This window comes from Pseudomonas entomophila (assembly GCF_013523165.1).
GTDB lineage: Bacteria > Pseudomonadota > Gammaproteobacteria > Pseudomonadales > Pseudomonadaceae > Aquipseudomonas > Aquipseudomonas entomophila_A.
Window position 1 is genome coordinate 1 of the sequence record NZ_JAAMQI010000006.1, and the last position, 230686, is coordinate 230686.

Annotated in this window: 194 protein-coding genes, 3 tRNA genes and 3 pseudogenes (1 of these 200 cut by a window edge); 96 read left to right on the top strand and 104 right to left on the bottom strand. The window is 64.7% G+C overall.

What is annotated here, in order from left to right; genetic code table 11:
- Positions 1 to 94 precede the first annotated feature (94 nt).
- Positions 95 to 1078: a GGDEF domain-containing protein gene (locus tag G7Z99_RS06170; RefSeq protein ID WP_181092873.1), complete on the bottom strand. Its 984-nt coding sequence runs from the start codon at positions 1076 to 1078 to the stop codon at positions 95 to 97.
- A gap of 246 nt (positions 1079 to 1324) precedes the next feature.
- On the opposite strand from G7Z99_RS06170, the gene dibA reads away from it, so the two are divergent.
- Positions 1325 to 3220: a phosphodiesterase DibA gene (dibA, locus tag G7Z99_RS06175; protein ID WP_181092697.1), complete on the top strand. Its 1896-nt coding sequence runs from the start codon at positions 1325 to 1327 to the stop codon at positions 3218 to 3220.
- Positions 3221 to 3231: 11 nt separating this feature from the next.
- Here the strand turns inward: dibA and tcyN are convergent, their stop codons facing one another.
- The 3 genes from tcyN to tcyJ are packed head-to-tail and all read right to left on the bottom strand — an operon-like array spanning position 3232 to position 5447.
- Positions 3232 to 3984 (bottom strand): L-cystine ABC transporter ATP-binding protein TcyN, encoded by a 753-nt coding sequence (gene tcyN, locus G7Z99_RS06180; protein ID WP_181092698.1) that lies wholly within the window; start codon positions 3982 to 3984, stop codon positions 3232 to 3234.
- 3 nt (positions 3985 to 3987) lie between these two features.
- A complete protein-coding gene (tcyL, locus tag G7Z99_RS06185) occupies positions 3988 to 4656 on the bottom strand; it encodes a cystine ABC transporter permease (RefSeq protein ID WP_181092699.1) in 669 nt (222 codons plus the stop codon).
- A complete protein-coding gene (tcyJ, locus tag G7Z99_RS06190; RefSeq protein ID WP_181092700.1) occupies positions 4653 to 5447 on the bottom strand; it encodes a cystine ABC transporter substrate-binding protein in 795 nt (264 codons plus the stop codon). The genes tcyL and tcyJ overlap by 4 nt, the downstream gene beginning before the upstream one ends.
- Positions 5448 to 5606: 159 nt before the next feature.
- Here tcyJ and epsC point away from each other — a divergent pair, with 159 nt between their 5' ends.
- The 9 genes from epsC to G7Z99_RS06235 all read left to right on the top strand — a co-directional run bounded on the left by epsC (position 5607) and on the right by G7Z99_RS06235 (position 15925).
- Positions 5607 to 6542, top strand: a complete 936-nt coding sequence (epsC, locus tag G7Z99_RS06195; RefSeq protein ID WP_181092701.1) for a serine O-acetyltransferase EpsC — start codon at positions 5607 to 5609, stop codon at positions 6540 to 6542.
- A 276-nt stretch (positions 6543 to 6818) separates the two neighbouring features.
- Positions 6819 to 8780 (top strand): choline transporter BetT, encoded by a 1962-nt coding sequence (betT, locus tag G7Z99_RS06200; protein ID WP_181092874.1) that lies wholly within the window; start codon positions 6819 to 6821, stop codon positions 8778 to 8780.
- A 638-nt stretch (positions 8781 to 9418) separates the two neighbouring features.
- Positions 9419 to 10750 (top strand): OprD family outer membrane porin, encoded by a 1332-nt coding sequence (locus tag G7Z99_RS06205; RefSeq protein ID WP_181092702.1) that lies wholly within the window; start codon positions 9419 to 9421, stop codon positions 10748 to 10750.
- Positions 10751 to 10908: 158 nt separating this feature from the next.
- Positions 10909 to 11547, top strand: coding sequence for a peroxiredoxin (locus G7Z99_RS06210; protein ID WP_144940237.1), 639 nt, complete (start codon positions 10909 to 10911; stop codon positions 11545 to 11547).
- 346 nt (positions 11548 to 11893) lie between these two features.
- On the top strand, positions 11894 to 12859 hold the full coding sequence (locus G7Z99_RS06215; RefSeq protein WP_181092703.1) for a sulfonate ABC transporter substrate-binding protein: 966 nt from the start codon (positions 11894 to 11896) through the stop codon (positions 12857 to 12859).
- 56 nt (positions 12860 to 12915) lie between these two features.
- Complete coding sequence (gene ssuD / locus G7Z99_RS06220) at positions 12916 to 14061, top strand: FMNH2-dependent alkanesulfonate monooxygenase (protein ID WP_181092704.1); 1146 nt, start codon at positions 12916 to 12918, stop codon at positions 14059 to 14061.
- A 10-nt stretch (positions 14062 to 14071) separates the two neighbouring features.
- A complete protein-coding gene (gene ssuC, locus G7Z99_RS06225; RefSeq protein ID WP_181092705.1) occupies positions 14072 to 14869 on the top strand; it encodes an aliphatic sulfonate ABC transporter permease SsuC in 798 nt (265 codons plus the stop codon).
- Positions 14866 to 15678 carry an aliphatic sulfonates ABC transporter ATP-binding protein gene (gene ssuB / locus G7Z99_RS06230; protein WP_181092706.1) on the top strand — a complete coding sequence of 271 codons (813 nt, stop codon included), beginning with the start codon at positions 14866 to 14868 and terminating at the stop codon, positions 15676 to 15678. Before ssuC ends, ssuB begins: the two co-directional genes overlap by 4 nt.
- Before the next feature lie 31 nt (positions 15679 to 15709).
- Positions 15710 to 15925, top strand: a complete 216-nt coding sequence (locus tag G7Z99_RS06235; protein ID WP_060392124.1) for a TOBE domain-containing protein — start codon at positions 15710 to 15712, stop codon at positions 15923 to 15925.
- Between the two features lie 84 nt (positions 15926 to 16009).
- Here the strand turns inward: G7Z99_RS06235 and G7Z99_RS06240 are convergent, their stop codons facing one another.
- From G7Z99_RS06240 to G7Z99_RS06255, 4 genes are all read right to left on the bottom strand, one after another.
- Complete coding sequence (locus G7Z99_RS06240) at positions 16010 to 16636, bottom strand: TetR/AcrR family transcriptional regulator (RefSeq protein ID WP_181092707.1); 627 nt, start codon at positions 16634 to 16636, stop codon at positions 16010 to 16012.
- Complete coding sequence (gene gshA, locus G7Z99_RS06245; protein ID WP_181092708.1) at positions 16636 to 18228, bottom strand: glutamate--cysteine ligase; 1593 nt, start codon at positions 18226 to 18228, stop codon at positions 16636 to 16638. The genes G7Z99_RS06240 and gshA overlap by 1 nt, the downstream gene beginning before the upstream one ends.
- A gap of 139 nt (positions 18229 to 18367) precedes the next feature.
- Entirely contained in the window at positions 18368 to 18757 is a 390-nt protein-coding gene (locus G7Z99_RS06250; protein WP_181092709.1) for a PaaI family thioesterase, read from the bottom strand.
- Positions 18757 to 21078, bottom strand: a complete 2322-nt coding sequence (locus G7Z99_RS06255; protein WP_181092710.1) for a Tex family protein — start codon at positions 21076 to 21078, stop codon at positions 18757 to 18759. Before G7Z99_RS06255 ends, G7Z99_RS06250 begins: the two co-directional genes overlap by 1 nt.
- A 279-nt stretch (positions 21079 to 21357) precedes the next feature.
- Here G7Z99_RS06255 and ompR point away from each other — a divergent pair, with 279 nt between their 5' ends.
- Together ompR and G7Z99_RS06265 are read left to right on the top strand one after the other, a co-directional pair.
- Entirely contained in the window at positions 21358 to 22098 is a 741-nt protein-coding gene (gene ompR, locus G7Z99_RS06260) for an osmolarity response regulator transcription factor OmpR (protein ID WP_181092711.1), read from the top strand.
- Between the two features lie 124 nt (positions 22099 to 22222).
- Positions 22223 to 23536, top strand: a complete 1314-nt coding sequence (locus G7Z99_RS06265; RefSeq protein ID WP_181092712.1) for an ATP-binding protein — start codon at positions 22223 to 22225, stop codon at positions 23534 to 23536.
- Positions 23537 to 23591: 55 nt separating this feature from the next.
- On the opposite strand, the gene rimK is transcribed toward G7Z99_RS06265, so the two are convergent.
- Positions 23592 to 24497: a 30S ribosomal protein S6--L-glutamate ligase gene (gene rimK, locus G7Z99_RS06270; RefSeq protein WP_181092713.1), complete on the bottom strand. Its 906-nt coding sequence runs from the start codon at positions 24495 to 24497 to the stop codon at positions 23592 to 23594.
- The gene (gene rimB / locus G7Z99_RS06275; protein WP_181092714.1) at positions 24494 to 24976 is read right to left on the bottom strand and encodes a retropepsin-like aspartic endopeptidase RimB; all 483 of its coding nucleotides are present in this window, start codon (positions 24974 to 24976) and stop codon (positions 24494 to 24496) included. Before rimB ends, rimK begins: the two co-directional genes overlap by 4 nt.
- Before the next feature lie 112 nt (positions 24977 to 25088).
- Here rimB and G7Z99_RS06280 point away from each other — a divergent pair, with 112 nt between their 5' ends.
- Positions 25089 to 25490 (top strand): RNA-binding S4 domain-containing protein, encoded by a 402-nt coding sequence (locus G7Z99_RS06280; protein ID WP_181092715.1) that lies wholly within the window; start codon positions 25089 to 25091, stop codon positions 25488 to 25490.
- A gap of 29 nt (positions 25491 to 25519) precedes the next feature.
- Here the strand turns inward: G7Z99_RS06280 and G7Z99_RS06285 are convergent, their stop codons facing one another.
- On the bottom strand, positions 25520 to 26323 hold the full coding sequence (locus tag G7Z99_RS06285; RefSeq protein ID WP_181092716.1) for a phosphatase PAP2 family protein: 804 nt from the start codon (positions 26321 to 26323) through the stop codon (positions 25520 to 25522).
- A gap of 108 nt (positions 26324 to 26431) precedes the next feature.
- Here G7Z99_RS06285 and hslO point away from each other — a divergent pair, with 108 nt between their 5' ends.
- From hslO to G7Z99_RS06300, 3 genes are all read left to right on the top strand, one after another.
- Positions 26432 to 27334 (top strand): Hsp33 family molecular chaperone HslO, encoded by a 903-nt coding sequence (gene hslO / locus G7Z99_RS06290; protein ID WP_181092717.1) that lies wholly within the window; start codon positions 26432 to 26434, stop codon positions 27332 to 27334.
- Positions 27335 to 27515: 181 nt separating this feature from the next.
- Positions 27516 to 29057 carry a phosphoenolpyruvate carboxykinase gene (locus tag G7Z99_RS06295; protein ID WP_181092718.1) on the top strand — a complete coding sequence of 514 codons (1542 nt, stop codon included), beginning with the start codon at positions 27516 to 27518 and terminating at the stop codon, positions 29055 to 29057.
- A 197-nt stretch (positions 29058 to 29254) separates the two neighbouring features.
- The gene (locus G7Z99_RS06300; protein WP_181092719.1) at positions 29255 to 29677 is read left to right on the top strand and encodes an acyl-CoA thioesterase; all 423 of its coding nucleotides are present in this window, start codon (positions 29255 to 29257) and stop codon (positions 29675 to 29677) included.
- A gap of 52 nt (positions 29678 to 29729) precedes the next feature.
- Here G7Z99_RS06300 and G7Z99_RS06305 read toward each other — a convergent pair whose 3' ends face one another.
- The 4 genes from G7Z99_RS06305 to yrfG all read right to left on the bottom strand — a co-directional run bounded on the left by G7Z99_RS06305 (position 29730) and on the right by yrfG (position 34377).
- On the bottom strand, positions 29730 to 30197 hold the full coding sequence (locus G7Z99_RS06305) for a glycine zipper domain-containing protein (protein WP_181092720.1): 468 nt from the start codon (positions 30195 to 30197) through the stop codon (positions 29730 to 29732).
- A 211-nt stretch (positions 30198 to 30408) separates the two neighbouring features.
- Positions 30409 to 32748: an FdhF/YdeP family oxidoreductase gene (locus G7Z99_RS06310; protein ID WP_181092721.1), complete on the bottom strand. Its 2340-nt coding sequence runs from the start codon at positions 32746 to 32748 to the stop codon at positions 30409 to 30411.
- Positions 32749 to 32753: 5 nt separating this feature from the next.
- Positions 32754 to 33584: a formate dehydrogenase accessory sulfurtransferase FdhD gene (fdhD, locus tag G7Z99_RS06315; protein WP_181092722.1), complete on the bottom strand. Its 831-nt coding sequence runs from the start codon at positions 33582 to 33584 to the stop codon at positions 32754 to 32756.
- Positions 33585 to 33714: 130 nt separating this feature from the next.
- Positions 33715 to 34377, bottom strand: a complete 663-nt coding sequence (gene yrfG, locus G7Z99_RS06320; RefSeq protein ID WP_181092723.1) for a GMP/IMP nucleotidase — start codon at positions 34375 to 34377, stop codon at positions 33715 to 33717.
- A 65-nt stretch (positions 34378 to 34442) separates the two neighbouring features.
- On the opposite strand from yrfG, the gene nudE reads away from it, so the two are divergent.
- Positions 34443 to 35006 carry an ADP compounds hydrolase NudE gene (gene nudE, locus G7Z99_RS06325; RefSeq protein ID WP_181092724.1) on the top strand — a complete coding sequence of 188 codons (564 nt, stop codon included), beginning with the start codon at positions 34443 to 34445 and terminating at the stop codon, positions 35004 to 35006.
- On the top strand, positions 35003 to 35860 hold the full coding sequence (gene cysQ, locus G7Z99_RS06330) for a 3'(2'),5'-bisphosphate nucleotidase CysQ (RefSeq protein WP_181092725.1): 858 nt from the start codon (positions 35003 to 35005) through the stop codon (positions 35858 to 35860). The genes nudE and cysQ overlap by 4 nt, the downstream gene beginning before the upstream one ends.
- Before the next feature lie 656 nt (positions 35861 to 36516).
- Here the strand turns inward: cysQ and G7Z99_RS06335 are convergent.
- The 5 genes from G7Z99_RS06335 to rfbB all read right to left on the bottom strand — a co-directional run bounded on the left by G7Z99_RS06335 (position 36517) and on the right by rfbB (position 42252).
- Positions 36517 to 36975, bottom strand: coding sequence for a YiiD C-terminal domain-containing protein (locus G7Z99_RS06335; protein WP_181092726.1), 459 nt, complete (start codon positions 36973 to 36975; stop codon positions 36517 to 36519).
- Positions 36972 to 38381: a sigma-54-dependent transcriptional regulator gene (locus tag G7Z99_RS06340; protein ID WP_181092727.1), complete on the bottom strand. Its 1410-nt coding sequence runs from the start codon at positions 38379 to 38381 to the stop codon at positions 36972 to 36974. The genes G7Z99_RS06335 and G7Z99_RS06340 overlap by 4 nt, the downstream gene beginning before the upstream one ends.
- Positions 38378 to 40192, bottom strand: a complete 1815-nt coding sequence (locus G7Z99_RS06345) for a sensor histidine kinase (protein ID WP_181092875.1) — start codon at positions 40190 to 40192, stop codon at positions 38378 to 38380. The genes G7Z99_RS06340 and G7Z99_RS06345 overlap by 4 nt, the downstream gene beginning before the upstream one ends.
- A 38-nt stretch (positions 40193 to 40230) precedes the next feature.
- Positions 40231 to 41106 carry a dTDP-4-dehydrorhamnose reductase gene (rfbD, locus tag G7Z99_RS06350; RefSeq protein ID WP_181092728.1) on the bottom strand — a complete coding sequence of 292 codons (876 nt, stop codon included), beginning with the start codon at positions 41104 to 41106 and terminating at the stop codon, positions 40231 to 40233.
- Between the two features lie 63 nt (positions 41107 to 41169).
- A complete protein-coding gene (gene rfbB, locus G7Z99_RS06355; RefSeq protein ID WP_181092729.1) occupies positions 41170 to 42252 on the bottom strand; it encodes a dTDP-glucose 4,6-dehydratase in 1083 nt (360 codons plus the stop codon).
- A gap of 331 nt (positions 42253 to 42583) precedes the next feature.
- Between rfbB and aguA the strand changes: the two genes are divergently transcribed.
- Together aguA and G7Z99_RS06365 are read left to right on the top strand one after the other, a co-directional pair.
- Positions 42584 to 43690, top strand: coding sequence for an agmatine deiminase (gene aguA, locus G7Z99_RS06360; protein ID WP_181092730.1), 1107 nt, complete (start codon positions 42584 to 42586; stop codon positions 43688 to 43690).
- Between the two features lie 590 nt (positions 43691 to 44280).
- Positions 44281 to 45570 (top strand): OprD family porin, encoded by a 1290-nt coding sequence (locus tag G7Z99_RS06365; protein WP_181092731.1) that lies wholly within the window; start codon positions 44281 to 44283, stop codon positions 45568 to 45570.
- A 412-nt stretch (positions 45571 to 45982) separates the two neighbouring features.
- Here the strand turns inward: G7Z99_RS06365 and G7Z99_RS06370 are convergent, their stop codons facing one another.
- Complete coding sequence (locus tag G7Z99_RS06370; protein WP_181092876.1) at positions 45983 to 47305, bottom strand: ATP-binding protein; 1323 nt, start codon at positions 47303 to 47305, stop codon at positions 45983 to 45985.
- A gap of 67 nt (positions 47306 to 47372) precedes the next feature.
- Complete coding sequence (locus G7Z99_RS06375) at positions 47373 to 48089, bottom strand: response regulator (protein WP_181092732.1); 717 nt, start codon at positions 48087 to 48089, stop codon at positions 47373 to 47375.
- 134 nt (positions 48090 to 48223) lie between these two features.
- Between G7Z99_RS06375 and G7Z99_RS06380 the strand changes: the two genes are divergently transcribed.
- Positions 48224 to 50518 carry a TonB-dependent siderophore receptor gene (locus G7Z99_RS06380; RefSeq protein WP_181092733.1) on the top strand — a complete coding sequence of 765 codons (2295 nt, stop codon included), beginning with the start codon at positions 48224 to 48226 and terminating at the stop codon, positions 50516 to 50518.
- A 234-nt stretch (positions 50519 to 50752) separates the two neighbouring features.
- On the opposite strand, the gene G7Z99_RS06385 is transcribed toward G7Z99_RS06380, so the two are convergent.
- Positions 50753 to 55327 (bottom strand): AAA family ATPase, encoded by a 4575-nt coding sequence (locus G7Z99_RS06385; RefSeq protein ID WP_181092734.1) that lies wholly within the window; start codon positions 55325 to 55327, stop codon positions 50753 to 50755.
- 696 nt (positions 55328 to 56023) lie between these two features.
- On the opposite strand from G7Z99_RS06385, the pseudogene G7Z99_RS06390 reads away from it, so the two are divergent.
- Positions 56024 to 56874: pseudogene (locus G7Z99_RS06390) on the top strand (IS5 family transposase).
- 10 nt (positions 56875 to 56884) lie between these two features.
- Here G7Z99_RS06390 and G7Z99_RS06395 read toward each other — a convergent pair.
- From G7Z99_RS06395 to G7Z99_RS06460, 14 genes and pseudogenes are all read right to left on the bottom strand, one after another.
- Positions 56885 to 57475 (bottom strand): Cap15 family cyclic dinucleotide receptor domain-containing protein, encoded by a 591-nt coding sequence (locus G7Z99_RS06395; RefSeq protein ID WP_181092735.1) that lies wholly within the window; start codon positions 57473 to 57475, stop codon positions 56885 to 56887.
- Positions 57476 to 57907 carry a hypothetical protein gene (locus G7Z99_RS06400; RefSeq protein WP_181092736.1) on the bottom strand — a complete coding sequence of 144 codons (432 nt, stop codon included), beginning with the start codon at positions 57905 to 57907 and terminating at the stop codon, positions 57476 to 57478. It abuts the gene before it with no gap.
- A 32-nt stretch (positions 57908 to 57939) separates the two neighbouring features.
- On the bottom strand, positions 57940 to 58926 hold the full coding sequence (locus tag G7Z99_RS06405) for an ATP-binding protein (protein WP_219854101.1): 987 nt from the start codon (positions 58924 to 58926) through the stop codon (positions 57940 to 57942).
- Between the two features lie 232 nt (positions 58927 to 59158).
- Positions 59159 to 59434: a hypothetical protein gene (locus tag G7Z99_RS06410; RefSeq protein WP_181092737.1), complete on the bottom strand. Its 276-nt coding sequence runs from the start codon at positions 59432 to 59434 to the stop codon at positions 59159 to 59161.
- Positions 59431 to 60409: pseudogene (locus G7Z99_RS06415) on the bottom strand (integrase domain-containing protein). The gene G7Z99_RS06410 and the pseudogene G7Z99_RS06415 overlap by 4 nt, the downstream one beginning before the upstream one ends.
- An 11-nt stretch (positions 60410 to 60420) precedes the next feature.
- A pseudogene (locus G7Z99_RS19845) lies at positions 60421 to 60640 on the bottom strand (tyrosine-type recombinase/integrase); the annotation flags it as partial.
- 6 nt (positions 60641 to 60646) lie between these two features.
- Positions 60647 to 60970: a helix-turn-helix domain-containing protein gene (locus tag G7Z99_RS06425; protein ID WP_181092739.1), complete on the bottom strand. Its 324-nt coding sequence runs from the start codon at positions 60968 to 60970 to the stop codon at positions 60647 to 60649.
- Positions 60971 to 61848: 878 nt separating this feature from the next.
- Positions 61849 to 61924 (bottom strand) — tRNA-Thr (locus G7Z99_RS06430).
- A gap of 105 nt (positions 61925 to 62029) precedes the next feature.
- Positions 62030 to 62245, bottom strand: a complete 216-nt coding sequence (locus G7Z99_RS06435; RefSeq protein ID WP_308812283.1) for a hypothetical protein — start codon at positions 62243 to 62245, stop codon at positions 62030 to 62032.
- Positions 62246 to 62621: 376 nt separating this feature from the next.
- A complete protein-coding gene (locus G7Z99_RS06440; RefSeq protein WP_181092740.1) occupies positions 62622 to 63827 on the bottom strand; it encodes a methyltransferase in 1206 nt (401 codons plus the stop codon).
- A gap of 47 nt (positions 63828 to 63874) precedes the next feature.
- The gene (locus tag G7Z99_RS06445) at positions 63875 to 64564 is read right to left on the bottom strand and encodes an ABC transporter permease (protein WP_181092741.1); all 690 of its coding nucleotides are present in this window, start codon (positions 64562 to 64564) and stop codon (positions 63875 to 63877) included.
- A complete protein-coding gene (locus tag G7Z99_RS06450) occupies positions 64561 to 65256 on the bottom strand; it encodes an ABC transporter permease (protein ID WP_181092742.1) in 696 nt (231 codons plus the stop codon). Before G7Z99_RS06450 ends, G7Z99_RS06445 begins: the two co-directional genes overlap by 4 nt.
- 56 nt (positions 65257 to 65312) lie before the next feature.
- On the bottom strand, positions 65313 to 66068 hold the full coding sequence (locus tag G7Z99_RS06455; protein WP_181092743.1) for an ABC transporter substrate-binding protein: 756 nt from the start codon (positions 66066 to 66068) through the stop codon (positions 65313 to 65315).
- An 11-nt stretch (positions 66069 to 66079) separates the two neighbouring features.
- Positions 66080 to 66853: an ABC transporter ATP-binding protein gene (locus G7Z99_RS06460; protein ID WP_181092744.1), complete on the bottom strand. Its 774-nt coding sequence runs from the start codon at positions 66851 to 66853 to the stop codon at positions 66080 to 66082.
- Between the two features lie 602 nt (positions 66854 to 67455).
- Between G7Z99_RS06460 and gabP the strand changes: the two genes are divergently transcribed.
- Positions 67456 to 68856, top strand: a complete 1401-nt coding sequence (gene gabP / locus G7Z99_RS06465; protein ID WP_181092745.1) for a GABA permease — start codon at positions 67456 to 67458, stop codon at positions 68854 to 68856.
- Between the two features lie 125 nt (positions 68857 to 68981).
- Here gabP and G7Z99_RS06470 read toward each other — a convergent pair whose 3' ends face one another.
- The 5 genes from G7Z99_RS06470 to G7Z99_RS06490 all read right to left on the bottom strand — a co-directional run bounded on the left by G7Z99_RS06470 (position 68982) and on the right by G7Z99_RS06490 (position 73408).
- Positions 68982 to 69425: a hypothetical protein gene (locus tag G7Z99_RS06470; protein ID WP_144940928.1), complete on the bottom strand. Its 444-nt coding sequence runs from the start codon at positions 69423 to 69425 to the stop codon at positions 68982 to 68984.
- A 234-nt stretch (positions 69426 to 69659) separates the two neighbouring features.
- Positions 69660 to 69735 (bottom strand) — tRNA-Phe (locus G7Z99_RS06475).
- Positions 69736 to 69825: 90 nt separating this feature from the next.
- Positions 69826 to 70098, bottom strand: a complete 273-nt coding sequence (locus tag G7Z99_RS06480; protein ID WP_060392163.1) for an oxidative damage protection protein — start codon at positions 70096 to 70098, stop codon at positions 69826 to 69828.
- A complete protein-coding gene (gene mutY / locus G7Z99_RS06485; protein WP_181092746.1) occupies positions 70095 to 71162 on the bottom strand; it encodes an A/G-specific adenine glycosylase in 1068 nt (355 codons plus the stop codon). Before mutY ends, G7Z99_RS06480 begins: the two co-directional genes overlap by 4 nt.
- Positions 71159 to 73408, bottom strand: coding sequence for an AsmA family protein (locus tag G7Z99_RS06490; protein WP_181092747.1), 2250 nt, complete (start codon positions 73406 to 73408; stop codon positions 71159 to 71161). The genes mutY and G7Z99_RS06490 overlap by 4 nt, the downstream gene beginning before the upstream one ends.
- Positions 73409 to 73787: 379 nt before the next feature.
- Here G7Z99_RS06490 and G7Z99_RS06495 point away from each other — a divergent pair, with 379 nt between their 5' ends.
- From G7Z99_RS06495 to hisF, 6 genes are all read left to right on the top strand, one after another.
- Positions 73788 to 75449, top strand: a complete 1662-nt coding sequence (locus G7Z99_RS06495; RefSeq protein WP_181092748.1) for an OFA family MFS transporter — start codon at positions 73788 to 73790, stop codon at positions 75447 to 75449.
- Between the two features lie 195 nt (positions 75450 to 75644).
- Positions 75645 to 76238 carry an imidazoleglycerol-phosphate dehydratase HisB gene (hisB, locus tag G7Z99_RS06500; protein ID WP_181092749.1) on the top strand — a complete coding sequence of 198 codons (594 nt, stop codon included), beginning with the start codon at positions 75645 to 75647 and terminating at the stop codon, positions 76236 to 76238.
- Positions 76238 to 76876 (top strand): imidazole glycerol phosphate synthase subunit HisH, encoded by a 639-nt coding sequence (gene hisH / locus G7Z99_RS06505; protein ID WP_181092750.1) that lies wholly within the window; start codon positions 76238 to 76240, stop codon positions 76874 to 76876. Before hisB ends, hisH begins: the two co-directional genes overlap by 1 nt.
- Positions 76876 to 77139, top strand: coding sequence for a DUF2164 domain-containing protein (locus tag G7Z99_RS06510; protein ID WP_181092751.1), 264 nt, complete (start codon positions 76876 to 76878; stop codon positions 77137 to 77139). The genes hisH and G7Z99_RS06510 overlap by 1 nt, the downstream gene beginning before the upstream one ends.
- Positions 77140 to 77245: 106 nt before the next feature.
- A complete protein-coding gene (gene hisA / locus G7Z99_RS06515) occupies positions 77246 to 77974 on the top strand; it encodes a 1-(5-phosphoribosyl)-5-[(5-phosphoribosylamino)methylideneamino]imidazole-4-carboxamide isomerase (protein ID WP_181092752.1) in 729 nt (242 codons plus the stop codon).
- Positions 77975 to 78015: 41 nt separating this feature from the next.
- Positions 78016 to 78786, top strand: coding sequence for an imidazole glycerol phosphate synthase subunit HisF (gene hisF, locus G7Z99_RS06520; RefSeq protein ID WP_060392171.1), 771 nt, complete (start codon positions 78016 to 78018; stop codon positions 78784 to 78786).
- A gap of 451 nt (positions 78787 to 79237) precedes the next feature.
- Here the strand turns inward: hisF and choV are convergent, their stop codons facing one another.
- The 3 genes from choV to G7Z99_RS06535 form a co-directional block, all read right to left on the bottom strand.
- A complete protein-coding gene (choV, locus tag G7Z99_RS06525; RefSeq protein ID WP_181092753.1) occupies positions 79238 to 80416 on the bottom strand; it encodes a choline ABC transporter ATP-binding protein in 1179 nt (392 codons plus the stop codon).
- Positions 80413 to 81261, bottom strand: a complete 849-nt coding sequence (choW, locus tag G7Z99_RS06530; RefSeq protein ID WP_181092879.1) for a choline ABC transporter permease subunit — start codon at positions 81259 to 81261, stop codon at positions 80413 to 80415. Before choW ends, choV begins: the two co-directional genes overlap by 4 nt.
- Positions 81262 to 81333: 72 nt before the next feature.
- On the bottom strand, positions 81334 to 82281 hold the full coding sequence (locus tag G7Z99_RS06535; protein WP_181092754.1) for a choline ABC transporter substrate-binding protein: 948 nt from the start codon (positions 82279 to 82281) through the stop codon (positions 81334 to 81336).
- A gap of 443 nt (positions 82282 to 82724) precedes the next feature.
- Here G7Z99_RS06535 and G7Z99_RS06540 point away from each other — a divergent pair, with 443 nt between their 5' ends.
- Together G7Z99_RS06540 and G7Z99_RS06545 are read left to right on the top strand one after the other, a co-directional pair.
- Positions 82725 to 84104, top strand: a complete 1380-nt coding sequence (locus tag G7Z99_RS06540; RefSeq protein WP_181092755.1) for an L-serine ammonia-lyase — start codon at positions 82725 to 82727, stop codon at positions 84102 to 84104.
- A gap of 391 nt (positions 84105 to 84495) precedes the next feature.
- Positions 84496 to 85602, top strand: coding sequence for a choline metabolism transcriptional regulator GbdR (locus tag G7Z99_RS06545; protein ID WP_181092756.1), 1107 nt, complete (start codon positions 84496 to 84498; stop codon positions 85600 to 85602).
- Positions 85603 to 85816: 214 nt separating this feature from the next.
- On the opposite strand, the gene G7Z99_RS06550 is transcribed toward G7Z99_RS06545, so the two are convergent.
- The 4 genes from G7Z99_RS06550 to G7Z99_RS06565 all read right to left on the bottom strand — a co-directional run bounded on the left by G7Z99_RS06550 (position 85817) and on the right by G7Z99_RS06565 (position 88563).
- On the bottom strand, positions 85817 to 86074 hold the full coding sequence (locus tag G7Z99_RS06550; RefSeq protein ID WP_181092757.1) for a hypothetical protein: 258 nt from the start codon (positions 86072 to 86074) through the stop codon (positions 85817 to 85819).
- 420 nt (positions 86075 to 86494) lie between these two features.
- Complete coding sequence (locus G7Z99_RS06555) at positions 86495 to 86890, bottom strand: lysozyme inhibitor LprI family protein (protein WP_181092758.1); 396 nt, start codon at positions 86888 to 86890, stop codon at positions 86495 to 86497.
- 137 nt (positions 86891 to 87027) lie between these two features.
- Positions 87028 to 87741, bottom strand: a complete 714-nt coding sequence (locus G7Z99_RS06560; RefSeq protein ID WP_181092759.1) for a hypothetical protein — start codon at positions 87739 to 87741, stop codon at positions 87028 to 87030.
- Positions 87742 to 87789: 48 nt separating this feature from the next.
- A complete protein-coding gene (locus G7Z99_RS06565) occupies positions 87790 to 88563 on the bottom strand; it encodes a hypothetical protein (protein ID WP_181092760.1) in 774 nt (257 codons plus the stop codon).
- A gap of 251 nt (positions 88564 to 88814) precedes the next feature.
- Between G7Z99_RS06565 and G7Z99_RS06570 the strand changes: the two genes are divergently transcribed.
- The 7 genes from G7Z99_RS06570 (at position 88815) to G7Z99_RS06600 (ending at position 97601) form a co-directional block, all read left to right on the top strand.
- Positions 88815 to 89792 carry a dipeptidase gene (locus G7Z99_RS06570; protein WP_060392181.1) on the top strand — a complete coding sequence of 326 codons (978 nt, stop codon included), beginning with the start codon at positions 88815 to 88817 and terminating at the stop codon, positions 89790 to 89792.
- A gap of 77 nt (positions 89793 to 89869) precedes the next feature.
- Positions 89870 to 90400 carry a DUF5943 domain-containing protein gene (locus G7Z99_RS06575; protein ID WP_060392182.1) on the top strand — a complete coding sequence of 177 codons (531 nt, stop codon included), beginning with the start codon at positions 89870 to 89872 and terminating at the stop codon, positions 90398 to 90400.
- 16 nt (positions 90401 to 90416) lie between these two features.
- The gene (gene dgcA, locus G7Z99_RS06580) at positions 90417 to 92477 is read left to right on the top strand and encodes a dimethylglycine demethylation protein DgcA (protein ID WP_181092761.1); all 2061 of its coding nucleotides are present in this window, start codon (positions 90417 to 90419) and stop codon (positions 92475 to 92477) included.
- 188 nt (positions 92478 to 92665) lie between these two features.
- Positions 92666 to 94621 (top strand): dimethylglycine demethylation protein DgcB, encoded by a 1956-nt coding sequence (gene dgcB / locus G7Z99_RS06585; protein ID WP_181092762.1) that lies wholly within the window; start codon positions 92666 to 92668, stop codon positions 94619 to 94621.
- The gene (gene etfA, locus G7Z99_RS06590; protein ID WP_181092763.1) at positions 94621 to 95853 is read left to right on the top strand and encodes an electron transfer flavoprotein subunit alpha; all 1233 of its coding nucleotides are present in this window, start codon (positions 94621 to 94623) and stop codon (positions 95851 to 95853) included. Before dgcB ends, etfA begins: the two co-directional genes overlap by 1 nt.
- Positions 95854 to 95863: 10 nt before the next feature.
- Positions 95864 to 96634: an electron transfer flavoprotein subunit beta gene (gene etfB, locus G7Z99_RS06595; protein WP_181092764.1), complete on the top strand. Its 771-nt coding sequence runs from the start codon at positions 95864 to 95866 to the stop codon at positions 96632 to 96634.
- Between the two features lie 88 nt (positions 96635 to 96722).
- A complete protein-coding gene (locus G7Z99_RS06600) occupies positions 96723 to 97601 on the top strand; it encodes an RHS repeat-associated core domain-containing protein (RefSeq protein WP_181092765.1) in 879 nt (292 codons plus the stop codon).
- A gap of 36 nt (positions 97602 to 97637) precedes the next feature.
- Here the strand turns inward: G7Z99_RS06600 and gbcA are convergent, their stop codons facing one another.
- Positions 97638 to 98930, bottom strand: a complete 1293-nt coding sequence (gene gbcA / locus G7Z99_RS06605; protein WP_181092766.1) for a glycine-betaine demethylase subunit GbcA — start codon at positions 98928 to 98930, stop codon at positions 97638 to 97640.
- Between the two features lie 294 nt (positions 98931 to 99224).
- On the opposite strand from gbcA, the gene gbcB reads away from it, so the two are divergent.
- The 3 genes from gbcB to G7Z99_RS06620 all read left to right on the top strand — a co-directional run bounded on the left by gbcB (position 99225) and on the right by G7Z99_RS06620 (position 101043).
- Positions 99225 to 100325 (top strand): glycine-betaine demethylase subunit GbcB, encoded by a 1101-nt coding sequence (gene gbcB, locus G7Z99_RS06610; RefSeq protein ID WP_181092767.1) that lies wholly within the window; start codon positions 99225 to 99227, stop codon positions 100323 to 100325.
- Positions 100326 to 100525: 200 nt separating this feature from the next.
- Positions 100526 to 100756 (top strand): hypothetical protein, encoded by a 231-nt coding sequence (locus G7Z99_RS06615; RefSeq protein ID WP_181092768.1) that lies wholly within the window; start codon positions 100526 to 100528, stop codon positions 100754 to 100756.
- Positions 100753 to 101043, top strand: a complete 291-nt coding sequence (locus G7Z99_RS06620; protein ID WP_181092769.1) for a cell division protein ZapA — start codon at positions 100753 to 100755, stop codon at positions 101041 to 101043. The genes G7Z99_RS06615 and G7Z99_RS06620 overlap by 4 nt, the downstream gene beginning before the upstream one ends.
- A 195-nt stretch (positions 101044 to 101238) precedes the next feature.
- On the opposite strand, the gene G7Z99_RS06625 is transcribed toward G7Z99_RS06620, so the two are convergent.
- Positions 101239 to 102279, bottom strand: coding sequence for a threonine aldolase family protein (locus G7Z99_RS06625; RefSeq protein WP_181092770.1), 1041 nt, complete (start codon positions 102277 to 102279; stop codon positions 101239 to 101241).
- A gap of 346 nt (positions 102280 to 102625) precedes the next feature.
- On the opposite strand from G7Z99_RS06625, the gene G7Z99_RS06630 reads away from it, so the two are divergent.
- From G7Z99_RS06630 to fdhA, 7 genes are all read left to right on the top strand, one after another.
- Positions 102626 to 103879, top strand: coding sequence for a serine hydroxymethyltransferase (locus tag G7Z99_RS06630; protein WP_181092771.1), 1254 nt, complete (start codon positions 102626 to 102628; stop codon positions 103877 to 103879).
- A 15-nt stretch (positions 103880 to 103894) separates the two neighbouring features.
- Positions 103895 to 105145, top strand: a complete 1251-nt coding sequence (locus tag G7Z99_RS06635; RefSeq protein WP_060392194.1) for a sarcosine oxidase subunit beta family protein — start codon at positions 103895 to 103897, stop codon at positions 105143 to 105145.
- Positions 105146 to 105160: 15 nt separating this feature from the next.
- The gene (locus tag G7Z99_RS06640) at positions 105161 to 105496 is read left to right on the top strand and encodes a sarcosine oxidase subunit delta (protein WP_060392195.1); all 336 of its coding nucleotides are present in this window, start codon (positions 105161 to 105163) and stop codon (positions 105494 to 105496) included.
- Entirely contained in the window at positions 105493 to 108510 is a 3018-nt protein-coding gene (locus G7Z99_RS06645) for a sarcosine oxidase subunit alpha (RefSeq protein ID WP_181092772.1), read from the top strand. Before G7Z99_RS06640 ends, G7Z99_RS06645 begins: the two co-directional genes overlap by 4 nt.
- Positions 108511 to 108683: 173 nt before the next feature.
- A complete protein-coding gene (locus tag G7Z99_RS06650; RefSeq protein WP_181092773.1) occupies positions 108684 to 109316 on the top strand; it encodes a sarcosine oxidase subunit gamma in 633 nt (210 codons plus the stop codon).
- 11 nt (positions 109317 to 109327) lie between these two features.
- Entirely contained in the window at positions 109328 to 110185 is an 858-nt protein-coding gene (gene purU, locus G7Z99_RS06655; protein ID WP_181092774.1) for a formyltetrahydrofolate deformylase, read from the top strand.
- A 747-nt stretch (positions 110186 to 110932) separates the two neighbouring features.
- Positions 110933 to 112132 (top strand): formaldehyde dehydrogenase, glutathione-independent, encoded by a 1200-nt coding sequence (gene fdhA, locus G7Z99_RS06660; protein WP_181092775.1) that lies wholly within the window; start codon positions 110933 to 110935, stop codon positions 112130 to 112132.
- 47 nt (positions 112133 to 112179) lie between these two features.
- Here fdhA and G7Z99_RS06665 read toward each other — a convergent pair whose 3' ends face one another.
- From G7Z99_RS06665 to G7Z99_RS06675, 3 genes are all read right to left on the bottom strand, one after another.
- Entirely contained in the window at positions 112180 to 112389 is a 210-nt protein-coding gene (locus G7Z99_RS06665) for a hypothetical protein (RefSeq protein WP_181092776.1), read from the bottom strand.
- Positions 112390 to 112477: 88 nt separating this feature from the next.
- The gene (locus tag G7Z99_RS06670; protein WP_258196973.1) at positions 112478 to 113344 is read right to left on the bottom strand and encodes an RHS repeat-associated core domain-containing protein; all 867 of its coding nucleotides are present in this window, start codon (positions 113342 to 113344) and stop codon (positions 112478 to 112480) included.
- Between the two features lie 394 nt (positions 113345 to 113738).
- Positions 113739 to 114623, bottom strand: coding sequence for an acyltransferase (locus tag G7Z99_RS06675; protein ID WP_181092778.1), 885 nt, complete (start codon positions 114621 to 114623; stop codon positions 113739 to 113741).
- A gap of 194 nt (positions 114624 to 114817) precedes the next feature.
- On the opposite strand from G7Z99_RS06675, the gene rloA2 reads away from it, so the two are divergent.
- The 4 genes from rloA2 to creD all read left to right on the top strand — a co-directional run bounded on the left by rloA2 (position 114818) and on the right by creD (position 118983).
- On the top strand, positions 114818 to 115318 hold the full coding sequence (gene rloA2 / locus G7Z99_RS06680; RefSeq protein WP_181092779.1) for a retropepsin-like aspartic peptidase RloA2: 501 nt from the start codon (positions 114818 to 114820) through the stop codon (positions 115316 to 115318).
- A gap of 120 nt (positions 115319 to 115438) precedes the next feature.
- Positions 115439 to 116119, top strand: coding sequence for a two-component system response regulator CreB (creB, locus tag G7Z99_RS06685; RefSeq protein WP_181092780.1), 681 nt, complete (start codon positions 115439 to 115441; stop codon positions 116117 to 116119).
- Positions 116119 to 117549, top strand: a complete 1431-nt coding sequence (gene creC, locus G7Z99_RS06690) for a two-component system sensor histidine kinase CreC (RefSeq protein ID WP_181092781.1) — start codon at positions 116119 to 116121, stop codon at positions 117547 to 117549. Before creB ends, creC begins: the two co-directional genes overlap by 1 nt.
- A 105-nt stretch (positions 117550 to 117654) precedes the next feature.
- Positions 117655 to 118983, top strand: a complete 1329-nt coding sequence (creD, locus tag G7Z99_RS06695; protein WP_181092782.1) for a cell envelope integrity protein CreD — start codon at positions 117655 to 117657, stop codon at positions 118981 to 118983.
- 396 nt (positions 118984 to 119379) lie between these two features.
- On the opposite strand, the gene G7Z99_RS06700 is transcribed toward creD, so the two are convergent.
- The 5 genes from G7Z99_RS06700 to aceE all read right to left on the bottom strand — a co-directional run bounded on the left by G7Z99_RS06700 (position 119380) and on the right by aceE (position 128052).
- Positions 119380 to 120003: a glutathione S-transferase gene (locus G7Z99_RS06700; RefSeq protein ID WP_181092783.1), complete on the bottom strand. Its 624-nt coding sequence runs from the start codon at positions 120001 to 120003 to the stop codon at positions 119380 to 119382.
- A 10-nt stretch (positions 120004 to 120013) separates the two neighbouring features.
- Positions 120014 to 120679, bottom strand: coding sequence for a peptide-methionine (S)-S-oxide reductase MsrA (gene msrA / locus G7Z99_RS06705; RefSeq protein WP_181092784.1), 666 nt, complete (start codon positions 120677 to 120679; stop codon positions 120014 to 120016).
- 63 nt (positions 120680 to 120742) lie between these two features.
- Entirely contained in the window at positions 120743 to 123436 is a 2694-nt protein-coding gene (locus G7Z99_RS06710) for a putative bifunctional diguanylate cyclase/phosphodiesterase (RefSeq protein ID WP_181092785.1), read from the bottom strand.
- A gap of 297 nt (positions 123437 to 123733) precedes the next feature.
- Positions 123734 to 125395, bottom strand: a complete 1662-nt coding sequence (gene aceF / locus G7Z99_RS06715; RefSeq protein ID WP_181092786.1) for a dihydrolipoyllysine-residue acetyltransferase — start codon at positions 125393 to 125395, stop codon at positions 123734 to 123736.
- Between the two features lie 11 nt (positions 125396 to 125406).
- A complete protein-coding gene (gene aceE / locus G7Z99_RS06720; RefSeq protein ID WP_060392210.1) occupies positions 125407 to 128052 on the bottom strand; it encodes a pyruvate dehydrogenase (acetyl-transferring), homodimeric type in 2646 nt (881 codons plus the stop codon).
- 380 nt (positions 128053 to 128432) lie between these two features.
- On the opposite strand from aceE, the gene glnE reads away from it, so the two are divergent.
- The 8 genes from glnE to G7Z99_RS06760 all read left to right on the top strand — a co-directional run bounded on the left by glnE (position 128433) and on the right by G7Z99_RS06760 (position 138584).
- Complete coding sequence (gene glnE / locus G7Z99_RS06725; protein ID WP_181092787.1) at positions 128433 to 131363, top strand: bifunctional [glutamate--ammonia ligase]-adenylyl-L-tyrosine phosphorylase/[glutamate--ammonia-ligase] adenylyltransferase; 2931 nt, start codon at positions 128433 to 128435, stop codon at positions 131361 to 131363.
- Positions 131364 to 131623: 260 nt separating this feature from the next.
- On the top strand, positions 131624 to 132673 hold the full coding sequence (gene waaF, locus G7Z99_RS06730) for a lipopolysaccharide heptosyltransferase II (RefSeq protein ID WP_181092788.1): 1050 nt from the start codon (positions 131624 to 131626) through the stop codon (positions 132671 to 132673).
- Positions 132674 to 133732 carry a lipopolysaccharide heptosyltransferase I gene (gene waaC, locus G7Z99_RS06735; protein WP_181092789.1) on the top strand — a complete coding sequence of 353 codons (1059 nt, stop codon included), beginning with the start codon at positions 132674 to 132676 and terminating at the stop codon, positions 133730 to 133732. It abuts the gene before it with no gap.
- Positions 133732 to 134856 carry a glycosyltransferase family 4 protein gene (locus G7Z99_RS06740; RefSeq protein WP_181092790.1) on the top strand — a complete coding sequence of 375 codons (1125 nt, stop codon included), beginning with the start codon at positions 133732 to 133734 and terminating at the stop codon, positions 134854 to 134856. The genes waaC and G7Z99_RS06740 overlap by 1 nt, the downstream gene beginning before the upstream one ends.
- Positions 134853 to 135659 (top strand): lipopolysaccharide core heptose(I) kinase RfaP, encoded by an 807-nt coding sequence (gene rfaP / locus G7Z99_RS06745; RefSeq protein ID WP_181092791.1) that lies wholly within the window; start codon positions 134853 to 134855, stop codon positions 135657 to 135659. Before G7Z99_RS06740 ends, rfaP begins: the two co-directional genes overlap by 4 nt.
- Positions 135659 to 136393, top strand: coding sequence for a lipopolysaccharide kinase InaA family protein (locus G7Z99_RS06750; protein ID WP_181092792.1), 735 nt, complete (start codon positions 135659 to 135661; stop codon positions 136391 to 136393). The genes rfaP and G7Z99_RS06750 overlap by 1 nt, the downstream gene beginning before the upstream one ends.
- Positions 136390 to 137142, top strand: a complete 753-nt coding sequence (locus G7Z99_RS06755; RefSeq protein WP_181092793.1) for a lipopolysaccharide kinase InaA family protein — start codon at positions 136390 to 136392, stop codon at positions 137140 to 137142. The genes G7Z99_RS06750 and G7Z99_RS06755 overlap by 4 nt, the downstream gene beginning before the upstream one ends.
- Positions 137142 to 138584 (top strand): lipopolysaccharide kinase InaA family protein, encoded by a 1443-nt coding sequence (locus tag G7Z99_RS06760; protein ID WP_181092794.1) that lies wholly within the window; start codon positions 137142 to 137144, stop codon positions 138582 to 138584. Before G7Z99_RS06755 ends, G7Z99_RS06760 begins: the two co-directional genes overlap by 1 nt.
- On the opposite strand, the gene G7Z99_RS06765 is transcribed toward G7Z99_RS06760, so the two are convergent.
- From G7Z99_RS06765 to G7Z99_RS06775, 3 genes are all read right to left on the bottom strand, one after another.
- The gene (locus G7Z99_RS06765) at positions 138557 to 141556 is read right to left on the bottom strand and encodes a hypothetical protein (protein WP_181092795.1); all 3000 of its coding nucleotides are present in this window, start codon (positions 141554 to 141556) and stop codon (positions 138557 to 138559) included. The genes G7Z99_RS06760 and G7Z99_RS06765 overlap by 28 nt on opposite strands.
- 85 nt (positions 141557 to 141641) lie before the next feature.
- On the bottom strand, positions 141642 to 142358 hold the full coding sequence (locus tag G7Z99_RS06770; protein WP_375139137.1) for a 3'-5' exonuclease: 717 nt from the start codon (positions 142356 to 142358) through the stop codon (positions 141642 to 141644).
- Positions 142355 to 144292 (bottom strand): putative nucleotidyltransferase substrate binding domain-containing protein, encoded by a 1938-nt coding sequence (locus G7Z99_RS06775; protein WP_181092796.1) that lies wholly within the window; start codon positions 144290 to 144292, stop codon positions 142355 to 142357. The genes G7Z99_RS06770 and G7Z99_RS06775 overlap by 4 nt, the downstream gene beginning before the upstream one ends.
- Before the next feature lie 217 nt (positions 144293 to 144509).
- Between G7Z99_RS06775 and G7Z99_RS06780 the strand changes: the two genes are divergently transcribed.
- Positions 144510 to 144983 carry a response regulator gene (locus tag G7Z99_RS06780; protein ID WP_181092797.1) on the top strand — a complete coding sequence of 158 codons (474 nt, stop codon included), beginning with the start codon at positions 144510 to 144512 and terminating at the stop codon, positions 144981 to 144983.
- A gap of 184 nt (positions 144984 to 145167) precedes the next feature.
- Here G7Z99_RS06780 and G7Z99_RS06785 read toward each other — a convergent pair whose 3' ends face one another.
- The 5 genes from G7Z99_RS06785 to G7Z99_RS06805 all read right to left on the bottom strand — a co-directional run bounded on the left by G7Z99_RS06785 (position 145168) and on the right by G7Z99_RS06805 (position 151717).
- Complete coding sequence (locus tag G7Z99_RS06785) at positions 145168 to 147351, bottom strand: malate synthase G (protein WP_181092798.1); 2184 nt, start codon at positions 147349 to 147351, stop codon at positions 145168 to 145170.
- 416 nt (positions 147352 to 147767) lie between these two features.
- On the bottom strand, positions 147768 to 148655 hold the full coding sequence (gene rarD, locus G7Z99_RS06790) for an EamA family transporter RarD (protein ID WP_181092799.1): 888 nt from the start codon (positions 148653 to 148655) through the stop codon (positions 147768 to 147770).
- Positions 148656 to 148716: 61 nt separating this feature from the next.
- Entirely contained in the window at positions 148717 to 149691 is a 975-nt protein-coding gene (locus G7Z99_RS06795) for a serine/threonine protein kinase (RefSeq protein WP_181092800.1), read from the bottom strand.
- A gap of 94 nt (positions 149692 to 149785) precedes the next feature.
- The gene (locus G7Z99_RS06800) at positions 149786 to 150550 is read right to left on the bottom strand and encodes a TOBE domain-containing protein (protein WP_181092801.1); all 765 of its coding nucleotides are present in this window, start codon (positions 150548 to 150550) and stop codon (positions 149786 to 149788) included.
- A gap of 429 nt (positions 150551 to 150979) precedes the next feature.
- Complete coding sequence (locus tag G7Z99_RS06805) at positions 150980 to 151717, bottom strand: ComF family protein (RefSeq protein WP_181092802.1); 738 nt, start codon at positions 151715 to 151717, stop codon at positions 150980 to 150982.
- 79 nt (positions 151718 to 151796) lie between these two features.
- Between G7Z99_RS06805 and bioB the strand changes: the two genes are divergently transcribed.
- From bioB to G7Z99_RS06845, 8 genes are all read left to right on the top strand, one after another.
- Positions 151797 to 152855: a biotin synthase BioB gene (bioB, locus tag G7Z99_RS06810; protein WP_181092803.1), complete on the top strand. Its 1059-nt coding sequence runs from the start codon at positions 151797 to 151799 to the stop codon at positions 152853 to 152855.
- A gap of 2 nt (positions 152856 to 152857) precedes the next feature.
- Positions 152858 to 154009: an 8-amino-7-oxononanoate synthase gene (gene bioF, locus G7Z99_RS06815; RefSeq protein ID WP_181092804.1), complete on the top strand. Its 1152-nt coding sequence runs from the start codon at positions 152858 to 152860 to the stop codon at positions 154007 to 154009.
- Positions 154010 to 154022: 13 nt separating this feature from the next.
- A complete protein-coding gene (locus G7Z99_RS06820) occupies positions 154023 to 154754 on the top strand; it encodes an alpha/beta fold hydrolase (RefSeq protein WP_181092805.1) in 732 nt (243 codons plus the stop codon).
- On the top strand, positions 154747 to 155571 hold the full coding sequence (bioC, locus tag G7Z99_RS06825) for a malonyl-ACP O-methyltransferase BioC (RefSeq protein WP_181092806.1): 825 nt from the start codon (positions 154747 to 154749) through the stop codon (positions 155569 to 155571). Before G7Z99_RS06820 ends, bioC begins: the two co-directional genes overlap by 8 nt.
- Before the next feature lies 1 nt (position 155572).
- Positions 155573 to 156256, top strand: a complete 684-nt coding sequence (gene bioD, locus G7Z99_RS06830; protein ID WP_181092807.1) for a dethiobiotin synthase — start codon at positions 155573 to 155575, stop codon at positions 156254 to 156256.
- A 103-nt stretch (positions 156257 to 156359) separates the two neighbouring features.
- The gene (locus G7Z99_RS06835) at positions 156360 to 156656 is read left to right on the top strand and encodes a pyrroloquinoline quinone biosynthesis protein PqqE (protein WP_181092808.1); all 297 of its coding nucleotides are present in this window, start codon (positions 156360 to 156362) and stop codon (positions 156654 to 156656) included.
- Between the two features lie 357 nt (positions 156657 to 157013).
- On the top strand, positions 157014 to 158819 hold the full coding sequence (locus tag G7Z99_RS06840; protein WP_181092809.1) for a phenylacyl-CoA dehydrogenase: 1806 nt from the start codon (positions 157014 to 157016) through the stop codon (positions 158817 to 158819).
- A gap of 92 nt (positions 158820 to 158911) precedes the next feature.
- Positions 158912 to 160690, top strand: coding sequence for an acyl-CoA dehydrogenase C-terminal domain-containing protein (locus tag G7Z99_RS06845; protein WP_181092810.1), 1779 nt, complete (start codon positions 158912 to 158914; stop codon positions 160688 to 160690).
- 259 nt (positions 160691 to 160949) lie between these two features.
- On the opposite strand, the gene G7Z99_RS06850 is transcribed toward G7Z99_RS06845, so the two are convergent.
- Positions 160950 to 161861 (bottom strand): LysR family transcriptional regulator, encoded by a 912-nt coding sequence (locus G7Z99_RS06850; RefSeq protein WP_181092811.1) that lies wholly within the window; start codon positions 161859 to 161861, stop codon positions 160950 to 160952.
- 221 nt (positions 161862 to 162082) lie between these two features.
- Here G7Z99_RS06850 and G7Z99_RS06855 point away from each other — a divergent pair, with 221 nt between their 5' ends.
- Complete coding sequence (locus tag G7Z99_RS06855) at positions 162083 to 163342, top strand: aspartate aminotransferase family protein (protein ID WP_181092812.1); 1260 nt, start codon at positions 162083 to 162085, stop codon at positions 163340 to 163342.
- Positions 163343 to 163488: 146 nt separating this feature from the next.
- On the top strand, positions 163489 to 163647 hold the full coding sequence (locus tag G7Z99_RS06860) for a YqaE/Pmp3 family membrane protein (RefSeq protein ID WP_181092813.1): 159 nt from the start codon (positions 163489 to 163491) through the stop codon (positions 163645 to 163647).
- Positions 163648 to 163686: 39 nt separating this feature from the next.
- Here the strand turns inward: G7Z99_RS06860 and G7Z99_RS06865 are convergent, their stop codons facing one another.
- The 10 genes from G7Z99_RS06865 to G7Z99_RS06910 all read right to left on the bottom strand — a co-directional run bounded on the left by G7Z99_RS06865 (position 163687) and on the right by G7Z99_RS06910 (position 174674).
- Positions 163687 to 165558 carry a S9 family peptidase gene (locus tag G7Z99_RS06865; RefSeq protein ID WP_181092814.1) on the bottom strand — a complete coding sequence of 624 codons (1872 nt, stop codon included), beginning with the start codon at positions 165556 to 165558 and terminating at the stop codon, positions 163687 to 163689.
- Positions 165488 to 166648, bottom strand: a complete 1161-nt coding sequence (gene pqqE / locus G7Z99_RS06870) for a pyrroloquinoline quinone biosynthesis protein PqqE (RefSeq protein WP_181092815.1) — start codon at positions 166646 to 166648, stop codon at positions 165488 to 165490. Before pqqE ends, G7Z99_RS06865 begins: the two co-directional genes overlap by 71 nt.
- Positions 166620 to 166895 carry a pyrroloquinoline quinone biosynthesis peptide chaperone PqqD gene (gene pqqD / locus G7Z99_RS06875; protein WP_181092816.1) on the bottom strand — a complete coding sequence of 92 codons (276 nt, stop codon included), beginning with the start codon at positions 166893 to 166895 and terminating at the stop codon, positions 166620 to 166622. Before pqqD ends, pqqE begins: the two co-directional genes overlap by 29 nt.
- Complete coding sequence (pqqC, locus tag G7Z99_RS06880) at positions 166892 to 167647, bottom strand: pyrroloquinoline-quinone synthase PqqC (protein ID WP_181092817.1); 756 nt, start codon at positions 167645 to 167647, stop codon at positions 166892 to 166894. Before pqqC ends, pqqD begins: the two co-directional genes overlap by 4 nt.
- A gap of 8 nt (positions 167648 to 167655) precedes the next feature.
- The gene (gene pqqB, locus G7Z99_RS06885; RefSeq protein WP_181092818.1) at positions 167656 to 168567 is read right to left on the bottom strand and encodes a pyrroloquinoline quinone biosynthesis protein PqqB; all 912 of its coding nucleotides are present in this window, start codon (positions 168565 to 168567) and stop codon (positions 167656 to 167658) included.
- Between the two features lie 64 nt (positions 168568 to 168631).
- Positions 168632 to 168703 carry a pyrroloquinoline quinone precursor peptide PqqA gene (gene pqqA, locus G7Z99_RS06890; protein ID WP_008365141.1) on the bottom strand — a complete coding sequence of 24 codons (72 nt, stop codon included), beginning with the start codon at positions 168701 to 168703 and terminating at the stop codon, positions 168632 to 168634.
- Between the two features lie 167 nt (positions 168704 to 168870).
- A complete protein-coding gene (gene pqqF / locus G7Z99_RS06895; RefSeq protein WP_181092819.1) occupies positions 168871 to 171210 on the bottom strand; it encodes a pyrroloquinoline quinone biosynthesis protein PqqF in 2340 nt (779 codons plus the stop codon).
- A 37-nt stretch (positions 171211 to 171247) separates the two neighbouring features.
- Positions 171248 to 172048, bottom strand: a complete 801-nt coding sequence (locus G7Z99_RS06900; protein WP_181092820.1) for a carbon-nitrogen hydrolase family protein — start codon at positions 172046 to 172048, stop codon at positions 171248 to 171250.
- A 16-nt stretch (positions 172049 to 172064) separates the two neighbouring features.
- Positions 172065 to 173747: a flavin monoamine oxidase family protein gene (locus tag G7Z99_RS06905; RefSeq protein ID WP_181092821.1), complete on the bottom strand. Its 1683-nt coding sequence runs from the start codon at positions 173745 to 173747 to the stop codon at positions 172065 to 172067.
- 465 nt (positions 173748 to 174212) lie between these two features.
- Positions 174213 to 174674, bottom strand: a complete 462-nt coding sequence (locus tag G7Z99_RS06910; RefSeq protein WP_181092822.1) for an Lrp/AsnC family transcriptional regulator — start codon at positions 174672 to 174674, stop codon at positions 174213 to 174215.
- A 172-nt stretch (positions 174675 to 174846) separates the two neighbouring features.
- On the opposite strand from G7Z99_RS06910, the gene G7Z99_RS06915 reads away from it, so the two are divergent.
- The 3 genes from G7Z99_RS06915 to G7Z99_RS06925 all read left to right on the top strand — a co-directional run bounded on the left by G7Z99_RS06915 (position 174847) and on the right by G7Z99_RS06925 (position 177187).
- Complete coding sequence (locus G7Z99_RS06915) at positions 174847 to 175971, top strand: Fic family protein (protein ID WP_181092823.1); 1125 nt, start codon at positions 174847 to 174849, stop codon at positions 175969 to 175971.
- A gap of 439 nt (positions 175972 to 176410) precedes the next feature.
- On the top strand, positions 176411 to 176698 hold the full coding sequence (locus G7Z99_RS06920) for a DUF3077 domain-containing protein (RefSeq protein ID WP_181092824.1): 288 nt from the start codon (positions 176411 to 176413) through the stop codon (positions 176696 to 176698).
- Positions 176699 to 176935: 237 nt separating this feature from the next.
- Entirely contained in the window at positions 176936 to 177187 is a 252-nt protein-coding gene (locus G7Z99_RS06925; protein ID WP_181092825.1) for a helix-turn-helix domain-containing protein, read from the top strand.
- 219 nt (positions 177188 to 177406) lie between these two features.
- Here the strand turns inward: G7Z99_RS06925 and G7Z99_RS06930 are convergent.
- The 5 genes from G7Z99_RS06930 to rpsU all read right to left on the bottom strand — a co-directional run bounded on the left by G7Z99_RS06930 (position 177407) and on the right by rpsU (position 185816).
- Positions 177407 to 177483 (bottom strand) — tRNA-Ile (locus tag G7Z99_RS06930).
- 14 nt (positions 177484 to 177497) lie between these two features.
- A complete protein-coding gene (locus G7Z99_RS06935) occupies positions 177498 to 181241 on the bottom strand; it encodes a bifunctional diguanylate cyclase/phosphodiesterase (protein ID WP_181092826.1) in 3744 nt (1247 codons plus the stop codon).
- A gap of 176 nt (positions 181242 to 181417) precedes the next feature.
- Positions 181418 to 183268, bottom strand: coding sequence for an RNA polymerase sigma factor RpoD (gene rpoD / locus G7Z99_RS06940; protein WP_181092827.1), 1851 nt, complete (start codon positions 183266 to 183268; stop codon positions 181418 to 181420).
- 67 nt (positions 183269 to 183335) lie between these two features.
- Positions 183336 to 185318: a DNA primase gene (gene dnaG, locus G7Z99_RS06945; protein ID WP_181092828.1), complete on the bottom strand. Its 1983-nt coding sequence runs from the start codon at positions 185316 to 185318 to the stop codon at positions 183336 to 183338.
- 282 nt (positions 185319 to 185600) lie between these two features.
- A complete protein-coding gene (gene rpsU / locus G7Z99_RS06950; RefSeq protein ID WP_002551877.1) occupies positions 185601 to 185816 on the bottom strand; it encodes a 30S ribosomal protein S21 in 216 nt (71 codons plus the stop codon).
- A gap of 203 nt (positions 185817 to 186019) precedes the next feature.
- Between rpsU and tsaD the strand changes: the two genes are divergently transcribed.
- On the top strand, positions 186020 to 187045 hold the full coding sequence (gene tsaD / locus G7Z99_RS06955) for a tRNA (adenosine(37)-N6)-threonylcarbamoyltransferase complex transferase subunit TsaD (protein WP_181092829.1): 1026 nt from the start codon (positions 186020 to 186022) through the stop codon (positions 187043 to 187045).
- 21 nt (positions 187046 to 187066) lie between these two features.
- On the opposite strand, the gene plsY is transcribed toward tsaD, so the two are convergent.
- Entirely contained in the window at positions 187067 to 187636 is a 570-nt protein-coding gene (gene plsY / locus G7Z99_RS06960) for a glycerol-3-phosphate 1-O-acyltransferase PlsY (protein ID WP_181092830.1), read from the bottom strand.
- A gap of 74 nt (positions 187637 to 187710) precedes the next feature.
- On the opposite strand from plsY, the gene folB reads away from it, so the two are divergent.
- Both folB and folK read left to right on the top strand, forming a co-directional pair.
- Entirely contained in the window at positions 187711 to 188067 is a 357-nt protein-coding gene (gene folB / locus G7Z99_RS06965) for a dihydroneopterin aldolase (protein ID WP_181092831.1), read from the top strand.
- Positions 188058 to 188579, top strand: coding sequence for a 2-amino-4-hydroxy-6-hydroxymethyldihydropteridine diphosphokinase (folK, locus tag G7Z99_RS06970; RefSeq protein WP_181092832.1), 522 nt, complete (start codon positions 188058 to 188060; stop codon positions 188577 to 188579). Before folB ends, folK begins: the two co-directional genes overlap by 10 nt.
- Positions 188580 to 188597: 18 nt before the next feature.
- Here folK and G7Z99_RS06975 read toward each other — a convergent pair whose 3' ends face one another.
- From G7Z99_RS06975 to G7Z99_RS07025, 11 genes are all read right to left on the bottom strand, one after another.
- On the bottom strand, positions 188598 to 189782 hold the full coding sequence (locus G7Z99_RS06975) for a multifunctional CCA addition/repair protein (RefSeq protein ID WP_181092833.1): 1185 nt from the start codon (positions 189780 to 189782) through the stop codon (positions 188598 to 188600).
- Positions 189783 to 189837: 55 nt separating this feature from the next.
- Complete coding sequence (locus tag G7Z99_RS06980) at positions 189838 to 191397, bottom strand: SpoVR family protein (RefSeq protein ID WP_181092834.1); 1560 nt, start codon at positions 191395 to 191397, stop codon at positions 189838 to 189840.
- Positions 191394 to 192668, bottom strand: coding sequence for a YeaH/YhbH family protein (locus tag G7Z99_RS06985; protein ID WP_181092835.1), 1275 nt, complete (start codon positions 192666 to 192668; stop codon positions 191394 to 191396). Before G7Z99_RS06985 ends, G7Z99_RS06980 begins: the two co-directional genes overlap by 4 nt.
- Before the next feature lie 177 nt (positions 192669 to 192845).
- The gene (locus G7Z99_RS06990; protein ID WP_181092836.1) at positions 192846 to 194768 is read right to left on the bottom strand and encodes a PrkA family serine protein kinase; all 1923 of its coding nucleotides are present in this window, start codon (positions 194766 to 194768) and stop codon (positions 192846 to 192848) included.
- 278 nt (positions 194769 to 195046) lie between these two features.
- The gene (glpE, locus tag G7Z99_RS06995; RefSeq protein ID WP_181092837.1) at positions 195047 to 195376 is read right to left on the bottom strand and encodes a thiosulfate sulfurtransferase GlpE; all 330 of its coding nucleotides are present in this window, start codon (positions 195374 to 195376) and stop codon (positions 195047 to 195049) included.
- Positions 195376 to 196254, bottom strand: a complete 879-nt coding sequence (locus G7Z99_RS07000) for a symmetrical bis(5'-nucleosyl)-tetraphosphatase (RefSeq protein WP_181092838.1) — start codon at positions 196252 to 196254, stop codon at positions 195376 to 195378. The genes glpE and G7Z99_RS07000 overlap by 1 nt, the downstream gene beginning before the upstream one ends.
- Complete coding sequence (gene apaG / locus G7Z99_RS07005) at positions 196254 to 196634, bottom strand: Co2+/Mg2+ efflux protein ApaG (protein WP_181092839.1); 381 nt, start codon at positions 196632 to 196634, stop codon at positions 196254 to 196256. Before apaG ends, G7Z99_RS07000 begins: the two co-directional genes overlap by 1 nt.
- Before the next feature lie 143 nt (positions 196635 to 196777).
- Positions 196778 to 197584 carry a 16S rRNA (adenine(1518)-N(6)/adenine(1519)-N(6))-dimethyltransferase RsmA gene (rsmA, locus tag G7Z99_RS07010; RefSeq protein ID WP_181092840.1) on the bottom strand — a complete coding sequence of 269 codons (807 nt, stop codon included), beginning with the start codon at positions 197582 to 197584 and terminating at the stop codon, positions 196778 to 196780.
- Positions 197585 to 197586: 2 nt separating this feature from the next.
- A complete protein-coding gene (gene pdxA / locus G7Z99_RS07015; protein WP_181092841.1) occupies positions 197587 to 198570 on the bottom strand; it encodes a 4-hydroxythreonine-4-phosphate dehydrogenase PdxA in 984 nt (327 codons plus the stop codon).
- Positions 198567 to 199886 carry a peptidylprolyl isomerase SurA gene (gene surA / locus G7Z99_RS07020; protein WP_181092842.1) on the bottom strand — a complete coding sequence of 440 codons (1320 nt, stop codon included), beginning with the start codon at positions 199884 to 199886 and terminating at the stop codon, positions 198567 to 198569. The genes pdxA and surA overlap by 4 nt, the downstream gene beginning before the upstream one ends.
- Positions 199867 to 202689: an LPS-assembly protein LptD gene (locus tag G7Z99_RS07025; protein ID WP_181092843.1), complete on the bottom strand. Its 2823-nt coding sequence runs from the start codon at positions 202687 to 202689 to the stop codon at positions 199867 to 199869. The genes surA and G7Z99_RS07025 overlap by 20 nt, the downstream gene beginning before the upstream one ends.
- Positions 202690 to 202819: 130 nt before the next feature.
- Here G7Z99_RS07025 and G7Z99_RS07030 point away from each other — a divergent pair, with 130 nt between their 5' ends.
- The 3 genes from G7Z99_RS07030 to G7Z99_RS07040 are packed head-to-tail and all read left to right on the top strand — an operon-like array spanning position 202820 to position 205279.
- Positions 202820 to 203842, top strand: a complete 1023-nt coding sequence (locus G7Z99_RS07030; RefSeq protein ID WP_181092844.1) for an aminoglycoside phosphotransferase family protein — start codon at positions 202820 to 202822, stop codon at positions 203840 to 203842.
- Positions 203839 to 204510 carry an N-acetylmuramate alpha-1-phosphate uridylyltransferase MurU gene (murU, locus tag G7Z99_RS07035; RefSeq protein ID WP_181092845.1) on the top strand — a complete coding sequence of 224 codons (672 nt, stop codon included), beginning with the start codon at positions 203839 to 203841 and terminating at the stop codon, positions 204508 to 204510. The genes G7Z99_RS07030 and murU overlap by 4 nt, the downstream gene beginning before the upstream one ends.
- A gap of 1 nt (position 204511) precedes the next feature.
- The gene (locus G7Z99_RS07040; RefSeq protein ID WP_181092846.1) at positions 204512 to 205279 is read left to right on the top strand and encodes a DnaJ domain-containing protein; all 768 of its coding nucleotides are present in this window, start codon (positions 204512 to 204514) and stop codon (positions 205277 to 205279) included.
- Positions 205280 to 205294: 15 nt separating this feature from the next.
- Here G7Z99_RS07040 and G7Z99_RS07045 read toward each other — a convergent pair whose 3' ends face one another.
- On the bottom strand, positions 205295 to 206311 hold the full coding sequence (locus G7Z99_RS07045) for an alpha/beta hydrolase family protein (protein ID WP_181092847.1): 1017 nt from the start codon (positions 206309 to 206311) through the stop codon (positions 205295 to 205297).
- A gap of 93 nt (positions 206312 to 206404) precedes the next feature.
- Between G7Z99_RS07045 and G7Z99_RS07050 the strand changes: the two genes are divergently transcribed.
- From G7Z99_RS07050 to trpE, 9 genes are all read left to right on the top strand, one after another.
- Positions 206405 to 208804 (top strand): PAS domain-containing sensor histidine kinase, encoded by a 2400-nt coding sequence (locus G7Z99_RS07050; protein ID WP_181092848.1) that lies wholly within the window; start codon positions 206405 to 206407, stop codon positions 208802 to 208804.
- Positions 208801 to 209430: a response regulator gene (locus tag G7Z99_RS07055; protein ID WP_181092849.1), complete on the top strand. Its 630-nt coding sequence runs from the start codon at positions 208801 to 208803 to the stop codon at positions 209428 to 209430. The genes G7Z99_RS07050 and G7Z99_RS07055 overlap by 4 nt, the downstream gene beginning before the upstream one ends.
- A gap of 275 nt (positions 209431 to 209705) precedes the next feature.
- On the top strand, positions 209706 to 210830 hold the full coding sequence (locus G7Z99_RS07060) for an ABC transporter ATP-binding protein (RefSeq protein WP_181092850.1): 1125 nt from the start codon (positions 209706 to 209708) through the stop codon (positions 210828 to 210830).
- 42 nt (positions 210831 to 210872) lie between these two features.
- The gene (locus G7Z99_RS07065) at positions 210873 to 211907 is read left to right on the top strand and encodes an ABC transporter substrate-binding protein (protein WP_181092851.1); all 1035 of its coding nucleotides are present in this window, start codon (positions 210873 to 210875) and stop codon (positions 211905 to 211907) included.
- Between the two features lie 72 nt (positions 211908 to 211979).
- Positions 211980 to 213227, top strand: coding sequence for an ABC transporter permease (locus G7Z99_RS07070; protein WP_181092852.1), 1248 nt, complete (start codon positions 211980 to 211982; stop codon positions 213225 to 213227).
- 11 nt (positions 213228 to 213238) lie between these two features.
- Positions 213239 to 214066 carry an ABC transporter permease gene (locus G7Z99_RS07075; protein ID WP_181092853.1) on the top strand — a complete coding sequence of 276 codons (828 nt, stop codon included), beginning with the start codon at positions 213239 to 213241 and terminating at the stop codon, positions 214064 to 214066.
- A 115-nt stretch (positions 214067 to 214181) separates the two neighbouring features.
- Positions 214182 to 214856, top strand: coding sequence for a ribulose-phosphate 3-epimerase (gene rpe, locus G7Z99_RS07080; RefSeq protein WP_181092854.1), 675 nt, complete (start codon positions 214182 to 214184; stop codon positions 214854 to 214856).
- The gene (locus tag G7Z99_RS07085; RefSeq protein WP_181092855.1) at positions 214853 to 215671 is read left to right on the top strand and encodes a phosphoglycolate phosphatase; all 819 of its coding nucleotides are present in this window, start codon (positions 214853 to 214855) and stop codon (positions 215669 to 215671) included. The genes rpe and G7Z99_RS07085 overlap by 4 nt, the downstream gene beginning before the upstream one ends.
- 71 nt (positions 215672 to 215742) lie before the next feature.
- A complete protein-coding gene (trpE, locus tag G7Z99_RS07090; protein WP_181092856.1) occupies positions 215743 to 217227 on the top strand; it encodes an anthranilate synthase component I in 1485 nt (494 codons plus the stop codon).
- Between the two features lie 61 nt (positions 217228 to 217288).
- Here the strand turns inward: trpE and G7Z99_RS07095 are convergent, their stop codons facing one another.
- Positions 217289 to 219175: an autotransporter domain-containing SGNH/GDSL hydrolase family protein gene (locus tag G7Z99_RS07095; protein ID WP_181092857.1), complete on the bottom strand. Its 1887-nt coding sequence runs from the start codon at positions 219173 to 219175 to the stop codon at positions 217289 to 217291.
- Between the two features lie 734 nt (positions 219176 to 219909).
- On the opposite strand from G7Z99_RS07095, the gene G7Z99_RS07100 reads away from it, so the two are divergent.
- The 4 genes from G7Z99_RS07100 to G7Z99_RS07115 all read left to right on the top strand — a co-directional run bounded on the left by G7Z99_RS07100 (position 219910) and on the right by G7Z99_RS07115 (position 223167).
- Positions 219910 to 220503: an aminodeoxychorismate/anthranilate synthase component II gene (locus tag G7Z99_RS07100; RefSeq protein ID WP_181092858.1), complete on the top strand. Its 594-nt coding sequence runs from the start codon at positions 219910 to 219912 to the stop codon at positions 220501 to 220503.
- 9 nt (positions 220504 to 220512) lie between these two features.
- On the top strand, positions 220513 to 221562 hold the full coding sequence (gene trpD / locus G7Z99_RS07105) for an anthranilate phosphoribosyltransferase (protein ID WP_181092859.1): 1050 nt from the start codon (positions 220513 to 220515) through the stop codon (positions 221560 to 221562).
- Positions 221559 to 222395, top strand: a complete 837-nt coding sequence (trpC, locus tag G7Z99_RS07110; RefSeq protein WP_181092860.1) for an indole-3-glycerol phosphate synthase TrpC — start codon at positions 221559 to 221561, stop codon at positions 222393 to 222395. The genes trpD and trpC overlap by 4 nt, the downstream gene beginning before the upstream one ends.
- Positions 222396 to 222462: 67 nt before the next feature.
- Positions 222463 to 223167: a lipoate--protein ligase family protein gene (locus tag G7Z99_RS07115; RefSeq protein WP_181092861.1), complete on the top strand. Its 705-nt coding sequence runs from the start codon at positions 222463 to 222465 to the stop codon at positions 223165 to 223167.
- 12 nt (positions 223168 to 223179) lie between these two features.
- On the opposite strand, the gene crp is transcribed toward G7Z99_RS07115, so the two are convergent.
- Positions 223180 to 223824 carry a cAMP-activated global transcriptional regulator CRP gene (gene crp / locus G7Z99_RS07120; RefSeq protein WP_181092862.1) on the bottom strand — a complete coding sequence of 215 codons (645 nt, stop codon included), beginning with the start codon at positions 223822 to 223824 and terminating at the stop codon, positions 223180 to 223182.
- 190 nt (positions 223825 to 224014) lie between these two features.
- Here crp and G7Z99_RS07125 point away from each other — a divergent pair, with 190 nt between their 5' ends.
- Positions 224015 to 224437 (top strand): OsmC family protein, encoded by a 423-nt coding sequence (locus G7Z99_RS07125; protein ID WP_181092863.1) that lies wholly within the window; start codon positions 224015 to 224017, stop codon positions 224435 to 224437.
- Positions 224438 to 224476: 39 nt separating this feature from the next.
- On the opposite strand, the gene coq7 is transcribed toward G7Z99_RS07125, so the two are convergent.
- From coq7 to hemJ, 4 genes are all read right to left on the bottom strand, one after another.
- On the bottom strand, positions 224477 to 225124 hold the full coding sequence (gene coq7, locus G7Z99_RS07130; RefSeq protein WP_181092864.1) for a 2-polyprenyl-3-methyl-6-methoxy-1,4-benzoquinone monooxygenase: 648 nt from the start codon (positions 225122 to 225124) through the stop codon (positions 224477 to 224479).
- A gap of 65 nt (positions 225125 to 225189) precedes the next feature.
- Positions 225190 to 225528, bottom strand: coding sequence for a histidine triad nucleotide-binding protein (locus tag G7Z99_RS07135; protein WP_181092865.1), 339 nt, complete (start codon positions 225526 to 225528; stop codon positions 225190 to 225192).
- A gap of 61 nt (positions 225529 to 225589) precedes the next feature.
- A complete protein-coding gene (locus tag G7Z99_RS07140; RefSeq protein ID WP_181092866.1) occupies positions 225590 to 226372 on the bottom strand; it encodes an SDR family NAD(P)-dependent oxidoreductase in 783 nt (260 codons plus the stop codon).
- A 144-nt stretch (positions 226373 to 226516) separates the two neighbouring features.
- The gene (gene hemJ / locus G7Z99_RS07145) at positions 226517 to 226942 is read right to left on the bottom strand and encodes a protoporphyrinogen oxidase HemJ (RefSeq protein ID WP_181092867.1); all 426 of its coding nucleotides are present in this window, start codon (positions 226940 to 226942) and stop codon (positions 226517 to 226519) included.
- A gap of 140 nt (positions 226943 to 227082) precedes the next feature.
- Here hemJ and argC point away from each other — a divergent pair, with 140 nt between their 5' ends.
- Together argC and erpA are read left to right on the top strand one after the other, a co-directional pair.
- On the top strand, positions 227083 to 228117 hold the full coding sequence (gene argC, locus G7Z99_RS07150; protein ID WP_181092868.1) for an N-acetyl-gamma-glutamyl-phosphate reductase: 1035 nt from the start codon (positions 227083 to 227085) through the stop codon (positions 228115 to 228117).
- A gap of 201 nt (positions 228118 to 228318) precedes the next feature.
- On the top strand, positions 228319 to 228669 hold the full coding sequence (gene erpA, locus G7Z99_RS07155; RefSeq protein ID WP_181092869.1) for an iron-sulfur cluster insertion protein ErpA: 351 nt from the start codon (positions 228319 to 228321) through the stop codon (positions 228667 to 228669).
- 75 nt (positions 228670 to 228744) lie between these two features.
- On the opposite strand, the gene G7Z99_RS07160 is transcribed toward erpA, so the two are convergent.
- On the bottom strand, positions 228745 to 229836 hold the full coding sequence (locus G7Z99_RS07160; RefSeq protein WP_181092870.1) for an anhydro-N-acetylmuramic acid kinase: 1092 nt from the start codon (positions 229834 to 229836) through the stop codon (positions 228745 to 228747).
- 2 nt (positions 229837 to 229838) lie between these two features.
- Positions 229839 to 230686: the 3' portion of a peptidoglycan DD-metalloendopeptidase family protein gene (locus tag G7Z99_RS07165; RefSeq protein ID WP_181092871.1), read on the bottom strand. Its footprint extends 562 nt past the window's final position; the window shows 848 of its 1410 coding nt (coding positions 563–1410); the start codon falls outside the window, past its right edge; the stop codon is at positions 229839 to 229841.

Genomic DNA, 230686 nt, shown 5'->3' on the forward strand with positions numbered 1-230686 from the left:
GTGCGGGGTTGCCCCTGGGGCAACCCCGCACCACGGCGGGTTTTTTGTGCCCGGTGCAAAGAGGCGCTCACCGCCCAGCCCTGTGGCCGCCGCTTCAGCCCGTGACGATCTGGTTCTTGCCTTGGCGCTTGGCCTGGTACATGGCCGCATCGGCACGCGAGAACAGGATGTCCAGGGTGTCATCGGTGTCGCCAAGGCCGGTCAGGCCCTGGCTGATCGTCACTCCGAAGTTTCGCTGGCCATGGCTGAAACTCAGGCGCTGGATCTCGCGTTGCAAGCGCTCGGCGATCTGCTCGGCGACCTGCGCGGTGCAGCCCGGAAAGACGGCGGCGAACTCCTCGCCGCCGATGCGTCCGAACAGGTCGCCACGGCGCAGCACCGAGCGGCCGCTGTCGGCCACGCGCTGCAGCACCTGGTCACCCTGCTGGTGGCCATAGCTGTCGTTGATCTGCTTGAAGTCGTCGATGTCCAGCAGCAGGAACGCCAAGGGCGAGCCGTCCTGGCGCGACGTCTCGAACGCCTGCCGCGCGCAGTCGAAGAAGTGCCGGCGGTTGCTGCTCTGGGTCAGCACGTCAGTGGTCGCCAGACGCTGCAGTTCACCCTCCAGGCGCTTCTTGTCGGTGATGTCTTCCGCGATGCCGACGATGACAGGACGCTTGCCCCCTTCCTGCTGGCTGATGAAGCACTTGTCGCTGAGCCAGCGCATCTCGCCGGCGCCATTGATGATTCGGTATTCGCGGTCTTCCACGGCGCCTGTCACCAGCACCTGGGCCAGGCTGCTTTCGGCGTAGTCCAGGTCATCGGGGTAGACACTGTTGCGCCACTCGTTGAAGTCGGCCATCACCAGGTTGGGTGGGCGCCCGAAAATGCGTCCGTAGGCGGGACTGACGTATAGCACCTGCTGGGTTTCCCAGTCGAAGGCCCACAAGACTGCGTTGACGCTTTCGAGCAACGAACTGAACAGCCGCTCACGCTCGCTCAGGCGCGCGACCTCACCCTGTGCGTGCAGCAGGGCCAGCAAAGTCTTGGCGGTTTCGGACTTTGGATCGGGCGCGTAGGGAGAGGTGTCATCGACCATTTGCACGAAAAAGGCTCTCGGCGGGGGTGCGTGCGACCCATGATCGGCCCGCCACGCGGGCTATGGCCGTTTGAGCGGGAAACCGGGACGAAGTTCCGGCCTCGCCCGGCGCTGCGCCGACGAACGTCAGGGGCCTGAGACGTGACGGGCCGCACGTATCGGACAAATCGGCTGTCATACGGGCAGTCACGGCGACGTTCACTCTCTATAATGCCGCCATCCTTTTCAGGGGTTCGTCCACCGGTTATGTCTGCTTCACATCGTGACGCCTTGCGCATGGCAGCGCTCTACCTGGCCTTGTCGGTCATCTGGCTGACAGTCTCCGACCAGGTGTTGCGCACGTTCCTGGTCGATCCCGCCAGGCTGGCGTTGGGTCACCAGATCAATGGCCTGCTCTGGGCCGTCTTCAGCGCGCTGCTGATCTTCATCTCGCGCGCCCGTCTGCTCGACTCGATCGGCCTTGGCGTGCAACTGCGGCGCGAGGACCGCGAGCGCCTGCGCATGGCTTCGGCGGTGTTCGACAGCACCCTGGAGGGCGTCCTGGTGACCGACCGGCATGGCGTGATCGTGCACGTCAACCGGGCCTTCATGCGCATCACCGGTTATGCGCAGGACGAGGTGCTCGGGCACCGCCCCAGCAAATTCAAGTCAGGTCGCCACGGCGTTCCTTTCTACCAGGCGATCTACGCGACCCTGGCCGAGAAGGGCGAGTGGAGCGGGGAGATCTGGAACCGCCGCAAGAACGGTGAAATCTACCCGCAGTGGCAGACCATTCGCGCCGTGAGCGATGACGAGGGCACGCACAGCCACTACGTGGCGGTCTTCAGCGACATCAGCGCGATCAAGCACTCCGAGCGTGAGCTGGCCTACCTGGCTCACCATGACCCTTTGACCGGGCTGGGCAACCGCCTGCTGTTCACCGACCGCGCCGAGCACGCGCTGGTCGCGGCACAGGCCGAAAAATGTGGCTGCGCCTTGCTGTTGCTGGACCTCGATCACTTCCAGAGCATCAACGATGGCCTGGGGCACACCACCGGCGATGCGCTGCTCAAGCTGGTCGGTGAGCGCCTGGTGGAGACGCTGGGCAGTGGCACCACGTTGGCCCGGCTAGGCGGCGACGAGTTCGCGGTGTTGCTGGAAAACTGCCAGCAACTCGGACAGGCGGCCACCTTGGCACAAACCCTGGTGGAACGCTTGAAGGCGCCTTTCGACTTCGACGAGCACCGGCTGTTCATCAGCGCCAGCATCGGCATCAGCCTCTACCCCAGCGACGCCTCGAGCGCCGAGCAACTGCTGCGCAATGCCGATTCGGCCTTGTTCAAGGCCAAGCGCAACGGCCGCGCGTGCTATGCCCTGTACACCGAGGAGCTGACCACCCATGCCCAGCACCGGGTGGAAACGGCAAGCGAGCTGCGTCATGCGCTGGAGAACGACGAGCTACGGGTGTTCTACCAGCCGGTGCATGCGCTGAGCGACCTGCGCCGCGTAGGCTTCGAGGCCTTGGTGCGCTGGCAGCATCCGCAGCGCGGCATGGTCTCGCCAGCCGAGTTCATCCCGATCGCCGAGCGTATTGGGCTGATTGCCGAGATCGATACCTGGGTACTGGGCCAGGCCTGCCGCCAGATGGTGCGTTGGCAGGCCGAGGGGCGCGACCTGGCGTTCGTCGCGGTCAACCTGTCCAGCCGGCTGTTCGCCGACCACACGCTCCACCGGCAGGTCGACCGTGTCCTGCGCCAGACCGGGCTGGCACCGGCCATGCTCGAGCTGGAGGTGACCGAGAGCGCGATCATGGATGAGCCGGAAGTGGCGCTCGAGCAACTGCACCGTCTGCGCGAGTTGGGCGTCAGGCTGGCCATCGACGACTTCGGCACAGGGTACTCCTCGCTGCTGCGCCTCAAGCGGATGCCGGTGCACAAGCTCAAGATCGACCAAGGCTTCGTCGCGGGGCTGGGCCATGACGATGACGACCGCGCCATCGTCGAGGCCGTCATCGCACTGGCGCGCAGCCTGGACATGCAAGTGCATGCCGAGGGCATCGAACAGGCCGATCAGGCGCAGTTCCTCATGCAGCATCGGTGCGAGTTCGGTCAGGGCTACTGGTTCGGTCGGCCTCGCCCGGCGTCGGAGCTGACCTGGCCCTAAGTGGCCTCCTTTCAGGCGTGCGTACCCAGGAACTTGCGCAAGAACTGCCGCGTACGCTCCTCCTGCGGCGCGGCGAACAGCGCCTTGGCCTCACCCTGCTCGACGATCCTGCCCTGGTCGAAGAAGACCACGCGGTGCGCCACGTCGCGGGCGAAGCTCATCTCGTGGGTGACGATGATCAGGGTACGGCCTTCGTGCGCCAGGTCGCGAATGGTCGCCAGGACCTCGCCGACCAGTTCAGGGTCCAGCGCGGAGGTCGGCTCGTCGAACAGGATCACCTGTGGCTCCATGGCCAGCGCCCGGGCGATGGCGACGCGCTGCTGCTGGCCGCCGGACAGGCGCCGTGGATAGGCGTCCTCCTTGCCGGCCAGGCCCACCTTGGCCAACAGCTGACGGCCCAGCGCCAGGGCCGTGTCATGCGCCAGCCTGCGCACCACGGTAGGCCCTTCGATGACGTTTTCCAGGGCCGTGCGGTGCGGGAACAGGTTGAAGTTCTGGAACACGAAACCGACCCGCTGGCGTAGCTGGCGGATGACGCCTTGCTGCGCCTTGAGCGGACGCCCTGCATCGACCTGCAGGTCGTCCAGGCGGATGTGTCCGGCGTCCGGGGTTTCCAGCAGGTTCAGGCAACGCAGGAAGGTGGTCTTGCCCGAGCCACTCGGTCCGATGATGGCGACCACTTCGCCGGTCTGCACCGTCAGGTCGATGCCGTCGAGCACGGTGTGGCCGTTGAAGCGTTTGGTGAGGCGCTCTACCGTGATCATGACTCAGTGCTCCAGGTCATGGCGATTCACCCGCCGCTCGAGGCGGTGCTGGACATGGGCGAGCACGCTGGCCAGTACCCAGTAGATCAACGCGGCGGCCAGGTACATCGTGAAGACCTCGAAGGTGCGCGCGGTGATCAGCTGCGCCTGGCGGAACAGCTCGGGCACCTGGATGGTGGCGGCCAGTGCCGTGTCCTTGACCAGCGAGATGAAGCTGTTGCCCAGCGGCGGCAGGGCGGTACGGGCGGCTTGCGGCAGGATCACCCGGCGCATGGCCTGGGCACGGGTCATGCCGATGCTGGCGGCGGCCTCCCACTGGCCGCGCTCGATCGAGCCGATCGCCGCGCGCAGGATCTCGCAGGCGTAGGCTGCCATGTTGAGGGAAAAGCCGATCAGCGCAGCAGGCAACGGGTCCAGTTCGAGCCCGACCTGCGGCAGGCCGTAGTAGATCAGGAACAGCTGCACCAGCAAGGGCGTACCGCGAAAGAACGACACGTAGACCCGCGCTAGCCAGTCGATCGGCCGCACGCGCGACAGCCGCATCAACGCCAGGCCGAAGCCCAGCGCCAGGCCGAAGATCATGCCACCGACACTGAGCACCACGGTGAAGCCGGCGCCCTTGAGCAGAAAGGGCGCCGACTGCATGACCAGTTGCAGGCTGTCTTCGATCATTGCGTCACGTCGGCGCCGAAGTACTGCTTCGACAGCCTGGCCAGGGTGCCGTCGGCCTTGAGCGTCTCCAGGGCCTTGTCGATGGCGGCGAGCAGTTCAGGCTCGCCCTTGCGCAGTGCCACGCCCGATTCGAGTCGCGAGAAGGCCTCGCCTGCCAGCACGGTGTCCTTGGCCTTCTGGGCGTATTCCAGGGCCGCCAGGCGATCGACCAGGATGGCGTCGATACGACCGTTGCGCAGGTCGGCGAACTTGCTCGGATCGTCCTCGTAGGTGCGCACGTCGGCCTTCGGAACTTCCGCTCTGACCCACTGCTCGTAATTGGTGCCGAGACCCACGCCGACTTTCTTGCCTGCCAGGTCCTTGGCCGAGTGGATGTTCAAGGCGTCGGCCTTGCTTTTCAGGACCAGCGCCTGGATGCCCGAGACCGTGTAGGGCGTGGAGAAATCGTATTTCTGGCGGCGTTCGTCGGAGATCGTCACCTGGTTGATCACCACGTCCAGTCGCCTGGACTCGAGCGCGGCCAGGATGCCGTCCCATTTGGTGGGTTGCAGCTTGGCCTCAACGCCCAGCTGGTGAGCGATGGCCTTGGCCAGCTCGACCTCGAAGCCGGCCAGGGTGCCGTTCTCGTCCACGAAGCTGAACGGTGGGTAGGTGCCTTCCAGGCCGATCCGCAGGGTGCCACGCTCCTTGACCGTTGCCAGTGCCTCGCCGGCCTGGGCCTGGCCTAGAACGGCGGTGCCGATGAGCAAGGCCAGACTGGCACGGATCAGCGGTTGAGTGAATCGCATCATGGTACGGCTCCAGGCATGACAGGAAGGGACGTGTAGAAGGTTAGGCGAAGATTGCCGAACCGTCGGCACAGCGCGAAGGATCGCGGCGAAAAGCCATTGGCAAGGGCGCGAAGCGGCGCGTCGGTCCTTGGAAACCTGACCGCTGATGAGGAGATCACCGTGAGCGACAATCCAGCAACCGAGCTGTGGCACCTGCAGCAGATCGTCGGCGAACTGCGCAGTGCCCGCGCACAGTGGCGTGCCAGCAATGGCCGCAGCAGCGCCGAACGGGGCGGGCGACAGCTGCCTTCTCGTGATGCCATGGGGCAGGTCCTCGAACAGCTGCGCGGCGCCTTGTTCCCCATGCGTCTGGGGCCGGTCGACCTGCGCGAAGAAAGCGAGGACTACTACGTCGGCCACACGCTCGACAGCGCCCTGACGGCACTGCTGACCCAGGCCCGCCTCGAGCTGCGCTACGCGGCGCGCCAGGACAAGGCCGAGCTGGCGGCGGCCGATGCCCGTGCCCTGACGGTGGTCCAGGACTTCGCCGCCGCCTTGCCGCACCTGCGTGTGCTGCTCGATACCGACGTGCTGGCGGCCTACCACGGCGACCCGGCGGCGCGCAGCGTGGACGAGGTGCTGCTGTGCTACCCAGGCATTCTGGCCATCATCCATCACCGCCTGGCTCACCACCTGTACCAGGCCGGTCTGCCGCTGCTGGCGCGCATCAGCTCGGAGCTGGCGCATTCGGCCACCGGTATCGACATCCACCCCGGGGCACAGATCGGCCCGAGCTTCTTCATCGACCATGGCACAGGCGTGGTCATCGGTGAAACGGCCGTCATCGGCCAGCACGTGCGGATCTACCAAGCAGTGACGCTGGGGGCCAAGCGCTTCCCGGCCGATGAGTCCGGGCAGCTGCAGAAAGGCCATGCACGCCACCCGATCGTCGAGGACGACGTGGTGATCTATGCCGGCGCGACCATTCTCGGACGCATCACCATCGGCCAGGGTTCGACCATCGGTGGCAACGTCTGGCTGACCCGCAGCGTGCCGGCCTACAGCAATATCACCCAGGCTAACCTGCAGCTCGATTGTCAGGAGCGGAAGGTCTGAACGCGCATGGCGCAAAGCCATGTTCTGCGGCTGCCAGCGGGCCTCACGAGGGGCGAAACGCCGCCGTGGGGCGGCCCCGCCTGTCATGGCCGGTTCGCATTGACGGGCGATCCATGTTTAACTTGAACGCTTGTTCAACTAAAAAACGCTGGTCCGCTGCCGGTGTTCACCCGGAGGTTTCCCTTTGCTGAACCCGTTCGATCCGTACCCACCCTTCGATAACGAGGTGCACCGTCCATGAGTGCATCCACTGGCCTTGCACACGACAACGTCCGCATGAACCCCCCGGTATTCTGGTTCGCGGCAAGCTTCATCCTGCTCTTCGGTCTGATCGTCATCCTCAACCCCCAAACGGCAGGCGAATGGCTGCTGGCGGCACAGAACTGGGCGGCCAACACGGTCGGCTGGTACTACATGCTGGCGATGACCCTGTACCTGGTCTTCGTGGTGGTCACCGCCTTGTCCGGCTACGGCAAGATCAAGCTCGGTGCCGACCACGACGAACCCGAGTTCAGTTACCTGTCCTGGGCCGGCATGCTGTTCGCCGCCGGCATCAGCATCACCTTGTTCTTCTTCTGCGTGTCGGAGCCGCTGACGCACATGCTGCAACCGCCGCAAGGCGAGGGCGGTACGGTGGAATCCGGGCGCCAGGCGATGCAGCTGCTGTTCCTGCACTGGGGCCTGCACGGTTGGGGCGTGTTCGCCTTCGTCGGCATGGCGCTGGCGTACTTCGCCTACCGCCACAATCTGCCCCTGGCACTGCGCTCGGCGCTGTACCCGCTGATCGGCAAGCGCATCAACGGGCCGATCGGCTATGCGGTGGATGGCTTCGGCATCATCGCCACGGTGTTCGGCCTGGGCGCCGACCTGGGCTTTGGGGTGTTGCACCTGAATGCCGGCCTGGACTACCTGTTCGGCATCAGCCACAGCCAATGGGTGCAGGTCGGGCTGATCGTGGTGATGGTCGGCGCCGCGGTGGCCGTGGCCGTCGCCGGTGTGGAAAAGGGCGTGCGGGTGATGTCCGACATCAACATGTTCCTGGCCTGCGCGCTGCTCCTGTTCGTGCTGTTCGCCGGCCCGACCCAGCACCTGTTCAATACCCTGATCCAGAACCTGGGCGACTACCTGGGCGCCTTGCCGAGCAAGAGCTTCGACGTGTACGCCTACAGCGAGAACCGTGACTGGCTGGGTGGCTGGACCGTGTTCTACTGGGCCTGGTGGATTGCCTGGGCGCCCTTCGTGGGGCTGTTCATCGCGCGCATCTCCCGTGGGCGCACCATTCGCGAGTTCGTCTTCGGCGTGCTGCTGATTCCGCTCGGCTTCACCCTGGCGTGGATGTCGATCTTCGGCAACAGCGCCATCTACCAGGTGCTCAACCATGGCATGACCGCGCTGGGCCAGTCGGCCCTGCAGGACCCGTCGATGAGCCTGTACCTGCTGCTCGAGACCTACCCGTGGAGCAAGACGGTGATCGCCGTGACGGTGTTCATCAGCTTCGTGTTCTTCGTGACCTCGGCCGACTCGGGCACCGTGGTGCTGTCGACCTTGTCGGCCAAGGGCGGCAGCCCGGATGAAGACGGTCCCAACTGGTTGCGCATCTTCTGGGGCGCGATGACCGCGCTGATCACCAGCAGCCTGCTGTTCGCCGGCAGCATCGACTCGTTGAAGTCGGCGGTGGTGCTGACGTCGCTGCCGTTCTCGCTGATCCTGCTGTGCATGATGTGGGGCCTGCAGAAGGCGTTCTACCTGGAGTCCCAGCGCCGCATCGCCCAGATGCATTCGCTGGCACCGTTCGCCGTGACCCGCCGCGGGCGCGGAGGCTGGCGCCAGCGCCTGAACCAGGCCGTGCACTTCCCGTCGCGGGACGAGGTCTACCGGTTCATGGACGACGTGGTGCGACCGGCCATCGGCGAAGTGACCGAGGTGTTCGAGCAGAAGGGCCTGAGCCTGATCACCCAGGATGACCCGAGCCACGACAACGTCAGCCTGAAGGTCGGTCATGGCGAAGAGCAGCCGTTCATCTACCAGGTGCAGATGCGCGGGTACTTCACCCCCTCGTTCGCCCTGGGCGGGATCGGCAGTCAGGAGCTCAAGAACCGTCGCTACTACCGTGCCGAGGTGCACCTGAGCGAGGGCAGCCAGGATTACGACCTGGTCGGCTACAGCAAGGAGCAGATCATCAACGACATCCTCGACCAGTACGAACGGCACATGCAGTTCCTGCACATGGTGAGGTAAAGACCGACAGCGGGTTTCACCACCTGTGAAACCCGCTGTCACAACCCTGTGGGAGCGGGCTTGCCCGCGATAGCGTCCGGTCCATCGCCGCCTGCAATCGCGGGCAAGCCCGCTCCCACAAGCTGCTTGCGCAGCCATGCCCGGACCGAAGGCTGCAGAGGTCTGGGTGGGAGCTGGCTTGCCAGCGATAGGGCCCTGCCAGGCGCCGCTTGCGTCAACCTGTCAGATCGGTGACCCACCCTCATCCGCCAGACCGTATAGCTTCCAGCCCCACGGCCGGTGCAGCATCTTCCTCCTCCTCACCGACGAACGGTCGGTCATTTCACATTCCTTTCATCCGACGAATGCGTCCTGCCTGCTGATTTCTAGCGACTTGTATCGCCGACTGCTATACCTTTCCCTCGCGAATGCCCCACAGTTATTCCATAAAAATATTAGTTTTTAACAAAACGGTCATTTTGGATTTATAGGATTGTCACTATCCTAGCCAGCCGCGCCTTAGACCAAAGTCGCGAAATGATTAGTAACGATTGACTTGGATGTCACTCATTGGTGCTAAATCGCCGATCGAGCAGTAAGCGGGGCAGCAGACCCCTGCGCTGACGACTGACAAGAATTAGAACGTAAAGGAGCAATACATGCACAAGTCCAGCCTGGCCTTGGCCGTGGCCCTGGGTGTCTTCGCCCAGCAAGCAAGCGCTGCCGGTTTCGTCGAGGACAGCAAACTGTCCCTCAGCTCGCGCACCATGTACTTCAACGCCAACGACCGTGATGGTGGTAACGACAACCGTGAGTCGGGTCAGGGCTTCAAGCTCGACTACCTGTCCGGTTACACCCAGGGCGTCGTCGGTTTCGGTGTAGACGTTCAGGCGCTGTGGGGCATTCACCTGGACGGTGGCCGTGGCCACCACCCGAACAGCAGTACCTTCTTCCCGAGCGACAGCGACGGTTCGGCCGTGCATGACTGGGCCCGTATCGGCGGCAACGCTAAGGCCCGCTTCTCCAAGACCGAGGCGCACTTCGGTAGCGCTCTGGCCCCGAACCTGCCGATCCTGGTATCCAACGACGGTCGTCTGCTGCCACAGACCTTCGAAGGCGGCACCATCCAGTCGAAGGAAATCGACAACCTGACGATCAACGCCGGTCAGCTGACCCATGCCATGGGCCGTGCGTCGAGCAACCGTACGGGCCTGTCGGTCGGCGGTGCCACCGAAGACAGCAACAAGTTCCGCTACGGCGGTGCTGACTGGAAGGTCACCAAGGACCTGACGCTGCAGTACTACTACTCGAACCTGGAAGACTTCTACAAGCAGCACTTCCTGGGTCTGGTCCACGTCCTGCCGATCGCCGACGACCAGTCGCTCAAGACCGACCTGCGCTACTTCGACAGCAGCAGCGATGGCCGCAACGGGGATGCGGGCTACCGCTTCACCCAGAACGGCGGCTACGGTAAGAACCTAGGTAAGGTCGACAACAAGACCTGGTCCGCGATCTTCACCTATACCCTGAGCAGCCACGCGTTCACCCTGGGTCACCAGCGCGTCAGCGACGATGGCGGTTTCGTCTGGCTGAACCAGGGCAACGTGACTGATGGCAACGGCCGTGCCGAAGGCGCCGGTGGTTCCAGCTTCTACCTGTTCACCGACAGCATGATCAACCAGTTCGCTAAGGCTGGCTCTAACACCACGTTCGGTCAATATGCCTACGACTTCACCAAGCTTGGCGTACCAGGCTTGAAAGCCTCTGTCACCTATCTGCACGCCGAAGATGTCCGCAACAGAGACGGCAGCGGCACCTTCAGCGAATGGGAGCGCGATGCCCGTATCGACTACGTGGTGCAGGAAGGTGTGTTCAAGGGCTTGGGCACTAGTCTGCGTCACGGTGTATACCGCGGCCCCAGCAACACCAACTCGCTGGCCGACCAGGACCAGACCCGTCTGATCTTCAACTACACTTACAACTTCCTGTAAGCCATAGTCGAAAAAGCCTCGTTCATGACGAGGCTTTTTTTATGGGTGATATTTCATATGCCCACAGGGAATAAATAAATCCCCACTTATTCTTTTTCTTATTCCTCAAAAGCCCGCACAGTGACGCCATCAGGTCTACAGCATAGGAGCCCCACACCATGAGCCTCAAACTGGGCGACATCGCCCCCGACTTCGAGCAGGACTCCAGCGCCGGCAGGATTCGCTTCCACGAATGGCTCGGCGACAGCTGGGGCGTGCTGTTCTCGCACCCGGCCGACTTCACCCCGGTGTGCACCACCGAGCTGGGCCTGACCGCCAAGTTGAAAGAGGAGTTCGCCAAGCGCGACGTCAAGGCCATTGCCTTGTCGGTCGATCCGGTCGATTCCCACCACGGCTGGATCAAGGACATCAACGAAACGCAGAACACCGTCGTCGATTTCCCGATCCTGGCCGATGCCGATCGCAAGGTCTCCGACCTCTACGACCTGATCCACCCGAATGCCAATGACACGCTGACCGTGCGCTCGTTGTTCGTGATCGACCCGAACAAGAAGGTCCGCCTGACCATTACCTATCCGGCCAGTACCGGGCGCAACTTCAACGAGATCCTTCGGGTGATCGATTCGCTGCAGCTGACCGACAGCCACAAGGTCGCCACGCCCGCCAACTGGCAGGACGGTGACGAGGTGGTGATCGTGCCATCGCTCAAGGATGAGGACGAGATTCGCCAGCGCTTCCCCAAAGGGTATCGCGCCGTCAAACCTTACTTGCGTCTGACGCCGCAACCCAATCGATGAGGGCAGGCACTGCCAACGTTTAGCCAAAGCAGGGTATTTGGGCCGTTTCGACGGCCCTTTTTTATGCGCGTGCGACGGGGGAAGAGATGCCTGGATCACGACCTTAAAATATGGAATAACCAAATGAAAAAATATGATTTATGGATATATAAGACAACCTGTTAACGTGATCCTCAGTTCGACATCCCCCACGAGGCCTCGGTAGCGACAGCTGCCTTCGGCCTGGCCAGGGCTCCAGCTCAGCCAGCGATCCGAACCTTCCTTTTCGCTTCACCGCTGTCCCACCTCACTGGCCCGTCAACGGGTGAGCAGGTGCCACCTGAACCCATTCGTACAGGAGAGTGCCATGCGCACCATCTTCGTGCGTCGTGGTCTGGTCGCCCTGTTCGCGGCGGCCGTGTCCTTCGGCGCGATTACCCAGGCCCAGGCAGAGACCCTGCGCATCGGTTACCAGAAATACGGCACCCTGGTGCTGCTCAAGGCCAAGGGCACGCTGGAAAAACGCCTGGCCGCCCAAGGCGTCGACGTGCAGTGGACGGAGTTCCCGGGCGGCCCCCAGCTGCTGGAAGGGCTGAACGTGGGCTCCATCGACTTTGGCGTGACGGGCGAGACGCCACCGGTGTTCGCCCAGGCCGCCGGGGCCGATCTGGTCTATGTCGCCTACGAACCCCCGGCGCCGCACAGTGAAGCCATCCTCGTGCCCAAGGACTCGCCCATCCAGTCGGTGCAGGCGCTCAAGGGCAAGAAGGTCGCCCTGAACAAGGGCTCCAACGTGCACTACCTGCTGGTGCGCGCCCTCGAGGACGCCGGCCTGACCTACCGTGACATCCAGCCGGTCTACCTGCCGCCTGCCGACGCACGTGCGGCGTTCGAGCGCGGCAGCGTCGATGCGTGGGTCATCTGGGACCCTTACCAGGCGGCCGCCGAGCAGCAGTTGCAGGCCCGCACCCTGCGTGATGGCGAGCACCTGGTCGACAACCATCAGTTCTACCTGGCGACCCGGGACTATGCGACCCAGCACCCAGCCGTGGTCAGCGCCCTGATCGACGAAGTCCGCGCGGTGGGTGAGTGGTCCCAGGCCAACCCCCAGCAGGTGACCGACCAGGTCGCGCCGCTCCTGGGGCTGCCGGCCGACATCACGCTCACCTCGGTCAAGCGCCAGGGCTATGGCGCTGCGCCGCTCACGCCCGAGGTGGTCGCCGCGCAACAGAAGATCGCCGACACCTTCCACACGCTGAAGCTGATCCCCAAGCCCCTGAGCATCCGCGACGTGATCTGGACACCCCCTGCCAAGGTCGCCAGCGCGCCTTGACGACTTGCCGCGCCGGGACCTCTCCCGGCCTGCGCCACCTTGAGGAGACAACTCCAATGAGCCTTGATATTTTCTGGTTTCTTCCCACCCACGGCGATGGCAAATACCTGGGGACCTCCGACGGTGCCCGTGCCGTCGATCATGGCTACCTGCAGCAGATCGCCCAGGCGGCCGACCGTCTCGGCTTCGGCGGGGTGCTGATCCCCACAGGACGCTCCTGTGAAGATTCCTGGCTGGTCGCCGCTTCGCTGATTCCAGTCACCCAGCGACTCAAGTTCCTGGTGGCGCTGCGCCCCGGGATCATCTCGCCGACCGTCGCTGCACGGCAGGCCGCGACCCTGGACCGTCTGTCCGGTGGTCGTGCGCTGTTCAACCTGGTCACCGGCGGCGACCCGGACGAACTGGCAGGCGATGGCCTGTTCCTGAGCCACGAGGAGCGCTACCAGGCGTCGGTCGAGTTCACCCGCATCTGGCGCAGGGTACTGGAAGGGGAGGTGGTCGACTACGACGGCCAGCACCTGCAGGTCAAAGGCGCCAAGCTGTTGTACCCCCCGGTCCAGCAGCCGCGGCCGCCGCTGTATTTCGGAGGTTCCTCCGAAGCGGCGCAGGATCTGGCGGCCGAGCAGGTCGAGCTGTACCTGACCTGGGGCGAGCCACCGGCCGCCGTGGCCGAGAAGATCGCCCAGGTGCGCGCCAAGGCCGCCGCGCAAGGCCGCAGCGTGCGCTTCGGCATCCGCCTGCACGTGATCGTGCGGGAAACCAATGAAGAAGCCTGGCAGGCCGCCGAACGACTGATCTCGCACCTGGACGACGACACCATCGCCCGCGCCCAGGCCTCGCTGGCACGGTTCGACTCGGTCGGCCAGCAGCGCATGGCCGCCTTGCACGGTGGCAAGCGCGACCAGCTGGAAGTCAGCCCGAACCTGTGGGCCGGGGTCGGCCTGGTACGCGGCGGTGCAGGCACCGCACTGGTCGGCGATGGGCCGACCGTGGCGGCACGGGTCAAGGAATACGCCGACCTGGGCATCGACACGTTCATCTTCTCGGGCTACCCGCACCTGGAAGAGTCGTACCGGGTGGCCGAACTGCTGTTCCCGCACCTGGACGTGCAGCGCCCGGCACCGGCGGCCAGTGGCAGCTATGTGAGCCCGTTCGGCGAAATGGTCGCCAACGACATCCTACCCACTGCCGCACAGCGCTGAGGACCTGGACATGAGTCGTTCGAGCAACACGACCTGGGGCCAGCGTCTGGCGCCATGGGCACTGCCGGTGCTGCTGCTGGCCGTCTGGCAGCTGGCGGTCAGCGCCGGTTGGCTGTCGACCCGCATCCTGCCGGCGCCCAGCGCGGTGGTCAGCGCCGGTGTCGAACTGTTTCGCAGTGGCGAGATCTGGACCCACCTGGCCATCAGTGGCTGGCGGGCGGCCCTGGGCTTTCTGATCGGCGGCAGCATCGGCCTGCTGCTGGGGTTCATCACCGGCCTGTCGAACTGGGGCGAGCGCCTGCTCGACAGCTCGGTGCAGATGATCCGCAACGTGCCGCACCTGGCGCTGATCCCGCTGGTGATCCTGTGGTTCGGCATCGATGAGTCGGCGAAGATCTTTCTGGTCGCGCTGGGCACGCTGTTCCCGATCTACCTCAACACCTACCACGGTATCCGCAACGTCGACCCGGCCCTGGTGGAGATGGCGCGCAGCTACGGCCTGTCCGGGTTCAGCCTGTTCCGGCAGGTGATCCTGCCCGGCGCACTGCCGTCGATCCTGGTCGGGGTGCGCTTCGCCCTCGGCTTCATGTGGCTGACCCTGATCGTGGCCGAGACCATTTCCGCCAACGCAGGGATCGGCTACCTGGCGATGAATGCCCGCGAGTTCCTGCAGACCGATGTGGTGGTGCTGGCGATCGTGCTGTACGCCGTGCTGGGCAAGCTGGCCGACCTGGCAGCACGTGGCCTGGAACGGGCCTGGCTGCGCTGGCACCCGGCGTATCAACCTGCGAAGAAGGAGGGCGTATGACCTCGCTGACGGAACGACCCCCACACCTGCTACGCGGCATTCCCCTGGCCTCGCGCGGCCTGCGCAAGACGTTCGGCACGCGTGAGGTGCTGCGCGGCATTGATCTGCAGATCCCGGCCGGCCAGTTCGTCGCCATCGTCGGACGCAGCGGCTGCGGCAAGAGCACGCTGCTGCGCTTGCTGGCCGGGCTGGACCAGCCGAGCGCAGGCCATCTGCTGGCCGGTGCCGGGCCCTTGGAGGACGCACGCGAAGACACGCGGCTGATGTTCCAGGACGCACGTCTGCTGCCCTGGAAGAAAGTCATCGACAACGTTGGTCTGGGCTTGTCCGGCGACTGGCGCCCGCGTGCGCTGGAGGCCTTGGCCTCGGTCGGCCTGGCCGAACGCGCCCACGAGTGGCCGGCGGCGTTGTCCGGCGGCCAGAAGCAGCGGGTGGCCCTGGCGCGCGCCTTGATTCACCAGCCACGTCTGCTGCTGCTCGACGAGCCCCTGGGCGCCCTCGATGCCCTGACCCGTATCGAGATGCAGCAACTGATCGAGCGCCTGTGGCACACGCACGGCTTCACCGTGCTGCTGGTGACCCACGACGTCAATGAAGCCGTGGCCGTGGCCGACCGCGTCATCCTCATCGAGGACGGCGAAGTCGGCCTGGACCTGACCGTCGACCTGCCGCGGCCTCGGGTACGCGGCTCGCATCGCCTGGCGGCGCTGGAAAGCCAGGTGCTCGAACGTGTCCTGTCGCTGCCGGGCGCACCCCCGCAACCGGATCCTGTCGCACCCCTGCCCACGCAACTGCGCTGGGCTCACTGAACCGTCCACTGTCAGCAAAAGGAATCACACCATGACCATCAAAGCGATCAACGTGCGCAACCAGTTCAAAGGCACCGTGAAGGAAATCCTCGAAGGCCCCGTCCTGTCGGAAATCGATGTCCAGACCGCTTCCGGCATCGTGACCTCGGTCATCACCACCCGCTCCGTGCGTGAGCTGGAACTGGTGGTGGGGAGCGAAGTGATCGCCTTCGTCAAGTCGACCGAGGTGTCGATCGCCAAGTTGTGAACCACGGTACTGCCGCATGACCGCCTTCGTCGGCTGTCGCCTTGCGCTTCTGTCTGGAAGCCGTCTGGCGACACGCCTGCGGGGCTAGCGTTTGGCCAGCCACGGCGGCAGGTACACCCCCACGTACGCCACGAACACGCGCAGCCCTTCCTCGGCCATGCGCGGCGTGATCGCGCCATGCACGTGCAGCGAGCGCGCATACACCCGGTCGCTCAAGGCCATCGCCAGGGCGAACACGTCCACGTCATCGGGCAGGACCGGCAACTGGAAGTGCCGATCGAACACCGCCTGCATCAACGCGCCCAGTTCCAGGTCATGCTGCCGGTCGGCCTGGTCGATCTCGGCAAGACCATGCTGCCCCAGGATGAGTTGCCGCGCTGCCGCATCGGCCTGATAGCGTTCGAGCATGCGTCGTTCGAGCACCTGGGCTAGGTCATGCCAGGTCTGCAGTGCCGCCGCGTCCACTGGCGCCTGCAACGTCGCACGAAAGGCCCGGTGCACGTCGAGGGTCAATGCCTCGAGCAGCGCCGGAACGCTGGCGAAGAAATGATAGACCGAAGAGGGTGGCATCCCCGCCAGCCGGGCCACGTCGTACATCGACAACCCGGCCACGCCCGACTCGGCCAGCAAGGTCCGGGCGGCCGCCAGGATCGCGTCGATCCTCGCCTGACTGCTGGCCCGCGGTTTGCGCGGGCCGGACACCCGGCTCATCAGTTGCTGATGGCCAGGATGCTCGCCTGGTAGGCGCTGACGAACAGGTCGAAGTCGCCGACCTCTTCCTGCTCCAGGCGCGACTGCTCGGCCAGCGAGTCACGCGCGGTCGATTCGTAGGCCTGCTGGGTGGCGACATCCAATGGGGTTTCACGGAACGTTTCGGCGTGGGCACGGCTCTGGCGCAGCGAGAAGGCCACGAAGCCCTCCTGATGCTCGGTCATGCGGGCCAGCACCTGGGCCGAAGGCGTGAGCGAGGCGTCATCGACCTTGGCCTGTTGCGCGGCCAAGGCCTGTGCATGGGCGTCGCCGCCGTGGGCCTGGTCCAGCAGGTCGGCCAGCGGCCCGATGTCAGCGAGCAGCTCGGTCGCCCAGTGCTTGAGCGTCACCGATTCGCCCCCGCGGCGAAGCTCCAGGCCAGGACGTCGGCCTTCCTTGACCACCGACAGGAAATTCTGCGTGCAGTCCTGGCACTCGGCACCCTCGAACAGCGGGCTGTCCTGCAGCGCGCAGTACAGCAGGAAGGCATCCAGGAAGCGTGCTTCGGGCAGGTCGATGCCGACCGGCAGCAACGGGTTGATGTCCAGGCAGCGCACTTCGATGTACTGCACGCCACGCGTCATCAACGCCTGGATCGGACGCTCGCCGGCGTAGGTCACCCGCTTGGGGCGAATGTTCGAGTAGTACTCGTTCTCGATCTGCAGGATGTTGGTGTTGAGCTGAACCCAGTCGCCGTCCTGGTGCGTGCCGACCTCGACATACGGCGGGTAGGGCGTTGCCACCGCCCGGCGCAGGCTGTCGGTGTAGCTGGCCAGGTTGTTGTAGCAGGGCGTGAGCCCGGCCTGGGCATTGCTCTGGTAACCCAGGTCGCTCATGCGCAGGCTGGTGGCGAAGGGCAGGTAGAGCGTGTTGGCGTCGAAGGTCTCGAGCGAGTGCGCGCGGTCGCGCAGGAAACCGGCGTCCAAGGCTGGCGAAGCACCGAACAGGTACATGAGCAGCCAGCTGTAGCGGCGGAAGTTGCGGATCAGCGCGATGTAGGCCGACGACTGGAAGTCGCGGTCGCTCTCGCCGGTGTCCTGCCCGTCACGCAGCAGGGGCCACAAGGCCTCGGGCAGCGAGAAGTTGTAGTGGATGCCGGCGATGCACTGCATGGTCCGCCCGTAGCGCAGGGCCAGGCCCTTGCGGTAGACGTGCTTGAGCTTGCCGAGGTTGGAGCTGCCGTACTCGGCGATCGGGATGTTCTCCTCGGTCGGCAAGGTGCACGGCATCGAGGGGCTCCACAGGTATTCGTTGTGCAGCTTGCTGTAGACGAAGCGGTGGATCTGGTCGAGCCTGTCGAGCACCTCGGCCGGGTCGGCCAGCGCTGGGGTGATGAACTCCAGCAGCGACTCGGAATAGTCGGTGGTGATCTGCTCGTTGGTCAGCGCCGACCCCAGGGCTTCCGGGTGCGGTGTCTGGGCCAGGCGACCTTCGTCGGTGACTCGCAGCCCCTCGCGCTCGATGCCGTGCAGGCACTGCTTGAGCAGGGGAAGGTGGGCGCTGAGCAGGCTCAGGCGGCGGTTGAAGAGGTCGCTCAAGATGTATTCCTTCACACGTCAGTCGCCCCAATATGGGGGTAGCCTCGACGGTCTGCAAGGTTGGGAAAAGGGGAACTGGCGTCGTCGCCTGGTCAACACGAGCTCCGGCAATGCCTGTGCACTGCCGAAGGTACCGTAAAGAATGCTCGGGCAGCTAGAGCAGGGCGAAGGTTCCCTGGGCCTTGGCGACCCGTTTGTCGCCCTGGAACACGTCGGCCTCCACCACCAGGGTGCGTCGTCCGGCGTGCAGCACGTGCGCCGTGCACACGACCTCGCCCTCGCCGACCGCGCGCAGGTAGTTGATCTTGCACTCCAAGGTCACGCTGTTCTGGTCGAAACCATGGCTGGCCGAGCAGGCCAGGCCCATGGTGATGTCGACCAGGCTGAACAGCGCGCCACCGTGCAGCATGCCGCCACGGTTGCGCAGCGTGGGCGTCAGCGTGAGCGCGACCGTGGCCTCGGCCGACGCGGCGTCCAGGCGGAGCAGCCGACAGCCGAGCAGTCGGCTGAAGGCACTTTCGACGTGCTCGGCGGGGACGTCCATCACTTCTTCTTCAGCGTCTTGGCGTTGGCGAACAGCGAAGCCATGGCGTTGTTGGCCGGCGCTGGCGTCTCGCGTGGCCGGGCCGGTTGCGCTGCGCGCGCACCGCCGGTGCCGTGGCCACGTCCACCGCGTTGGCCTTCGACCTTCTCGCCCGGCGTGTCGCTCATGCGCATGGACAGGCCCACGCGCTTGCGCGGGATGTCCACCTCCATGACCTTGACCTTGACCACGTCGCCAGCCTTGACCGCCTCGCGTGGATCCTTGACGAATTTTTCGGACAGCGCCGAAATGTGCACCAGGCCATCCTGGTGAACCCCGACGTCGACGAAGGCGCCGAAATTAGTCACGTTGGTCACCACGCCTTCGAGGATCATGCCGGGTTGCAGGTCCTTGAGGTCTTCCACGCCATCCTGGAACGTGGCGGTCTTGAATTCCGGGCGCGGGTCGCGGCCTGGCTTGTCCAGCTCCTGGAGGATGTCGGTGACCGTCGGCAGGCCGAAGGTCTCGTCGGTGAAACGCTTGGGGTCCAGGCGCTTGAGAAAGCCGCTGTCGCCGATCAGCGAGCGGATGTCGCGGTCGGTGGTGGCGGCGATGCGCTGGACCAGCGGGTAGGCTTCCGGGTGCACGGCCGACGCGTCCAGCGGGTTGTCACCGTTCATCACGCGCAGGAAGCCGGCGGCCTGCTCGAAGGTCTTCTCGCCCAGGCGGCTGACCTTCTTCAAGGCTGCACGGGTCGCGAACGGCCCGTTGGCGTCACGGTGTGCGACGATGTTGTGCGCCAGGGTCGCATTGAGGCCGGAGATGCGTGCCAGCAAGGCGACCGAGGCGGTGTTCACATCGACGCCCACGGCGTTCACGCAGTCCTCGACCACCGCGTCCAGGCCACGGGCCAGCTTCACCTGGGACACGTCGTGCTGGTACTGGCCGACCCCGATCGACTTGGGCTCGATCTTCACCAGCTCGGCGAGCGGATCCTGCAGGCGCCGCGCGATCGACACCGCGCCGCGCAGCGACACGTCCAGCTCGGGGAATTCACGGGCCGCCAGCTCCGAGGCCGAGTACACCGACGCGCCGGCCTCGGAGACCATGACCTTGGTCATCTTCAGGGCCGGGTACTTCTTGATCAGTTCGGCGGCCAGCTTGTCCGTCTCGCGGCTGGCGGTGCCGTTGCCGATGGCGATCAGCTCGACCGAATGCTTGGCGCACAGGGCTGCGAGCACGACGAGGGTGCGGTCCCAGTCGTTCTTCGGCACGTGCGGGTAGACGGTGGCGGTATCCAGCAGCTTGCCGGTGCGATCGACCACCGCGACCTTGCAACCGGTGCGCAACCCCGGGTCCAGGCCGAGGGTGGCGCGCGGCCCGGCGGGGGCGGCCAGCAGCAGGTCGTGCAGGTTGTGGGCGAACACCTCGATCGCTTCGCCTTCGGCGCGATCGCGCAGCTCGCCGAACAGGTCGGTCTCCAGGTGGGTGTAGAGCTTGACCTTCCAAGTCCAGCGCACCACCTCGCCCAGCCACTTGTCGGCCGGACGGCCACGGTTGGCCACGCCGACGTGTTCCCCGATCATCAGCTCGCACGGGTGCAGGGTGCCTGGCAGCTCCTCGCCGACCTTGAGGGCCGCGCTCAGCACACCTTCGTTGCGCCCGCGGAAGATCGCCAGGGCTCGGTGCGACGGCACGCTGCGCAGCAGCTCGTCGTGGGCGAAGTAGTCGCGGAACTTGGCGCCTTCCTCCTCCTTGCCAGCGACCAGGCGGGCGCTGAGCACCGCCTCCTGCTTGAGGAAGGTGCGCAGTTTCTCGAGCAGGCCGGCGTCTTCGGCGAAGCGCTCCATGAGGATGTACTTGGCGCCTTCGAGGGCGGCCTTGACGTCGGCCACGCCCTTGTCGGCCGCGACGAAACGGGCCGCTTCGATCTCCGGCGTCAGCTGCGGGTCGGCGAACAGCCCGTCGGCCAGTTCGCCCAGGCCGGCCTCGAGCGCGATCTGGCCCTTGGTGCGGCGCTTCTGCTTGTACGGCAGGTAGAGGTCTTCGAGGCGGGTCTTGGTGTCGGCCAGGTTGATCTCGCGCGTCAGTTCGGGCGTCAGCTTGCCCTGTTCCTGGATGCTGGCCAGGATGCTGGCGCGGCGCTCGTCGAGCTCGCGCAGGTACCGCAGGCGTTCTTCCAGGTGGCGCAGCTGGGTGTCGTCCAGGCTGCCCGTCACCTCCTTGCGGTAACGCGCGATGAAGGGCACGGTCGAGCCTTCGTCCAACAGGGTGACGGCCGCCTCGACCTGCTGCGGGCGTACGCCCAGTTCCTCGGCGATACGGCTGTTGATGCTGTCCATGGAGTCCACCTGAAAGTCTGTCGAGGCCGGCGCCATGACCGGCGGCACTGGGAAAAGCCGCGCATTATACGCGCCGCGTCCCGGTTGCGGTGATGGCCCGGTGCCAGGCAGGCGGCGGGTGCGGCGCGCTCGGCGTCGTGCATCGCGCTCGGCGCGCTCGCTCGGGCCGGTGCCGCGCTGCGGATTCCGTGTTCCGGGAGGAAAAATCTGCTAACAATGCACCCGGCACGGCGTCCCCTGGCTACGCCATAATGCGCGCCGAGATCAGAGGAGTTATCCATGAGCAGCACCGCAACCAACGCTGAAGGCGAAAAGATTCTCATCGTCGACGATGACCCGGGTCTGAGCAGCCTGCTGGAGCGCTTCTTCACCAGCAAGGGCTACCGTGCGCGCGCCGTCCCCAACGTGGAGCAGATGGACCGTCTGCTGGCCCGTGAAGTCTTCAATCTGATCGTGCTCGACCTGATGCTGCCGGGCGAGGATGGCCTCTCCGCCTGCCGTCGCCTGCGCGCGGGCAACAACCAGATCCCGATCATCATGCTCACCGCCAAGGGCGACGAGCTCAGCCGGATCAAGGGCCTGGAGCTGGGGGCCGACGACTACCTGGCCAAACCGTTCAACCCCGACGAACTGGTCGCCCGGGTCAAGGCCGTGCTGCGCCGTCAGGCCACCAGCGTGCCGGGCGCACCGGGCAGCGAGGACGAGACGGTCACCTTCGGGGACTACGCGCTGTCGCTGGCCACCCGCGAGCTGAAGAAGGGTGACGAGGTGCACATGCTCACCACCGGCGAGTTCGCGGTGCTCAAGGCCCTGGTCATGCACGCACGTGAACCGCTGACCCGCGACAAGCTGATGAACCTGGCGCGGGGTCGCGAATGGGACGCGCTGGAACGCTCCATCGACGTGCAGATCTCGCGACTGCGCCGCATGATCGAGCCGGACCCGTCCAAGCCGCGCTACATCCAGACGGTCTGGGGTGTCGGCTATGTGTTCGTGCCGGACGGAAACGCCAGCAAATGACGGCCAGCTCTTCGGCTGGCTGTGCCGCGACAGGGCGGGCCCACGGGTTCGCCCTGTTTTCGTCTGGGCCGTCCAAGACGATCCTGCCGGCTCGTTCACCCTCGCACCTTGGTAGCCGTTCCCGATGAAGACCCCCGTGTGGTTCCCGCAAAGCTTCTTCGCCCGCACCTTGTGGCTGGTGCTGATCGTGGTGCTGTTCTCCAAGGCCCTGACCCTGGTCTACCTGCTGATGAACGAAGACGTGCTCGTCGATCGTCAGTACAGCCATGGTGTGGCGCTGACCCTGCGTGCCTACTGGGCCGCCGATGAGGAGAACCGCGACAAGATCGCCGAGGCCGCAGGCCTGATCCGCGTCACCGGCGCCGGTGTGCCCGAAGGTGAGCAGCACTGGCCCTACAGCGAGATCTACCAGCGCCAGATGCAGGCCGAGCTGGGCGAGGACACCGAGGTGCGTCTGCGCATCCACGCGCCGCCCGCGCTCTGGGTCAATGCTCCCAGCCTGGGGCCGGGCTGGCTGAAAGTGCCGTTGTATCCGCACCCCCTGCGCGGGCAGAAGATCTGGAACGTGCTGGGCTGGTTCCTGGCCATCGGCCTGCTCTCCACCGCCTCGGCCTGGATCTTCGTGCGCCAGCTCAACCAGCCGCTCAAGCGCCTGGTGTTCGCCGCGCGCCAGTTGGGGCAGGGGCGCAGCGTGCGCCTGCCGATCAGCGACACGCCCAGTGAAATGACCGAGGTGTACCGCTCGTTCAACCAGATGGCCGAGGACGTCGAGCAGGCCGCACGCGAACGCGAACTGATGCTGGCCGGTGTTTCCCACGACCTGCGCACGCCGCTGACACGCTTGCGGCTGTCGTTGTCCCTGCTGCCGACCGAAGGCGAGCTGACCGACGACATGGTGCGTGACATCGAGGACATGGATGCCATCCTCGACCAGTTCCTGGCCTTCATCCGTGACGGTCGCGACGAGCCTGTCGAGGAGGTCGACCTGGTGAGCCTGGTGCACGAGGTGGTGGCGCCGTTCAATCAGCCGGAGGAGCGCGTGCGGCTGTGCCTGGAGCCCATTCCACCCTTCCCGCTGCGCCGGGTCTCGGTCAAGCGCATGCTGACCAACTTGGTGGGCAATGCCCTGTATCACGCGGGCGAGGCAGTGGAAGTCGCCGCGTCCGTGTCCGGGGATCAGAGCGCGCCCTACGTGGTGCTGAGCGTGCTCGACCGGGGCGCGGGCATCGATCCGTCGGAGCTGGAGACCATCTTCAACCCGTTCATCCGCGGGGACCGGGCACGCAGCGGCAAGGGCACCGGGCTGGGTCTGGCCATCGTCAAGCGCATTGCCGCACAGCATGGCGGCAACGTCGAACTGCGCAATCGCTCTGGCGGGGGCATCGAGGCCCGTGTGCGCCTGCCGTTGGGGTTGCTGCTGCCACGCGATGCGGTCTGAGCCGCCGTCCTGAGTCGGATCCTGCCGGGCGCGATGCCCGGCAGGGGCGACGGGGTCAGCCCTTGCCCTTGGTACGGGTCTGGTTCGGCCCGCCGTGTTTTTCCAGGTGTTCGATGATCATCCCGGCGACGTCCTTGCTGGTGGTGACCTCGATGCCTTCCAGCCCTGGGGACGAGTTGACCTCCATGACCAGCGGCCCGTGGTTGGAGCGCAGGATGTCCACGCCGGCGACGCTCAGGCCCATGACCTTGGCGGCGCGGATGGCGGTCATGCGCTCCTCGGGCGTGATCTTGATCAGGCTGGCGACGCCGCCGCGGTGCAGGTTGGAGCGAAACTCGCCAGGCTTGGCCTGACGCTTCATCGAGGCGATGACCTTGTCGCCCACCACGAAGCAGCGGATGTCGGCGCCGCCGGCTTCCTTGATGTACTCCTGCACCATGATGTTCTGCTTGAGGCCCATGAAGGCCTCGATCACCGATTCGGCTGCCTTGGTGGTTTCGCACAGCACCACGCCGATCCCCTGGGTGCCTTCCAGGACCTTGATCACCAACGGCGCGCCGTTGACCATCTGGATGAGGTCCGGAATGTCGTCGGGGGAGTGGGCGAAGCCGGTGATCGGCAGGCCGATGCCCCGTCGGGACAACAGCTGCAGCGAACGCAGCTTGTCCCGCGAGCGGGCGATGGCCACCGATTCGTTGAGCGGGAACACGCCCATCATCTCGAACTGGCGCAACACCGCGCAGCCGTAGAAGGTCACCGAGGCCCCGATGCGCGGGATCACGGCGTCGAAGCCTTCCAGCGGTTTGCCCCGGTAGTGGATCTGCGGCTTGTGGCTGGCGATGTTCATGTAGGCGCGCAGGGTGTCGATCACCACCATTTCATGGCCGCGTTGAGTACCGGCTTCGACCAGGCGGCGGGTTGAATACAGACGCGGGTTACGCGAAAGCACAGCGATCTTCATGCAGCACCTGTGGCTGGAATGGTTGAAACCGGAAAGGCCGGTTTATCCTGGACGTACTTCAGACCCGGGTTGACCACCAGTTGACCCTGGACCAGCGCCCTGGAGCCTAGCAGCAGGCGGTAGCGCATGGTCTTGCGACAGGTCAGCGTGAACTCGACGTCCCAGACCCGATCGCCCAATGCCAGGGGCGTGCGGATCACGTAGCGATACTGGGCGTGGCCATTGGAGCTCTTGATGGTCTTCATGGTCACCAGGGGCGCTTCGCAGCGGCGATGCCGCAGCTGCACGATCGAACCGAGGTGGGCAGTGAATCTGACCCACGGCTGACCGTCTCGTTCGAACGGCTCGATGTCCGTCGCATGCAAGGCGGACGTGCTGGCTCCGGTGTCGACCTTGGCACGCAAGCCGGCCAGGCCGAGCAGGGGCAGGGCCACCCACTCGCGCAGGCCGATCACACTCAGGTGGTCAAATGTTTTCACGACTGCATCACCCTGCGAATTCAGGTGGGCACTGTACTGCACGGCAGGGCGTTTTTGCATCCGCCACCGACAGTAGTACAGTTCTGTGACAGACAGCATTCGAGGAAGCGAGATGGCGCAAAAGTCGGAAGAAGACGACAAGGTCCGTCTGGACAAATGGCTATGGGCCGCACGGTTCTACAAGACCCGCGCCCTGGCCAAGGCGGCGATCGAAAGCGGCAAGGTGCATTGTCGGGGCGAGCGCTGCAAGCCGGGCAAGGAACCACGGGTCGGTGATCACTTCGTGCTGCGCACCGGCTTCGACGAGCGCACCATCGTGGTCAAGGCGCTCTCCGTGGTGCGCCGGGGGGCGCCGGAGGCCCAGACGCTGTACGAGGAGACCGAGGACAGCATCCGGCGTCGGCAGCAGGCGGCGGACCTGCGCAAGGCCGGGGCGCTCGGTGTCACCACCGAGGGGCGCCCGACCAAGAAGCAGCGCCGGCAGATCCATCAGCTGCAGGGTAGCCATGACTGAGGCGACGGGGCGCTAAGGCGCCCCGGTCATCAACGTGGCGCCTTGACCACGCTCAGGCACTTGACCAGCGGCACTCGCGCCAGCAGCGCGAACAGCCCGGACGTCCAGCGCAGCAGGGCCGCGCTGGCCTTGGCTGCCAAGGGCGTATAGCAGCTCCAGCCCAGGGCCAGGATCGCCATCAGCAGGCCACCGATGTAGTCGTCCTGGCCCCAGTGGGCACCGGCGACCAGGCGCGGCAGCATGAACAGCACGGCCAGGCCCCAGACCACCAGGTACTGCCCGATGCGACGGCTGAACAGGCTCATGAACAGTGCCCAGATCAGCAGCACGGAGGCATGATCGCCCGGGAAACTCTGGCCGGAGCGGTCCTTGAGTTCCCAGCGCGCTTCCAGGTGCGGGTAGAAGTCGCTTAGGCGCACGGCATCGGGCAGCACCATCGACGGGCTCTCGTGTTGCCAGCCCATCGCGTCGGTCCACTTGGAAAACAGCGCACGAATCACCACTAACAGGATCAGCGTGACCAGAAAGCCGAAGAAGGCTTCGCGGACCTGGCAGGCCCTGAACACCCAATTGCCCTTGATCAGCAGGCCCAGCAGGATCAACCCCACGACGATGTCGAACGGGCGCAGGCTGCCGACCGCCCAGATCGACCGCCACACCACATGGTCGGTCAGCGGCGTATTGAGGCTGTGGAACAGCCATTCGTCGAATGCGGTGCACAACATCTGGCCAAGTGGCCATAACCAGAAACACAGTAGAGCGATGGGCAGCACGGTACAGGCTGCCAATGGCCCCCAGGACCACTTGGCTTGGAACAGTGGCCGATTGTCCATAAGATACCTTCCATTACACGCAGGGATTCAAGACGCCACGAGGGCGCCAAAACGGGCTCGTCATCGAGCTGCAAACATTTTGTCATTATTTTCAGATACCCAGAACTCATGCACGATATTCCCGAGACCGATTTCACCCAACGTTTCATCTTCGATGACCGCGATGTGCGCGGCGAGTGGGTGCAACTGGACCGCAGCTACGCCGAAGTGCTGGCCCGTCACCCGTATCCGCGCCCGGTGGCCCTGCTGCTTGGCGAACTCATGGCCGCTGCCGCGCTGCTGGTGGGGACGCTGAAGTTCGACGGCATCATGACCCTGCAGGCGCGTTCGTCGGGGCCGGTCCCTTTGCTGATGGTCGAGTGCTCCAGCGAGCGCGACATCCGCGGCATGGCCCGTTACGAAGCCGAGCAGATCGCCGACGACGCCACCTTGCACCAACTGATGCCTTCGGGCGACCTGACCTTCACCATCGACCCGGTCAAGGGCCAGCGTTATCAGGGGATCGTCGACCTGGACGGTACCGACCTGTCGCAGTGCTTCACCAACTACTTCGTGCAGTCGCAGCAGGTGAACACCCGCTTCTGGCTCGACGCCAACGGTGAGCACGCCCGCGGCCTGCTGCTGCAGCAGTTGCCGGTCGACCGTGAACGCGACGAGGACGACCGCGCGGCCAGCTGGCAGCACGTGACGACCCTGGCCGCGACCCTGTCGCACGAAGAGCTTCTGACGCTCGACAACCAGACCCTGCTGCACCGCCTGTACCACGACGAGGCCGTACGCCTGTTCGATACCCACCCGCTGCGCTTTCGCTGCAGCTGCTCCCGCGAGCGTTCCGGCAATGCCCTGATCAGCCTGGGCGAAGCCGATGCACTGGCCCTGGTGCACGAAATGAACAACCGCGTCGAGGTCGATTGCCAGTTCTGCAACGAGCGCTATGTCTTCGATGAAGCCGACATTCGCCAACTGTTTGCAGGGGGCGGGACAGAAGCGCCGTCAGAAACTCGTCACTGAAACGTTTAATCTCAGGGGATTCTCCTGTCATGCAGCGCTAAGCGGCTGTTCTGACAGGAGGGGTCTACTTTTTTTGGGCGTTTCTGGCATAATCCGGCCACTTTTTTTCGCTGTAGTAGTTTGGAACAGACGACTACAAAACGTTTGGAACACTCGGCCGCAGGCCTGATAGGGTATTCTCATGACGCAAGCCAACAACACCGTGTACACCGACCTGAATGTCGATGATCTGGTAAAAGAAGCGCTGTCTCGCGGTGAAGGGGAGTTGGCTGACACGGGTGCGCTGGTGGTGCAAACCGGCCACCGTACCGGGCGTTCGCCAGCCGATCGTTTCATCGTCGACGAGCCGAGCACCACCGAGGCCATCGCCTGGGGCCCGATCAACCGCAAGTTCCCGGCCGACAAGTTCGATGCCCTGTGGGACCGCGTGGAAACCTTCAACGCTGCCCAGGATCACTTCGTTTCCTACGTTCACGTAGGGGCTGCCGACGCGCACTACCTGCCCGTGCGCATGACCACCCAGACGGCCTGGCAGAACCTGTTCGGCCGCTGCCTGTTCATCAACCCGGCCCAGTACAACCCGGCCGGTCGTGACGAGTGGCAGATCCTCAACGTGGCCAACTTCGAGTGCGTACCCGAGCGTGACGGCACCCACTCCGATGGTTGCGTGATCATCAACTTCGCCCAGAAGAAGGTGCTGATCGCAGGCATGCGCTACGCCGGCGAAATGAAGAAAGCCATGTTCTCGGTGCAGAACTTCCTGCTGCCGGCGGCCGACGTGCTGCCGATGCACTGCGCTGCCAACATCGGCGAAGACGGCGACGTCACCCTGTTCTTCGGCCTGTCCGGCACCGGCAAGACCACCCTGTCGGCCGACGAAAGCCGCTACCTGATCGGTGACGACGAGCACGGCTGGGGCGAAGGCGTGGTGTTCAACATGGAAGGCGGTTGCTATGCCAAGTGCATCGACCTGTCCGAGAAGAACGAGCCGGTCATCTGGAAAGCCATCAAGCACGGTGCGGTGCTGGAAAACGTCATCATCGATGACGCCAAGCACGCCGACTACACCGACGTCAGCCTGACTCAGAACAGCCGTGCCGCCTACCCGCTCGAGCACGTTGCCAAGCGCTCCGACGCCAACCTGGGCGGCGAGCCGAACGCAGTCATCTTCCTGACCTGCGACCTGACCGGCGTACTGCCTCCGGTGTCGATCCTGAACAACGAGCAGGCGGCCTACCACTTCCTGTCCGGCTACACCGCCTTGGTCGGTTCCACCGAGATGGGGTCGGGCAGCGGCATCAAGTCGACCTTCTCCACCTGCTTCGGCGCGCCGTTCTTCCCGCGCCCGGCCGGTGAGTACGCCGAGCTGCTGATCAAGCGTATCAATGGCTTCGGGTCCAAGGTCTACCTGGTCAACACCGGCTGGACCGGTGGTGGCTACGGCGTCGGCAAGCGTTTCAACATCCCGACCACCCGTGCCGTGATCGCCGCCATCCAGAGCGGCGCGCTGATCGGTGCCGAGACCGAGCACCTGGACATCATCAATCTGGACGTGCCGAAGGCCGTGCCTGGCGTCGAGACCAACCTGCTCAACCCACGCAACACCTGGGCTGATCCGGCTGCCTACGACGAGGCCGCCAAAGGCCTGGCGAAGCTGTTCATCGAGAACTTCAAGAAGTTCGAAGTTTCCGAGGCCATCGCGGCAGCGGGTCCACAGCTGTAAGAGGCTGGTGACTGCCCGACGGCTCAGTCACTGAGACCGTTGGGTTGAAGCACTCAGGGCCGCCAGGCGGCCCATTGCTGGCAAGCCAGCTCCTACAAGGCACGCAATGGAGCCACGTGCCTTGTGGGAGCTGGCTTGCCAGCGATTTGGCTGCGCAGCAGCCACCCGGACACCCTCTGACCAATAGGTCGCCCTCCATGATCGATGCTCCCTCCCGTACCGATTGCGGTTACTTCCACACCCTCACCAGCCGTTACCAGGACAACGACGCCAATGGCTTCCTGTCGAGCGCAGCCGTGCACGCCTGTTTCGAGTCCGCCGTGCAGGCATTCTTGTTGCAACGGGCCGGGCTCGACCTGCGTGAGGGTGCGTTGGCGGCCTTCGTCATCCACACCTCGGCGGACTTCCTGGCGCTGCCCGGTTTCCCCGACGACCTCGAAGTGGGGCTGGGCATCCTGGGCGCCAGTGGAAGCACCGTGGAATATCGGCTCGTGCTGTTTCGCCGGGGCGACGATCAGGCCTGTGCGACGGGCCGGTGGGTGCAGGTGTTCGTCGACCGCGCCAGTGGAGAGCCGGCGCGGTTGCCGGAAGGGCTGAGAGAAGCACTGCGGACCCTGTAGGCCGGGTGCAAGCCAGGGCCGGCTACAGGGGCGGGTAGGCCCGGCGTCGCCCTCAGCGGTGGCGCCAGTGACGCTTGTGCTTGCGGTGGCCGTAGTGATGGCCACGGTCGTAACGACGGTTGTCGTAGCCACGACGATCACGTCGATCGTCCTGATCGGCCTTGTTGCCCATGTAGTTGCCCAGGGCACCGCCTGCACCACCGCCTGCGGCGGCGCCGATCAGGCTGCCGGTGGTGCCACCTACGCTACGACCGACCACGTTGCCGCCTGCGGCGCCCAAGGCACCGCCGATGGCTGCTTCACCACGCTGACGCTTGTTGGCCCCAACGGCGCTGCCGGCAGCGCCACCCAGGCCTGCGCCGATGGCCGAACCGGTGCTGCCGCCAATCGACTGGCCCACGACGGAGCCGAGTACCCCACCCAATGCGCCACCAACGCCGGCTTCGGTGTTGCCACCCGCCATGACGGCACCACTGAACAGGCCAAAGGACAACAAAAGAATCGAGGAGTACTTCTTCATTGAGAAAGCCTCATGTAATTGACGAGGCGAATGTGAAGTGCGAAGTTGAAACTGGCAACCAAAAACCGACGAATAACCCGTTGCACTAACAGTTTGTCAGGTTATTGTTTTTGCACTGAAACTTTCTTTCCAAGTCCCGGTCTTAACGGGTTGCGCTTATTAAAACCCCCTCGAATGCGAGGGGGTTTTTAGTTCCCGCTTTACTTAAGTTTTACACAATACGCCCGGTGTCGCGAGGGGCTTCCAGGCGAATGGCCACGAACTTCGACGTGGGGGTGTGGCTGCCATCGCCGATACTGTCCAGCGGCACCAATGGGTTGACCTCAGGGTAGTACGCCGCTGCCTGACCCGCCGGAATGTCGAACGCCAGCAGCGTGAAGCCGTTGACGCGTCGCTCGATCTTGTCACCCCACAACGACACGATGTCCACCTTCTGCCCAGGCACGAAGCCCAGGCGCATGATGTCCGCCTCGTTGGCGAAGATCACGTCGCGCTGGCCGCGTACGCCGCGGTAACGGTCGTCCAGGCCATAGATGGTGGTGTTGTACTGGTCATGGGAGCGCATCGACTGCATGACCAGGTCCGGCACCTGGCCGCTGGCACGTACGCGTTCGTCGATCAGGGTGTCCGGCAGCAGGTTGGGCTTGAAGTTGGCCTTGCCGGTGGGGGTCTTCCACACTCGGGAGCCCGCCGTGTTGCCCAGGTAGAAACCGCCTGGCTCGAGCAGGCGCTCGTTGAAGCCGGCAAAGCCCGGGATGGTGTCGGCGATCAGCTCGCGGATGCGGTCATAGTCGGCCACGGCCCAGTGCCAGTCGATCGGGTGGTTGCCCAGGGTCGCTGCTGCGATCCCCGCCACCACGGCCGGTTCCGAACGCATGGCCTTGGACAGCGGCTGCAACTGGCCGTTGGATGCATGCACCATGCTGAAGGAGTCTTCCACGGTGACGGCCTGCGGGCCCTCGACCTGGCGGTCGATATCGGTCCGCCCCAGGCACGGCAGGATCAGCGCCTGCTTGCCGTGCACCAAGTGGCTGCGGTTGAGCTTGGTGCTGATCTGCACGGTCAGGTCGCAGTTGCGCAAGGCCTGGTGCGTGCGCGCGGTGTCCGGCGTCGCCTGGGCGAAGTTGCCGCCCAGGCCGATGAAGACCTTGGCGCGGCCGTCGAGCATGGCGTGGATCGCCTCGACCGTGTTGTGGCCGTTCTGACGCGGCACCGTGAAGCCGAAGCGACGCTCGATGTTGTCCAGCAGCACCACCGGCGGGCGCTCGTTGATGCCCATCGTACGGTCGCCCTGCACGTTGCTGTGGCCACGCACCGGGCACAGACCGGCGCCCGGCATGCCAAGGTTGCCGCGCAGCAGCATGACGTTGACGATTTCCTGGATGGTCGGCACCGAATGGCGATGCTGGGTGATGCCCATCGCCCAGCACATGATCACCCGCTTGCCCTTGCAGTACATGCGCGCGGCCTGTTCGACCTCGGCCAGGGACAGGCCCGACTGCGTTTCGATGTGCGCCCACGGCGTGGCGTCGACCGCCTCGAGGTAGGCGTCGATCCCATGGCCGTGCTCGGCGATGAAGGCATGGTCGAAGATCGCCGGCTCACCCTTGGCCTGCGCTTCGCGTTCCCATTGCAGCAGGAACTTGGCCATGCCGCGCAGCAGCGCCATGTCGCCGCCCAGGGCCGGGCGGAAGTAGGCGGTGTTGGTCGGGCGGTCGCTGTTGGTGAGCATCTCCAACGGGTTCTGCGGGTGCTGGAAGCGCTCCAGGCCACGCTCCTTGAGCGGATTGACCGAGACCACCTGGGCACCGCGCTTGACCGCGTCACGCAGCGGGTCGAGCATGCGCGGGTGGTTGGTGCCTGGGTTCTGACCCCAGACGAAGATCGCGTCGGCGTGCTCGAAGTCGTGGAAGGTCACCGTGCCCTTGCCCACACCGACGCTCTGGCCCAGCGCCACGCCACTGGCTTCGTGGCACATGTTCGAGCAGTCGGGGAAGTTGTTGGTGCCATAGGCGCGGACGAACAGCTGGTACAGGAACGCGGCCTCGTTGCTGGCCCGGCCCGAGGTATAGAACTCGGCCTGGTCGGGGCTGTCCAGCCCCTTGAGGTGCTGGGCGATCAGGGCGTAGGCACTGTCCCAGTCGATCGGCTGGTAGCGATCGGTCTGCGGGTCGTACACCATCGGATCGGTCAGGCGGCCTTGGTACTCCAGCCAGTAGTCGCTCTGCTCGAGCAGCGCGCTCACGCTGTGCTTGGCGAAGAACGCCGCGTCGACACGGCGCTTGGTGGCTTCCCAATTGACGGCCTTGGCGCCGTTCTCGCAGAACTTGACCATGCCGCTTTCGGGCGAGTCGCCCCAGGCGCAGCCCGGGCAGTCGAAGCCGCCGTTCTGGTTGGTCTTGAGCAGGGCGCGGATGTTCTTCAGCGCGTTGTCGCTGCCGACCCAGGCCTTGGCCACGCTGCGCAGCGCGCCCCAGCCGCCGGCCGGGCCGGCATAGGGCTTGTAGCGAGGGTTGGATTTGGTCTGGGGAAGTTGCTGATGGGTGGTCATGGCGATCACGGCTCCCTCACGGGGCTGAATACCCGCGGTGCACTGTGTTTGGGCAAATGAATGAGGTTGAGGTTGTGGCGGCGCGCCCACTGCGTGGCCAGGCCGGTCGGCGCGGACAGGCTGACCAGGGTCTGGATGCCGGCACGCAGGACCTTCTGGATCAGTTCCAGGCTGCAGCGGCTGGTCACGATCGCCAGGCCGCCGGCCGTGTCGATGCGCTGGCGCAGCAGGCCACCGATCACCTTGTCCAGGGCGTTGTGTCGGCCGATGTCTTCACGGCCCATCAGCAGGTCGCCCCGGGCGTCCATGAACAGGGCGGCATGCACGGCACCGCAGTCCTGGCCCAGGACCTGGAACGGTTCGATCCGCTGGCGCAGGCCCTGCAGCCAGGCCGCCGGGGGGAGCGGGGCGCCGGGCAGCGCGCTCAGCTCAGGCAGCGCCTGCTCCAGGGCCTCCACCCCGCACAAGCCACAGCCGCTGGTTCCCGCCAGTTGGCGGCGCTGGTCTTTCAAGGCCCAGAAGGCACGGCTGGAAATCTGCACGTCGGCGTGGAGTGCCGAGCCACTGCCTGAGAGCCTGAGGTCGTACACATCGGACAGGTCGGCGACGATGCCGCTGCCGACGCTGAACCCGACCACGAAGTCCTCGAGGTCGGTGGGGCTGACCAGCATGACCGCCTGGTTGAGGCCGTTGTAGGCGATGGCCAAGGCCACTTCCTCGGCAAGCGGTGTCGCCTCGGCGCAGGACGCGTCGAGGGGTTGGTAGTCGTAGGTGCTGCGAGCGGCAGGCAGGGCGAAGGACGTGGATGCCGCGCAGACCGGAAGTGTGCTGTTCATGGCAACGGATCACCGGCGGCGTTTATCACTCGATCAAGCGTATGCCTCTATGGACAACCCGTCTAATCGCTTGACTCGATACCGTGATAGACGCCGTCGATGGACGGCTGTCTGTCCGTTGCCGAGGCGGTCACAGCCCGTCGAGCAATGCCCGGTAATCCTCCACGGCCGCGAACTCCTCGGTGTCGCGCGGTCCGCGTCGGCTGTCCGGCTCGCGCACGGCCAGCAGATGGCCCACGCCGAAGCGCTGGGCGCTGCGCAGGACCGCCAGGGTGTCGTCGATGAACAGGCTGCGCGCGGGCGTGAAACCGAGGTCCGCCTGCAGGGCGTCCCAGAACTGCGGGCTTTCCTTGGGGAAACCATAGTCATGGGAGCTGATCAGGCGCTCGAAGTACGGCGCCAGCTCCACCCGCTCCAGCTTGAGCGACAGCGAATCACGGTGGGCATTGGTGATCATCACCACACGCTTGCCCGCGTCACGCACGGCAGCCAGGAACACGTCGGCGTCCGGGCGCAGGGCGATCAGGTCGGCGATCTCGCGCTTGAGCTCACGGATCGGCAGGTTCAGCTCCCGGCTCCAGAAGTCCAGGCAGTACCAATTGAGGGTGCCGGCGTTGCGCTCGAACAGCGGTTGCAGCTCCAGCTCGGCCATCGCACGGCTCACGCCATGCACCTGGGCGTAGCGGGCCGGAAGGTGTTCCAGCCAGAACTGATTGTCGTAGTGCAGGTCGAGCAGGGTGCCGTCCATGTCCAGCAGCACGGTGTCGATGGACGTCCAGTTCAGAAGAGGCATGTGAAGTTCTCGATCGGTCGGCAAGCCACGGTATAGTAACCCGTTCATGCCAAGGAGCCGTTCCCATGCGCCAGAAACCCACCGTGCTCGGTCGCGAGATCGTCGCCAGCAGTCGCCTGTTCCGAGTCGAAGCCGTGCAACTGCGTTTCACCAACGGGACCGAACGGACCTACGAGCGGCTGGTCGGCAGCGGCACCGGCCACGGCGCGGTGATGATCGTGGCCATGCTCGACAGCGAGCACGCCGTGCTGGTCGAGGAATACTGCGGCGGCACCGACAGCTATGAGCTGTCCTTGCCCAAGGGCCTGATCGAGCCCGGCGAGGACGTGCTGGCGGCCGCCAACCGTGAGCTCAAGGAAGAAGCCGGCTTTGGCGCGCGCCAGTTGGAGCACCTGACCGAGCTGTCGCTGTCGCCTGGCTACATGAGCCAGAAGATCCAGGTGGTGCTGGCCACCGACCTCTACGAGGAGCGCCTGGAAGGCGACGAGCCCGAGCCGATGCGCGTGGACAAGGTCAACCTGCGCGAGCTGTCGGCGCTGGCCATGCACCCGCAGTTTTCCGAGGGCAGGGCACTGGCGGCGCTGTACCTGGTACGCGACCTGCTGTCGCAACGGGAGCTGTTCGCATGAGCGACGATCGCGACCTGATGCAGGCCGTCGTCACCCTGGCACGTCGTGCCGGCGAGGCGATCATGCCGTTCTGGCGCGCCGGCGTGGCGGTGACCGCCAAGGCCGACGACTCCCCCGTGACGGCAGCCGACCTGGCAGCGCATGCGGTCATCGAGGCCGGCCTGAAGGCGCTGGCACCGGAGATCCCCGTGCTGTCGGAAGAAGACTGCGACATCCCCCTCACCCAGCGCGAGGGCTGGACGCGCTGGTGGCTGGTGGACCCGTTGGACGGCACCAAGGAGTTCATCGCCGGGAGCGAGGAGTTCACCGTCAACATCGCCCTGGTCGAGCGTGGCGAGGTGGTGTTCGGCGTGGTGGTGATGCCGGTCAACGGCCGCAGCTACCACGGTGGGCGCGGCCTGGGCGCGTGGCGGGCCGACGTGGGCGATGTCGAGCGCCCCATCCGCGCCCGGCACCAGCCACCGGTGGGCGAGCCCTTCACGGTCGTCGCCAGTCGGCGTCATTCCAGCCCTCGGCAAGAAGCGCTGCTGGCAGGGCTAGGCGATGCGCTGGGAGCACTGACCCTGGCCAACATCGGCAGCTCCTTGAAGTTCTGCCTGCTGGCCGAAGGGGCCGCCGATTGCTACCCGCGCCTGGCACCGACGTCGCAATGGGACACCGCTGCCGCCCAGGGCGTGCTCGAAGGCGCCGGTGGCGAGGTGCTCGACCTTCAGGGCCAACGCTTCGCCTATCCGCCCCGGGCGTCGCTGCTCAACGCGCACTTCCTGGCCTTGCCTGCGGCCGCCCCCTGGCGCCAGACCTTGCTGACGCTGGCCTCAGACCTTTCGACCTCTGTGGAAAAAGCCCCAAGATAAGGGCATTGTTGTATCCACAGACTCATCCCCAGGCTACAGGCAAGCGCAGTCCTCTTGTGGAGGCTGTGTGAAAACTTCTCGACCGATGCAGCTGATCAAGAAACAACCTGAAGATCACGGTCCTACGCGAATTCTGGGTTCATTGAGTCGCCAAGCTTCTTCAGAATTCGCGTAGGAACACGCTTTGAAAAAAGCAGGTGGGGTTTTCACACAGCCTGTGTGGAAGCGGGCTTGCCCGCGATAGCGTCCGGTCCATCACCGCCTGCATCGCGGGCAAGCCCGCTCTCATGGAACATAAAATATCTTGTTGATTTTAAAAGGAATAATTTCAGGATTTTGTGGGCCCTGCGGGCCCAATCGCGGCACAGGGGCCGCTCCCACAGGTGACCGCGATAGCCTGCAACCCCGCAGTGGGGCTACGGGTGTAGGAGCGGCCCCTGCCGGGGCGCCGGACCGGCCGCGATGGGCCGCAAAGCGGCCCTAAAATCGATTAGCAATGAAGCTCCGGATCCTGCCAGCTATCGCCATGTTCTCTGCGCGACAGCGCGGCGCCAAGGCGGCGGGCGGACTCCCACAGAAGGGATGAAGCGCCCTGCCAGATCAGCGTGTGGCCCACAGCCTGGCAGGCAAAGACGCTGAAAGGCATGACGTCGGCCTCAACGGTGTAGCACGTACTGCCCGCTGAAGGTCACGGCCGGCGTCTCGTCCCCTTCATTGAGCACGACGGTGTCCAGGACCAGCCGCGCCCGTCCGCGCCGCTGGTACAGTTTGACGAAGCGCTCCCAGGTGTCGGCAGGCGGCGCCTCGCACACGGCGACCGCGGCCCCGGTGACCGGTAGCGGATAGCTGACCTGGCCTTCCTGGATGACGATGTGCCCATCCTCGATGCCGGCTTCGCGCAGGCGCAGGTGCAGCCATCCCCAGCCGGCCAGCACGGCGCCGCAGTACAGGCTGCCGCCGAACATGGTGTTCTTGTGGTTGACGTTGGCCGCCAGCGGCAAGCCCAGGCGCAGCGTGTGGGCTTCCCAATCCAGTACCTCCAGCCCCATTTGCCGCGTCAACGGGATGTCGTCGTGCAGCAGGGCCTGCAAGTCGTGACAGGTCTGGCGATTCACCGCGGGTCCTCCTGGTCGTCCTGTGCGTGGCCGTCGGTGAAGCTCAGGCCGTGTTTGCGCAGCTTGTCGTGCAAGGTCTTGCGCGGCATCCCCAAGGCTTCGGCGAGGCTGCGCAGGGACGTGTGCGGTCGCGCCATCTCGGCGACGATCAACGCCCGCTCGAACTGCTCCACCTGCTCGCTCAGGCTTCCGTCTGACTGCGCCACGGCGCCTGGAAGCGCGACCTCGACCGGCTCCTGACCGTCCAGCGCCAGCTCCAGGCCCAGGGCGAAGCGCTCGGCGGCGTTCTGCAGCTCACGCACGTTGCCCGGCCAGGTGTGGCGCAGCAGCAAGGCGCGCTGGGCGGGTTGCATGTCATGGGGCGGCAGGCCATGGCGCTGGCTGGCGGCATCGGCGAAGTGCTGGAACAGCATCAGGATGTCGTCGCCACGCTCGCGTAAGGCAGGAATGCGCAGCGAGGCGACGTTCAGCCGGTAATACAGGTCGGCGCGGAAGCGGCCTTGGTCGGCCGCCTGGCGCAGGTCTTCCTTGGTCGCGGCGATCACGCGGATGTCCAGCGGGATCAACTGATTGCCCCCCAAACGTTCGACCACGCGCTCCTGCAGCAGGCGCAGCAGCTTGACCTGCACGTCCAGGCTCATGCTTTCGATTTCGTCGAGGAACAGGGTGCCGCCGTTGGCGAACTCGAACTTGCCGATGCGGCGCTTCTGCGCGCCCGTGAACGCCCCCGGCTCATGGCCGAACAGCTCGCTCTCGACCACCGATTCGGCCAGCGCACCGGCGTTGATCGCCACGAAGGGCCCACTGCGCCGGGCCGACAGGTCATGCAGGGCGCGCGCCACGACCTCCTTGCCCGCCCCGGTCTCGCCGAGGATCAGCACGTCGGCGCGGGTGCCGGCCAGTGCGCCGATCTGCTCGCGCAGGCGCAGCATCGACGGCGACTGGCCCACCAGGCGGGTCGCCAGTTGCTGACGGTCGCTGAGCGCCAGGCGCAGGCTGCGGTTCTCCAGCACCAGCCGGCGTACATCGAGCGCACGCCGCACGCTGTCGAGCAGCGCATCGCTGGCGAAGGGCTTTTCCAGGAAGTCATAAGCACCGGCCCGCATGGCCTGTACCGCCAGGGGCACATCGCCATGCCCGGTGATGAGCAACACCGGCAGCTCGCGGTCACGGGCGTGCACGCGCTCGAGCAGCTGCAGGCCATCGATGCCTGGCATGCGGATGTCGCTGACCAGCACGCCAGGCCAGTCGGTCTCGATTCGTTCGACCAGGCCCTGGGCGCTGTCCAGTGTGGCCACCTTGAGGCCGGCCAGGTCGAGGGTCTGGCTCAGGGCACGGCGCAGGTGCGGGTCATCGTCGACCAGGATCACCTGGACATGGCTGTCGATCGTATCTCCGGGCGTCATGCCGAAGGGTCCTCCGAAGATGGCAGGCTGGCGCCGGGCTTGGCGATCCGCAGTTGCAGGGTCAGCAGGGCGCCGCCTTCCGGGTGGTTGGCCAGCAGCAGTTCCCCGCCCAGCGCACGCATCAGGCTGTCGCAGATGGCCAGCCCCAACCCCAGGCCCTGGGTGCGTGTCTTGGTGGTGAAGAACGGCTCCTTGGCCTGTTCCAGGGCCTGGCGGGTGAAGCCGGGGCCGTTGTCGCGAATGTACAGGTAGACGTGCTCGTCGTGCCGTTCGGCACTGATCCACAGGCGCCGCGGGTTGGCTTTCTCGGTCAGGGCGTCGAGGGCGTTGGCCAGGAGGTTGCCGAGCACCTGGCGCAGCCGGGTTTCACCAGCCTGTACCCAGAGAGGCGCGTCCGGCAGGTCTCGGATCAGCTCCACCGCCATGGCCCGGCGCCGCTTGGCCAGCAGCGCCAGGGCATCGTCGAGGGCCGGCTGCAACGCCACGCTTTCCGGCGCATGCCGGTCCCGCCGGGCGAAGGCGCGCAGGTGCGCGATGATCGAGGCCATGCGCCCGGTCAGTTCGCCGATCAGCTTGAGGTTGCCGCGCGCGTCGTCGAGGCGCTGGTGGTCGAGCAGGATCTCGGCGTTTTCCGCGTAGCTGCGAATGGCCGCCAGCGGCTGGTTGAGTTCATGACTGATGCTCGCCGACATGGTCCCCAGCACCGACAGCTTGCCGGCCTGGACCAGCTCATCCTGGGCACGCACCAGGTCTTGCTGGGCCTGCTCGCGCTCGAGCACTTCCTCCTTGAGCCGGGCGTTGAGCCCTTCGAGGTCGGCGGTCCGCGCCACCACGCGTTTTTCCAGCTCCTGGCGGCCATGGGCCTCCAGGCCGATGCGGTCGATGTAGTGGCGTCGCCGCTGCATGCCCAACCCCAGCAACAGCATCAGCACCAGCAAGGCCCCTGCGCCGATGGCCATGACCGTCTGCACCGAACGATCGACCAGCGTGCGCGGCGCCAGGATGCTCACCTGCCAGCCGGTTTCGGCGATCCCTTCGCTCTGCACCAGCCAGGCATCGGGCTTGAGTTCCAGCGGTTGCGGGGACTTGGTGGGGTAGGGCTGGATCGCCGCGACCGCTTCACGCTCGGCCTCGCTCAAGGGGCGTGTCGCACGGAATCGCCAGTCCGGACGCGAGGTCAGCACCACCACGCCATGGTGATCGGTCAGCAGCAGCTGTTCCGGGGTGTGGCCCCACAGGGTCTCGGTATGGTCCAGATCGACCTTGACCACCAGCACGCCGATGACCTGTTCGCCCTCGCGCACCGCGGCGGCGAAGAAGTAGCCCCGCTTGGCCGAGGTGGTGCCCTGGCCGAAGAACCGGCCCAGACGGCCTTGCATGGCTTCCATGAAGTAAGGCCGGAAGGCGAAGTTGCGCCCTGCGAAGCTGTCGGGCTTGTCCCAGTTGGAGGCGGCCAGGGTGTTGCCGTTGACGTCCATCAGGTACATCACCTCGGCGCCGGTCTGGCGGGCGATGTCCTTGAGCACGCGGTTGGCGTTGGTCAGCCCTTCGAGCCTGAGCGGGTCGGCGAGCGCCGTGCGCAGGGCCGGCAGCTCGCCCAGGATCTGCGGCAGCGTCTCGTAGCGGTGCAGGGTGCCGAGCAGGTTGGCGACGTACAGGTCGAGGGTCTGGCGGTTCTGCGAGGCCAGCTCGCTCTGGTAATACCGCTCGGCCAGGTGGTGCAGCGGCCACAGCAGTGGCGCCAGGCAGACGGCCAGCAGGGCAAGGCTGCGCCACCGGGGGCGGCGCGGGGGTATCGGAATGGAGATCATCGCGAGCATGCGTCAGGAGGGCCTGACGCAATTATGCGCTAGTTGAAGGCATCCATCAGTGCCTGCCGCCAATCAGACTGTGTCACCTGCCACTGCTCGCGCAGTCGGGTGCCGTTCAGGCGCGAATTGAGCGGACGACGGGCAGGGGTGGGGTATTCGCTGGACGGGATCGGGACCAGCCGGGCACAGGGCTTGCTCTGGGCGGCAAGCCGTTCGGCGATGGCCTGCGTGAACCCGAACCAGGAGGTCTCGCCCTGAGCCGTCAGGTGATACACCCCCCAGGCGCCCGCCTGCCCGTTTTGCCAGCGTTCGATCAAGGCTGCCGTGCTGGCGGCGATGGTGTCTGCCGACGTCGGCGCACCGACCTGGTCGTCGACCACGCGCAGCTCGGGCTTTTCCTGGAGCAGGCGCTGCATGGTGAGGAAGAAGTTGCGGCCATGGTTCGAGTAGACCCAGCTGGTGCGCAGGATCAGGTACTGACCGCCCGCCGCGATGACCGCCTGTTCGCCGGCCAGCTTGCTTTCGCCATACACCCCCAAAGGGTTGGGGGTGTCGTCTTCGTCGTACGGAGCGGGCTTGAGGCCGTCGAACACGTAGTCGGTCGAGTAATGGATGAACGGCACACCCAGCTCGGCGGCCACCTGGGCGAGCAGCCCTGGTGCTTCGGCGTTGATGGCGAACGCCTGGGCCTGGTCGGTTTCCGCCTGGTCCACGGCCGTATAGGCCGCTGCGTTGATGATCAGGTCCGGGCGCAACTGGCGAATCCGGTCACCCACTTGCGTCGCTTGTGCCAGATCGATCTCGGCCCGGCCCCAGGCATGCAGGCGATGATGCGCCAGGCGCTCGCGCAAGGCACGGGCCACTTGGCCATCGTGGCCGATGATGAGGATGTCGAGCGTAGGCGTAGGGCTCATGAAGGCTCCTGGGTCAGAGGGTCAGGCACATCGCCCTGACCCAGTCGAGGGGACGTCCGCAGATCAGGCGATCAGGTCCTGGGGGGCGCTGTTGCCCAGGCGCTCGCGCTGGTAGCTGCCGTCCTGAACGTGGCGGCACCACTCCAGGTTGTCCAGGTACCACTGCACCGTCTTGCGCAGCCCGCTCTCGAATGTTTCACGTGGAACCCATCCCAATTCGCGCTCGATCTTGCTGGCGTCGATGGCGTAACGCTGGTCATGACCGGGACGATCCTTGACGAACGTGATGAGGTCGGCGTAGCTGGACAGACCGGCAGGGCGCTGCGGAGCGAGCTCTTCGAGCAGCGCGCAGATGCCGCGTACCACGTCGATGTTCTTCTGCTCGTTATGGCCGCCGATGTTGTAGGTCTCGCCGACCTGGCCTTCGCTCACCACCTTGAACAGGGCGCGTGCATGGTCTTCGACGAATAGCCAGTCGCGGACCTGCAGGCCGTCGCCATACACCGGCAGCGGCTTGCCTTCCAGCGCATTGAGGATGACCAGCGGGATGAGCTTTTCCGGGAAATGGTAAGGCCCGTAGTTGTTCGAGCAGTTGGTCAGCAGCACGGGCAGGCCATAGGTGCGGTGCCAGGCGCGAACCAGGTGATCCGAAGCCGCCTTGCTGGCCGAGTATGGCGAGCTGGGTGCGTAGGGCGTGGTTTCGGTGAACAGGTCGTCCACACCGTGCAGGTCGCCGTAGACCTCGTCGGTGGAAATGTGGTGGAAGCGGAAGGCGGCGCGCTCCGGCTCCGGCAGGGCCGACCAGTAGCCACGCACGGCTTCGAGCAGGCTGTAGGTGCCGACGATGTTGGTCTGGATGAACGCCGAAGGCCCATCGATGGAGCGGTCGACGTGCGACTCCGCTGCCAGGTGCATGACCGCATGGGGCTGAAAGCGCGCGAGAACTTGGCTGACGGCGGCCTGGTCGACGATGTCGGCCTGCACGAACTCGTAGCGCGTGTCGGTGGCGATGCTGTTCAGCGATTCCAGGTTGCCGGCGTAGGTCAGCTTGTCGAGGTTCAGCACTTCATGGGACGTGTCGTTGATCAGGTGACGGACCAGCGCCGATCCAATGAAACCTGCGCCGCCGGTGATGAGAATTCGCATAGGAGTGCTGCCTTGCCTGACTGTCGGTTCTTGATAGGGCATGAGGGTCGTCGTTCGGCGCGCATTATTCAAGGCTGGCCGCGTTCGGACGACGCGTCACGGTGCGACAGCCTTTGATGCCACGGGTGTGAAGACGTTCTTGTTGTCGATTTTAATCGGTAATAATTGAGGTTTTACAAAGCGTCTGGAGGCTTTATCGCTTCCAGGCTCGATAAATATCGACTATAAAGAAGGCGTTAGAAACAACCCACCTTGCCACGTACTCGCGTAGTCTTGGCCTTTCAGTTCACCCATTCGGCCTGGCCGCTGGCCGCCCTTGAAGAGGTTACCCATGAAGACCCTCACCACCACCCCCCGTGCCGACGGCTTCCACATGCCGGCCGAATGGGCACCGCAGAGCCAGGTGTGGATGCTCTGGCCCGAGCGCCCCGACAACTGGCGCCTGGGCGGCAAGGCGGCGCAGGCCGCGCACATCACCCTGGCCAAGGCCATCGCGCGCTTCGAACCGGTCACGGTCGGCGTGTCCGCCGGCCAGTACGAGAACGCCCGCAGTCGCCTGGACCTGCCCAACATCCGTGTGGTCGAGCTGAGCAGCGATGACGCCTGGGTGCGCGACACCGGCCCGACGTTCGTCGTGAACGACCACGGCGAGGTGCGCGGTGTGCATTGGGACTTCAACGCCTGGGGCGGTTTCGACGGAGGGCTGTACGCACCCTGGAGCCGTGACCAGGCCGTGGGCGTCAAGGTGCTGGAGATGGAACGCTGCCAGCGCTACCACACCGAAGGCTTCGTGCTCGAAGGCGGTTCGATTCACGTGGACGGCGAGGGTACGCTGATCACCACCGAAGAGTGCCTGCTCAACCGCAATCGCAACCCGCACCTCACGCGCGAGCAGATCGAAGCGGTCCTGCGCGACCACCTGGCCGTGGACACCATCGTCTGGCTGCCGGAAGGCCTCTACAACGACGAGACCGACGGGCACGTCGACAACTTCTGCTGCTACGTCCGCCCGGGCGAAGTGCTGCTGGCCTGGACCGACGACCCTCAGGACCCGAACTACGGCCGCTGCCGCGCGGCCCTCGACGTGCTGAACGGCAGCCGTGACGCCAAGGGCCGTGAGTTCCTGGTGCACAAGATGCCCATCCCCGCGCCGCTGTACGCGACGCAGGACGAATGCGACGGCGTCGACCAGATCGCCGGCAGCCAGGAGCGCAACCCTTCGGTGCGCCTGGCCGGCTCTTACGTCAACTTCCTGATCGTCAACGGCGGCATCATCGCCCCGAGCTTCGACGACCCGATGGACGCCGAGGCCCGCACCCTGCTGACCACGCTCTTCCCCGACCACGAAGTGGTCATGATCCCAGGCCGCGAACTGCTGCTCGGTGGCGGTAACATCCACTGCCTGACCCAGCAGCAGCCGGCGCCGCACAAGGGGTGAGTGGCGAGGGGCAAGCTGGCCGCGCGAGGGAAGCCATCGGCGTTTCCCTCAGTCTCTGCGGCCCAGGCGTGTAGCTGGCCCCCACCCAGGCGCCTGCCATCGCGGGCAAGCCCCCCACTTCACCGCAGTGATACAAAGTATCGCGGTCCCTATGTGGGAGCGGCCCCCGTGCCGCGATGGACCGCAAAGCGGTCCCTCGCCCAGCCCTACCGTCTCCCTATCTATCCTCGTCCCAACCGCCCCCGCTTGCAGCCTGCAGCTCCCAGCTTTTTGTTTCAGACCTTTCCTACACCCCCTCCAGAAAAAACAGATTGCACCGATCCGGCCGCCATCTACGCGTAATTTCTCTGCCAAGCCCCCAACCTTTAGTTATAACGCTCTGCTTTTCACGTTTTTTTGACATCTCCGCTCTGGCGCGGCTAGGATGCCGCGTCCGCCTGTTGACCTCACCAGTCATGCGGGTATGCGAGGCCCCGCCGTCTTGGCGAGCGCTTCCCACCCGGACCTGTGCAGCGTCGAACCGACGAAGGGGCGTCAGGCCCGGCGTTTCGTTCAACAGCGCGTTTTTGATTCGTTACAAGGAAAACAACATGTTCAAAACCAGGATCAGCCTCGTCGCCGTGGCACTGATGGCCGCGACCCAGGCCCAGGCCAATGACCAGGCCGCCAGCAACGGCTTCATCGAAGACAGCAGCGCCAGCGTCCTGCTGCGCAACGCCTACATCCACCGTGACAAGAAGCACGGCGCCTCGAACCAGGCCGAGTGGGGCCAGGGCTTCATCGGCACCTTCGCATCCGGCTTCACCCAGGGCACCGTAGGCGTGGGCGTCGATGCCTTCGGTCTGTACGCCCTGCGCTTGGACGGCGGCAAGGGCCGCAACGGCGGGGCGGGTGTCGACTTCTTCAAGCCGAGCGACAGCGCGCCGACCAATTCCCCGCACAACCTGGCGCGTGCCGGTGCTGCGATCAAGTTCCGCGTGTCCAACACCGTGCTCAAGTACGGTGACATGATGCCGTCGCTGCCGGTCCTGCAATACGACGACTCGCGCCTGCTGCCCGAAAGCTTCGCCGGCACCATGGTCACCTCCAAGGAGATCGAGGGCCTGGAGCTGAACGCCGGTCGCTTCACCCAGGAAGCGCGCAAGAGCATGGAAAGCCGCGACAGCGGCGGCCTGAAGTCGATCAACGTGCTGGGCGGCAGCTACAAGTTCAGCGACAACCTGTCGGCCTCGCTGTACACCTCGGACATCGAGGACGTGCTGAAGAAGCACTACCTGGGCGTCAACTACGTGCACCCGATCGCCGACGACCAGGCACTGACCCTGGACTTCAACGGCTACAAGACCAGCATCGACAGCAAGTACGAGCGTGAAGCCGGCCTGACCGGCGACTCCAACACCATCTGGAGCCTGGCCGCGACCTACGCGTACGGCCCGCACTCGTTCACCCTGGCGCATCAGCGCAGCACCGGCAGCACCGGCTACAACTACGGCTGGTACCAGAACCGTGGCGGCGTCGGCGACGGCGGTTCGACCATCTACCTGGCCAACTCCTACTGGTCCGACTTCAACGCCGAGGACGAACGCTCCTGGCAGCTCGCCTACGGTCTGGACTTCAGCGCCTACGGCGTGCCTGGCCTGAGCTACAAGGTCGCCTACGTACGGGGTGACAACATCAACACCCATGGCTTTGGCGAAGGCAAGGAGCGCGAGCTGTTCAACCAGGTGCGCTATGTCGTGCAGGAAGGCCCGGCCAAGGACCTTTCGGTCAAGCTGCGCAGCTCGATCCTGCGCACCTCCAACAGCGTGCGTCAGAACGGCTACAACGACGACGGCAACGAAGTACGCGTGTTCGTCGAATACCCGATCAGCATTCTCTGATCCGGTAGACGGGGTCGCGTGAGGTTTCGCAGCACGCGCCCCCGACCGCACCGATGCCCCTTCGAGGATCTGCTTCGCACCCAGCGAGGACTCAAAGGGGCGTCGGATAGCGGGCTCCAAAGGCCAAACCTTTCAACGTCTTTGGAAAAAGCCTCAAGATAGGGTCGCTGGTGCATCCACAGGTTCACCGGCCTGATACAGGCAAGCGCACTCCATCCTGTGGGAGCGGGCTTGCCCGCGATGGCGTCCGGCCCATCACCGCCTGCATCGCGGGCAAGCTGAACTGGCTTAATGCCCGCTCCCACAGGGGATGAACCACGCTGTCAGAGCAGCGATGTGGTCCACATCGTGTTGGCAAAGACGTTGAAAGGCCTGGCCCCAAGGGCCTTCCCCCAGGCACCCCTGATCACCTTCAAGGCGTCCGCTCGACCGGCAGGCTCACCGTTGCCTGCAACCCTCCGCCTTCCCGGTTCACCAGCGTCAACTGCCCGCCATGGCTGGTCGCGATCCGCTGGGCGATGCTCAACCCCAAGCCATACCCCCCGTGCGCCCGGTTGCGCGACGCTTCGCCCCGCACGAACGGCTCGACGATGCTGGCCAGCTGCGCCGGATCGATGCCTGGCCCTCGGTCCTGCACCTGCACGTGCACCCAGCCTGCCTCACGCGTCAGCCAAACGCCGACATCGTGGCCGTAGCGTAGGGCATTGGTGATCAGGTTCTGCAGGCACCGCTGCATCATCAACGCATCCACCTCCAAGGCCCCCACGCTGCCCTGCACCGGCAACGGCTCATCGGCACTGGCCAAGTCGGCGCAGACCCGGCTCACCAGGCGATCCATGGCCACGACCTGCAGGTTCTGTTGCTCGCCGGCCTGCAGGTAATCGAGCACCTGGCCGATCATGCCGTCCATCTGCGCGACGTTCTGGCGCAGGCGGTCCTTGTCCGTGCCCTCGGGCAGGCGCTCGAGGCGCAGGCGCATGCGGGTCAGAGGGGTGCGCAGGTCATGGGAGACCGCCGCCAGGAAGTAGGCCTTGTCGTGGATCATGCCGACCAGCCGCTGCTGCATGGCATTGAACGCCTGCGCCGCCTGACGCACCTCGTGCGGCCCGTCCAGCGGCAGTGGCGGCTGCGCCAGGTTCTGGCCCAGCCCGCGCGCGGCTTCGCTCAGCCGTTGCAGCGGGCGCAGGCACAGGCGCACCGCGACCAGGCAGACCAACAGCACCGCGATGATCCGCAGGACGTAGACGCGCAGCAGGTAGTCGCCGATCAGCACCCAGGCCGACTCGCCGCTCCACCCCTGCAGCTCGCGCCCGTCGACGATCAGCCAGTGGCCATCCGGCAGCCCCACGGCGAAGCGCAGGTGCGCCTGGGCCGTGCGCAGGCCGAACAGGCTGTGCCAGACCACCGGCCGTCCCTGCTCGTCGATCAGTTCACCGTGCAGCAGACGCACGCTACGTGGCTGGCCCAGCTCGTAGGTGAGCGCCTGGTCGAGCAGCAGCTCGATCCGGTGCCGGCCGGGCCGACCGTCATGGCGCGTGGCGGGCAAGCGATCGGCGCAACGCACCCGGTAGCGCGGCGGCACCTGGGCGCTGGGCACATGGCAGTCGGCCTGGGCGATGAGCGGCGCGGCACGCGCTGCCATCAGACGCACCGGCGCCTCCAGCACCTGGGCGAAGCGCACGTCGAACCAGATGCTGCTGGACATCAGCTGCACCACCAGGGTGCCGCTGACCATGATCAGCAGCAACTGGCCGAACAGGGTCCGCGGCCACAGGCGGCGGAGCAGGGCAGGGACGGCCACCTCAGCTGGCCGCGACGGCGCGCGCGATGCTCAGCAGGTAGCCTTCGTTGCGGATGGTCAGGATCTGCACGCCGCTGTCCGGGAGGCGTTGCAGGTGCTGGCGCAATCGGCTGACGCACATGTCCACCGAGCGGTCCTCGGGCAGGTGGTCGCGGCCGAAGGCGCTGCGCGTCAGCAGGTCCCGCGAGACCACACGTTCGCTGGCCTCGAGCAGTTCACGCAGCACGCGGTGGTCGGAGCGCGGCAGGGTCAGGGTCGTGCCGTCCGGGAAGGTCAGCAGGCGCTTGACCGGGTCCAGCCGATGCCCGGCGAAGGTCTGCACCGCGTCGGTCGGCGTGTCGAGGCCTTCGAGCCGTTGCGGGCGGCGCAGCACGGCCTTGATGCGTGCGATCAGCTCGCGGGGCTCGAAGGGTTTGGCCAGGTAGTCATCGGCACCGACTTCCAGCCCGACGATACGGTCCAGGGTGCTGCCCTTGGCCGACAGCATGATCACCGCCAGCCCCGGATGCGCCTGCAGCTGCCGGCACAGGCTCAGGCCGTCCTCGCCCGGCAGCATCAGGTCCAGCACCACCAGCTCGACCTTGTGCTGCGCCAGCCGAGCGCGCATCTGCGGGCCGTCGGCTGCCGCGATCACGGTGTAACCGGCCTCGCTGAGGTAGTCGCAGAGCAGTTCGCGGATCTCGTCGTCATCGTCGACGACCAGGAGCGTGGCATTCATGGGTAACGGCCTCGTTGGAAAATGCTGGCGCTCATTACGTTCGATTACATCTCCGTACAAGCTCGTCATGGAGCCCGAGAGCCGCATTCGTAGAATCCTACCAAAAAATCATCTGCGAATACGACGCTTTCCCAATGACCCCATCGAACCGCTCCACCGCCGTCGCCCTCATCAACCGGGGTGGCAGCCGCCTGACCCCACTGGCCGCCTGCATCGCCTTGAGCCTCAGCCATGGCGCCCTGGCCGCCGACGTTCAGCCCTTGCAGCTCGACGCCACCCAGATCGAGGACAGCGCCCTGATCGCCGACGAAGCCGGTCAGATCGGCTACACCGTCGAGTCCACGCGCAGCTCCACGGGCCTGAACCTCACGCCCCGGCAGACGCCGCAGTCGGTCACCACCATCACCCGTCAGCAGCTGGACGACCGGCAGATCCAGACCATCGAGCAAGCGCTGGAGACCACACCCGGCGTCACCGCCAGCAAGGCCGAAGTCGGCGGGCGTACCGACTACCGCGCCCGTGGTTACTCCATCAGCAACTGGAAGGTCGATGGCCTGCAGTTCCAGGGCGGCTCCGACTTCAACGGCGGCGGCAACGCCCTGAACATGGACCTCTACGAGCGCATCGACATCGTGCGCGGCGCCAACGGCCTGCTGGGCGGCACGGGCGACCCCTCGGCCACGGTCGACCTGATCCGCAAGACCCCGACCCGCACCTTCGGCGGCAGCGCCTACGCTACCTATGGCAGCTGGGACAAGCGCCGCCTGGGCGCCGACCTGAACCTGCCTCTGTCCGAAGACGGTCGCGTGCGCTCGCGCTTCGTGATGACCCAGCAGGAGGCCGACTCCTTCCGCGATCACCAGTCCGACCGGTCCCGCGCTGCCCTGGCCACCTTCGCCTTCGACCTGGACGACGCCACCACACTCGGCGCCGGCTTCCAGTACGAGTACAACAAGGTCGTCGGCGGCGGCTGGGGCGCGAACATCCCGATCTGGTACGCCAACGGCCACAAGACCGACCTGCCACGCAGCACCAACGTGGTGCCCAGCTGGAGCTTCGGCGAATATACCACCCGTACCACCTTCGGCTCGCTGCAGCACCGCTTCGACAACGACTGGAGCCTGGACCTGCGCCTGGCCCAGAGCAGCAGCGATGCGCTCAATCACCGCGGCTTGGCCAAGGTCAACTCGGCCGGCCGTGGCCGCTTCGGCGGGTACTGGAACGAGGACGGCAGCGGCGCGGTGCTCAACGGCCTGCACAGCTCCACCGACACTACCCAGCAGTCCGCGCAGATCGACCTGAACGGGCCCTTCCAGCTGTTCGGCCGCACCCACCAGGCCATGGTCGGCTACAACGACAGCCGCACCGTCGCCTGGTCACCCCAGTACAGCTGCACCCTGGTCGGCGCCGACCGCATCAGCGCACCGTCGGTGGGCTGCCAGTTCCGCGCCAACAACGGCTTCCCGGTCAGCAACTGGTACGACGGCGTGGACGACGACTTCGACATGCTGACCTCCAGAACCGGTCTGCACACCAAGACCACCACGCGCCTGCAAGGCCTGTACGCCGCCACCCGCTTGAGCCTCACCGACCCGCTGTCGGTCATCCTCGGCGTACGCAGCAGCGACTACAGCGCTGTCACTCGCAGCACCGCCGGCGTACGCAGCAGCCAGCAAGAGCATGGCATCGTCACCCCCTACATGGGCGTGGTGTACGATCTCGACGACACCTACTCGCTGTACGCCAGCTACACCGACATCTTCACCCCCCAAAGCGCCGAGACCAGCACCGGCGGCAAGGTCGAACCGATTCGTGGGCAAAGCTACGAAACCGGCCTCAAGGGCGAATGGTTCGACGGGCGCCTGAACGCCTCGGCGGCGTACTTCCGCACCAAGCAGGAAAACAAGGCCGTGACCGACGGCGACCTGCTGACCCCGACTGGCGCTGCCGCCTACACGACCGGCACCGGCCAGGAAACCGACGGCATCGACCTGGAACTCGCTGGCGCCCTGACCCCGAACTGGAACGTCTACGCCGGCTACACCTACCTGCACTTCCGCCGCGTCGACAGCGATGGGCGCAGTGATCCTTCGCACCTGTTCAAGGCGTCCACCACCTACCACCTGTCCGGGCCACTCGAGCGCCTGACCGTTGGGGCTGGGGTGACGGCGCAGAGCAACATCCGCGCACTGTCCACGCCAGCGGGGCAGCCGGTGAATGGGGTGAGCAGCGGGTCGACCGATGTGAACTGGTCGGGGTATGCGATCTGGAATGCAATGGCCAAGTATCAGGTGACGGATGAGACGGCGGTGAGTCTTAACGTCAATAACTTGTTCGATAAGCATTACTACACCCGGTATGGGTTCTATGCGGGGGCGATTTATGGGGATCCGCGGAGTATGGCGGTGACGGTGAATACGGCGTTTTGAGGTGAGGTGAGGTGAAGTTGGAGTGGGCCGTTTAGGGCCTGCTCAGGGGGCTGGGCTGTGGACTCGTTAAAGCCCCTTCAGCCCTGCCTGCGTTATCTCATCCACAAGTCGACGTGAAACCGCCGATCTGTGGGAGCCAGTTTACTGGCGATGAGGGCTGTGAAGGACCAGGCTGCTGCAATGGTAGCCGAACAATACAATGTTTTTGTAAAGCAGATGCTTCGTTATTTATGATCATGGGCGCTCTGCGGCTTTAAGCCAGTCATTTATACCGTCAAGGCCTAGAGTTAGTAGCGAATCCTGCGTCGCCACCACGCGCTGCAGCATGGCACCAGCGTCTGACTCCTCCTGCTCTTCAGCCTGCGCGAAAAGTCGGGTTAGCAATTGTGTAAAGTTGTCTTCGTAGTTACATAGATAGAGTTTTGCCTGTCGAGCGAAATCAAGATAGATTTCGGTCGCTTTTAAAGCATATATGGGGTCGCGAAGTGATATAGCATTCAGCCATGCATCAAAACCATATATGTCGCTTGGTGTAGAATCCGCGTCTGTTCCTAGCAATAACAAGCAGCGCTGAATTAGCTTAATGGGTATGGCAACCAACTGTGTTTTCTCTTGGAAGAGGCTGCGGAACTTGCGGGCAACTGCAAGAGCACAATAGTTCTCTGCATACAAACCGGCTTCAAGGCCGGCAAGACACTGTTCCTGGTGCTGCTGAATGTTTTTACTGTGAGTCCAAACGCTTGCAGCACCACACCACGCTTCGACGTTTTCTCCTGCATTGATTTCTGCGATAAAGGAAGAAAACTCTAAACGTTTAGAAAGAGCTGCTAGTGCAGATATACGCCCCCAGGTCTTAAGATCCTTGTTGCTGCCCTCGCGATAAAGATGTGTTAGCCACAAAGCGACAATTTCAAAATTTTGGTGGTAAGCGTAGTACAGGCTAGATTCGGCTATTGGCCAAAGTCCGGGAGACTTCTGTTGCATGGTAAGGCCAAATAGCTCCCAGCCAATTTCGGGATGATGGCTTTGCAAATAGGGCATACGTCGTAGCAATAGAGCACGTATAGCGGGGTGCGGGTCTGTGGCAAATAGGCGTAAAGCATTCGATAGTAGTTGGGGCCACGGTATGCCGTTCTTTTCAAGTTGATTAGCCACGATCATCAAGGCTTCCGCTGCGTTCCCCTTAGCCATATTGATGCCAATTGTAACCAAGTCAACGGAATTTCCCGAGATGGAGCTCTCTTCCTGTAGTGTTGCAAAATCCACAGCCAAAGATACTAGGCGTGAAGTGTCCTGTGATAGTTCAACTATGTACGCACAGCTCTCTATCGCTTTAGATGCAATGCGGTTGTGGTGCCAATGACTTGGATGTGCTTCCAATTCACTCAAGATTTGTTGCACCAAAGTTGTCTCATTGGGCTCCTCTTGAGGTGACCAGGTTCCATTTACCTGCAAGTTGCCATATCGTTGAGCTATATAGGTCGCAATGCCCGCCATGAGATCATCTCGAAAGTGGTTCGAGATCCGCTCCCAGTTGTCTGATAAAAGATTCATAAATCGGGAGGGATAGCGTGAGGCCGCCTCACGCAATTGTGAGCCAACCTCTCTCCTTCCCCCCATTAGGAAGTCATCAAAAGAGTTGCTGACATGTGCGCCGTAGTGATTTAGCAAGCCCAGTACAGAGTCATTGCTTGCACCAAGAAAGATTTCAAAAGAAAACGGGGCGTAAATCGCTCCTCCGCGTATGTGAACTTTTGGCTGGCGATTCAAAGGCCATATTTCTTTTTCGCACTCGTCTAGTACAGACTGTGCGTCTGCTGAGCGCAGATGGCAAGGGATGGTAAGAAGCAGTTGCGCTTGATCCCTTAGCGCCCATGCAATATGTTCTGGGCTAGATGCAGTGTCCAGGTGAAGTGTTAAAAGGGTCGACTGGATTGCGTCTTGCGTGGCCATATCAAGGTGCAGGAAAGCGGCCTGTATAAGCGTGCCGAGTTCATACGACAAAGCGGATTCAAGCAGCTTTTTGTTACAAAGCATGCGGCCAATTACATCCAAGTTAGCTATTGGTGCTGCTATACATGCAAGGATAGCGAAATAGTACAGTGCGCCTTCTGTGTGGAAGCACAAATGTTCACTCTTACTTTTCCACCAGTCCGATTGCGTACTTGCTTGATGCACGATGGCGGATTCAACAGCGTCCAGCAGTATGCGTTCATCGTCAAGGTGTTGGTGGTTAGTCTGGTTATGTGCGTCGCTATATGAGGTTTGGTATAGGAATCCATCCCAAAAATTCTTCGGAACTTCGCCATGTCGTGAGTACTTGATTTGGCTCCACCGCTCAATCGATGTTATAGCCAAGTCAAGGAATACCGTGGACTGCCGCATTCGATACGCGATGAAGTTTTCATTAGTTGCCCCAAACTCATGCGGATGGCAGTGCAGCTTTTCGCCAAAGTTATAGGCAAGTACGTCTTCATTAGTAACTTCGCCAGCGACATAATGCCAAAGGACTGCATCATCCATATAGCCATCTTTCACACAGCGCGCGAGCGCATGTCCGAGAAAACTGTGCTTTTGCCTCGGTAATTTAAGCAGTTTTGCAAGCAAAGGCACAAGCATTGCCGAATGATCTGAATGGACTTGAGTGATCGCATGTGCAATAGCATTTGTCAGTTGGGTATTATCAACACCATTCAATGCTAATACCTCAATCCAAAATGCGAACACCCCTGCAGGATCGTCATTTTTCCATTGAGATACTCGGTGCACGTGCATTATTAATCCGTCAGCTTCGCCGGTATCTTTCAAAAATGGAACTAGATACTTCATCCAAAAGTAATGCCATTCTACCCGAGTTGCCTGCGTGTAGATCACCTGAAAAACATCACGATGCTGGTTGCGCATGTCGCGTATCAAAAGCCAGTCATCATCGTGTGGAGATTGCTCTGCGAAAGTTTCCGCCACAAGGCGGCGAATATGGAAGGCATTATTGCCGGTCAAAACAGTACGCATTTGTTTTCTTAATTCGCGTCGATCTCCGATTGTCAGCTGCTTAACAAAGCTACGAATGCTTGGGCGCACAAAAGGCACAGGCGATAAATTTTGTATGAATGTGTTCAAAGTAATAGCTTGGCGTATTGCGCCGCTAATCACCAATACGTCGAGCAGCGTCTGATGGCCGAATGTCAGCTGTCCATCCTGCGTCTCATGCAGCACCTTGTTACTAAGAAGTGAGCGTTGGATATCTTGGGAAGCGGTGCATCGCTGACGTGGCACCGCAAGACTACGCAACTTTAGCATTTCAGATGCCATGGCTTCGATGGCTTGCATGGCAGCATCGCCCAGCGCGCTATTGGCTTGTACGATCGTGGCAAGGTAGCGCTGTGCCAGCGCTTGGCTAGTCACCACATTGAAGCTGCCTCCTTGCTGCGCCAGTTCAACAAACAAAGCCAGTTCACGTGGATTGCAAATCAATTCGCGCGTGTTCATATCGATAGTCGATATATCAATGCTGAGTTTTACGAGTAGCGGCTCTATCTCGGTATTCCATTTCAATGGCTGGCAGGTGATCTTTTTACTCCAACTACGCTGGGCGATACGCCGATCGTAATGACAGTCAAAGTCACGACAGGCGGCGACAACGGTAATATTTGGAACAAGCAACAGACGATCAATCTGCGCAAGGAAGTACGTAAGTACGGTGTGTTCACGAGCAATAGAAAGTACATCTAGCGAATCGATCATTATCACCACGTGCGCGTCTTCTGCCATTCGTGCTGCTTCTTCTACCCAATGTTCGTGCAGGCCTAAGGCTTGACGGTCTTGCGCAGTGGTGATGTCGGCGAACTCACGCGATTGAATGAACAGCGGCAGCAGGTTAATGCGGGTTTGGACGAAGTCTTCCAGTGCTTCTTGCACCGCAAGCATTACGCAGGTCTTGCCAGAACCAGGCAAACCGGTTAGCAAGATAGATCCATGTTTAGCTTTAATGGCTTCAATGATTTCTTCGACAGATGGATTCGAAACTATTTCGTTGCCAATATCTCTGCGCCATGAGCGGCCAATAGCAGAAGTGCTTTTGAATGAAGTGCGAGCCTTAAATATGTCTATGGGAGGGGTTAGCAGCGAACCTGAGTCGTCCAGTAAGGCTTTCAGATCGTCCTTTGTCAATCGATGTTGCGTAGCACTACTTTCGCCATGGCTGCTGACGCGCATCCCAAGGTAGTCAAGGCGTGTCCATATGGTATTATAAGCCGCCGTACTATTACTTACTAAGCGCCGCAAACGCTCGCGCAGAAATGATTCCATACGATCCAGCTCTGGACTGATTTCAAACGTCGTTTGTTTTAGAAGCTGGTAGGTTGAAAGACTCGACGCCTGTTCGGTAAGCAGATTCGCTAGTTCGGCATCTGACTCATGGAGCACCTTACCCAAATTGGTTCGGTAAGTTTCTTCATCGGCAAAGTTGGTGCTGTACTCACGCAGCCTTGAAAGGTTGCCAAACGAACTGCGCGAGTAGAAGCGAATTTCCGCTGTCGGATCTTTGGTCAACAAGGTGATTGCTTTGCGCAATTCGTCGGCAAGATCGGCAGTGGACCAAGCCTTATGTAGCGCCTGGTTTTTTTTGCATTGACAGTAAATTTTGGAGCCATCTAATTTTCCGATCACCACATCATCCACTGCCTCCCTTACTGAATCTATTTCAAGCCACTGGTAACTAGCCTCCGAAAGAATGCTTAAAGCCCATTCAAAGGCAATCAGCGTTTGATAACCATCTCCTCGATTGGACTGAATACCTGCTTTGCTCATTTATTTATCCTGTTTGATTGTGACTGCCCCTTTAACTATTCGGCAGCTAGGCTGTAGTAGAATTTATTTCCCAGCACGGTTAGCGCACGCTACGCAATATCCGGATTCGTCCAAAACTCTCTAGAATTGAGTATGACATTTTTTGCGAGCGGCACCGGCTGATTAAATATCACTTCCAATGCTGTATGTAATTGTAGTACATTGGTTGCCCAAAGGCGGTCTGCGGAAATGAGACCTTATCTGCGCATAGATTGACCGTCAATATGGATGTCGCCACCGGGCATTCCGCAGTGCTGCCGAACCTTATCCACGTAAGGCCAAGTGTGAGGACTCTCCCGCTTTCCTAGGTAGGTGGTTAGCGACAACGCTACCGTTACCGACCATCCTCACTGAAAAAAATGGACCATGCCGATTGTCTGCCTTTGGCCGCTTGAGGTTTTCGCCGGCATCCGTTTGACCTTTAGATGCTTGTTGCAAGCATCGGCGAAGCTGACCACGCGGTGGTTAACGAACGGAGTCAGCCCTTCGTGCCATTAGATTTTACATATTTGAGAAGCCAGAATTTACGGCCAGGGGTTAGGCCAGAAGTTATATGCTGTCAACGTAGAAAAGCTTATAAGTGCGATCGAAGGTCCTAGGCTTTGTACGAAAAGTCGTTGTGACTAAAATCGCTGACATGACTGATTGGAGGCCCGCATAACAAGGCGTTACGGACTCTTTGATGCATCATGGGAGCTGATCAAGGATCTAGTTTCTCCAGAGCAGGAAATGGACCATCCTCGCAGTGATGATTGTCAAATTCTCCACGGAATCCTTTGGATCTTGTGCTCAGACGCTTCCTGGCGTGACCTGCCTGAACGCTTCGGCCCTGGTCAAAGGTGTATCAGCGTTTTCGTGACTGGCGCAACGATGGCATTCGAGCGAGTACTGGAGCATCTGCACATCCGGCTGAACCGAGAGGGACTGATTGATTTGGACATCTGGATGGTCGACTCCCCCGCAATACCAGCAACCGAGCCTCTTCAGGCGCTGGGAAAAAGGGGGGATCTGAAGAACCGTTAGACCATGCCTTGGGGTGCAGCCGAGGCGGTCTGACCACCAAGATTCACACGGTGTGCGATGTCAATGGCGTGCCACTGCATTTCAGGCTTTTCACCAAGACGAGCCAGTGATATTTCCCACGCTCAGCCACTGCTGGATGCTGTAAGAATTGCTGGCAAGCCAGGACGACCGCGTAAACGTAGGCAGTGGCTGCTGGCTGACAAGGGATACCATGCCGAACACTTGTGCCAGTACTGCGACCGTTACCGGATGCAGCCGGTGATCCCATTGCGTACCATGCCGCGCAAACCCCGGCCTGGCTTGCCTCGGCTGTCTGACCGGCCAAAATATCGGCAACGGAACATCATTGAGCGGATGTTTGGCTGCTGAAAGAAAATCGCAGTATCAGCACTCGCTATGACAAGCTGGCCAAGAGCTTTGCAGCCATGGTCACCTTGGCCTGCAGCCTACGCTGTATGCGGCAATACTTTTTGTACAAAGCCTAGCGGTTCCAAATTAACGGGTAAGTTCAAAGTGTCCTTTAGTGTCGCGGTTTGTAAAATAATTCCCTCTAAGAATTTCATTTTCCGCAGTAAAAAGTTTTAATGTTGAGGCCCCTTCATATGGGAGCGATGGCTCCCCTCCAATATTCTTAGGAATGACTCGATAAAAATAAAAAATTACTGGTCTTCCCGAAACTGAATCTTTAGATGTTTTCACTACGATGGTTTCGGAGTCGGAGCCGGCTGAACAAACTTCCATGCTCAAGGATACGAGATTTTGTTTAATGCTAGCCTTAGCATCTACAATTCCTTCCTTCCCATTCTGGCTCCAATGGATTTTCATCTTCCAGTTGCCGTTTAGATCTGGGAACAAGAGTTCGTTTAGTTTCGGAAACTTAGCCCAAAGCTTTCTCCAGAAAAAATGCGCGCTAACAAGTAGAAATAGCTCTAAGACTCCAGCGCCTCCTAGCACAACTCTCAAGAGGGCACTTGCCGAAATTTCAGAGTTATATAAAAATAAAGCCAGTACTATTAAAAGCGCCAAGGTGGCATAAGCTTGGCAGACAAGGGCTATTATTTTAATAGGAGAAATAATTGCAAACACTTAAACACCCTCAAAGTAAAATTCTTGGCCATTTTTGAAAATTGCTATGCCTAATGTTGGAGTAGCCACCGCACTAAGCACCACTCCTGGGATTTTTGAGCCAAATAGCGCCGCTAAGTATCGCCCGCCAAACCGCCTTTCTCGATTCAATCGGATGTTGTGCACTATTGGAGGGGAAAAGTATTGAGCGACGCGGACTAGTTTTAATGTTGTTGTCAAGATGTGAAATCCATCATGGAGGTCACTGTTCAAGGAGGATATTTGCGCTAGATTTACTGCTAATTTTTCATTGTTAGGAACCGTTACATTAACCCTAAGTGGGAAGATAGGGAGGTCGAATTCCTCGTTCCAGACTATCACTCCGACGCCTGAAAAATCCTTGCCAGAAAGCTTTACCACTTCCCTTAAGATATCGATAAGTTTCTCAGTCATAATTTTTCTGCCTACCAGCCACCTAGGAGTTGTCATGCGATCTTAGAGGCTGCAGAAGCCTTTCTCTCTCTACCTGAAAGCTTGGCCTCTTGTTCTCCGGCGCTAACGATATCGCTCAGTAACTCTCTAAAGTCTGATGGGCTTTTATTTAGCCGCATTCCTACAAACGTTCCGGGAAACGAGAACTTTGACGTAATGAACTCGCGATGCGAGCCTATTAGTTTTGCTTGGCCGCTACCCAGCGTAAACCATCCGAAATTACTTCCGACTTGACTCAGGATATAAAGCCCAAAACCAGAGTTGTCATAAATGTTTTTCTCTTCGCTGAGGCCTATTGTTCGACTAACGCCAGGGCTTATAGCTTGTGACAAAGCTTCCTCGTCACTCTCAATTTTGAGAACGTCTCTGAGTGAGCTGGATATACCAATGCCCTCATCAACCACTGCAAACTCTGCAGTGCCATTTGCCCAGCGCTGGCCGCACACCCAGCATTCATCCACTCCTGAGTGCTCAAAAACATTTCTAACAATCTCTCTGATGGAGTAGGTGTAAACTCTTAGCTCTTTGCTGTCATCATGTGATCCGGCCAGCACGCCTGCGAGACCACGAGCTATCGACTCTATAGACGCATACCATTCGTCTTTGCCATTGACTTCTGCGGATTTATCTGGTCTTTTTATAATCGTGATAGGCAGATATGTAAGAGATCCCTTCGCTTCGCCAACCTTTTTTCCTGCTTGAATATTTATGAAGTCGAAAAAGCCTAAATGCATTAAATACGAGTGAGCTTGATTGTTTTCTTTTACCTCCGATCGCCATGTATCAAGATTGAGTGACTTCCGGTAGCTGACCCAGTTACGTAGCACGACTCCCGCAACTAGCATTGCTATTGGCGTGGAAAACTCAAGGGCTCCTAGGTTTACGGTGACTCTCTTTGGGTGATCTTTTGCATCATCCAGTAGTTTAAAAAATGGCTCTAGGTGCTCTTTTTCAAAGCGTTTTGGAAGATCGATATTCATGTTGTTTTCAAACTCATATTCTCGCGGAGTTACCAAATCCCATCCAAGCTACTGAGTTTCGCTTTACTCTACCTTGGATCTGCTTCGGCACCGCTGAGGTTAGTCCTAACTGACTGGAGTGCTACACCATCATGCGACCTGATCGTAGCGCCTTGGATCTAGAAAAGAGGTTACTTTCATTCGGGACCAGCATTCCCGGTGGCAGCCGTTGGTATCAAAATCATAACCTTTCTCAGAGGTAAAACACCCATGATTTTTCTAAACGATGAGTAAGCAGCCGCACGGTCAGCAAATAGTAATAGCGCGCGTCTTCGCTGTGTCGATGTATGCGATGCTCAAAAAACCAAGCCACATGCTTTCTCTGCCACGCCCAAGGCGTCTCTAGCTCCCAGCGCTCTGCAATCTCAGCCTGGATGATATTCGCCTGTCGCACATGGCGTTGCCGAGTGGCGTGCGAACCGGTCAGCACGCCAGCCAAGAACAACTCCATATCGAATGGCTTGCTCATGACTGCCCTCCAATGTAGGCCGCGACAACGTCGATCCGACCGTGCTCCAACTCGTAGCCGATTTTCTTCGGGCCTCATGACCTAGATTCCTATCTGCCTGGCAACATTGGCCGCCGTTAGTAGGAGCGGGGTGTTGGGTGATTTGCTCATAGCGTTCGCATGCGTACGCTGCTCGTAGCTCATGGAAGCCTTTAAGGTTGTGTACATGCAAGATGTCCCGCGCAGGGCGGATGATTTCTTGCAGAAGACTTAGGTAGCTTTCGTGTGGCGCAATCAGGTTGCGGCTGCGCGCAGGCGACATCTGCCGTGCAAACCCAAGCGTACCTCGAATATGATCGTCCACCGCAATCCAACGCGGTGCCGAAGCGCCAGCGCGGCCGCCTTTAGTACCATCCTGAATGTTAATACTGCCTAGGTCGTTAGTCTCACAGCTTAGCCTTGGCAGGTCAGCCAAAATGGCCTCACGCAAGCGCGTGCCGGTGGCTCGCGCCAAAAGAACAACCGCGGCTGCCCGTAGTTGTTGTTGGTCGCAAAGAGCATCAACGATTTGCTTAACCTGTTCGCGGTCTTGGCCCTGAGGTACCGAGTGTCGAACCTCGGTGCGCTGCATACCTAACGCCTTGCTCGGACTTGGTAACTTCACGTGCTGATCACCGCCAAGCGCAGCCATGGCCCTGTTAACGCTGGATAGCCGATTTTGTGCGGTACTGACAGCGAGATCACCGCGCCTAACCATGTCGCGCAAATGCGCCGCATAGTCGGCCAGCACCTCCCGATCAATCAGCCGCGCATCATTGATACCGGGCCCTTGTTCGGAGCGGCACCACTTCACGAATGCCTGCCACCGATCACAGTGTGCCTTCACCGTGCCGTCGTGACCGCCGCCGAACATGTCTTGAGCACCTGCGGACCTGCGTAGCTCAATTGCCTGCCGTAGCCGAAATTACGGCCATCGCGTTTACCCACCAATGCCATGTCGGTCACCTCATCGTCCTGAGCGCGATATTCACCGTGTTCTCGGACATCGGTTTCCACAGTTTGGCATCCCTTGCGAACACTTGGTCGAACTTGCCGGTGACCGCATGGATCTGCTCAAACAAAACACTGCCTGCGGCGATAAGGGTACAACGTGAATAACCCTGGCCCTCTTCGCACCATTGTGGAAGAGGGCACGCCATCTAGCGCCGAGATGGTGTCGAGGAGCTCCAGGCCTTAGCTGTCAAGCGCTTGAATGATCACGATCTGGGGACGTAGACCAGCATCGTTCGAGGGCAGGATCAGGCTTGTGCGAAAGCTAAGTTTGTCGAGCATATCCATCATGGCGTCCAGGGTAAATTTCTCGATCTTGCCGTTGGCCAGCTCGGAAATTCGGGACTGGGTGACGTTCAGTCTGATTGCGGCCTCATGCTGCTTGAGGCCCATTTTTTTGATGCAGTCAGTGATGAAGATGGCAAGGTCCATTTTCAAGGCCATCTTGCTGGCCTTCTCGGCATCGTGGGTGGCGTGGAAAGGACTTTCGTGGAATTGAAGCGGCATGGCTTGATTCATCGGGATTATCGTAAATTTAAGATAAAATCGTAGCCGCGCAGGGTGGGTAAGTCCAAAGCGTTTCTTTTTGAGGATGTGTATACGTTTTGTGCTGTGCTGTTGGGCAGTGAATCGCGTTCCCCTAGGATTGCTGGGGTTACCATGCAACCCATCGCGGTCAATCCGGCTTCCGCGCCGATCGTATCAACCTCAGGTTTGTGGGTGTCTGTGGTAGCTGGCTTGCTGGCGATGAGGCCAGAACATGCAACACCTGGCGGGGTTGCACCTAAGTCGAAGACATTGACGTTGGGTGCTGTGCAGTGTTTGTAGGAGTTCTTCCGCCGTTCCCTTGCCGCGCTGTCGTGCAGAGAACGTGACGATAGCTGGCAGGGTTCGAGGCTTTATTGCTAATCGATTTTTAGGGCCGCTTTGCGGCCCATCGCGGCACTGGGGCCGCTCCCACACGGACCGCGATTGCCTGTACCGCTGCGGCGAATGAGCGGCCCTTGTGCCGCGATTGGGCCTGAAAGGCCCACATCTGCACTTGGCAGAAACCATGGAATCTCCCACGTGGACCGCAATTGCCTCTACCACTGCGACGGATGCGAGGGGTCCTGCCCGGACGCCGGACAGGTCGTGGTTAGGCCCGCAAGGGTCACAAAATCCTGAAGTTATTTCCCTTTAGATCAGGGATTTTATGCCCTGTGATAGGTAGTTTGCCGGCCATAAGATCAGAGCGGGCAACACCTGGCAACCGTACCTACCCGAGCACATCGGCGTCGAACAGATTGTTTCAACGCGAACCTGGATGAGGCAGGCGTAACACGAGGTTTTGCACCGGAAACAAAAAAGGCCCACCTTTCGGTGAGCCTCTTGAGTACTGCGTATGGTGCCGGCACCAGGAGTCGAACCCGGGACCTACTGATTACAAGTCAGTTGCTCTACCAGCTGAGCTATACCGGCCTAGGGGCGCATTATAGCGATCGATTCACCGGTGTAAACCACTTCCGTGCGATTAATCGCACAATCGCTAAGTCACCGCCCACAAACGGGATTTTCCTACCCGCCTCAGCGCATCGAGGCTGAGTTGAAGAACAGCGTGTGGTTGTCGCACCCACCCCGGCGGCAGCGATCGGTGCGGGCCTCCAGCGGCAAGCCGCGGTCACCACCGAGCTGCATGGTCGGCATGTCCCAGTCAGCGGATGCAGGGGAGTGGGCCGGGCTGGCGCAGGCGGCGAGCAGGGCGAGAGAGGCGAGGGCAAAGAGCGTTTTCAACTGAGTCACGGGCTTAGCTTCTGGATTCAGGGATTCTGGAGGGCGGCTATGATACTGCCGTCAGCGTCGAAGCTGAATGCTCCAAATGTATGAAAGTGGTACGGCGTTGTGCCAATCCCCACCGTTTCGGACCGTCCAGGCCTGTTTTGGAGGACTGTTCGGCAGCCTCGGGAATAACCGCCAAAACGCTTATTCACAATCGGTGTGCCAAGTCAGACAGGTTTTCAGATCATTTGGAAATTGCCTAGGCTCCATCCTAAAGCCCCCATTTCGCGGGTTATAACGCCTGCCTTCCCAACCTCGGAGCAACTCGACGCAGGCAGAGGAACTGTGATTACGCACCCCTTATCACGGGCTTGTACACAGACTTATCCACAGGTTGTCCCTAGCGTTCCGCCAGGATGAGCAGGTTCCGGGGCGTCAACGCATAGTCACAAAATACCCCGACCCGTACGTCGTACCCGTGTTCGCGCAAGTACAGCGCCCGGTCGAGCACCAGCCACAGCTCCAGCGGCCGACGGAACAGGTGGCGTACCCGTTCCAGGTTGCGCACCTGCGCCAGTCGCTGCCAACCCTTGGCCTCCAAGGCCGCCCAGTCCACCGGGCCTTGCAAGGGCAGGCCCTTGAGCTGCGCCAGGTCCCGGCAGTAGGTCTCGAACGGTTTTTCCAGCCATGCGACCGGCAGCGACGGCGTGGGCAGGTAGGCATCGACCCCGCGCTGCTGACGTTGCAACACATCGAAGCCCAGCCGTCGTGCCATGGAGGCGTCCCGCTGACGCCGCGTACGGGCGCCCGCGGTGACGGCTTCGCTCAGGGGCAGGCCGAGATCGTCGAGGGACAGGTGCAGCGACGAGGCGCGTGCCGTTTGGGAGACAGGCGTGTACTGCTCGCCGGCGATACGGTTGTAGCAGCAGGGCGCCACGGCGATCTGCGGGCAGCCGCACTGGCTGGCCAGGTGCAGCAGGCGCACGTGCAGGTCGCCACAGGCATGCAGCGCCACCGGGCTGAGGTGGCCGTCGAGACGGTCGGTGCAGTCGGCGGCCATGACGTCCTGCCGCACATGTCGGGCAGGGAGGTGATGGTGATCGCTGAGGGCCTGGCCGGCGCCCACCAGCGTGGCGTCGTACTCCAGGCAGGTCAGGCGCTGGCCGGGTTGCAGCAGGCGGCGGCCGAGGTGGCCCTTGCCGGCGCACCAGTCCAGCCAATGGTCGGGGGGGCGTGCGTAGGTCAGGCAGCGGCCGAAGGCTTCGATCTGCGCCCATTTGCGGCCGGGCACGCCGGTGGCCTGGCGATGGCCCGCGGCGGCGAGTTCGACCTGGGGCAGTGGCCCTACCTCAGCGAGGCGCAGCGCCTGCTCGGCCAGCGAGGGGAAGGGCATTGGCAGCGCCGTCGGGTCGGGCGTCTGTTCGGCCTCGTCCAGCGAGCGCTCGCGCAGCCAGGCCGCCAGGGCAGGGTGCTCGTGCTCCCAGGCCAGCGTGGGCTCGGTGAAGGGCCGAGGCCGCCACAGGGCCTGGTGGGCGATCAGGAAGCGGTCGAGCGCCTGGAAGCGCTCGTCGAGTCGGTCGCCGTGCATGTGGGGAATCGGAGTCATGGTCGGTCGGCAGACGCGGGGCCGTTGCCAGCCCCGCGCTCAGTGGCTCAGCGGCCCTGGCTGGCGTCGACGCGCAGCCAGCGTTCGAGCAGCTTGAAGCACTGCACCAGCAGGAAGGAGATCAGCAAATAGAACACGCCGGCAGCGAAGAAGATCTCCACCGGCAGGTAGGTGCGGGCGATGATGGTCCGCGCCATGCCGGTCAGCTCGAGCAGGGTCACGGTGCTGGCCAGGGCACTGGCCTTGAGCATCAGGATCACTTCGTTGCTGTAGGCCGGCAGGCCGATGCGCGCGGCGCGTGGCAGCATGATGTAGATCAGCGCCTTGCCACGGGACATGCCCAGGGCGCGGGCCGCTTCGATCTCGCCCCTCGGGATGGCCTGCAGGGCGCCACGCAGGATCTCGGCGATGTAGGCGGCGGTGTGCAGGGTCATGGTCAGCACCGTGCACCAGAACGGATCGCGCAGGTAGGGCCACAGCGAGCTGCTGCGCACCGCATCGAACTGCGCCAGGCCGTAGTAGACCAGGAACAGCTGCACCAGCAGCGGGGTGCCACGGAAGAAGAAGATGTAGCCGAACGGCAGCGCGCGCACGTACCAGCTGCGCGAGGAGCGGGCGATGCCCAGCGGGATGGCCAGGATCAGCCCGGCGATGACCGCGATGGCCACCAGCTCCAGCGTCAGGGTCGCGCCCTGGGCCAGGCGCGGCAGCCACTTGATGATGACGTCCCAGTTCATGCGTTGTCCCTCGCGAAGCCGCGAGCGGCGCGTTTTTCCAGCAGGTGCATGCCGGTCATGGCGATGACGGTCAAGCCCAGGTAGATGAACGCGGCGACCATGTAGAAGGTGAAGGGCTCCTTGCTCACGGTCACGGCGATCTGCGCATGGCGCATGATTTCTTCCAGGCCGATGACCGAGACCAGGGCGGTGTCCTTCATCAGGATCATGAACAGGTTGCCCAGGCCCGGCAGCGCCACGCGCCACATCTGCGGCAGGACGATGCGTGAGAGGATGCGGCCGCGGGACAGGCCCAGCGCCAGGCCGGCCTCACGGTGCCCCTTGGGGATGGCCAGGATCGCGCCACGGAACACCTCGGTGGCGTAGGCGCCGAAGCACAGGCCCAGGGCGATCACCCCGGCGGCGAAGGCGTCGAGCTCGAGCCCGGGCAGGTTCAGGGCTTCGCCCAGGCGGTTCATCAGGCTCACGGTGCCGAAATAGATCAGCAGGACCCAGAGCAGTTCGGGGACGCCGCGAACCAAAGTGGAATAGGCGCCGCCCAGCCATTGCAGCGGCTTGATCGGCGAAGTCTTGGCCAGCGCGCCGAGCAGCCCGAGGACCAGCCCCAGCAGCAGGGCGCACAGCGCCAGTTTTACGGTCATCAGTGCGCCGGCCGCCAGGGCCGGACCGAATCCGTGCAGGTCGATAGTCATGGGTAGGTGCATTCAAGGGACGGGCGCCGCGCAGGGGCGGCGCCGGTCGGGGTGACTCAGTAGATGCTGAACGGGAAGTACTTGTCGTTGATCTTCTTGTACGTGCCGTCGGCGACGATTTCTTTCAGGGCGGCGTTCAGCTGAGTGCGCAACGCGTCGTCACCCTTGCGCACGGCGATGCCGATCTTGTCGCTCTCGACCACCGGCTCGCCCTTGAACTCGTAGTTCTGGCCGTCCTTGCTCTTGAGCCACTCGTAGTTGACGTACTTGTCGGCCAGGATGCCGTCGATGCGACCGGACACCAGGTCCAGGTAGGCATTCTCCTGGGTGTCGTACAGCTTGATGTCGATGTCGTTGCCGTAGTTGTCTTCCAGCCAGGTGCCGGCCAGGGTCGCGCGCTGGGTGCCGATGGACTTGCCCTTCAGGTAGTCCTTGTCGGTCTTGAAGTCGACGTTCTTCGGCGCGATGAACTGCAGCTTGTTGGAGTAGTAGGGGTCGGTGAAGTCGACCGCCTGCTTGCGCTCGTCGGTGATCGACAGCGACGACACCAGGAAGTCGAACTTCTTGGCGTTCAGGGCCGGGATGATGCCGTCCCAGTCGGAGGTGACCACGTCGCACTCGACCTTCATCTTGGCGCACAGGGCGTCGCCAATGTCCCGGTCGAAGCCGACCACGTTACCGCTGGCGTCCTTGTTGTTGAAGGGAGGGTAGGCGGCCTCGATACCCATGCGCAGCTTCTCGGCGGCCATCGCATTGGCAGAGAACACCAGCGTGGCGGCAGCGGCCAGGAGGAATTTCTTGTAGGTCTGCATGTGTTGCTCCGTTAGCTGTGACTGGACATGAACTGCTTGCAACGCGCCGAGGCCGGGTTTTCGAAGACCTGCTGCGGCGTTCCTTGCTCTTCGACCAGGCCCTGGTGCAGGAAGACCACTTCGCTCGACACCTGGCGGGCGAAGCCCATCTCGTGGGTGACCAGCAGCATGGTACGGCCTTCCTCGGCCAGGGCACGGATGACGCTAAGCACTTCCTGGACCATTTCCGGGTCGAGCGCCGAGGTCGGCTCGTCGAACAGGATGACCTTGGGCTTCATGGCCAGTGTACGGGCAATCGCCGCCCGTTGTTGCTGGCCACCGGAGAGCTGTGCCGGATAGGCATGACGCTTGTCGTGAATGCCGACCTTGGCCAGCAGCGCTTCGGCATGCTCGATGGCCTCGGCCTTGCTCTGGCCCAGCACGCGGCGTGGTGCCTCGATGAGGTTGTCGAGGATCGACATGTGCGGCCAGAGGTTGAAGTTCTGGAAGACGAAGCCGATCTCGCTGCGCAGGCGGTTGATCTGGCGGTTGTCGGCGGCGATCAGCTCGCCGTTCTTGACCGGCTTGAGCTTGAGCTCCTCGCCGGCGACGAGGATCTGCCCGGCGTGCGGGTTTTCCAGCAGGTTGATGCAGCGCAGGAGCGTGGACTTGCCTGAGCCGGACGAACCGAGGATCGAGATCACGTCACCATCGCGTGCGGTGAGCGAAATGCCCTTGAGAATCTCCTGCTCGCCATAGCGTTTGTGCAGGTTGCGGATTTCAAGCGCGGGCGTGGCCTGGGCCATGTGCGGTCCTCATGTCTTCGAGTGCGTTCCCAGCTTATTGGCGGCCTTCCTGGCGAGCGCCAAGCTAGCATAGCGGCTTCGTGACAGCCACCGGGTCGCGGTTTGCTTCAAGGGGCGCCAGGGCAGGTTGTCGCATCGTCACAGAAGACTGTCGCGCGGATGTCTGCCTGGCTGCTCGTCCGTGATGAAGCCTTTGATGAAAAAAAGGCGCGATGGTGCCAGTTTTGACGCGGTGAGGGAAGTCGCGCCCGACGGGGTAGTACCTTTTCAGCCAGGGTTGGCTGGCCGGTTGTACCTGGATTGCGACCTGGTTGCGCCGTCGAGGTGCACGAGTGTTACCTAGGCCCACCTTTGGTGCAGTTGTAAGTGAGTATTTCAGTAAAACCCGGTCTGAGGGGGGATTTGGCGGGCTTTCGGTCACTTTATGGCTAAAAGGCCTGTAAGCCTTGTTTTACGGGGTTGTGCGAAATATCCGACACTCTGTGTGGCGTCATGGCGCGCTTATTGCCAGTGGATCAGCATGGTGCGCAATGCGGCACCGGTTCACAGATCGACTGGTACCTCGCATTCGCAGACGTTCACCCTTCACAAAAGGTGCTTTCATGAGCGGTAGCCACAATTCCAACGACCTCGCTCAGGGGCTCAAACAACGGCATGTCACCATGCTGTCCATCGCTGGTGTCATCGGTGCCGGCCTGTTCGTCGGCTCCGGCCATGCCATCGCCGAAGCCGGCCCGGCCGTGCTGCTGGCCTATGCCGCTGCCGGCACCCTGGTGGTGCTGGTCATGCGCATGCTGGCCGAAATGGCCATTGCCTCGCCCGACACCGGGTCGTTCTCCACCTACGCCGACCGGGCCATCGGCCATTGGGCCGGGTTCACCATCGGCTGGCTGTACTGGTGGTTCTGGGTCCTGGTGATCCCGCTGGAGGCCAACGCCGCCGCCGCGATCCTGCACGCCTGGTTCCCGGCCGTGGACCTGTGGGCCTTCTCCTTGCTCATCACCCTGGCCTTGACCGTCACCAACCTGTTCAGCGTGAAGAACTACGGCGAGTTCGAGTTCTGGTTCGCCCTGCTCAAGGTGCTGGCGATCGTCGCCTTCATCGTGGTCGGCTGCGTGGCCATGTTCGGCCTGGTGCCGGGCAGCCAGGTCAGCGGCGTCAGCCACCTGTTCGACACCGAAGGCTTCATGCCTCACGGCCTGGGCGCCGTGCTGGCGGCCATGCTGACCACCATGTTCTCGTTCATGGGTACCGAGATCGTCACCATCGCCGCGGCCGAGTCGAAAGACCCTGGCAAGCAGATCACCAAGGCGACCAACTCGGTGATCTGGCGGATCTGCCTGTTCTACCTGGTGTCGATCTTCCTGGTCGTGGCCCTGGTGCCGTGGAACAGCCCGGAACTGGCCAGCACCGGCTCCTACCAGACCGTGCTGAACCTGATCGGTGTGCCGAACGCCAAGCTGATCGTCGACATCGTCGTGCTGATCGCCGTCACCAGCTGCCTGAACTCGGCGCTGTACACCTCCTCGCGCATGCTGTTCTCCCTGGCCAAGCGCGGTGATGCACCGGCCGTGGCCCAGCGCACCAGCAAGGCAGGCACGCCGCACTGGGCCGTGCTGATGTCGACGGCAGCCGCCTTCCTGACCGTGTTCGCCAACTTCCTCGCACCCGCAGCGGTGTTCGAGTTCCTGCTGGCCAGCTCGGGCGCGATCGCGCTGCTGGTGTACCTGGTGATCGCCGTGTCGCAGCTGCGCATGCGTCGTCAGCGTGAAGCGAACGGTGAGGCGATCGCCTTCAAGATGTGGCTGTTCCCAGGGCTGACCTGGGCGACCATCGTCTTCATCATCAGCGTGCTGGTGGTCATGGCGATCCGTCCGGACCACCGTGCCGAGATCGTCGCGACCGCGCTGCTGAGCATTGGCGTGGTGGCGGCAGGCCTGCTGGTGCAGCGTCGTCGCAAGGCGCAGGGCCTGGGCAATGGCCGCGTGGCGCTGGATCACTGATCGCGTGAGTGCAGGGCCGCCAGGCGGCTCTCTGCGACACCTGCCGACCACGATCTGACCTGAACGCAAAAGGCCTCGCTCCTGAATGGGAGCGAGGCCTTTTTCATAGCTGGGCTTTGGTGCCTTCAGCCGAACTGCTTCTGCTGTTGCTGCTGCTTGGCGACCGCTTCGGAGGCCGCGATGTAGGCCTCCTGGAATTCGTCGCTTTCCAGCCAGGCCATCGTGGTGTCTTCATCGGCGCCGTCGAGCCAGTCGCGGTAGGCGGTGAACACCAGCACGATGTAGTCGGTGGCGTGCTCTTCCTTGTGGCCCTTGAGCACCAGTGCCAGCAGCGGGTCGACCAGGAACACCGAGATCATCGGTACCAGGCCGCCTTCCTGGGCCTGCTTCATGCGGGCGAACAGGTCGTCATAGCTGCCCGAGTCCTTGGCCTTGTTGAAGACCTGCTCGACGCTGGTGCTCTCGCCGCTGCTGGCCTTGACCGACTGGCCACTGCGCACCATGCGGTTCTGCTTGGCTTTGCTGGCGGCGCGCTTGGCGCGTTTCTGTTGTTTGGTGTTGGAGGCCATGGGCGCGGTCCTTGGAGTGGGGAGGGGCGATAGGCTGGGTTGGCTGGTGGGGGCTGCTGGGCAGCCCATCGCGGCCGGTCCGGCGCCCCGACAGGGGCCGCTCCTATAGGGGAGGCGGCGTCGATCTGATCGAGGGCGCTGCCTCACGCCTCTGGAGCCAGCCTCGATCACTCGATCATTACTACCCGCCCAACAAAAAACCCCTGAACCTTTCGATTCAGGGGTTTCGGTATTTGGTGCCCAGAGACGGAGTCGAACCGCCGACACGAGGATTTTCAATCCTCTGCTCTACCGACTGAGCTATCTGGGCAACGGGGCGCATTAAAAAGCTTTTTCAGGTTTCGGTCAAGCGTCTTTTTAAATTTTTTTAAATTAATTCCGTCGCTTACGGTTTTCCGGCTCATTCGCTCGGTGGCACGTACCCTTCGGCCTTGGCGTAGTCCTCGCCCGAGAAGAACTTGTCCATCTCGCCCTGGAGGAACTTGCGGTCCTCGGCGTTCATCATGTTCAGGCGCTTCTCGTTGATCAGCATGGTCTGTTCCTTCTGCCAATCGGCCCAGGCTTTCTGCGAGATGTGGTCGAAGATGTCCTGGCCCTTGGCCCCCGGGTAGGGCGGACGCTCCAGGCCTGGCAGTTCCTCGTTGTACTTGCGGCACAGCACGGTGCGGGTCATGGCGACTCTCCTGCGTTCAATTCATCGGCCGCGCGGTGCAAGAGCTTCTTGACCGGGGCGGCAAGGCCCAGGCGCGGCGGGGTGGCGAGGTTATACCAGAGCCAGTCGGCCTCGACCACGGGCGCGGCGGTGGTGTCGACACGCACCTGCCAGGGCGCGATGGCCAGCTGGAAATGGCTGAAGGTGTGGGTCAGGCCGGCCAGCGCGTGCTGGGTGAGCACCTGCAGGCCGTGCTGGGCGGCCAGGTCCTCGATCTGCTCGACCTGCTCCAGTTCGGGCAGGCTCCACAGGCCGCCCCACAAACCGCTGGAGGGGCGCCGGTAGAGCAGGATCTCGCCGGCCTCGTTGGTCAGCAGCGGCATCACCGTCTGACGTTGCGGCAGGGTCTTGCGTGGCTTGGGCTCGGGGAAGCGGGTTTCCAGGCCCAGCAGGTGCGCTTCGCAACCGGCTTGCAGCGGGCAGATCAGGCAGGTCGGCTTGCTGCGGGTGCAGACCGTCGCGCCCAGGTCCATCATCGCCTGGGTGTAGTGGTTGACCCGTACGAGCGGGGTATACAGCTCGGCGGCGTTCCACAGCGCGTTGGCCACCTTCGGCTCGCCCGGGTAGCCCTGCTGCGCGATGAAGCGGGCCAGCACGCGCTTGACGTTGCCGTCCAGGATCGGCGCGCGCAGGCCCATGCTGATGCTGGCGATGGCGCCGGCGGTCGAGCGGCCGATGCCCGGCAGCTCGGTCAGTTGGGCGACGCTGCGCGGAAACTCGCCGCCGTACTGTTCGACGACGATCTTCGCGGCCTTCTGCAGGTTGCGGGCGCGGGTGTAGTAACCGAGCCCCGTCCACAGGTGCAGCACCTCGTCTTCCGGTGCCTCGGCCAGGTCACGCACGGTCGGCAGCGCGGCCATGAAGCGGTCGAAGTAGTTGAGCACGGTGCTGACCTGGGTCTGCTGCAACATGATTTCCGACACCCACACCCGGTACGGGTTGATGTCCTGCTGCCAGGGCAGGTTGTGGCGGCCGTGCCGGTCGAACCAGGTCAGCACGGCACTGGAGAACTGCTGGGAATTCATCGTTTGAACAGGCCCTTGAGCGCGTCTTTGAGCTCGGGACTGACCTTGTCACCCAGCTTTTCGTCGATCTTCTCGTTGAGTTTGTCGTTGAGGCGGTTGCCCGCCAGTTTGGCGGCCACCTGGCCCAGGCCGTCCTTGTCCAGGCGGCAGGCCTTGGCGCCCAGTTCCAGTGGGCCACGGCAGCGCAGGGGCAGCTCGACGCCCACGTAGCGTTCGTTGACCTGGCAGGCCGGGTCCGGCATGGCGCGCTGGTCGCCCTCGACGATGACGCCGATGCGGTAGTCCATGCCCAGCACGCGCAGGTCCAGGTCGCCGTGACCGTTCACGGTCAGGCCCGGAATCCGTGCCTTGAGGTCCGGGTTGCTGGCCACGCCGTTGCGGATCGCCAGGCTGCCGCGCAGCTCCTGGAACGGCGTGTCCTTGCCGCGTGGCTCGCCGGTCAGCGACTTGCGGTTGAGGGTGGCGATGGCCTGGCACAGCTGCTGCTCGAGGTTGGCCTCGACCAGCACACCGTTGGCGATGCTGAAGTTGGCCTTGCCGTTGAGCGTGTCGATCAGCGCCTTCTGGCTGTTGCCACTGGCGGTCAGGTCGCTGGCCAGGGTCAGCTGGCCTTTGACCGGTGGCGCCTTCTGCGGGTCGTCGGTCTTGATGAAGTGCTCCACCGGCACGTTGTCGATGCGGGTGTTGACGCCGATCTGCGGCACGGCCGGGCGGGCGTCGAGGGTGCCGGTGACGGCGAAGCTGCCGTTGTACAGGTTGCCGCGCAGGCCTTGCAGCGTGATCAGGCCGCCCTGGCCGCTGGCCTTGAGGCTGGCGTCATCGATCGGCAGCGTGTCCAGGGTCAGGCGTCCGAAGGCCAGGTCGGCCTGCAGGTCCAGGGTGCGCACGCGCTCCAGAGGCAGCAGCGGGTCGCTGCTCCAGGCCTGCTGGGTGGGCTTGCCCGGCAACTCCGAGGTGCCGGCACCGGCCACGGCGGTGGCTTCCTGCTGGTTGACCTCGGCCTGGCGCGCGGCCTTGGCGCCCTTGGCCGCCTCGCTCTTGGCCGGCAGGTAGCGGTCGGCGTCGAGCGCATCGGCCTTCAGCTGCACGCGCAGGGCCTGGCGAGCGAAGTCCTCGACTGCCAGGCGACCGGTGAAGGTGCTGTCGTCGAGCTTCAGGTTGAGGCCTTCGAGGGCCAGGCTGTTCGGGCTGGCGTCCAGACGCCCGACCAGCTCGAGCTTGCCGAACGCGGCAGGGTCGCCCGTCGCCGGCAGCGGGTGACCGATGCCATCGAGGAAGGTGCGCAGGTTGAACTGGGCGATCGACAGCGTGCCGTTGACCCGTGGCGCCGTGTCCAGGCCGCTGACGTCCAGTTCGCCCAGGGCGCGCAACTGGTTGGCCGAGACCTTCAGGCTGCTCCACGCCGCCGTGTGGGCGGCCATGTCGACCAGCAGTTGGCCCTGCGCAGCGAACGTCAGGGTCTTGCCGGCCAGCGGTTCACCGGACGTCTCGCCGGACAGGCGCATGTCTTCGAGGGTGTAGCGCTTGAGCGTGCGGTCGAAACGCGCCTGCCCGGCCAGTTCGGCACGGACCTTGAGGTTCGGCTGGCCGACGCTGAGGAAGCCCGAGGCCTTGAGCGGGATGTTGATGCCTTCGTGCACGGCATCGGTGCTGACCTGAATGCTTTCGGCCTCGAAGGTCTGGCCCGTGGTGGCGTCGCTGTAGTGCACGCGGGCGTTGTTGACGGTCAGGCTGTCGATGTCGAGCTTGAGCGCGCGTTCGTTGCCCTCGCGCGCAGCAGGCGTGGCCTTTTCGTCAGCCGGGGGCGTGGCGTCGGGCGAAGCAGGGGTGGTGGCATCCGTCACCGGCGTGCCGATGTCTTCCCAGTTGCCGTGGCCCTGGGCATCACGCGCCAGCGTCAGGTTCAGGCCTTCGATGCGCACGTCGCTCATCTGCACTTCGCGGCGCAGCAGCGGCAGCACGCGCACCGACAGGCCGAGCATCTGCAGGTCGGCGAAGGGGGTCTTGGGGTTCTGCAGGGTGGCGACGCTGGCCTGGTGCAATTCCAGGCCCAGCCAGGGGAACAGGCTCCAGCCGATGTCACCGTCGAGGGTCAGTTCGACGTGGGCCTTTTCGCGAGCCAGCTGGCGAATCTCGTCTTTGTAGTCGTTGGGATCGAAGAGGTGGGTCAGGGCGAATCCCAGAGCCACGATGATCAGCAGCAACCCGAGCAGCACCAGCCCCAGGATTTTGCCAAAGGCTTTCATGGGCGAGTCCTTGTAGTCCGATTTCTGAATATGGCGACCGCCGAGTATAACGCCGCGGCTCGCAGGCCTGAGTATCCGACAAGACATATGGGGCATTTCGTGCACTTTTTGTCGGCTTTGGCGACAGTCAGGGCCTACCGTGGTCCTTTCGTGCAGGAGCGCGCGGCCGAAGTGTCGCAAAGCGGCGCATGCGTCAATGATGGCATTTCGTCTTTAAAGGCGCGCGCGACCGTCTCGTCGCTGGTACTCTTGCGCGCCTGCAAAACGCCTGCGACCGGTTGTCGCGGCGTTGTCAGCACCGGCTGGCCATCGCCTGCGTGCAGTCAGGACGGCACCGCGCATCGATCCGCCTCGCGAATCCGACACTTGAGGAACAACAATGAACAAGAGTATCGAGACCGGAGCCAGGGCCAGCGCCCCAGGTTTCCTGTCCAAGGAGCGCATCATCGCTCGCCCCGGCTTCAACCGCTGGCTGGTCCCGCCGGCGGCGCTGGCCATCCACCTGTGCATCGGCATGGCCTACGGCTTCTCGGTGTTCTGGCTGCCGCTGTCGCAAGCCATCGGTATCAGCGCTCCCGTCGCCTGCTCGCCGGACATGGGCTTCATCGCTCGCCTGTTCAGCGCCGAATGCGACTGGCCGATCTCGATGCTGAGCTGGATCTATACCTTGTTCTTCGTGTTCCTGGGCTGCTCGGCCGCGGTCCTCGGTGGCTGGCTCGAACACGCCGGCCCACGCAAGGCCGGCCTGGTCTCGGCCTTGTGCTGGTGCGGCGGCCTGCTGATCTCGGCCATTGGCGTGAAGACCCACCAGCTGTGGCTGATGTGGCTGGGCTCGGGGGTGATCGGGGGGATCGGCCTGGGTCTGGGCTACATCTCGCCGGTCTCGACACTGATCAAGTGGTTCCCGGACAAGCGCGGCATGGCCACCGGCATGGCGATCATGGGCTTCGGCGGCGGCGCGATGGTCGGCGCTCCCCTGGCCACCACCCTGATGGGGCACTTCGCCACCGGCCAGGACGTCGGCGTCTGGCAGAGCTTCATGGTCATGGCGGCGATCTACTTCGTGTTCATGACCGCTGGCGCGCTCGCCTACCGCGTACCGCCGACCGGCTGGAAACCCGCCGGCTGGACCCCGGTGCAGAAGAAGGCCGGCAGCGGCATGATCACCGACCGCCACGTGCACGTCAGCGTGGCCTGGAAGACGCCTCAGTTCGTGCTGATCTGGCTGGTGCTGTGCCTGAACGTCTCGGCCGGTATCGGTATCCTCGGCATGGCCTCGCCGCTGCTGCAGGAAGTGTTCGGCGGCAAGCTGCTGGGCAACGAGCTGAGCTTCAGCGAACTCAATGCCGGCCAGCTGGCACAGATCGCCGCCATCGCTGCGGGCTTCACCGGCCTGCTGAGCCTGTTCAACATCGGCGGGCGGTTCTTCTGGGCCTCGTTCTCCGACTACATCGGGCGCAAGAACACCTACTTCGCCTTCTTCGCCTTGGGCGTGGCGCTGTATGCGCTGATCCCGAACATGGGCCACATCGGCAACGTCGCGCTGTTCGTGGCGGCCTTCTGCATCATCCTGTCGATGTACGGCGGTGGCTTCTCCACCGTGCCGGCCTACCTGGCCGACCTGTTCGGCACCCAGATGGTCGGTGCGATCCACGGTCGTCTGCTGACCGCCTGGGCTGCCGCCGGCGTACTCGGCCCGGTGCTGATCACCTACCTGCGCGAGTACCAGCTGGCGCTGGGCGTCGAGCGTTCCGCCGCCTATGACATCACGCTGTACATCCTGGCCGGCCTGCTGGTGCTGGGCTTCATCTGCAACGCCCTGGTGCGTCCGGTGGCCGACAAGTACTTCATGACCGAGTCCGAGCTGGCCGCCGAGCGCGCGCTGAGCCATGACAAGGGTGCCGATGGCAGCCAGGTCTTGGAGTGGAGCGCAGCCCCGGCCAGCAAGCCGCTGGTGGTGGTGGCCTGGCTGGTGGTGGGCATCCCGCTGGCCTGGGGGATCTGGATCACCCTGCAGAAGACCGCCGTGCTGTTCAACTGACCTTGCAGCGAGCCGGGGCGACGCAGTGCGTCGAACCCCGGCACGAAGACGGCCCGTGCAACGCGGGCCCTCGTCGACGGGCACATGCCTGCGACCGGCAAATTTCCCCGATCACACGTCATCCGCGTTTCAAGCCGGGCATTTCTGCGCCTATAATGTGGCCCTTTTCGCCCAACGATTCTTGCGGAGCTGGTGATGGTCGAACGTAAGGCTTCCGTCGAGCGCAATACCCTGGAAACCCAGGTGAAGGCCTCGATCAACCTCGATGGCAGTGGCAAAGCGCGCTTCGCCATCGGTGTGCCCTTCCTTGAACACATGCTCGACCAGATCGCCCGTCACGGGCTGATCGACCTGGACATCGAGTGCCACGGCGACCTGCACATCGACGACCATCACACGGTCGAAGACGTCGGTATCACCCTCGGCCAGGCGTTCGCCCAGGCCATCGGCGACAAGAAGGGCATCCGTCGCTACGGGCATGCCTACGTGCCGCTGGACGAGGCGCTGTCGCGGGTGGTGATCGACTTCTCCGGTCGTCCTGGCCTGCAGATGCACGTGCCCTATACCCGCGCGTCGGTCGGCGGCTTCGATGTCGACCTGTTCCAGGAGTTCTTCCAGGGCTTCGTCAACCACGCCCTGGTGACGCTGCACATCGACAACCTGCGTGGGCACAACACTCACCACCAGATCGAGACCGTGTTCAAGGCCTTCGGCCGTGCCCTGCGCATGGCCGTGGAACTGGACGACCGCATGGCCGGGCAGATGCCCTCCACCAAGGGTTGCCTCTGATGCAGACAGTAGCCGTGATCGACTATGGCATGGGCAACCTGCACTCGGTGGCCAAGGCCCTGGAGCACGTGGGCGCGGGCAGGGTGCTGGTCACCAGCGACGCCGCCGTGATCCGCGAGGCGGACCGCGTGGTGTTCCCCGGTGTCGGCGCGATCCGCGACTGCATGGCCGAGATCCGTCGCCTGGGCTTCGACAGCCTGGTGCGCGAGGTCAGCCAGGACCGTCCGTTCCTCGGCATCTGCGTCGGCATGCAGGCGCTGCTTGAGCACAGCGAGGAGAACGACGGCGTCGACTGCATCGGCCTGTTCCCGGGCAAGGTGCGGTTCTTCGGCAAGGACCTGCATGAAGACAGCCAGCACCTGAAGGTGCCGCACATGGGCTGGAACGAGGTGACCCAAGGCGTCGACCACCCGTTGTGGCACGACATCCCCGACCGGGCGCGCTTCTATTTCGTGCACAGCTACTACATCGAGGCCGGCAAGCCGAGCCAGGTGGTCGGTCGCGGTCACTATGGCGTCGACTTCGCTGCCGCGCTGGCCGAGGGCTCGCGCTTCGCCGTGCAGTTCCACCCGGAAAAGAGCCACACCCACGGCCTGCAACTGCTGCAGAACTTCATCAGCTGGGACGGCCGCTGGTAATGACCCGCGCGCGCGCCACGCCACCGCGCATCACCCTGGCGCCCGAGCAGGAACGCCAGGCGCTGGAGACCTTGAAGCGGTTTCTCGAAGACCGCTTCGAGCTGCAGCTGGGGTCGTTCGAGGTGGCCGAGGTGCTCGAGCTGTTCAGCCGGGACATCGCGCCCCACTACTACAACCGGGCGATCGCCGACGTGCAGGTGCACCTCAAGGACCGCTTCGAGAGCATCGAAAGCGACCTGTGGGCGCTCGAGAAAGGCGACTGACCCGACGATCACCGCACGCACGGTACGATCGCCAGACGAACCATTGACGCGCATGCGTGCGGCCATCGACGCGCAGCATGCCGCCTGAACCGACGAAGGACACAGCATGCTGATTATTCCCGCTATCGATCTGAAGGACGGCGCCTGCGTGCGTCTGCGCCAGGGCCGCATGGAAGACTCCACGGTGTTTTCCGATGACCCGGTGAGCATGGCCGCCAAGTGGGTGGAGGGCGGTTGCCGCCGGCTGCACCTGGTCGACCTGAACGGCGCCTTCGAAGGCCAGCCGGTCAACGGTGAGGTGGTGACCGCGATCGCCAGGCGCTACCCGCACCTGCCGATCCAGATCGGCGGCGGCATCCGCTCGCTGGAAACCATCGAGCACTACGTCAAGGCAGGCGTCAGCTACGTGATCATCGGCACCAAGGCGGTCAAGCAGCCCGAGTTCGTCGCCGAAGCCTGCAAGGCCTTCCCCGGCAAGGTGATCGTCGGGCTGGATGCCAAGGATGGCTTCGTCGCCACCGACGGCTGGGCCGAGGTCAGCTCGGTGCAGGTCATCGACCTGGCCCGTCGCTTCGAGGCCGATGGCGTCTCGGCGATCGTCTACACCGACATCGCCAAGGACGGCATGATGCAAGGCTGCAACGTGCCGTTCACCAAGGCCCTGGCCGAAGCCACCTCGATCCCGGTGATCGCCTCCGGCGGCATCCACAACCTGGGCGACATCCAGGCCCTGCTCGACGCCAAGGCCCCAGGCATCATCGGTGCGATCACCGGCCGTGCCATCTACGAAGGCACCCTCGACGTCGCCGAAGCCCAGGCGCTCTGCGACCGTTGAACAGGGTGAGCTGCAAGCGTGCAGCTTAAAGGAGAAAGTTCATGGCTTTAGCGAAACGCATCATCCCTTGCCTGGACGTGGACAACGGCCGGGTGGTCAAGGGCGTCAAGTTCGAGAACATCCGTGACGCCGGCGACCCGGTGGAAATCGCCCGGCGCTATGACGAACAGGGTGCCGACGAGATCACCTTCCTGGACATCACCGCCAGCGTCGACGGCCGCGACACCACCCTGCACACCGTCGAGCGCATGGCCAGCCAGGTGTTCATCCCGCTGACCGTAGGCGGCGGCGTGCGCACCGTGCAGGACATCCGCAACCTGCTCAACGCCGGTGCCGACAAGGTGTCGATCAACACGGCTGCCGTGTTCACCCCCGAGTTCGTGGGCGAGGCGGCGGACCGGTTCGGGTCCCAGTGCATCGTCGTGGCCATCGATGCCAAGCAGGTGTCCGCGCCTGGCGAACCACCGCGCTGGGAGATCTTCACCCACGGCGGGCGCAAGCCGACCGGCCTGGATGCCGTGGCCTGGGCGCGCAAGATGGAAGGGCTGGGGGCGGGGGAGATCCTGCTGACCAGCATGGACCAGGATGGCATGAAGAACGGCTTCGACCTGGGCGTGACCCGGGCCATCAGTGATGCGGTGGGGATCCCGGTGATCGCCTCCGGTGGCGTCGGCAACCTGCAGCACCTGGCCGACGGCATCCTGGAAGGGCATGCCAGCGCGGTGCTGGCGGCGAGCATCTTCCATTTCGGCGAATACACCGTGCCGGAAGCCAAGGCCTACCTGGCGCAACGCGGGATCGTGGTGCGCTGAAGCCCGTGCGACGTGGGGTTGCGGGTTGCCTGCATCGCGGGCAAGCCCGCTTTCACAGGTGAGTTGTGGATCCTAGGTGGGCAAGGCAAGCAGAGGTGGCTGTCTTCTTCTGCTTCACGATGCCAACGCGGCGTGGATTTTGTGGGCCCTGGCAGGCCCAATCGCGGCACAGGGGCCGCTCCTACAGGGGACCGCGATTGCCTGTACCACTGCGATGTGACTACGGGTGTAGGAGCGGCCCCTGTCCCGCGATTGGGCCCGCAGGGCCCACAAGATCACAGGTATGGCAAAGTATGGATCAAGCGCAGTCACTCCCGCGGAATACCTCCCACAGGGGGCCGCGATTGTCTGTACCACTGCGGTGTGACTACGGGTGTAGGAGCGGCCCCTGTGCCGCGATTGGGCCCGCAGGGCCCACAAAACAGGCGCCTGCTTATTCACAGGCCTGCGCCTACCCGTGACTGCGCCCCAGCAACGCATGGTACAGCTCGCTGTCCCCCAGGATCCCCACCACCGAATTGCCCTCCTGCAGCACCAGCTTGTTGCCCGTCTGGTAACGAATCTGCAGGGCTTCACGCATGCCGATGTCGGCATGCACCAGCGTCGGCCGGCGCCCCAGGTCATCCACCGATTGCCCCGGTACCCAGTTCTGCAAGGCCATGCCATTGACGCCCTGGCGCGCCCCCGTGATGGTGTTGCCCTCGGCCAGGTCAAGCCAGGAATCGTTGCTCGGGTCGAGGCACACCGAGCCGTTGAGGCGTTTGCAGTTGTCCAGCGTGCGCATCAGGCTGCGACCGCACAGCACGTTGAGCGGGTTGGTGTGGGCGACGAAGGTGCGCACGTAATCGTCGGCCGGGTTGAGGACGATCTCTTCGGGACGGCTGTACTGGATGATGCGGCCATCTTTCATAATGGCGATGCGACTGCCCAGCTTGAGTGCTTCGTCCAGGTCGTGGCTGACGAAGACGATGGTCTTGTTCAGTTTGCGTTGCAGCTCCAGCAGCTCGTCCTGCAGCCCTTGCCGAATCAGCGGGTCGAGCGCCGAGAAGGGTTCGTCCATCAGCAGGATGTCGGCGTCCATCGCCAAGGCCCGGGCCAGCCCGACCCGCTGCTGCATGCCGCCCGACAGCTCATCGGGCTTCTTGTTGCGCCACTGCGTCAGGCCGACCAGCTCGAGCTTCTCGTCCACCAGCGTGCGCCGCTCCTTCTCGGGGCGACCCTGCATTTCCAAGCCGAAGCTGATGTTCTCGCGCACGGTGAGCCAAGGCATCAGGGCGAACTTCTGGAACACCATGGCGATGCGCTGGGTGCGCATCATCTTCAGCTCGGCAGGCGTGCAATGCGCGATGTCGATCTGGCTGCCTTCGTGCTCGACGAACAACTTGCCGCGGCTGACGGTGTTCAGGCCGTTGATGCAGCGCAGCAGGCTCGACTTGCCGGAGCCGGAGAGCCCCATCAGCACGCAGATCTCGCCTTTCTGGATGTCCAGGTTGGCCTTTTCCACCCCCAGCACCAGGCCGGTACGCTTGAGGATCTGCTCGCGGTTCAGGCCTTGATCGAGCAGGGACAGGGCTTCGCGTGGCTTGTTGGAGAAAACCACGTCGACGTCTTCGAATCGAATGATGCTCATGCTTCGCTCCTGGCCGGCAGCTCGGGTTGCTTGCAGATACGGTCGAGCATGATCGCCAGCAGCACGATGGCCAGGCCGGCTTCGAAGCCCAGTGAGATGTCAGCGGTGTTCAGGGCGTTGACCACCGGCTTGCCCAGCCCGTCGGCACCGACCAGGGCCGCGATCACCACCATCGACAGCGAGAGCATGATGCATTGCGTGACGCCGGCGGCGATGCTCGGCATGGCGTGGGGCAGCTCGATGCGGGTGAGCAGCTGGCGCCGCGAGCAGCCGAACGCCTTGCCGGCGTCGAGCAGCTCCTGGGGCACGTCGCAGATGCCCAGGTAGGTCAGGCGGATCGGCGCGGCGATGGCGAACACCACCGTCGAGATCAGTCCAGGCACCACACCGAGGCCGAACAGGGTCAGCGTGGGGATCAGGTAGACGAAGGTCGGCACGGTCTGCATCAGGTCCAGCACCGGTCGCAGGGCGGTGTAGAACATCGGCTTGTGCGCCGCGATGATGCCCAGCGGCACGCCGAGGGCCACGCACACCACCGTGGCGAAGGTGACCTGGGCCAAGGTCTCCATGGTCTCCTGCCAGTAGCCGAGGTTGAGGATCAACAGGAAGGAGAGGGCGCAGAACAGGGTCAGCGACCACTTGCGCTGGATCAGGTGCGCCAGCGCGGCGAGCAGGGCAATCAGGACGAAGGGGTTGAACCAGGTCAAGGCACTGGTGACACCATGGATCATCAGCTCCAGGCCTTGAGCGATAGCGTCGAAGTAGTTGGCGCCATGCTGGGTCAACCATTCGACAAATGAGGCCATGTACTGCCCTAGCGGTAATTTCTGATCGATAAGCATGATAGCGAACGTCCACCTGCAAGGATTGAGGTCAACCTGCGTCGTCACGGCGGCGACGCAGGGGCATGCGTGCTGCTACTGCGCCAGCTTGGCTTTCGCGGCTTCCAGCCCCGGTTGGCCATCCACGGTCGTCACACCGGCCAGCCAGGCGTCGAGCACCTGGGGGTTGGCCTTCAGCCAGGCCTTGGCGGCGGCCTCGGGTTTGACCTTGTCGTCCAGAATGGCACCCATCAGCGTGCTTTCCATGTCCAGGGTAAACGACAGGTTCTGCAACAGGCGCCCGACGTTGCCACACTGCTCGACGTAGCCCTTGCGGGTGTTCGTGAACACGGTGGCCTTGCCATAGTCGGGGCCGAAGAAATCGTCGCCGCCCGAGAGGTACTTGAGCGCGAAGCGCTTGTTCATCGGGTGGGGTTCCCAGCCCAGGAACACGATGTCCTCGCCGCGCTGTTGCGCGCGTGCGACCTGGGACAGCATGCCTGCTTCGCTGGACTGCACCAGCTTGAAGCCGGCGTCCTTCAGGCCGAAGGCGTTCTTGTCGATCATGCTCTGGATCGTGCGGTTGCCGTCGTTGCCCGGCTCGATGCCATAGAGCTTGCCGCCCAGCTGCTCCTTGAAGCGGGTAATGTCGGCGAAGTCCTTCAGGCCCTTGTCATACAGCGCCTGAGGGACGGCCAAGGTGTACTTGGCGTTCTCCAGGTTGGCGCGCACGGTGTCCACCGTGCCGGCGTCGCGATACGGCTTGATGTCGTTTTCCATGGTCGGCATCCAGTTGCCGAGAAACACGTCCAGGTCCTTGCCGGCCGCCAGCGACTTGTAGGTCACCGGCACCGAGATCATGGTGGTCTTCGTCGTGTAGCCCAGTGCCTGGAGCACCGTGCTGGTCACCGCGGTGGTCGCGGTGATGTCGGTCCAGCCGACGTCGGAGAAACGAACGGTCTGGCATTGTTCCGGCTCGGCGGCCGAAGCCATCAGAGCGGTTCCGAGCAATGCGACCGGCAACAGCGAAAGCGTGCCTCTCATGGGGGTGGACTCCTGTGTTCTTTTCTTCGGGTGTCCCGGGTCGCCGTGCTTCTGGGGCAGCGGTCGGCCAATGGCTGCCGGGCGGCAGCGGTCGGGGCCGTGCAGTGATGAGTCGCTTTCGATCATCCACCAGCGTTGGGCGATCGACTACTGCCAGGGTCGTAACCAGTACAGGGTGGGTCGCATCCAGAGCGGAGGGTGTCGCATATGGAGATTTCCCGGGGGATAGGGGCGTTTTTGCGGCGTTCGCGACCTTGAAAGCGTCTGGCAATGGGCTTTGAGGCGGGGCGTAGGCGGACAAAAGTACGTCGGTTGCAGACCGCGTGCGACCCGGTAAAAGCCCGATGATGCGTGCCTGTGCGGCGGTCCCCTGCCTGAGCCTGTCAGGCCCGCCACCCGCGTCATGTCGCGGGAAGACAAGCCCATCAAGAGGTGATTCGACAATGGCCATCAGCGTGTTCGACCTGTTCAAGATAGGTGTCGGGCCTTCCAGTTCTCATACGGTCGGCCCCATGCGCGCCGCAGCCCTGTTCGTTCAGGGCCTGCGCGAGCGTGGCGAGCTGGACCAGGTCGAGCGGGTCGAAGTCCGCCTCTACGGTTCGCTGTCGGCCACCGGCATCGGCCATGGCACCGACAACGCCACGATCATGGGGCTGATGGGGGAATGGCCGGACGCCATCGACCCGACCCAGATCGTCCCGCGCATCGCCGACCTGCGCGAAACTAACACCTTGCTGCTGGATAACCGGCGCCCCATCGAGTTCGTCTGGGCGCGCGACATGCGGCTGCTCGACGAGAACCTGCCGTACCACCCCAACGCCATGACCCTGATCGCCGAAGGTCCAGGCGGTGCCTCGCTGCACAGCGACACCTACTACTCGGTGGGCGGCGGCTTCGTGGTCGATGCCGCGCAGGCAGCCAGCGGTGTGCTGGACGCCGATACCACCGTATTGCCCTACGATTTCGACAGCGCGGCGCAACTGCTGCGGCTGTGCGAGGAAAACGACCTGAGCGTGGCGCAATTGATGATGGCCAACGAACGGGTCTGGCGCAGCGAGGCAGAGATCCGGGCAGGCCTGCTCAAGCTCTGGGAAGCCATGCAGGAGTGCGTGAACAACGGCCTGAAGTACGAAGGCGTCCTGCCCGGTGGGCTCAACGTCCGTCGTCGGGCCGCCAAGCTGCACCGCAGCCTGCAGGAGCTGGGCAAGCCGAACGTCATCGGCTCGACCTTGAGCGCGATGGAATGGGTCAACCTGTTCGCCCTGGCGGTGAACGAGGAAAACGCCGCCGGCGGGCGAATGGTCACCGCGCCGACCAACGGTGCCGCGGGGATCATTCCGGCCGTGCTGCACTATTTCATGCGTTTCAGCAGCGTCGTGGGCGAGGCCGACGTGGTGGACTTCTTCCTGGGTGCGGCAGCCGTCGGGATCCTGTGCAAGAAGAACGCTTCGATTTCGGGCGCTGAAGTCGGCTGCCAGGGCGAGGTAGGGTCTGCCTGTGCCATGGCCGCTGCCGGGCTCGCCCAGGTGCTGGGCGCCACGCCCCGGCAATTGGAGAACGCAGCCGAAATCGCCCTGGAGCACAACCTGGGCCTGACCTGCGACCCGGTGGGTGGGTTGGTCCAGGTGCCGTGCATCGAGCGCAACGCGATCGCGGCGGTGAAAGCGATCAACGCCGTGCAGATGGCGTTGCGCGGTGATGGCGAGCACTTCATCTCGCTCGACCAGGTCATCCGCACCATGCGCGATACTGGCGCCGACATGCACGACAAGTACAAGGAAACCTCGCGCGGCGGCCTGGCCGTCAGCGCCATCGAGTGCTGAGTCGCCTGCACTCTTCTGCGTCATGACACCCTCGGCGTGCCGCGTTGCGGTGCGCCGACATCCCTTGAATGCCCTCTTGCCTGAAGACAGCACGATCACCAACGGTGACAGATGGGTGCTGTCGCGTGCAGGTATGTTTCCTGCCAGTGCTACTTAAATGCTCACTAACGGTAAGGAAACGCGCTAGCGCAAGGGTTAGCAAAGGATTACAGGCCCTGTCGAAACCGCCTACAAACTGACTGCATGGTCGTTTTCAGGATTTTTTGGACGACCGTTCAATCTCAGGCACGACATTTGCGTCGTGTTTGACAAAGCCCCGCAGACGAATCGGGGCCCTGACAAGAAACAGTGCCCGCCTGAGGCACACCCTGCATTGTGTGGAGAAATCGCGATGACGTCGTACACCTCCGGAAGCCAGAACCAGAACCGCGCAGCCCCTCAGTCCATCGGCTTTCTGCTGCTGGACAATTTCACGCTCATCTCCCTGGCTTCGGCCGTCGAGCCGCTGCGCATGGCCAACCAACTGTCGGGGCGCGAGCTGTATCGCTGGCACACCCTGACCCTGGATGGCGGACAGGTCTGGGCCAGCGACGGCTTGCAGATCACGCCGGATGCCTCCATGCACAGCGCGCCGCCCATGGACACGATCATCGTCTGCGGAGGCGTCGGGATCCAGCGCGCCGTGACCCGCGAGCACGTGAGCTGGCTGCAGACCCAGGCGCGCCAGTCGCGCCGCCTTGGCGCGGTCTGCACCGGCAGCTGGGCACTGGCCTGCGCCGGGCTGCTGGACGGGTTCGATTGCAGCGTGCACTGGGAGTGTCTGGCCGCGATGCAGGAAGCCTTCCCACGGGTCAACATGAGCACTCGCCTGTTCACCCTCGACCGTAATCGCTTCACCAGCTCCGGCGGTACCGCGCCACTGGACATGATGCTGCACCTGATCAGCCGCGACCATGGCCGTGAGCTGTCGGCCGCGATCTCGGAAATGTTCGTCTACGAGCGTATCCGCAACGAACAGGATCACCAGCGCGTGCCGCTCAAGCACATGCTCGGCACCAATCAGCCGAAGCTGCAGGAAATCGTCGCCCTGATGGAGGCCAACCTGGAAGAGCCGATCGACCTCGACGAGCTGGCCGTGTACGTGTCGGTGTCGCGCCGGCAGCTGGAGCGTCTGTTCCAGAAGTACCTGCACTGCTCGCCCTCGCGCTACTACCTCAAGCTGCGCCTGATCCGCGCGCGGCAGTTGCTCAAGCAGACGCCCATGTCGATCATCGAGGTGGCGTCGGTCTGCGGCTTCGTCTCCACGCCGCACTTCTCCAAGTGCTACCGGGAGTACTTCGGCATTCCGCCACGTGACGAGCGTGTCGGTTCGAACACCACCCAGCAGGTGGCGATGATGCCGATCCCGCAAGCCATGGTGCTGTCTCCGCACAGCGGGCCGATGGCGGCCTTGAGCCAGGCGCGCAACGAGTCGACCTTCGCCAGCGTGAGGTTGTAGAACGGCGGTGCCTGCATCGCGGGCAAGCTCGCTCCCACAGAAGGGTGGCGACGCGCTGAGCGGTCAGCGCCGCAGTCATCGTGTGCGGGCTTGCCCGCGATGAGGCCGGTGCAGGCGCTGCATCGGCGCCAAGAGGGCAGGGAAGAGGGTACGGCGAGCGCCGCCTGAAAACCCGCGCCTTGGCAGAAGCATCCGCCAAGGCCAGGTCGCTGTTTCAGCTGCGGGTCTTGAACTGCGCCAAGGCGGGCAGCAACTGTTTGTCGATCGCCTGGCGCACCGCCGGCAGAATCGTCGCACTGCTGGTGTACATGGCCTCGACCACGTCCTTGAGCGCACGGGCGTTGGCGTCGGTCAGGCCCCGTACCACCGTCTCGCAGGCCTGTTCGGCGCTGGCGCCGGCCGGGATGTCGAACCCGCGCGAGCGCAGGTGGCCTGCCAGGTCGTCCTGGTCAATCAAATCCGCATGCATCATGGCTGTTTCCCTCGTCGATCGCTGAGCGCGTACTGCTGTTGTTTGCGACCGATTCTGTGTCGACAGCGACAGGCCCGCAACCCTGACGTACGCGCATGGCCGCTTTGACTAAGAACAGGTCGTTTCCGGCTAAACCGGTCGCTCGGCAAGTGACCACACTGCATGCATCGACCGCACCGAAGGGCTTGGTCACCCTCGTTCGTGCATCGTGGACAGTGCTCGCGCTTGGCCCCGGACGCTCACGGCTTTCGGGGCCATTTTTTTACCGTATCCGTCATGTTGCCCGGTGCCCCGATACCTGGGGCATACGCCTGAGCATCTGGCGATGCCGTCACTGCAAGGAGCGACGTCTGTACCTTCGCAGGCGCCGCAAGGAAAGGCTGAGGCAAGGTGTGCGCAAGCGACGCAGAAGCCTGGTCTCTACGGCTGCAGGATCGATTGCAGGTATTCGGAGCGGTCATCGCTGTGTTGGGCCAGGCAGTTGTTCCACGCGGCCTGATAAGGCTGACTGTCCGGCTCCAGGCTGCCGGTTTCGGCGTCGCAATCAGCCTTGCGCACCTGGCGCCACAAGGTGTCGGCTGCAGTCAGGCGGGTCATTAGCGTCTTTGCCTGGGCCTCGGGGTATTGCTCGGCGACCCGTTGCAGCAGTTCTTCGAACGCTGCCTTGAGTTCACGCTCTGCCGTCTGCTGGTTGAAAGCCGCACACGCATAGGCCTGTCGGTCGTTCTCGACCGTATCGCACGGCGTGCTCTCGTCCTGCGCCGCGTGGGCGCTCAACAGACAACCCATCAGGGCCAGGCCTGCCATACGTTTCATCCGTCGTTCTCCAGATTGCCGTGAAAGAAGCGCGATTCTCGCGTAAGCCCCGTCCATTGAATAGCAGGGTGCATGCGTTTTCATCCGCAGGCTTGCCGCGCGCGTAGTGCGCGCTACGGCAAGTTGAGCATCGCACGTCATCTCACGGTGAAATTGTCGAGCGCCGGGACTGAAGGCTTGGGCACAGGCGGCATGTCATGGCTGCTTTCGACCACGGCCGTATACCGGTTCGCCTTGTCGCCGAGTGCCCGGATGACCTTCGTCCTGATGCCATCGTAAGTGGGCATGAGTTCGAACTGACTGGTGCGCAGCGTGAAGCGCGCGCCCTCAGGCATCGTATCGAATACGTGGTCCGACGTGTCGGGCGTCAGGGCCGCTCCAGGCGCTTCCACGGTCAGCGCGAACGTCCGGATGTCGGAGGCGTCGGTCACCTGGACCAGCTCGAACCACAGGTTGTGCGACGGCAGGCCGTCATGGGGTTTGCAGACGGCATTGCGCAAGATGGACAGTGCCGATGCGTTGGCAGGCTGGCGCAAGGCATCCAGGGTATGGCGCAGCATGGCCTTGGCGGAGGACGGCAGGCTTGATGCGTCGATCATTTCCGTCAGCGTGACGACAGGTTCGTCTGGCGTGATCGAATGGACCGTGGCGCTCATGCGCATCCATTGTGTCCGCGCCAGGGCGCTCGTGTAGCGGTGGTGCCAATCGCTCAGCGTGGTGAAAGCTGCCTTGTCGGCCAATAACTGAGCCAGCAGGGACGAGTGCAGAAGATCGGCTTTCAGCGTGGCAGCGATCGACGGTGAAAAGACCACGATCTGCGCAGCATTGATGTAACAGTGGGGGGCAGGCATAGAGACGTCCTTTAGGCGGTGTGTCGAACGCGTCGGCACACCTGGGGTTCACAATTCGATATTGGCGAAGAAGTCCTGGGCGCCCATGTAGAGTTTGTCTTCGATCTGGTTGCGGATCCTGGCGTAGTGGGAGGTGTTCAACTCGATCTGCGTGGCCGCGCGGTAGATGTCGACGTCGGTCCGGTTGAAGCGGAAGAACAGCACCTTGCGTTGTCTGACCCGTTTCTTGAAGTCGATGCACGTCATGATCATCGCTGGTGTACCCGAACGGGTTTCCGTGCAAGGCAGGGTCTGGAAGGTGGCGAACGTCTCGGACGCGCTGTTGTTTTCCAGAATGTTCAGGGCCTTTTCATTGCTCTCCAATGCACCGAACGCCCGGCGTGCCATTTCGACGAAGGCAAGCTGCCCCTGGCTGGCCGCCTGGATGATTTCCAGGGCAATCTGGTCCATGGAGAAGCTGCGCGCCGAAGGCGAGTAGCGTTGACGCGCGTAGTTGCGAGTGTTCCAGCCGGCGTACCTGAGCACTTCGAAATACGCGTCGCACCATTGGCCAAGATGCGTTTCCTTGTTGGCCCTCTGGTTGGCGACCTGCTGGGCAAGGGACACGCAGTTCATGACGTCCTTGGCGTTCTGTTCGGACAAGCGATCGGTCAGGCCGACGACCGCATCGCCAATCACGGCCCCATTGTCCCTGCCCGCATGCACCAGGTCGCCAGGCAGACCGTTGGGAGGCGTGGATAGCAGGGTATTGAAGGTCGAGCGCTGGGGTGCAGGCGCCAGTTCGATTGCCGAGAAGTAGTCGATGGCTTCGGATTGCAGCATGGTAAGTCTCCTTGTGGATGTGCCGTTCGTATACGGCCCGATCAGCATGCTGCGGCCATGCCGGACATCCCAGAGGGAGGCGTTTCAGCGCGAGCCAGACGTTCGGCAGCGCCCCGAATCGACGATTGACGCTTTCGGCAAACCCCCTGTCGTTTTTGCATCCTGTTCGTCGGTCGCGCAGGCATATGCTGGCCTCCAAAGCGCCCATGCACTCGCGGCGCGACCAAGATCGATAAGAAGGGGACAGCCTGATGAGCCCAGCCGAATTACACGCCGACAGCATCGTCATCGACGGTCTGATCATCGCCAAGTGGAACCGTGAACTGTTCGAAGACATGCGCAAGGGCGGCCTGACCGCCGCCAACTGCACGGTGTCGGTATGGGAAGGGTTCAAGGCGACCGTGGACAACATCGCCGCCAGCCAGAAGCTGATCCGCGAGAACAGCGACCTGGTCATGCCAGTGCGCACCACGGCCGACATCCGCAAGGCCAAGGAGCAGGGCAAGACCGGCATCCTCTTCGGTTTCCAGAACGCCCATGCGTTCGAAGACCAGATCGCCTACGTGGAGATCTTCAAGCAGCTGGGCGTGGGCATCGTGCAGATGTGCTACAACACCCAGAACCTGGTCGGCACCGGTTGCTACGAGCGTGATGGCGGCCTGTCGGGTTTCGGTCGCGAGATCGTCGCCGAGATGAACCGCGTCGGCATCATGTGCGACCTGTCGCACGTCGGCTCCAAGACCTCCGAGGAAGTCATCCTCGAGTCGAAGAAGCCGGTCTGCTACTCCCACTGCCTGCCCCTGGGCCTGAAGGATCACCCTCGCAACAAGTCCGACGAAGAACTGAAGTTCATCGCCGATCACGGCGGCTTCGTCGGCGTGACCATGTTCGCGCCGTTCCTGGCCAAGGGCATCGATTCGACCATCGACGACTACGCCGAAGCCATCGAGTACGTGATGAACATCGTCGGTGAGGACGCGATCGGTATCGGGACCGACTTCACCCAAGGCCATGGCAAGGACTTCTTCGAGTACCTGACCCACGACAAGGGCTACGCCCGCCGCCTGACCAACTTCGGCAAGATCATCAACCCGCTGGGCATCCGTACCGTCGGCGAGTTCCCCAACCTCACCGAGACCCTGCTCAAGCGCGGCCACTCGGAGCGGGTGGTGCGCAAGATCATGGGCGAGAACTGGGTCAACGTGCTGCGCGACGTCTGGGGCGAATAAACCCTCACCCCACGTTTCAGCCTTGGCCGCCGTGCCAGGGCGCTCTCATCCAACAATAATTCTGGAGTTAGGTTTCCATGGCCAAGATCGCCCCGCAATTGCCCATCGAAGTCGACAGCGAGACTGGCGTCTGGACCTCCGATGCCTTGCCGATGCTGTACGTCCCACGTCACTTCTTCGTCAACAACCACATGGGCATCGAAGAGGTCCTGGGTGCCGACAAGTACGCCGAGATCCTCTACAAGGCCGGCTACAAGTCCGCCTGGCACTGGTGTGAAAAAGAAGCCGAGTGCCATGGCCTGGAAGGCGTGGCGGTGTTCGAGCACTACATGAAGCGCCTGTCCCAGCGCGGCTGGGGCCTGTTCGAGATCCAGGACATCGACCTGGACAAGGGCACGTGCAGCGTCAAGCTCAAGCATTCGGCGTTCGTGTACGTGTACGGCAAAGTCGGCCGCAAGGTCGACTACATGTTCACCGGCTGGTTCGCCGGTGCCATGGACCAGATCCTCGCTGCCCGTGGCAGCTCGATTCGCACCGTGGCCGAGCAGGTCTACGGTGGCTCTGAAGAAGGTCACGAAGATGGCCTGTTCGTAACGAAGCCGTTGTAAAGCCGGAGAACGCGTCATGGCCTTCGAAGCAATGTTCCAGCCGATCCAGATCGGCAAACTGACCATCCGTAACCGTGTGCTCAGTACCGCCCACGCCGAGGTGTACGCCACCGACGGCGGGATGACCACCGATCGTTACGTCAAGTACTACGAAGAGAAGGCCAAGGGCGGCATTGGCATGGCGATCTGCGGTGGATCGTCCGTGGTAGCCATCGACAGCCCCCAGGAATGGTGGGCGTCGGTGAACCTGTCGACCGACCGGATCATCCCGTATTTCCAGAACTTGGCCGATGCCATGCACAAGCATGGCGCCAAGATCATGATTCAGATCACCCACATGGGGCGGCGTTCGCGCTGGGACGGCTTCAACTGGCCGACCCTGATGTCGCCGTCCGGTATCCGTGAACCCGTGCACCGGGCCACCTGCAAGACCATCGAGCCCGAGGAAATCTGGCGGGTGATCGGCAACTACGCCCAGGCGGCGCGCCGTGCCAAGGAAGGCGGCCTCGATGGCGTCGAACTGTCGGCCGTGCACCAGCACATGATCGACCAGTTCTGGAGCCCGCGCGTCAACAAGCGGACCGACGAATGGGGCGGCAGCTTCGAGGGCCGCATGAAGTTCGGCCTGGAAGTGCTCAAGGCCGTGCGCGCCGAGGTCGGTGACGACTTCTGCGTCGGCATGCGCATCTGTGGTGACGAGTTCCACCCGGACGGCCTCAGCCACGAAGACATGAAGGAAATCGCCAAGTACTACGATGCCACCGGCATGGTCGATTTCTTCGGCGTGATCGGCTCGGGGTGCGACACGCACAACACCCTGGCCAACGTCATTCCCAACATGAGCTACCCGCCGGAGCCGTTCCTGCACCTGGCGGCCGGCATCAAGGAAGTGGTCAAGGTCCCGGTCCTGCACGCGCAGAACATCAAGGACCCGAACCAGGCACAGCGCATCCTCGAAGGCGGCTACGTCGACATGGTCGGCATGACCCGCGCGCACATGGCCGACCCGCACCTGATCGCCAAGATCAAGATGGGCCAGGTCGACCAGATCAAGCAGTGCGTCGGTGCCAACTACTGCATCGACCGTCAGTACCAGGGTCTGGACGTGCTGTGCATCCAGAACGCCGCGACCTCCCGTGAGTACATGGGCGTGCCGCACATCATCGAGAAATCCACCGGGCCCAAGCGCAAGGTGGTGGTGGTCGGTGCTGGCCCTGCCGGGATGGAAGCTGCACGGGTCGCGGCTGAACGTGGCCACGACGTGACCGTGTTCGAGAAGAAGGAGCAGATCGGCGGGCAGATCACCATCGCCGCCAAGGCGCCGCAACGCGACCAGATCGCCGGTATCACCCGCTGGTACCAGCTGGAGTTCGCCCGCCTGAAGATCGATCTGCGCCTGGGCACTGCCGCGGATGTCGACACGATCAAGGACCTGCGTCCGGACATCATCGTGCTGGCCGTCGGCGGTCACCCGTTCGTCGAGCAGAACCCGCACTGGGGTGCTGAAGAAGGCCTGGTGGTGAGCAGCTGGGACGTGCTGGACGGCAAGGTCGCACCGGGCAAGAACGTGCTGGTCTACGACACCATCTGCGAGTTCACCGGCATGTCCACCGCCGACTTCATCGCCGACAAGGGCAGCCAGGTCGAGATCGTCACCGACGACATCAAGCCGGGCGTGGCCATGGGCGGGACGACCTTCCCGACGTACTACCGCAGCATGTACCCCAAGGAAGTGATCATGACCGGCGACATGATGCTGGAAAAGGTCTACCGCGAGGGCGACAAGCTGGTGGCGGTGCTCGAGAACGAATACACCGGCGGCCGCGAAGAGCGTGTGGTCGACCAGGTGGTGATCGAGAACGGCGTGCGGCCCGACGAGGCGCTGTACTACGCCCTCAAGGACGGTTCGCGCAACAAGGGCCAGATCGACGTCGAGGCGCTGTTCGCCATCCAGCCACAGCCGATCCTGTCGCAACCGGGCGAAGGCTACCTGCTGTATCGCATCGGCGACTGCGTGGCCCAGCGTAACGTGCATGCGGCGATCTACGACGGCCTGCGGTTGTGCAAGGACTTCTGATCGCGTCCGTATCGACCCCGTCCTGACGGACGGGATTGGTTCCTCTGTGGGAGCGGGCTTGCCCGCGATGTGCCAGTACACGCAACGGTGTTGTCTGATCTGACGCATTCGCGGGCGAGCCCGCTCCCACAGGGGTCAGCGTCGCCCTCGAGCGCGGCGCGCAATCGCAGTTGTTGTGGGAGCCTCCCATGTTGAACACCCTGATACCCATCCTCCTGTTCGCCGCACTGGCACTGGCCGTGCTGGGGGCCGTGCGCCGCATGCGCATGTGGCGCCGTGGCCGTCCGTCCAAGGTGAACGTGCTCGGCGGCCTCCTGGCCGTGCCACGTCGCTACCTGGTCGACCTGCACCATGTGGTCGGGCGCGACAAGTACATCTCCAATACCCACGTGGCCACCGCAGGCGGCTTCGTATTGTCGGCCCTGCTGGCCATCGCGGTGTACGGCTTCGGCCTGCAGAGCCAGATCCTCGGCTACGCGCTGCTGGTGGCCACGGCCGTCATGTTCACGGGTGCCCTTTTCGTCTACAAGCGCCGCGTGAACCCGCCGGCCCGCCTGTCCAAAGGGCCGTGGATGCGGCTGCCCAAGAGCCTGCTGGTGTTCGCTGCGACCTTCTTCGTCGCCACCTTGCCGGTGGCGGGCATCCTGCCGGCCGGCACCGGCGGCTGGATTCTGGTCGGCCTGCTGTGCCTGGGCGTGTTCTGGGGCGTGTCCGAGATGTTCTTCGGCATGACCTGGGGCGGGCCGATGAAGCACGCCTTCGCCGGTGCCCTGCACCTGGCCTGGCACCGTCGCCCCGAACGTTTCGGGGGTGGCCGCTCCAGCGGGCTCAAGCCGATCGACCTGGAAGACCCCAACGCCCTGCTGGGCGTGGAAAAGCCGGCCGACTTCACCTGGAACCAGCTGCTGGGCTTCGACGCCTGCGTGCAGTGCGGTCGCTGCGAGGCGATGTGCCCGGCGTTCGCCGCCGGTCAGCCGCTCAACCCGAAGAAGCTGATCCAGGACATGGTCGTGGGCCTGGCCGGTGGCACCGATGCCCGGTTCGCCGGCAGCCCGTACCCTGGCAAACCGATCGGCGAGCACGGCGGTGGCCCGCACCAGCCGATCGTCAACGGCCTGGTCGATGCCGAGACGCTGTGGTCGTGCACCACCTGCCGTGCCTGCGTCGAGGAATGCCCGATGATGATCGAGCACGTCGATGCCATCGTCGACATGCGCCGGCACCTGACGCTGGAAAAAGGCGCCACGCCGAACAAGGGCGCCGAGGTGCTGGAAAACCTGATCGCCACCGACAACCCGGGCGGCTTCAACCCGGGCGGACGGATGAACTGGGCCGCCGACCTGAACATGCAATTGCTCGGCGAGGTCAAGCGCACCGAGGTGCTCTTCTGGGTCGGTGATGGCGCGTTCGACATGCGCAACCAGCGCACCCTGCGCGCCTTCGTCAAAGTCCTCAAGGCCTCTGGCGTGGACTTCGCCGTTCTCGGTCTGGAAGAGCGTGACAGCGGCGACGTGGCCCGCCGTCTGGGCGACGAGGCGACGTTCCAGCAACTGGCCAAGCGCAACATCCAGACCTTGAGCAAGTACAGCTTCCAGCGCATCGTCACCTGCGATCCGCACAGCTTCCACGTGCTCAAGAACGAATACGGCGCCCTGGGCGGCGAGTACCAGGTGCAGCACCACAGCACCTACATCGCCGAACTGATCGCGGCCGGCAAGCTCAACCTCGGGCAGCACAAGGGCGGCAGCGTGACCTATCACGACCCGTGCTACCTGGGCCGCTACAACGGTGAATACGAGGCCCCGCGCGAGGTCCTGCGTGCCCTGGGCATCGAGGTCCGCGAGATGGAGCGTTCGGGCTTCCGCTCACGCTGCTGCGGCGGTGGCGGCGGTGCGCCGATCACCGACATCCCCGGCAAGCAGCGGATTCCCGACATGCGCATGGAAGACATTCGTGAAACCCAGGCCGAGGTGGTCGCGGTCGGATGCCCGCAATGCACGGCCATGCTCGAAGGTGTGGTCGAACCTCGGCCACAGATCAAGGACCTGGCCGAACTGGTGGCCGACGTGCTGATCGAGGGCGAAGCCCCGGCCTCGGCACGCCAGGCTGCGCCCGCCAAGCCTGAACTCGCGGAGGTGCACTGATGAGCGATATCATTCGTCGCGACCCACGGGTCGAGTGGATTGCCCGTAACCGTCTGCACCCGCTGCATGCGGCGATGCAGACGCAGCAGACCCAATGGATGGGCCCCAATGGCGTGATGCGCAAGAACACCCATGCCATCGCGGCGGGGTTCATGGGCCCCAACGGCCTCAAGCGCATCGACCGCAGTGGTGCCCAGCAGGGCACTGTAGGGGGCACACGCCGTGGCGCAGCCGCCGACGTGCAGTTGCCGTTGCATCAGGTACTGAACCCTGCGTTCTACGTCGCCGTGGTGCCTGACATGATCGGCGGACGCCTGGGCGCCTACGATCGCGACGTGCTGGGCCTGGCGCGCAGCCTGGCAGGCAACGAGGGCGCGGTTCTGGCCATCGTGTTCGGCGAGCACAAGGAGAACCACTTCGACACCGCAGGCGTCGACCGCCTGCTGCTGATCGAAGGTGACCAATACCAAGGCTATGCGCCTGAGCAACTGGTGCAAGGCCTGCGTGCAGTGGATAACCAGTTCTCGCCGCGGCACTGGCTGCTGCCGGACAGCCGCGGCAGTGGCGGCGAGCTGGGGCGACGCCTGTCGGCGACGCTGGGCGAGCGGCCGGCGACGCGCGTCTGGCAGGTCAAGGACGGCCAGTGCATCGGGCGTGCCGGTGCCGGGCAGCAGGACCTGCAGCGCAGTGTGCCGCGGGTGATCCTGGCTGCGCCCGAGTGCGCCGAGCCTGTCAGCGAAACGCGTCACGAGGCGCTGCCGGTGGAGCTTTCCGTACAGGTGCCACGCAGCCTGTCACGCATCGAAGACCTCGGGTCGGTCGCGGTCGACCCTGCCTCCATCGCCATGGCCGAATCGGAGTTCATCGTGTCCGGCGGCAATGGCGTCAAGGACTGGGACCTGTTCCACCGGGCTACCGCCGCACTGGGGGCGACCGAGGGCGCTTCACGAGTGGCGGTCGACGACGGCTTCATGCCACGCAACCGCCAGGTCGGCGCGACCGGTACCTGGGTCACGGCGCGGGTCTACGTGGCCGTGGGGATTTCCGGGGCTGTCCAGCACCTGCAAGGCATCGGTGCCTGCGAGAAGGTGGTGGCGATCAACATGGACCCGGGGTGCGACATGATCAAGCGCGCGGATCTTTCGATCATCGGCGACAGCACGGCGGTGCTCCAGGCACTGATCGAAGCGGTTCAGGCGTTACGTGGAAACGAGCAGCGTGACGCAGCCTGAGGAGGCAAGCATGAAGACCAAAGTCATCAGCCTGGTGTCGATCGGTTCGCACCCAGGCTCAGGTCGCGCTCGGCGCGCCGAGCAGGATGCACGGGCCGTGGAACTGGGCCTGCAACTGGCTGGGGAAACACTGCAGGTCGTGCATGCCGGCGATCCTCGCGAAGAGGCCTTGCGCGGTTACCTGGGGATGGGCCTGGACCATCTGGACGTACTCGAGCAGCCCGCCGGGGCGGACGTGCTGGGCGTGCTGACCGATTACCTGAGAGAGGCCGGTGCGCAACTGGTACTGACTGGCAGCCAGGCCGAAACCGGCGAGGGCTCGGGCATGCTGCCGTTCCTGCTCGCCGAGCGCCTGGGTTGGCCATTGGTGGTCGGCCTGGCGGAGGTAGAGTCGATCGAGAATGGCACCGCGCACGTCCTTCAGGCATTGCCTCGAGGGCAGCGGCGACGTCTCAAGGTACGGCTGCCCGTGCTGGCGACCGTCGACACCGCTGCGCCCAAACCGCGCCAGAGTGCCTTCGGTCCGGCACGACGAGGCGTGCTGGCCGCACGCACCGCAGCGATCGAAGAAGACGACCTGCTGGCCGAGGCCGAGCTGCAACCGGCCAAGCCACGACCCAAGCGCCTGAAGGTGATCAAGGCCAAGAGCGGCGCTGACCGGATGAAAGCGGCGACGGCCAAGGCCAGTGGGGGCGGTGGCAAGGTGCTCAAGGATGCTTCACCGCAGGAGGCGGCGCAGGCCATCATCAAATTGCTGGTGGAGGAGGGTGTCGTGCGCTGACGGCGCCTGACGAAGCTTCACCTGGCAGTTCTATCAGTTTCCACACCGGGGCCTTTTCGCTAGATTGCATGTCGAGCGAGGAGGCCCTATGAACTCTGGACGTATCTCAAGAAACCCGCTGCCTGACCGTGTGACAACGGCCTTGGCACGCTCTGGCAGGCTTTATACGGCCTACGGTTTCAGCGCTCAGGGTTCAGGCCTTTCACTGGCATTCAACGGTGAGCCTCGCGATCCCCTCACAGGTCATGACCATCTGGGCAATGGTCGACGGACATTCAACCCGGTCCTGATGCGGTTTCACTCGGCGGATACGTTAAGCCCTTTCGGTGCGGGCGGCATCAACGCGTATGCCTATTGTGGCGGCGACCCCATTGGTCGAAAGGATCCTTCCGGTCAACAGTGGCTTCCGGCGATGGTGCAGGGTACGGCCTTTCTCGCGAGTGCGGCGACCGGGCTGTCCGCCATCAACCGGACCGCCGCCGGCATCGTCAGGCGTCGTGTCGCCTTGATTCAAAGTCTACCCCCACCCTCTCAACCACTGAGTGCGCGAGTGGCCAATACTGGGCATTTCCTGGGAGCCGGAACGTTGGCGATAGCGGCACGGTCAATGTCGCTGGTAGGAGGGCTGCCCAGTGCGCCAACCAGTCCCATTGCAACTCACGCTGCGGCTTATCTCACGGCGGGTGCGGTATTGGTAACGGCGGGAACTGGACTCCTGGCCAAACCGATTTTCACGCAGTGGTGGCGGCAGGCAGGCATGCATGGAATATCACGCATGGGCGTGTTGGGCGAATCTGTCTACCAGGCCTCAGGTGTCGGTCTGGTGGTCGAAGGTGTCACGAGCGCCATGGTAGCCATGGGCAGAGGTGTTTCGCGCTCGTACATGCACGTGCGCGGATGGCTGAGCCATTATTGGGAGAACACGGCAAGGGGGCAGGAGATTCGCGATCCTGCACAGCATGTGTGAGACATGCCCCATTCCCAGAGGAATGGGGCGGTGCCATCACTGCGTCTTAACTTCCTTGAGATAGGGCGCAGGCTCAGCCCCGAGGTTGTTCAACACCCGCTCGCTGTACCAGTCGATGAAGTTCACCACACCGAACTCGTAGGTCTTGGAGTACGGCCCCGGCTGGTAGGCCGTGGAGTTGATGCCGCGTTGGTTCTCCTCGGCCAGGCGACGGTCCTGGTCGTTGGTGGCGTCCCACACCTTGCGCATGTTCGCCGGGTCGTAGTCGACGCCTTCGACGGCATCCTTGTGCACCAGCCACTTGGTGGTGACCATCGACTCCTGGGCGCTGATCGGCCAGACGGTGAAGACGATCATGTGATCGCCCATGCAGTGGTTCCAGGCATGCGGCAGGTGCAGGATGCGCATCGAGCCCAGGTCCGGGTTCTGAATGCGGCCCATCAGCTTCTTGCACGCCGGCTTGCCGTCCATGGTCATCGACACGGTGCCCTTGAGCAGCGGCATGCGCACGATGCGGTTACGCAGGCCGTGGCTCTTGTGCAGGTACGGAATCTTCTCGGCTTCCCAGGCGGCGGAACAGGCCGCGACCTGGTCCTTGAATTCCTGGCTGGCACGTGGATCGTTGGTGTCGTCGAACTCCAGCAGGGTCTGCAGCAGCTCGGGGTGCGAGCCGTTGCAGTGGTAGCACTCGCGGTTGTTTTCCAACACCAGCTTCCAGTTGGCCTTCTCGAACAGTTGGGTCTGTACCGCGACCTTCGTGTTCTCCATGTCGTACGGTTCCATGTAGTGGTCGAGCGTGGCCAGGAACTCGTCGATCGCCGGCGGGTTCTCGGCCAGGCTGATGAAGATGTAGCCACCGGCGACCTTCACGTTGACCGGCTTGAGGCCGTACTGGGCCATGTCGAAGTCGGTGCCCATCTCGGTGCCGGCGAACAGCAGGCGACCATCGAGCTCGTAGGTCCACTGGTGGTACGGGCAGACCAGCTTGGCCACCTTGCCCTTGTCGCTGACGCACAGGCGCGAACCGCGGTGACGGCAGACGTTGTGGAAGGCATGCACCTTGCCTTCGGTGCCGCGCACCACCAGGATCGGGTTCTTGCCGATCTGCAGGGTGATGTAATTGCCCTTGGCCGGGATCTCACAGGTCATGCCAGCGATCAGCCACTCCTTGTGGAAGATCTCCTGCATGTCGATCTGGAACAGGCGCTCGTCGGTGTAGAACGGCTGTGGCAGCGAGTAGGTGCGCTCGCGGGTCTGCAGCATCTCGGCGGTAGCCTTGCGTGCAGGTTCCAGTGGATCGCCCAGGCTCAGGGTTGCGGTGACGTCCATCGTATCGGTCCTCTTGGCCGCAGGCGGCCAACGAAAAGTGGCTAATCGTTCTTGTTGTGCCGCAAGGCTGTTTACAGGAAACAGCGTGTTCATTTGCGGTGGAGTGTGCGTTCGCCGCCGTCCCGATCCGTATCCATGGGCGACATGGCCGAATCCGTTCCCGACGCGCCAGCCCTTGCCGCACAAGGCTGGTCGCGATAAGCACGCCGACGTCGTAGATAGGCAAGTGCGGCCTGTCGGGCTTGCGCATCATCGACGCATAAAAAATGCCGTTGTCGGCTGTTGGAGACGAACATGTCCAATCCTTTCCTCAATCCGGTCACCACCCAGACCTGGGCCAATGGCCGCCACGTCGTGCGCTGCGTCAAGGTCATCCAGGAAACCTGGGACGTGCGGACCTTCTGTTTCATGGCCGACCAGCCAATCATGTTCTTCTTCAAACCTGGGCAGTTCGTGACCCTCGAACTGGAGATCGAAGGCCAGCAGGTGATGCGCTCCTACACCATCTCCAGCTCGCCGTCGGTACCCTACAGTTTCTCGGTGACGATCAAGCGCGTACCGGGGGGCAAGGTCTCGAACTGGCTGCACGACACCCTGCACGAGGGCCAGGAGCTGGCCGTGCACGGTCCGGTGGGGTTGTTTAATGCCATCGACTTCCCGGCGCCCAAGGTGCTGTACCTCAGCGGCGGTGTGGGCATCACGCCGGTGATGTCGATGGCACGCTGGTTCTACGACACCAACGCCAACGTCGACATGGTCTTCGTGCACAGTGCACGCTCGCCCAAGGACATCATCTACCACCGCGAGCTGGAACAGATGGCGTCGCGCGTGCCGAACTTCGGCTTGCACATCATCTGCGAGAAGCACGGGCTGGGTGAGCCCTGGGCCGGCTACCGGGGCTATCTGAACCACCGCCTGCTGGAGCTGATGGCGCCGGACTTCCTCGATCGCGAGATCTTCTGCTGCGGCCCGACGCCCTACATGAGCGCCGTCAAGCGCCTGCTCGAAGAAGCAGGCTTCGACATGAAGCGTTACCATGAGGAGTCCTTCGGCGCGACACCGGCAGAGGCCAAGGCCGACGCCGTGGAGCATGCCGAGCAGGCAGCCGACGCACCGGACGTACCGACGGCGGACCTGAACCTGGTGGAGTTCGTCGACAGCGGCAAGAGCATTCGCATCGCCCCGGGCGAGACCGTGCATGCCGCGGCGGCCAAGGTCGGCCTGATGATTCCGAAGGCCTGCGGCATGGGCATCTGCGGGACCTGCAAGGTGCTCAAGCTCGGTGGCGAAGTGGACATGGAGCACAACGGCGGCATCACCGAGGAAGACGAAGCCGAAGGGTACATCCTGTCGTGCTGCAGCGTGCCCAAGGGTGACGTGCGCATCGAGTACTGAGGCCGTTTTCTGCACGCTGGCAGCGGGTGGCCAGCGTCTCTTTCCTGCTGGGTTCTAGACGGACGGCCAGGCGTCTCCGGAACCCAACGCGCGCGCTCGAGTCCATGTGCCCACCGGGTAACAGATGTTACCGATATTTAATGGCAGGCACGGGCGCTTTTCTTTATCGTGTGCGCCCCCGCAACAACCGAGATAGCGCAATGTTGGAAGCATCCCTGAATACCCTCGAACAACTGGTCGGCGACCTGGTGCAGCAGAATGCCCGCCTGGCCGAGCAGAACGCCCAGCTCACGCAAGAGCTGTCCCAGTCCAAGGAAGAGAACGACACGCTGCAGCTGGCGTTGATGGAACACGAGGAAAAGCACGGTGCCACCGCCGCGCGCATCCAGGCGCTGGTCGCGCGCGCCAGCGCCGGTACCGTCGGCGCATGAGTTCGGTCAACGTCGTGTCGATCCTCGGCAGCGACTACTCGATTAAGGCGCCCGAGGGCCAGGAGCAGACGCTGGCGCAGGCCGTGCAGATGCTTCAGCGCTCGTTGAGCGAGACCAAGCGTCAGTACCCGACCCTGATCGGCGACAAGCTGCTGGTCCTGGCCGCGCTCAACCTGTGCTCGCGCCAGATCGACCTGCAGCGTGAGCACCAGCAGACGCTCGAGCGTTGTCAGGAACAGGTCAGCGCCACCGTGCAGACCCTCAGTCGCACGCTGGGTGAGGGCTGAGGGCGATCGGCTCGCTGGTCATGGCGTCGGTGTCGGCACGGGCGCCATCGCGGGCAAGCCCGCTCCCACAGGCCAGAGTGCCCGTGCCCTGTGCCTGAAACAGAGACCCGGTGGGAGCGGGCTTGCCCGCGATAGCGTCAGCCCCGCCACAGTACTCTTGCCAGGCCAGCCCGATCCTGTCAGTTCCTGAAGCTCTCAACCCGCCATGACCTGCCGGATATCCGCCGCCAGCGCCTGCACCCGCGCCACCTGAATGTCCCAGGAGCACATGAACCGCGCACCGCCGCTGCCGATGAAGGTGTAGAACCGCCACCCTTTGTCTCGCAAGGCCTCGAGGGCCGTTTCCGGCATCTGCAGGAACACCCCGTTGGCTTCGACCGGGAACATCAGGCTCACCCCGGGGATCTCGGCCACCAGGCGGCTCAACAGCTGCGCGCAGTGGTTGGCATGCTGGGCATGGCGCAGCCAGGCGCCGTCTTCCAGCAACCCGACCCAGGGCGCCGACAGAAAGCGCATCTTCGAGGCCAGCTGGCCGGCCTGCTTGCAGCGGTAGTCGAAGTCGGCTGCCAGGTCATGGTTGAAGAACAGGATCGCCTCGCCCACCGCCATGCCGTTCTTGGTCCCGCCGAAGCACAGCACATCCACGCCCGACTTCCAGGTCAGCTCGGCCGGCGTGCAGCCGAGGAACGCGCAGGCATTGCTGAACCGTGCCCCGTCCATGTGCAGGTTCAGGCCCAGCGCCTTGCAGGTCGCGCTGATGGCCTTGAGTTCGTCCGGGCGGTAGACGGTCCCCACCTCGGTGGCCTGGGTGAGCGTCACCACGCGGGGCTTGGGGTAGTGGATGTCCTGACGCTTGCTGGCCACCTCACGAATCGATTCGGGCGTGAGCTTGCCGCCGACGCTGGCTGCCGTGAGCAGTTTGGAGCCGTTCGAGAAGAACTCGGGCGCGCCGCATTCGTCGGTCTCGACGTGGGCGGTCTCCGAACAGATGACGCTGTGGTAGCTCTGGCACAGCGAGGCCAGGGCCAGTGAGTTGGCGGCCGTCCCGTTGAAGGCGAAGAACACTTCGCAGTCGGTTTCGAACAACTGCCGGAAATGATCGGCCGCGCGTTGCGTCCACTGGTCATCGCCGTAAGCGCGCTCGTGACCGAGGTTGGCCTGCTCCATCGCCGCCCAGGCTTCAGGGCAGATGCCGGAATAGTTGTCGCTGGCAAATTGCTGGTTGTTGTTATTCATGACCCAGTCCCGGAACGGTGAAAACGCACTCTAAACCATTGCCCGCCCTCTGCCTACGCACGCCCAGACCCCTGTTGGACACCCAGGATGAAGACGGACGCAGGCCCTCTGGCAAAGGCCTTTTCGGCGCCCTTATGTCGCGATACCAGGCTGTGCGCATGCCTTGCCTCGACACGCCCGACAGGCAGTCCATCCCCAGGTTCCGTCGTCTCGACCGAGCAATGTCGTAAACGCGCCATTGCAAGGCGTGCGCAGGCATCTGCCACACCCCGTCGCGGCCCTACCATCGCCGCAAAGGGTCGAAGTGCCCTCAATGACAAGAATGATCGCTGCCGGGAGAATCAAGATGTTCAGCAAGCAAGACCAGATTCAAGGTTACGACGATGCACTGCTGGCGGCGATCAATGCCGAAGAGCAGCGTCAGGAAGACCACATCGAGCTGATCGCCTCGGAAAACTACACCAGCAAGCGCGTGATGCAGGCTCAAGGCAGCGGCCTGACCAACAAATATGCCGAAGGGTACCCGGGCAAGCGTTACTACGGCGGTTGCGAGCATGTCGACAAGGTCGAGCAGCTGGCCATCGATCGCGCCAAGGAGCTGTTCGGTGCCGACTACGCCAACGTCCAGCCGCACTCCGGTTCGTCGGCCAACAGCGCCGTGTACCTGGCCCTGCTGCAGCCGGGCGATACCCTGCTGGGCATGAGCTTGGCCCATGGTGGTCACCTGACCCACGGCGCCAAGGTCTCGTCGTCCGGCAAGCTGTACAACGCCGTGCAGTACGGTATCGACACCGCCACCGGCCTGATCGACTACGACGAGGTCGAGCGCCTGGCCGTCGAGCACACGCCCAAGATGATCGTCGCCGGCTTCTCGGCCTATTCCAAGACCCTGGACTTCGCCCGTTTCCGCGAGATCGCCGACAAGGTCGGTGCACTGCTGTTCGTCGACATGGCCCACGTCGCCGGCCTGGTCGCCGCCGGCCTGTACCCGAACCCGATCCCGTTCGCCGACGTGGTCACCACCACCACCCACAAGACCCTGCGCGGTCCACGCGGTGGCCTGATCCTGGCCAAGTCCAACCCGGACATCGAGAAGAAGCTCAACGCCGCAGTCTTCCCCGGTGCCCAGGGTGGCCCGCTGATGCACGTCATCGCTGCCAAGGCCATGTGCTTCAAGGAAGCCCTGGAGCCTGAGTTCAAGACCTACCAGAAGCAGGTCATCGAGAACGCTCAGGCCATGGCCCAGGTCTTCATCGAGCGTGGCTACGACGTGGTCTCCGGCGGCACCGACAACCACCTGTTCCTGGTCAGCCTGATCCGTCAGGGTCTGACCGGCAAGGACGCCGATGCGGCCCTGGGCCGTGCTCACGTCACCGTCAACAAGAACGCCGTTCCCAACGATCCGCAGTCGCCGTTCGTCACCTCCGGCCTGCGCATCGGCACCCCAGCCGTCACCACCCGTGGCTTCAAGGTCGCCCAATGCGTGGCCCTGGCTGGCTGGATCTGCGACATCCTCGACAACCTCGGCGATGCCGATGTCGAAGCCGATGTCGCCCGGAACGTCGCCGCCCTGTGCGCGGACTTCCCCGTTTACCGCTGAGTGGGAGCTTTGATCATGAAACGCTTTTCAGGCTTCGGCCTTCTCAAACATTCCCTCAGCCACCACGAGAACTGGCAGCGCATGTGGCGCACGCCGACGCCGAAGAAAGTCTACGACGTGGTCATCGTCGGCGGTGGCGGTCACGGGCTGGCGACGGCCTACTACTTGGCCAAGGAACACGGCATCACCAACGTGGCCGTGATCGAGAAAGGCTGGTTGGGCGGCGGCAACACCGCGCGTAACACCACCATCGTGCGCTCCAACTACCTGTGGGACGAATCGGCCCGCCTGTACGAGCACGCCATGAAACTGTGGGAAGGCCTGTCCCAGGACCTCAACTACAACGTCATGTTCTCCCAGCGCGGCGTGTACAACCTGTGCCACACCCTGCAGGACATCCGTGACTCCGAGCGTCGGGTCAGCGCCAACCGCCTCAACGGCATCGACGGCGAACTGCTGAACACCGAACAGGTGGCGGCCGAGATCCCGTACCTGGACTGCTCGAAGAACACCCGCTATCCGATCCTCGGCGCCACCGTGCAGCGCCGCGGCGGCGTGGCCCGTCACGATGCCGTGGCCTGGGGCTTCGCCCGTGCCGCCGACGCCCTGGGCGTGGACCTGATCCAGCAGACCGAAGTGACTGGCTTTCGCAAGGAAAACGGCGCGGTCATCGGCGTCGAGACCAACAAGGGCTTCATCGGCGCCAAGCGCGTCGGTGTGGTCACCGCGGGCAACTCCGGGCACATGGCGCGCCTGGCCGGCTTCCGCCTGCCGCTGGAATCGCACCCCTTGCAGGCCCTGGTGTCCGAGCCGATCAAGCCGATCATCGACAGCGTGATCATGTCCAACGCCGTGCACGGCTACATCAGCCAGTCCGACAAGGGCGACCTGGTCATCGGCGCCGGCATCGACGGCTACGTGGGCTACGGTCAGCGCGGGTCGTACCCGGTCATCGAGCACACCGTCCAGGCCATCGTCGAGATGTTCCCGATCCTCTCGCGCGTGCGCATGAACCGTCAGTGGGGCGGCATCGTCGACACCTGCCCGGATGCGTGCCCGATCATCACCAAGACGCCGGTCAAGAACCTCTTCTTCAACTGCGGCTGGGGTACCGGTGGCTTCAAGGCCACCCCAGGCTCGGGCAACATCTTCGCGGCCAGCCTGGCCAAGGGCGAGATGCACCCGATCGCCAAACCCTTCTCGATGGATCGCTTCTACACCGGCGCATTGATCGACGAGCACGGCGCCGCCGCCGTCGCCCACTAATCGGAGACAACGTTCATGTTGCATATTTTCTGTCCCCACTGCGGCGAGCTGCGTTCCGAAGAAGAATTCCATCCTTCCGGACAGGCGCACATCGCACGCCCCCTGGACCCGGCGGCCTGCTCCGATGCGGAGTGGGGCGAATACGTGTTCTTCCGTGACAACCCCCGTGGCATCCACCACGAGCTGTGGGACCACGTCGCCGGCTGCCGCCAGTATTTCAACGTCACGCGTAACACCGAGACCTACGAGATCCTGGAATCCTACAAGATTGGCGAGAAGCCGAAGATGGCCGCTCGCGAACACACACCCGCTCAGTCGGCGGCCGTCAACGCACGGGGAGAAAACGTATGAGCCAGACCTATCGCCTCTCCAGCGGTGGCCGCGTCGACCGTAGCAAGGTGCTGAACTTTACCTTCAACGGCAAGAGCTACCAGGGCTATGCCGGTGACACGCTGGCCGCCGCGCTGCTGGCCAACGGTGTCGACATCGTCGGTCGCAGCTTCAAGTACTCGCGTCCTCGCGGGATCATCGCGGCCGGCTCCGAAGAGCCGAACGCGATCCTGCAGCTGGGCTCCAGCGAAGCGACCCAGATCCCCAACGTGCGTGCCACCCAGCAGGCGCTGTACGCCGGCCTGGTCGCCACCAGCACCAATGGCTGGCCGAACGTCAACACCGACGTGATGGGCATCATCGGCAAGGTCGGCGGCAACATGATGCCGCCCGGGTTCTACTACAAGACCTTCATGTACCCCAAGTCCTTCTGGATGACGTACGAGAAGTACATCCGCAAGGCCGCCGGCCTGGGCCGTTCGCCGTTGCAGAACGACCCGGACAGCTACGACTACATGAACCAGCACTGCGACGTGCTGATCGTCGGTGGCGGCCCTGCCGGCCTGGCGGCGGCCCTGGCTGCCGGGCGCAGTGGCGCCCGGGTGATCCTGGCCGACGAACAGGAAGAGTTCGGCGGTTGCCTGCTCGACAGCCGTGAAACCCTCGATGGCAAACCGGCTGCCGAGTGGGTCGCCGCTGCCGTGGCCGAACTGGAATCCCTGCCCGAAGTGACCCTGCTGCCACGCGCCACGGTCAACGGCTACCACGACCACAACTTCCTGACCATCCATGAGCGCCTGACCGACCACCTTGGCGATCGCGCACCGATCGGCCAGGTCCGTCAGCGCGTCCACCGTGTACGTGCCAAGCGCGTGGTGCTGGCAGCAGGCGCCCAGGAGCGTCCACTGGTCTACGGCAACAACGACCTGCCCGGCAACATGGTGGCCGGTTCGATCTCTACCTACGTGCGCCGTTATGGCGTGGCGCCAGGCCGCAAGCTGGTCCTGTCGACCAACAACGACCATGCCTACCGCGTGGCCCTGGACTGGCACGACGCCGGTCTGCAGGTGGTGGCCGTGGCCGATGCCCGCCACAACCCGCGCGGCTCGCTGGTCGAGGCGGCGCGTGCCAAAGGCATCCGTATCCTCACCTCCAGCGCCGTGATCGAGACCCGCGGTGGCAAGCATGTGACTGGTGCCCGCGTGGCGGCCATCGACGTGCCGGGCCATCAGGTCACCAGCCCGGGCGAATGGCTCGAGTGCGACCTGGTCGGCACCTCCGGTGGCTACAGCCCGGTGGTCCACCTGGCGTCGCACCTGGGTGGGCGTCCCGTGTGGCGTGAAGAGATTCTCGGCTTCGTGCCGGGCGATGCGCCGCAGAAACGCGTTTGCGTGGGTGGCGTCAATGGCATCTACGCTCTGGGCGACGTGCTGGCCGATGGGTTCGAAGGCGGCGTGCGCGCGGCCAACGAAGCCGGCTTCAAGGCCGTCGTCGGCACCTTGCCGAAAACCGTCGCGATCAAGGAAGAAGCTGCCGTCGCGCTGTTCCAGGTCCCGCACGACAAGGGCACCGCCCGTGCGCCCAAGCAGTTCGTCGATCAGCAGAACGACGTGACCGCCGCGGCCATCGAACTGGCGGTCCGCGAAGGCTTCGAGTCGGTCGAGCACGTCAAGCGCTACACCGCGCTGGGCTTCGGCACCGACCAGGGCAAGCTGGGCAACATCAACGGCCTGGCCATCGCTGCGCGCTCGATGGGCATCACCATCCCGCAGATGGGCACCACCATGTTCCGCCCCAACTACACGCCGGTGACCTTCGGCGCGGTAGCCGGGCGCCACTGTGGGCACATCTTCGAACCGGTGCGCTTCACCGCGCTGCACGCCTGGCACCTGAAGAACGGCGCCGAGTTCGAGGACGTTGGCCAGTGGAAGCGGCCGTGGTACTTCCCCAAGGCGGGCGAAGACATTCATACCGCTGTGGCCCGCGAGTGCAAGGCCGTGCGTGACAGCGTCGGCCTGCTCGATGCCTCGACACTGGGCAAGATCGACATCCAGGGCCCGGACGCGCGTGAATTCCTCAACCGCGTGTACACCAACGCCTGGACCAAGCTCGATGTGGGCAAGGCCCGTTACGGCCTGATGTGCAAGGAAGACGGCATGGTCTTCGACGACGGCGTCACTGCCTGTCTGGCCGACAACCACTTCCTGATGACCACTACCACCGGCGGCGCCGCCCGCGTGCTGCAATGGCTGGAGCTGTACCACCAGACCGAATGGCCGGAGCTGAAGGTGTACTTCACCTCGGTCACCGACCACTGGGCCACCTTGACCCTGTCCGGCCCCAACAGCCGCAAGCTGCTGGCCGAGGTCACCGACATCGACCTGGACAAGGACGCCTTCCCGTTCATGACCTGGAAGGAAGGGCTGGTCGGCGGTGTACCGGCACGGGTCTTCCGGATCTCGTTCACCGGCGAGCTGTCGTACGAAGTCAACATCCAGGCCAACTACGCCATGGGCGTCCTGGAAAAGATCGTCGAAGCCGGCAAGCAGTACAACCTGACGCCATACGGCACCGAGACCATGCACGTGCTGCGGGCCGAGAAGGGCTTCATCATCGTCGGTCAGGACACCGACGGCTCGATGAACCCGGACGACCTGAACATGAGCTGGTGCGTCGGCCGCAACAAGCCGTTCTCCTGGATCGGCCTGCGTGGCATGAACCGTCAGGACTGCCTGCGCGATGACCGCAAGCAACTGGTGGGCATCAAGCCGTTGGACCCGACCAAGTGGCTGGCCGAAGGCGCACAGATCATCCTCGATCCGCAGCAGCCGATGCCCCAGGAGATGGTGGGTCACATCACCTCCAGCTATGCCCACAACTCGCTGGGGTACTCCTTCGCGATGGGCGTGGTCAAGGGTGGCCTCAAGCGCATGGGCGAACGCATCTGGGTGTCGCAATCGGACGGCAGCGTGAGCGAGGCGGAGATCGTGTCCTCGGTCTTCTTCGACCCGAAAGGTGAACGTCAGAACGTCTGAGGCCCCCGGCACCCACCGGTGCCTGGCGCATGATCGAGGCTTCTTGTAGGCGCGGGCTTGCCCGCGAAGGCGGTGTCCAAGCCACCGCCTTCTTTTGCGGGTCCGCCTGCGCCTGCGCAAGCCTCGACATCCCAGGCACTGCGGTCGAATCCAGAATTCAAGGCAGGTAAAAAATGAGTGCGATCAACGTCTACCAGCAAAACCCCGGCGCCGACGTCAAGGCCCAGACCCCGCTGCACCATGCCGACCTGGCCAGCCTGGTCGGCAAGGGCCGCCAGAACGCCGGCGTCACCCTGCGTGAAAAGAAATTCCTCGGCCACCTGACCCTGCGTGGCGACGGCCACAACCCGGCGTTCGCCGCAGGTGTGCAGAAGGCCCTGGGCCTGGAGCTGCCGGTCGCCCTGACCGTGGTGGCCGACGGCGAGACCTCGCTGCAATGGGTCGGGCCGGACGAGTGGCTGCTGATCGTTCCCGGCGGTCAAGAGCTCGAGGCCGAACAGAAGCTGCGTGCCGCCCTCGAAGGCCAGCACATCCAGGTGGTCAACGTCAGCGGTGGGCAGACCCTGCTGGAGCTGCGCGGCCCGAACGTGCGCGACGTGCTGATGAAGTCCACCAGCTATGACGTGCACCCGAACAACTTCCCGGTCGGCAAGGCCGTCGGCACCGTGTTCGCCAAGTCGCAGCTGGTGATCCGCCGCACCGCCGAGGACACCTGGGAGCTGATGATCCGTCGCAGCTTCGCCGACTACTGGTGGCTGTGGCTGCAGGACGCGTCGGCCGAGTACGGCCTGACCATCGAGGCCTGAGGAGAACACCGATGAGCCGAGCACCGGATACCTGGATCCTGACCGCCGACTGCCAAAGCATGCTCGGCACCGTCGATGTGGTGACGCGTTTTCTGCACGAGCAACAGTGCTATGTGACCGAACACCACTCGTTCGACGACCGGCTGTCCGGCCGCTTCTTCATCCGTGTGGAGTTCCGCCAACCCGCTGGCTTCGACGAGGCCGCGTTCCGTGCAGGCCTCGGCGAGCGCAGTGCGAGCTTCGGCATGGGCTTCGAGCTGACCGCGCCCAATCACCGCCCCAAGGTGGTGATCATGGTGTCCAAGGCCGACCACTGCCTGAACGATCTGCTGTACCGGCAACGCATCGGTCAACTGGGCATGGACGTGGTCGCGGTGATTTCCAATCACCCTGACCTCGAGCCCCTGGCCCAGTGGCATAAGATTCCCTACCACCACTTCGCGCTCGACCCCAACGACAAACCCGGACAAGAGCGCCAGGTGCTGCGCGTGATCGAGGAGACCGGTGCCGAGCTGGTGATCCTCGCCCGCTACATGCAGGTGCTGTCACCCGAGCTGTGCCGTCGGCTCGATGGCTGGGCGATCAACATCCATCACTCGCTGCTGCCGGGTTTCAAGGGTGCCAAGCCCTACCACCAGGCGTACAACAAAGGTGTGAAGATGGTCGGCGCCACGGCGCACTACATCAACAACGACCTGGACGAGGGCCCGATCATCGCCCAGGGCGTCGAGACCGTGGACCACAGCGACTACCCCGAGGACCTGATCGCCAAGGGGCGCGACATCGAGTGCCTGACGTTGGCACGCGCGGTGGGGTATCACATCGAGAAGCGCGTGTTCCTCAATGCCAATCGGACGGTGGTGCTGTAGGGGGTAGTGTCGGGTCTGCATCGAGGGTGAGAGGCGATAGGTTGCCTGCAGGACATGGGCCCGCGCAGGCTGGCGCATGGAGGCTGTACCGATGCCATCGCGGGCAAGCCCGTTCCCATGAACATAAAATCTCTCGTTGATTTTAAAGGGAGTAATTTCAGGATTTTGTGGGCCCTCCGGGCCCAATCGCGGCACTGGGGCGCTCCCACAGGTGACCGCGATAGCCTGCAACCCCGCGGTGAGGCAACGGGTGTAGGAGCGGCCCCTGTGCCGCGATTGGGCCCGCCAGGGCCCACATTCGCACTTGGCAGAAACCATAGAATCTCCCACAGGTGACCGCGATAGCCATGTTCTCTGCGCGACAGCGCGGCGCCAAGGCGGCGGGCGGACTCCCACAGGGGCCGATCCGACGTCCCGGCAGTGTCGCTTCCCTATGAGCTGCAATTGCTTGTACTACTCCGGTAGTGCTACGGGTGTGGGGCTTGCCCGCGATGGCGGTCGTGCCAACAGCCGTGCGGTGGCAGCCTGCTTCGTCCCATCGAAGACTGACGCTCCAAAGCAAGTCACTGTCGTTCCCAGTCACCGTACCCCCTCCCGACAAGACCACAATGGGTCGCACCAATGCGCGGCCCTGTACGCCTTTGCGCCGTGGCAGGCGTCATTCCACGGCATCAGCAACATCTGTCGCCCTGGAAGGGCGGCGCTTCAACCACCGCTGCATAACTAGAATTCAAGCGAGGTAAGAGCATGTCAGGCAATCGTGGAGTGGTGTATCTCGGCGCCGGCAAGGTCGAGGTGCAAAAGATCGACTACCCGAAAATGCAGGACCCGCGTGGCAAGAAAATCGAGCACGGGGTGATCCTCAAGGTGGTCTCCACCAACATCTGCGGCTCTGACCAGCACATGGTCCGTGGTCGTACCACCGCCCAGGTCGGCCTGGTGCTGGGCCATGAAATCACCGGTGAAATCGTCGAAAAGGGCAGCGACGTCGAGCGCATGCAGATCGGCGACCTGGTGTCGGTGCCGTTCAACGTCGCCTGCGGTCGTTGCCGCTCCTGCAAGGAAATGCACACCGGCGTCTGCCTCACCGTCAACCCGGCCCGTGCGGGTGGCGCCTACGGCTATGTCGACATGGGCGACTGGACCGGCGGCCAGGCCGAGTACGTGCTGGTGCCGTACGCCGACTTCAACCTGCTGAAACTGCCCGATCGCGACAAGGCCATGGAGAAGATCCGTGACCTGACCTGCCTCTCCGATATCCTGCCGACCGGCTACCATGGTGCCGTGACCGCAGGCGTCGGCCCAGGCAGCACCGTCTACGTCGCCGGTGCCGGCCCGGTCGGCCTGGCTGCGGCCGCCTCGGCTCGCCTCCTGGGCGCTGCCTGCGTCATCGTCGGCGACCTCAACCCGGCGCGTCTGGCGCACGCCAAGTCGCAAGGCTTCGAAGTGGTCGACCTGTCCAAGGACACCCCACTGCACGAGCAGATCGTCGACATCCTCGGCGAGCCGGAAGTGGACTGCGCGGTCGATGCCGTCGGCTTCGAGGCCCGTGGCCATGGCCATGAAGGCGCCAAGCACGAAGCCCCGGCCACCGTGCTGAACTCGCTGATGCAGGTGACCCGCGTGGCCGGCAGCATCGGTATCCCGGGCCTGTACGTGACCGAAGACCCGGGCGCATCGGATGCCGCCGCCAAGATCGGCGCTCTGAGCATTCGCTTCGGCCTGGGCTGGGCCAAGTCGCACAGCTTCCACACCGGCCAGACCCCGACCATGAAGTACAACCGCCAGCTGATGCAGGCGATCATGTGGGACCGGATCAACATCGCCGAAGTCGTGGGTGTGCAGGTGATCAACCTGGACCAGGCACCGCAGGGGTATGGCGAGTTCGACGCCGGCGTGCCGAAGAAATTCGTGATCGACCCGCACAAGATGTGGGGCGCGGCGTGATCGCGTGATGTGATGTAACGAAGAGCCCCTCTCGTAGAGGGGCTTTTTCATGGCTGCTCGTCGGGGCTTTGCACGCCAAGGACCGAGCCTTTGTCATCGGTGGCCAGCAAGCTGCTGGTTTGGGTGGCGTCGGTGCTCAGTTCAGCCAACGGTTGTTCGGCAGCGCGAAAGATGGCCAGATGCTGATCGTTCTGGGTTAGGGTGATGAGCTTGCCGTTTTGATAAAAGAAGCGCGATTTCTTTGAGACGTTGTGCATGATGCAGGTTCCCGCCTGAAAGAGTGTTGAAATGACGTGAGCCTGGTTTGAACACAGGAAAGAGTGAGCGGACTCATTTGTCTGTGCGTCAGTCAGGGCCCTTCCGAATTGTTTTAAGGCGTTGGTTGATTTTATCAATTTGAGACTGTGCTTTTGCTGCCTTCTGGGTCAACTTAATAAGTGCTTTACTTTCAGCTTCACTAGAGAGTCTTAGATCTTTCCGACGTTTAAGATTTGTATAAGAAAGCCCTCCCTCTTCCAGGATGCTGTTAAGCCTTTCTTGAATTTTTGATTTTTCCTCTGACAAGAACGTTGCCAATTTCGCATCAGTCTGCAAGCGGCGGTCAGTGTTTTCTAAACCACTTCCTTCTGAGAGTCGTTGACCTGCGGGCCGGTCTGGAAGCGGTCTTTTGTGTGCCCGGGTAGGTGATGAGGGTTGGGGGTTGAACGTCTCTGAAATTACCTGCGAGTTTTTGCTTCCAGGTGTTCTTAAGTGTAAGCGATTGGCAGCGCCCTTGAAAAAGCTCCGGATGAATCGCGGAACGTTTCCAGAGGGGTCCATTTTGTTGATAGGGTCGTTCTCGCAGTACGCGTATGCATTGAGCCCGCCTTGGTCAAATGGACTAAATAGGTCAGGGCTGGAAAAACGAAAAAGTGTCGGGTGGTAGGTTCGATTCCCGTTGCCCAATGCGTAGGTTCTCGTCGAGGGGTCAAGTCGTTCTCCGTTGAAGGCGAGTACCGCTGTCGATTGTCCCTCTTTAAAAAAGCCGTAGGCCGAGTAGGTCGTCTTATCAGGCACCCCGTTGAGCACGGAGTTGGCTTGGTCAACGTGCAGTGGTTGAGCTGCTGTGCCTTGATCTAACTGCGCTAGGGCAGTGTCTTGAGATCGCACTATGTGGCGAATGCCTTGGTTGGAGATTTCGGTTGCCAAGTGGTCAGCTTGGTAAAAAAGCATGTGAGTACACGCGGGTGCCGTTTCTGATTTATCGGTCTGTGCGATCACGTTTGGGGTCTGTGTGGCCCTATGAGCTGTCATGTTTTCGAGGCTCCTGAAACGATGGAGGGGCTTTCAATCTGCATGATCGCGCGCATGGTCACAACTGACAGATTTGCTAGGCTATACGTTATCCGAGATGCCTTGTCATCCAAGCTCTTGCGGCCAGCAGGGTACCTCCCGATGAACGCATTCACGCTAACGACCAGGTAGGCAATTGCAGCACGACAGACATTGGATATTGGAAAGGCGTTGAATGGGCGTAGGAGGGTGCGGCGATTGTTCTGTCGCAACGCGTTGTACTGATAATGGGATCCGCTCCACGAAAGCATCAGCATTGGCGGAGCGGCGCGCATTACATTTCTGTTCGCAACTGCTCGATTCGCTTATCTTTTTGCAACCACAACTGATTCACCCAAGCCTGCACGGTCTGCCGGAAGTGGAGATCATTTTCGTAATCTCCAGCCCATAGCGCCGGATCCAGTTCGAGCACCCGAATATCGACGATCACCTGCCTGATGCTTCCATTGAGCAAATCCCAGAACCCCGGCGCCTGATCACCGGGATACACGATGGTCACATCCAGCAGCGCATCCAGCTGCTCGCCCAGCGCCGCCAGCACGAACGCCACGCCACCCGCCTTGGGCTTGAGCAGGTACCGATAGGGCGACTGCTGGGCCTGGTGTTTGGCCGGGGTAAAACGCGTGCCTTCGAGGTAGTTGACCACGGTCACCGGCTGACGCTTGAACAGCTCGCAGGCGGCCTTGGTGATTTCCAGGTCCTTGCCCTTGAGCTCCGGATGCTTTTCCAGGAAGGCCTTGCTGTAGCGCTTCATGAACGGGTAGTCCAGGCCCCACCAAGCCAGCCCCAGCAGGGGCACCCAGATCAGCTCCTTCTTCAGGAAGAACTTGAAGAACGGCGTGCGGCGGTTGAGGCTTTCCATCAGCGCCGGGATGTCCACCCAGCTCTGGTGGTTGCTGACGCACAGGTAGGAGGTGTCCGGGCGCAGGTTGTCCACGCCGCGAATGTCCCAGCGGGTCGGGATGCACGCGGCGAAGATCAGTTTGTCGATCTCGGCCCAGGTTTCTGCCACCCACATGACCGCGCGCGAGGCCCAGTCGCGGCCGCGGGTCGGCAGCATCAGCTTGAGCACGGCGAAGAACAGCAGAGGGCAGATCAGCACCAGGGTATTGAGCAGCAGCAGGGTAGCCACGAGCAGGCCGGTGAACAGGCGACGCATAGGAAAACTCTTGTGGTCTGAGCAGGAGGCCATGATAAGCATGCCGCTGCGCCCCGCCAAATCCGCCGGGCCGTGCGGCGCGAACAAATGTTTCACATTGTGTTGGCTAGAGTCGCAGGCCCTTGCCATGGACCGGTGAAACATCGACGGACGATTGACGTCCAACCCGTGTCTTCGAACCAGGAGCCTTATCCGTGAAACCCATGCTCGCTTTGCTGTGCGCCTTGTCCTTGCCCGCGATGGCGGCAGACCCTGCGCTCTACGGACGCTACGAACACATCGGCCTGCCGGAGCTCGGCGAAACCCTCAAGGCCAAGATGGACACCGGCGCCTGGACGGCCTCGCTGTCGGCCAAGGACATCGAACGCTTCACACGCGGTGGCGATGACTGGGTGCGCTTCCGCCTGGCGACCCCGGACGCCGACGGCAAGGTGTACGAACACAAGCTGGCGCGCATCAGCAAGATCAAGAGCCGAGCCGACGAGGACGAGGAGGGCGAGGCGGCCGGGTTCGCCAAACGGCCCGTGATCGATCTGGACCTGTGCCTGGGCAACGTCAAGCGCACCGTCGAGGTGAACCTCACCGACCGCAGCAGCTTCGACTACCCCCTGCTGATCGGCGCCAAGGCCCTGCGCGAGTTCAAGGCGGCCATCGATCCGGCGCAGCGCTACACCGTGGACAAGCCTGACTGCTGAGGCAGAAGCTGCCAGTGGTGAGCTGCACGCTAGAAGCCAGAAGCTGCAACCAGTAGGATTCAGCGTACAGTCTGCGCCCCGTTCCTGCTTGCAGCTTGCAGCCCGCCACTCGAGACCCCCATGCCCCACATCCTCATCGTCGAAGACGAAGCCGCCATCGCCGACACGCTGATCTACGCCCTGCAGGCCGACGGTCACAGCACCGACTGGGTCTCGCTGGGCGGCGTGGCGCTCGAGCGGCTGCGGCTGCAACCGGCAGACCTGGTGATTCTCGACATCGGCTTGCCCGACATGAGCGGCTTCGAGACGTGTCGGCAGGTGCGTCGGTTCTCCGAGGTGCCGGTGATGTTCCTCAGCGCGCGCGATGGGGAAATCGATCGGGTCGTGGGGCTGGAAATCGGCGCCGACGACTATGTCGTCAAACCATTCAGCCCGCGTGAAGTGGCGGCGCGGGTCCGGGCGATCCTCAAGCGCATGGCGCCACGGGTCAAGCCTGTGGAGGCCGCGGCGCCGTTCCAGGTGGACACCGTGCGCATGCTGATCCAGTACCGTGGTCAGTCGCTGGCCCTGACGCGTCACGAGTTCCGCCTGCTGCACTGCCTGCTGGCGCAGCCGCAGCGGGTGTTCAGCCGCGAGCAGCTGCTCGATGCGCTCGGTGTGGCCTCCGATGTCGGCTACGAGCGGACCATCGACAGCCACATCAAGAGCCTGCGCGCCAAGCTGCGCCAGGTCGCCGCCCACGCCGAACCGATCCAGACCCACCGAGGCCTGGGCTACAGCTATAGCCCGGACCAGGCCTGATGCGCCTGGGGATACGGATCTTCCTGGTGTACTTCCTGTTCGTCGGCCTGGCGGGGTATTTCCTGCTCAATACCGTGCGCGAACAGATCCGTCCGGTGGTGCGTCAGTCCTCCGAGGAAACCTTGGTAGACACGGCCAACCTGCTGGCGGAAATCCTGCATGACGACGTCAAGGCCGGGACCCTCGGCCAGGGCCGCCTGCCCGAGGTGCTCAAGGCCTATGGCCTGCGCCGTCCTGGCGCACGGATCTGGGGGTTGGAGAAGCACCAGGTCAGTCACCGGATCTACGTCACCGATGCCCGCGGCATCGTGCTGCTCGACTCCAGTGGCCAGGCGCTCGGCCAGGACTACTCGCGCTGGAACGACGTCTACCTGACCTTGCGCGGCCAGTACGGGGCGCGCTCCACGCGCAGCGTCAAGGCGGACGAGAGCACCTCGGTGATGCATGTGGCGGCGCCGATCCTGGACCAGGGCCGGATCATCGGCGTGGTCACCGTGGCCAAGCCCAACAGCTCTCTGCAGCCGTACATCGACCGCTCCGAACGCCGTCTGCTGACCCTGGGGCTGGGCGTGATCGTCATGGGCCTGCTGGTCGGGGCGGCCTTGTCCTGGTGGCTGGCGCGCGCCCTGCGCAAGCTGGCGCGTTATGCCCAGGCGGTCAGCGAGGGTGAGCGTGCCGCGCTGCCGTTCTACAAGGGCGGCGAGCTGGCGCACCTGGCCGCAGCCGTCGAGCGCATGCGCACGCAGCTCGAAGGCAAGGCCTACGTCGAGCGGTACGTCCACACCCTGACCCATGAGCTGAAAAGCCCGCTGGCGGCGATTCGCGGGGCAGCGGAGCTGCTGCAAGGGGAGATGCCAGCCGATCAGCGGGCGCGGTTCGCCGCCAACGTCGAGCGCGAGAGCGAGCGCGTGCAACAGATGATCGAGCGCTTGCTCGACCTGGCCAAGGTCGAGCAGATGCAGGCGCTGGAGGACGAGCACCACGTGGACATCGCGACAGTGGTCGACGAGTTGCTGACGGCCCAGGCGACACGGGTGGCGGCCGGGGGTATCCGGGTGCGCCAGGACCTGCCAGCGCGCCGCTTGCTGTGCGATCCCTTCCTGATGCGTCAGGCCCTGGCCAACCTGCTGGACAATGCCCTGGACTTCACACCGCCTGGCGGTGTCCTGACGTTCGACCTGGCGCACCAGGACGAGCGGGTCGCGTTGAGTGTGTTCAACCAAGCCGACCCGATCCCGGATTACGCCATCGGCCGGGTCGCCGAGCGTTTCTACTCGCTGCCCCGCCCCGCGAGCGGACGCAAGAGCACGGGCCTGGGGCTCAATTTCGTGGCCGAGGTCATGCACCTGCATGGCGGCGCCCTGGCCGTGGACAATGTCGACGGGGGAGTACAGGTCCGGTTGTGGTTGCCGGCGAGGCGTTTCGACTGAGCATGCGAGGGCCTGCGTCTCGCTCATTCCACACACTCTCCACACACGCTCCTCAACCCCTCCATACAGCCTGCGCACACTGCCTCCACTGACCCAGGAGGCTCCATGAACAAGACCCTTGCGTTCAAGCTCGGCACCATCGCCCTGCTGACGTTGCTGTTGTTGATTCCACTGCTCATGATCGATGGCCTGATCGGGGAGCGCCAGCGTCTGCGCGACGGTGTGGTGCAGAACATCGCCCAGAGCGCCAGCTTCGATCAGCGGATCAGTGGCCCGCTGCTGGTGGTGCCGTACCGTAAGCTGCAACGCCGCTGGATCGACAAGGACGGCCAGCGTGTCGAGGACGTCAGCACGGTCGCCGGGCAGCTCTACTTTCTGCCCGAGGCCTTCGCCGCCGACTTGGACGTGGCGACGGAGCAGCGGTCGCGGGGCATCTACCAGGCGCGGCTGTTCCATGCCAAGGGCCACCTGGCCGGCAGCTTCCGGCTGCCAGCGCACTGGGGCATCGACAAGGACTATGACGACTACCGTTTCGACACGCCGCGCCTGGTGGTCGGTATCAGCGACATCCGCGGGATCGAGAATGCCGTGCAGCTCACCGTCGACGGCACGTCCCGGGCGTTCGAGGCCGGGACCGGGCTGGACTGGCTGCGCGACGGTGTGCAGGTGGCCTTGCCCCAGCTGGAGGATCCGGTCGCCCGTGAGTTCGAGTACGGTTTCGATCTGGCCTTGCAGGGCACGGGCCAGTTGCAGCTCGTGCCGGTCGGGCGCACCAGCCGCGTCGACCTGCGCGCCAGCTGGCCGCACCCGAGCTTCATCGGCAGCTACCTGCCCAACCGCCATGCGATCGACGGCCAGGGTTTCACGGCGCACTGGCAGACCTCGTTCTTCGCCACCAACCTCGAGGACGCCCTGCGGCAGTGCGCCACCGAGGGGCAATGCGAGGCCTTCGGCGAGCGCACCTTTGGCGTGAGTTTCGTCGACCCGGTCGACCAGTACCTGAAAAGCGAGCGGGCCATCAAGTATGCCTTGCTGTTCATCGCCCTGACCTTCGCAGGCTTCTTCCTGTTCGAGGTGCTCAGGAACCTCAGCGTGCACCCGGTGCAGTACATCCTGGTCGGCACGGCCCTGGCCTTCTTCTACCTGCTGCTGTTGTCGTTGTCCGAACACCTGGGCTTCGGGCTGGCATACAGCCTGTCGGCGACGGCCTGCGTGGCGTTGATCGGGTTCTACTTGAGCCACGTGCTGCACAGCGCGGCCCGTGGGGCGGGCTTCGCGGCTGGCCTGGCGGCGCTGTACGCGATGCTCTATGGATTGCTCAGCGCCGAGGACTATGCCCTGCTGATGGGGTCGCTGCTGTGCTTCGGCCTGCTGGGCGTGTTCATGGTCCTCACGCGGCGGCTCGACTGGGCGCGGGTGGGGCGGCCGGCATGAGGGAGGATAAAGCGATCGGGCGTTGGCTGGCGCAGCGGGTTGGGCAGTTGTTCGGTCCGACGCCGCAACTGCACGCTACACGCAAGGGGACTTAGCGACGTGCGCGACAAGCGTCCGTCCGGCGGCGCCTGCATCGCGGGCAAGCCCGCTCCCACAGAGGGCTGTGCCAGCCCGACAAATTGGCGTTGCGAGCGACCGATCCATCGAGCTGATACGTGCCCTGGGCAGGACCTGTGGGAGATTCTATGGTTTCTGCCAAGCGCTAATGTGGGCCCTGGCGGGCCCAATCGCGGCACAGGGGCCGCCCACACCCGTAGCCCCACCGCGGCATGGCAGGCCATCGCGGTCCGTGTGGGGCTTGCCCGCGATGCAGACGCTGAGGACGGAGCAGTGCCCTCAGACCGTCGGCACCGTGGCAAGCATGGACGGCCGTTTCGCAACCTTCGCATACCAGGCCGCCAACCCCGGCTGCCGCTCACGCCAGCCGAACGCAGGCTGGCGCAAGTCCAGGTAGCCCAACGCGCACGCCACACCGATGGCAGCAATGTCGAATACCGAGGCCAGCTCCGCCAGATGCGCCTGCTCGAGGTCGGCCAACGCACGCTGGATCTTCTGCGTCTGCGCATCCACCCAGCCTTCCCAGCGTTTGTCTTCGGGGCGCAGGAAGGTCTCGTAGCGGGTCGACACCGCTGCATCGAGAATGCCGTCGGCCTGGGACGCCAGGGTCAGCCGTCGCCAACGGGCGGCGCCTTCGCGCGGGATCAGGGGGTGGCCGACATGCTGCTGGTCCAGGTACTCGCAGATCACCCGGCTGTCATGCAGCACGCTGCCATCGGCCAGGCGCAAGGCCGGGATCTTGCCGAGCGGGTTGCCCTGGTTGAGGGTGTCGTCGCCGCTCACCGGGCTGATGTTCACGCCTTGCAGCGTCACCCGGTCCTGCTGGCCAGTCTCGTGCAGCAGCACCCTGACCTTGCGCACGAAGGGTGACAGGGGTGAGTAGAACAGTGTCATGCCGCTCATGGTCGACGCCTCAGTTGCCTTGCAGGCTTGGTGGCAGGCACACGCCGGTGCCGCCGATGCCGCAGTAGCCGTTGGGGTTCTTGGCCAGGTACTGCTGGTGATAGGCCTCGGCGAAGTACACGGTCGGGGCTTGGTCGATCTCGGTGGTGATGGCGCCAAACCCGGCCTTGTTCAGCTCGGCCTGGTAGGCATCCTTGCTCGCCTGGGCCTGTTCCAGCTGCTCGGGGCTGGTGCAGTAGATCACCGAGCGGTACTGGGTGCCGACATCGTTGCCCTGGCGCATGCCTTGGGTCGGGTTGTGCAGCTCCCAGAACATCGCCAGCAGCTCGCGGTAGCTGACCTTGGCCTTGTCGAACACCACCAGCACCACTTCGGTATGGCCGGTCAGGCCCGAGCAGACTTCCTCATAGGTCGGGTTCGGCGTGAAACCGCCGGCGTAGCCCACGACCGTGCTGACCACACCTTCACGTTGCCAGAAGCGGCGCTCGGCGCCCCAGAAGCAGCCCAGGCCGAAGATGGCGAAGTCGACATCCTCGAAGAACGGGCCGAGCAGGGGGGTACCCTCGAACACATGGTGGAACTCGGGCAGGGCCATCGGCGTTTCACGGCCAGGCAGTGCCTGTTCCGCGGTAGGCAGGACGTTTTTGTTCACCAGGATTTCAGAACGCAGGACCATGGCCGTACCTCTTGAGTCGGTCGAAAGGGAAGACCCCTAGTGTGCCCGAGAGTCGCGCAGCTGTCAGGTCACCGGGCCACGCGGATAGCGCGCGAGACGCTCGACCAGTTCGCGTCCCGGAATCGGCTTGTCGAACAGGTAGCCCTGGCCGACGTCGCAGCGGTGACGCCGCAGGAACGCCAATTGCTCTGCCGTCTCGATGCCTTCGGCCACCACCTTGAGCTTGAGGTTGTGGGCCATGGCGATCACCGCCGAGGTGATTTCCATGTCGTCCTGGTTGTCGGGAATCTCGCTGATGAAGCTGCGATCGATCTTGAGGATGTCGATCGGGAACTTCTTCAGGTAGCTCAATGACGAGTAGCCGGTGCCGAAGTCGTCCATCGCCAGGCTCAGGCCCAGCTCCTTGAGCTGTTCGAGCTGGCGCCGGGTGTCGTCGGTGGCCTCCAGCAGCAGGCCCTCGGTCAGCTCCAGTTCCAGCAGGTGGGCCGGCAGCGCCTGCTCCTGAAGGATGCCCGCGATCGAGCTGACCAGCTCAGGGTCGGAGAACTGCTTGGGCGAAAGGTTGATGGCCACGTGCAGGTCGCCCAGGCCGGCCGCACTCAGGCGCTTGCTCATGGCGCAGGACTCGCGCACCACCCACTTGCCGATGGGAATGATCAAGCCCGTCTCCTCGGCCACGCTGATGAACTGGTCCGGACGGATCATGCCACGCTCGGGGTGGTTCCAGCGCAGCAAGGCTTCCAGCCCCAGCAGCCGGCCGCTGCGCAGGCACAGCTTGGGCTGGTAGAACACCTCCAGTTCATCCTGGGTCAGGGCGCGGCGCAGGTTGTTCTCGACGAACAGCTTGTAGCTGGCTTCGGCGTTGAGCACTTCGGTGAACACCTGCACCTGGTGCTTGCCGTTGGCCTTGGCCTTGTGCAGCGCCAGGCCGGCGTTCTTCATCAGGGTCTGCGGGTCACGCCCGTGCAGCGGGGCGCAGGCCAGACCGACCGAGGCAGTGATGTTGATCAGCTGGTTGTCCACGAACATCGGCTTGTCGAGGGTCTGCAGCAAGCGCTGGGCGATGCACCGGCCTTCTTCGAGTGCCGTGTCGTCGAGCAGCACGGCGAACTCGTTGCTGGCAAAGCGCGCCAGGCAACCACTGTCGTCCAGGCTGTTGCGCAGGCGCCGGGCCAGGCTGACCAGAAGCTTGTCACCCGCGTGATGGCCGAGGCTGTCGTTGATGCGCTTGAAGTTGTCGATGTCCACGAACAGCAGGCAGATCAGGCTGTCGCCATCGCGCGCGAAGCGCTCGTCGAGGCTGCGGATGAACGCCGGGCGGTTGCCAAGGGTGGTGAGGTTGTCGGTGTAGGCCAGGCGTTCGATGCGCTGCTGGGCCAACTTGGTCTGGGTGATGTCTTCGTAGATGCCGATGTAGTGGGTCAGCTCACGGTTGTCACCGTAGACCTTGGAGATCGACAACTGGCCCCAGTAGGGCTCCAGGCTCTTGCGGCGGCTCTTGAACTCGCCCTGCCAGCTGTTGCCGATGGCCAGGGTGGAGGCGGAGTCGAACAGCAGTTCGCTGAGGTTCTCCAGCGCCGGCAACTCGGCCAGGTGATGACCTTGCACTTCTTCGGTGCTGTACTGCGTGATGGCCGTGAAGCTCGGGTTCACGTACTCGACCACGCCCTCGCGGTTGACCAGCAGGAAGGCGCTGGCGCTCTGCTCCACCGCCCGCTGGAACAGGTGCAGTGCGCTGGTCGCCGTGCGTCGGTTGTGGCTGGTGATGACCTGGGCGACCTGGTCGGCCAGCTCCCCGGCGAAGGCGATTTCGTCGGCCTGCCAGGTGCGCGGCCCGCTGGTCTGCTCCAGGCACAGCACGCCCACCACCTGGCCATCGATGCGAATGCCGGCGTCCAGCAAGGCATTGTTGCTGGTCGGGTAGAGGCCATCGACCAGGTCCCGTGTGCGCGGATCGTGGCTGGCGTTGTGCGCATCGATGGCGCGGCTGGCATGCAGGGCATCGAGGTAGTCGGGAAAGTTGGCGATGTCGAGCGGTTCAGGCAACTGGTGACGCTGCTCGGCCTGGTGCCAGGAGGAGATCGGTTCCAGTCGCTGGTCGACCAGGTGCCACAGGCTGGCGCGATCGACCCGGTAGATCTCGCAGGCACTGCGAGTGATCAGCTCGGCGGCTTCGATCAGGGAGTTGCTCGCGCTGTAGCGCTGGCGGGCCAGGCGCAGGATCAGGTTTTGCTGGGCCTGGACCCGCTCGAGCTGCTCGAGCTGCTCTTGCTGCACGCTCTGATTGGCCAGCAGGGCGCGCTCCAGGCGCGTGTTGCGGCTTTCCAGGTCGAGGGCATCGAGGTCGAGGTCGACGATCGGCTCGTCGTCGAGTAGGGTCAGGTACCCGCGCAGCATCTGCCGGGTCGCCTGACGAAACGCCTCGCCCGCTTCCAGCACCCGCAGCGTTCTGTCGTCGAGGTGCAAGGTGTAGCGCACCTGGTAGTGAGGGCGTTGCGCCAGCTGCAGCTGAATCTCGTCATGCAGCCGGTAACGGGCTTCGGGCTCCATCAGGCTGGCGAAAGGCGAGCCGACCAGCGCGCACAGTTCGGTGGCCGGCTGGCCCAGCAGGCGCTCGCACAAGGGGTCGAGGTACAGGAGCGCCCAACTGGCTTCGTTGAGCCGCTCGAAACGCAGCATGCCAAGCCGTGAGGGCACAGGCAGTTGCGTGACGACCTCGGCCACCACGCGGCTGGTGGCATCGGGTTGGCTTTTCATCGAAGACTCGCTCGGACAAGGCAGTGGACGCGGAATGCGGTTCATCGACGGCGCGTTCAGCAAGGTTGCATCATGCCCCATGGACTGGCAAGCGGCCATAGGGGCCACAGGCAGTTTATCGGTCGAAGACGGGAAGTCTGAAGGGTAGCAAGCGAAGCGACCTGACGGCGGCGGCCTGGAAACGCACAGGGCATGGCCCGAAGGGCCTGCCGACGCCTGCGAGCCCCGCGCAAGGCAGGGCTCCGGCGTGACGCACCGTCGCCGCCACCCAAAGGGCTGGGCAGCGGCGAAGGCGGGTTACAGCAGCAGCGTGCGGATGTCCGCCAGCAGGTCACCCAGGCGCTTGGTGAAGCGTGCGGCCGCGGCGCCGTTGATCACACGGTGATCGTAGGACAGCGACAGCGGCAGCATCAGCTTGGGCTGGAAGGCCTTGCCATCCCAGACCGGCTGCATGGTGGCCTTGGAGACACCCAGGATCGCCACTTCCGGCGCGTTGACGATCGGCGTGAAGCCGGTGCCGCCAATGTGCCCGAGGCTGGAGATCGTGAAGCAGGCGCCCTGCATGTCGTCGGCGGCCAGCTTCTTGGTGCGGGCCTTCTCGGCCAGTGCCGCCGCTTCGCCGGCCAGTTGCAGCAGGCTCTTCTGGTCGACGTTCTTGATCACCGGGACCAGCAGGCCGTCCGGCGTATCCACGGCGAAGCCGATGTTGACGTACTTCTTGCGGATGATCGCCTTGCCGCTTGGGGCCAGCGAACTGTTGAAGTCCGGCAGCTCCTTGAGCAGGTGCGCACACGCCTTGAGCAGCAACGGCAACACGGTGAGCTTGACGCCGGCCTTTTCGGCCACGGCTTTCTGCGCCACACGGAAGGCTTCGAGCTCGGTGATGTCGGCCGAATCGAACTGGGTCACGTGGGGCACGTTCAGCCAGCTGCGGTGCAGGTTGGCGGCGCCGACCTGCATCAGGCGGGTCAGGGCGACTTCCTCGACTTCGCCGAACCGGCTGAAATCGACGGCCGGGATCGGCGGGATGCCCGCACCACCGGTGGCACCTGCAGCGGCCGGCGCTTCCTTGGCCTTCTGCATCATGGACTTGACGTACGCCTGCACGTCTTCCTTGAGGATGCGGCCATGCGGGCCGGAGGCGCTGACAGCGCCCAGCTCGACACCGAACTCACGGGCCAGCTGGCGTACTGCCGGGCCGGCATGGACTTTGGCGTTGTTGCCAGCTGCAGGCGCGGGGGCCTCGGCGGCGGCAGGCTTCTGGGCTGCCGGCGCAGGTGCGGCGGCTTTTTCAGGGGCTGCGGCAGGCGCGGCCGCCTCGGCCTTGGCAGGTGCCGGGGCCGGAGCTGCCGATGCTGGCGCGGCGCCAGCGATCTTGAGCTTGAGGATCAGATCGCCCGTGCCGACTTCGTCGTCGAGCTTGGCGATCACTTCCTCGACCACCCCGGCGGCCGGGGACGGGATCTCCATGGAGGCCTTGTCGGACTCCAGGGTGATCAGCGACTGGTCGGCTTCGACGGTGTCGCCGACCTTGACCAGCATCTCGATGATCTTGGCCTTGCCCGACGAGCCGATGTCCGGCACGTGGATGTCCTGCACACTGGCACCAGCTGCAGGCGCCGGCTCGGCGGCCGCAGGCTGTGCCGGGGCGGCTGGTTTTTCCTCGGCAGCTGGCGCGGCGGCCGGCTTGTCCTCGGCGGCCGGCGCCTCGGACGCCGCGTCGGCGCCCTCGGCTTCCAGTTCCAGCAGTTCGTCGCCTTCCTTGAGGGTGTCGCCCAGCTTCACCTTCAGGGACTTGATCACACCGGCCTTGGGGGCCGGAATTTCCATGGAAGCCTTGTCGGATTCCAGGGTCAGCAGGCTCTGGTCAGCCTCGATGCGATCGCCGACCTTGACGAACAGCTCGATGACTTCACCTTCACCGCTGCCGATGTCAGGTACGCGAATGAGTTCGCTCACAAAAAATCTCCTCAGCAGTCCAGTGGGTTGCGCTTGTCCGGGTCGATGCCGAACTTGGTGATGGCCTCGGCCACCACGCTCGGTTCGATCTCGCCGCGATCGGCCAAGGCTTCCAGGGCGGCCAGCACGACGAAGTGACGGTCGACTTCGAAGAAGTGACGCAGCTTCTTGCGGCTGTCGCTGCGACCGAAGCCGTCGGTGCCCAGCACCTTGAACTCCTGGCTCGGTACCCACTGGCGAATCTGTTCGGCGAACAGCTTCATGTAGTCGGTGGAGGCGATGACCGGGCCCTTGCGGCCGCCCAGGCACTGCTCGACGTAGGTCTTCTGCGGGGTCTGGCCCGGCTTGAGACGGTTGGCGCGTTCCACGGCCAGGCCGTCGCGACGCAGTTCGTTGAAGCTGGTGACGCTCCAGACGTCGGCACCGACGTTGTACTCCTCGCGCAGGATCTTGGCCGCTTCGCGGACTTCGCGCAGGATGGTGCCCGAACCCAGCAGCTGCACGTGGTGCGCCGCTTCGCGGGTGTCTTCCTCGAGCAGGTACATGCCCTTGACGATGCCTTCCTCGGCGCCTGCCGGGATGGCGGGCTGCTGGTAGGACTCGTTCATCACGGTGATGTAGTAGAAGACGTCCTGTTGCTCTTCGGTCATCTTCTTCATGCCGTCCTGGATGATCACCGCCAGCTCGTAGCCGTAGGTCGGATCATAGGTGCGGCAGTTCGGGATGGTCGCGGCCAGCATGTGGCTGTGGCCGTCTTCGTGCTGCAGGCCTTCACCGTTGAGGGTGGTACGGCCGGCGGTGCCGCCGATCAGGAAGCCACGGGTGCGGCTGTCGCCAGCGGCCCAGGCCAGGTCACCGATACGCTGGAAGCCGAACATCGAGTAGAAGATGTAGAACGGCAGCATCGGCTGGTTGTGGCTGCTGTACGAGGTACCGGCGGCGATGAACGACGACATGGCGCCGGCTTCGTTGATGCCTTCCTCGAGGATCTGGCCCTTCTTGTCCTCGCGGTAGAACATGACCTGGTCCTTGTCGACCGGATCGTACAGCTGGCCGACGGAGGAGTAGATCCCCAGCTGGCGGAACATGCCTTCCATGCCGAAGGTGCGCGCTTCGTCAGGGATGATCGGCACGATGCGCTGACCGATTTCCTTGTCCTTGACCAGCTGCGCGAGGATCCGCACGAAGGCCATGGTGGTGGAGATTTCGCGGTCGCCCGAGCCGTCGAGGATGGCCTTGAGGGTGTCCAGCGGCGGCGTCGGGATGCTGAAGCTCTTGGCGCGGCGCTGGGGCACGAAGCCGCCCAGGGCCTCGCGACGCTTGGCCAGGTACTTGGCCTCGGCGCTGTCGGCTTCCGGACGGAAGAACGGCAGGTTCTCGAGGTCGGCATCCTTCACCGGGATGTCGAAGCGGTCGCGGAATTTGCGCAGGCTGTCGACGTCGACCTTCTTGGTGTTGTGTGCGGTGTTCTTGGCTTCGCCTGCACCGGTGCCGTAACCCTTGATGGTCTTGGCCAGGATGACGGTCGGCTGTTCCTTGTGGTTGACCGCCTGGTGGTAAGCCGCATAGACCTTGTACGGGTCGTGACCGCCACGGTTGAGCTTCCACACTTCCTCGTCGGACAGGTCTTCGACCATGGCCTTGAGTTCTGGCGTGTTGAAGAAGTGCTCACGGACGAACGCGCCGTCCTTGGCCTTGTAGTTCTGGTACTCGCCGTCGATGACTTCGTCCATGCGGCGCTGCAGGGCACCGTTGGTGTCCTTGGCCAGCAGCGGGTCCCAGAAGCGGCCCCAGACGACCTTGTTGACGTTCCAGCCACCACCGCGGAACACGCCTTCGAGTTCCTGGATGATCTTGCCGTTGCCACGCACCGGACCGTCCAGACGCTGCAGGTTGCAGTTGATCACGAAGATCAGGTTGTCCAGCTTCTCGCGGCCAGCCAGGGAGATGGCGCCCAGGGATTCCGGCTCGTCGCACTCGCCGTCGCCCATGAAGCACCAGACCTTCTGCTTGCCGGCCGGGATGAAGCCGCGCGCTTCCAGGTACTTCATGAAGCGTGCCTGGTAGATCGCCTGAATCGGGCCCAGGCCCATGGAGACGGTCGGGAACTGCCAGAAGTCCGGCATCAGCCACGGGTGCGGGTACGACGACAGGCCGTTGCCATCCACTTCCTGGCGGAAGTTGTTCATCTGGTCTTCGCTGATGCGGCCTTCGAGGAAGGCGCGGGCGTAGATGCCCGGCGAGGCGTGACCTTGATAGAAGATCAGGTCGCCGCCATGTTCTTCGGTCGGGGCCTGGAAGAAGTAGTTGAAGCCGATGTCGTACAGCGTCGCGCTGGAGGCGAAGCTCGAAATGTGACCACCCAGGTCCGAATCTTTCAGGTTGGTGCGCATGACCATGGCCAGGGCGTTCCAACGTACCATCGAGCGGATGCGGCGTTCCATGAACAGGTCGCCAGGCATGCGTGCTTCGTGGGTGACAGGGATGGTGTTGCGGTATGGCGTGGTGATGGCATACGGCAGCTGCGAACCACTACGGGTGGCCAGCTCGCCCATGCGGGTCATCAGGTAGTGAGCGCGGTCTTCGCCTTCTTTGTCGATGACCGACTCCAAGGCATCCAGCCATTCCTGGGTTTCGACGGGATCGAGGTCTTGCATGGCTTGCTCCAGGGCGGAAAGGCAACCAGAATCGATTGCCTGAGTTTGCGACTGGCCTTTTGGGCAGACGTCGTGAATTCTTGGGGCGCCGTGCAGTGCGCCGGCGTCGTGTAGTTTTACTACAAACGGCCATGTATTTCATGCTTTTGCGCCGAAGGGGGGACAGCGGCGCGACGCACGCGTGGCTTCTGGCCACTTCACGCGTTGTGAACTAAAACGATACCGCTAGGAAAAAATGGCCGGATAACGATAAATGCTTCGTTTAAATTGCCGTAAAGGCTTTGATGAAGCTATTTGATGCTTTTGTACGACAGTCCGATCATCGGTCGGACGGCGGCATCTGCCGCTACGCGTTTTCACACGCCGATCAAGGATAGCCCATGCGCCTGCCTTTGCCGTCTCAACTCCCTGCCATTCTCCAGTCACGGGTCGTGCACAACCGACAGGCCCTGGAAGAGGCATTGGCTGCCCATCCTGAGGCATCCGCCCACGCCCTTGACGATCAACGGCGTCGCCAGTTCGATCAGGTCGCCGCCGCCAGCGAGTTCGTGCTCGATCAGAGCGTGCGCGAACCCGGCATGTTCTGCGAGCTGCTCGCCAGCGGGGAACTGGAGCGCGCCCTGGCGCCCGGCGAGCTGCGCGAACGCATCGCCGCGGCCGTGGCGGCCGCCGACAGCGAAGACGCCCTGGCGCGCCACCTGCGCCGCGAGCGCAACCGCCAGCAGGTGCGCATCATCTGGCGCGACATCACCCGTCAGGCCGATCTGGCGCAGACCTGCCGTGACCTGTCCGACCTGGCTGACGCCTCGATCGACCAGGCGTATCGCTGGCTGTACCCACGCCACTGCCAGCAGTTCGGCACGCCGATCGGACGTGGCGGCGAGCCTCAGCACATGGTGGTGCTGGGCATGGGCAAGCTCGGTGCGGTCGAGCTGAACCTGTCTTCCGACATCGACCTGATCTTCGCCTTCCCCGAAGGCGGGGAGACCGAAGGCGTCAAGCGCCCGCTGGACAATCAGGAATTCTTCACCCGCCTGGGGCAGCGGCTGATCAAGGCGCTCGACCCGGTCACCGTCGATGGCTTCGTGTTCCGCGTCGACATGCGCCTGCGGCCCTACGGCTCGGCGGGTGCCCTGGTGCTGAGCTTCAATGCTCTGGAGCACTACTATCAGGACCAGGGCCGCGACTGGGAACGCTACGCCATGATCAAGGCGCGCGTGGTGGCGGGCGATCAGGACAGCGGCGCGCAGTTGCAGGCGATGCTGCGGCCGTTCGTCTACCGCCGCTACCTGGACTTCTCGGCCATCGAGGCGCTGCGCACCATGAAGCAGCTCATTCAGCAGGAGGTGCGGCGCAAGGGCATGGCCGACAACATCAAGCTGGGGTCCGGGGGCATTCGCGAGGTGGAGTTCATCGCCCAGGCCTTCCAGCTGATCCACGGCGGCCGCGACCTGAGCCTGCAGCAGCGGCCGCTGCTCAAGGTGCTGTCCACGCTCGAAGGTCAGGGCTATCTGCCGCCGTCGGTCGTGGCCGAGTTGCGTGACGGGTACCAGTTCCTGCGGTACACCGAGCACGCCATCCAGGCCATCGCCGATCGCCAGACCCAGATGCTGCCGGAAGACGAGATCGACCGCGCCCGCGTCGCCTACATGCTCGGCTTCGACGGGTGGGAGGCGTTTCACGCGCAGCTCATGCAATGGCGCGAGCGCATCGACTGGCACTTCCGGCAGGTGATCGCCGACCCTGACGAGGACGAAGCCGAGGGCGAACTGGTGGTCGGGGGCGAGTGGTCGCCGCTGTGGGAGCAGGTCCAGGACGAGGAGGCGGCCAGCCGTCAGTTGCACGAGGCGGGCTTCGGCCGGCCCGACGAAGCGCTGCGGCGCCTGGCCGGGCTGCGCGCCAGCCCGTCGCTGCGGTCGATGCAGCGCATCGGTCGCGAGCGCCTCGATGCCTTCATTCCGCGCCTGCTGGCGCAGGCCGTGGAGCATGCCGACCCTGACCTGGTGCTCGAGCGGGTGTTGCCGTTGGTCGAGGCCGTGGCCCGGCGTTCGGCCTACCTGGTGCTGCTGACGGAAAACCCCGGCGCCCTGCGCCGCCTGCTGACCCTCTGCGCGGCCAGCCCGTGGATCGCCGAGCAGATCGCCCGTTACCCGTTGCTGCTCGACGAGTTGCTCAACGAAGGGCGCCTGTTCAGCCCGCCGCTGGCGCCGGAGCTGGCCTCGGAGTTGCGCGAGCGGTTGACGCGCATCCCCGAGGACGACCTGGAGCAGCAGATGGAGGCCCTGCGGCATTTCAAGCTGGCCCACAACCTGCGCGTGGCCGCCTCGGAAATCACGGGCCACCTGCCACTGATGAAAGTCAGCGACTACTTGACCTGGCTGGCCGAAGCGATCCTCGACCAGGTGCTGGCCCTGGCCTGGCGCCAGACCGTGGCCCGGCATGGCCAGCCCAAGCGCAGTGATGGCAGCCTCTGCGATCCGGGCTTCATCATCGTGGGGTACGGCAAGGTCGGTGGGATCGAGCTGGGGCATGGTTCGGACCTGGACCTGGTGTTCATCCACGATGGGGATCCGCAGGCCGAAACCGACGGCGCCAAACCGATCGATGGCGCGCAGTTCTTCACCCGGCTCGGGCAGCGCATCATCCACCTGCTGACGACCCACACCGCCTCGGGCCAGCTCTACGACGTCGACATGCGCCTGCGCCCGTCGGGCGCCGCCGGCCTGCTGGTCAGTTCGCTCGGCGCGTTCGAGCGCTACCAGCAGAAGGAGGCCTGGACCTGGGAGCACCAGGCACTGGTCCGGGCGCGTGTGCTGGTCGGCTGCGGCCAGGTCGGACAGGCGTTCGAGGCGGTCCGGGCGCAGGTGCTGGGCCAGCCGCGGGCACTGGAGACGCTGCGCACGCAGGTCAGCGAGATGCGCGCCAAGATGCGCGACAACCTCGGCAGTCGCGTCACCGCTGCCGGGACGGCGGCCAACGCGTTCGACGCGGGCCAACCCTTCGACATCAAGCAGGATGCCGGTGGCATCGTCGACATCGAGTTCATGGTGCAGTATGCGACGCTCGCCTGGTCCCACGCGCACCCGGCGCTGCTGCGCTGGACCGACAACGTGCGCCTGCTCGAAGAGCTCGAGCAGGCCGGGCTGCTGCCTGCCAGCGATGCCGGGCTGCTGCGCGAGGTCTACAAGGCCTATCGGTCGGCCTCCCACCGGCAGGCCCTGCAGAAGCATCCGGGGGTGATCGATGCGTCGCAGTTCGTCGACGAGCGCCGCCAGGTGCGGCGCATCTGGGCGGCGCTGGGGTTGTCGTGACCGAGAGCGGGTACACGGTGGTACACTGGTCGGCATTTAGCCTGAAGCGCATACGGCGCCTCGGGCGGCTGGCAGGGTAGGGCAAGCACGGGCATCCGGGCCGCGTGACGGCCCATCGCGGCACTGGGGCCGCTCCTACAGAGGCGCGGGTGCGCTTCGATCCAAGGGAGCGGCCCCAGCGTCTTTGAATACCCCGCCACCGCTCGTCGCCCTCAGCCCGATCGAGGCCCCAGGCCTCCCGGAGCGATACTGGAAGACGCATGAACATTCTGATCATTGGGCCCAGCTGGGTCGGCGACATGGTGATGGCGCAGACCTTGTTCCAGTGCCTGAAACTGCAGCACCCCGAGTGCACGATCGACGTGCTGGCCCCCGAGTGGAGCCGGCCGATCCTCGAGCGCATGCCCGAAGTCCGCCAGGCCTTGAGCTTTCCGCTCGGCCACGGCGCGCTCGAGCTTGGCACGCGGCGGCGCATCGGCAAGTCCCTGGCCGGCCAGTACGACCAGGCGATCCTGCTGCCCAACTCGTTGAAATCGGCGCTGGTGCCTTTCTTCGCCGGGATCCCCAGGCGTACCGGCTGGCGTGGCGAGCTGCGCTTCGGCCTGCTCAACGATGTACGCACGCTGGACAAGGCGCGCTACCCGCTGATGATCGAGCGTTTCATGGCGCTGGCCTATCCGCCCGGTACCGAGCTGACCCAGCCTTACCCGCGGCCAGCGCTGCGCATCGAGCCTGCCAGTCGCGACGCGGCCTTGGCCACGTTCGGCCTGGAGCTGGACCGGCCGGTTCTGGCGCTGTGCCCGGGGGCCGAGTTCGGCGAGTCCAAGCGCTGGCCGGCCGAGCATTACGCCGAGGTGGCCGAGGCCCTGATTCGTCTGGGCTGGCAGGTCTGGCTGTTCGGCTCGAAGAAGGACCACCCGGTGGGCGAGTCGATTCGCGAGCGGTTGATCCCAGGCTTCAGGGAAGAGTCGGTGAACCTCTCCGGCGAGACCTCGCTGGCCGAGGCCATCGACCTGCTGTCCTGCGCCACGGCGGTGGTGTCCAACGATTCGGGCCTGATGCACGTGGCCGCCGCGCTGGCGCGCCCGCTGGTGGCGGTGTATGGCTCGACCTCGCCGGGGTTCACCCCGCCGCTGGCTGAGCAGGTCGAGGTGGTGCGCCTGGGCATCGAGTGCAGCCCCTGCTTCGAGCGTACCTGCCGGTTCGGGCACTACAACTGCCTGCGTCTGCTCGAACCGCAGGCGGTCATCGCCGCCCTGCGACGGCTGCCTGGCGCGGCGCTGATCGATGTCCTGGCCGAGGTCGACTGAGTGCGTGTCCTGATCGTCAAGACCTCGTCGCTGGGCGACGTGATCCATACGCTGCCCGCGCTGACCGATGCGGCCCGCGCCATCCCCGGTATCCGCTTCGACTGGGTGGTGGAGGAGGGCTTCGCCGAGATTCCCAGCTGGCACCCGGCGGTCGACCAGGTCATCCCGGTCAACATCCGCAAGTGGCGCAAGCAGCTCTGGCAGACGTTCAAGAATGGCGAGTGGCGTCAGTTCAAGGCGCGCGTGCGCGAGCGCCCGTACGACCTGGTCATCGACGCCCAGGGCCTGCTCAAGTCGGCGTGGCTGACGCGCTACGTCAAGGCGCCGGTGGCCGGGCTGGACCGCTACTCGGCGCGCGAAGGGTGGTCGAGCCGCTTCTATGACCGGCGCCTGTCGGTCGCCCTCGGCCAGCACGCCGTGGAGCGTGTGCGTCAGTTGTTCGCTCTGGCGCTGGCCTATGATCTGCCCGACGGGCTGGGCGAGTACGGCCTGGACCTGACACGCCTGGACCTGCCGCCGACCGCGCCGTACGTGGTCTTTCTGCATGGCACCACCTGGGACACCAAGCATTGGCCGGAAGCTTACTGGCGCGCCCTGGCCGAGCGTATGGACCAGCACCGCCTGAAGGTCTGCCTGCCGTGGGGCAATCCGGTCGAGAAGGCCCGCGCCGAACGCATCGCCCAGGGCCTGGCGCACTGCCAGGTGCTGCCCAAGCTGAACCTGGCCGGCGTCGCCCGTATCCTGGCCGCGGCCAGGGCATGCGTGGCGGTGGACACCGGACTCGGGCACCTGGCCGCAGCGCTGGACGTGCCGACCGTGTCGCTGTTCGGCCCGACCGACCCTGGCCTGACCGGCGCCTACGGGCGCGCGCAGGTGCACCAGGGCAGCGACTGGCCGTGTGCGCCCTGCCTGCAGAAGACCTGCACCTACAAGCCGAGCGCCGAGGACCTGCGCCGGTTCGATATCCAACGCGAGTGGCCGCTGTGCTTCACTCGCCTGAATCCCGAGCACGTGGCGAGCCGCCTGAGCGCGCTGCTGCTGACCGAGGCTGTTCGTTGATGCAACTGGCTTTCGTACTCTACAAATACTTCCCCTTCGGCGGGTTGCAGCGTGATTTCATGCGCATCGCCCTGGAGTGCCAGGCACGGGGTCATCAGATCCGCGTGTACACCCTGATCTGGGAAGGCGACGTGCCGCCCGGCTTCGAGGTGAACGTGGCCCCGGTCAAGGCGCTGTTCAACCATCGGCGCAATGAAAAGCTCAGCGCGTGGATGGCCGCGGACCTGGCGCGTCGCCCGGTCGATCGTCTGATCGGCTTCAACAAGATGCCGGGCCTGGACGTCTACTACGCCGCCGACGGCTGTTTCGAAGACAAGGCGCAGACGCTGCGCGGCGGGCTGTACCGGCGCTGGGGCCGTTACCGACACTTCGCCGACTACGAGCGTGCGGTGTTCGGGCGCGAGGCGAACACCGAGATCCTGATGATCTCCGAGGTGCAGCAACCGCTGTTCGTCAAACACTACGGCACGCCGGCCGAGCGCTTCCATCTGTTGCCGCCGGGCATCTCGCCGGACCGTCGCCGCCCGGCCGACGCCGCGTCCATCCGCGCGCAGTTTCGCCGTGAATTCAAGCTGGCCGACGATGACCTGCTGCTGGTGCAGATCGGCTCGGGCTTCAAGACCAAGGGTGTGGACCGCAGCCTCAAGGCACTCGCCGCGTTGCCTCCGGCGTTGCGCAAGCGCACCCGGCTGATGGTGATCGGCCAGGACGACCCCAAGGTCTTCCAGTTGCAGAGCACCGCGCTGGGCCTGGGCGAACACGTGCAGTTCCTCAAGGGGCGCAGCGACATCCCGCGCTTCCTGCTGGGCGCCGACCTGCTGATCCACCCGGCCTACAACGAGAACACCGGCACGGTGCTGCTGGAAGCGCTGGTCGCCGGCCTGCCGGTGCTGGTCTCCAAGGTCTGTGGCTATGCCCATTACATCGCCGAAGCCGACAGTGGCCAGGTGCTGGACGAGCCGTTCGCGCAAGCGCAGCTCGACGCGTGCCTGCGCCGGATGCTCGAAGACGACGCCGCGCGTGCCCAGTGGTCGTGCAATGGCGTGGCCTTCGCCGACAGCGCCGACCTCTACAGCATGCCGCAGCGCGCCGCCGACGTGATCCTCGGGCAGGAGACTCCATGAAACTGATACTGGCCGAACCCTTCGCGCGCCTGTGGGCCGGACGCGACCCCTTCGAGGCGGTCGAGGGCCTGCAAGGCGTGGTCTACCGGGAGCTGGAGGCGCGCCGCACGCTGCGCACCGAGGTCGATGGCAAGGGCTACTTCGTCAAGATCCACCGGGGCATCGGCTGGGGCGAGATCGCCAAGAACCTGCTCAGCGCCAAGCTGCCGGTGCTCGGCGCCGGTCAGGAATGGCGCGCGCTCGAACGCCTGCACCAGGCCGGCGTGCCGACCATGACCGCCGTGGCGTATGGCGAGCGCGGCGACAACCCGGCGACCCAGCATTCGTTCATCGTCACCGAAGAGCTGGCGCCGACCGTCAGCCTCGAAGACTACAGCCTCGACTGGGTGCGCCAGCCGCCCGAGCCCCGGCTCAAGCGTGCGCTGATCGCCGAAGTCGCGCGCATGACCGGCACCATGCACCGGGCTGGGGTCAACCATCGTGACTGCTACATCTGCCATTTCCTGCTGCACACCGAGCGCCCGGTGACCGCCGACGACCTGAAGCTGTCGCTCATCGACCTGCACCGGGCCCAGACCCGCACCGCCACGCCACGGCGCTGGCGCGACAAGGACCTGGCCGGGCTGTACTTCTCGGCCCTGGACATCGGCCTGACCCGCCGTGACCTGCTGCGCTTTCTCAAGGGCTACTTCCGTGCGCCGCTGCGCACGATCCTGGCCGAAGAGGCCACCTTGCTCGCCGCCCTGCGCGGCAAGGCGGACAAGCTCTATGCCCGCAAGCAGCGCTACGGGGACGCCCTCTGATGGCTGGCTGGACACTGGCGCCGGACTACCAGCACCTGGCAGGCGACTTCGGCAGCCTCGACGCGGTGTTCGCCTTGCAAGGCGAGCGCCTGACCCGCGATCCACTGAGCGAAGTGGTCCGCGTCCAGCGCGAGGGGGTCAACTATTACGTCAAGCGCTACACCGGAGCGGGTAAAGGCCTGCGCCGCTACCTGGGCCGCCCGCGGATCAAGGCCGAGTGGCAGAACCTCAAGCAGTTCGCCAAGTGGCGCATCCCGACCGCCGAGGTGGTCGCCTGGGGGCTGGAGCGCCATGGCCTGGCCTTCGGCCGTGGAGCGATGATCACCCGCGAGCTGCCACGCACCGAAGACCTGTCGGTGCTGGCCGAGCGCAACGACCCACGCCTGGCCGACCGCGCCTGGGTGGCGCATGTCAGCGAACAGCTGGCACGGCACACCCGGGTCATGCACCAGCATCACTTCACGCACAACGACCTGAAGTGGCGCAACCTGCTGGTCGATGACCAGGCCACGGTGTATTTCATCGATTGCCCGACCGGCGATTTCTGGCGCGGCTTCATGCTGCGCCACCGGCTCATCAAGGACCTGGCGTGCCTGGACAAGGTCGCCAAATACCATCTTTCAGCCACGCAGCGACTGCGGTTCTACCTGCGCTACCGCGGGCATGCCCGCCTCAGTGCGGCAGACAAGCGCCGAGTGCGTCAGGTCGTGGCCTTCTTCGAGGGGCGGGAATGACCGACTACCTGGCCGATGCCGAACGTGCGCTGCTGCAGCGCCATGGCCTGGACGATTTCGACGCGCTCTGGTCGCTGCAGCTGGAGGCCGTCGACGAACCCAACACCGGGCGCGGCGGCTGGAGCAGCGTCTATCGCCTGGAGCTGGAGGGCAAGGGCTACTACCTCAAGCGCCAGAGCAATTACCTGACGCACACCCTGCACCGCCCGTTCGGCGAGCCGACCTTCGCCCGCGAGTTTCGCAACATCGCGCGCTACCAGGCGCTCGGCATCCCGGCCTTGCAGGCGGTGTTCTACGGCCAGCGCACGGTGAGTGGCGAGCGCCGCGCCCTGTTGATGACCCGCGCGCTGGACGAGTGGACCGACCTGGATCACCTGCTCGAGCAGTGGCCGCAGCTCGACGTCGCACAGCGCCAGGGGATCCTGCAGGCCTGCGGCCGACTGGCGCGCACGCTGCATGCGGCGGGCCAGGTGCATGGCTGCTTCTACCCCAAGCACCTCTTCCTGCGCGCGCGCAGCGATGGCTGGCAGGCCCAGTTGATCGACCTGGAAAAGACCCGGCCGCTGCTGTTCGGCCTGCGCGACCGGCTCAGGGACCTGGAGCCGTTGCTGCGTCGGGCGCCGATCTGGACCGAATCGGACCGGCAAACCCTGTTGTCGAGCTACCTCGAGCAGGCACCTGACAGCGCGTTGGTCGAGACGTGGCAAACACGGCTGATGCAGCGGCGACGCCACAAGGAGACGCGTTGATGCGGTTGTCTGAACTGAAACAAGCGGGCCGGACCCCCACGGTGCCGCTGTCGATCCCCCTGGCCGATGCAGCAGGCAGCGCCGAGCTGCAACTGCTGAGCCTGCTGCGGGTGCTGCCTGGTCAGCGCTACGTCGGCGCCGGCATCTGGCGTGGCCGCACGGTCTTGGCCAAGCTGCTGGTCGGCCCGAGCGCGGCGCGGCATTTCCAGCGTGAACTGGACGGGGTACGGCTGCTCGCCGCCCAAGGGCTGGACACGCCACGGTTGCTGGCCGATGGGCTGACCGAAGGCGAGGGTGGCTGGCTGCTGTTCGATTACCTGGAACAGGCCCACAGCCTGGGCGATGCCTGGGCCGAGGTCGAAGCACGGCCCGCTCTGGACGATGCGCAGCAGGACGTGCTGGGACAAGCCTTGGGCGCCGTGGCCAAGCTGCATGCCAAAGGGCTCTGGCAGGAGGACCTGCACCTGGACAACCTGCTGCGCCAGGGCGATACGCTGTACCTCATCGACGGTGCCGGCATCAAGGCCGAGACCCCAGGGCAACCCCTGTCGCGTCAACGCGTGCTGGAAAACCTCGGGGTGTTCTTCGCCCAGTTGCCCCAACGCCTGGAGCCGTACACCGAGGAACTGCTGGTGCATTACCTGCTGGCCAATGCCGAGCATGCGCTGCCGCTGGAAGCCTTGCAGAAGCAGGTGGACAAGGTGCGTGCCTGGCGTTTGAAGGACTACCTGGACAAGGCCGGACGCGACTGCACGCTGTTCAGCGTCGAGCGCAGCCTGTCCGGTCTGCAGGCCGTGCAACGTGATCGTGCGCCTGTGTTGCTGCCGGTGCTGGCGCAGGCCGACGCGCTCATCGAGCGCGGGCACCTGTACAAGACCGGCGGCGCTGCCAGCGTGGCACGGGTCGAGAGCGGCGGGGTCACCCTGGTGCTCAAGCGTTACAACATCAAGGACGTGGCGCACTGGCTCAAGCGCTTCTGGCGCCCGAGCCGCGCCTGGCATTCCTGGATCGAAGGGCAGCGCCTGACCTTCCTCGAGATCCCCACGCCCCGTCCGCTGGCCGTGCTCGAGCACCGCGTGCTGGGCCTGCGGCAACGCGCCTACCTGGTGACCGAGTATGCCGACGGCCCCGACCTGATCGCCTGCTTTGCCCCCTACGTCGACAGTGGCGAGGCGCCCGAGGCGCACGTGCAGGCGCTGGTCGAGCTGATGCAGCGGCTGATCCAGGCACGGATCAGCCATGGCGACCTGAAAGGCCACAACCTGTTCTGGCAGGACGGACGCTGGTCGTTGATCGACCTGGACGCCATGTGCCAGCACACGACGCAGCGCAGCTTCGCCGCCGCCCAGGCCCGCGACCGCGCCCGGCTGCTGCGCAACTGGCCGGCCGACAGCGCACTGTACCAGCGTCTGGATCAGGTGCTGCCGCGCGCAGGCTCGTAGTCTGCGGGCAGGTCCAGCCAATCGCTGCTGCGCCCTGTCTGGTGCGCGCGAAGGTGCCAGGTCGCGTCCTGCCAGCGCAACACGGCCCAGGCTTGCATGGTGTTCTTGAGCGCGGCCGGGATCAGCAGGTGGTAGTGATCGGGCAGCAGGTGCCGACGCACAGAGAGCGCGCACGGACCTGCCTGCAGGTACAGCCCGCGCTCGGCCTGGTAGAGCCCGACGACACCCGGCACCGCTTTGGCGTCGGACGGTCTGTCGACGGCGCAGGTCTCGAACAGGGTGGGCAAGTCCGGCAGACCGTCATGCCAGAGAATCGGGGAGTCGATCACCCAATCGCCATCTGTCAGGCGCTTGATCGGCAGCTTGGTATAGGCCTCTGGCAATTGCGGATCGACTGCACGCCAGCGGCGTCCATCGAAGATCACTTGGTAGAACCGCCCGGCGGCGTCCTGGATGTAATGTTGCGTCGCTCCTGGATAGGACGAGGATTTCTCGTAGACCCCCTCGCCGTAGATACCGTCCAGTCGATAACGCAGTCGCTCCACATTGGGCGTGACCTGGTAGTGGTTGGGCAGGGTGGCCGTGGGATTGGCGGGTATCCGGCGAACCGCTCGACGCGTGAGCGATGAACCGGCGATGCTACCGGCGCCGTCGGCCAAGTGCGAAAGCGATTCGAACAGTTGAATGGTCGCGCCATGGTGATCGCCTTCGTCGAGTGACTCCAGACCGTCTAGCGCCGCGATCGCTGCGCGAGCGAACGCCAGAGGGACCAGGATGCGATGCGGCAGTACCAGGCTGACCAGGTCGAGCAGCAGCCAGACGGTGTGCAGGATCGTTTCGCCAAGCAGTTCCTGACGGGTCGTGCTGCCGGCATCGACTTTTTCCAGCAAGGCATGGACGTCCGCCTGATAACAGGCGTCGAACAGGTGGCCTTGGACGATCGGACGCTCGAGGTTCGATCCCAGGCGGCCTTTGAGCAGCAGTGTCTCGACCTCCCGCGCGGGAAGTAAAGGCAGACGTTCTTTGATGTAGTCGCGCAGTGCGGCGCTGCTGCGAAGCTCGCGCAGCAATTGGCGGGCGTTGCGATAGTGCCGCCAGGGTCGCCGATCGGGCGCGTCGGGGGCATATAGCAAGAAATAGGTCAGCTGGGGCCGCTCGGCGGTGATCAGCAGCACGCCCTGCACCGTGTGTTGCTTGATCAGCAATTGATGCACATTGACGCTACCGTCCTCGAGGCGGGGCCGCTGGCGGCTGTCGGGGTAGTCCAGCACACAGCTGGCCCAGGCGTAGCCTTGACCCGGCCATGTCGTCAGGTAGTGGCCTGCATAGAGCGCCTTGACCGCCTCGGCGCGCATGCGGGCCTGGTTGAGGCGTCCATGTGCGCGTCGTCGCCACTGACCCGCATCGGACTCGATCAGGTGTTTACGCAAAAAGGTGGCATAGCCTGCGCCAGCATTGAGCTCATGGACCACTCGCCTGATCAGTGACGCATCCAGGCCATCCGGCGCAGCGCTGCCGTCGACCCGGTGCACGCGAGCGGTCAGCCAGTAGTCGACGTCGAACCAGCCGATGTTGAGCAGGGCCAGCTCTTCGAGTGTGTAGGTGACCGTCACCAGTTCGACGGCGTCGCCCACCTGCGGTCGGCTGGCGACCGGGATATAGCTGCTGGGCAGTAGCGGGTTGAACAGCGGACCGGTTTGCCGTGCCAGGGTGGTGGTCAAGCGCAGCTCATCCAGCGACACGTCCAGACCGGTGGCATGATGGAGACGTTCGTGCAGACGCTCACGTGTCCAGCCCAGCAGGGTATGGCGTGAAGCGAACTGCTCCAGGGTGAGCAGGCCCGGTGCACCCGCTTGCTCGATCGCGACCGCCAGCCCCTGCAAGGTTTGCATGATGTGCGTCAGCGCCTGCTGAGGAGCCTGGCGCAACCACGCCGGCAGGAATTTCTCGAGCAACAAGGCATAGCGGGTCGCCAGCGCTCCACGGCTGTCGATGTCGTCTGCCACACGCAGCGCGCTCATGAGATGGGTATCGAACGCAGGGACGTCGCGTTGCAGGCCGCTGCGCCAGGCTTCTTGCCAGGCCAGCATGAACCGGCGGCGCTGAGCGTCACGCAAGGCCTCCACTTGGGCTTCGACCATGTCCTCGGTATACCAGTCGTAACGCAAGCGCGAGGCTTGGCGCATGCGCTGCTGCGCAGGGCTCGCCATCAGCGCCAGCAAGGGCGCACTCTGGAGGGGGTCCTCGAGTCGCTCGCACAGCTCCTGGTGCAGCTCGGTCAGGCTCGAGAAGGCCTCTATGCCATGCGACAGGCTGCATAGCAGGGCCACGCCCGTGGCCTCGTGGGGTTCCAGCCACTGCCCTTCAGGGCCGCTCTGCACCAGCACCAAGGTGCCAGGCAGGTGCTGGCGCCAGTTGGGGTGGGTGCCTTCGAGCAGCGGTTTGTAGACCTGGGGGCGCTCTGCGGCAGGCAGGTGCTGACGTTGCCAGGCCTGAGGAAACTCCACGCAAAGGCGCAGCAGGCGCTCATGAACGGCCTCGAGTGTTTCATCGGCCCGGCGCAGGCGCAGTTCGGTGTCCAGTTGCTCACGGCGCAACGAGGCCAACCGCGTCTGGCGCGTCAGGCCACGGGCATCACGCTCGGTCCAGAAATCGGCGCATCGGGTGTACCAGGCTTGCCGTACCTGTTGGCAGAACGCCTCGACACGTTCGGCGAAGTCCGTCGGCAGCGGGAGGGTAGCGTCGCCGACGTGACCGACCGGTGGAGCCGTGAACCGTGTGCCGTGCAGCAAGCGCCGGCCCACCTGATCGAGCAGGGTGTAGCCTTCCAGGCGCAGATGATGCGCACGCAGATCGGGGCTCTCCAGCCATTGCGCGAGGTGCTGGTTCAGGCTTTGCTCGATACCGGCGGGCAACGACAGCAACTGCTTCAGTTGCCGGTCCAACGCTTCGAGTTGTTGCAAGGGGGTCATGGCCAGGCTCCTTCGAAAAGAGCGCCGATGCTGACCGAACCTAGAAACCGTCAGACGACAGACATGTACCGCCGCTGCACGGCAGCTACAACGAGCGGCGGGTGGCCTGGCGATGACGCCAGCGCGACAGGCGCTGTTGGAGCTGTGCAGGACTGTCGAGCTGTTGTCGGCGCGCCTGGCTGAACAGGATCAGCGCCAGTTCGGCGGTCACCTGTGCGTCGGCGCTGGCCTGGTGCCGTTCCTGGACCTGCAGGCCGAACCGTGCGACCCAGTCGTCCAGGCCGGCTTCGCGCAGGACCGTGTCGGGGTTGAGCATGGGCGCCAGTTCGGCCACGTCCAGGAACGGGTGGGCGAGGCGGTAGCCCAAGGCGTCTTTCAAGGCGCGCGCCAGCATGCGCTGGTCGAACGGTGCGTGGAAGGCCAGCACGGGGCTGTCGCCGATGAACGCGAGCAGGTCGAGCAGCGCCTCGCAGGGCTCGCTGCCTGCGGCCAGGGCGGTGGGGCCCAGCCCATGGAGGAGCACGCTGGAGGTGGTCTTCTGGCCTGGCCGGCACAAGGTGCGCTCGAACTGCTGACCCAGGTCGATGGCACCGTCCTCGATGACCACCGCACCGATGGACAGCACCTGATCGCGCTGCGTGTTCAGGCCGCTGGTTTCCAGGTCGAGCACCACCCAGCGCTGCTCGCGCAGGCTGTGCGTGCCCAGTGGTCGGGCGCTCGGCAAGGTGGCCAGCCGTCGCTGCACGGGTTCTGCCAGGGCCAATGGACGAGGGCGCAGCCAGCCCAGCAGGTCGAAGCTCACAGTTGATACCGCAAGGCCAGGCTGGCCTGGAGGCGTTGGGCCTGGCGCAACGATTCGCGCAGGATGCGCCGATCGAGGTGGTTCAGGCTGTCCGGGTCGAGGCGATTGGAATACGGTCGATGCTCGCGGCTCTGCCGTTGGTGCTGCTGCATGCGCGTCTGCTGGATGAAATGATACGCCTCTTCGAACGCCGCGCCATCGAGCGGCTCGATCACGCCCTTGGCGACCAGCTGACGCAGACGCTCCAGGGTGTTGCTGGCCGCAATGCCGTGGGCCAGCGCCAGCAGGCGGGCACCGTCCACGAACGGCGTCAGGCCTTGGACCTTGAGGTCGAGCGTGGCCGTCCGTTCGCCTTCCTGGCGGGTCAGCACGAAATCCCGGAAACGGCCGACCGGCGGCCGCTGGCGCAAGGCGTTCTCGGCCAGCAGGCGTTGGAACAGACGGTTGTCGGCCACTTGCTCGAGGATGCCCTGGCGCAGCGCCGCGCAGGCCGTTGCCTCGCCCCAGACCACCCGCAGGTCGAAATAGATGCTCGAGCCCAACAGGTTTTCAGGGCTGGCCTCACGGACGAAGCCGGCGAAGCGCCGCGCCCACTCGGTACGCGACAGGCACAGCGCCGGGTTGCCTGCCATGACGTTGCCGGTGCACAGGCTGAACCCGCATTGGGCCAGGCAGTGATTGATGTGTTGCGCCAGCGGCAGCAGCCGTTCACGGATAGCATCGGCTTCGGTGGTATCGCGTGCCTCGAAGAGAATGCCGTTGTCCTGGTCGGTGTGCAGTGTCTGCTCGCGTCGACCTTCGCTGCCGAAGCACAGCCAACTGAAGGCGACGCCAGGGTCGCCGCGTTCGGCGATGGCCAGTTCGATGACTCGGCAGACGGTGTGGTCGTTGAGCAGGGTGATGATCTGGGTGATCTGGGTCGAGGAGGCCCCATGGGCCAGCATGCGCTCGACCAGCACGCCGATCTCCTTGCGCAGCGCCACCAGGTGCTCGAGCCGCGCGGCATGACGAATGGTCCTGGCCAGGTGGACCAGGTCCACGCGTTGCAAGGAGAACAGGTCGCGCTCCGACACCACGCCGCACAGGCGCCCCTCGTCGACCAGGCAGACATGGGCGATATGGCGCTCGGTCATCGCCATGGCGGCGTCGAAGGCACTGGCCCTGGGGTCGAGAAAGAACGGCGCGGCCGTCATGTGCTGGTGGATCGGCGCCTCCAGCTCGGCGCTGGCGTGGGCGACGGCCTGGCGCAGGTCGCGCAAGGTGAAGATGCCGATCGGAAACCGCTGCGGGTCGACGATCACGATGCTGCCGACTTGCTGCTCGTGCATCATCCTGACGGCCTCGCGCATTGGCGTGTCCGGAGCGCAACTCACCGGATGACGCATGGCCAGCTCTGCCAGCGGGGTGTTCAAGGAATATTGCGTGCCCAGCGTTTCCACGGCCTGGCGCCGCACCTGCTGGTTGACCTGGTCCAGCAGGCTGCTCACCCCGCGCAGGGCGAAGTCGCGGAAGGGTTCGGAGAGGGAGAACACACGGATGAACGCGGTCTTGTTCAACTGGAGGCAGAACGTGTCCTCGCCGGCGAGGTGCTCGGTGCGCGTCGCTCGCTCGCCCAGCAGGGCGGCCAGTGGGAAGCACTCGCCAGTGGTGATCTCGAACGTGGTCTCCGTGCCTGGGCGGGTCGCTTGTTGTCGCTCGCCGATCACGCGTCCCTGCTTGACGATGTGAAAGTGCTCCACGGGGCCGTCGCTGGGCTTGAGGATGCTTTCACCGGCGGCATAAAACCGCAACTGACACTGTTCGACCAGGTACGCCAGGTGCGCCTGCTCCATCTGGTTGAAGGGCGGAAAGCGCTGGAGGAACTGCATGGTGCCTTGAATGTTCTGCAACACGGCGGTCTTGCCAGCCTTGTCGAAGGCGTCCTGTCTGCTCATCGAACTACCGCATCGTCGTGCCGGCGCCAAATGCGCACGGTCTGGTTGTTGTGATGGCATGGTCGAACGAAGGCAGCGGCCTGCCCATTGGACGTAAGTCTAGGGCTGGCCGCCAGGCGGCAGGGGCGGCCCGTGGCGAAGCCGCCGACGAAAGGCAGCTTGCGCGCCACAGGTTTGCGGTCTGAACTGGATGAACGGGACTTTCGACGAGTGAACCATGGGCGAGCATGATGACATCTTGAGCGACGCCGAGCGTGAGCTGCTGGCGCACCTGAGCTCGCCGTCCGTTGCGCCGCAGCGCGTGCTGGTGGTGGATGACAACGAGGTGAACCGCCAGGCGCTGTGCATCTACCTGGGCACCAAAGGCATCGATTGCCTGGGCGCAGCCAGTGCTGCCCAGGCGTTGATGATGCTGGCGCGCGAGCCGGAAGTCGGCGTGATGATCACTGACCTGCGCATGGCCACGGCCAATGCCAAGGAACCGCAGGATGGCCTCGAGCTGATTCGGCTGATTCGCCAGTCGAAGTGGGCGGCGCTGTCGATCATCGTGGTGTCAGGTGACACCGACGTGGCCGAGGCGGTGGACGTCATGCACCTGGGCGTCGTGGACTTTTTGCTCAAGCCGGTGGATCTCGACAAACTGCTGTGTCTGGTCAGGCAGGAGCTGGGGGTGCGACAGGGCATGGCCTGACCAGAGCCGACAGGCGGTGCCTGGCCTGTCGAGCGAGTGCACCGTTCTGTCGCTGACAAGCCAGCTTCCACAAGAGCGCTGCGTTTGCCCGTAACGCCGGGAGGGCGCTACGGGTGGGAGTGGGCTTGCCCGCGACAGCGGTGGTCCTTGCACCGCATCACCGACACGCTGGCCTTTTTACACCTCACACGTCCCGACACACCTGCGCCTTGAACGCCCGCCGTTGCCGGTGCAGCACCGGCTCGGTGTAGCCGTTGGGCTGCCGGGCACCTTCGACGATCAACTCGCGCGCCGCCTGGAAGGCGATGCTGTCGGCGGTGTGCGGCGTCATCGGGCGGTAGCGGGGGTCATCGGCATTCTGTCGGTCCACCACGGCCGCCATGCGGGTCAGGCTTTCCATCACCTGCGCTTCATCGATCACTCCGTGGCGCAGCCAATTGGCCAGCAGCTGACTGGAAATACGCAGGGTGGCGCGGTCTTCCATCAAGCCGACGTCATGGATGTCCGGCACCTTGGAGCAACCGATGCCCTGGTCGATCCAGCGCACCACATAGCCCAGGATGCTCTGGGCGTTGTTGTCCACTTCGGTACGGATCTCCTCGTCCGACCCGGGTGCGCCATCGGCCAGGGGAAGCGTGAGAAGAGCGTCCACCGCTGCGGGTGCACGCGTGGCCAGCTCGGCCTGGCGGGCGCGCACATCGACCCTGTGGTAGTGCAGGGCGTGCAGCACGGCCGCCGTCGGCGACGGTACCCAGGCCGTACTGGCACCGGCCTGCGGATGTGCGACCTTCTGTTCGAGCATCGCTGCCATCAGGTCAGGCATGGCCCACATGCCTTTGCCGATCTGGCCGCGGCCCGGCAGGCCGACCGCGAGGCCCACGTCGACGTTGTTGTTCTCGTAGGCATCGATCCACGCCTGCTGCTTCATGGCGCCCTTGCGCACCATGACACCGGCTTCCATGGACGTATGGATTTCGTCGCCAGTGCGGTCGAGGAACCCGGTGTTGATGAACACCACGCGCTCGGCCGCCGCCTGGATGCAGGCCTTGAGGTTGATCGTGGTACGCCGCTCCTCGTCCATGATGCCGATCTTCAGCGTGTGGCGTGCCAGCCCCAGCGACGTTTCCACGCGGCCGAACAGGTCGACGGCGAAGGCGACCTCCTCGGGGCCATGCATCTTCGGCTTGACGATGTACATGCTACCGCTGCGGCTGTTGCGCCAGCGTCCTGCACCATTGAGGTCATGCAGCGCGGCCAGGCCAGTGACCAAGGCGTCGAGCATGCCTTCCGGCACTTCGTTGCCGTGGCCGTCGAGCACGGCAGGGGTGGTCATCAGGTGGCCGACGTTGCGCACGAACAGCAGCGAGCGGCCTGGCAGGATCAGTTGCCCACCCGCGGCGCTGGTGTACTCACGGTCGGGCTCGAGCGTGCGGGTGAAGGTCGTCCCGGCCTTGGTGACGCGTTCGCTGAGGTCGCCTTTCATCAACCCCAGCCAGTTGCGGTAGACGAGCGTCTTGTCCTCGGCATCCACGGCGGCGACGGAATCTTCACAGTCCATGATGGTGGTCAAGGCCGCTTCCATGAGCAGGTCCTTGATGCCCGCGCTGTCCGTGCGCCCGATGGGCGTCTCGGCGTCGATCTGAAGTTCGACGTGCAGGCCATGGTGGCGCAGCAGGACAGCGGTCGGCGCCTCGGGCTGGCCTCGGTAGCCGGCCAGCTGGGACGGATCGCGCAGGCCGCTCGTCCGTCCATCGGCCAGGGTGACTCGCAGGGCGCCGTGCTCGACCTGGTAGCGCGTCGTGCCCACGTGGGAGCCGTCGGCCAGGGGCATGGCCTGGTCGAGGAAGGCGCGGGCGAAGGCGATGACCCGCGCACCCCGTACCGGGTTGTAGCCTGCGCCCCGCTGTGCCCCGCCGTCCTCGGGAATGGCGTCGGTTCCGTACAGCGCATCGTACAGCGAACCCCAGCGTGCGTTGGCGGCATTGAGGGCGAAGCGCGCGTTGGTCACGGGCACGACCAGTTGCGGACCGGCCTGCCGGGCGATTTCCTCGTCGACGTTCTCGGTGGTGACCTGGAACTCGTCCACAGGAGGCAGCAGGTAGCCGATCGCCTGGAGGAACGCCTTGTAGGCGGCGGCATCGTGCGGCGTGCCCTGCCGTTGCTGGTGCCAGGCGTCGATCTGCGCCTGCAGCGCGTCGCGTCGCTCGAGCAGGACCCGGTTGCGCGGTGCCAGCGCCTCGATGAGGGCTGCGGCGTCCGACCAGAACCGGTCGGCCTCCAGACCCGTGCCTGGCAGGGCTTCGTCAACGATGAAATCGTGCAGGACCTTGGCGACCTGAAGGCCGCCGACGTGGATCCGTTCAGTCATGGTGTGCCTCACTCTGCTCAGCTGTCTTGTTCGTAGGGATTGAAGCGTCGTGTCGGTCAGACCGCTCGTGCAGGGTGCGTCGTGCAATCTTGTAGTCCGTCCAGGCGGATACTACATGAAGCGGGACAAACGTGAACATGGGGCGCGAATAGTGCGCAAGCCTGGCGCAATGACGGCGTGTGGAGGGCCCTGGAGACGGTTTGGGTTATCCAAGCTTTTCATGCGCCTGCCTGTGGATAACCTGGGGGCGTCCGTCTACAGGGCAGGCAGGGCAAAGGCTGCAGACATTTGTACAAAAAATGTACGAAAGCATGTCGCTTGTGCACACGGTGCGGGGATGAGGGTGTGGATAACCTCTGGGAGAAACGCTGCAGGCCACGCCAGCCGGGCGCTGCAGCGAGTTGATCATTTAATGATCAGCTGCGTGTACGCAAGTGGGCGATGATATCCACCGTGTAAACGGCCAGGCCGGCCCAGATGAACATGAACGCCAGCAAGGTGGATGAGGACAGGTGTTCGTCGAACAGCAGCACGGCTTGCAGCAACACCAGCGTGGGGGCCAGGTACTGGAGAAAGCCCAATGTGGTGTAGGGCAGGTGCCTGGCCGCTGCGTTGAAACATACCAGCGGCACCAGGGTGACCGGGCCTGCGGCAATCAACCAGAGCGCTTCGCTGCTGGTATAGAGCGCCGGTTGCGCCGTGCTGGCGGCGGGATTCAGCAGCAGCCAGCCAAGGGCCAACGGCACCAGCATCCAGGTCTCCACCACCAGGCCTGGCAGTGCGGCCACCGGGGCCTTCTTGCGAATCAGCCCATAGAACCCGAAGCTCAGTGCCAAGGCCAGCGAGACCCAGGGCAGGCTGCCGACCTGCCACACTTGCTGGGCCACCCCGAGCGTGGCCAGCAGCACGGCGACCCACTGCAGGCGTCGCAGCCGTTCGCCGAGCAGCAGCATGCCCAGCAGCACGTTCACCAGCGGGTTGATGTAGTAGCCCAGGCTGGCCTCGAGCATGCGCCCGTTGTTCACTGCCCATACGTAGGTCAGCCAGTTGCCGGCGATCAGCGTGCCGCTCAGGGCCAGGATCGCCAGACGACCCGGGTGGTCGCGCAAGGCCTGCCACCAGCCGGGATGTTTCCAGACCATCAGCAGCAGGGCGCCGATCAAGGCTGACCAGAGCACTCGGTGAACGATGATCTCGGCAGCGGGGACGCTCTGGATGGCCTTGAAGTAAAGCGGGAACAATCCCCAGATGATGTAGGCCGTAAGGCCCAGAAAATACCCGCGGCGCGGGTTTGCAGCGTGCATTGCAGATTCCTTGCGTGGAGGACGGGGCCGGGGCGCCCCGACGCAGATGACGACAGACGGCTCAGAACAGCTTCAAGGGTGCCTCGTCCAGGGCTGCACGCTGCTCGCGCAGGGCCAGGATCTGATCGCCCCAATAGCGCGGCTGGCCGAACCACGGGAAACTGCGCGGGAAGGCTGGATCGTCCCAGCGGCGTGCCAGCCAGGCGCTGTAGTGCAGCTGGCGCAGGGCTCGCAGCGGTTCGATCAACGCCAGCTCGCGCGGGTCGAAATCGTGGAATTCGTTATACCCATCGATCAGCTCGGCCAACTGCCCGAGACGTTCCTCACGGCTGCCTGCGAGCATCATCCACAGGTCCTGGACCGCAGGCCCGGTGCGGCAGTCATCGAGGTCGACGACGTTGAAGCGTTCGTCACGGTACATCAGGTTGCCTGGGTGGCAGTCGCCGTGCAGGCGGATCACCTGGTGCGGTGTGGCAGCGTAAAGGGCTTCGACCTGCTTGAGCAGGTCACGGGCCACTGACTCGAAGGCGGGCAGCAGCTCCTTGGGCACTACATCGTTGCGCAGCAGGGTATCCAGCGAGGCATGACCGAAGCTGGCGACGGTCAAGGCTTCACGGTGTTCGAACGGGCGCGTCGCCCCTACGCCATGGAGCCGCCCCAGCAGTTGGCCCAGCCGGTAGAGCTGGTCCAGGTTGCCGGGTTCTGGCGCATGGCCGCCCCGGCGCGGGAACAGGGCGAAACGAAAGTCGCGGTGTTCGAACAGGGTCTTGCCGTCCTGCTCGAGCGGCGCGACCAGCGGCACTTCGCAGGCGGCCAGCTCGGCGCTGAAGGCATGCTCTTCCAGAATGGCCGCATCGCTCCAGCGACCAGGCCGGTAGAACTTGGCGATGATCGGCGTGCTGTCCTCCAGCCCGACCTGGTAGACGCGGTTCTCGTAACTGTTCAACGCCAGCACGCGGGCGTCGCTGAGAAAGCCCACGCTCTCCACCGCGTCCAGGACGAGATCGGGGGTGAGGGTATCGAAAGGATGGGACATGCGGACTCCGAAGGGGCTACGTAAGGCCATGGTAGCGCATTGGAGGCCATCGACCGACGCGGGTATGAGATCGTTCGTCGTGGGTGCTGCCGCTTCAGGCTGGCACGCCAAGCAGCACCTGCGAGGCCTCGAAGCGGGCCCAGAGCACATCGCCGAGGCGTACCGCGTGAGCTTCGATCCAGGCGGCCTCGGCGAAGGCACACAGGGTCTGGCCGTTGTCCAGGTGCAGACTCAGTTCGCTGGGACCGTCCGGGTCGGGTACCAGGTCGTCGACGCGGGCGCGCAGGCGGTTGCAGGCGGCGTCGACCTCACCGGGTTCGCGACTCAAGGTGACCGCGCCGGCCTTGAGCAGCGCGATGACCGTGGCGCCTGTTTCCAGGGCCAGCCGCTGGGTGCTGCCTCGGGTGATCGACGCGACGATCACCAGCCCACCGGCCAGGGTCAAGCTGAGCAGGTCGTGCCGCCCGGCAGGCGTGATGGTGCCGACCTGACCGTGCCATTGGTTGCGCGCGCTGGTGTGCAGCGTCAGCCGCCCCAGCAGGTCCAGGTCGTCCACGTGCTCGGCGGCTTCCAGCACCTGCGCTTGCAAAGCCTGCAGGCGCAGGTACAGGCGCAGGACGCGTTCGCCCTCGCCGGACAGCCGCGCGCCCCCACCCCCGCGCCCCCCTGTGCTGCGCTCGACCAACGGGTGCGTGGCCAGGTTGTTGAGCTCGTCGATGGCATCCCAGGCAGCCTTGTAGCTCATGCCCGCCGCCTTGGCTGCACGCGTGATCGAGCCTTGCTCGGCGATGTGTTGCAGCAGTGCGACCCGATGAGGGCGGCGAGCGATGTGCTGGGTCAGCAGGGCGGGCAAGGACATGACGATCGTCGGCGGCGTTGAGTGGAGTACGGACGGTGCCGTGGGCCGGGGGGTAAGTCAATCCACCTGGATCGAGGCCACGGCGCTTTCAGCGGTCGAGACCGCTTCGGTGGGGGCTTTGGTCTTTCACCGCGCAAGCGGCAGCGGCCTCATCGCTGGCAAGCCAAACCGGCCGGTAAAGCCTGTCAAAAAAGACAGGCTGCACACCCTTTGTGGGAGCAACTATCTTACGGGCGGCGTCGTGTCACTGAACCTGCTCGGGTCAACTGCCGCAATCAGATCGCTGACTTTACGGCCCCTGCGGGCCCGATCGCGGCACAGGGCCGCTCCTACGCGAGAACGGCGGCGTCCTGGCAAATCAGCGCTGAGGCCCATCTATAGGGCTTGCCCGCGATGCAGGCGGCGCCGCTACCTGCGCAGCCCCGGCGCTCACACATGCCCCGGCTTGGCCGTGCGGGCCAGGCAGTACACGTCCACCCGGCGTGCCCCGGCCTGCCGCAGCAGGCTGGCCAGGGCCTGGGCCGTGGCGCCGGTGGTGAGGACGTCGTCGACGATGGCCAGGTGCAGGCCTTCCACCGTTTCAGGCTCGAGCACCTGAAAGGCCTGGCGCAGGTTGCGCCGGCGCGCCGCCGCCTGGAGCTGCTGCTGGGCCGGGGTATCGCGCGTGCGCGCGACACGGTCCAGGTCGCAGTCGATGCTCAAGGTCTTCGACAACCACTGCGCCAGCATCGCCGCCTGGTTGAACCCGCGTTGACGCAAGCGTCGTCGTGCCAGCGGCACCGGGATCAGCCGGTCCGGTCGCGACAACCCCTCGGCGAAACGATGCTGCAGCGCCATGCCCAGCACGTCTGCCATCACGCGCCCCAGTGGCCATCGGGCCTGGTGCTTGAACCGCGTGATCAGGCTGTCGATGGGGAAGCCGTAGTACCAGAGCGCCTCGACCCGTTGGAACGCAGGGCGCCGTCGATGACAGGCGCCGCAGGTCAGGCCGTCGAGGGGCAAGGGCAGGGCGCACACACGGCAGCCATGGACCAGCCAGGGCAGTTCGACCTCGCATTCGGCACACAGCGGGTAGGGCTGCCGTGCAGGCAAATCGCAGAGCACGCAGTTATGTTCATTATTTAACCACTTGTAAACCATGCTGATGTATCTGGGTTGACAGTCCACAGAGCTTCCCCGACTATTCGCCTCATCCGTGATGCGCTGGGGTTCCGGCGCGCGTCAGAGCCTACACAGGGAAACGCCGATGAGCGCCAGCACAATTGCAACCACCCGTCACGACTGGACCTTGGCCGAGGTCCGCGCGCTGTTCCAGCAGCCGTTCAACGATTTGCTGTTCCAGGCGCAGAGCGTGCATCGCGCGCATTTCGACGCCAATCGGGTGCAGGTCTCGACCCTGTTGTCGATCAAGACCGGCGCCTGTCCCGAGGACTGCAAGTACTGCCCGCAGTCCGGTCATTACAACACCGGGCTGGAAAAGCAGAAGCTGATGGAGGTGCAGAAGGTGCTGGAAGAGGCCGCCCGCGCCAAGGCCATCGGCTCGACCCGTTTCTGCATGGGCGCTGCCTGGAAACACCCTTCGGCCAAGGACATGCCCTATGTCCTGCAGATGGTCCAGGGGGTCAAGGCCATGGGCCTGGAAACCTGCATGACCCTGGGCCGGCTCGACCGCGAGCAGACCGCTGCCCTGGCCGAAGCGGGCCTGGACTACTACAACCACAACCTCGACACCTCGCCGGAGTTCTACGGCAGCATCATCACCACCCGCACCTACGCCGAACGTCTGCAGACCCTGGCCTATGTGCGCGATGCGGGGATGAAGATCTGCTCCGGCGGTATCCTCGGCATGGGCGAGTCGCTCGACGACCGGGCCAACCTGCTGATCCAGTTGGCCAACCTGCCCGAGCACCCTGAGTCGGTGCCGATCAACATGCTGGTCAAGGTGGCCGGCACGCCACTGGCCGACGAGGCGGACGTCGACCCGTTCGACTTCATTCGCATGCTGGCCGTGGCGCGGATCCTCATGCCGCAGTCCCATGTCCGGCTGTCGGCCGGGCGCGAACAGATGAACGAGCAGATGCAGGCCCTGGCCTTCCTGGCCGGCGCCAACTCGATCTTCTACGGCGAGAAGCTGCTCACCACCGGCAACCCGCAGGCCGACCGAGACATGCAACTGTTCGCGCGCCTGGGCATCCAGCCCGAGGCGGGCGAAGGGCATGCCGACGAGGTTCACCAGGCGGCGATCGAGCAGGCCGTGATCGAACAGCGCAACGGTGAGCTGTTCTACGACGCCGTCTCGGCGTGAGCATGGCGTTCGACCTGCAAGCGCGCCTGGCCCGGCGCCGCGCCGAGGACCTGTATCGTCAGCGCCCGCTGCTGCAAAGCCCGCAAGGCCCCGAGGTCGTCGTCGACGGCCAGCGGTTGACGGCGTTCTGCAGCAACGACTACCTGGGCCTGGCCAACCACCCCGAGGTCATCGAGGCCTGGTGCGCCGGTGCTCGCGACTGGGGCGTAGGCGGGGGCGCTTCGCACCTGGTGGTCGGCCACTCGACGCCTCACCATGCGGTCGAGGAGGCCTTGGCCGAGCTGACCGGCCGGCCCCGCGCGCTGTTGTTCTCCACCGGCTACATGGCCAACATGGGGGCGATCACGGCGCTGGTCGGGCAGGGCGACACGGTGCTGCAGGATCGCCTCAACCATGCCTCGCTGCTCGACGGCGGGCTGCTCAGCAAGGCCCGCTTCAACCGCTACCTGCACAACGACGCCGCCAGCCTGACCCAGCGCCTGGCCCGCGCCACCGGCAATACCCTGGTGGTCACCGACGGGGTATTCAGCATGGACGGCGACCTGGCCGACCTGCCGGCCCTGGCCAAGGCGGCACGCGCACACGATGCCTGGCTGATGGTCGACGACGCCCATGGGCTGGGTACGCTCGGTGAGCAGGGGGGCGGCATCGTCGAACACTTTGGCCTGGGCGTCGACGAGGTGCCCGTGCTGGTCGGCACCCTCGGCAAGGCGTGCGGCACGGCCGGGGCGTTCGTGGCCGGCAGCGAGGCCTTGATCGAAACGCTGATCCAGTTCGCCCGGCCCTACATCTACACCACCAGCCAGCCGCCCGGCCTGGCCTGCGCGACGCTCAAGAGCCTGGAACTGCTGCGCCGCGAGCGCTGGCGGCGCGAGCACCTCAAGGGGCTGATCGCGCAGTTTCGCGAAGGTGCCACGCGCATCGGCCTGCGCCTAATGGACAGCCCGACGGCAATCCAGCCGATCCTGGTGGGCGACAGCGCGCAGGCCTTGCAGCTGTCGCAACGCCTGCGCGAGCGCGGCCTGCTGGTGACGGCCATCCGCCCACCCACGGTGGCGGCAGGCAGCGCACGGTTGCGCGTGACCTTGAGCGCGGCCCACAGCGCGGCGCAGGTCCAGCTATTGTTGAATGCATTGGATGAATGTCATGCCTGACGGGGGTGCGCCAATGCGAAATCGACTGATCCTTCTGGCGGGCTGGGGGCTGGGCATCGCGCCCTTGCAGCCGCTGGCCGCCAGCCTGCGCGCCCAAGACCCTCGTCTGCAGGTGGACCTGATGGCGCTCCCGGAGCTGCCGGACGCCGACCCGCATGCCTGGGTCGAACGGCTCGACCGTACCTTGCCTACCGACACCTGGCTGGGTGGCTGGTCGCTGGGCGGCATGCTGGCCAGTCAGCTGGCCAGCCGCCGCGGCGATCACTGCTGCGGCCTGATCACCTTGGCCAGCAACCCGAGCTTCGTCCGGCGGGCTGATTGGGCCCATGGCATGGCGCCCGACACCTTCGACACCTTCCTCGACGGTTGTCGCAGCCACACCCAGGTCACGCTCAGGCGGTTCCGTGGACTGTGCAGCCAGGGGTCGAGCGAGGTACGCCGCGTGTCCCGGCAACTGGAGATCGGGCTACCCGACATCGACCCGCTGTACCTGGCCAACGGCCTGGAGGTGTTGCGCCAACTGGACACCCGGCCTGCGCTCGACGCCTACAACGGGCCGCAGCTGCATCTGTTCGCTGGCGCCGATGCGTTGGTACCGGCCGAGGCCGCCAAGGCGTTGAACGATGTCCTGCCGGACGTCGAGGTCGGGCTGATGGACGGATGTGGCCACGCGTTCGTCCTCGACTGGCCAGACGCCCTGGCGACCAGCATCAAGCATTTCCTGCACGAGAGTGGCGATGACTGACCTTTCCCAGCCGCCATTGGCGACCTGTCTTCCGGACAAGCGCCAGGTGGCCGCTTCGTTTTCCCGCGCCGCGCCGACCTACGACAGCGTCGCGGCCTTCCAGCGCGACGTCGGCGAACGGCTGCTCGCCTCGCTGCCCACGTCCTGGGTGCCGTCGAGGTGGCTCGACCTGGGCTGCGGGACGGGGCATTTCAGCCGCGCGCTGCAGGTACGCTTCGGCGACGCCCAAGGCTTGGCCCTGGACCTGGCCGAAGGCATGCTGCACCACGCCCGAGCCCATGACAGCGCCGCAGTCTACGTGGCCGGCGACGCAGAATCCCTGCCGCTGCGCGATGCCAGTGTGGACCTGGTGTTCTCCAGCCTGGCCATCCAGTGGTGCGCCCGTCTGGATCGTGTCCTGGGCGAAGCTTCACGGGTCCTGCGGCCCGGCGGCGTACTGGCCTTCAGCAGCCTGTGCGTCGGCACCCTGGCCGAGCTGCGCGCCAGCTGGCAGGCCGTCGATGGACACGTGCACGTCAATCGGTTCCGGGACTTCCAGGCCTATGAGCACCAGTGCCTCGACAGTGGCCTGGAGGTCGTTCAGGTGCAGCGACACGCCCATGGGCTGCATTACCCGGACCTGCGCAGCCTGACCCACGAACTCAAGGCCCTCGGGGCCCACAACCTCAACCCCGGACGGCCCTCGGGGCTGACCGGCCGGGCACGTATCGCCGCGCTGCGGCAGGCCTACGAGCGCCTGCGCGAGCCAGCAGGGTTGCCGGTGACCTATCAGGTGGTCTACGCCGTGCTGCGCAAGTCCTCGAACCCAGGAGCATGACATGACCCAGGCCTACTTCATCGCCGGCACCGACACGGATGTGGGCAAGACCACCGTCGCCGCCGGGCTGCTGCATGCGGCGCAGGCAGCCGGGCTGAGCACCCTGGGCGCCAAGCCGGTCGCTTCCGGCTGCACCGTCACCCCGGACGGCTTGCGCAACGCCGACGCCCTGGCACTCATCGCCCAGAGCAGCCTCAGGCTGCCCTATGCGCAGCTCAACCCCTTCGCCTTCGAGCCGGCCATCGCCCCGCACATCGCGGCGCGCGAAGCGGGTGTGGCGCTGCACGTGCCTGCGCTGCAAGCGGCCATGCAGCAGGTGTTGCAACAGCAGGCCGACTTCACCTTGATCGAAGGGGCGGGTGGCTGGCGTGTGCCACTGTCCGAGCATGCTGCCCTGTCGGACCTGGCGATCGCCCTCGAGCTGCCGGTGATTCTGGTGGTCGGGGTGCGCCTGGGCTGCATCAACCATGCGCTGCTCACCGCCGAAGCCATCGCGCGCGACGGCTTGGCCCTGGCAGGCTGGGTCGCCAACGTGATCGAGCCACGCACGGCGCGGCTGGAAGACAACCTGGCCAGCCTGGCCGAGCGCATGCCTGCGCCGTGCCTGGGCCGGGTGCCGCCGTTGAGTGAGGCCAGCGCCGAGGCCGTGGCCGGGCACCTGAACCTGGCGTTGCTGGGCGGCTGACCGGTGGTCGGATGGCACAGGGCCAGCTATGCTTGGCATGGATATCCGGACGGCAAGGCTGTTCTAATGGCATGACCCGTCACCTCCCTGACAGGAGCTTCCCATGAACATCAGCGGCACTTCGGCGTACCAGCCAGGCTTGGGCGCCATCCAGGCAGGGCAGCGGCGCATCGACGAAACGGCAGGCGAGATCGCCAATACCGCCGTCGAACGCACCGCCACCAGCCAATCGAGCGATTACCAGGCTGAACGCCTGCGATCGGTGGACCGTAGCCAGCAACTGGACCTGGCCACCCAGACCGTCCAGCTCGACCTGGGCCTCTACCAGGTCCAGGGCGGTCTCAAGGCGGAAAAAGCTTCCGACGAGATGCTGGGACGTCTCATCGACATCCAGGCCTGAGCTCGACCCACTCACCGTCATCGTCACCCTCGAAACGGCGCTCTTCGGAGCGCCGTTTTGCGTGCAGTCGACGGCGAGCACCGGCACAAGCATCCAGGTTTCAATGCCTTTTCCTCCAGCGCTTGCACGCTGCCGCGCACAGGCGGCTCCCAGCCCTGATCATCTGACTTACCGGTCATGCTTGATGGCACGATCGACACTTTTAGCGGCAGAAAAGACCTGTCTTGCCCTCCTTGACAACCTGCGGTGCTAAACGTAAGTTTCAAACACCTGTTTGACCATAATAAAGATCGTCACAGCCCTGTGATGCACACCCTGGTCATCCCCCTTCGGATTCATCAGTTGAGGTTCCTCGCCATGCCTGATTACAAAGCCCCCTTGCGCGATATCCGCTTCGTCCGCGACGAACTGCTCGGCTATCAGGCGCATTACCAGAGCTTGCCAGGCTGCGAGGACGCCACGCCGGACATGGTCGATGCGATCCTCGAGGAAGGCGCCAAGTTCTGCGAGCAGGTCCTGGCCCCGCTGAACCGGGTCGGCGACCTGGAAGGCTGTACCTGGAGCGAGCAGGGCGTGAAGACGCCGACCGGCTTCAAGCAGGCCTACCAGCAGTTCGTCGAAGGCGGCTGGCCGAGCCTGGCCCATGACGTGGCGCACGGTGGCCAGGGGCTGCCCGAGTCGCTGGGCCTGGCGATCAGCGAAATGGTCGGCGAGGCGAACTGGTCCTGGGGCATGTACCCCGGCCTGTCCCATGGCGCCATGAACACCTTGTCGGCTCACGGCACCGCCGAGCAGCAGCACGCCTACCTGAGCAAGCTGGTGACCGGCGAATGGACCGGCACCATGTGCCTGACCGAACCGCACTGCGGCACCGACCTGGGCATGCTGCGTACCCGCGCCGAACCACAGGCCGACGGCTCGTACACGGTGTCGGGCACCAAGATCTTCATTTCCGCCGGCGAGCACGACATGGCCGAGAACATCGTCCACATCGTGCTGGCCCGTCTGCCGGATGCCCCGGCGGGCACCAAGGGCATCTCGCTGTTCATCGTGCCCAAGTTCCTGCCGAGCGCGGACGGCGGCGTGGGCGAGCGCAATGCCGTGACCTGTGGCTCGATCGAACACAAGATGGGCATCCACGGCAACGCCACCTGCGTGATGAACTTCGACGCCGCCACCGGCTACCTGATCGGCCAGGCCAACAAGGGCCTGAACTGCATGTTCACCTTCATGAACACTGCGCGCCTGGGGACGGCGCTGCAAGGGCTGGCCCATGCCGAAGTGGCGTTCCAGGGTGCGCTGAAGTACGCCCGCGAGCGTGTGCAGATGCGCTCGCTGAGCGGCCCGAAGGCGCCGGACAAGGCCGCCGACCCGATCATCGTGCACCCTGACGTGCGCCGCATGCTGCTGACCATGAAGGCGTTCGCCGAAGGCAACCGCGCGATGGTCTACTTCACCGCGCAACAGGTGGACATCCTCAAGTACAGCCAGGATGAAGAGGCGCGTGCCAAGGCCGACGCCCTGCTGGCCTTCATGACCCCGATCGCCAAGGCCTTCATGACCGAGGTCGGCTTCGAGGCTGCCAACCACGGTGTGCAGGTGTTCGGCGGGCACGGCTTCATCGCCGAGTGGGGCATGGAACAGAACGTGCGCGACAGCCGTATCGCCATGCTCTACGAGGGCACCACCGGTATCCAGGCCCTCGACCTGCTCGGTCGCAAGGTGCTGATGACCCAGGGCGAGGCGCTCAAGGGCTTCACCAAGATCGTGCACAAGTTCTGCCAGGCCCAGGCTGGCAACGAGGCGGTCAAGGAATTCGTCGAGCCCCTGGCCCAGCTGAACAAGGAGTGGGGCGAGCTGACCATGAAGATCGGCATGGCCGCGATGAAGGACCGCGAGGAAGTCGGCGCCGCGTCGGTGGACTACCTCATGTACTCCGGCTACGCCTGCCTGGCCTACTTCTGGGCCGACATCGCCCGGGTCGCCGCCGAGAAGCTGGCCGAAGGCACTTCCGAAGAAGCCTTCTACACCGCCAAGCTGCAGACCGCGCGCTTCTACTACCAGCGCCTGCTGCCCCGCACCCGCGCGCACGTGGCGGCGATTCTCTCCGGTGCCGGCAACCTGATGGACATGGACGAAGAGCACTTCGGCCTGGCCATCTGATCCTCCCTTTCACGGGTCGCCTCGATCAGGCGGCCCGTCGTCTTCTGTAGGGCGGCCTGCGGGCCGCTTCGCTCGTTCACTGAGAGGTTGCCATGGCTGACTACAAAGCGCCCCTGCGCGACATGCGGTTCGTTCTCGAGGAAGTCTTCGACGTCGCCACGCTGTGGGCGCAGATGCCGGCCCTGAGCGAGCTGATCGATGCCGACACGGCCATGGCCGTGCTGGAGGAGGCCGGCAAGGTGACCGCCGAGCGCATCGCGCCGTTGAGCCGCTCCGGCGACGAGGAAGGCTGCCGCTGGCAAGCGGGCGACGTCAGCACGCCAGCGGGCTTCATCGACGCCTATCGCACCTATGCCGACGGGGGCTGGGTCGGTGTCGGGGGTGACCCTGCCTATGGCGGCATGGGCATGCCCAAGGCCATTTCGGCGCAGGTCGAGGAGATGGTCAACGCCGCCAGCCTGTCGTTCGGCCTGTACCCGATGCTGACCGCCGGTGCCTGCCTGTCGATCCATGCCCATGCCAGCGAAGCGCTCAGGCAGCGCTACCTGCCGAACCTGTACGCCGGCACCTGGGCCGGTTCGATGTGCCTGACCGAACCTCACGCCGGGACCGACCTGGGCCTCATCCGCACCCGGGCCCAGCCACAGGCCGATGGCAGCTATCGCGTGACCGGGACCAAGATCTTCATCACCGGCGGCGAGCATGACCTGACCGAGAACATCATCCACCTGGTGCTGGCCAAGCTGCCCGATGCGCCGGCCGGGGCCAAGGGCATCTCGCTGTTCCTGGTGCCCAAGTTCAGCGTCGACGAGGAGGGCCGGCTGGGCGAGCGCAACGCGGTCCATTGCGGCTCCATCGAGCACAAGATGGGCATCCAGGCCTCGGCCACCTGCGTGATGAACTTCGACGACGCGGTCGGCTACCTGGTGGGCGAGCCGAACAAGGGTCTGGCGGCCATGTTCACCATGATGAACTACGAGCGACTGGGCGTCGGCATTCAGGGCCTGGCCTCGGCCGAGCGGTCCTACCAGAACGCCATCGAGTACGCCCGCGAGCGTATCCAGGGGCGCGCCGTGGGCGGCGCACAGGCACCGGACAAAGCCGCCGACCCGATCATCGTGCACCCCGACGTGCGGCGCATGCTGCTGACCATGAAGGCCCTGAACGAAGGCGGGCGGGCCTTCTCCACGTACGTGGCGCTGCACCTGGACAACGCCAAGTTCAGCGACGACCCTGCCACGCGCCAGCGCAGCGCCGACCTGGTGGCCTTGCTGACACCGGTGGCCAAGGCCTTCCTGACCGACCTGGGGCTGGAATGCACCGTGCACGGCCAGCAGGTGTTCGGCGGCCATGGCTACATCCGGGAATGGGGCCAGGAGCAGCTGGTGCGGGATGTGCGTATCACGCAGATCTACGAAGGCACCAACGGCATCCAGGCCCTGGACCTGATGGGCCGCAAGGTGGCGGGCAACGGCGGGGCGTTCTACCGGCTGTTCAGCGATGAGGTGCGTGCGTTCGCCGACCAGGCTGGTGCGCAGCTGAGCGAGTTCACCGAACCGTTGAAGGCAGCGCTGGACCAGCTGGACACACTGACCGACTGGGTACTCGAGCGTGCCCAGCACGATGCCGAGGAAATCGGTGCCGCCTCGGTCGAGTACCTGCACACCTTCGGGTACGTCGCCTACGCCTACCTCTGGGCACGCATGGCCCAAGCGGCGATGGCGGGCGCGAGCGAGGATGAGTTCTACGCGAGCAAGCTGGGCACGGCCCGTTTCTACTTCGCACGCCTGCTGCCACGGGTCCATTCGCTGATCGCCAGCGTCAAGGCCGGCAGTGCGAGCCTGAACTTTTTACGGCCCGAACAGTTCTGAAACAGCGCGTCTTTGGAAACGAGACAGACTTGTAAGCATTTTCTTACACGACGTGGTGACTTTTCTCCACTTCCCGGGGATTGGATCCACTGTTAATCTTTCTCACATGGACGACGCGCTGGGAGCGCAGAGGACAGCACACGGATCTGCTCAGGATGACCGCCAAGAGGGCGGGACGATACGGAAATCGCCGAAACGGATGTCAGGGAAACAGTCTGGAATACCCCGCCTCGGCGGGGTTTCCTTTTTTGTGTGCCCGCTACGGTGACCCCTCGAGATGCACGCCCGCTGCCGTCTCTTCCTCGAGCAGCGTTCTGAGCAGTTCGACCGCCGCCTGCTGACGTTGCGCATCGCGAAACACCAGGCCGACCTGAAGCGGCACCCGTGGCTCGCTCAAGGGCTTCCACAACAGGGCCTGATCGTCTTCGGCCGCCTCCTTGGCACGTCCCGGCAGGATGGTCACCAGTGAGGTGTATGCCAGGCTGTCCAGGATGCCGCTCATGTTGTTCATCTCCGCTTGCACGTGCGGGCGCCGGCCCAGATTGGCCAGTTCGGTCTTCCAGATCTGGCGGATCTGGAATTCTTCCCCCAGCATCAGCATCGGCAACTCTGCCGCCTGACTGAGCGAGACCTTCTTGAAGTCCTTCAGCGGGTGATCGTGCGGAATCACCAGTTGCAATTCGTCCTCGTACAGCGGCAACCCATGCAGCCCCGGCTGGCGTGGCGCCAGGTAGCTGATGCCGATGTCCAGGCTGCCGTTGAGCAGACGCCGCTCGATGTCCAGGCCCGACAGTTCGTAAAGCTGCACGATCAGGTGCGGCTGGGCCTTGCGCACGCGCTCCAGCAGGCGTGGGACCAGGCTGGGCCGCACGGTCTGCAGGACGCCGATGGCCAGCGTGCGCAGTGCCTGGCCCTTGAAGCCACGCATGGCATCGCGAGCCTGGCGCAGGCCGTCGAGCAGCGGCAAGGCGTGGTTGTACAACGTGTGCGCGGCCAGCGTGGGCAACAGCCGCCTGTTGCTGCGCTCGAACAGGCTGACTTCGAGCGCCTGTTCGAGCTGACGGATCTGTTGCGACAGGGCTGGCTGGGACAGCGACAGGCGCTCGGCGGCGCGGCCGACGTGGCCTTCTTCATAGACCGCGACGAAATATCGCAGTTGGCGGAAATCCATAAGCGCTACTTATCGGAAAAGCTCGAAAAACCAAATGGCCCGTGGCCGTTGAGCGGCCTAGTCTACGCCGCGTCATGGCGCTTGGCAGGTCTTTTGCGGGCTCGCACGCCATGGGTGCGAATGACGTTTGGATAGGCCAGGCAAAACACCCACTTCAGCGGTGTACCGTTCGGCGCATGACCGAGCCCTGGCAGCCTTGACCGTGATCGGCTGGAGCCTCGATGAACCTGTTCAACTTGCGCCGTACGGCATCTGCCGCCGACGTGCCGCTGTCTGTGCCTTGTTTCGAACCCTTGATGCCCCAGGCCTCGCGCCGTTTTCTCATGCCCACCGCCCATCAGGCCGAGCAGGTGTTCGTGCGCGGGCAGGGGTCGTGGCTGTGGGATGACCAGGGGCATGCCTACCTGGACTTTCACCAGGGCGGTGCGGTGAACAGCCTGGGGCACAGCCCGGACGTGCTGACCAAGGCCCTGGCCGAGCAGGCGCACGCCCTGATCAATCCCGGCACCGGGTTCCAGGGGCCAGGCCTGCTCACGCTGGCGCGGCGTCTGTGCCAGAGCACCGGCAGCGATCAGGCCTACCTGCTCAACAGTGGCAGCGAGGCCTGCGAGGCGGCCGTCAGGCTGGCGCGTTCGTGGGGCCGGCGCCATCGGCACGGTGCCGACCATGTCATCGTCGCCCACCGGGGGTGCCATGGGCGAAGCCTGGGCGCGCTGTCGATCTCCCGCGACGGGGCCAGCGCACCAGGATTCAGCCATGTTCCCTTCAATGACCTGGCCGCTCTGCACGCAGCCGTGGACTCGAACACCGTCGCCCTCCTGCTCGAGCCGATCCAGGGCGAAGCGGGCGTGATCCCGGCTTCACGCGAGTACCTCAAGGGCGCCGAGACCCTGTGCCGCGAGCTGGGCATCCTGTTGATCCTCGACGAGGTGCAGACTGGCATGGGCCGCTGCGGCACCTTGCTGGCCGAGCAGCGTCATGGCGTGCGCGCCGACCTGGTGGCCATGGGCAAGGGGCTGGGTGGTGGCGTGCCCCTGGCCGCGCTGCTGGCGCGGGGCACGGCCTGCTGTGCGACGCCTGGCGAGCTGGGTGGCAGTCACCATGGCAACGTGTTGATGAGCGCTGCGGGCCTGGCGGTACTCGAGACGGTACTGGCGCCGGGCTTTCTCGAACACGTCGAGGACGCCGGGCGTCACCTGCGCGATGGCCTGAGCCGGCTCGCGGCGCGCTTCGGCCAGGGCGAGGTGCGCGGCCAGGGCCTGCTCTGGGGCCTGCAGCTGCGCGGCACCTGCGCACGCGCCCTGGTCGACGCCGCCAGGCTGGAAGGTCTGCTGCTCATGGCCCCTCGCGCCGATGTGCTGCGCCTCACGCCAGCGCTGACCGTCAGCAAGGGCAACATCGATGAAATGCTCAAACGCCTGGCGCGGGCGTTCACCATGACCCGTGCCCATTCATCCGACGCGCGTCGGGCTTCTGCCTGACGAACGTCCACCGAACCGTCTGCGTGCTTGCGCATCGCCCCTGGCCCTTCCTTTGGCCCGGGGCGTTTTTTTGTGCGCAAGAGGTTGGCTTGAACCTCTGTTTGAAAGCGACAGTCTGTTGAGTTAACCAATCGAGGAGCTACGACATGGACCTGATCCGCATTCTGATCGCCATCATTCTTCCACCCGTAGGCGTCTTCCTGCAGGTCGGTTTCGGCGGCGCGTTCTGGCTGAACATCCTGCTGACGCTGCTGGGTTACATCCCCGGCATCATCCACGCGGTGTACATCATCGCCAAGCGCTGACCGCACAGCCCGAGCCGGCGACCCGGCTCGGGCCTGGTTTCAGCGGCCCAGGACCGTGCAATAGAACGCCCACTCCTGCTCCAACGCATGTGCCAGGTTGTCCGCCTGACGAAAGCCGTGACGCTCCCCGGCATAGAAATGCCCTTCGGCCTGCACGCCATTGGCCTTCAGCGCCGCCAGCATGCTTCGCGTCTGCTCGGGCACCACCACCGCATCCTGCTCTCCCTGGAAGAAAATGACCGGCACCGTGATGCGTGCGGCATGCCGTAGCGGCGTGCGTTGCGCGTAGCGCTCGGCATCCTGATCCGGGTCGCCGATCAGCCAGTCCAGGTAATCCGCTTCGAACTTGTGGGTGGCGCGGGCGAGCGCCACCGGATCGCTGACGCCATACAGGCTGGCGCCGGCCCGGAACACGTCGTGAAACGCCAGGGCGCAGAGCGTGGTGTAGCCACCGGCACTGCCACCGCGGATGAACGCCTGGGCCGGATCGATCAGCCCCTGGCTGGCCAGGTGCGTCACCACGGCGCAGGCGTCCTCCACGTCGGCCTCACCCCAGCGCAGGTGCAGCGCCTGGCGATAGGCGCGGCCGTAACCCGTGCTCCCTCGGTAGTTCAGGTCGGCGACCGCGAAGCCGCGCTGCGTCCAGTACTGGATGCGCGGGTCGAAGACCGGATAGCACGCCGAGGTCGGTCCGCCGTGGATGAACACCACCAGGGGCGAAGGGCTTGGTACGCCATGGGCGGGGTAGAAGAACCCGTGAGCCTGGGCATCGCCGCTGGCGTAGCGCAGCGGCCGTGGGCGGGCGATGTCTGCATCGGGCAACGGCGCGATGCCGCCGCTCAGGACCTCGATGTCACCCGTGCCGCGATCGAGGGCGATGACGCCAGCGGGGCGTGTCGGCGAGGCGGCGATGGCGTACAGGTGCGTGTCGCTCAGCGCCAGGCTGCGAAAGCGACTGTAGTCGGTCGCCAGGCGTTGACAGGCCGGGTCGATGCCACATTGGCCGAGCACGCCGAAGCCGTCCTCGAACCAGCTGGCCACGTAGGTATCGGGGCCCAGGGGCAACCAGGTGCTGGCGCCCAGTTGCCAGGGCGCGGCGGCGTGGTCGGCCGCGGTGGCCGGCAGGGCTTGCCACTGGCCGTCGCGTTCACCCCAGGGCTGCCAGTAGCCCGCAAGATCGGACAAGGCGTACAGCCGGCCTTGAGCGTCGAAGCGCGGTTGCTGCAATGAGGTGGCCGTGCCGTCGGCCCCGGCGATGCACACGGGCGGGCCCCAGGCACCGTCCTGTACCTGGCGTCGGGTCATCAGTCGCGTGGCGGTCCAGGGCTGGGCAGGGCGGTCCCATTCGATCCAGGCCAGGCGCTGGCCGTCGTCGCTCAGGGTGGGCGCCGCATAGAAGTCCGCCCCTTCGGCCAGCACCTGGCGCCCTTGGGCGTCGAAGGCGACCAGACGGTGCTCGACGGATGCGCCCTGGGTTTCCTCGACCGCCAGCACCTGGCGGCCATGCGCCTGCAGGTCGCCGTAGCGGCGATCGTCGGACGCGGTCAGCGCCTGGGGCGTGCCACCGTCCACGGGCTGTGCGTAGACCTGCTGATCGGCCTCGTTGACGAAGTACAGGTGCGTCTCGCCCACGCTGAAACTGCCTCCGCCGTACTCGTAGACGCGACTGCGCACGCTGAACCCGTCGGGCGTCAGGCGCACTGCCTGGCCGTCGCGCCAGTGCCAGAGCCGGCAGGCGCCGTCGGCAGGGCGAAATTCGTTCCAGAACACGCCGGCCGGACCCACCTTGAGGTCGGCGAAGTCGGTCCCGGCCGCCACTGCCTGGGCAGCGCTGAAGCGTTCAGCCACGGGCGATGACCCGTGAGTTGCGGTCGTTGCGGAAGGTGAGTTGTTCGATGGCCAGTTGGGCATGCTCTGCCTCCTCTCGCGCCTTGAGAATGATGCCGTGGTCGGCCGACTTGGCGCACACCGGGTCGGCGTTGCTGGCGTCGCCGGTGAGCATGAAGGCCTGGCAGCGGCAACCGCCGAAGTCTTTTTCCTTCTCGTCGCAGGAGCGGCACGGCTCGGGCATCCACTCATAGCCACGGAAGCGGTTGAAGCCGAAGGACTCGTACCAGATGTGCCGCAGGTCGTGGTCGCGCACGTTGGGGAACTGCACCGGCAACTGACGGGCGCCGTGGCAGGGCAGGGCCGTGCCATCGGGCGTGATCGTGAGGAACAGGCTGCCCCAGCCGTTCATGCAGGCCTTGGGGCGTTCCTCGTAGTAGTCCGGGGTGACGAAGATCAGCTTGCAGGGGCTGCCTGCGGCCTTGAGCCGCTCACGGTACTCGTTGGTGATGCGCTCGGCACGTTCCAGCTGCTCGCGGGTCGGCAGCAGCCCGAGACGGTTGAGGTGTGCCCAGCCGTAGAACTGACAGGTGGCCAGCTCGACGAAGTCCGCCTCCAGGGCGATGCACAGCTCGATGATCCGGTCGATCCGGTCGATGTTGTGCCGGTGGGTGACGAAATTGAGCACCATCGGGTAGCCGTGGGCCTTCACCGCACGGGCCATTTCCAGCTTCTGGGCGAACGCCTTGCGCGAGCCGGCCAGCAGGTTGTTGACCGTCTCGTCGCTGGCCTGGAAGCTGATCTGGATATGGTCGAGCCCGGCGTCGCGGAAGCTGGCGATCTTGCGCTCGGTCAGGCCGATCCCCGAGGTGATCAGGTTGGTGTAGTAGCCCAGCCGGCGGGCCTCGCCGATCAGCTCGGCCAGGTCCTGGCGCACCAGCGGCTCGCCACCGGAGAAGCCCAGCTGCGCTGCGCCCAGCGCGCGGGCTTCGGCCATGACCCGGAACCATTGCTCGGTGCTCAGCTCCTGGCCTTGCTGGGCGAAGTCCAGCGGGTTGGAGCAGTACGGGCATTGCAGCGGGCAACGGTAGGTCAGCTCGGCCAGCAGCCACAGCGGCAGGCCCACCGGCGGTGCGGCCGGCAGTTCAGGCGTAGACGATCCAGTGTTCGGCATGGGCCACCTCCATGAACTGTTCGATGTCGTCGGCGAGTTCGGGCACGTCGGCGAACTGCTCGGCCAGCGTCGCGATGATCGAATCCACCGAGCGCTGGCCGTCGATCAGCCCACCGATCAACGCGGCGCTTTCATTGAGCTTGATCATGCCTTCAGGGTAGAGCAGCACATGGCCTTGCTGCGCCGGCTCGTACTGGAACCGGTAGCCGGGACGCCAGCGTGGCACCCGTTGACGGTCGAAACTCATAAGGTGATCCCCTTGTGCCAGACCCGTTCGCGGGTGACGCTGTGGTAGGGCGGACGGTCCAGCTCGTAGGCCATGCTCATGGCATCGAGCATGCTCCAGAGGATGTCCAGCTTGAATTGCAGGATCTCCAGCATGCGCATCTGGCTCTCACGCGTGGTGTAGTGCTGCAAGGTGATCGACAGGCCATGCTCGACATCGCGGCGGGCCTGGCCCAGGCGCGTGCGGAAGTAGGCGTAGCCGGCCGGGTCGATCCACGGGTAATGCTGCGGCCAGCTGTCCAGGCGCGACTGGTGGATCTGCGGGGCGAACAGCTCGGTCAGCGAACTGCTGGCCGCCTCCTGCCAGCTCGCGCGGCGGGCGAAATTGACGTAGGCGTCCACGGCGAAGCGCACGCCGGGCAGCACCAGTTCCTGAGAGCGCAGCTGGTCCGGGTCCAGGCCCACGGCCTGGCCGAGGCGCAGCCAGGCTTCGATACCGCCGTCTTCGCCGGGCGCGCCGTCATGGTCGAGCAGGCGCTGGATCCACTCGCGACGGACCTCGCGGTCCGGGCAGTTGGCCAGGATCGCGGCGTCCTTGAGCGGGATATTCACCTGGTAATAGAACCGGTTGGCCACCCAGCCCTGGATCTGCTCGCGGCTGGCGCGGCCTTCGTACATCGCCACGTGGTAGGGGTGATGGATGTGGTAGAAGTCGCCCTTGGCGCGCAAGGCCTGCTCGAACTCGGCAGGGGACATCGGTTCGGCGTCGCTCATGGGGCCTCCTACAGCTCGATGCTCATGCCGTCGTAGGCGACTTCGACGCCCCGACGCTGGACTTCGGCCCGCTCCGGCGACGCTTCGTCGAGGATCGGGTTGGTGTTGTTGATGTGGATCAGCACCTTGCGCTGGCGCTCGAAACCGTCGAGCACCTCGAGCATGCCGCCCGGACCGTTCTGGGCCAGGTGACCCATCTCGCGGCCGGTGCGGGTGCCGACGCCACGGCGTTGCATCTCATCATCCTCCCACAGCGTGCCGTCGACCAGCAGGCAATCGGCGGCCTGCATCTTCTTCAGCAGCGCGTCATCGACCTGGCCCAGGCCCGGCGCGTAGAACAGCGTGCCGCCGGTGCGCAGGTCCTCGACCAGCAGGCCGAGGTTGTCACCAGGGTGCGGGTCGAAGCGGTGCGGCGAATAGGGCGGCGCGGCGCTGCGCAGCGGGAAGGGCGTGAAGCGCAGGTTCGGGCAAGCCGGGATGACGAAGCTGCCCTGCAGCTCGATGCGGTTCCACTGCAGCCCGCCATTCCAGTGGCTGAGCATGGTGAACAGCGGAAAGCCCGTGCTCAGGTCCTGGTGCACCATGTCGGTACACCAGACCTGGTGCGGGCAGCCTTCGCGCAGGCTGAGCAGGCCGGTGGTGTGGTCGATCTGGCTGTCGAGCAGCACGATGGCGTCGATGCCTGTGTCGCGCAGGGCCCGCCCAGGTTGCATCGGCGCGAAGCCCTGAAGCTGCGCACGGATGTCTGGCGAGGCATTGCAGAGGATCCAGTGCTCGCCGTCGTCGGACAGCGCGATCGACGACTGGGTGCGCGCGCTGGCGCGCAACGTGCCGTCGCGAAAGCCCTTGCAGTTGACGCAGTTGCAGTTCCACTGCGGGAAGCCGCCGCCTGCGGCGGAGCCTAGGATCTGGATGTACATGGGGACTCCGTGACCAAAAATGAAAACGCCCCGGCAAAGCCGAGGCGCCCTGACGCGTGAGGCTTCAACGGCTGGCGAAGTACATGGTCACTTCGAAGCCGATGCGCAGGTCGGTGTAAGCAGGTTTGGTCCACATGGGAGAACTCCTTCCGGATGGGAATCAGGGGATGCCAGGTATTGGGCGTCGTTTCAGGGGCGAGGTTCCCTTGGGCGGGCACCTACGTATTACAAGATGCTATGAAGGCATCGCCGTGCCATGCCGTGAGGCAGGTCGGCCCGGTTCGGGGGTGGAATGATAGCGTGCTAATGAACCGAGTGCGATCCCCAGGCCGATTCATCCGAGGGGGCCGGACCATTGGCCAGGCATTGCCAGCCTGAATCGGCACGGCGCAGGCCGGACAGTATGCGGTCCAGGTCTGCCTGGGTCGCCTCGGCGAGCCGTCGGCGAAGGTCGTCCAGGTGCGTTGCGCGACTGGCCAGATGCGCCTGCCAGTACCAGGCCGCTGCTTCCTGATCGTCCAGGGTCGACGGCGCGAGCTGATCGAGCAGTGCCTGCCGCAGTGCCGGGGTCAGCGGTACGTCGGCGTCCAGCACCTCCCGCACATGGGCCAGCAGGCAGTGCGGGTCGGTGCCGGGCGACTGCACGCCGAACAGCAAGCCGTGTCGGCCTTCGACCGTGCGGAATCCGCTGAAGACCGCATAGCCCAATTGCAGCTCCACGCGCAGACGCTGGTAGAACGGGCCTTGCAACGCCTGGGCGAGCAGGCGGCCTTCCGCTTCACATGTTGCAGGCACGGGGCAGAACAGCAGCAAGGCATGCTCGCGGCTGGCCGTCGCGACGGTGTGCCAACGTGCGCTGGCGTGAGCAGGAAGCGGGGCGATTCGTGCGGCCTGCCCTGGCAGCGGCTGCAGGATCGCGCCCAGTGTCGCCAAAGCGTGCGGGCCGAACCCCAGGGCCATGCCATGCCAGTGGGTCTCTTGCCAGCACCTGTCGAGCACAGCCTGCCCAGGCCGTTCGTCGCCGCGCGGTTCGGGTACTGCGTCGCGGGCCAGGCACGCGGGCAAGTGCTTGAGCAGGGCCCGGATCGGCATCAGGGGCGGTTCAAGGTCGGGTGTATCGCATGCGTCGTCGGCCAGGGGCGCCTGAAGCGCGGCGAGGACGTCTGGCAGCGCATGGAGCAGGGCCGCCGGTCGACCCGTGCAGCGCAGTTGCCAGTCAGTGCCCAGATCGTCTGCGTGCAGGGTGATCGCAGCCCGACGGGCGCGTGCCTGCAGGGCGTTGAGGCGACGGGCGAGGTGGGCGAACGCGCGGGCCTGGAGCGGCTGGGCGAATTGCCAGCGCAGGTAGACGACGGCCAGGCCGTACGGGGTGGACAGGGCGTCGCTGACGGCCATCTGTCGCGGTAACGGCTGGTGCGCCAGCGCCGGCAGGGCAGGGCCGAGCCAGGGATCGGGCGCGGGCAGATGCCAGGCGCCCTGTTCGGCGGTGGGTAATTGGTCGAGCAGCACGCCCAAGGCGTGTCGAGCCGGTGCATCCAAGGGTCCAAAGGCGCGTCCCGTGCTGTTGCGGCGCGCCAGGTCGAGCGCGCTCGCGCGCTCACCCTGGGCCTGTTGTACGCGCCCGAATGCGTCGTACAGGGGTGTCAGGTCATGGGTGGCGAGAAAGCCCAGCCAGCCCTGCAGCAGTCGTTGCACCTGCACGGCATGCGCCGGGTCTTCGAGGTGCAGCTGCAAGCGCCATGACGCTTGGCCAGCATGGCTGTACAAGACCTCGGTACTCACCTCACGTACCCAGCCACGTCGCTCGAGCAGGCCTCGCCAGGTGCCTTCCCGGTCATCGTTCAGCCAGCTCAGCAGGGCCTCCAGCGCCGCCTCGTTACCCTCGGGCAGGGCTTCGTGGGCGAACAGCAGGTCCAGGTGCGTGCCGTCCTGACGGGGAGCGAGAGGCGCACCGAGCAGCGGCGGCGGCGCCCGACGGGGCACCGGGGTGCCGGCGCGCAGCAGCCGGCCGAAGGTATCGCCCACGGCCAGCAGCGCCTCCAGCGGCTGTGGCCCGCACAGGCTCAAGGTGACGTGTGCACCTTGATAGAAGCGCTGGTGAAACCCGTGCAACGCCTGCTGGAACGCAGGGTCGTGGATCGGCAACGTGTAGCGGTTGCCGGCATGGAACCCGCTCAGCGGATGCCGTGGCGAGAACCGTTGCAGACGCGCGAAAGCCTGCTGCGCCTGCGCATCCCGCGACCAGGCGATGAATTCGGCGTGGATCACCTCGCGCTCGCGGCGCTGCCTGTCCAGGCTCAGGTCCGGCTCGGCGAGCATCTGGCACAAGCGCTCCAGGCTGCCCGCCAAGGCCGAGGGCGGCACCTCGAAGAAGAAGTCGGTGGTGCGCTCGCGGGTGCTGGCGTTGACCTGCCCCCCCTGCCGCTGCACGTGCCGCATCAACCCATCTTCGAGCGGAAACCGTGCGGTGCCGAGGAACAGCAAGTGCTCGAGAAAGTGTGCCAACCCTGGCCAGGCCGCTGGCGCGTCGTGGCTGCCGGCCTGGACGCGCACGGCCGCTGCGCTGCGTTTCAGGTGCGGCGCATGGCGCACGGTCAGGTGCAGGCCGTTGTCCAGCACCAGGTGGCGAGTGAGATCAGGCATGGTGGCTCCCGTGAAACGAGCCCCATGCTAGCGGATATCAGGTGGGAGGCGCAGGCCTGTGCAGGTCGTGGCGCACATCGCTCAGGTAGGGAAAGTCGGCGCGGCTCGCGGCCAGGCGCTCGCGATCCAGGTCCGCCAGCAACAGGCCTGCCTCCTGCCCGGCCATGGCCAGCAGGCTGCCATCCGGCGCGACGATGCTGCTCTGGCCGCAGTAGACCAGTGTCCCTTCGGCGCCACAGTAGTTGGCGTAGACCAGGTAGCACTGGTTTTCCTGGGCCCGTACGCGCACGGTGAACTGGCAGACGAAGTCGTAGGGCACCATGTTGGCGGTCGGCACCACGATCAGCTCGGCCCCGGCCAGCGCCAGGCGCCGGGTGTTCTCCGGGAACTCGACGTCATAGCAGATCAGCAGCCCGAGCCTCCAGCCTTCCAGCTCGACCACCGGGAAATGATCGGCGCCAGGGCTGAACAGGCTGCGGTCCAGCGCGCCGAACAAGTGCGTCTTGCGGTAGTTGCACAGGTGCAGGCCCTGGGCGTCGATCAGTTGCACGCTGTTGTAGCACGCGCCGTCCTCGCCCTGCTCGGGATAGCCATAGGCGATCGCCAGGCCCTGTTGCCGCGCGATCGCGGCCACGGCCTGGGCCGACTCGCCGTCGACGGGTTCGGCCAGCCGGGCCACGGCGTCGCGGCCGATGTCGTAACCGGTCAGGAACATCTCCGGGCACACCAGCAGGCGCGCGCCATGGGCGGCAGCCTGCTCGGCCTGCTGGCGCAGGCGCTCGAGGTTGCCGGCGACGTCATGGGGGCCAGGGTGGCCTTGGAACAGGGCGATGCGCATCGAAGGTCTCCGGGTCTCAGTCGGGCAGGGCGATCGGGCCGATCTCGTCGAACACGTCACCAGGGCCGGGGTTGTCCGGGTGGGTCTGGCCACCGAAGTGGGTCATGATACCCCACACGGCGTTGAGCGACGTCTGCACTGCGCCCTCGACCCAGGCCGGCGTCCACGACACATCGTCGCCTGCCAGGAAGATCCCCCGGTGTTCGGCGGGCATGTCCTGCTGCATGAAGTGGGCGTACATGCGCTGGTTGTAGCGATAGTGGCCGGGCAGGGCACCCTTGAAGGCACCGAGGAAGTACGGGTCGGCCTCCCAGGAGATGGTGATCGGGTCGCCGATGATGTGCCCGGCGATGTCGGTCTTGGGGTAGATCTTCTTCAGTGCATCGAGTGCGAGCTGCACGCGCCGCTCCACCGGGTGCGGCAGCATCTTCAGGGCATCGCTCATCCAGGCGTAGGACAGGCAGATCACCCCCGGCCGGTCGTCACCGTTGTCGAACAGGTACGTGCCCCGCGTCAGCCGGTCGGTGAGGGTCATGCTCAGCAGGTCGCGACCGGTCTCCGGGTCCTTGTCCTTCCAGAACGGCCGGTCGACCATGACGAAGGTCTTCGACGACTGCATGTAGCGGGTGCGGTCCAGCGCCATCCACAGCTTTTGCGAGAACAGCGCTTCTTCGCAATCGATCTGGGTGGTCAGCAGCCAGCTCTGGCAGGTCACCAGCACGGCGGCATACTCACGGGTGTCGCCCCAGCTGTCGGTCACCGCCAGGCGCTCGTCGGCGCCCCGGGCGATGCGTCGCACCCCGCTGCGCGGTGCGCCCCCGTGCAGCGACCGCAGGCTGGTGCCGGCCGGCCAGTGCACGCAACGCTCCGGTACGTGCCGCCAGATCCCCTGGGGCACCTGCTCCACACCCCCGACCACCAGGTGCTGGTGCTCGTCGCAATTGGTCATCACCACCCGGAAGATCTCCAGCATGGAGTTGGGGAAGTCCGAATCCCAGCCGCCGGTACCGAAGCCGACCTGGCCGAACACTTCGCGGTGCAGGAAGCTGAGCTTGGCGAAGGCCTGGGAGGTGGCGACGAAGTCGTAGAAGGTACGGTCGTCCCACAGCGGCACCAGCGTGTTCCACAGCTGCTTGAGCCGCGGCACGTCACGCTCGCGGATGGCTTGCTGGATGTCGCCGAAGTGCGCACGGTCTTCCAGGGCATCGGCCCAGGCTTCGGCCACTTCGTGAAACAGCCTGGGCAAATCTGCGGGTGACTCGGCGTAGAAGGTCTGCCCTTCCAGGTCGATCACCGTGCTGCTGGAGGCCGCGCTCAGTGGATTGGGAAACGGTTTGGTCTCCAGGCCCAGCTTGTCGACGTAGTGGTAGAACGCCGTGGACGACACCGGAAAGCGCATCCCGCCCAGCTCGGCGACGATGCCATCGGTGCCGTTGAACGCCTGCGAGCGCAGCCGCCCACCCAGTTTGGACGCCTCGTAGACCACCGGCTTGAGGCCCAGCTTCATCAGCTCGTAGGCCGCCACCAGGCCAGCGATGCCCGCGCCGACGATGGCGACTTCCTCGCCAAGCCGGTCTGCCGGCACACTGCCCAGCCCGGCGGGGTGCTCGAGCCAGTCGTCGAAGGCGAAGGGGAAGTCCGGGCCGAACAGGGTGATAGGAGGTTTGCCATCGGCGGGGTGACGGTTCTTCTTGTTCATGTCGTGGCCTTGGGCGGGGGACGGGAATGGGCTAAGTGTAGAGCGCACTGAATGACAGCTTAGAGGCCGCAGGGGCGGGAAGTAAGACGAAAGATGATGGCGGATTGTGTGGGTTTTTAGCGTTGTGACGAGTTGATGAATGAAAGTGACGAAGGGGTGGTGGGTGTGCAGCTGAAAAGCGGGTGGGCTGATTTGGCGTTGTGGGCCAGGAAGATCGAAGGCGCTGATCTTGCGGGCCCTGGCGGGCCCGATCGCGGCACGGGGGCCGCTCCTACAGGAGGGCGGTGTCAGTCTTCCCGATCAGCGCCGTTTGTTGTGTGGAGCGGCCCCGATCAGCGCCGCCGTCTATTGTGTAGGAGCGGCCCCTGTGCCGCGATCGGACCCGCCAGGGTCCGTAAGATCAGCACCCTCAATCGATCACCCCACCCCAACGAGCGCCGCAAAACGTCTCGCCACCCAAGGGCTTCAGACCGGCTCCCCCCGATCCACCTTGTGACTCAGGATGATCGACGTGGTCGTCCGCTCCACCCCCTCGACCATACCGATCTGGTCCAGCAACTCATCCAGCGCCTCGGGTGAATCGCTGCGCAGCCACGCGACATAGTCATACTCCCCACTGACCGCACACAGCTGCTGCACCTGCCCCATGGCGCTCAGGCGGCGCACCACCTCCTTGCCCGAGCGCGGCCTGACACTGATCCCGACGTAAGCCTGCAACCCTCCCTCGCTCATGCGCCGACCAAGCCGCACCCCATACCCCGTGATGACCTTGGCCCGCTCCAAGCGCGTGAGGCGCGCGTCCACGGTGGTCCGGGCGATGCCGAGCTGGCGGGCGAGGTTGGCGACGGTCTCACGGGCGTCGAGTTGCAGGAGATCGATCAGCTTGCGATCGATGTCGTCCAGGGGGATGGCGTGCAGGTCGGACATGGGAAGGCTCGATGAGGAAGACGATACCGTACGGCGTACCGGTTCAGATCGGCAAGAGGTCAGGCGTGCGATGTCTGAAGCGATTCGACCATGAGCCGATTAGAGCGGCTATTCGGCTCACGGGATAAGCCGAATACACTGACGGGCCTGGTCCTTCGCGTGAGAACACGTCATGAATGCGTCTCTGTGGGTGTGGCAGCAACCGGAATGGCCTGATTTTCAATGGTGTCCCGAACGGCTGCGCATGCTGCTGGGTGCCTGCGCACAGGCGCAAGAGCGTTTGTGTCAGAGGCTGGCTGACGTGGACGAGACCACGGCAGTGTCAGCCAGCCTCGATGCGCTGCTGCAAAACACCATCATGTCTTCCGCCATCGAAGGCGAACGTCTGAATGCAGACGCGGTACGCGCCTCCTTGGCCAGGCGTCTGGGCCTGAACGAAACCGGCCGTACCACGCCGCGCTCCGAAGGCCTGGCCGAGCTGCTGGTCGATGCGACACGTGAATGCCAATCGCCGTTGGACATGCAGCGTCTGCTCGACTGGCACCGTTGGCTGTTCCCGACCGAAGACAGCCTGTCCACCCGTCCACTGCGCGTCAGCACGCTGCGTGGCGAAGAACCCATGCAGGTGGTCTCGGGTCGTCTGGACCGGCCTACCGTCCATTTCGAGGCGCCACCCCGTGAAGGGCTGGAGCATCAGCTGGACGAGTTTCTGACCTGGTTCGAGCGCAGTCGTGGCGATGCACACCTCGATCCGGCCCTACGTGCAGGGATCGCGCACTTCTGGTTCGTGACCGTGCACCCCTTCGACGACGGTAACGGTCGCTTGACGCGTGCCATCACCGACAGAGCGCTTGCCCAGGGCGAAGGACGGACCATCCGCTTCTATGCCATGTCGGCGAGCATTCTCGAGGACCGCGCCGGGTATTACCGCGTACTCGAAGCCAGCCAGAAAGGCGGCCTCGACATCACTGCGTGGCTGCAGTGGTTCTTGAGCACATTGCTAAACAGCCTGGAACAGGCGCTGAGCCGTATCGACAGGGTGTTGGCGAAAGCCCGGTTCTGGCATGCGCACCGTGGGCAGGTGCTTTCAGCGGAGCAGATCAAGGTCCTCAACCGCTTGCTCGATGGCGGGGAACGGGGTTTCGAGGAAGGGCTCAACGCCGCGCAGTACCAGGCGGTGGCGAAGGTGTCGAAGGCGACGGCGACACGGCATCTGGGCGATCTGGTGCAGAAGGGGTGCCTGGTGAAGCTGCCGGGAGGGGGGCGTAGTACGCGGTACAGGGTGGCGCAGGTGTGAAAACAAGAGAGCGTGCATGCCCGGGGGGTTGCACCGAAAGCGCCTACGCGATGAGTGCGATATCGACATCAAGGCTGAACATCAATAACGGATAGGCCGAGCGATCACGCTCTCCCCAAAATTGCCTATCGTATTTGGCCTCTTTCCTACAGCGATCCACAATCTTCGGACCTATCCTACGTCCACTGTCTCCAAGGCCTGACTGCAAGGACAGGCGTTCATCGCTAAGGTCCTCCCGTCGCCGCGACCTCGGCGATCGGGCGTGAGAACCCGCCGATTCTGTTAGGAGGCATGCTGTCATGGCAGCTGTGCGCGGGCAGGCATCGCCTGGCCGGAGTCAGCCTCCTGTATCGCCGGTTCTCACCCCGCGTACGGCTGCCACCCGTTGCGTGAGAATAGCGGTGGGCAGCCATGTCCTGACGTAACTGGAGGCAATCGAATGACAGGACCTTCCAACCCGCCGACCACACTCAACCCCACGACCGAGCAGCTGTTCTGCACTTGTCGGTCCAGCCACCCACCCTTGTTCACCGTCCGTCCTGGTATCGACGCTGCCGATGCCTTGGTGCACGCCAGTCTGCTGGCCAGGGGAATTCAGGAAATCGCCGACACCTATGCCCAGCAACATGCTCCAGACATCGGTCGTGGCATGATCTGGTCGGTCCAGCATTTGTCCGACATGCTCAGGGCACTGTTGAAGGGTGTGCTGGACAGCATCGACGCCTGATCACAGTGAACAGCTACCCACGTAAAGACTGGGCTGGCTGCGGTCCATCTTGCTCCTGAAAGTGATCAAGGCTGTGGTTGGTTGCACGGTCTTGATGATCAAAGCATTCATGAACGTCAGGGCAGGCGCGACCAGGCCGTCGTGCCAGAGGCTGGACCCGTTGGAGGTAGCACGTGCTTTGGTTTTTCGAAGTCACGAATACCGTACATTTTCATTCAAATGTCACGTATGAAGAACATGGACTATGAACTGATCGCTACGCGTCTCGGTGCCCAGATTCGGGAACGTCGAGTCAACCGTGGGCTGACGCAAGCCAGGCTCGCCGCCTTGGCCAATGTCACGCGGCAGAAAATCATCGCCATCGAAAAAGGCGACCTTTCGGTGGGTATGGCAGCCTACGCGCGGTCGCTAGCAGTCCTGGGTTGTGAGTTCATCGTCACACCTGCCGTCCTGCCGACCCTCGATGAGATCCACGGCATTTTTGAATGATGGGCACTGCGCTTCAGGGGGTGACGCCACGCGGCGAAAGCGGGAAAGGTGTGCCAGAGCGGTCAGGTTGACGCTTTTCATGCTTGAGTGCGCACCATGACCCGGCAGGTCGTCTGCCGGTGCGCCCTTTTTCTTGTCCGATTGATAGACATCAGGCGATGTCACGTCGAGTCCGCCATCCCAGAAACACGAAAGCCGCGCAAGGCGCGGCTTCAAAGATGGTGGGCCCACACGGACTCGAACCGTGGACCAAAGGATTATGAGTCCTCTGCTCTAACCGACTGAGCTATAGGCCCCAGTGGTCGGCCGATTATAACGGCGGTTGAGGGTAGGTGCCATCCGAAAGATCGGAAAATGCTATGCGCAGAAACGTCTGGGCGAATTCATCCGCCAGCATGGGCAGGCCGACAATGTACCCCTGGATCTGCTCGCACCCTTCGTCCGCCAGGAATTGCTGCTGCGCCGGGTTCTCCACGCCTTCGGCGATGATGGTCAGCTGCATGCTCCTGCCCAGGGCGATGATGGCCCGGGCGATGGCGGCGTCGTGGGGGTCGTCCGGCAGGCCGCGGATGAACGACTGGTCGATCTTGAGGATGTCCAGCGGCAGGCGCTTGAGGTAGCTGAGCGAGGAATAACCGGTGCCGAAGTCGTCGATGGCCAGTTGCACGCCCAGGTCCTTGAGCTGGTGCAGGATCGCCAGGGCTTCCTCGGCCTGGCTCATGATGAAGTTCTCGGTGATCTCCAGCTGCAGGTCGCCTGCGTTGAGCTGGTAGCGCTCGAGCAGGTGCTCGATGCGGGCGGCCAGGTGAGTCTGGCGCAGTTGCGCGCCGGCCAGGTTGATCGAGAGCGGGCCGAAGGGCTGGTAGTGCTGTTTCCAGGCATGCATCTGCTGGCAGGCCCGCTCCAGTACCCAGTCCCCCAGTTGCAGGATGCTGCCGTTCTCTTCGGCCAGGCCGATGAAGTGCTCGGGCGATACTTCGCCGAAGGTGGGGTGGGTCCAGCGGATCAAGGCTTCGGCGCCGACCAGGGCCTGGGTCTTGAGGCTGAGCTTGGGCTGGAAGCGCAGGCTCAGTTCGTCGCGCTCGATGGCGCGGCGCAGTTCGTGCTCCAGGGCGATGCGTTCGCTGGCCTGCACGGTGAGGTCACGGGTGTAGGCCTCGACGCGGTTGCGGCCTTTGGCCTTGGAGCGGTACATGGCGGCGTCGGCGTTGCGGATCAGCGAAGCGACGTCGCTGCCATCCTGCGGGTACAGGCTGATGCCGATGCTGGCGCTGGTGAAGAACTCGTGCTCGCCGGCCTGGAACGGCGCATGGAAGCAGGTCAGCAGCTTGTCGGCGATGGCGCTGGCGTCACTTGGCTTGTGCAGGCCGGGCAGCAGGATGATGAACTCGTCACCCCCCAGGCGTGCCACGGTGTCGACATCGCGCACCTGCTCCTTCAAGCGATGGGCGATGCCTTTGAGCAGCAAGTCGCCGACCGGGTGGCCGAGGCTGTCGTTGATGTGCTTGAACCGGTCCAGGTCGAGGAACAGCACGGCGCCCTGGCGGTTGGAGGCCTGCTCGCTGGCCAGGGTGGCATGCAGGCGTTTCTCGAACAGGGCACGGTTGGGCAGGCCGGTCAGCGAGTCGTGGTGCGCCTGGTGGTCGAGCTTGGCCTGGGCATGCTTGATGCTGGAGATGTCGGCGAACACCGCCACGAAGTGGGTCAGCTCACGCTCGGTGGTGCGCACGGCACTGATGGTCAGCCAGCCGGGGTAGATCTCGCCGTTCTTGCGCTTGTTGTAGATCTCGCCCTGCCAATGGCCTTCGGCGTTCAACTGATGCCACATGGCCGCATAGAAGGCGCTGTCGTGGTGGCCGGAGGCGAACAGCCTGGGGGTCTGGCCGAGGGCTTCCAGTTCCCCGTATCCGGTGATCTCGCTGAAGGCGCGGTTGACCGCCGTGATGCGCTGCTCGGTGTCGGTGATGAGCACGCCTTCGGCGGTGTTCTCGAACACGGTGGCGGCCAGGTGCAGCTTCTCCTGCATCAGGTGCCGCTCGGTGATGTCACGGGCGATGGTCAGGATGCAGTCCACACCGCCGATGGGCAGGGGGCGTGCGGACAGCTCGCACAGGCGGATCTCGCCGTCCTTGCGCCGCAGCAGCGCGGTGAAGTCACGCACGAAGCCGTCGCGGCCGAGCAGCTCGATCATGCGCAGACGGTCCTGGGGGGTCACCCACAGGTTGATGTCCACCGACGTCTCTTCACGGGCCGGGTCGATGGTGTGGCCGGTCAGGCGGTAGAAGCCGTCGTTGACTTCCATCAGCAGGCCATCGCTCTGTCGGGTCAGCAGCAGCCCGTCGAGCGAGGCATGGAAGGCCTTGGCGAACTTCTCCTCGGAGGTCTGCAACTGCTGCTGCGTCTGTTTCAGTTGGGTGATGTCACGCACCGTCACCACCGAGGCCAGCATGTTGTCGAGCTGGAAGTTCTCGGCCGAGGTCAGGCCGGTGAACAGCTCGCCGTTGCTGCGGCGGAAGGTCATTTCCAGGTTGCGGATACCGCCGGCCTGCAAGCGGGCGAGCAGGGCAGGGGCGGTGTCGTCGGTGCCCCACAGGTTCAGCTCGGTCGGGGTACGGCCGATGACCTGCCCGGCGCTGAGGCCGATCTGTTCCTCGAACGCCTTGTTGACTTCCAGCAGCGCGCCGTCGCTGTGTCGGGCGATGACCAGGATGTCCGGGCACTGGGCGAAGACCGACGAGAACTTCTGCTCCGACAGGCGCAGCGCGGTCTCGGTCCGCTTGGCTTCGCTGATGTCGATCAGCAGCCCCTGCATCAGGGGGCGATCGCTGCGCTCGATCAAGTTGATCACCGTGTGCACCCACAGGCATTGGCCGTCGGCCCGCACGAGGCGACAGTCGAAGCTGAAGTCGCGACCGGCGGCGATTTCCCGGTAGCAGAACGCGTGGACCCAGGGGGCGTCGCCGGGGTGCATGATGGCGTGCCAGAAGCCTGGCCTGAGCCATTCGTTGAGCGGATAGCCCAGCAAGCCCTCGGCGTGCGGCGAGACGTAGCCGAAGGTGAAGTGCTCGGCATCGGCCTCCCAGGCGATGGCAGACAGGCCTTCCACCAGGCCGCGGTAATGGTGTTCGCTGCGGCGCAGCTCCTTCTCGAGGGCGATGCGCCGCGCGTTCTCCGAACTGAGCTTGCGGTTGGTGCGGATGACCGTCAGCAGCATGATCAGCAGCAGCACGATGCCCGGCAGCCCGTAGACCAGCGAGTCGTGCCAGAACGTGCGCTGATCCACCACATCGCCCACCCAGCGCTGTTGCAGGGCGGCCACTTCCGCCGGGTCGAGGTCGGCGATCGCCTTGTCGAGGATGCCGGCCAGCAGGTCGTTGCCATGCGGGACGGCCATCGCCAGCTGATAGCGCAACGGGGTTTCGCCACTGACGTGCAACCCGTTGAGCTTCAACTGTCGCAAGCTCCAGATGCTCGAGGCCAGGTCGCTGACCACGGCATCGACCTCGCCGGTTGCCAGGGCTTGCAGGGCGGAGCCGACGTTGTTCACCGGTACCAGGGTCATGGCCAGGCCGCTGTCGTGCAGCAGCTCGTACGGTGCCCGGCTGGCCAGTACGCCCACGCGCAGCCCTTGCAGGTCGTCGATCTTGCGCGGCTGCGGGCCGTCGTCGCGCGCCAGGATCACGATGGGGAAGTCCAGGTACGGGCGCGTGAAGGTCAGGATGCGCTGGCGTTGCACCGTGGGCATGATGCTCGGCAAGGCATCCACCTGCCGGGTGCGCGCCTGTTCGATGACCTGTGGCCAGTCGCCGGCTTGCACGGGTTCGAAGCGGATACCCAAGCGTTTTTCGATCAGTTGCACGTAGTCGGCGGCCAATCCCTGGTAACGACCGTCCTGGCTTCGGTACTCGAATGGCGGCCAGGCGTTGTCCACGCCCAGGCGCAAGCGCGGGTGCGCCTTGAGCCAGGCTTGTTCTTCATCAGTCAGGGCAAGGGCGCCGGCGGTCGCGCTCCACACCAGCAGGAGCGGCAACACAAGGGCCGGCAAAAAGGGCATTCTCGGCCTCTCGATCAATAGGACTGTGTCGAGTGTAGACGTGCATCGTTCTGCCAGGGTGACAGAAATGCCAGTATCGACGTTTCAATGTCGGCGACGGCCGTGACCCGCAACGACCGCCCATAAAAAAGCCCACGCCTGGGCGTGGGCTTTTCAGACACCTCGAACGGCGACGATTACTCGTCGAGGAACGAACGCAGGTGCTCGCTACGCGTCGGGTGACGCAGCTTGCGCAGTGCCTTGGCTTCGATCTGACGGATCCGCTCGCGGGTCACGTCGAACTGCTTGCCGACCTCTTCCAGCGTATGGTCGGTGTTCATGTCGATGCCGAAGCGCATGCGCAGGACCTTGGCTTCACGCGCGGTCAGGCCCGACAGCACGTCGCGGGTCGCTTCCTTGAGGCTCTCGACCGTGGCCACGTCGATCGGGGACTGCATGGTGGAGTCCTCGATGAAGTCGCCCAGGTGGGAGTCTTCGTCGTCGCCGATCGGCGTCTCCATGGAGATGGGCTCCTTGGCGATCTTCAAGACCTTGCGGATCTTGTCCTCGGGCATCTCCATGCGCTCACCCAGCTCTTCCGGCGTCGGTTCGCGGCCCATTTCCTGCAGCATCTGCCGGGAAATGCGGTTGAGCTTGTTGATCGTCTCGATCATGTGCACCGGGATACGGATGGTGCGTGCCTGGTCGGCGATCGAGCGGGTGATGGCCTGGCGAATCCACCACGTCGCGTAGGTCGAGAACTTGTAGCCACGACGGTATTCGAACTTGTCCACCGCCTTCATCAGGCCGATGTTGCCTTCCTGGATCAGGTCGAGGAATTGCAGGCCGCGGTTGGTGTACTTCTTGGCGATGGAGATCACCAGACGCAGGTTGGCCTCGACCATTTCCTTCTTAGCGCGCCGTGCCTTGGCTTCACCGATCGACATGCGACGGTTGATGTCCTTGATCTCGGCGACGGTCAGGCCGGTTTCGGCCTCGAGGTCGATCAGCTTCTGCTGGCAGGCGACGATGGCGGCGTCTTTCTCGCCCAGCGCGGCCGCCCACTTGGTGCTGCGACGGGAGAGGTCGCCGCTCCAGGTCTGGTCGACTTCGTTGCCCGGGAACAGGCGCAGGAAGTCGGCACGCGGCATGCGCGCATCACGGACGCACAGCTGCATGATCGCGCGCTCCTGGGCGCGCAGACGGTCCAGGGCGCCACGGACGCGCTCGACCAGTGCTTCGAACTGCTTGGGCACCAGCTTGATCGGCATGAACAGGTCGGTCAGCGCCAACAGGGCCTCGACCGATTCCTTGCTCTCGCGCGGGTGCTTCTTCAGGACCTTCTTGGTCAGCTCGAGCTGCTCGGCGACCGCGCCGAAACGCTGGGCAGCGACGACCGGGTCGGGACCGCTCTCGGTCTCTTCCTCGTCATCGGTGCTGTTGTCGCTTTCTTCTTCCTCGTCGTCATCGTCCTTGGCCGCAGCGGCCTTGGCGGCGATCTGAGGCGCCTCTTCGTTCGGCGTGGCGATGTTGTCATCGGGGTCGATGTAACCGCTGAGCACGTCGGACAGGCGGCCACCTTCGGTGGTGACACGCTCGTATTCGCTGAGGATGTGGTCGACGGTGCCCGGGAAGTGAGCGATGGCGCTCATCACTTCGCGGATGCCTTCCTCGATGCGCTTGGCGATTTCGATCTCGCCTTCACGCGTCAGGAGTTCGACGGTACCCATTTCACGCATGTACATGCGCACCGGGTCGGTGGTGCGGCCGATATCGGTTTCAACGGCTGCCAACGCGGCGGCGGCTTCTTCAGCGGCAGCTTCGTCGGTGTCGGCCTCGGCCAACAGAAGGGCATCCGCATCCGGAGCACTCTCGAATACGTTGATCCCCATGTCGTTGATCATGCGGATGATGTCTTCCACCTGCTCCGGATCTGAAATATCCTCAGGCAGGTGGTCGTTGACCTCCGCGTAAGTCAGGTAGCCCTGCTCACGACCGCGGGTGATCAACTCTTTGATACGAGACTGCTGTTGCGCTTTTCCGGACATAACACCCTATCCACTGAAGGTCTTGGCGGGCAAAAAACAAGCCGAGGATTATACCCGAGCATGGACCTCACGCGCCAGATGAGGTCGGGTTTTGTGCAGAGATGTTTCGGCTGAGCAGTTCGCGCAGCTGGTTCTTTTCCTCTGCGCTCAGGTCACTTTGACGCGCTTTCCTGAGCAGATGTTCCAAGGATCGTTCGCGCTGACGGGCGGACAATCGAGTAATGGTGTCGAAAAACTGTTGTTCAAGGTTATCGGCATCGATCAGCCATTCTTTCTCGGCCAATGCCCGCAACAACCGACCTTGTTCGGTCCCGTGCCAGCGCGCGATCAACTGCAGCGAGCGCAGGTCGGGGTTTTTCTGCAGGGCTTCGAGCAGGGCCACCAAGAGTTGCGCGTAGAGGTGGTCCTCGGCGGCGAAATGGCTGGCGTCCTCGACTTTCCTGGCCAGCTGCGGGTGGTGCAGCAGGCTGCGCAGGGCGGCCAGGGTCGGCGGCTCCACGGGGGCGGGCACCCGGGGCGGCGCGTCCTGGCGCTGGCCATCGCGCTGCCAGGGCTTCTTGCCCTTCTTGTCCCAGGGCTTGCCGTCCCAGGGCTTCTTGCCGCCGGACGAAGGTGTCGCCCAGGCCGGTTGCCCGCCCCCCTGATCGAACGCATAAGGGTCGAACACGTCGGCATCGGGCAGATAGCCGGGCGGGGCGCCATAGTCCATCCCCGGTTCATGGGCAGGTGGGCCGTCCACGGGTGCGCGCCGGGCCATCTCCTCGATCTGCTGCAGGTCCAGGCCGGTGATTTCCTTGAGCCGGTTGCGCATCAAGGCCCGCAGGTTGGCCCCGGGCACCTTGTCGATCAGCGGTGCGGCCAATGTCACCATGTGCGCCTTGCCTTCGAGCGAACGCGGGTCGGCTTCCAGGCTCAGCTGTTCGAAGAAGTAGTCGGCCAGGGGCTGCGCATGCTGCTGGATGCGGGCGCGGAAGGCGTCGGTGCCCTCGGCGCGCACCAGGGTGTCAGGGTCCTCGCCTTCGGGCAGGAACAGAAAGCGTGCGCGTCGCCCATCCTGCAGGCTCGACAGGGTCGACTCCAGGGCCCGCCAGGCGGCCTTGCGCCCCGCCTGATCGCCGTCGAAGCAGAACAGCACATGGGGCACCACCCGGAACAGGCGCTTGAGGTGTTCCTCGCTGGTGGCCGTGCCCAGGGTCGCCACGGCATTGCGCAGGCCTTGCTGCGCCAGGGCGATGACGTCCATGTAACCCTCGACCACGATAATCTCGTCGAGGTTGCGGTTGAACTTGCGGGCTTCGTACAGCCCGTACAGCTCCTGGCCCTTGTGGAAGACCGGCGTCTCCGGCGAGTTCAGGTACTTGGGCTTGTCGTCGCCGAGCACGCGGCCGCCGAAGGCGATGACCCGGCCACGGGTGTCGCGGATCGGGAACATGACCCGGTCACGAAAGCGATCATAGCGCTTGCCGCTGTCGGCGTTCTCGATCAGCAGGCCGGCATCGATCATGGCCTTCTGCTGCAGGCTGTCGCTGCCCAGGTGCTTGCCCAGGTTGTCCCAGCCGGGTGGGGCGAAGCCCAGGCCGAAATCCCGGGCGATCTCGCCGGACAGGCCGCGGCCCTTGAGGTAATCGACGGCAGACTTGCGTGTCGGATGGCTGCGCAGCGCCTGGCGGTAGAACTCGGCAGCGGCTTCGAGCAGCGGATAGAGCGGCGAATCCACCGGTTGCCGAGGCTTCTGCCCACGACGGCTGTCTTCGCGCGGGACTTCCATGCCGGCTGCGCGGGCCAGCTCCTCGACGGCCTGGGGAAAGTCCAGGTTGTCGTGGTCCATGATGAAGCCGAGCGCGTTGCCCCCGGCGCCGCAGCCGAAGCAGTAGTAGAACTGCTTGTCGGGGCTGACGGTGAAGGACGGCGTCTTTTCCTTGTGGAACGGGCAGCAGGCCGAATGGTTCTTGCCGGCCTTTTTCAGCTGGATGCGCGAACTCACCACGTCGACGATGTCGGTGCGGTTGAGAAGGTCGTCGATGAAGCTCTGGGGAATCAGCCCGGCCATGGCAGTCTCGTCGTCTGGCAACTGCAAGTCTAAGCGCGAAAACGCGGTTCGAGGCGAGTGATGCTAAATACGTGAGGGGAGAGATGTGCTCGCCGGCAGCCACGAAGGCCCGTCAGTGAGGACGTGCACGACTGGTCATGGACCAGCTCTGACGTAAGGTACCGCTTGCCCGCTGGCTTCTGCCGGGGCACCCAAGGCGCATGGCCCAAGGCTTGGATCGGCCGCTGCCATCGGCCCGGTGCATGACCGGGCAGGGCAGAAGCTGTGCGATGAGCGTCTGTATCAGTACAGACGAACGGCGCGGCGCTGTTCGCGCTGGACTTTCTTGGCGTGACGCTTGACGGCTGCAGCAGCCTTGCGCTTGCGCTCGGAAGTCGGCTTCTCGTAAAACTCGCGGCTACGAACTTCAGCCAGTACACCGGCTTTTTCGCAGGAGCGCTTGAAACGACGCAGAGCTACGTCGAAGGGTTCGTTCTCTTTAACTTTGACGGCTGGCATCCAGGGCTACCTTAATTCATTACCGGGGTGGACGTTACTCCTGAACAAAAGGTGCGCTGGAGAACGTCGGTTTTCAAGGGTTGCGGATGTTAACCCCTGGCGCGCCGGAATGCAAAGCCTCTGATCGAAAACCGCTGGTCGGCACCCGACACGCGGACTATCATGCGCGCCTTCGAATTGAGCCGCCGACAGGCACGAGACCCATGCTAGTACTGGGATTGGAAACATCATGCGACGAAACCGGCGTCGCCTTGTACGACAGCGAACACGGCCTGCTGGCCGATGCGCTGTTCAGCCAGATCGACCTGCACCGCGTCTATGGCGGCGTGGTGCCCGAGCTGGCCTCGCGTGACCACGTCAAGCGCATGCTGCCGCTGATCCGCGAGGTCCTGCAGGAGGCTGGGCGCGTGGCGACCGACATCGACGCCATCGCCTACACCGCCGGCCCCGGGCTGGTCGGTGCCTTGCTGGTCGGCGCCTCGTGCGCCCAGGCGCTGGCGTTCGCCTGGGGTATTCCGGCGATCGGCGTGCACCACATGGAGGGCCACCTGCTGGCGCCCATGCTCGAGGCGCAGCCGCCGGAATTCCCGTTCGTCGCCTTGTTGGTGTCCGGTGGGCATACCCAGCTGGTGCGCGTCGATGGTATCGGCCAGTACGCCCTGTTGGGCGAGAGCCTGGACGATGCGGCGGGCGAGGCCTTCGACAAGACCGCCAAGCTGATGGGGCTCAACTACCCAGGCGGACCGGAGATCGCACGCCTGGCCGAGCAGGGCACCCCGGGGCGCTTCGTGTTCCCCCGCCCGATGACCGACCGGCCTGGCCTGGCGTTCAGCTTCAGCGGGCTGAAGACTTTCGCCCTCAACACCTGGCAGCACTGCCAGCAGAGCGGCGACGACGGCGAGCAGACGCGCTGCGACGTGGCCCTGGCGTTCCAGCAGGCGGTGGTCGAGACCCTGACCATCAAATGCAAGCGCGCGCTCAAGCAGACCGGCCTCAAGCGCCTGGTCATCGCCGGCGGCGTGAGCGCCAACAAGGCCCTGCGCGCCTCGCTGGAGCAGATGCTGGGCGACCTCAAGGGCGCCGTCTATTACGCCCGGCCGCAGTTCTGCACCGACAACGGCGCGATGATCGCCTATGCCGGTTGCCAGCGCCTGCTGGCCGGGCAGCGCCAGGACCTGGCGATCAGCGTGCAGGCACGTTGGCCGATGGAGCAGTTGCCGGCGCTTTGAGGGCAACGGGAGCGGATCGCGTCAGAAATGTCGTTCACGGCCCGAGAACAGGTCGCGCAGGTTGCGACGGTGGCGCCAGACGATCAGTACAGTGAGCACGGTTGCCGGCAACAGGGCTTCCGGCTCGCGCCAGGCCAGCAACGGCAGTGTCAACGGGGTGGCGATCAGGGCAGCCAGCGAGCTGGTGCGGGTCAGGTAGAGGGTCAGCGACCAGACGCCCATCGCCAGCAGCGCGGCGGGCGGGTAGATGCCCAGCAGCAGGCCGGCCGCCGTGGCCACGCCCTTGCCGCCCTTGAACCGAAAGTACAGCGGATACAGGTGGCCGAGCACCGCGCACAGGCCGATCCAGGCTTGCGCCTGCAGGTCCAGGCCGGCCTGGCGTGCGATCAGCACCGGTGCAAGGCCCTTGCACAGGTCGCCCAGCAGCGTCAGGATCGCCAACTTGCGTCCAGCCAGGCGTAGCATGTTGGTGGCGCCTGCGTTGCCGGAGCCATTGACGCGCGGGTCGGGTCGGCCATTGAGCTGGCTCAGCACAATGGCGAAGGACAGCGAGCCGAGCAGGTAGGCGAGCAGCGCCAATGACCAAAACATGCTAACTATTCCGGGCGAGGACGCCTTGATTCTAACGGCGCCCGTCGCCCTTGTCGTGCTGTGGAGAGAAGTGCTTGGACAGAGTGTTCATCGAAGGCCTGGAAGTCGACACCGTGATCGGCGCCTATGACTGGGAGCGCGACATTCGTCAGTGCCTGCGCCTGGACCTGAGCTTCGCCTGGGACAACCGCCCGGCCGCGGCCGGCGATGACCTGAGCCTGGCGCTGGATTACGCCAGCGTCTCGACGCGTATCCAGGCATTCGCCGAGCAGGCCCGCTTCGAACTGGTGGAAACCTTCGCCGAGCGGCTGGCCGCGGTCCTGATGGCCGATTTCGGCATTCCCTGGTTGCGCCTGCGCCTGACCAAGCCCGGCGCCGTGCCGGCCGCGCGCGGTGGGGTGGGCGTGGAGATCGAACGCGGATGCCTGTGAGTACCGTCTACCTGGGGCTGGGCAGCAACGTCGAGCGCGAGACGCACCTGTGCGCGGGCCTCGACGCGCTGGCCGGTATCCTCGACGACATGCGCTGTTCGCCCGTGTTCGAGAGCCAGGCCGTAGGGATCAAGAGCGGGCCGTTCTACAACCTGGTGGTGACCGGCCAGACCCGCTTGCCGCTGATGGAGCTGGACCGCCGGCTCAAGTTCATCGAGGCCGACAACGGTCGCTATGCACCGGACCGCAAGGGCCTGCCGCTGGACATCGATGTGCTGATGTTCGACGACCTGAACGGCACCTTCGACGGCCTGGTCCTGCCCCGTGCCGAAATCCTGAAGAACGCCTTCGTCTTGTGGCCATTGTCGCTGATCGCCCCGGATGTGGTGCACCCGGTCGCGGGCAAGCCTTTGGCCGAACTGTGGGCGCAGGCACGGATCGATCAGGTGCTCAAGCCCGTGCCGTTCCAATGGCGCGGCCAGTCGCTGACGCCCGCCCTGCACGTCGACTGACCGCGCCGTGGGTAGCCTTCAGGCTTCGCCGTGGGCACGCCTGAAGGCTTCCAGCGCCGCCAGTCGCTCGGCCTTCACCGCTTCGCCCAGCGCTGGGCCTGTCAGGCCTCGTTCGACCAGAGGCCTGGCCTGCACGGCGCGCGCTGCAGCAGCGGCGCCACGCAGGTAATCACCCGGCGCGTAGTCCTTTGATCCTGAATCGGCAGCGGCCCGTGCCTGGGTCTGGCAGGCGGCGATGAATGCCTCGAAGCGTTGAGGTCGACGGTAGACGTCGAAGCGCTGCAGCATCTCCAGCAGCGCTGCGGCTGACAGCGTCAAGGCGCGATGACCTTCTCCCTGGAATTGAGCCACCAGCGCTGCCAGTTCCTGGCATTCCCGGGGCACCTTGAACCGTCGGCTGACGGCGTCGATGGCACTCAGGTCGGTCTGATCAGGGGCATCCGGGTCCGTGCGCCCGATGTCATGCAGCAGGCACGCCCAACGTACCGGCAAGGGCTGCTCGTCACGCGCCGCCTGTGCCAGCACGGCCAGGGTCCGCTGCCCGCGTGAAGCTACCGGCTCGAACAGCGCATCCACTTCGGGCATCAGGTGCACCAGTGCTCCGCAATCGCGTAGCACCTGGATGAACACCTGGGGCTGGGCTTCCATCAGTGCCCGTTCGATTTCCTTCCAGCTGCGCTCGGCGGTCAGGGCGTGCAGCTCCCCGGAGTCACCGATCTGGCGCATCAGGGCCAGGGTCTCGTCGGCGATGCGAAAGCCCAGGGGCGCGTAGCGCGCCGCGAAACGGGCCACGCGCAGCACACGCAGCGGGTCTTCGGCGAAGGCAGGCGATACGTGGCGCAACCAGCGTTGCTCGAGGTCCTGCCGACCGTGGTAGGGATCGTGCAGGTTACCCTGCTGGTCTTCGGCCATGGCGTTGATGGTCAGGTCCCGGCGTATCAGGTCCTGTTCGAGCGTGACATCGGGGCTGGCGTGGAAGGTGAAGCCGCCGTAGCCACGACCGCTCTTGCGCTCGGTCCTGGCCAAGGCGTATTCCTCGCCCGTCTCGGGATGCAGGAAGACGGGAAAGTCCGCGCCCACGGGCCGGTAGCCGAGCGCCTGCATCTGCTCGACGCTGGCGCCTACCACCAGCCAGTCGATATCGCTCACGGGCAAGCCGAGCAGGCGGTCGCGCACGGCGCCGCCTACTTTGTAGATGTGCATGTGTCACCTCCAGTGCAGTCCACAGGATACCCTGTCGGCTGCACCGCAGGCGCATTCAGATGTGCGCGATACCGCTGGGCGGCCGCAGCTCGCTGCCGTCGCGCTCGTGCTGGGAGGGCATGTGGTGGGTCTTGACGACCTTGTCGCCCTGCACCGACTCCAGGCGAATGGCGAAGCCCCACAGGCGGTGCAGGTGCTTGAGCACCTCGTCGGTCGACTCGCCGAGCGGCTTGCGGTTGTGCTGCTGGTGACGCAGGGTCAGCGAGCGGTCCCCCCGTCGGTCGATGCTCCAGATCTGCACGTTGGGCTCACGGTTGCCCAGGTTGTACTGGGCCGCCAGGCTCTCGCGGATGGTGCGATAGCCGTCGTCGTCGTGAATGGCCGGGACCGTCAGGTCATCGCGCTGATCGTCATCGAGAATGCTGAACAGCTTCAGGTCACGGATCACCTTCGGCGACAGGTATTGCAGGATGAAGCTCTCGTCCTTGAAGCTGCTCATGGCGAACTTGACGGTCGCCAGCCAGTCGCTGCCGGCGATGTCGGGGAACCAGCGTCGGTCTTCCTCGGTGGGGTGCTCGCACATCCGGCGAATGTCGGTGTACATGGCGAAGCCCAGGGCGTATGGGTTGATGCCGCTGTAGTAAGGGCTGTCGAAGCCTGGCTGGAACACCACGCTGGTGTGGGACTGCAGGAACTCCATCATGAAGCCGTCGGTCACCAGCCCTTCGTCGTACAGGTCGTTCATCAAGGTATAGTGCCAGAACGTGGCCCAGCCTTCGTTCATCACCTGGGTCTGGCGTTGCGGGTAGAAGTACTGGGCGATCTTGCGCACGATGCGCACCACTTCGCGCTGCCAGGGCTCGAGCAGCGGGGCGTGCTTCTCGATGAAGTAGAGGATGTTCTCCTGCGGTTCGGCCGGAAAGCGCGCCTCGTCGCGTTCGTTGGTCTTTTCAGCGCTCTTGGGGATGGTGCGCCAGAGGTCGTTGATCTGGCGTTGCAGGTGCTCTTCACGGTCTTTCTGGCGCCGACGTTCTTCCTCGGCGGAAATCGGGTAGGGGCGCTTGTAGCGGTCGACGCCGTAGTTCATCAGGGCGTGGCAGGAGTCGATCAGGTCCTCGACTGCATCGATGCCATGACGCTCTTCGCACTGCGCGATGTACTGCTTGGCGAACACCAGGTAATCGATGATCGAACTGGCGTCGGTCCAGGTGCGGAACAGGTAGTTGCCCTTGAAGAAGCTGTTGTGGCCATAGCAGGCATGGGCGATCACCAGGGCCTGCATGCACATGGTGTTCTCTTCCATGAGGTAGGCGATACAGGGGTCGGAGTTGATCACGATCTCGTAGGCCAGGCCCATCTGCCCACGGGTGTAGGATTTCTCGGTACTGAGGAACTGTTTGCCGTAGGACCAGTGGTGATAACCCAGCGGCATGCCGACGGACGCGTAGGCGTCCATCATCTGCTCGGCCGTGATCACCTCGATCTGGTTGGGGTAGGTGTCCAGCGCATAACGTTCGGCCAGACGGCTGATTTCACGGTCGTAGGTGCGGATCAGGTCGAAGGTCCATTCGGACCCCGTCGAGATTGGCTGGCGTCGCTGTTCTCTGGCGCTCATGTGGCTAACCTGCGCTGAAAGAGTTCACGGAAGACCGGGTAGATGTCGCCGGCCGAGACCAGTTGCTGCTGAGCGAAACTGTCGGCGAAGGCGTCGGCGATGCGCTCGTATTCGTACCACAGGGCTTGGTGTTCGCGGGGCGTGATCTCGACGTACGTGTAGTACTGCACGTGCGGCATGATCTGCTTGGCCAGAATGTCGCGGCAGACCGGCGAGTCGTCGTTCCAGTTGTCGCCATCGGAAGCCTGCGCGGCGTAGATGTTCCAGTCGCTGGCCGAGTAGCGTGCGCTCATGATCTCCTGCATCAGTTTCAGGGCACTGGACACGATGGTGCCGCCGGTCTCCCGCGAGTAGAAGAATTCTTCCTCGTCCACTTCCCGGGCGCTGGTGTGGTGACGGATGAACACCACTTCGATGCGCTCGTAGTTCCGCTTGAGGAACAGGTACAGCAGGATGAAGAAGCGCTTGGCGATGTCCTTGGTGGCCTGGGTCATCGACCCCGAGACGTCCATGAGGCAGAACATCACCGCCTTGGAGCTGGGGTTGGGTTGCTTGACCAGCAGGTTGTACTTGAGGTCGAAGGTGTCCAGGAAGGGCAGGCGGTTGATCCGTACGCTCAAGCGCGCGATCTCGGCTTCGATCGCCTGGATGTCGGTGAAGTTGTCGGGTTCCTCGACTTTCAAGCGGGCCAGCTCGGCCTGGGCCTCGCGCAACGCAGCGCGGCTGCTGCCGGTGAGGGCGATACGCCGGGCATGGGCGGAGCGCAAGGTACGGACGATGTTGATGCGCGACGGGTTGCCTTCGCTGCTGATGCCCGCGCGCACGGTCTTGAAGGTGTCGATCCCGGTCAGGTGGCGCTTGACCAGGTTGGGCAGTTCGAGGTCCTCGAACATGAATTCGAGAAACTCTTCCTGGGTGATCTGGAACACGAAGTCATCCATGCCCTCGCCACCGTTGCCGGCCTTGCCCTGGCCGCTGCCGCCTGCGCCACCGCCCTGCGGGCGTGGAATGCGCTCGCCCGTCACGAACTCCTTGTTGCCCGGGTGCACGACCGTCTGCCGTCCCCCACGGCCATGGTGCAGCACCGGTTCGTCGATGTCCCGGCCTGGGATGCTGATCTGTTCGCCATGCTCCATGTCGGTGATGGAGCGACGACTGACCGCCTCTTCGACGGCCTTCTTGATGTGGTCACGGTAGCGCCGCAAGAATCGCTGGCGATTGACCGTGCTCTTGTTCTTGCCGTTCAGGCGTCGGTCGATTACGTAACTCATGGATCCTCCGGATGCAGCGACACACGGGCTGGGAGCTGCAAGCGGTACACCGCAAGCGGCAGGGAAACGCAGGTGTCGCTGTCGCAGACGCCAGCCCAGGCCTGCCCAGCGGGGGCGAGACGGCCAGGACGACTGGCCAGCGGGCGTGACGTGCGTCGCGCCTGCTGGCTGCATGCCTTACTGCGATTTCCTGACGCGCAGGTACCATTCCGAGAGCAGGCGGACCTGCTTGTCGGTGTAGCCACGTTCCACCATTCGGGTCACGAAGTCGTTGTGCTTCTGCTGGTCCTCCTTGCTGGCCTTGGCATTGAAGCTGATGACCGGCAGCAGGTCTTCGGTGTTGGAGAACATCTTCTTCTCGATCACCACGCGCAGCTTCTCGTAGCTCAGCCACGTCGGGTTCTTGCCGTTGTTGTTGGCACGGGCGCGGAGCACGAAGTTGACGATCTCGTTACGGAAGTCTTTCGGGTTGCTGATACCGGCCGGTTTCTCGATCTTCTCCAGTTCCTCGTTGAGCGCGATGCGGTTGAGGATCTCGCCGGTTTCCGGGTCGCGGTATTCCTGGTCCTGGATCCAGAAGTCGGCGTACAGCACGTAGCGGTCGAAGATGTTCTGCCCGTATTCGCTGTAGGACTCCAGGTAGGCGGTCTGGATCTCCTTGCCGATGAACTCGACGTAGCGCGGTGCCAGGTACTCCTTGAGGTAGCGCAGGTAACGCTCGCGCACTTCGGCCGGGAACTGTTCCTGCTCGATCTGCTGCTCGAGCACATAGAGCAGGTGCACCGGGTTGGCGGCGATCTCGACCGAATCGAAGTTGAACACCTTGGACAGGATCTTGAAGGCGAAGCGGGTGGAAAGCCCGTTCATGCCTTCATCGACGCCCGCCGTGTCGCGGTATTCCTGGATCGACTTGGCCTTGGGGTCGGTGTCTTTGAGGTTCTCGCCGTCATAGACCCGCATCTTCGAGTAGATGTTGGAGTTTTCCGGCTCCTTGAGCCGTGACAGGACGGTGAACTGCGCCAGCATCTTCAAGGTGTCGGGTGCGCAGTGGGCCTTGGACAGGGAACTGTTGACCAGTAGCTTGTCGTAGATCTTGATCTCGTCGCTGACGCGCAGGCAGTAGGGCACCTTGACGATGTAAATACGGTCGATGAAGGCTTCGTTGTTCTTGTTGTTGCGGAAGCTGTGCCATTCCGATTCGTTGGAGTGGGCCAGCAGGATGCCGGAGTAGGGGATCGCCCCCAGGCCCTCGGTGCTGTTGTAGTTGCCCTCCTGGGTGGCGGTGAGCAAGGGGTGCAGCACCTTGATCGGCGCCTTGAACATCTCGACGAATTCCATCAGGCCCTGGTTGGCCCGGCACAGCGCGCCCGAGTAGCTGTAGGCGTCGGCGTCGTTCTGGGGGAATTCCTCGAGTTTGCGGATATCCACCTTGCCCACGAGGGCCGAGATGTCCTGGTTGTTCTCGTCGCCTGGTTCGGTCTTGGCCACGGCGATCTGGTTGAGGATCGACGGGTAGAGCTTGACCACGCGGAACTTGGAGATGTCGCCGCCGAACTCCTGCAGGCGCTTGGTGGCCCAGGGCGACATGATCGTGTTGAGGTAGCGGCGGTCGATGCCGTATTCCTCTTTGAGGATGTCCCCGTCTTCGGCCGCGTTGAACAGGCCCAGGGGGGTCTCGAAGACCGGCGAGCCCTTGATCGCGTAGAACGGCACCTTCTCCATCAACTGCTTGAGCTTTTCGGCCAGCGACGACTTGCCGCCGCCGACCGGGCCGAGCAGGTAGAGGATCTGTTTCTTCTCTTCCAGGCCCTGGGCGGCGTGGCGGAAGTACGACACGATCTGGTCGATGCACTCTTCCATGCCATGGAAGTCGGCAAAGGCCGGGTAGCGACGGATCACCTTGTTGGAGAAGATCCGCGACAGCCTGGAGTTGGTGGAGGTGTCGATCAGCTCGGGCTCACCGATCGCCATCAACAGGCGTTCTGACGCCGAAGCGTAGGCACTTCGGTCTTGCTTGCAGAGTTCGAGGTACTCCTGCAAGGACAATTCTTCCTGACGCGTTGACTCGAAACGTTGTTGGAAGTGGCTAAAGATACTCATGACGTCACCTCGCTCGATACGTGGAGCCGACGCCGGATCATTCAGCGGATGCTGGCATGCGAACGACGGAGCCGATCGCTGTTACCCCCCAGAACCTGTAGAAATCTGACCGATGACCCGCGCGCCGGTGTACCGGCTCTCCCCTTTCCTGGATGGCCTGCGCTTAAGGATAGTTGGTAATTTCAGAGGTCAAGGCGGCGTGCTGGGTAAGTTGTCCCGCTGCATTGCCTGGAGACGCCCCAGGCCGCGTAACACGCGGGCTGAGGCAAGATGAAAAATTATTCGGACAGGTCGCGCTCGGTGTCTTGCGGGTATGTGCTGCGCCACAGCTCGAAACCGCCATCCAGGCTGTAGACATCGGAGAAGCCCTGGCCGATCAGGTAGGCCGCGGCGCTCTGGCTGGAGTTGCCGTGGTAGCAGACCACCACCGTGGGGGCGTCGAGGTCGGCGTTGCGGATGAAGTCGGCGACCGACTGGTTGTCCAGGTGCTGCGACCCTTGGATGTGGCCAGCGGCATAGGCCTGCGCGTCACGGATGTCGACGACCACGGCGCCGTCTTCGCGCAAGGTCTTGGCGGTTTCGGGAGGGATGCGTTTGAACTCGCTCATCAGCGGTGTCCTTCGGAATGACCCGTTCGGGCAGAGGGGGTAGGGGCGCTGTCGGGCATGCCCTGGTCGGTGCAGTCGCAGCGGTGGTAGTCGCCGGTATCGACGTTGTACAAGGTCATGGCGCCGCCCCACACGCAGCCGGTGTCCAGGGCGATCACGTCCGGCACCTCGACACGGCCTTCGAGCGCGGCCCAGTGGCCGAAGATGATCTTCACGTGGCGGGCGCGTCGGCGCTCGTGGGCGAACCAGGGCTTGTAGCCTTTCGGTGCGCTGCCCAGGCCTTCCTTGCTCTTGAGGTCGAGCTTGCCTTCGGCCGTGCAGAAGCGCATGCGCGTGAGGTAGTTGGTGATCACGCGCAGGCGTTCGATGCCGGTCAGACGCTTGCTCCACTTGTTCGGCTCGTTGCCGTACATGCCTTCGAGGTAGAGCGTCAGGCGCGTATCGTCACGCAGCGCCTGCTCGACCTCCGCCGCCAGTTCCAGCGCCGTGCCCAGGGTCCACTGCGGCGGGATGCCGGCATGGACCATGGCCACGCCGCGGGCTTCGTCGTAGTGCAGCAGTTTCTGGCGGCGCAACCAGTCGAGCAGCTGCGGGGCATCGGGCGCGTCGAGGATCTCGCGCAGCGTGTCGCCTTTCTTCAGGCGACCGACATCGTGCCAGGCGGCCAGCAGGTGCAGGTCGTGGTTGCCGAGCACACACACCAGCGAGTCGCGGATACCGTACAGGTAGCGCAGGGTCTCGAGGGACTCGGGCCCGCGGTTGACCAGGTCGCCGACCAGCCATAACCGGTCGACCTTGGGGTCGAAGCGCACGCGTTCCAGCAGGCACTTGAGCGGCTGCAGGCAGCCCTGCAGGTCGCCGACGGCATACACCGCCATCAGTGCAGCGCTCCGGGCACGGCCAGGCGGAAGGGCGCGATGGTCGCTTCGAAGCGTTGGCCGTCTTCGGCGTACATTTCGTAACTGCCTTGCATGACCCCGACGTGGGTACCGATTACCGCGCCGCTGCTGTAGGTATGGCTGCCGCCCGGCTCGATCACCGGTTGCTGGCCAACCACGCCATCGCCGCGGATCTCCTCGACCTCGCCGTCGCCGTTGGTGATCAGCCAATGACGGGTCATCAGCCGCGCCTTGAGCGAGCCACGGTTGTTGAGGGTGATGGTGTAGGCGAACGCGTAGCGATCGCTGTCGGGATCGGATTGTTCGGTGAGGTAACGGGTCACGACGCTGACGTCGATCTGGTAACGGGGGTCGGACATTCGAGGGGGCCTTGGACAAGCAGACGCGAAGAGGGCTGTCCGGGCAGTCTAGGGCATTGCGGGGGGGATAGGCCAGCGGTGCGGGCGCCAGGGCGACCCGCAGGCCAGACGTCCGCACCCGGAGGGGCACGGACGGGAGTGGGTCAGGCGGACGGGGCCTGCTCGGCCAGCTGGTCGGCCAGGCGCACGAAGGCGGCGAGGTCGAGCTGTTCCGGACGCAGGCTGCCATCCACGCCGGCCGCTTCGATCGCCTGGCTGTCGAGCACACCCTTGAGCGTGTTGCGCAAGGTCTTGCGGCGCTGGTTGAAGGCTTCGCGCACGACGTGCTCCAGCAGCCGGGCATCCTTGGCCGGATGCGGCAGCGTTTCGTGCGGGACGAGGCGCACGATGGCCGAGTCGACCTTCGGCGGTGGGTTGAAGGCGCCGGGGCCGACGTTGAATAGGTGTTCGACCCGGCAGTGGTACTGCACCATGATCGACAACCGTCCCCAGTCACCGCCACCCGGGCCGGCCGCCATGCGCTCGACCACTTCCTTCTGCAGCATGAAGTGCATGTCGCGAATCAGCGACGCATGCTGCAGCAGGTGGAAGATCAGCGGTGTGGAAATGTTGTAGGGCAGGTTGCCCACGACTTTCAGGCTGCGAGGCGGGACGCCCAACTGGTTGAAGTCGAACTTCAGGGCATCGCCCTGGTGCAGGCGGAAGTTGTCATGCTGGCCGAACTTGTGGTGCAGGACCGGTACCAGGTCCTTGTCCAGCTCCACCACGTCCAGTTGCGCGCCGCTGCCCAGCAGGCCTTCGGTCAGAGCGCCCTGGCCCGGGCCGATTTCCAGCAGGTGTTCGCCAGGCTTGGCGTTGATGGCCCGCAGGATGCGGTCGATGATGCCTGCATCGTGCAGGAAGTTCTGCCCGAAACGCTTGCGCGCGCGGTGTTGGTAATGCTCGTTCATGCTCAGTTCTCGGCCATCTGGTAGGCGGTTTCCAGCGCGACCTGCAGGCTGCCGGTGTCGATGCGACCGGTGCCGGCCAGGTCCAGGGCCGTGCCGTGGTCCACCGACGTGCGGATGATCGGCAGCCCCAGCGTCACATTGACCGCAGCGCCGAAGCCCTTGTACTTGAGGACCGGCAGGCCTTGGTCGTGGTACATCGCCAGCACCGCGTCGCAGTGCTCCAGGTATTTGGGGGTGAATAGGGTGTCGGCCGGCAGCGGCCCGCGCAGGTCCATGCCTTCGCCGCGCAGCCGTTCGAGCGTCGGTTCGATGAGCTCGATCTCTTCGCGGCCCAGGTGGCCGCCTTCGCCGGCATGCGGGTTCAGGCCGCACACCAGGATGCGCGGGTGCGGCAGGCCGAACTTGTCGCGAAGGTCGGCGTGCAGGATGCGCGTCACGCGCTCCAGGCGCTCTACCGTGATGGCGTCGGCGACGTCACGCAAGGGCAGGTGAGTGGTCACCAGGGCGACACGCAGGCCACGGGTGGCCAGCATCATCACCACCTGCGCGGTGCCGGTCAGGTCGGCCAGAAACTCCGTGTGGCCCGAGAACGCGATGCCGCTGTCGTTGATCACGCCCTTGTGCACCGGGGCGGTGATCATCCCGGCGAAGTCACCGGCCAGGCAGCCCTGGGCGGCGCGGGTCAGGGTCTCGAGCACGAAAGGCCCGTTGGCCGTGTCCAGCTGGCCTGCGCGCACCGGGCTCGCCAGCGGCGTGTCCCAGACGTACAGGCTGCCCGCCGGCGCCGGGTGCTCGGGCCACGCCTGCGGGTCGACCGCGCGCACGTCGACCGTCACCCCCAGCTGTGCGGCCCGCGCTTGGAGCAGGGGCCGGCTGGTGATGGCGATCAGGACGTGGGGGTGGGCCTGTGCGGCGAGCAGCAGGCACAGGTCGGGACCTATGCCGGCTGGCTCGCCAGGCGTGACAGCGAAACGCAGCGGGGTCACTGCGCAGCCTGGTCGGCGCCAGGCAGCTTGATCTCGACGTAGGCTTCGTCGCGGATCTGACGCAGCCAGGTTTGCAGCTCTTCGTCGTACTTGCGGTTGCGCAGCACGTTCAGGGCCTGCTGTTCACGTGCCTGTTCGGTGCTGTCGGTGGCGCGGCGGCCCAGCACTTCCAGCACATGCCAGCCGTACTGGGTACGGAACGGGCGGGTCACTTCGCCTTGCGGCGCGTTGGCCATCTGCTCGCGGAACTCCGGCACCAGGCTGTTCGGGTCGACCCAGTTCAGGTCGCCGCCATTGAGCGCCGAGCCTGGATCTTCCGAGAAGCTCTTGGCCAGTTCGGCGAAGTCTTCGCCGTTCTTGATGCGCTCGTAGAGACGCTCGGCCAGCTGTTGGGTCGCCGCTTCGCTGCGGATCTCGCTCGGCTTGATCAGGATGTGGCGTACGTGCACCTCATCGCGCAGCACGTTGGCGGCACCGCCACGCTTCTCTTCCAGCTTCAGGATGATGAAACCGTTGGGGATGCGGATCGGTTGGGTGATGTCACCCACGCCCATGCTCGCCAGCAGCTTGGCGAAGTCCGGTGGCAGTTGACCGGCCTTGCGCCAGCCCATCTCGCCGCCTTCCAGCGCGTTCTCGCTCGCCGAGCGGGCGATGGCCAGCTGGCCGAAATCGGCGCCCTGGCGCAGTTTCTGGTAGACCTCGCCGGCCTGGCGCGCCGCCGCCTGGATGGCGTCGGAGCTGGCGCTTTCGGGGGTGGGGATGAGGATGTTGGCCAGGCGGAATTCTTCCGACAGCTGCATCTTGCCCAGGTCGGAGGCCAGGAAGTTCTTCACTTCCTGCTCGGAGACCTGGATACGCTCGGCCACCCGACGCTGGCGCACACGGCTGATCACCATCTCGCGACGGACCTGCTCGCGGGCGTCGTCGAAGGACAGACCGTCACGGGTCAGGGCCGCACGGAACTGATCCGGGGTCATGCCGTTGCGCTGGGCAATGGTGGCGATGGCCTGGTTCAGTTCCTCGTCGGTGATGCGGATGCCCGAACGCTCGCCGATCTGCAATTGCAGGTTCTCGACGATCAGGCGCTCCAGCACCTGCTGTTGCAGGGCACTGGCAGGCGGCACGCCACCGCCACGCTTGGCGATGGTCTGCTGCACTTCGCGGGTGCGCTGGTCCAGCTGGCTCTGCATCACCACGTCGTTGTCGACGATGGCCACGACGCGGTCCAGGGGCTGAACCGCGGCATGCGCCGCACCGCTCAGCATGGCGAGGCCCAGCAACGCTGGGCGGATTCGATCAAAAAGCTTGGTCTTCACGTTCGCGGTAACCTTGAATGCCCTGGTCGAGGAAGGACTCGACCTTTTTGCCCACTACACCGCCGAGGCCCTTGAGCACGACTTGCAGGAAGACGCCGTGGTCGCCTTTCTCGTTCTGCGGGATCGCCTGGCTGTAATCGTCGTAGTCGATCCAGTACCGGTTGATCACGCGCAGTTTCCAGCAGCAGTTGTCGTACTCGAAACCACCGAAGGCTTCCAGGGTACGGTTGCGGTTGTAGTCGTGCTGCCAGCGTGCGATCGCGCTCCACTGCGGAACGATCGGCCAGATGACCGAGAAGTCATGCTGCTGGATCTTGTAGTAGTCCTTGATGTAGTTCGCATCGCCCGGCTGACCATAGTCGCCGCCGCCCACTTTCCACTGACCGGTCAGCGAGTCGTAGGTGACCATGTCGTTGCGGTAGCGATAGCCGAGGTTGACCACCTTGTTCGGGTTGTCTTCCGGCTGGTAGTGGAACATCGCGCTGCCCGACTGGGTGCTGCGGCTGTCCGGATCCCAGTTGAAATCGGAGTTGAAGCGCCAGTCGCGGTTGAAGGCGTATTCGTATTCCAGCGCATAGGGCGAGACGTCCGACCTGGCGTTCTGACGATTACGATAATCGATGCCCGGCAGCTGGACCTTGCGGTCCTTGAAGTAGAGCGCCTGGCCGATGCTCACGCGTTGACGCTGGAAGCCGTTGTCTTCGATCCAGCGGCTGGTCACGCCCAGCGACAGCTTGTTCTCGTCACCGATGCGGTCGGTGCCGGCGAAGCGGTTGTCACGGAACAGCGACGCATAGCTGAAGGTGTTCTCCGTCGAGTCGAAGATCGGGATGTCCTTCTGGTCCTTGTACGGGACGTAGAGGTAGAACAGTCGCGGCTCGAGGGTCTGACGGTAGTTGGTGCCGAAGAACTGCGTGTTGCGGTCGAAGTACAGGCCGCTGTCCACGCTCAGGATCGGGACGCTGCGGCTGACCGAGCTGCTGTAGTTGCCATAGGCAGGATCGTTAGCCTGCGTGATGGCGTCTTGCTTGCCTTGGCTGTCCAGGTCCAGATCGTACTGGGTATAAGCGTACTTGAGCTTGGGCGTGATGAACCCGTAGCTGGCTTCCATCGGCAGGCTGATGGCCGGTGCGACGTTCAGACGCGTACCGTTGGCCCGGGCGATACCCATGACGTTCTGGTCCAGACGCCGACCCGGAATGCCCACGCTGGTGTCCGGATTTCCATCCTTGTCCAACACGAAATCGTTCTTCAGGTCACGCTCGAAGCGCACGGCCTCGGTCTCGTAGCTGAAGTCCAGACCATTCGGATGGTACGGCAGCATGCCGTTGAAGGTAATCTGCGGCAGGCGATCGTACGGCGTGATCTGCGAGATGGTGGCCATCTCGTAGGCATGCAGGTTCAGGCGCGCGGTGTAGTTGTCGCCGCGCCAGGTGACGGCGCCTTGCTGGTCGAGGATGTCCTTGTCTTCGACGCCGATCTGGTCGGACTCCAGGTCCTGGAAGTAGAACGGGTCGCTGATGTCGGTGTAGTTCACCTCGGTCATCAGGCGATCGTTCAGGCCACCCTTGTGCTGCAGGTTGACCATCCAGCGCTGGTCCTTGTAATCGGTCTGGTCCTTGCGGTCGTCATCCCGATCATTGAGGTAGGCGCCACCGAGTTGGCCTTCGCTCGACTCGGTGAGGTAGCGGAACTCGCCTTCGACGAGCATGCCACGCTTGGTCATGTAGCGCGGGTACAACGTGGCATCGTAGTTCGGTGCCAGGTTGAAGTAGTACGGCGTGACCAGGGTGAAGCCGGTGTCGCTGCTGCTGCTGAACGACGGCGGCAGGAAGCCGGACTGGCGACGGTCATCGATCGGGAAGTAGATATACGGCGTGTAGAACACCGGAATATCCTTGACCCGCAGGGTGACGTTGGTCGCGGTGCCGAAACCGGTGGCCGGGTTCAGCGTAATGTTGTTGCCCTTGAGCTGCCAGGCATTGCTGCCCGGTTCGCACGTGGTGTAGGTGCCGTCCTTCAGTCGGATGATGGCGTTCTCACCGCGCTTGGCGTACAGCGCACTGCCGCGGATGCGCGACTTGTGCATCACGTACTCGGCGTTGTCGACCTGGGCCTCGCCGGTGTCGAGCTGCACCTGGGCCTTGTCGCCGACCACCAGCGAGCCGTTGTCGCGCAGCTTGACGTTGCCCTTGAGCTCGCCGCGGTTCTCGGCCTGGTAGAGGTTGGCCTCGTCGGCCTGCAGCTGCATGCTGCCCTGACGCATGACCACGTCACCGGCCAGGGTGGCGATCTGCTGCTCCTGCTGGTAGCGGGAGACCTTGGCGTTCAGGTAGGTGGGCGATTCGTCCTTGGGCGTGCTGTCGTTCATGCCTGGACGGGTCGGCTCGATGTAGGCGCCACCGCAGTAGGGGCCGGTCTCGGCCAGCTGGGCAGGCGTGAGCTTCTCGCGCGGGACCCAGTCGAGGTGACTGTAGTCTTCGCTGCGCGACGTCAGGCCACGGCCCTTGCTCTCGGTGACCAGCACCGTCTTGGACGCCTCGTCGTCGGACGAGGATTGCCCGGCCTCGCTGTCGCGCGCGGCAGTGCCGGACGACAGGGCGGCACCCGTGTGCACGGGGCGCGGCGGCAGTGTGGCAGCCGGGGTCTTGGGGTTGCAGTCCCAGCCTCCAGAGGCGGACACTTGGCAGTCGAACTGCTCGGCAGCCACCACGTACGGCGCGGCCAGAGGTTGCAGCACCAGCAGGCTGCCAGTCACCAGCAACGGGAACTTTCTACGAAACGCGGGGGATTTCAATGCCATCTTATTAGTCCGGGCTTCCTGCGTGCCATCTGCCCGCGTGTGGGGCCGCACGCCTCTCGATGGTCTGAAAAAGATGCTGGATAATAAAGCATGACCCGCTTGACGGCTAGGGCCGTCGGAGACCCACGTAATGCCCGAACACGATGTACGCCTGCAACACCTCACCCAATGGCTCGACGACGCGTTGCACCTGCTCTACGCACGCGAAGGCTGGGGCGACGTCCCCCCCGGTACGCTGAGCGCCGCCAGCAGCGACGCCAGTTTCCGCCGTTACTTCCGCTGGCAGGGCGAGGGCCGCTCGTTCGTGGTGATGGACGCACCGCCCCCCCAGGAAAACTGCCGACCGTTCGTCGCGATAGACCGTCTGCTGGCCAGCGCCGGCGTGCACGTGCCTGTCCTGCACGCCGAAGACCTGGAGCGTGGCTTCCTGCTGCTCGGGGACATGGGCCTGCAGACCTACCTGGACGTGATCGATGCGGACAACGCCGATGCGCTGTTTGCCGACGCCATCGACGCCCTGCTGGCCATCCAGCGCCTATCGCACGACGCGCCGCTGCCCTGCTACGACGATGCGCTGCTGCGCCGCGAGCTGCAGCTGTTCCCGGAGTGGTACGTCGGCCGTGAACTGGGCCTGACCCCGACCGCCGCACAGCAGGCGACCTGGACGCGCGTCTGTCAGCAACTGATCGACAGTGCTCTGGCCCAGCCCCAGGTGCTGGTGCACCGCGACTTCATGCCGCGCAACCTGATGCTCAGCACGCCCAACCCCGGCGTGCTGGACTTCCAGGACGCGGTCTACGGCCCGGTCACCTACGACATCACCTGCCTGTTCAAGGATGCCTTCCTCAGCTGGCCGCCCGCCAGGGTCGAGGGCTGGCTGCGTGACTACTGGGAACGCGCCCGGGCGGCCGGCATCCCCGTGCAGCCGACGTTCGATGCCTTCCACCGGGCCAGCGACCTGATGGGCGTGCAACGGCACCTGAAGGTGATCGGCATCTTCGCGCGGATCTGCCACCGCGACGGCAAGCCGCGTTACCTGGCCGATGTGCCGCGGTTCTTCGCCTACATAGAAGAAGTGGTCTCGCGTCGCCCCGAGCTGGCCGAACTGCACGGCCTGATCGGCGAGTGGCAGGCCGCCGGAGCACGTCCATGAAGGCGATGATCCTCGCCGCCGGCAAGGGCGAGCGCATGCGACCCCTGACCCTGCACACGCCCAAGCCGCTGGTGCCGGTGGCGGGCGTGCCGCTGATCGAGTACCACCTGCGTGGCCTGGCCGCCGCCGGGTTCGACGAGGTGGTCATCAACCATGCCTGGCTCGGGCAACAGATCGAAGACCACCTGGGCGACGGTAGCCGCTGGGGCCTGCGCATCGCCTATTCGGCCGAGACCGAACCGCTGGAGACCGGCGGCGGCATCTTCAAGGCGCTGCCGCTGCTGGGCGATCGGCCGTTCGTGCTGATCAACGGCGATGTCTGGACCGACTACGATCTGGCAGGCCTGCGTCGACCCCTGGCCGGGCTGGCTCACCTGGTACTGGTCGACAACCCCGAGCACCATGCCCAGGGTGACTTCAGCCTGGTGCAGCACCAGGTCAGCGATACCTCGGGGGAGGGCACACGCCTGACCTTCAGCGGGCTGTCGGTGCTGCACCCTGCGCTGTTCGACGGGTGCGAGGCCGGTGCCTTCAAGCTGGCCCCGCTGCTGCGTCGGGCCATGGCGGAGGGGCAGGTCAGCGGTGAGCACCATCGCGGGCAGTGGATCGACGTCGGTACGCTGGAGCGCCTGGCCCAGGTCGAGCGCGTGCTCGCAGGACGCGCCTGAGGTGTGGTGGCCAGGCACGCTGCTGGGCGCTGGGGCCGGGTTCGCCGTTGCCAGTATTCCCGGCGCCTTGCTCGGTGGGCTGCTGGGCCAGGTGCTCGATCGCCGCTGGCGGGTACAGGGCTGGGGCGATCTGCGTGAACGGCTGGCAGGTCGCTCCCGGCTGCAGGATGATGAATTGCTGTTCGTCCTGCTGGGGCGTCTGGCCAAGCAGGACGGTCGGGTCGGTGAGGTCCACATCCGTCAGGCGCGTGACGAAATGGCGCGGCTCGGCCTGGACGAGCCGGGACGCCAGCGGGCGATCGCGGCCTTCAACCGCGGCAAGGCCGGCAAGGATCGCCTGAACCATCACCTGCGTCATCTGAGCAGCCAGGCCCATGCCGCCGAGGGCACGGTGCGCGCGTGCTGGCGCATGGTCTGGGCCGATGGCCAGGCCGGTCAACGGGAGCGAGCCCTGTTGCTGAACTGGGGCGGGACGCTTGGGTTGAGCCTGGCTCAGGTGCGGGCGCTGGGGCGCGATTATCAGCCACGAACCGTGACGCCGCCCCCTGCCGCCGGCCTGGAGTACAGGGCTGCGCTGCGGTTGCTGGGCGTTGCCGAGACGGCCAGCGCCCGGCAGGTCAAGCATGCCTACCGTCGGCTGCTGAGTCAGCACCATCCCGACAAGCTGACCGGCAGCGGTGCCAGCGAGGCCCAGGTGCGCCAGGCCACCGAGCGCACGCGCGAACTGCACCAGGCCTACGCGGTAATCAAATCGCGCCAGGCACACTGAGCACGACTGCCTCGCTCAGCTCGCGCCATGCGGGCTGAGCCAGCCACGTATGCGGCGGAACAACTGTTCGTGCTCGACCGTCAGGTTGCCCGGCAAGGCGATCAGCAGCATCTGCCGGTAGGTGCTGTCCTTTTCACGCTGACTGATCTGCAGGCGTTGAGCCGCTGCGCGACGCGCCTGCTCGTCGGTGGCGTAGTACAGGTCCGCCGTCGGTATCTTGAGGGTCGGCACCAGGCTGTCCAGCCCATGTTCCACCCGTGCGGGCGTCTGCGGTGAGACCAGCACGAGCTTGGCGACCTGCGCGGGTTGTTTCTCGCTGACGTAACGCGCCGCCCAATAGGCGCCGCTGCCATGGCCGAGCAGGACCACGGTGCGGGCATTCTGCTGCTGGGCGAAGGCCACCGCCGCGTCGAGGCGGGCGAAAATCCGGGCGGCGTCCGCCGCATCGTTCTGGTCGCTGGCCTCGACCGCATCGGTGGCTTCGGCCACGTCCGCGTCGGGTGCCGTGGCCTGGGCGACATTGGCGTTGGCGTCGGCAGGTGTGTCCTTGGCCGGCGCGCTTTCGTCCTGGCCGGCGTCCTTGGCCGCGGCAGGCGACGGCTCCACGCGCGCCTGGGGCGCATCAGCCAGCAGGTCGGGCAGCGACAGGCTCAGGCTGTGCCAGCCGGCTTCGGGGAATTTCTGCCGCAAGGGCCCGACCGAGCGCGGCCAGTCGGGCGTCTCGCCAGCGCCCGGCACGAGGATCACCGCGCCCTTGGGATCGCCGGTGTTGGCCGGTTTCCACAGGGCCAGAAACCGTTCCTCGCCGGCTTCGAGCGTGTGCTGCTCGGCCTTGGGGACCTGACGTTCGAGCGCTGCGGCTTCTTCCTGGCTGCGCTCGAGCAGGGGCGGGCGCGTGGGGGCTGGCGCAGGTGGCGTGCTGGCCTCGGGCGCCGGGCTGGCCGCCGGCGCCGGATCGGCGGCCTGCGCGCCCAGGCCGAACAGTGAGGTCAGGCAGAGCACGCCGAGCGCAGTGCGGTAAAGTGTGGACATGGCGCTTTCCCAGGCCAGAATGTTACCGCCAGCCTAATCGTATTTTCCACAGTCGGCCACGCCAAGGCCGATGCGCCAGGACGAACCAGACAGATGAAGCGAATGCGTTGGCTGTGGATCGTGGGTGGGTGCCTGTTGCCGTGGCTGGTCGCCGCCACGACCGCGCCCCCGACGCCGGTCGCGTTGCAGCCTGCCGAGCAGCACTGGCTCGAGGCGCACCGTGACCTGCGTGTCGGGCTGGTGCTGCAGGCGCCCTATGCGCAATTCGACCGGCGCCTGCAGCAGCTCTATGGCGCCAACGTGGAACTGGTCGGCGGGTTGGCGCAGGCCTTGTCTCTCGACCTGACCTGGCGCCACTTTCCCGATCAGGCATCGCTCGAGCGTGCGCTTCAGGCCGGCGAGATCGACTTCGCGCCTGGACAGGTGCAGACGCCTGCGGGGCTGCGTCTGTGGCTGTTCTCCGACCCCTACATGCGGATCCCCCAGCGACTGATCGGGCTGCGGGGCGGGGCCGCCCAGGTCGACCTGGAGCGCCTGGGCCCCGATGCACGCGTGGCCGTGCGCATGCCGAGCGCCTTGGCCGATGCCCTGCGCACCACGTACCCAGGCCTCAACCTGCAAGGCGTGCCGGATGAGCGCGAGGCCCTGCAAGCCGTCGTCGGCGGACAGGCGAGCTATGCGGTGCTGGACGAGGCGTACTTCGGCCGCCTGTCCCGCGAAGGCGAATTCACCGACCTCACGGTGCTGGGCGATGTCGGCCTGCCGCAGCTGTTGCGCCTGGGTTCGCGTCGCGACTGGCCGGTGCTGGCCGACATCCTCGAGCACGGGCTGCAAGCCATGCCCGCCAAGACCCTGGAGCGCCTGCATCACCGCTGGCTGCAGCCGCCAGCCTCCCCGGTCGGCGAGTCGACCGAGTTCTGGCGCAACCTGGCGTGCCTGTTCGGTTTGCTGGTGCTGGCCAGCCTGGCCACGCTGTCCTGGCAGCGGCGTCAGGTGCGTCAGGCCGAGCGTCAGGTGTCTGCGCTGCGTGACCAGTTGATCGAGCGCCAGGCCCGCGAAGAAGCCTTGCGCCTGAGCCAGTTCTCCATCGACCAGAACACCGTCGGCATCCTCTGGATCACCTGGGACAGCCGCATCCGCTATGCCAACCAGGCTGCCGACCGCATGCTCGGCTACACGGCGCAGTCATTGCTGGAGCGCACCTTGCGCGACCTGGACCCGGCGCTGGACATGGACCGCTGGCTGGCCTTGTGGAACCGGGCCCGTGCCGGCCGCGATCAGGTCGAGCAGGTCGAGATCCAGTGCCGTGCAGCGGACGGCAGCCTGTTGCCGGTCGACCTGTCGCTGAGCTTCCTGCGCTTTCGCGACGCGGAGTACCTGGTGGTGTTCATGACCGACGTCACCGAGCGCCGACGTTCCATCGAAGCCGTGCGCGAGAGCGAAGCACGGCTCAAGGGCATCGCTGGCAACGTGCCTGGGCTGGTGTTTCGCCTCGAGCGCGACCCCGCCGAAGGCGAGCTGGAGTTCCCCTACGTCAGCGAAGGCAGCGAAGCCCTGGTCGGCTACACGCCCGCCGCCATTCAGCAGCCTGGCATGGGCCTGCGAAACCTGGTGCATCCCGAGGACCGGGCCGACTATCATCGCGTGCAGGACCTGGCGCTGGCTCATGATCAGGACTGGTCGTGGCAGGGACGCATCCTCACCCGCACCGGCGAGCAGCGCTGGGCCGACATCAAGGCCAGCAGCCGACGCCTGGACGATGGCCGGGTGGTCTGGGACGGGATCGTCTGGGACATCACCCAGGGCAAGCGTGCGGAGCTGGCCCTGGCACGCTCCCAGGAGCAGTTGCGCGACTTGTCGGCGCACCTGGAGAGCGTGCGGGAAGAAGAGAAGGCGCGCATCGCCCGTGAGGTGCACGACGAGCTCGGGCAGATGCTGACCGTGCTCAAGCTCGAGGTGTCGATGTGCGAGCTGGCCTACGCCGGGCTCGACCCTGGCCTGGGCGAGCGTCTGGAGACCATGAAGCGGCTGATCGCCCAGCTGTTTCAACTGGTGCGTGACGTGGCCTCGGCCTTGCGTCCGCCGATCCTGGATGCGGGCATCGCCTCGGCGATCGAGTGGCAGGCGCGACGTTTCGAGGCGCGCACGCAGATCCCGTGCCTGGTCCAGGTGCCCGATCATCCCCCGGCCTTGAGCGATGCCAAGGCCACCGGCCTGTTCCGCATTCTCCAGGAGGCGCTGACCAACGTGATACGCCATGCTCAGGCCCATACGGTGCAGATCGGCCTGACCTGTCAGGACGAGCACCTGACCATGACCGTCACCGACGACGGGGCCGGGTTCGACCCGCTGTGCCCGCGTCCCACGTCCTTCGGGCTGGTCGGCATGCGCGAGCGCGTGCTGATGCTCGGTGGCAAGTTGACGCTGGACAGTGAACCGGGCGAGGGCACCAGCCTGAGCGTGACCATCCCCTTGCAGGAGAAACGACCGTGATCCGTGTAGTGGTGACCGAAGACCACACCATCGTCCGCGAGGGCATCAAGCAACTGATCGGCCTGGCCAAGGACATGCAGGTGGTGGGCGAGGCGGGGACGGTGGAACAGTTGCTCGAAACCTTGCGGCATACGCCCTGCGAGGTCGTCCTGCTGGACATCTCCATGCCTGGCAGCAGCGGCCTGGAGGCGATCCCCCGAGTCCGCGCGCGGGTGCCTGCGCCGGCGATCCTGATGCTGTCCATGCACGACGAGGCGCAGATGGCGGCCCGGGCACTCAAGGCCGGGGCGGCAGGCTACGCGACCAAGGACAGCGACCCGGCACTGTTGCTCACGGCCATTCGCCGCGTGGCTGGCGGCGGGCGCTACATCGATCCGGCCCTGGCCGACCGCATGGTGTTCGAAGTCGGCCTGACCGATGCCCGCCCCCTGCACACGCTGCTGTCGGAGCGCGAGTTCTCGGTCTTCGAGCGCTTGGCCCAAGGGGCCAACGTCAACGACATCGCCCATCAGCTGGCGCTCAGCAGCAAGACCATCAGCACCCACAAGGCGCGGCTGATGCAGAAGCTCAAGGTCCAGTCGCTGGCCGAGCTGGTGCGGTATGCCATGGAGCACCGGTTGCTGTAAGCGCGCAGCGGCAGGCGGTAACCCCCGTGGGGCTGGCTTGCCAGCGATAGGGGTCCGGTCGGTCAGCGCCTGCACCGCCGGCAAGCCGGCTCCCACTCACCCACGGGTGCCTGACGGATCTGTGCCGTGCGGGCCAGGGGCGAGTGGTGTAGGGCGATCCCTACCCCCAGCCTTCCAACGGGATGATGGCAATCTCTCATTAGCCCCGATTTTCCTGACGTCCGGCCTTCTCTAGTCTGCGTACACGGCAGTCATTCCAACAAGAAGGTGCAGGTATGAGCGAGGCGAGTTCGAGGGCCGCGAGCGGTGAGACGCTGGTCAGCTTCCGTGGTGTGCAGAAGAGCTACGACGGCGAGTCGTTGATCGTCAAAGACCTCAACCTGGAAATCCGCAAGGGCGAATTCCTCACCCTGCTCGGCCCCTCCGGCTCGGGCAAGACCACCAGCCTGATGATGCTGGCCGGTTTCGAGACCCCGACCGCTGGCGAAATCCAGCTCGCCGGGCGCTCGATCAACCATGTGCCGCCCCACAAGCGCGACATCGGCATGGTGTTCCAGAACTATGCCCTGTTCCCGCACATGACCGTGTCGGAAAACCTGGCGTTCCCGCTCAGCGTGCGCGGCATGGGCAAGGCCGAGCTCGACGAGCGGGTCAAGCGGGTGCTGGGCATGGTCCAGCTCGACACCTTCGCCAAACGCTACCCCGGCCAGCTGTCCGGCGGCCAGCAGCAGCGGGTGGCGCTGGCGCGGGCACTGGTGTTCGAACCGCAACTGGTGCTGATGGACGAGCCGCTCGGGGCGCTCGACAAGCAACTGCGCGAGCACATGCAGATGGAGATCAAGCACATCCACCAGCGCCTGGGCGTGACGGTGGTCTACGTGACCCATGACCAGGGCGAGGCCTTGACCATGTCCGACCGCGTGGCGGTGTTCCATCAGGGCGAGATCCAGCAGATCGCCGACCCGCGCACCCTGTACGAGGCGCCGAGCAACACCTTCGTGGCCAACTTCATCGGCGAGAACAATCGCCTGGGCGGCACCCTGGTTGCGCGCAATGGCGACCGCTGCCAGGTGCGCCTGGCACAAGGCGAGCAGGTCGAGGCCCTGGCGGTGAACGTCGGCCAGGTCGGCGAGTCGGTGACCGTATCGATCAGGCCGGAGCGCGTTCGCCTCGGTGGGCAGAGCGAGGCCAGCGTCAATCGGTTCTCGGGACGCGTGGCCGAATTCATCTACCTGGGCGATCACGTGCGCGTGCGACTGGAGGTCTGCGGCAAGGCCGACTTCTTCGTCAAGCAGCCCATCGCCGAACTCGACCCGGCCTTGAGCGTGGGCGACGTCATCCCGTTGGGCTGGGCGGTGGAGCACGCCCGCGCGCTCGACCCGGTGACCGACATCCACTGAAAGACCTGCCTCACCCAACCCTGCACCGTGGAGAGAACAATAATGCGCAAACAGTTGAAACTGACCGCCCTGACCCTTGGCCTGCTGGCCGCCGCCCACGCCTCGGCGGCCGACCTGACGGTGGTGTCGTTCGGCGGCGCGAACAAGGCCGCCCAGGTCAAGGCGTTCTACGAGCCGTGGGAAAAGGCCGGCAAGGGCAAGATCGTCGCGGGTGAGTACAACGGCGAGATGGCCAAGGTCAAAGCCATGGTCGACACCAACAGCGTGTCGTGGAACTTGGTCGAGGTCGAGTCGCCGGAGCTGGCGCGCGGCTGCGACGAAGGCCTGTTCGAAGAACTCGACCCGGCCCTGTTCGGCGCCGAGAGCGACTACGTCAAAGGCGCCATCCAACCGTGCGGCGTCGGCTTCTTCGTCTGGTCGACGGTGCTGGCCTACAACGCCGACAAGCTCAAGAGCGCACCGACCAGCTGGGCGGATTTCTGGGACACCGAGAAATTCCCTGGCAAACGTGGCCTGCGCAAGGGCGCCAAGTACACCTTGGAGTTCGCCCTGATGGCCGACGGTGTGGCGCCGAAGGATGTCTACAGCGTGCTGGGCACCAAGGAAGGCCAGGACCGCGCCTTCAAGAAGCTCGACCAGCTCAAGGCCAACATCCAGTGGTGGGAGGCGGGCGCCCAGCCACCGCAGTACCTGGCCTCCGGTGACGTGGTGATGAGCTCGGCCTACAACGGGCGCATCGCCGCGGTGCAGAAAGACAGCAACCTCAAGGTGGTGTGGAACGGCGGCATCTATGACTTCGATGCCTGGGCCATTCCCAAGGGTGCGAAGAACCAGGAGCAGGCCAAGCAGTTCATCGCCTACTCGGTCCAGCCCGAGCAGCAGAAGATCTACTCCGAGAACATCGCCTACGGGCCGGCCAATGCCAAGGCCGTGAACCTGCTCTCCGACGCGATCAAGCAGGACATGCCGACCACGCCGCAGAACATCGCCAACCAGGTGCAGATCGACGTGGCGTTCTGGGCCGACAACAGCGAAGCCCTGGAGCAGCGCTTCAACGCCTGGGCTGCGAAGAAGTAAGCCATACCGCAGGAGCGCGGGCCCGTGTCGCACGGGGCCGCGCCGCTCGCTTTTCTGATTTCGGAGTTCGCCATGGCCATTGCAGTGCCCGTCAACGAAGGCGCCGGTCCTACCCTCAAGCAGCGGCTCAAGCGTGCCGAGCGGGTCAACCGCTGGAAGGCCCAGGCCTTGATCGCGCCGCTGGCGCTGTTCCTGCTGCTGGTGTTTCTGGTTCCCATCGCCGCGCTGCTGTTCAAGAGCGTCGCCAACCCGGAGGTGGTCGCCGGGCTGCCGCGTACCGTCGAGGTCGTCGCGACCTGGGACGGCAAGGGCCTGCCGGGTGAGGACGCCTACCAGGCGCTGAGCCAGGACCTGGCCGAGGCGCGCAAGCGCCAGACCCTGGGCGACCTGTCCAAGCGCCTGAACATGGAGCTGGCCGGCTACCGCAGCCTGCTGGCCAAGACCGCCCGCGCTCTGCCGTTCAAGGCCGCGCCTGCGTCGTACAAGGAGGCCTTGCAGACGCTCGACGAGCGCTGGGGCGACCCGGCGTACTGGCAGGCCATCCGCCGCAACACCAGTACGGTGACGCCGTTCTACCTGCTGGCCTCGGTGGACCATCGGATCGACGACCTGGGCGAGCTGGCCAAGGCCACGCCCGACCAGTCCATCTACCTCGACATCTTCACGCGCACCCTGTGGATGGGTGCGGTGATCACGGTCATCTGCCTGCTGCTGGCCTATCCCTTGGCCTACCTGCTGGCCAACCTGCCCACGCGCCAGAGCAACCTGCTGATGATCCTGGTGCTGCTGCCGTTCTGGACCTCGATCCTGGTGCGCGTGGCGGCCTGGATCGTGCTGCTGCAGTCGGGTGGGCTGATCAACAGCGCGCTGATGGCCATGGGCATCATCGACGCGCCCCTGGAGCTGGTGTTCAACCGCACCGGTGTGTACATCTCCATGGTGCACATCCTGCTGCCGTTCATGATCCTGCCGCTGTACAGCGTGATGAAGGGCATCTCGCCCAGCTACATGCGTGCGGCGATCTCCCTGGGCTGCCACCCCTTCGCCAGTTTCTGGCGGGTGTACTTCCCACAGACCTACGCCGGCATCGGCGCAGGCTGCCTGCTGGTGTTCATCCTTGCCATCGGCTACTACATCACCCCGGCGCTGCTCGGCAGCCCGAACGACCAGATGGTCAGCTACTTCGTCGCGTTCTACACCAACACCAGCATCAACTGGGGCATGGCGACCGCGCTGGGCGGCCTGCTGCTGCTGGCAACCGTGGTGCTGTACCTGATCTATAGCTGGCTGGTCGGCGCCAGCCGCCTGCGCCTGAGCTGAGGAGCCTCGCCATGACCCATCCTTACCTGTCGCCCCTCGAGCGGGCCTGGTTCTACGGCCTGCGCATCCTGTGCGGCCTGATTCTGCTGTTCCTGGTCCTGCCTGTATTGGTGATCGTGCCGCTGTCGTTCAACAGTGGCAGCTTCCTGGTGTATCCGCTGCAAGGGTTCTCCCTGCAGTGGTACCAGGACTTCTTCGGCTCGGCCGAGTGGATGCGTGCCTTGACCAACAGCGTCATCGTGGCGCCAGCGGCCACCGTGCTGGCCATGGTGTTCGGGACCCTGGCGGCGATCGGCCTGACCCGTGGCGACTTCCCGGGCAAGTCGCTGGTGATGGCGCTGGTCATCTCGCCGATGGTGGTGCCCGTGGTGATCATCGGTGTGGCCAGCTACCTGTTCTTCGCGCCGCTGGGCCTGGGCAACAGCTTCCTGTCGCTGATCCTGGTGCATGCGGTGCTGGGCGTGCCGTTCGTGATCATCACCGTGTCGGCGACCCTGCAGGGCTTCAACTACAACCTGGTGCGCGCAGCGGCCAGCCTGGGGGCTTCGCCCTTGCTGGCATTCCGCCGGGTGACCTTGCCGCTGATCGCGCCGGGTGTGATCTCCGGCGCGCTGTTCGCCTTCGCCACTTCGTTCGACGAAGTGGTGGTGACGCTGTTCCTCGCCGGGCCCGAACAGGCCACCTTGCCGCGGCAGATGTTCAGTGGCATTCGCGAGAACCTCAGCCCGACCATCGCCGCGGCGGCGACCTTGCTGATCGCCTTCTCGGTGGTCCTGCTGCTGACGCTGGAATGGCTGCGCGGACGCAGCGAGAAGCTGCGCACCCAGCAGCCGGCCTGACCGCACACCAGGCGGCAGGCGAAGCGGGCCGCCGAACCGGGTTGACGTCGATCAGCGACAACCCGCCTGCCTGGGGTACAATGCGCGCCACCGTGATTCTGCCCAAAGGTGCGCCATGCAGCCCTACGCTATTGCCCCGTCCATTCTTTCCGCCGACTTCGCCCGCCTGGGCGAAGAGGTCGACAAGGTCCTGGCGGCCGGGGCGGACATCGTCCATTTCGACGTGATGGACAACCACTACGTGCCCAACCTGACCATCGGCCCGATGGTCTGCACGGCGCTGCGCAAGTACGGCATCACCGCGCCGATCGACGTGCACCTGATGGTCAGCCCGGTCGATCGCATCATCGGCGACTTCGTCGAGGCGGGTGCCAGCTTCATCACCTTCCACCCCGAAGCCACCCAGCACATCGACCGCTCGCTGCAACTGATCCGCGACGGCGGCTGCAAGGCCGGCCTGGTGTTCAACCCGGCCACCGGCCTTGACGTGCTCAAGTACGTGATGGACAAGGTCGACATGGTACTGCTGATGAGCGTCAACCCAGGTTTCGGCGGCCAGAAGTTCATCCCCGGCACCCTCGACAAGCTGCGCGAAGCACGGGCCTTGATCGACGCCAGCGGGCGTGACATCCGCCTGGAGATCGACGGCGGCGTCAACGTCAACAACATCCGCGAGATCGCGGCGGCCGGTGCCGACACCTTCGTCGCCGGCTCGGCGATCTTCAACGCGCCGGACTACCAGAGCGTCATCGCGCAGATGCGCGCCGAACTGGCTCAGGCCCGCCCATGAGCGGCTTCGAGCAGCTGTTTCCCGGGACGCTGCCGAAGCTTGTGATGTTCGACCTGGACGGCACCCTGATCGATTCGGTGCCGGACCTGGCTGCGGCGGTCGACCGGATGCTGGTCGGGCTGGGACGCCCGCCGGCCGGGCTCGAGGCGGTGCGCCAGTGGGTCGGCAATGGCGCCGAGGTGCTGGTGCGTCGGGCCCTGGCCGGCAGCCTGGAGCACGCGCAGGTGAGCCAGGACGATGCGGTGCGTGGGTTGGAGCTGTTCATGCAGGCCTACGATGAACCGCACACGCTGACCACGCTCTACCCAGGCGTGGTCGATACCCTGCGCTGGCTGAACCGGCAGGGCGTGGAAATGGCCTTGATCACCAACAAACCCGAGCGCTTCGTCGGGCCCTTGCTGGACCAGATGAAGCTCGGCCGGTACTTCCGCTGGATCATCGGCGGCGACACCCTGCCGCAGAAGAAGCCCGACCCGGCCGCCCTGCTGCGGGTCATGCAGATGGCCGGCGCCCAGCCAGGCGAATCGCTGTTCGTGGGCGATTCGCGCAGCGACGTGCTGGCGGCCAAGGCGGCAGGCGTGCCCTGCGCGGCGCTGAGCTACGGCTACAACCATGGGCGCCCGATCGAAGAGGAATCCCCGGACCTGGTGATCGATGACCTGCGCGCCCTGGTGCCTGGTTGCGTCGTCACCGACAGTGGGATAACGTTGACGCCTCTTCACGCCTCCCAGGACAAGGATCCCGACGTGATGGTCAACGGCACACTCTGGATGAAAGTCATCAAGGCACTGGCCCGCTGGCGCTGGCGCGCCTGACTTCCGCCTGCCGGCGCACCGCCGGCCGCTCCACCTGCCCGACCCATTGCTGCTTGCCACGAGGCTGACCCATGACCCGCGACGAATTCCTGCGCCTGGCCGCTGCCGGCTACAACCGCATTCCCCTGGCCTTCGAAACCCTGGCCGACTTCGACACGCCGCTGTCCATCTACCTGAAGCTGGCCGACCAGCCCAACACCTACCTGCTCGAGTCCGTCCAGGGCGGGGAGAAGTGGGGGCGCTATTCGATGATCGGGCTGCCCTCGCGCACGGTGCTGCGTGTGCACGATCACCAGGTCAGCATCCTGCAGGACGGGGTGCAGGTCGAACACCACGACGTCGAGGATCCGCTGGCCTTCGTCGAGCAGTTCAAGGACCGCTACAAGGTCGCCGACATCCCGGGCCTGCCGCGCTTCAACGGTGGGCTGGTCGGGTATTTCGGCTATGACTGCGTGCGTTACGTGGAACCGCGCCTGGGCCGATGCCCCAACCCCGATCCGCTGGGTGTGCCGGACATTCTGCTGATGGTGTCCGACGCCGTCGTGGTGTTCGACAACCTGGCCGGCAAGATGCACGCGATCGTGCTGGTCGACCCTGCCCAGGACAACGCCTTCGAGGCGGGCCAGGCGCGCCTGCAGGCCTTGCTGGCCACGCTGCGCGAACCGATCATGCCGCGTCGCGGGCTCGACCTGGGCGGGCCGCAGGCTGCCGAGCCGGCGTTCCGCTCCAGCTTCACCCGCGAGGACTACGAGCAGGCGGTCGACACCATCAAGGAATACATCCTGGCCGGCGACTGCATGCAGGTGGTGCCGTCGCAGCGCATGTCGATCGATTTCCAGGCGGCGCCCATCGACCTGTACCGCGCCCTGCGTGCGTTCAACCCCACGCCCTACATGTACTTCTTCAACTTCGGCGACTTCCATGTCGTCGGCAGTTCGCCGGAAGTGCTGGTGCGGGTCGAGGACAACCTGGTCACGGTCCGTCCGATCGCCGGCACCCGGCCACGGGGCGCGACCGAGGAGGCCGACCGTGCGCTCGAACAGGACCTGCTCTCGGACGAGAAGGAAATCGCCGAACACCTGATGCTCATCGACCTGGGGCGCAACGACACCGGGCGCGTCTCCCAGACCGGCAGCGTGCGCCTGACCGAGAAGATGGTGATCGAGCGGTACTCCAACGTGATGCACATCGTGTCCAACGTCACCGGGCAACTGCGCGAAGACCTGACGGCCATGGATGCGCTGCGCGCCATCTTGCCGGCGGGCACCTTGTCGGGGGCGCCGAAGATCCGCGCCATGGAGATCATCGACGAACTGGAGCCGGTCAAGCGCGGTGTCTACGGCGGCGCAGTCGGCTATTTCGCCTGGAACGGCAACATGGACACCGCGATCGCCATCCGTACCGCCGTGATCAAGGACGGCGAACTGCACGTGCAGGCCGGTGGCGGCATCGTCGCCGACTCGGTGCCGGCGCTGGAATGGGAAGAGACCATCAACAAGCGCCGCGCCATGTTCCGGGCCGTGGCGCTCGCCGAGCAGTCCACGCGCAAGGCGTGACCGCCATCCGCCGTGCGGCGAGGGCTGCGGCCCCGTCGCGCGGCGGACGACGTCGGTGGCTTCAGAAGTCCAGGCTTACCGCCAGATTCACCCCTTGCTGCGTGAATTCACCCTGCTTGCGCCAATCATAGTGGGCCCCAAGGCGTACGCCTGGCATCACGTCATGGTCGATGCCCAGACGTGCCCGCGTCAGCTCGCTGTCCGGGGTATAGCCGGCCAGGGTGAAGCGGTTGGTCGGCAGACGTTTGAGGTTCAGCGTCACTGCCTGCGCGTCGTGCTCGAACTCATGCTCCCGTGCCGCCTCGGCGAACAGCCGCGTGCGAGGCGTCAGGTTCAGACCGGCCTGCAGGCCAGCGCCCAGGCGTTTGGAGGTGCGTGTCTGCGCGTCGACGTCGAGGGCCGTGGAGCGGTCGCTCTGCTCGCCGTATCCCTGGACACGGACGCGGGCATAGTCGGCGCTGAGGAACGGCGAGAGTTGCCAGCGGCTGGTCTCGGGCATGAGGTTCACGCCCAGGCGGCCCATTGCGGCCCAGGCCCGGCCGTCGGTGTCGGCGCGCTCGGTACGCTGGCCGATGCCCAGGGCGAAGGTCCGCTTCAGGTCGTCGTAGTCCAGATGGCCGGCCGTGAGGGCGGCGTCGGCCCACCACCGGTCATGCGCGTACTGGGCGAAGGCCGTCGCCAGGTAGCTGTGCAGCCGGTAGCGCGAGTCGTGCGCGCCGAGCTCCAGCGACTGTCGCCCAGCGCCGCCAGCCACGCCCAGGCGCCACTCCTCGTTCACCCGATAGCTGCCGCCCACGGTCAACTGGTAGCCTCGGCCATCCCCGCTTGCAGCGCTGCGCTGCCCATCGATGTCCAGGTCCTGGCCGCTGGCTGCGACGATCGCCTGCCACTGGCCTACCGCCTGCCAGGGGGTCTGCCACTGGCTGCGCAGGGTATCCTGGTGCGCGGTCAGGCTGGACAGCGCCATGTCCGGCAGCAGCGACAGCTCCCAAGGCGCCGAGAGGATCGAGTAGGCGTAGTCGGCGATCAGGCGCTGGCCTGCCGTTGTCGGGTGCACGGCATCGTTGAACAAGAGGCGCTCAGGGTCGGGTGTCAGGCCGTCGACGCCGTAGACCGGGTTCTGCAGGCAGTTGTTGCCGCTGTAGCAGGTGCCGACCAGGTTCTGGTCCGTGGCCAGGCCGAACGCGGCCGGGTCGCGGATGGCTTCTTGCAGCAGCGCAGGCACATTGAGCGGGATGATCTGCGCGTCGATCTGCCCCAGTTGCCCGACCAGCGCCTGGTTGAAGACGCCCGACAGTTGGGACAGCGCGCCCTGCAGCGGCGAGCCGCTGAAAATGGGCGTCTGCCCCAGGTCAGGCAGCAGCCAGACCATGATGTAGCGCGCGCCGCCTTGCTGCAGCGCCTGGGCGCTGGCTGCCAGGCGTGACGCGGCGGCCACTGCGTCAGCCGGGCTGGTGACCTGGCCCTGCAGGAAATCGTTGCCGCCCCCGGTCAGGTAATACAGCGCGTCGGGATCGGCCCTCTGCCCGTTGGCCAGGTAGCCGGGTCGGCGTCTGTCGATGCCGGCTTCCGGGCTCTGCACCAGGGACGTGCCGATGATCGAGTCGAGGATCTGGTCGGTTCGATAGCCGCCGACCGCCCAGTTGTCGCCATCAGGCAGACCCAGCGCCGGGTTCAGTGGCGAGGTGGACGGTCGCAGGGCCGTCGGTGCAATGCCCAGCTGTTGGCCCAGCAAGGTCGGTGACACCTGCCCGTAGACACCGTCCGGGCCGCGGTTGGTGAACCGCATGCCGTCGGGCAGGTGCTGGGCATCGGGAAACTGACCGGCGTCGCTCAGGCTGTCGCCGAACACGACCATGCCCGAGTAAGGCGTCGGGGCGGCCAGGGCAGGCCCCGACGACAGGATGAGCGTGCCAAGCAACGCGCGCAGGAAGGGGGGAGTGCGCATGGGGCGATCCTTGTTATTGATGTTGTGAGGGAACGATAGCCGACCGTGGGAACGTGGCTGCTGAACGAGGCGAATGCTGGTGCAGTCGGTTTTCTCCGGTATAGGAGACGCTTCCCAAGTTTGATCAGGAAATTTCCCAAGCAGATCTTCACGCGGACCGATGGACAAGGCGCCTCGAATCGCGGTGGATACCGGCGCCCACAGGCGGTGACGGCGGTCGGTCCAGCACAGAAGCCACCGCCCGATGCAGTGCAGATCCGATGCCTGCAGGCAGCCTGTGAACGGGCGAGAAAACCGCGGAAAAAGGGGTCGACGCTCGCTTCGGCGCAACGCTATACTCGGGCCACATTTCACGCAGGCCATGGCATCGCGCCATGCCCGCACACCCTCGATGGTTAGGTAGCATGACCTGTCACGCAGCGACTTCATTCACCCGTTGGTGGCGCTTCCTCTAGGAAGCGGCAAGTCGTTGCGGTTTGAAACCGGACCCTGCCGCCGTCATCGGCCAGCAGGTTCCAGATTCCAGACAGCTCACCGGTACGGCGGCTCCAACCCCCAGGAGAACGCCCCATGCCGATTCACCGTTCCATGCCCTACACGACAATCCCCGCACGTGCTGCCAGCCGTGTGTGGCTTGCCCTGCGCGCTGCATGGCGCCGGGTGGTCGACGCAGGTCCGCGGCAGGTCGCTGCCCCAGGGTTTTTCTCTCATCGACTCGAGTGCACAGGTGCCCCATGCTGCTGATGATCGACAACTACGACTCCTTCACCTACAACGTGGTGCAGTACCTGGGCGAGCTGGGGGCCGAGGTCAAGGTCATCCGCAACGATGAACTGACCCTCGCCGAGATCGAGGCCCTGGCCCCGGAGCGTATCGTCGTCTCTCCGGGCCCTTGCACCCCGAGCGAAGCCGGTATCTCCCTCGAAGCCATTCGGCATTTCGCCGGCAGGCTGCCGATCCTGGGCGTCTGCCTGGGCCATCAGTCCATCGGCCAGGCCTTCGGTGGTGACGTGGTGCGTGCTCGGCAGGTGATGCATGGCAAGACCAGCCCGGTGCACCACCGCGACCTGGGCGTGTTCGCCGAACTGGCCAACCCGGTCACCGTCACGCGCTATCACTCGCTGGTGGTCAAGCGCGACACCTTGCCCGAATGCCTGGAAATCACCGCCTGGACCGCGCACGAAGACGGCTCGATGGACGAGATCATGGGCCTGCGCCACAAGACCCTGAACGTCGAAGGCGTGCAGTTCCACCCCGAATCGATCCTCACCGAACAAGGCCACGAGCTGTTCGCCAACTTTCTCAAGCAGACCGGCGGCCAGCGCTAAGGACAGACCATGGATATCAAACGTGCATTGAGCCGCATCGTCGGCCAACTGGACCTGTCGACCGACGAAATGCGTGAGGTCATGCGCCAGATCATGACGGGCCAGTGCAGCGAAGCGCAGATCGGTGCCTTCCTCATGGCCATGCGCATGAAGAGCGAGAGCATCGACGAGATCGTCGGTGCGGTGTCGGTGATGCGCGAGCTGGCCGACAAGGTCGAGCTGGCGAGCCTCGACGGCGTGGTCGACATCGTCGGCACCGGCGGCGATGGCGCCAACATCTTCAACGTCTCCACGGCGTCGGCCTTCGTGCTGGCCGCGGCGGGTTGCCCGGTGGCCAAGCATGGCAACCGCGCGGTCTCGGGCAAGAGCGGCAGTGCCGACCTGCTGGAGGCCGCCGGGATCTACCTGGACCTCACCCCGGTGCAGGTAGCGCGCTGTGTCGACGCACTGGGCATCGGCTTCATGTTCGCCCAAAGCCATCATTCGGCAATGAAGCATGCGGCCGGCCCGCGGCGTGACCTGGGGCTGCGTACCCTGTTCAACATGCTGGGCCCGCTTACGAATCCGGCCGGTGTGCGTCACCAGGTCGTCGGTGTGTTCAGCCAGGCCCTGTGCAGGCCGTTGGCCGAAGTGCTGCAGCGCATGGGCAGCACGCATGTGCTGGTGGTGCACTCCAAGGACGGCCTGGACGAATTCAGCCTGGCGGCACCGACCTTCGTCGCCGAACTGAACAAGGGCGAGATCTCCGAGTATTGGGTGGAGCCTGAGGACCTGGGCATCAAGAGCCAGAGCCTGCATGGTCTGGCGGTGGAGGGTCCGCAGGCGTCTCTGGCGCTGATCCGCGACGCCCTGGGGCGGCGCAAGACCGAAGAAGGGCAAAAGGCCGCCGAGATGATCGTGCTCAATGCGGGCGCTGCGCTGTATGCGGCCGACCATGCCATGAACCTCAAGTCAGGGGTCGACCTGGCGCACGATGTCCTGCACACCGGCCTTGCCTGGGAGAAAGTGCAGGAGCTGGGCGCCTTTACCGCGGTATTCAAGCAGGAGAACGAGGCATGAGTGTACCGACGGTGTTGGAGAAGATCCTGGCGCGCAAGGCCGAGGAAGTGGCCGAGCGCCGCAGCCGGGTAGGCCTGGACGAACTCGAGCGGCTGGCCGCCGCGGCCGATGCGCCGCGCGGTTTTGCCCGCGCGCTGATCGAGCAGGCGCGGCAGAAGAAACCGGCGGTGATCGCCGAGATCAAGAAAGCGTCGCCGAGCAAGGGCGTGATCCGCGAGCAGTTCGAGCCGGCCGAGATCGCGGCCAGCTACGAGAAGGGCGGCGCGACCTGCCTGTCGGTGCTGACCGACATCGACTTCTTCCAGGGCGCCGATGCGTACCTCCAGCAAGCGCGTGCGGCCTGCGCCTTGCCGGTCATTCGCAAGGACTTCCTGATCGACCCGTACCAGGTGGTGGAGGCCCGCGCCTTGGGTGCCGACTGCGTGCTGCTGATCGTGTCGGCCCTGGACGATGTGCGCATGGCCGAGCTGGCCGCGACGGCCAGGCAGGTAGGCCTGGACGTGCTGGTGGAAGTGCACGACGGCGACGAGCTGGAGCGTGCGCTCGCGACCCTGGACACGCCGTTGATCGGCGTGAACAACCGTAACTTGCACACCTTCGACGTCAGCCTGGAAACCACGCTGGACCTGCTGCCGCGCATTCCGCGTGATCGTCTGGCGATCACCGAAAGCGGCGTGCTCAACCGGGCCGATGTCGACCTGATGAAGATCAACGAGGTGTACGCCTTCCTGGTCGGCGAGGCGTTCATGCGCGCCGAGTTGCCGGGGCAGGAGTTGCAGCGGTTGTTCTTCCCTGAACTGCCGGTGCAGGGCTCGGGCGGCGCGCTGGACTGAGCCTGGCGGCCATGTCGAAGCGACAGGGGCGGTTGATGCCACACAGTGGCACGGACGAGGAGGCGCGATGGCTGAGGGTGTGGTGAACCTCGAGGTGGGGCAGGGCCTGCAGGCCGAGCAGGCGCTGCTGACGGAGGTCTGTCAGGGGCAGCGCGAATCCGGCTTGCTGGTCTGGCGGCCCACGAACCGGGCGTTGGTGATGCCCCGGCGCATGAGCCGTCTGGAAGGCTTCGACGCCGCCAGCCGGCAGCTCGCCGAAGCGGGTTGGCCGATCCTGCTGCGCGAGACCGGCGGCGAACCCGTGCCGCAATCGCCTGCGACGGTCAACCTGGCCCTGGTCTATGTGGCCCCGCGCAGCGAGGGCGATCATGGCCGGATCGAGCGGGCCTACGAGCGTCTGTGCCTGCCCTTGTGCGACCTGCTCGGAACGTGGGGCCTGGACACGTCGCTGGGTGAAGTGGAAGGCGCGTTCTGCGATGGCCGCTACAACGTCAATATCCAGGGCCGCAAATGGGTTGGCACTGCCCAGCGCTGGCGCCAGGGGCTGGGCGGTAAACGGCCGGTCGTGCTGGTCCACGGCGCCTTGCTGCTCGAGGACGAACGCGTCTCGATGATTCAGGCCGTCAACCGCTTCAACACCTGCTGCGGGCTGGAGCAGCGGTGCCAGGCCGACAGCCACATCGCCTTGAGCGAAGTGGTGGCCGACGCCCCCTGGGCGCGTGACTTCGTCAGGGTGTACCAGCAGGTGCTCCAGGCCTTGCCCGACGCGTGAGCCGCCTCAGCGTCAGCGGGCACCCAGCACGACCATGGTCTTGCCCTTGACCTGCACCAGGTTGCGCTCTTCGAGGTCCTTGAGGACGCGCCCGACCATCTCCCGGGAGCAACCGACGATACGGCCGATCTCCTGACGCGTCACCTTGATCTGCATGCCCTCGGGGTGGGTCATCGCGTCCGGCTGTTGACACAACTCCAGCAGGCAACGCGCCACCCGTCCGGTCACGTCGAGAAATGCCAGATCGCCCACCTTGCGCGTGGTATTGCGCAACCGTTGCGCCATCTGTGCGCCCAGGGCGTACAGGATCTGCGGATCCTGATTGGCCAGTTCGCGAAATTTCTCGTAGCTGATTTCGGCAATCTCGCAATCGGTCTTGGCGCGTACCCAGGCGCTTCGCTGACGGGCCTGCTCTTCGGGGCCGAACAGGCCCAGCTCGCCGAAGAAGTCGCCGGCATTGAGGTAGGCAATGATCATTTCATGACCGTCGTCGTCTTCGATCAGGATGGTGACCGAGCCCTTGACGATGAAGGACAGGCTGTCGGCGAGGTCCCCGGCGCTGATGAGGTTGCTTTTGGCCGCATGGCGGCGTTGTTGGCAGTGCGCCAGCAACTTGTCGATATTCTTGATTCGGGGAGCCAAGGCTGAGGCGACCATCACGGAGTCCTGTCCACGCGTGCACGAAGGGTTTTTCATCGATTGTTTGACGGTAAGCCGCCAGCGAATTGGCGTCAGCTTATCAGACCGCTTGTTGCACGTCGGCAGCCATGCGGGGTGACTTTACCGTTTCCAAGCGAACCTGCAGCGTCTAAGCTGAGGGCCTTTTGTCAGTCAGGAGTCAGGAACAATGAAGGCGCGTATCCAGTGGGCCGGCGAGGCGATGTTCCTTGGTGAATCGGGCAGCGGGCATGTGGTCGTCATGGACGGTCCGCCCGAGGCCGGCGGTCGGAACCTGGGCGTACGCCCGATGGAAATGCTGCTGCTGGGCCTGGGCGGCTGCAGCAGTTTCGACATCGTGAGCATCCTGAAGAAATCACGCCAGCGCGTGGAAAGCTGCGAAGCGTTCCTCGAGGCCGATCGGGCCAGCGAGGAGCCGAAGGTCTTCACCCGCATCCACATGAACTTCGTGGTCAAGGGGCGTGGACTCAAGGAAGCGCAGGTCAAGCGGGCCGTGGAGCTGTCGGCGGAAAAGTACTGCTCGGCGTCCATCATGCTCGAACGCGCGGGGGTGGAAGTGACCCACGGCTACGAGATCGTCGAGCTGGACTGACGGGCGCAGCCCGGAGGCACAGGTGCCCCCGAGTATCCGTCAGATGCGGTAGGTGCTCTTGGTCATGACCTTGGCCAGCAGGCTCATGCCGAAGCGTACCGGCGCCGGGAAGCGATAGCCGCCAGCGTCGAGCGCGGATTCGGCGTGGTGCGCTTCGTCGGTCAGCATCTGTTCAAGGATCGCACGGGACTTTTCGTCCTCGGGAGGCAGTTGCGCCAAGTGCTCGTCCAAGTGCTTGCACACCTGCCGCTCGGTTGCGGCGACGAACCCCAGGCTGACCTTGTCGCTGACCAGCCCGGCGAAGGCGCCGATACCGAACGACATCCCGTAGAACAGAGGGTTGAGCACGCTGGGGTGGCTGTTGAGCTGGCGAATGCGCTGCTCGCACCAGGCCAGGTGATCGATCTCTTCTTCGGCGGCGTGTTCCATGGCCGTGCGGACCTGCGGCAACTTGGCGGTCAGCGCCTGCCCCTGGTACAGCGCCTGGGCGCAGACTTCGCCGGTGTGGTTGATCCGCATGAGCCCCGCGACATGCCGGGCCTGGGGCTCGTCCAGCTGGGCGTCGGGCTTGACGACGGCCGGAGAGGGGCGAGACGGTTGGCCGCTGAAGGGCAGGAGCGTGCGCAGGGCGGTGTCGGCCTGCAACAGCACGCGGTCGAGCGGCGAGTAGTGACGTTCGGTAGCCATCGGGCACCTCCGCAAGAGTGTGCCCGACAGTGTACCTCAATCGCCGGGTACGGGCGTGCGTCGGATCAGCCCGGGGGCCAGTTCATCTGACGCTGGCCGAGCACGTGCAGGTGGATGTGGTAGACCGTCTGGCCACCCAGCTCATTGCAGTTCATGACCACACGGAAGCCCTCTTCGCAGCCCAGTTCCTTGGCCAGGCGCTGCGCCGTGAACAGGATATGACCCGCCAGGAGCTTGTCGTCTTCCTGCAGGTCGTTGAGGGTGCGGATGGGCTTTTTGGGGATGACCAGAAAATGCACCGGGGCCTGCGGGGCAATGTCGTGAAAGGCCAGGACCTGGTCGTCCTCGTAGATGATCTTGGCCGGGATCTCCCGGTTGATGATCTTGGTGAAGAGAGTCTCCACAGTGCGTCTCCATGGTGAGGGTCGTGCCGAGTGTAACCAGCGTGACCGCCCCCGCCCAGCGCTATTCGGTGCCCAACGGCCGGTAGCGCTGGTGGATGAAGCCTGCCAGCTTGCGCGTCACCCAGCGCGGCAGCAGGCGGGGAGCCAGCGCCATCCAGCGATAGCGGCCATCCGGGTGAATCAGCGCGCGGTTCTTGTCCAGCGCCCGTACGGTGTACAGCGCGACTTCCTCGGCGCTCAGGCAGCGACGGCTGCCGTCCAGCCGCGGGATGCGGCGGCGCGACGAACGCACCGGGCCCGGGCAGAGCACCGACACCTGGATGCCGCTGCGCTTGAGTTCCTCGCGCAGCGCCTCGGAAAAGCTCAGCACATAGGCCTTGCTGGCTGCATAGCCTGCCATCCACGGCCCTGGTGCATGGGCCGCCAGCGCAGCCACGTTGAGGATCTGCCCGCCACCCTGCAGCGCCATGAGGTTGCCCACGGCGTGGCACAGGCGGGTCAGGGTCATGATGTTGACTTCGAGCAGGTCCTGCTCGTCGGCCCACTCCTGCGCGAGAAATGGCCCATAGGAGCGCAGGCCCGCGCAATTGATCAGCAGGTCGACACGGTGTTCACCTTCTTCCAGCTCGAGCACGAAGCCCGACACCCGCAGCGGTTCGCTCAGGTCGCAGGCCCGGAACAGCACCTCGACGCCGAACCGTTGGGTCAGTTCGAGCGCGAGAGGCTCCAGGGCTTCGCGGTGGCGTGCCACCAGGATGAGATTGCGCCCACGCCGCGCCAAGGCCTCGGCCAGGGCCAGGCCCAGGCCACTGGAGGCGCCGGTGATCATGGCGTAACGGGTCATGCGCGGCTCCTGGGCGGCGAAAAGAGCAGGCAGTGTACCGCGAGCCCAGCGCAGGCGCTGGCTTTTGCGCGCCGCGCGAAGCGGACGCCGACGGCCCTGCGGGCACGCCAGACGACAGGACACGCACCGATACCCGACCCGGGGTCAGAACGGCTTGACGACCACCAGGATGACGACCGCCAGCAGCACCAGCACGGGCACTTCGTTGAACCAGCGGTAGTACACGTGGCTGCGCCGGTTCTCGCCCAGGGCGAAGCGTTTGCGCTGTGCGCCGCAGATGTGGTGATAGCCGGTCAGCAGCAGCACCAGCGTCAGTTTGGCATGCATCCAGCCTTGGCTCAGGAAGCCTGGGTTGATCACCAGCAGCCAGATGCCGAACACGTAGGTGGCGATCATGGCAGGGTTCATGATGCCGCGGTACAGCTTGCGCTCCATCACGGCGAAGCGCTCCTGGCTGACGCTGTCGGTGCTTTGGGCGTGGTAGACGAACAGCCGCGGCAGGTAGAACAGCCCGGCGAACCAGCACACCATGCTGACGATATGCAGCGCCTTGATCCAGAAATAGAGCATCGTTGGTTTCCTCGAGGTTTTTCACGGTGGTCAGATAGTAGAGACCAACGGCCGCCGGAGCCATCACAACGGTTGTGAGCAGGCGTGCGCATCCCTATCATCAGGGCTTTACAGTCGGTTCGTTGAGAGGGACACGCGTCATGATCAAGGTCGGTATCGTCGGCGGCACGGGCTACACCGGTGTCGAACTGCTGCGTCTGTTGGCGCAGCACCCACAGGCCGACGTGGTGGTCATCACCTCGCGTTCGGAAGCCGGTCTGCCGGTCGAGGACATGTACCCCAACCTGCGAGGCCATTACGACGGCCTGACGTTCAGCGTGCCTGACACGAAGACCCTGGCCGCCTGTGACGTGGTGTTCTTCGCCACGCCCCACGGCGTCGCCCATGCCCTGGCCGGCGAGCTGCTCGATGCCGGTACCCGCATCATCGACCTGTCCGCCGACTTCCGGCTGCAGGACGCCATCGAGTGGGAAAAATGGTACGGCCAGCCGCATGGCGCGCCCGACCGGCTGCCGGGCGCGGTCTATGGCCTGCCCGAAGTCAACCGCGAGAAGATTCGCGAAGCGCGCCTGATCGCGGTGCCGGGCTGCTACCCGACGGCCACGCAACTGGGCTTCCTGCCCTTGCTGGAGGCTGGCCTGGCCGATCCGCTGCGCCTGATCGCCGACTGCAAGTCCGGCGTCAGTGGCGCTGGGCGCGGGGCCGCAGTCGGCTCGCTGTTCTGCGAAGCGGGTGAGAGCATGAAAGCCTACGCGGTCAAAGGGCACCGCCATTTGCCCGAGATCAGCCAGGGCCTGCGGTTGGCGGCAGGCGGCGAGATCGGCCTGACCTTCGTCCCGCACCTGACCCCGATGATTCGCGGCATCCATGCCACGCTGTACGCGACCGTGACCGATACCTCGGTCGACCTGCAGGCGCTGTTCGAGAAGCGCTATGCCGATGAGCCGTTCGTCGATGTCATGCCTGCGGGCAGCCACCCGGAGACGCGCAGCGTGCGGGGCGCCAACATGTGCCGTATCGCCGTTCACCGCCCACAGGGCAGCGATCTGGTGGTGGTGCTGTCGGTGATCGACAACCTGGTCAAGGGCGCCTCCGGCCAAGCTGTGCAGAACATGAACATCCTCTTCGGGCTGGACGAGCGCCTGGGCCTGTCTCACGCGGGCATGCTGCCCTGATCGCTGCGATGAGCGGCACGCTGCAAGCCGATCTGCCTGATGATCGCCAGGGGCCCAATGCACCGGCCCCGCTTGCAGGCTGTCGCCGTCACGCGTCCTTCAAGACCTGCCGCTCATTCCCCCATAGTTGACCAATTTTCTAGGAGAAGCGGATAATGCATGCCATCACGTGTTATGGCGGCATTGCGCCGGGAGAGTCTGATGAGTGTCGAAACCTTCACCCCTACCATCCTGGAGTTCACCGAAGGGGCCGCGCACAAGGTCAAGACCTTGGTGACCGAGGAAGGCAACGATCGTCTCAAGTTGCGCGTCTTCGTCACGGGCGGCGGTTGCTCGGGCTTCCAGTACGGTTTCACGTTCGATGAGGACGTGGCCGATGACGATACCGTGGTCGAGCGCGAAGGCGTGGCCCTGGTGGTCGACCCCATGAGCTTCCAGTACCTGGCAGGCGCCGAAGTGGATTACCAGGAAGGCCTGGAAGGTTCGCGGTTCATCATCAAGAACCCGAATGCCACGACCACCTGCGGGTGCGGTTCGTCCTTCTCGATCTGAGTCGGTGCTCGAAGCCAGAACGCCGCGCAATTGCGCGGCGTTCTGCTGTCTGCGATGCCGTACCGGCCGTTGACCTCAGGCGGGGTAGAGCGCGCCCAGGACACGTAGCCCCTTGGCGGCTGTCACGCTGGGGCGGTTGGCCGCGATACCTTCCAGGCAGCAGTGGGCCAGCCAGGCGAACGCCATGGCCTCCATCCAGTCCGGATCGACGCCGTGGGCGGCCGTGCTGTCGACGTGTACACCGGGCAGGAGGCTGGCCAGGCGCTGCATCAGCGCGCCGTTGCGTGCGCCACCGCCGCAGACCAGTACCGTCTGGCAGTGGGGCTGCGCCTGTCGTAGTGCGTCGGCGATGCTGCGTGCGGTCAGTTCCAGCAGGGTCGCCTGGACGTCGTTGCCCGCGAGCGGGCCCTGCACGGCCAGGTGGCTGTCGAGCCAGGACAGGTTGAAGACCTCGCGGCCTGTGCTTTTGGGGCCGTTGCCGGCGAAGAAAGGTGCTGCCAGCAAGGCATCGAGCAAGGGCTGCGAGAGGCTGCCACTGGCCGCCCATTGCCCATCGGCATCGTACGGCTGGCCTTGGACGCGCTCGATCCAGGCATCCAGCAAGACGTTGCCTGGGCCGCAGTCGAAGCCTCGCACAGGGGTACCGGGTTCGACCAGGCTGAGGTTGCTGAAACCACCCACGTTCAGAACCGCCAGAGGGTGCTTCAGGTCGGCGAACAAGGCTTCGTGGAAGGCCGGCACCAACGGCGCGCCCTGGCCGCCTGCGGCGACGTCGCGGCGCCTGAAGTCGCTGACCACACTGATGCCGGTCCGCTCGGCCAGCAGGGCCGGGTTGCCGATCTGCACCGTGAAGCCACGTGCCGGTTCGTGACGGATGGTTTGCCCATGGCTGCCAATGGCGCGGATGTCCGTGGCCGACAGCCCTTGTTCGGCGAGCAGGGCATTCACCCCGTCTGCCGCCAGGCTGGCCCAGTGGTTCTCGGCCAGGGCCGCGCGTGCCACTTCGTCCGGCCCACTGGCGCACAGGGCGAGCAGGGCCTGGCGAAGGTCGCCTGGCATGGGCAAGTAATGGCTGGCCAGCAGGCGAACGGATTCGCCTTGCTCGACCAGGGCAATGTCCAGCCCGTCCAGGCTGGTGCCGGACATCACCCCGATATAGAGCGTCATGGTCAGCGCTTGTTGGAGGCGAGCAGGGTGGCTTTTTCCTGATCCATGCGGGCGATCAGGGGCTTGCTCTGCTGCAGGAAGCGCTGGCGTTCGGCCTTGGCGATCGGGTCGGCCATGGGCACCTTCTGGCTCAGTGGGTCCACATGCACGCCGTTGACCTGGAACTCGTAGTGCAGGTGCGGGCCGGTAGACAGGCCGGTGGTGCCGATGTAACCGATCACCTGGCCCTGTTTCACGGTGCTGCCGGTGGTGACGCCCTTGGCGAAGCCCTGCATGTGCCCATAGAGGGTCTGGTAGGCGTTGCCGTGCTTGATGATCACGGTATTGCCGTAGCCGCCGCGACGTCCGGCCAGCAGCACCTTGCCATCGCCTGCCGCCTTGATCGGTGTGCCGCGTGGCGCAGCGTAATCGACGCCCTTGTGCGCGCGGATCTTGTTGAGAATCGGATGCTTGCGCCCGGCCGAGAAGCGCGAGCTGATGCGGGCGAAGTCCACCGGTGTCCGGATGAAGGCCTTGCGCAGGCTGTTGCCGTCGGCGGTGTAGTAGCTGGTGTTGCCCTGCTTGTTGGTATAGCGCACGGCGGTGTACGTCTTGCCGCGGTTGGTGAAGCGGGCGGACAGGATGTTGCCGGTGCCGACGACCTTGCCGTCCATGACCTTCTGCTCGAAGACCACGTCGAATTCGTCACCGGGGCGGATGTCCTGGGCGAAGTCGATGTCGTAGCCCAGCACGCGGGCCATGTCCATGGTCATGCTGTGGGACAGGCCGGCACGTTGCGCCGAGGCGGCCAGCGAGCTGTTGATCACGCCATGGGCGTAGGCCGTGCGTACCACGGGCTTGCTGATTTCTC

Coding starts and splice junctions, on each gene's coding strand:
- G7Z99_RS06170 (WP_181092873.1), bottom strand. CDS start 1,078: ATGGTCGATGACACCTCTCCCTACGCGCCCGATCCAAAGTCCGAAACC.
- dibA (WP_181092697.1), top strand. CDS start 1,325: ATGTCTGCTTCACATCGTGACGCCTTGCGCATGGCAGCGCTCTACCTG.
- tcyN (WP_181092698.1), bottom strand. CDS start 3,984: ATGATCACGGTAGAGCGCCTCACCAAACGCTTCAACGGCCACACCGTG.
- tcyL (WP_181092699.1), bottom strand. CDS start 4,656: ATGATCGAAGACAGCCTGCAACTGGTCATGCAGTCGGCGCCCTTTCTG.
- tcyJ (WP_181092700.1), bottom strand. CDS start 5,447: ATGATGCGATTCACTCAACCGCTGATCCGTGCCAGTCTGGCCTTGCTC.
- betT (WP_181092874.1), top strand. CDS start 6,819: ATGAACCCCCCGGTATTCTGGTTCGCGGCAAGCTTCATCCTGCTCTTC.
- G7Z99_RS06205 (WP_181092702.1), top strand. CDS start 9,419: ATGCACAAGTCCAGCCTGGCCTTGGCCGTGGCCCTGGGTGTCTTCGCC.
- G7Z99_RS06210 (WP_144940237.1), top strand. CDS start 10,909: ATGAGCCTCAAACTGGGCGACATCGCCCCCGACTTCGAGCAGGACTCC.
- G7Z99_RS06215 (WP_181092703.1), top strand. CDS start 11,894: ATGCGCACCATCTTCGTGCGTCGTGGTCTGGTCGCCCTGTTCGCGGCG.
- ssuD (WP_181092704.1), top strand. CDS start 12,916: ATGAGCCTTGATATTTTCTGGTTTCTTCCCACCCACGGCGATGGCAAA.
- ssuC (WP_181092705.1), top strand. CDS start 14,072: ATGAGTCGTTCGAGCAACACGACCTGGGGCCAGCGTCTGGCGCCATGG.
- ssuB (WP_181092706.1), top strand. CDS start 14,866: ATGACCTCGCTGACGGAACGACCCCCACACCTGCTACGCGGCATTCCC.
- G7Z99_RS06235 (WP_060392124.1), top strand. CDS start 15,710: ATGACCATCAAAGCGATCAACGTGCGCAACCAGTTCAAAGGCACCGTG.
- G7Z99_RS06240 (WP_181092707.1), bottom strand. CDS start 16,636: ATGAGCCGGGTGTCCGGCCCGCGCAAACCGCGGGCCAGCAGTCAGGCG.
- G7Z99_RS06250 (WP_181092709.1), bottom strand. CDS start 18,757: ATGGACGTCCCCGCCGAGCACGTCGAAAGTGCCTTCAGCCGACTGCTC.
- G7Z99_RS06255 (WP_181092710.1), bottom strand. CDS start 21,078: ATGGACAGCATCAACAGCCGTATCGCCGAGGAACTGGGCGTACGCCCG.
- ompR (WP_181092711.1), top strand. CDS start 21,358: ATGAGCAGCACCGCAACCAACGCTGAAGGCGAAAAGATTCTCATCGTC.
- G7Z99_RS06265 (WP_181092712.1), top strand. CDS start 22,223: ATGAAGACCCCCGTGTGGTTCCCGCAAAGCTTCTTCGCCCGCACCTTG.
- rimK (WP_181092713.1), bottom strand. CDS start 24,497: ATGAAGATCGCTGTGCTTTCGCGTAACCCGCGTCTGTATTCAACCCGC.
- G7Z99_RS06280 (WP_181092715.1), top strand. CDS start 25,089: ATGGCGCAAAAGTCGGAAGAAGACGACAAGGTCCGTCTGGACAAATGG.
- G7Z99_RS06285 (WP_181092716.1), bottom strand. CDS start 26,323: ATGGACAATCGGCCACTGTTCCAAGCCAAGTGGTCCTGGGGGCCATTG.
- hslO (WP_181092717.1), top strand. CDS start 26,432: ATGCACGATATTCCCGAGACCGATTTCACCCAACGTTTCATCTTCGAT.
- G7Z99_RS06295 (WP_181092718.1), top strand. CDS start 27,516: ATGACGCAAGCCAACAACACCGTGTACACCGACCTGAATGTCGATGAT.
- G7Z99_RS06300 (WP_181092719.1), top strand. CDS start 29,255: ATGATCGATGCTCCCTCCCGTACCGATTGCGGTTACTTCCACACCCTC.
- G7Z99_RS06305 (WP_181092720.1), bottom strand. CDS start 30,197: ATGAAGAAGTACTCCTCGATTCTTTTGTTGTCCTTTGGCCTGTTCAGT.
- G7Z99_RS06310 (WP_181092721.1), bottom strand. CDS start 32,748: ATGACCACCCATCAGCAACTTCCCCAGACCAAATCCAACCCTCGCTAC.
- fdhD (WP_181092722.1), bottom strand. CDS start 33,584: ATGAACAGCACACTTCCGGTCTGCGCGGCATCCACGTCCTTCGCCCTG.
- yrfG (WP_181092723.1), bottom strand. CDS start 34,377: ATGCCTCTTCTGAACTGGACGTCCATCGACACCGTGCTGCTGGACATG.
- nudE (WP_181092724.1), top strand. CDS start 34,443: ATGCGCCAGAAACCCACCGTGCTCGGTCGCGAGATCGTCGCCAGCAGT.
- cysQ (WP_181092725.1), top strand. CDS start 35,003: ATGAGCGACGATCGCGACCTGATGCAGGCCGTCGTCACCCTGGCACGT.
- G7Z99_RS06340 (WP_181092727.1), bottom strand. CDS start 38,381: ATGACGCCCGGAGATACGATCGACAGCCATGTCCAGGTGATCCTGGTC.
- G7Z99_RS06345 (WP_181092875.1), bottom strand. CDS start 40,192: ATGATCTCCATTCCGATACCCCCGCGCCGCCCCCGGTGGCGCAGCCTT.
- rfbD (WP_181092728.1), bottom strand. CDS start 41,106: ATGAGCCCTACGCCTACGCTCGACATCCTCATCATCGGCCACGATGGC.
- rfbB (WP_181092729.1), bottom strand. CDS start 42,252: ATGCGAATTCTCATCACCGGCGGCGCAGGTTTCATTGGATCGGCGCTG.
- aguA (WP_181092730.1), top strand. CDS start 42,584: ATGAAGACCCTCACCACCACCCCCCGTGCCGACGGCTTCCACATGCCG.
- G7Z99_RS06365 (WP_181092731.1), top strand. CDS start 44,281: ATGTTCAAAACCAGGATCAGCCTCGTCGCCGTGGCACTGATGGCCGCG.
- G7Z99_RS06370 (WP_181092876.1), bottom strand. CDS start 47,305: ATGGTCAGCGGCACCCTGGTGGTGCAGCTGATGTCCAGCAGCATCTGG.
- G7Z99_RS06375 (WP_181092732.1), bottom strand. CDS start 48,089: ATGAATGCCACGCTCCTGGTCGTCGACGATGACGACGAGATCCGCGAA.
- G7Z99_RS06380 (WP_181092733.1), top strand. CDS start 48,224: ATGACCCCATCGAACCGCTCCACCGCCGTCGCCCTCATCAACCGGGGT.
- G7Z99_RS06385 (WP_181092734.1), bottom strand. CDS start 55,327: ATGAGCAAAGCAGGTATTCAGTCCAATCGAGGAGATGGTTATCAAACG.
- G7Z99_RS06400 (WP_181092736.1), bottom strand. CDS start 57,907: ATGACTGAGAAACTTATCGATATCTTAAGGGAAGTGGTAAAGCTTTCT.
- G7Z99_RS06405 (WP_219854101.1), bottom strand. CDS start 58,926: ATGAATATCGATCTTCCAAAACGCTTTGAAAAAGAGCACCTAGAGCCA.
- G7Z99_RS06410 (WP_181092737.1), bottom strand. CDS start 59,434: ATGAGCAAGCCATTCGATATGGAGTTGTTCTTGGCTGGCGTGCTGACC.
- G7Z99_RS06425 (WP_181092739.1), bottom strand. CDS start 60,970: ATGCCGCTTCAATTCCACGAAAGTCCTTTCCACGCCACCCACGATGCC.
- G7Z99_RS06440 (WP_181092740.1), bottom strand. CDS start 63,827: ATGACTCCGATTCCCCACATGCACGGCGACCGACTCGACGAGCGCTTC.
- G7Z99_RS06445 (WP_181092741.1), bottom strand. CDS start 64,564: ATGAACTGGGACGTCATCATCAAGTGGCTGCCGCGCCTGGCCCAGGGC.
- G7Z99_RS06450 (WP_181092742.1), bottom strand. CDS start 65,256: ATGACTATCGACCTGCACGGATTCGGTCCGGCCCTGGCGGCCGGCGCA.
- G7Z99_RS06455 (WP_181092743.1), bottom strand. CDS start 66,068: ATGCAGACCTACAAGAAATTCCTCCTGGCCGCTGCCGCCACGCTGGTG.
- G7Z99_RS06460 (WP_181092744.1), bottom strand. CDS start 66,853: ATGGCCCAGGCCACGCCCGCGCTTGAAATCCGCAACCTGCACAAACGC.
- gabP (WP_181092745.1), top strand. CDS start 67,456: ATGAGCGGTAGCCACAATTCCAACGACCTCGCTCAGGGGCTCAAACAA.
- G7Z99_RS06470 (WP_144940928.1), bottom strand. CDS start 69,425: ATGGCCTCCAACACCAAACAACAGAAACGCGCCAAGCGCGCCGCCAGC.
- G7Z99_RS06480 (WP_060392163.1), bottom strand. CDS start 70,098: ATGACCCGCACCGTGCTGTGCCGCAAGTACAACGAGGAACTGCCAGGC.
- mutY (WP_181092746.1), bottom strand. CDS start 71,162: ATGAATTCCCAGCAGTTCTCCAGTGCCGTGCTGACCTGGTTCGACCGG.
- G7Z99_RS06490 (WP_181092747.1), bottom strand. CDS start 73,408: ATGAAAGCCTTTGGCAAAATCCTGGGGCTGGTGCTGCTCGGGTTGCTG.
- G7Z99_RS06495 (WP_181092748.1), top strand. CDS start 73,788: ATGAACAAGAGTATCGAGACCGGAGCCAGGGCCAGCGCCCCAGGTTTC.
- hisB (WP_181092749.1), top strand. CDS start 75,645: ATGGTCGAACGTAAGGCTTCCGTCGAGCGCAATACCCTGGAAACCCAG.
- hisH (WP_181092750.1), top strand. CDS start 76,238: ATGCAGACAGTAGCCGTGATCGACTATGGCATGGGCAACCTGCACTCG.
- G7Z99_RS06510 (WP_181092751.1), top strand. CDS start 76,876: ATGACCCGCGCGCGCGCCACGCCACCGCGCATCACCCTGGCGCCCGAG.
- hisA (WP_181092752.1), top strand. CDS start 77,246: ATGCTGATTATTCCCGCTATCGATCTGAAGGACGGCGCCTGCGTGCGT.
- hisF (WP_060392171.1), top strand. CDS start 78,016: ATGGCTTTAGCGAAACGCATCATCCCTTGCCTGGACGTGGACAACGGC.
- choV (WP_181092753.1), bottom strand. CDS start 80,416: ATGAGCATCATTCGATTCGAAGACGTCGACGTGGTTTTCTCCAACAAG.
- G7Z99_RS06535 (WP_181092754.1), bottom strand. CDS start 82,281: ATGAGAGGCACGCTTTCGCTGTTGCCGGTCGCATTGCTCGGAACCGCT.
- G7Z99_RS06540 (WP_181092755.1), top strand. CDS start 82,725: ATGGCCATCAGCGTGTTCGACCTGTTCAAGATAGGTGTCGGGCCTTCC.
- G7Z99_RS06545 (WP_181092756.1), top strand. CDS start 84,496: ATGACGTCGTACACCTCCGGAAGCCAGAACCAGAACCGCGCAGCCCCT.
- G7Z99_RS06550 (WP_181092757.1), bottom strand. CDS start 86,074: ATGATGCATGCGGATTTGATTGACCAGGACGACCTGGCAGGCCACCTG.
- G7Z99_RS06555 (WP_181092758.1), bottom strand. CDS start 86,890: ATGAAACGTATGGCAGGCCTGGCCCTGATGGGTTGTCTGTTGAGCGCC.
- G7Z99_RS06560 (WP_181092759.1), bottom strand. CDS start 87,741: ATGCCTGCCCCCCACTGTTACATCAATGCTGCGCAGATCGTGGTCTTT.
- G7Z99_RS06565 (WP_181092760.1), bottom strand. CDS start 88,563: ATGCTGCAATCCGAAGCCATCGACTACTTCTCGGCAATCGAACTGGCG.
- G7Z99_RS06570 (WP_060392181.1), top strand. CDS start 88,815: ATGAGCCCAGCCGAATTACACGCCGACAGCATCGTCATCGACGGTCTG.
- G7Z99_RS06575 (WP_060392182.1), top strand. CDS start 89,870: ATGGCCAAGATCGCCCCGCAATTGCCCATCGAAGTCGACAGCGAGACT.
- dgcA (WP_181092761.1), top strand. CDS start 90,417: ATGGCCTTCGAAGCAATGTTCCAGCCGATCCAGATCGGCAAACTGACC.
- dgcB (WP_181092762.1), top strand. CDS start 92,666: ATGTTGAACACCCTGATACCCATCCTCCTGTTCGCCGCACTGGCACTG.
- etfA (WP_181092763.1), top strand. CDS start 94,621: ATGAGCGATATCATTCGTCGCGACCCACGGGTCGAGTGGATTGCCCGT.
- etfB (WP_181092764.1), top strand. CDS start 95,864: ATGAAGACCAAAGTCATCAGCCTGGTGTCGATCGGTTCGCACCCAGGC.
- G7Z99_RS06600 (WP_181092765.1), top strand. CDS start 96,723: ATGAACTCTGGACGTATCTCAAGAAACCCGCTGCCTGACCGTGTGACA.
- gbcA (WP_181092766.1), bottom strand. CDS start 98,930: ATGGACGTCACCGCAACCCTGAGCCTGGGCGATCCACTGGAACCTGCA.
- gbcB (WP_181092767.1), top strand. CDS start 99,225: ATGTCCAATCCTTTCCTCAATCCGGTCACCACCCAGACCTGGGCCAAT.
- G7Z99_RS06615 (WP_181092768.1), top strand. CDS start 100,526: ATGTTGGAAGCATCCCTGAATACCCTCGAACAACTGGTCGGCGACCTG.
- G7Z99_RS06620 (WP_181092769.1), top strand. CDS start 100,753: ATGAGTTCGGTCAACGTCGTGTCGATCCTCGGCAGCGACTACTCGATT.
- G7Z99_RS06625 (WP_181092770.1), bottom strand. CDS start 102,279: ATGAATAACAACAACCAGCAATTTGCCAGCGACAACTATTCCGGCATC.
- G7Z99_RS06630 (WP_181092771.1), top strand. CDS start 102,626: ATGTTCAGCAAGCAAGACCAGATTCAAGGTTACGACGATGCACTGCTG.
- G7Z99_RS06635 (WP_060392194.1), top strand. CDS start 103,895: ATGAAACGCTTTTCAGGCTTCGGCCTTCTCAAACATTCCCTCAGCCAC.
- G7Z99_RS06640 (WP_060392195.1), top strand. CDS start 105,161: ATGTTGCATATTTTCTGTCCCCACTGCGGCGAGCTGCGTTCCGAAGAA.
- G7Z99_RS06645 (WP_181092772.1), top strand. CDS start 105,493: ATGAGCCAGACCTATCGCCTCTCCAGCGGTGGCCGCGTCGACCGTAGC.
- G7Z99_RS06650 (WP_181092773.1), top strand. CDS start 108,684: ATGAGTGCGATCAACGTCTACCAGCAAAACCCCGGCGCCGACGTCAAG.
- purU (WP_181092774.1), top strand. CDS start 109,328: ATGAGCCGAGCACCGGATACCTGGATCCTGACCGCCGACTGCCAAAGC.
- fdhA (WP_181092775.1), top strand. CDS start 110,933: ATGTCAGGCAATCGTGGAGTGGTGTATCTCGGCGCCGGCAAGGTCGAG.
- G7Z99_RS06665 (WP_181092776.1), bottom strand. CDS start 112,389: ATGCACAACGTCTCAAAGAAATCGCGCTTCTTTTATCAAAACGGCAAG.
- G7Z99_RS06670 (WP_258196973.1), bottom strand. CDS start 113,344: ATGCTTTTTTACCAAGCTGACCACTTGGCAACCGAAATCTCCAACCAA.
- G7Z99_RS06675 (WP_181092778.1), bottom strand. CDS start 114,623: ATGCGTCGCCTGTTCACCGGCCTGCTCGTGGCTACCCTGCTGCTGCTC.
- creB (WP_181092780.1), top strand. CDS start 115,439: ATGCCCCACATCCTCATCGTCGAAGACGAAGCCGCCATCGCCGACACG.
- creC (WP_181092781.1), top strand. CDS start 116,119: ATGCGCCTGGGGATACGGATCTTCCTGGTGTACTTCCTGTTCGTCGGC.
- creD (WP_181092782.1), top strand. CDS start 117,655: ATGAACAAGACCCTTGCGTTCAAGCTCGGCACCATCGCCCTGCTGACG.
- G7Z99_RS06700 (WP_181092783.1), bottom strand. CDS start 120,003: ATGAGCGGCATGACACTGTTCTACTCACCCCTGTCACCCTTCGTGCGC.
- msrA (WP_181092784.1), bottom strand. CDS start 120,679: ATGGTCCTGCGTTCTGAAATCCTGGTGAACAAAAACGTCCTGCCTACC.
- G7Z99_RS06710 (WP_181092785.1), bottom strand. CDS start 123,436: ATGAAAAGCCAACCCGATGCCACCAGCCGCGTGGTGGCCGAGGTCGTC.
- aceE (WP_060392210.1), bottom strand. CDS start 128,052: ATGCAAGACCTCGATCCCGTCGAAACCCAGGAATGGCTGGATGCCTTG.
- glnE (WP_181092787.1), top strand. CDS start 128,433: ATGCGCCTGCCTTTGCCGTCTCAACTCCCTGCCATTCTCCAGTCACGG.
- waaF (WP_181092788.1), top strand. CDS start 131,624: ATGAACATTCTGATCATTGGGCCCAGCTGGGTCGGCGACATGGTGATG.
- G7Z99_RS06740 (WP_181092790.1), top strand. CDS start 133,732: ATGCAACTGGCTTTCGTACTCTACAAATACTTCCCCTTCGGCGGGTTG.
- rfaP (WP_181092791.1), top strand. CDS start 134,853: ATGAAACTGATACTGGCCGAACCCTTCGCGCGCCTGTGGGCCGGACGC.
- G7Z99_RS06750 (WP_181092792.1), top strand. CDS start 135,659: ATGGCTGGCTGGACACTGGCGCCGGACTACCAGCACCTGGCAGGCGAC.
- G7Z99_RS06755 (WP_181092793.1), top strand. CDS start 136,390: ATGACCGACTACCTGGCCGATGCCGAACGTGCGCTGCTGCAGCGCCAT.
- G7Z99_RS06760 (WP_181092794.1), top strand. CDS start 137,142: ATGCGGTTGTCTGAACTGAAACAAGCGGGCCGGACCCCCACGGTGCCG.
- G7Z99_RS06765 (WP_181092795.1), bottom strand. CDS start 141,556: ATGACCCCCTTGCAACAACTCGAAGCGTTGGACCGGCAACTGAAGCAG.
- G7Z99_RS06775 (WP_181092796.1), bottom strand. CDS start 144,292: ATGAGCAGACAGGACGCCTTCGACAAGGCTGGCAAGACCGCCGTGTTG.
- G7Z99_RS06780 (WP_181092797.1), top strand. CDS start 144,510: ATGGGCGAGCATGATGACATCTTGAGCGACGCCGAGCGTGAGCTGCTG.
- G7Z99_RS06785 (WP_181092798.1), bottom strand. CDS start 147,351: ATGACTGAACGGATCCACGTCGGCGGCCTTCAGGTCGCCAAGGTCCTG.
- rarD (WP_181092799.1), bottom strand. CDS start 148,655: ATGCACGCTGCAAACCCGCGCCGCGGGTATTTTCTGGGCCTTACGGCC.
- G7Z99_RS06795 (WP_181092800.1), bottom strand. CDS start 149,691: ATGTCCCATCCTTTCGATACCCTCACCCCCGATCTCGTCCTGGACGCG.
- G7Z99_RS06800 (WP_181092801.1), bottom strand. CDS start 150,550: ATGTCCTTGCCCGCCCTGCTGACCCAGCACATCGCTCGCCGCCCTCAT.
- bioB (WP_181092803.1), top strand. CDS start 151,797: ATGAGCGCCAGCACAATTGCAACCACCCGTCACGACTGGACCTTGGCC.
- bioF (WP_181092804.1), top strand. CDS start 152,858: ATGGCGTTCGACCTGCAAGCGCGCCTGGCCCGGCGCCGCGCCGAGGAC.
- G7Z99_RS06820 (WP_181092805.1), top strand. CDS start 154,023: ATGCGAAATCGACTGATCCTTCTGGCGGGCTGGGGGCTGGGCATCGCG.
- bioC (WP_181092806.1), top strand. CDS start 154,747: ATGACTGACCTTTCCCAGCCGCCATTGGCGACCTGTCTTCCGGACAAG.
- bioD (WP_181092807.1), top strand. CDS start 155,573: ATGACCCAGGCCTACTTCATCGCCGGCACCGACACGGATGTGGGCAAG.
- G7Z99_RS06835 (WP_181092808.1), top strand. CDS start 156,360: ATGAACATCAGCGGCACTTCGGCGTACCAGCCAGGCTTGGGCGCCATC.
- G7Z99_RS06840 (WP_181092809.1), top strand. CDS start 157,014: ATGCCTGATTACAAAGCCCCCTTGCGCGATATCCGCTTCGTCCGCGAC.
- G7Z99_RS06845 (WP_181092810.1), top strand. CDS start 158,912: ATGGCTGACTACAAAGCGCCCCTGCGCGACATGCGGTTCGTTCTCGAG.
- G7Z99_RS06850 (WP_181092811.1), bottom strand. CDS start 161,861: ATGGATTTCCGCCAACTGCGATATTTCGTCGCGGTCTATGAAGAAGGC.
- G7Z99_RS06855 (WP_181092812.1), top strand. CDS start 162,083: ATGAACCTGTTCAACTTGCGCCGTACGGCATCTGCCGCCGACGTGCCG.
- G7Z99_RS06860 (WP_181092813.1), top strand. CDS start 163,489: ATGGACCTGATCCGCATTCTGATCGCCATCATTCTTCCACCCGTAGGC.
- G7Z99_RS06865 (WP_181092814.1), bottom strand. CDS start 165,558: ATGCCCAACTGGCCATCGAACAACTCACCTTCCGCAACGACCGCAACT.
- pqqE (WP_181092815.1), bottom strand. CDS start 166,648: ATGCCGAACACTGGATCGTCTACGCCTGAACTGCCGGCCGCACCGCCG.
- pqqD (WP_181092816.1), bottom strand. CDS start 166,895: ATGAGTTTCGACCGTCAACGGGTGCCACGCTGGCGTCCCGGCTACCGG.
- pqqC (WP_181092817.1), bottom strand. CDS start 167,647: ATGAGCGACGCCGAACCGATGTCCCCTGCCGAGTTCGAGCAGGCCTTG.
- pqqB (WP_181092818.1), bottom strand. CDS start 168,567: ATGTACATCCAGATCCTAGGCTCCGCCGCAGGCGGCGGCTTCCCGCAG.
- pqqF (WP_181092819.1), bottom strand. CDS start 171,210: ATGCCTGATCTCACTCGCCACCTGGTGCTGGACAACGGCCTGCACCTG.
- G7Z99_RS06900 (WP_181092820.1), bottom strand. CDS start 172,048: ATGCGCATCGCCCTGTTCCAAGGCCACCCTGGCCCCCATGACGTCGCC.
- G7Z99_RS06905 (WP_181092821.1), bottom strand. CDS start 173,747: ATGAACAAGAAGAACCGTCACCCCGCCGATGGCAAACCTCCTATCACC.
- G7Z99_RS06910 (WP_181092822.1), bottom strand. CDS start 174,674: ATGTCCGACCTGCACGCCATCCCCCTGGACGACATCGATCGCAAGCTG.
- G7Z99_RS06915 (WP_181092823.1), top strand. CDS start 174,847: ATGAATGCGTCTCTGTGGGTGTGGCAGCAACCGGAATGGCCTGATTTT.
- G7Z99_RS06920 (WP_181092824.1), top strand. CDS start 176,411: ATGACAGGACCTTCCAACCCGCCGACCACACTCAACCCCACGACCGAG.
- G7Z99_RS06925 (WP_181092825.1), top strand. CDS start 176,936: ATGGACTATGAACTGATCGCTACGCGTCTCGGTGCCCAGATTCGGGAA.
- G7Z99_RS06935 (WP_181092826.1), bottom strand. CDS start 181,241: ATGCCCTTTTTGCCGGCCCTTGTGTTGCCGCTCCTGCTGGTGTGGAGC.
- rpoD (WP_181092827.1), bottom strand. CDS start 183,268: ATGTCCGGAAAAGCGCAACAGCAGTCTCGTATCAAAGAGTTGATCACC.
- dnaG (WP_181092828.1), bottom strand. CDS start 185,318: ATGGCCGGGCTGATTCCCCAGAGCTTCATCGACGACCTTCTCAACCGC.
- rpsU (WP_002551877.1), bottom strand. CDS start 185,816: ATGCCAGCCGTCAAAGTTAAAGAGAACGAACCCTTCGACGTAGCTCTG.
- tsaD (WP_181092829.1), top strand. CDS start 186,020: ATGCTAGTACTGGGATTGGAAACATCATGCGACGAAACCGGCGTCGCC.
- plsY (WP_181092830.1), bottom strand. CDS start 187,636: ATGTTTTGGTCATTGGCGCTGCTCGCCTACCTGCTCGGCTCGCTGTCC.
- folK (WP_181092832.1), top strand. CDS start 188,058: ATGCCTGTGAGTACCGTCTACCTGGGGCTGGGCAGCAACGTCGAGCGC.
- G7Z99_RS06975 (WP_181092833.1), bottom strand. CDS start 189,782: ATGCACATCTACAAAGTAGGCGGCGCCGTGCGCGACCGCCTGCTCGGC.
- G7Z99_RS06980 (WP_181092834.1), bottom strand. CDS start 191,397: ATGAGCGCCAGAGAACAGCGACGCCAGCCAATCTCGACGGGGTCCGAA.
- G7Z99_RS06985 (WP_181092835.1), bottom strand. CDS start 192,668: ATGAGTTACGTAATCGACCGACGCCTGAACGGCAAGAACAAGAGCACG.
- G7Z99_RS06990 (WP_181092836.1), bottom strand. CDS start 194,768: ATGAGTATCTTTAGCCACTTCCAACAACGTTTCGAGTCAACGCGTCAG.
- glpE (WP_181092837.1), bottom strand. CDS start 195,376: ATGAGCGAGTTCAAACGCATCCCTCCCGAAACCGCCAAGACCTTGCGC.
- G7Z99_RS07000 (WP_181092838.1), bottom strand. CDS start 196,254: ATGGCGGTGTATGCCGTCGGCGACCTGCAGGGCTGCCTGCAGCCGCTC.
- apaG (WP_181092839.1), bottom strand. CDS start 196,634: ATGTCCGACCCCCGTTACCAGATCGACGTCAGCGTCGTGACCCGTTAC.
- rsmA (WP_181092840.1), bottom strand. CDS start 197,584: ATGAACGAGCATTACCAACACCGCGCGCGCAAGCGTTTCGGGCAGAAC.
- G7Z99_RS07025 (WP_181092843.1), bottom strand. CDS start 202,689: ATGGCATTGAAATCCCCCGCGTTTCGTAGAAAGTTCCCGTTGCTGGTG.
- G7Z99_RS07030 (WP_181092844.1), top strand. CDS start 202,820: ATGCCCGAACACGATGTACGCCTGCAACACCTCACCCAATGGCTCGAC.
- murU (WP_181092845.1), top strand. CDS start 203,839: ATGAAGGCGATGATCCTCGCCGCCGGCAAGGGCGAGCGCATGCGACCC.
- G7Z99_RS07045 (WP_181092847.1), bottom strand. CDS start 206,311: ATGTCCACACTTTACCGCACTGCGCTCGGCGTGCTCTGCCTGACCTCA.
- G7Z99_RS07050 (WP_181092848.1), top strand. CDS start 206,405: ATGAAGCGAATGCGTTGGCTGTGGATCGTGGGTGGGTGCCTGTTGCCG.
- G7Z99_RS07060 (WP_181092850.1), top strand. CDS start 209,706: ATGAGCGAGGCGAGTTCGAGGGCCGCGAGCGGTGAGACGCTGGTCAGC.
- G7Z99_RS07065 (WP_181092851.1), top strand. CDS start 210,873: ATGCGCAAACAGTTGAAACTGACCGCCCTGACCCTTGGCCTGCTGGCC.
- G7Z99_RS07070 (WP_181092852.1), top strand. CDS start 211,980: ATGGCCATTGCAGTGCCCGTCAACGAAGGCGCCGGTCCTACCCTCAAG.
- G7Z99_RS07075 (WP_181092853.1), top strand. CDS start 213,239: ATGACCCATCCTTACCTGTCGCCCCTCGAGCGGGCCTGGTTCTACGGC.
- rpe (WP_181092854.1), top strand. CDS start 214,182: ATGCAGCCCTACGCTATTGCCCCGTCCATTCTTTCCGCCGACTTCGCC.
- G7Z99_RS07085 (WP_181092855.1), top strand. CDS start 214,853: ATGAGCGGCTTCGAGCAGCTGTTTCCCGGGACGCTGCCGAAGCTTGTG.
- trpE (WP_181092856.1), top strand. CDS start 215,743: ATGACCCGCGACGAATTCCTGCGCCTGGCCGCTGCCGGCTACAACCGC.
- G7Z99_RS07095 (WP_181092857.1), bottom strand. CDS start 219,175: ATGCGCACTCCCCCCTTCCTGCGCGCGTTGCTTGGCACGCTCATCCTG.
- G7Z99_RS07100 (WP_181092858.1), top strand. CDS start 219,910: ATGCTGCTGATGATCGACAACTACGACTCCTTCACCTACAACGTGGTG.
- trpD (WP_181092859.1), top strand. CDS start 220,513: ATGGATATCAAACGTGCATTGAGCCGCATCGTCGGCCAACTGGACCTG.
- trpC (WP_181092860.1), top strand. CDS start 221,559: ATGAGTGTACCGACGGTGTTGGAGAAGATCCTGGCGCGCAAGGCCGAG.
- G7Z99_RS07115 (WP_181092861.1), top strand. CDS start 222,463: ATGGCTGAGGGTGTGGTGAACCTCGAGGTGGGGCAGGGCCTGCAGGCC.
- crp (WP_181092862.1), bottom strand. CDS start 223,824: ATGGTCGCCTCAGCCTTGGCTCCCCGAATCAAGAATATCGACAAGTTG.
- G7Z99_RS07125 (WP_181092863.1), top strand. CDS start 224,015: ATGAAGGCGCGTATCCAGTGGGCCGGCGAGGCGATGTTCCTTGGTGAA.
- coq7 (WP_181092864.1), bottom strand. CDS start 225,124: ATGGCTACCGAACGTCACTACTCGCCGCTCGACCGCGTGCTGTTGCAG.
- G7Z99_RS07140 (WP_181092866.1), bottom strand. CDS start 226,372: ATGACCCGTTACGCCATGATCACCGGCGCCTCCAGTGGCCTGGGCCTG.
- hemJ (WP_181092867.1), bottom strand. CDS start 226,942: ATGCTCTATTTCTGGATCAAGGCGCTGCATATCGTCAGCATGGTGTGC.
- argC (WP_181092868.1), top strand. CDS start 227,083: ATGATCAAGGTCGGTATCGTCGGCGGCACGGGCTACACCGGTGTCGAA.
- erpA (WP_181092869.1), top strand. CDS start 228,319: ATGAGTGTCGAAACCTTCACCCCTACCATCCTGGAGTTCACCGAAGGG.
- G7Z99_RS07160 (WP_181092870.1), bottom strand. CDS start 229,836: ATGACGCTCTATATCGGGGTGATGTCCGGCACCAGCCTGGACGGGCTG.